This is a genomic window from Citrobacter sp. Cpo069 (assembly GCF_030332785.1).
In the GTDB taxonomy this organism is placed as follows: domain Bacteria; phylum Pseudomonadota; class Gammaproteobacteria; order Enterobacterales; family Enterobacteriaceae; genus Citrobacter; species Citrobacter portucalensis.
Genome location: NZ_JAOWHD010000060.1, coordinates 1 through 230686 on the forward strand (window position 1 = coordinate 1; position 230686 = coordinate 230686).

The 230686-nt window shown below is 51.3% G+C and carries 222 protein-coding genes, 1 tRNA gene, 1 other RNA gene and 4 pseudogenes (1 of these 228 cut by a window edge); 95 read left to right on the plus strand and 133 right to left on the minus strand.

Annotated elements, in window-relative coordinates:
* Positions 1-109: 109 nt before the first annotated feature.
* From tnpA to ompW, 5 genes are all read right to left on the minus strand, one after another.
* Complete coding sequence (tnpA, locus tag OGY08_RS18770; RefSeq protein WP_057069660.1) at positions 110-568, minus strand: IS200/IS605 family transposase; 459 nt, start codon at positions 566-568, stop codon at positions 110-112.
* Between the two features lie 171 nt (positions 569-739).
* On the minus strand, positions 740-2212 hold the full coding sequence (locus tag OGY08_RS18775) for a GGDEF domain-containing protein (RefSeq protein WP_079935304.1): 1473 nt from the start codon (positions 2210-2212) through the stop codon (positions 740-742).
* Positions 2213-2398: 186 nt separating this feature from the next.
* Positions 2399-2674 carry a hypothetical protein gene (locus OGY08_RS18780; RefSeq protein ID WP_125363612.1) on the minus strand — a complete coding sequence of 92 codons (276 nt, stop codon included), beginning with the start codon at positions 2672-2674 and terminating at the stop codon, positions 2399-2401.
* A gap of 606 nt (positions 2675-3280) precedes the next feature.
* On the minus strand, positions 3281-3997 hold the full coding sequence (locus OGY08_RS18785) for a YebC/PmpR family DNA-binding transcriptional regulator (RefSeq protein WP_100272378.1): 717 nt from the start codon (positions 3995-3997) through the stop codon (positions 3281-3283).
* 421 nt (positions 3998-4418) lie between these two features.
* A complete protein-coding gene (gene ompW / locus OGY08_RS18790; RefSeq protein ID WP_003833354.1) occupies positions 4419-5057 on the minus strand; it encodes an outer membrane protein OmpW in 639 nt (212 codons plus the stop codon).
* 292 nt (positions 5058-5349) lie between these two features.
* Here ompW and OGY08_RS18795 point away from each other — a divergent pair.
* From OGY08_RS18795 to yciA, 4 genes and pseudogenes are all read left to right on the plus strand, one after another.
* Positions 5350-5427, plus strand: a pseudogene (locus OGY08_RS18795) (YkgJ family cysteine cluster protein); the annotation flags it as partial.
* Positions 5428-5455: 28 nt separating this feature from the next.
* Positions 5456-6199: a YciC family protein gene (locus tag OGY08_RS18800; protein WP_003020663.1), complete on the plus strand. Its 744-nt coding sequence runs from the start codon at positions 5456-5458 to the stop codon at positions 6197-6199.
* 54 nt (positions 6200-6253) lie between these two features.
* Positions 6254-6793 (plus strand): septation protein A, encoded by a 540-nt coding sequence (locus OGY08_RS18805; RefSeq protein ID WP_003020667.1) that lies wholly within the window; start codon positions 6254-6256, stop codon positions 6791-6793.
* A gap of 165 nt (positions 6794-6958) precedes the next feature.
* On the plus strand, positions 6959-7360 hold the full coding sequence (gene yciA / locus OGY08_RS18810) for an acyl-CoA thioester hydrolase YciA (RefSeq protein ID WP_008784945.1): 402 nt from the start codon (positions 6959-6961) through the stop codon (positions 7358-7360).
* Positions 7361-7424: 64 nt separating this feature from the next.
* Here the strand turns inward: yciA and tonB are convergent, their stop codons facing one another.
* A complete protein-coding gene (gene tonB / locus OGY08_RS18815; protein WP_168150127.1) occupies positions 7425-8153 on the minus strand; it encodes a TonB system transport protein TonB in 729 nt (242 codons plus the stop codon).
* A 215-nt stretch (positions 8154-8368) separates the two neighbouring features.
* On the opposite strand from tonB, the gene OGY08_RS18820 reads away from it, so the two are divergent.
* Positions 8369-8665 carry a YciI family protein gene (locus OGY08_RS18820; RefSeq protein ID WP_048211485.1) on the plus strand — a complete coding sequence of 99 codons (297 nt, stop codon included), beginning with the start codon at positions 8369-8371 and terminating at the stop codon, positions 8663-8665.
* A gap of 50 nt (positions 8666-8715) precedes the next feature.
* On the opposite strand, the gene OGY08_RS18825 is transcribed toward OGY08_RS18820, so the two are convergent.
* On the minus strand, positions 8716-8889 hold the full coding sequence (locus OGY08_RS18825) for a YciY family protein (protein ID WP_003020684.1): 174 nt from the start codon (positions 8887-8889) through the stop codon (positions 8716-8718).
* A gap of 142 nt (positions 8890-9031) precedes the next feature.
* Between OGY08_RS18825 and cls the strand changes: the two genes are divergently transcribed.
* Both cls and OGY08_RS18835 read left to right on the plus strand, forming a co-directional pair.
* A complete protein-coding gene (gene cls, locus OGY08_RS18830; RefSeq protein WP_003020687.1) occupies positions 9032-10492 on the plus strand; it encodes a cardiolipin synthase in 1461 nt (486 codons plus the stop codon).
* A 34-nt stretch (positions 10493-10526) separates the two neighbouring features.
* On the plus strand, positions 10527-10856 hold the full coding sequence (locus tag OGY08_RS18835; RefSeq protein WP_003020691.1) for an HI1450 family dsDNA-mimic protein: 330 nt from the start codon (positions 10527-10529) through the stop codon (positions 10854-10856).
* A 37-nt stretch (positions 10857-10893) separates the two neighbouring features.
* Here OGY08_RS18835 and OGY08_RS18840 read toward each other — a convergent pair whose 3' ends face one another.
* The 7 genes from OGY08_RS18840 to ychE all read right to left on the minus strand — a co-directional run bounded on the left by OGY08_RS18840 (position 10894) and on the right by ychE (position 18928).
* Positions 10894-11730 (minus strand): ion transporter, encoded by an 837-nt coding sequence (locus OGY08_RS18840; protein WP_008784948.1) that lies wholly within the window; start codon positions 11728-11730, stop codon positions 10894-10896.
* 45 nt (positions 11731-11775) lie between these two features.
* The gene (gene oppF / locus OGY08_RS18845; protein ID WP_286566312.1) at positions 11776-12780 is read right to left on the minus strand and encodes a murein tripeptide/oligopeptide ABC transporter ATP-binding protein OppF; all 1005 of its coding nucleotides are present in this window, start codon (positions 12778-12780) and stop codon (positions 11776-11778) included.
* On the minus strand, positions 12777-13790 hold the full coding sequence (gene oppD / locus OGY08_RS18850) for a murein tripeptide/oligopeptide ABC transporter ATP-binding protein OppD (RefSeq protein ID WP_003833364.1): 1014 nt from the start codon (positions 13788-13790) through the stop codon (positions 12777-12779). Before oppD ends, oppF begins: the two co-directional genes overlap by 4 nt.
* An 11-nt stretch (positions 13791-13801) precedes the next feature.
* Positions 13802-14710 carry an oligopeptide ABC transporter permease OppC gene (oppC, locus tag OGY08_RS18855; protein WP_003020701.1) on the minus strand — a complete coding sequence of 303 codons (909 nt, stop codon included), beginning with the start codon at positions 14708-14710 and terminating at the stop codon, positions 13802-13804.
* A gap of 14 nt (positions 14711-14724) precedes the next feature.
* The gene (gene oppB / locus OGY08_RS18860) at positions 14725-15645 is read right to left on the minus strand and encodes an oligopeptide ABC transporter permease OppB (RefSeq protein WP_003020708.1); all 921 of its coding nucleotides are present in this window, start codon (positions 15643-15645) and stop codon (positions 14725-14727) included.
* 232 nt (positions 15646-15877) lie between these two features.
* Positions 15878-17509, minus strand: coding sequence for an oligopeptide ABC transporter substrate-binding protein OppA (oppA, locus tag OGY08_RS18865; RefSeq protein ID WP_048216252.1), 1632 nt, complete (start codon positions 17507-17509; stop codon positions 15878-15880).
* Positions 17510-18280: 771 nt separating this feature from the next.
* Positions 18281-18928 carry an NAAT family transporter YchE gene (gene ychE, locus OGY08_RS18870; RefSeq protein ID WP_003020714.1) on the minus strand — a complete coding sequence of 216 codons (648 nt, stop codon included), beginning with the start codon at positions 18926-18928 and terminating at the stop codon, positions 18281-18283.
* A gap of 487 nt (positions 18929-19415) precedes the next feature.
* Between ychE and adhE the strand changes: the two genes are divergently transcribed.
* The gene (adhE, locus tag OGY08_RS18875) at positions 19416-22094 is read left to right on the plus strand and encodes a bifunctional acetaldehyde-CoA/alcohol dehydrogenase (RefSeq protein WP_008784953.1); all 2679 of its coding nucleotides are present in this window, start codon (positions 19416-19418) and stop codon (positions 22092-22094) included.
* A 236-nt stretch (positions 22095-22330) separates the two neighbouring features.
* Here the strand turns inward: adhE and tdk are convergent, their stop codons facing one another.
* Positions 22331-22948 carry a thymidine kinase gene (gene tdk, locus OGY08_RS18880; RefSeq protein WP_008784954.1) on the minus strand — a complete coding sequence of 206 codons (618 nt, stop codon included), beginning with the start codon at positions 22946-22948 and terminating at the stop codon, positions 22331-22333.
* A gap of 610 nt (positions 22949-23558) precedes the next feature.
* Here tdk and hns point away from each other — a divergent pair.
* Positions 23559-23972 carry a histone-like nucleoid-structuring protein H-NS gene (gene hns / locus OGY08_RS18885; RefSeq protein WP_003020723.1) on the plus strand — a complete coding sequence of 138 codons (414 nt, stop codon included), beginning with the start codon at positions 23559-23561 and terminating at the stop codon, positions 23970-23972.
* 137 nt (positions 23973-24109) lie between these two features.
* On the opposite strand, the gene galU is transcribed toward hns, so the two are convergent.
* The 3 genes from galU to rssA form a co-directional block, all read right to left on the minus strand.
* Positions 24110-25018 (minus strand): UTP--glucose-1-phosphate uridylyltransferase GalU, encoded by a 909-nt coding sequence (gene galU / locus OGY08_RS18890; protein ID WP_003020727.1) that lies wholly within the window; start codon positions 25016-25018, stop codon positions 24110-24112.
* A 204-nt stretch (positions 25019-25222) separates the two neighbouring features.
* On the minus strand, positions 25223-26236 hold the full coding sequence (gene rssB / locus OGY08_RS18895; RefSeq protein ID WP_032943688.1) for a two-component system response regulator RssB: 1014 nt from the start codon (positions 26234-26236) through the stop codon (positions 25223-25225).
* Between the two features lie 90 nt (positions 26237-26326).
* The gene (rssA, locus tag OGY08_RS18900; protein ID WP_008784956.1) at positions 26327-27238 is read right to left on the minus strand and encodes a patatin-like phospholipase RssA; all 912 of its coding nucleotides are present in this window, start codon (positions 27236-27238) and stop codon (positions 26327-26329) included.
* 111 nt (positions 27239-27349) lie between these two features.
* Here rssA and OGY08_RS18905 point away from each other — a divergent pair, with 111 nt between their 5' ends.
* The 4 genes from OGY08_RS18905 to OGY08_RS18920 all read left to right on the plus strand — a co-directional run bounded on the left by OGY08_RS18905 (position 27350) and on the right by OGY08_RS18920 (position 29119).
* Entirely contained in the window at positions 27350-27805 is a 456-nt protein-coding gene (locus OGY08_RS18905; RefSeq protein WP_032943690.1) for a YchJ family protein, read from the plus strand.
* Positions 27806-27860: 55 nt separating this feature from the next.
* Positions 27861-28703: a formyltetrahydrofolate deformylase gene (gene purU / locus OGY08_RS18910; RefSeq protein ID WP_258885911.1), complete on the plus strand. Its 843-nt coding sequence runs from the start codon at positions 27861-27863 to the stop codon at positions 28701-28703.
* A gap of 156 nt (positions 28704-28859) precedes the next feature.
* Positions 28860-28944 (plus strand) — tRNA-Tyr (locus OGY08_RS18915).
* A gap of 44 nt (positions 28945-28988) precedes the next feature.
* A non-coding RNA gene (locus tag OGY08_RS18920) (RtT sRNA) lies at positions 28989-29119 on the plus strand.
* A 452-nt stretch (positions 29120-29571) separates the two neighbouring features.
* On the opposite strand, the gene narI is transcribed toward OGY08_RS18920, so the two are convergent.
* From narI to OGY08_RS18945, 5 genes are all read right to left on the minus strand, one after another.
* The gene (narI, locus tag OGY08_RS18925; RefSeq protein WP_003833386.1) at positions 29572-30249 is read right to left on the minus strand and encodes a respiratory nitrate reductase subunit gamma; all 678 of its coding nucleotides are present in this window, start codon (positions 30247-30249) and stop codon (positions 29572-29574) included.
* Entirely contained in the window at positions 30249-30959 is a 711-nt protein-coding gene (gene narJ, locus OGY08_RS18930) for a nitrate reductase molybdenum cofactor assembly chaperone (protein WP_048216248.1), read from the minus strand. The genes narI and narJ overlap by 1 nt, the downstream gene beginning before the upstream one ends.
* A complete protein-coding gene (gene narH / locus OGY08_RS18935) occupies positions 30956-32494 on the minus strand; it encodes a nitrate reductase subunit beta (RefSeq protein WP_003833388.1) in 1539 nt (512 codons plus the stop codon). The genes narJ and narH overlap by 4 nt, the downstream gene beginning before the upstream one ends.
* Entirely contained in the window at positions 32491-36234 is a 3744-nt protein-coding gene (locus tag OGY08_RS18940; protein ID WP_032943696.1) for a nitrate reductase subunit alpha, read from the minus strand. The genes narH and OGY08_RS18940 overlap by 4 nt, the downstream gene beginning before the upstream one ends.
* Positions 36235-36629: 395 nt before the next feature.
* Positions 36630-38021, minus strand: coding sequence for a NarK family nitrate/nitrite MFS transporter (locus tag OGY08_RS18945; RefSeq protein WP_003833390.1), 1392 nt, complete (start codon positions 38019-38021; stop codon positions 36630-36632).
* 340 nt (positions 38022-38361) lie between these two features.
* On the opposite strand from OGY08_RS18945, the gene narX reads away from it, so the two are divergent.
* Together narX and narL are read left to right on the plus strand one after the other, a co-directional pair.
* Positions 38362-40158 carry a nitrate/nitrite two-component system sensor histidine kinase NarX gene (gene narX, locus OGY08_RS18950; protein ID WP_003833391.1) on the plus strand — a complete coding sequence of 599 codons (1797 nt, stop codon included), beginning with the start codon at positions 38362-38364 and terminating at the stop codon, positions 40156-40158.
* Complete coding sequence (gene narL, locus OGY08_RS18955) at positions 40151-40801, plus strand: two-component system response regulator NarL (RefSeq protein WP_003833392.1); 651 nt, start codon at positions 40151-40153, stop codon at positions 40799-40801. Before narX ends, narL begins: the two co-directional genes overlap by 8 nt.
* 21 nt (positions 40802-40822) lie before the next feature.
* On the opposite strand, the gene OGY08_RS18960 is transcribed toward narL, so the two are convergent.
* The 7 genes from OGY08_RS18960 to nasR all read right to left on the minus strand — a co-directional run bounded on the left by OGY08_RS18960 (position 40823) and on the right by nasR (position 53321).
* Positions 40823-42208, minus strand: a complete 1386-nt coding sequence (locus OGY08_RS18960; RefSeq protein WP_057066833.1) for a YchO/YchP family invasin — start codon at positions 42206-42208, stop codon at positions 40823-40825.
* Positions 42209-42310: 102 nt separating this feature from the next.
* Positions 42311-44911, minus strand: a complete 2601-nt coding sequence (locus tag OGY08_RS18965) for a nitrate reductase (RefSeq protein WP_057066734.1) — start codon at positions 44909-44911, stop codon at positions 42311-42313.
* Entirely contained in the window at positions 44908-48972 is a 4065-nt protein-coding gene (nirB, locus tag OGY08_RS18970; protein ID WP_125362579.1) for a nitrite reductase large subunit NirB, read from the minus strand. Before nirB ends, OGY08_RS18965 begins: the two co-directional genes overlap by 4 nt.
* A 10-nt stretch (positions 48973-48982) precedes the next feature.
* Entirely contained in the window at positions 48983-49771 is a 789-nt protein-coding gene (locus OGY08_RS18975) for an ABC transporter ATP-binding protein (RefSeq protein ID WP_125362580.1), read from the minus strand.
* Between the two features lie 9 nt (positions 49772-49780).
* The gene (gene ntrB, locus OGY08_RS18980; protein ID WP_008784966.1) at positions 49781-50656 is read right to left on the minus strand and encodes a nitrate ABC transporter permease; all 876 of its coding nucleotides are present in this window, start codon (positions 50654-50656) and stop codon (positions 49781-49783) included.
* A 1-nt stretch (position 50657) separates the two neighbouring features.
* A complete protein-coding gene (locus tag OGY08_RS18985) occupies positions 50658-51917 on the minus strand; it encodes a CmpA/NrtA family ABC transporter substrate-binding protein (protein ID WP_057066736.1) in 1260 nt (419 codons plus the stop codon).
* A gap of 222 nt (positions 51918-52139) precedes the next feature.
* Positions 52140-53321 (minus strand): nitrate regulatory protein NasR, encoded by a 1182-nt coding sequence (nasR, locus tag OGY08_RS18990; RefSeq protein WP_100272318.1) that lies wholly within the window; start codon positions 53319-53321, stop codon positions 52140-52142.
* A gap of 73 nt (positions 53322-53394) precedes the next feature.
* Between nasR and OGY08_RS18995 the strand changes: the two genes are divergently transcribed.
* Both OGY08_RS18995 and OGY08_RS19000 read left to right on the plus strand, forming a co-directional pair.
* On the plus strand, positions 53395-53748 hold the full coding sequence (locus tag OGY08_RS18995; protein WP_003833402.1) for a DsrE/DsrF/TusD sulfur relay family protein: 354 nt from the start codon (positions 53395-53397) through the stop codon (positions 53746-53748).
* Positions 53749-54010: 262 nt separating this feature from the next.
* Positions 54011-54256, plus strand: a complete 246-nt coding sequence (locus OGY08_RS19000) for a DUF1883 domain-containing protein (RefSeq protein WP_003020763.1) — start codon at positions 54011-54013, stop codon at positions 54254-54256.
* Between the two features lie 54 nt (positions 54257-54310).
* On the opposite strand, the gene OGY08_RS19005 is transcribed toward OGY08_RS19000, so the two are convergent.
* Both OGY08_RS19005 and chaB read right to left on the minus strand, forming a co-directional pair.
* Positions 54311-55006, minus strand: coding sequence for a gamma-glutamylcyclotransferase (locus OGY08_RS19005; protein ID WP_111465485.1), 696 nt, complete (start codon positions 55004-55006; stop codon positions 54311-54313).
* A gap of 196 nt (positions 55007-55202) precedes the next feature.
* Positions 55203-55433 carry a putative cation transport regulator ChaB gene (chaB, locus tag OGY08_RS19010; RefSeq protein WP_008784971.1) on the minus strand — a complete coding sequence of 77 codons (231 nt, stop codon included), beginning with the start codon at positions 55431-55433 and terminating at the stop codon, positions 55203-55205.
* Positions 55434-55833: 400 nt separating this feature from the next.
* Between chaB and chaA the strand changes: the two genes are divergently transcribed.
* Entirely contained in the window at positions 55834-56934 is a 1101-nt protein-coding gene (chaA, locus tag OGY08_RS19015) for a sodium-potassium/proton antiporter ChaA (protein ID WP_125362581.1), read from the plus strand.
* 92 nt (positions 56935-57026) lie between these two features.
* Here the strand turns inward: chaA and OGY08_RS19020 are convergent, their stop codons facing one another.
* Both OGY08_RS19020 and OGY08_RS19025 read right to left on the minus strand, forming a co-directional pair.
* A complete protein-coding gene (locus tag OGY08_RS19020; protein ID WP_125362637.1) occupies positions 57027-57314 on the minus strand; it encodes an amidohydrolase family protein in 288 nt (95 codons plus the stop codon).
* A 91-nt stretch (positions 57315-57405) separates the two neighbouring features.
* Positions 57406-57999, minus strand: coding sequence for a TetR/AcrR family transcriptional regulator (locus OGY08_RS19025; RefSeq protein ID WP_008784973.1), 594 nt, complete (start codon positions 57997-57999; stop codon positions 57406-57408).
* 72 nt (positions 58000-58071) lie between these two features.
* Here OGY08_RS19025 and bdcA point away from each other — a divergent pair, with 72 nt between their 5' ends.
* Positions 58072-58785 carry an SDR family oxidoreductase gene (bdcA, locus tag OGY08_RS19030; protein WP_048216243.1) on the plus strand — a complete coding sequence of 238 codons (714 nt, stop codon included), beginning with the start codon at positions 58072-58074 and terminating at the stop codon, positions 58783-58785.
* Positions 58786-58852: 67 nt separating this feature from the next.
* Here bdcA and kdsA read toward each other — a convergent pair whose 3' ends face one another.
* Genes kdsA through hemA form a run of 6 tightly spaced genes read right to left on the minus strand, consistent with a single transcriptional unit; the run spans position 58853 to position 64157 of the window.
* Positions 58853-59707, minus strand: coding sequence for a 3-deoxy-8-phosphooctulonate synthase (gene kdsA, locus OGY08_RS19035; RefSeq protein WP_003020772.1), 855 nt, complete (start codon positions 59705-59707; stop codon positions 58853-58855).
* A 35-nt stretch (positions 59708-59742) separates the two neighbouring features.
* Positions 59743-60552 carry an invasion regulator SirB1 gene (sirB1, locus tag OGY08_RS19040; RefSeq protein WP_003020775.1) on the minus strand — a complete coding sequence of 270 codons (810 nt, stop codon included), beginning with the start codon at positions 60550-60552 and terminating at the stop codon, positions 59743-59745.
* Positions 60553-60554: 2 nt separating this feature from the next.
* Positions 60555-60947, minus strand: a complete 393-nt coding sequence (sirB2, locus tag OGY08_RS19045) for an invasion regulator SirB2 (protein WP_125362582.1) — start codon at positions 60945-60947, stop codon at positions 60555-60557.
* Positions 60944-61777: a peptide chain release factor N(5)-glutamine methyltransferase gene (prmC, locus tag OGY08_RS19050; protein ID WP_048216241.1), complete on the minus strand. Its 834-nt coding sequence runs from the start codon at positions 61775-61777 to the stop codon at positions 60944-60946. Before prmC ends, sirB2 begins: the two co-directional genes overlap by 4 nt.
* Complete coding sequence (prfA, locus tag OGY08_RS19055) at positions 61777-62859, minus strand: peptide chain release factor 1 (protein ID WP_003020786.1); 1083 nt, start codon at positions 62857-62859, stop codon at positions 61777-61779. Before prfA ends, prmC begins: the two co-directional genes overlap by 1 nt.
* Positions 62860-62900: 41 nt before the next feature.
* Positions 62901-64157 carry a glutamyl-tRNA reductase gene (gene hemA / locus OGY08_RS19060; protein ID WP_125362583.1) on the minus strand — a complete coding sequence of 419 codons (1257 nt, stop codon included), beginning with the start codon at positions 64155-64157 and terminating at the stop codon, positions 62901-62903.
* 211 nt (positions 64158-64368) lie between these two features.
* On the opposite strand from hemA, the gene lolB reads away from it, so the two are divergent.
* The 4 genes from lolB (at position 64369) to dauA (ending at position 68864) form a co-directional block, all read left to right on the plus strand.
* Positions 64369-64992, plus strand: a complete 624-nt coding sequence (gene lolB, locus OGY08_RS19065) for a lipoprotein insertase outer membrane protein LolB (protein ID WP_003833422.1) — start codon at positions 64369-64371, stop codon at positions 64990-64992.
* Positions 64989-65840, plus strand: a complete 852-nt coding sequence (gene ispE, locus OGY08_RS19070; RefSeq protein ID WP_032943712.1) for a 4-(cytidine 5'-diphospho)-2-C-methyl-D-erythritol kinase — start codon at positions 64989-64991, stop codon at positions 65838-65840. Before lolB ends, ispE begins: the two co-directional genes overlap by 4 nt.
* A 269-nt stretch (positions 65841-66109) precedes the next feature.
* Positions 66110-67057 carry a ribose-phosphate diphosphokinase gene (prs, locus tag OGY08_RS19075; protein ID WP_001518537.1) on the plus strand — a complete coding sequence of 316 codons (948 nt, stop codon included), beginning with the start codon at positions 66110-66112 and terminating at the stop codon, positions 67055-67057.
* 124 nt (positions 67058-67181) lie between these two features.
* Positions 67182-68864: a C4-dicarboxylic acid transporter DauA gene (gene dauA, locus OGY08_RS19080; RefSeq protein WP_071692414.1), complete on the plus strand. Its 1683-nt coding sequence runs from the start codon at positions 67182-67184 to the stop codon at positions 68862-68864.
* A gap of 821 nt (positions 68865-69685) precedes the next feature.
* On the opposite strand, the gene OGY08_RS19085 is transcribed toward dauA, so the two are convergent.
* Both OGY08_RS19085 and OGY08_RS19090 read right to left on the minus strand, forming a co-directional pair.
* Positions 69686-71149, minus strand: a complete 1464-nt coding sequence (locus OGY08_RS19085) for a pyridoxal phosphate-dependent decarboxylase family protein (protein ID WP_125362584.1) — start codon at positions 71147-71149, stop codon at positions 69686-69688.
* A 15-nt stretch (positions 71150-71164) separates the two neighbouring features.
* Positions 71165-72550, minus strand: a complete 1386-nt coding sequence (locus OGY08_RS19090; protein ID WP_008784983.1) for a diaminobutyrate--2-oxoglutarate transaminase — start codon at positions 72548-72550, stop codon at positions 71165-71167.
* A 608-nt stretch (positions 72551-73158) separates the two neighbouring features.
* Here OGY08_RS19090 and lysC (OGY08_RS19095) point away from each other — a divergent pair.
* The gene (gene lysC / locus OGY08_RS19095; protein ID WP_125362585.1) at positions 73159-74520 is read left to right on the plus strand and encodes a lysine-sensitive aspartokinase 3; all 1362 of its coding nucleotides are present in this window, start codon (positions 73159-73161) and stop codon (positions 74518-74520) included.
* Positions 74521-74646: 126 nt separating this feature from the next.
* On the opposite strand, the gene ychH is transcribed toward lysC (OGY08_RS19095), so the two are convergent.
* Complete coding sequence (ychH, locus tag OGY08_RS19100; RefSeq protein ID WP_003833480.1) at positions 74647-74928, minus strand: stress-induced protein YchH; 282 nt, start codon at positions 74926-74928, stop codon at positions 74647-74649.
* Positions 74929-75202: 274 nt separating this feature from the next.
* On the opposite strand from ychH, the gene pth reads away from it, so the two are divergent.
* Positions 75203-75787, plus strand: coding sequence for an aminoacyl-tRNA hydrolase (gene pth, locus OGY08_RS19105; protein ID WP_003020814.1), 585 nt, complete (start codon positions 75203-75205; stop codon positions 75785-75787).
* A gap of 115 nt (positions 75788-75902) precedes the next feature.
* Positions 75903-76997 (plus strand): redox-regulated ATPase YchF, encoded by a 1095-nt coding sequence (ychF, locus tag OGY08_RS19110; protein ID WP_003020818.1) that lies wholly within the window; start codon positions 75903-75905, stop codon positions 76995-76997.
* 172 nt (positions 76998-77169) lie between these two features.
* Here ychF and OGY08_RS19115 read toward each other — a convergent pair whose 3' ends face one another.
* The 4 genes from OGY08_RS19115 to OGY08_RS19130 are packed head-to-tail and all read right to left on the minus strand — an operon-like array spanning position 77170 to position 81107.
* Positions 77170-77436, minus strand: a complete 267-nt coding sequence (locus OGY08_RS19115) for a YkgJ family cysteine cluster protein (protein WP_048235250.1) — start codon at positions 77434-77436, stop codon at positions 77170-77172.
* Positions 77433-79004 carry an ATP--cob(I)alamin adenosyltransferase gene (locus OGY08_RS19120; RefSeq protein ID WP_048235249.1) on the minus strand — a complete coding sequence of 524 codons (1572 nt, stop codon included), beginning with the start codon at positions 79002-79004 and terminating at the stop codon, positions 77433-77435. Before OGY08_RS19120 ends, OGY08_RS19115 begins: the two co-directional genes overlap by 4 nt.
* Positions 79005-79050: 46 nt before the next feature.
* Positions 79051-80148, minus strand: a complete 1098-nt coding sequence (locus OGY08_RS19125) for a hypothetical protein (RefSeq protein ID WP_048216231.1) — start codon at positions 80146-80148, stop codon at positions 79051-79053.
* Positions 80149-80186: 38 nt separating this feature from the next.
* Entirely contained in the window at positions 80187-81107 is a 921-nt protein-coding gene (locus OGY08_RS19130) for a helix-turn-helix transcriptional regulator (RefSeq protein WP_125362586.1), read from the minus strand.
* A gap of 529 nt (positions 81108-81636) precedes the next feature.
* Here OGY08_RS19130 and OGY08_RS19135 point away from each other — a divergent pair.
* On the plus strand, positions 81637-82248 hold the full coding sequence (locus tag OGY08_RS19135; protein WP_048216229.1) for a GntR family transcriptional regulator: 612 nt from the start codon (positions 81637-81639) through the stop codon (positions 82246-82248).
* Between the two features lie 53 nt (positions 82249-82301).
* On the opposite strand, the gene fucO is transcribed toward OGY08_RS19135, so the two are convergent.
* The 7 genes from fucO to OGY08_RS19170 all read right to left on the minus strand — a co-directional run bounded on the left by fucO (position 82302) and on the right by OGY08_RS19170 (position 90395).
* The gene (gene fucO / locus OGY08_RS19140; protein ID WP_048224064.1) at positions 82302-83453 is read right to left on the minus strand and encodes a lactaldehyde reductase; all 1152 of its coding nucleotides are present in this window, start codon (positions 83451-83453) and stop codon (positions 82302-82304) included.
* A 79-nt stretch (positions 83454-83532) separates the two neighbouring features.
* Positions 83533-84429, minus strand: a complete 897-nt coding sequence (locus tag OGY08_RS19145; RefSeq protein WP_057066760.1) for a dihydrodipicolinate synthase family protein — start codon at positions 84427-84429, stop codon at positions 83533-83535.
* A gap of 29 nt (positions 84430-84458) precedes the next feature.
* Positions 84459-85559: a mandelate racemase/muconate lactonizing enzyme family protein gene (locus OGY08_RS19150; protein ID WP_125362587.1), complete on the minus strand. Its 1101-nt coding sequence runs from the start codon at positions 85557-85559 to the stop codon at positions 84459-84461.
* Between the two features lie 47 nt (positions 85560-85606).
* Positions 85607-86602 carry an aldo/keto reductase gene (locus OGY08_RS19155; RefSeq protein ID WP_079934766.1) on the minus strand — a complete coding sequence of 332 codons (996 nt, stop codon included), beginning with the start codon at positions 86600-86602 and terminating at the stop codon, positions 85607-85609.
* A gap of 28 nt (positions 86603-86630) precedes the next feature.
* Positions 86631-88010 carry a PTS transporter subunit IIC gene (locus OGY08_RS19160; RefSeq protein WP_053071042.1) on the minus strand — a complete coding sequence of 460 codons (1380 nt, stop codon included), beginning with the start codon at positions 88008-88010 and terminating at the stop codon, positions 86631-86633.
* A 13-nt stretch (positions 88011-88023) separates the two neighbouring features.
* Complete coding sequence (locus OGY08_RS19165) at positions 88024-88878, minus strand: amidohydrolase family protein (RefSeq protein ID WP_103014332.1); 855 nt, start codon at positions 88876-88878, stop codon at positions 88024-88026.
* Between the two features lie 521 nt (positions 88879-89399).
* A complete protein-coding gene (locus OGY08_RS19170) occupies positions 89400-90395 on the minus strand; it encodes a LacI family DNA-binding transcriptional regulator (RefSeq protein WP_048216224.1) in 996 nt (331 codons plus the stop codon).
* A 174-nt stretch (positions 90396-90569) separates the two neighbouring features.
* Here OGY08_RS19170 and OGY08_RS19175 point away from each other — a divergent pair, with 174 nt between their 5' ends.
* From OGY08_RS19175 to OGY08_RS19185, 3 genes are all read left to right on the plus strand, one after another.
* Positions 90570-92006: a glycoside hydrolase family 32 protein gene (locus OGY08_RS19175; protein WP_125362588.1), complete on the plus strand. Its 1437-nt coding sequence runs from the start codon at positions 90570-90572 to the stop codon at positions 92004-92006.
* A 30-nt stretch (positions 92007-92036) separates the two neighbouring features.
* On the plus strand, positions 92037-92984 hold the full coding sequence (locus tag OGY08_RS19180; protein WP_286566332.1) for a PfkB family carbohydrate kinase: 948 nt from the start codon (positions 92037-92039) through the stop codon (positions 92982-92984).
* A 65-nt stretch (positions 92985-93049) separates the two neighbouring features.
* Positions 93050-94309, plus strand: coding sequence for an MFS transporter (locus tag OGY08_RS19185; RefSeq protein ID WP_125362590.1), 1260 nt, complete (start codon positions 93050-93052; stop codon positions 94307-94309).
* Between the two features lie 76 nt (positions 94310-94385).
* Here the strand turns inward: OGY08_RS19185 and OGY08_RS19190 are convergent, their stop codons facing one another.
* The 4 genes from OGY08_RS19190 to ycgZ all read right to left on the minus strand — a co-directional run bounded on the left by OGY08_RS19190 (position 94386) and on the right by ycgZ (position 95921).
* Positions 94386-94937, minus strand: coding sequence for a LuxR C-terminal-related transcriptional regulator (locus OGY08_RS19190; RefSeq protein WP_048224085.1), 552 nt, complete (start codon positions 94935-94937; stop codon positions 94386-94388).
* Between the two features lie 133 nt (positions 94938-95070).
* A complete protein-coding gene (locus OGY08_RS19195) occupies positions 95071-95337 on the minus strand; it encodes a biofilm development regulator YmgB/AriR family protein (protein WP_125362638.1) in 267 nt (88 codons plus the stop codon).
* A 34-nt stretch (positions 95338-95371) separates the two neighbouring features.
* Positions 95372-95644, minus strand: a complete 273-nt coding sequence (locus tag OGY08_RS19200; protein WP_125362591.1) for a hypothetical protein — start codon at positions 95642-95644, stop codon at positions 95372-95374.
* 40 nt (positions 95645-95684) lie between these two features.
* On the minus strand, positions 95685-95921 hold the full coding sequence (gene ycgZ, locus OGY08_RS19205) for a regulatory protein YcgZ (protein WP_003833500.1): 237 nt from the start codon (positions 95919-95921) through the stop codon (positions 95685-95687).
* 318 nt (positions 95922-96239) lie between these two features.
* On the opposite strand from ycgZ, the gene OGY08_RS19210 reads away from it, so the two are divergent.
* From OGY08_RS19210 to OGY08_RS19290, 17 genes are all read left to right on the plus strand, one after another.
* Positions 96240-97469, plus strand: a complete 1230-nt coding sequence (locus OGY08_RS19210) for a diguanylate phosphodiesterase (RefSeq protein ID WP_048235240.1) — start codon at positions 96240-96242, stop codon at positions 97467-97469.
* A gap of 203 nt (positions 97470-97672) precedes the next feature.
* A complete protein-coding gene (locus tag OGY08_RS19215) occupies positions 97673-98404 on the plus strand; it encodes a MerR family transcriptional regulator (RefSeq protein WP_008784993.1) in 732 nt (243 codons plus the stop codon).
* 309 nt (positions 98405-98713) lie between these two features.
* Positions 98714-99244, plus strand: a complete 531-nt coding sequence (locus tag OGY08_RS19220) for a Csu type fimbrial protein (RefSeq protein WP_048235239.1) — start codon at positions 98714-98716, stop codon at positions 99242-99244.
* Positions 99245-99258: 14 nt separating this feature from the next.
* A complete protein-coding gene (locus tag OGY08_RS19225) occupies positions 99259-99981 on the plus strand; it encodes a fimbrial biogenesis chaperone (protein ID WP_048235238.1) in 723 nt (240 codons plus the stop codon).
* Positions 99982-100036: 55 nt separating this feature from the next.
* A complete protein-coding gene (locus OGY08_RS19230; protein WP_125362592.1) occupies positions 100037-102322 on the plus strand; it encodes a fimbria/pilus outer membrane usher protein in 2286 nt (761 codons plus the stop codon).
* Between the two features lie 13 nt (positions 102323-102335).
* Entirely contained in the window at positions 102336-103304 is a 969-nt protein-coding gene (locus OGY08_RS19235; protein WP_032943727.1) for a Csu type fimbrial protein, read from the plus strand.
* 322 nt (positions 103305-103626) lie between these two features.
* Positions 103627-104901: a Glu/Leu/Phe/Val family dehydrogenase gene (locus tag OGY08_RS19240; protein ID WP_020996616.1), complete on the plus strand. Its 1275-nt coding sequence runs from the start codon at positions 103627-103629 to the stop codon at positions 104899-104901.
* A gap of 325 nt (positions 104902-105226) precedes the next feature.
* Positions 105227-106297 (plus strand): dihydroxyacetone kinase subunit DhaK, encoded by a 1071-nt coding sequence (gene dhaK / locus OGY08_RS19245; RefSeq protein ID WP_125362593.1) that lies wholly within the window; start codon positions 105227-105229, stop codon positions 106295-106297.
* Between the two features lie 11 nt (positions 106298-106308).
* Positions 106309-106941, plus strand: coding sequence for a dihydroxyacetone kinase subunit DhaL (dhaL, locus tag OGY08_RS19250; protein ID WP_020996617.1), 633 nt, complete (start codon positions 106309-106311; stop codon positions 106939-106941).
* A gap of 10 nt (positions 106942-106951) precedes the next feature.
* Positions 106952-108382, plus strand: coding sequence for a dihydroxyacetone kinase phosphoryl donor subunit DhaM (gene dhaM, locus OGY08_RS19255; RefSeq protein ID WP_125362594.1), 1431 nt, complete (start codon positions 106952-106954; stop codon positions 108380-108382).
* A 170-nt stretch (positions 108383-108552) separates the two neighbouring features.
* Positions 108553-110265 carry an alpha,alpha-trehalase gene (locus tag OGY08_RS19260; RefSeq protein WP_125362595.1) on the plus strand — a complete coding sequence of 571 codons (1713 nt, stop codon included), beginning with the start codon at positions 108553-108555 and terminating at the stop codon, positions 110263-110265.
* A 207-nt stretch (positions 110266-110472) separates the two neighbouring features.
* Positions 110473-111495, plus strand: a complete 1023-nt coding sequence (locus OGY08_RS19265) for an ABC transporter substrate-binding protein (RefSeq protein WP_241176501.1) — start codon at positions 110473-110475, stop codon at positions 111493-111495.
* A gap of 26 nt (positions 111496-111521) precedes the next feature.
* Positions 111522-112481: a FecCD family ABC transporter permease gene (locus OGY08_RS19270; protein WP_416242372.1), complete on the plus strand. Its 960-nt coding sequence runs from the start codon at positions 111522-111524 to the stop codon at positions 112479-112481.
* A complete protein-coding gene (locus OGY08_RS19275) occupies positions 112478-113239 on the plus strand; it encodes an ABC transporter ATP-binding protein (RefSeq protein WP_125362597.1) in 762 nt (253 codons plus the stop codon). Before OGY08_RS19270 ends, OGY08_RS19275 begins: the two co-directional genes overlap by 4 nt.
* 9 nt (positions 113240-113248) lie before the next feature.
* Complete coding sequence (locus tag OGY08_RS19280; RefSeq protein WP_125362598.1) at positions 113249-114061, plus strand: class I SAM-dependent methyltransferase; 813 nt, start codon at positions 113249-113251, stop codon at positions 114059-114061.
* A complete protein-coding gene (gene modD, locus OGY08_RS19285) occupies positions 114058-114915 on the plus strand; it encodes a ModD protein (RefSeq protein ID WP_125362599.1) in 858 nt (285 codons plus the stop codon). The genes OGY08_RS19280 and modD overlap by 4 nt, the downstream gene beginning before the upstream one ends.
* Before the next feature lie 23 nt (positions 114916-114938).
* Positions 114939-116909, plus strand: coding sequence for a TonB-dependent receptor plug domain-containing protein (locus OGY08_RS19290; protein ID WP_079934748.1), 1971 nt, complete (start codon positions 114939-114941; stop codon positions 116907-116909).
* Between the two features lie 772 nt (positions 116910-117681).
* Here the strand turns inward: OGY08_RS19290 and OGY08_RS19295 are convergent.
* Positions 117682-117936: a GlsB/YeaQ/YmgE family stress response membrane protein gene (locus tag OGY08_RS19295; protein ID WP_048212573.1), complete on the minus strand. Its 255-nt coding sequence runs from the start codon at positions 117934-117936 to the stop codon at positions 117682-117684.
* A gap of 201 nt (positions 117937-118137) precedes the next feature.
* Between OGY08_RS19295 and ycgR the strand changes: the two genes are divergently transcribed.
* Positions 118138-118872: a flagellar brake protein YcgR gene (gene ycgR, locus OGY08_RS19300; protein ID WP_125362600.1), complete on the plus strand. Its 735-nt coding sequence runs from the start codon at positions 118138-118140 to the stop codon at positions 118870-118872.
* Between the two features lie 11 nt (positions 118873-118883).
* Here the strand turns inward: ycgR and emtA are convergent, their stop codons facing one another.
* Complete coding sequence (gene emtA, locus OGY08_RS19305; protein ID WP_016153365.1) at positions 118884-119495, minus strand: membrane-bound lytic murein transglycosylase EmtA; 612 nt, start codon at positions 119493-119495, stop codon at positions 118884-118886.
* A gap of 98 nt (positions 119496-119593) precedes the next feature.
* On the opposite strand from emtA, the gene ldcA reads away from it, so the two are divergent.
* Both ldcA and OGY08_RS19315 read left to right on the plus strand, forming a co-directional pair.
* Positions 119594-120508 (plus strand): muramoyltetrapeptide carboxypeptidase, encoded by a 915-nt coding sequence (ldcA, locus tag OGY08_RS19310; RefSeq protein ID WP_125362601.1) that lies wholly within the window; start codon positions 119594-119596, stop codon positions 120506-120508.
* 97 nt (positions 120509-120605) lie between these two features.
* Positions 120606-122339 carry a potassium/proton antiporter gene (locus OGY08_RS19315; protein WP_125362602.1) on the plus strand — a complete coding sequence of 578 codons (1734 nt, stop codon included), beginning with the start codon at positions 120606-120608 and terminating at the stop codon, positions 122337-122339.
* A gap of 104 nt (positions 122340-122443) precedes the next feature.
* Here OGY08_RS19315 and dadX read toward each other — a convergent pair whose 3' ends face one another.
* Both dadX and OGY08_RS19325 read right to left on the minus strand, forming a co-directional pair.
* Positions 122444-123514 carry a catabolic alanine racemase DadX gene (gene dadX, locus OGY08_RS19320; RefSeq protein WP_003833552.1) on the minus strand — a complete coding sequence of 357 codons (1071 nt, stop codon included), beginning with the start codon at positions 123512-123514 and terminating at the stop codon, positions 122444-122446.
* 12 nt (positions 123515-123526) lie between these two features.
* Positions 123527-124825: a D-amino acid dehydrogenase gene (locus OGY08_RS19325; RefSeq protein ID WP_125362603.1), complete on the minus strand. Its 1299-nt coding sequence runs from the start codon at positions 124823-124825 to the stop codon at positions 123527-123529.
* 322 nt (positions 124826-125147) lie between these two features.
* On the opposite strand from OGY08_RS19325, the gene OGY08_RS19330 reads away from it, so the two are divergent.
* Complete coding sequence (locus OGY08_RS19330) at positions 125148-126680, plus strand: SpoVR family protein (protein ID WP_003833557.1); 1533 nt, start codon at positions 125148-125150, stop codon at positions 126678-126680.
* A 102-nt stretch (positions 126681-126782) separates the two neighbouring features.
* On the opposite strand, the gene fadR is transcribed toward OGY08_RS19330, so the two are convergent.
* A complete protein-coding gene (gene fadR / locus OGY08_RS19335) occupies positions 126783-127502 on the minus strand; it encodes a fatty acid metabolism transcriptional regulator FadR (RefSeq protein WP_003833559.1) in 720 nt (239 codons plus the stop codon).
* Positions 127503-127738: 236 nt separating this feature from the next.
* On the opposite strand from fadR, the gene nhaB reads away from it, so the two are divergent.
* The 4 genes from nhaB (at position 127739) to OGY08_RS19355 (ending at position 131940) form a co-directional block, all read left to right on the plus strand.
* On the plus strand, positions 127739-129283 hold the full coding sequence (gene nhaB, locus OGY08_RS19340) for a Na(+)/H(+) antiporter NhaB (RefSeq protein ID WP_008785014.1): 1545 nt from the start codon (positions 127739-127741) through the stop codon (positions 129281-129283).
* A gap of 141 nt (positions 129284-129424) precedes the next feature.
* Positions 129425-129955: a disulfide bond formation protein DsbB gene (gene dsbB / locus OGY08_RS19345; RefSeq protein WP_125362604.1), complete on the plus strand. Its 531-nt coding sequence runs from the start codon at positions 129425-129427 to the stop codon at positions 129953-129955.
* A gap of 110 nt (positions 129956-130065) precedes the next feature.
* Entirely contained in the window at positions 130066-130407 is a 342-nt protein-coding gene (locus tag OGY08_RS19350) for a TehB family protein (protein WP_003020940.1), read from the plus strand.
* Positions 130408-130824: 417 nt separating this feature from the next.
* Positions 130825-131940 (plus strand): acyltransferase family protein, encoded by a 1116-nt coding sequence (locus OGY08_RS19355; RefSeq protein WP_286566434.1) that lies wholly within the window; start codon positions 130825-130827, stop codon positions 131938-131940.
* A 507-nt stretch (positions 131941-132447) separates the two neighbouring features.
* On the opposite strand, the gene OGY08_RS19360 is transcribed toward OGY08_RS19355, so the two are convergent.
* The 3 genes from OGY08_RS19360 to OGY08_RS19370 all read right to left on the minus strand — a co-directional run bounded on the left by OGY08_RS19360 (position 132448) and on the right by OGY08_RS19370 (position 134118).
* On the minus strand, positions 132448-133221 hold the full coding sequence (locus OGY08_RS19360; RefSeq protein ID WP_286566347.1) for an ORF6N domain-containing protein: 774 nt from the start codon (positions 133219-133221) through the stop codon (positions 132448-132450).
* 62 nt (positions 133222-133283) lie between these two features.
* Positions 133284-133868: a BRO-N domain-containing protein gene (locus tag OGY08_RS19365; RefSeq protein ID WP_353622341.1), complete on the minus strand. Its 585-nt coding sequence runs from the start codon at positions 133866-133868 to the stop codon at positions 133284-133286.
* Positions 133869-133941: 73 nt separating this feature from the next.
* Positions 133942-134118 (minus strand): Arc family DNA-binding protein, encoded by a 177-nt coding sequence (locus OGY08_RS19370; RefSeq protein ID WP_286566351.1) that lies wholly within the window; start codon positions 134116-134118, stop codon positions 133942-133944.
* A gap of 96 nt (positions 134119-134214) precedes the next feature.
* On the opposite strand from OGY08_RS19370, the gene OGY08_RS19375 reads away from it, so the two are divergent.
* On the plus strand, positions 134215-134991 hold the full coding sequence (locus OGY08_RS19375; RefSeq protein WP_191222501.1) for a LexA family transcriptional regulator: 777 nt from the start codon (positions 134215-134217) through the stop codon (positions 134989-134991).
* An 89-nt stretch (positions 134992-135080) separates the two neighbouring features.
* Positions 135081-136202, plus strand: coding sequence for an acyltransferase family protein (locus OGY08_RS19380; RefSeq protein WP_286566353.1), 1122 nt, complete (start codon positions 135081-135083; stop codon positions 136200-136202).
* Positions 136203-136234: 32 nt separating this feature from the next.
* Here OGY08_RS19380 and OGY08_RS19385 read toward each other — a convergent pair whose 3' ends face one another.
* On the minus strand, positions 136235-136675 hold the full coding sequence (locus OGY08_RS19385; RefSeq protein WP_286566355.1) for a hypothetical protein: 441 nt from the start codon (positions 136673-136675) through the stop codon (positions 136235-136237).
* Entirely contained in the window at positions 136653-139460 is a 2808-nt protein-coding gene (locus OGY08_RS19390; protein WP_286566357.1) for a tail protein (tape measure), read from the minus strand. The genes OGY08_RS19385 and OGY08_RS19390 overlap by 23 nt, the downstream gene beginning before the upstream one ends.
* Before the next feature lie 114 nt (positions 139461-139574).
* Here OGY08_RS19390 and OGY08_RS19395 point away from each other — a divergent pair, with 114 nt between their 5' ends.
* Positions 139575-139787 carry a YlxR family protein gene (locus tag OGY08_RS19395; protein WP_072060406.1) on the plus strand — a complete coding sequence of 71 codons (213 nt, stop codon included), beginning with the start codon at positions 139575-139577 and terminating at the stop codon, positions 139785-139787.
* A gap of 13 nt (positions 139788-139800) precedes the next feature.
* On the opposite strand, the gene OGY08_RS19400 is transcribed toward OGY08_RS19395, so the two are convergent.
* The 10 genes and pseudogenes from OGY08_RS19400 to OGY08_RS19445 all read right to left on the minus strand — a co-directional run bounded on the left by OGY08_RS19400 (position 139801) and on the right by OGY08_RS19445 (position 146382).
* The gene (locus tag OGY08_RS19400; RefSeq protein WP_286566360.1) at positions 139801-140469 is read right to left on the minus strand and encodes a DUF6246 family protein; all 669 of its coding nucleotides are present in this window, start codon (positions 140467-140469) and stop codon (positions 139801-139803) included.
* A gap of 57 nt (positions 140470-140526) precedes the next feature.
* Entirely contained in the window at positions 140527-141270 is a 744-nt protein-coding gene (locus tag OGY08_RS19405) for an Ig-like domain-containing protein (protein ID WP_286566362.1), read from the minus strand.
* Between the two features lie 62 nt (positions 141271-141332).
* Entirely contained in the window at positions 141333-141716 is a 384-nt protein-coding gene (locus OGY08_RS19410; protein ID WP_286566364.1) for a phage tail termination protein, read from the minus strand.
* Complete coding sequence (locus OGY08_RS19415; protein WP_286566366.1) at positions 141713-142177, minus strand: HK97 gp10 family phage protein; 465 nt, start codon at positions 142175-142177, stop codon at positions 141713-141715. The genes OGY08_RS19410 and OGY08_RS19415 overlap by 4 nt, the downstream gene beginning before the upstream one ends.
* Positions 142178-142179: 2 nt before the next feature.
* Positions 142180-142530 carry a hypothetical protein gene (locus tag OGY08_RS19420; protein WP_286566368.1) on the minus strand — a complete coding sequence of 117 codons (351 nt, stop codon included), beginning with the start codon at positions 142528-142530 and terminating at the stop codon, positions 142180-142182.
* 172 nt (positions 142531-142702) lie between these two features.
* Positions 142703-143083, minus strand: coding sequence for a DUF7370 family protein (locus OGY08_RS19425; RefSeq protein WP_286566370.1), 381 nt, complete (start codon positions 143081-143083; stop codon positions 142703-142705).
* Between the two features lie 122 nt (positions 143084-143205).
* Positions 143206-143448: pseudogene (locus OGY08_RS19430) on the minus strand (hypothetical protein); the annotation flags it as partial.
* A 10-nt stretch (positions 143449-143458) separates the two neighbouring features.
* A complete protein-coding gene (locus tag OGY08_RS19435; RefSeq protein WP_049060704.1) occupies positions 143459-144553 on the minus strand; it encodes a major capsid protein in 1095 nt (364 codons plus the stop codon).
* Between the two features lie 11 nt (positions 144554-144564).
* On the minus strand, positions 144565-144993 hold the full coding sequence (locus OGY08_RS19440) for a hypothetical protein (protein ID WP_191228960.1): 429 nt from the start codon (positions 144991-144993) through the stop codon (positions 144565-144567).
* A gap of 3 nt (positions 144994-144996) precedes the next feature.
* Positions 144997-146382: a DUF2213 domain-containing protein gene (locus OGY08_RS19445; RefSeq protein ID WP_286566376.1), complete on the minus strand. Its 1386-nt coding sequence runs from the start codon at positions 146380-146382 to the stop codon at positions 144997-144999.
* Positions 146383-146425: 43 nt separating this feature from the next.
* Here OGY08_RS19445 and OGY08_RS19450 point away from each other — a divergent pair, with 43 nt between their 5' ends.
* On the plus strand, positions 146426-146782 hold the full coding sequence (locus OGY08_RS19450; protein ID WP_286566378.1) for a Rap1a/Tai family immunity protein: 357 nt from the start codon (positions 146426-146428) through the stop codon (positions 146780-146782).
* 193 nt (positions 146783-146975) lie between these two features.
* Here OGY08_RS19450 and OGY08_RS19455 read toward each other — a convergent pair whose 3' ends face one another.
* The 12 genes and pseudogenes from OGY08_RS19455 to OGY08_RS19505 all read right to left on the minus strand — a co-directional run bounded on the left by OGY08_RS19455 (position 146976) and on the right by OGY08_RS19505 (position 154689).
* Positions 146976-147269 carry a hypothetical protein gene (locus OGY08_RS19455; protein WP_182294140.1) on the minus strand — a complete coding sequence of 98 codons (294 nt, stop codon included), beginning with the start codon at positions 147267-147269 and terminating at the stop codon, positions 146976-146978.
* A 44-nt stretch (positions 147270-147313) separates the two neighbouring features.
* Complete coding sequence (locus tag OGY08_RS19460; RefSeq protein ID WP_286566381.1) at positions 147314-148315, minus strand: phage minor head protein; 1002 nt, start codon at positions 148313-148315, stop codon at positions 147314-147316.
* Positions 148242-149699: a DUF1073 domain-containing protein gene (locus tag OGY08_RS19465; RefSeq protein WP_195618974.1), complete on the minus strand. Its 1458-nt coding sequence runs from the start codon at positions 149697-149699 to the stop codon at positions 148242-148244. Before OGY08_RS19465 ends, OGY08_RS19460 begins: the two co-directional genes overlap by 74 nt.
* Before the next feature lie 28 nt (positions 149700-149727).
* Positions 149728-151203 (minus strand): terminase, encoded by a 1476-nt coding sequence (locus tag OGY08_RS19470; RefSeq protein WP_286566383.1) that lies wholly within the window; start codon positions 151201-151203, stop codon positions 149728-149730.
* On the minus strand, positions 151203-151805 hold the full coding sequence (locus tag OGY08_RS19475) for a hypothetical protein (protein ID WP_286566385.1): 603 nt from the start codon (positions 151803-151805) through the stop codon (positions 151203-151205). The genes OGY08_RS19470 and OGY08_RS19475 overlap by 1 nt, the downstream gene beginning before the upstream one ends.
* Positions 151806-151808: 3 nt before the next feature.
* Positions 151809-152027 carry a hypothetical protein gene (locus tag OGY08_RS19480; protein ID WP_286566387.1) on the minus strand — a complete coding sequence of 73 codons (219 nt, stop codon included), beginning with the start codon at positions 152025-152027 and terminating at the stop codon, positions 151809-151811.
* A 115-nt stretch (positions 152028-152142) separates the two neighbouring features.
* Complete coding sequence (locus OGY08_RS19485; RefSeq protein WP_286566389.1) at positions 152143-152550, minus strand: hypothetical protein; 408 nt, start codon at positions 152548-152550, stop codon at positions 152143-152145.
* Positions 152551-152677: 127 nt separating this feature from the next.
* Positions 152678-153196 (minus strand): hypothetical protein, encoded by a 519-nt coding sequence (locus OGY08_RS19490; protein ID WP_284105993.1) that lies wholly within the window; start codon positions 153194-153196, stop codon positions 152678-152680.
* A 265-nt stretch (positions 153197-153461) separates the two neighbouring features.
* The gene (gene lysC, locus OGY08_RS25345) at positions 153462-153755 is read right to left on the minus strand and encodes an Rz1-like lysis system protein LysC (RefSeq protein WP_502873292.1); all 294 of its coding nucleotides are present in this window, start codon (positions 153753-153755) and stop codon (positions 153462-153464) included.
* Positions 153739-154002, minus strand: a pseudogene (locus OGY08_RS19495) (DUF2570 domain-containing protein); the annotation flags it as partial. The pseudogene OGY08_RS19495 and the gene lysC (OGY08_RS25345), both read right to left, overlap by 17 nt.
* Positions 153999-154397 (minus strand): M15 family metallopeptidase, encoded by a 399-nt coding sequence (locus OGY08_RS19500; RefSeq protein ID WP_286566394.1) that lies wholly within the window; start codon positions 154395-154397, stop codon positions 153999-154001. The pseudogene OGY08_RS19495 and the gene OGY08_RS19500, both read right to left, overlap by 4 nt.
* A complete protein-coding gene (locus OGY08_RS19505) occupies positions 154384-154689 on the minus strand; it encodes a phage holin family protein (RefSeq protein ID WP_286566438.1) in 306 nt (101 codons plus the stop codon). The genes OGY08_RS19500 and OGY08_RS19505 overlap by 14 nt, the downstream gene beginning before the upstream one ends.
* A gap of 168 nt (positions 154690-154857) precedes the next feature.
* Between OGY08_RS19505 and OGY08_RS19510 the strand changes: the two are divergent.
* Positions 154858-155724, plus strand: a pseudogene (locus OGY08_RS19510) (tyrosine-type recombinase/integrase); the annotation flags it as partial.
* Positions 155725-155750: 26 nt separating this feature from the next.
* On the opposite strand, the gene ycgN reads toward OGY08_RS19510, so the two are convergent.
* The 3 genes from ycgN to OGY08_RS19525 form a co-directional block, all read right to left on the minus strand.
* Positions 155751-156197: a cysteine cluster protein YcgN gene (ycgN, locus tag OGY08_RS19515; protein WP_003020944.1), complete on the minus strand. Its 447-nt coding sequence runs from the start codon at positions 156195-156197 to the stop codon at positions 155751-155753.
* Positions 156198-156289: 92 nt separating this feature from the next.
* On the minus strand, positions 156290-156949 hold the full coding sequence (locus tag OGY08_RS19520; protein WP_003833734.1) for a fumarylacetoacetate hydrolase family protein: 660 nt from the start codon (positions 156947-156949) through the stop codon (positions 156290-156292).
* A gap of 69 nt (positions 156950-157018) precedes the next feature.
* Positions 157019-157312 (minus strand): YcgL domain-containing protein, encoded by a 294-nt coding sequence (locus OGY08_RS19525; RefSeq protein WP_003833735.1) that lies wholly within the window; start codon positions 157310-157312, stop codon positions 157019-157021.
* Positions 157313-157438: 126 nt separating this feature from the next.
* Between OGY08_RS19525 and minC the strand changes: the two genes are divergently transcribed.
* From minC to minE, 3 genes are read left to right on the plus strand one after another with little or no spacing between them, the layout of a single operon-like run.
* A complete protein-coding gene (gene minC / locus OGY08_RS19530; protein ID WP_003833736.1) occupies positions 157439-158146 on the plus strand; it encodes a septum site-determining protein MinC in 708 nt (235 codons plus the stop codon).
* Positions 158147-158169: 23 nt separating this feature from the next.
* A complete protein-coding gene (gene minD, locus OGY08_RS19535; protein ID WP_003020956.1) occupies positions 158170-158982 on the plus strand; it encodes a septum site-determining protein MinD in 813 nt (270 codons plus the stop codon).
* Between the two features lie 3 nt (positions 158983-158985).
* Positions 158986-159252, plus strand: a complete 267-nt coding sequence (minE, locus tag OGY08_RS19540) for a cell division topological specificity factor MinE (protein WP_003833739.1) — start codon at positions 158986-158988, stop codon at positions 159250-159252.
* Between the two features lie 86 nt (positions 159253-159338).
* On the opposite strand, the gene OGY08_RS19545 is transcribed toward minE, so the two are convergent.
* Positions 159339-160256, minus strand: a complete 918-nt coding sequence (locus OGY08_RS19545; RefSeq protein WP_003833741.1) for a LysR family transcriptional regulator — start codon at positions 160254-160256, stop codon at positions 159339-159341.
* Between the two features lie 103 nt (positions 160257-160359).
* On the opposite strand from OGY08_RS19545, the gene OGY08_RS19550 reads away from it, so the two are divergent.
* The 4 genes from OGY08_RS19550 (at position 160360) to OGY08_RS19565 (ending at position 165501) form a co-directional block, all read left to right on the plus strand.
* Positions 160360-161442 (plus strand): tartrate dehydrogenase, encoded by a 1083-nt coding sequence (locus OGY08_RS19550; RefSeq protein ID WP_032943750.1) that lies wholly within the window; start codon positions 160360-160362, stop codon positions 161440-161442.
* Between the two features lie 251 nt (positions 161443-161693).
* Positions 161694-163295, plus strand: a complete 1602-nt coding sequence (locus tag OGY08_RS19555; RefSeq protein WP_008785019.1) for a BCCT family transporter — start codon at positions 161694-161696, stop codon at positions 163293-163295.
* Positions 163296-163339: 44 nt separating this feature from the next.
* Positions 163340-164464, plus strand: coding sequence for a carnitine monooxygenase, oxygenase subunit YeaW (gene yeaW, locus OGY08_RS19560; RefSeq protein ID WP_003833746.1), 1125 nt, complete (start codon positions 163340-163342; stop codon positions 164462-164464).
* A 71-nt stretch (positions 164465-164535) separates the two neighbouring features.
* Positions 164536-165501: a PDR/VanB family oxidoreductase gene (locus tag OGY08_RS19565; protein WP_032943752.1), complete on the plus strand. Its 966-nt coding sequence runs from the start codon at positions 164536-164538 to the stop codon at positions 165499-165501.
* Positions 165502-165550: 49 nt separating this feature from the next.
* Here the strand turns inward: OGY08_RS19565 and rnd are convergent, their stop codons facing one another.
* The 5 genes from rnd to yoaA form a co-directional block, all read right to left on the minus strand.
* Positions 165551-166666 (minus strand): ribonuclease D, encoded by a 1116-nt coding sequence (gene rnd, locus OGY08_RS19570; protein ID WP_032943754.1) that lies wholly within the window; start codon positions 166664-166666, stop codon positions 165551-165553.
* 84 nt (positions 166667-166750) lie between these two features.
* A complete protein-coding gene (gene fadD / locus OGY08_RS19575; RefSeq protein WP_125362605.1) occupies positions 166751-168436 on the minus strand; it encodes a long-chain-fatty-acid--CoA ligase FadD in 1686 nt (561 codons plus the stop codon).
* A gap of 204 nt (positions 168437-168640) precedes the next feature.
* Positions 168641-169225: a Slp family lipoprotein gene (locus OGY08_RS19580; protein ID WP_003020975.1), complete on the minus strand. Its 585-nt coding sequence runs from the start codon at positions 169223-169225 to the stop codon at positions 168641-168643.
* A 94-nt stretch (positions 169226-169319) separates the two neighbouring features.
* Positions 169320-170015: a tRNA (adenosine(37)-N6)-threonylcarbamoyltransferase complex dimerization subunit type 1 TsaB gene (tsaB, locus tag OGY08_RS19585; RefSeq protein ID WP_057066805.1), complete on the minus strand. Its 696-nt coding sequence runs from the start codon at positions 170013-170015 to the stop codon at positions 169320-169322.
* Between the two features lie 58 nt (positions 170016-170073).
* The gene (yoaA, locus tag OGY08_RS19590) at positions 170074-171984 is read right to left on the minus strand and encodes a DNA repair helicase YoaA (protein WP_125362606.1); all 1911 of its coding nucleotides are present in this window, start codon (positions 171982-171984) and stop codon (positions 170074-170076) included.
* A 141-nt stretch (positions 171985-172125) separates the two neighbouring features.
* Between yoaA and OGY08_RS19595 the strand changes: the two genes are divergently transcribed.
* The gene (locus tag OGY08_RS19595; protein ID WP_003020984.1) at positions 172126-172470 is read left to right on the plus strand and encodes a RidA family protein; all 345 of its coding nucleotides are present in this window, start codon (positions 172126-172128) and stop codon (positions 172468-172470) included.
* 6 nt (positions 172471-172476) lie between these two features.
* Here OGY08_RS19595 and OGY08_RS19600 read toward each other — a convergent pair whose 3' ends face one another.
* Entirely contained in the window at positions 172477-172656 is a 180-nt protein-coding gene (locus tag OGY08_RS19600) for a YoaH family protein (protein WP_003020986.1), read from the minus strand.
* Between the two features lie 83 nt (positions 172657-172739).
* Here OGY08_RS19600 and pabB point away from each other — a divergent pair, with 83 nt between their 5' ends.
* From pabB to pdeD, 4 genes are all read left to right on the plus strand, one after another.
* Positions 172740-174101 carry an aminodeoxychorismate synthase component 1 gene (pabB, locus tag OGY08_RS19605; protein WP_071446194.1) on the plus strand — a complete coding sequence of 454 codons (1362 nt, stop codon included), beginning with the start codon at positions 172740-172742 and terminating at the stop codon, positions 174099-174101.
* Positions 174102-174104: 3 nt separating this feature from the next.
* Positions 174105-174683 (plus strand): CoA pyrophosphatase, encoded by a 579-nt coding sequence (locus tag OGY08_RS19610; RefSeq protein ID WP_071446192.1) that lies wholly within the window; start codon positions 174105-174107, stop codon positions 174681-174683.
* A 183-nt stretch (positions 174684-174866) separates the two neighbouring features.
* Positions 174867-176231 (plus strand): L-serine ammonia-lyase, encoded by a 1365-nt coding sequence (gene sdaA, locus OGY08_RS19615; RefSeq protein WP_100272287.1) that lies wholly within the window; start codon positions 174867-174869, stop codon positions 176229-176231.
* Positions 176232-176361: 130 nt separating this feature from the next.
* Positions 176362-177963, plus strand: coding sequence for a cyclic di-3',5'-guanosine monophosphate phosphodiesterase PdeD (gene pdeD, locus OGY08_RS19620; protein ID WP_008785025.1), 1602 nt, complete (start codon positions 176362-176364; stop codon positions 177961-177963).
* Positions 177964-177969: 6 nt separating this feature from the next.
* Here the strand turns inward: pdeD and yoaE are convergent, their stop codons facing one another.
* On the minus strand, positions 177970-179529 hold the full coding sequence (gene yoaE / locus OGY08_RS19625) for a CNNM family cation transport protein YoaE (RefSeq protein ID WP_008785026.1): 1560 nt from the start codon (positions 179527-179529) through the stop codon (positions 177970-177972).
* A complete protein-coding gene (locus OGY08_RS25350; RefSeq protein ID WP_008785027.1) occupies positions 179517-179726 on the minus strand; it encodes a protein YoaL in 210 nt (69 codons plus the stop codon). Before OGY08_RS25350 ends, yoaE begins: the two co-directional genes overlap by 13 nt.
* 262 nt (positions 179727-179988) lie before the next feature.
* Here OGY08_RS25350 and manX point away from each other — a divergent pair, with 262 nt between their 5' ends.
* The 5 genes from manX to mntP all read left to right on the plus strand — a co-directional run bounded on the left by manX (position 179989) and on the right by mntP (position 184193).
* A complete protein-coding gene (manX, locus tag OGY08_RS19630) occupies positions 179989-180951 on the plus strand; it encodes a PTS mannose transporter subunit IIAB (protein ID WP_003833768.1) in 963 nt (320 codons plus the stop codon).
* Positions 180952-181009: 58 nt separating this feature from the next.
* Positions 181010-181810 carry a PTS mannose/fructose/sorbose transporter subunit IIC gene (locus tag OGY08_RS19635; RefSeq protein ID WP_003021004.1) on the plus strand — a complete coding sequence of 267 codons (801 nt, stop codon included), beginning with the start codon at positions 181010-181012 and terminating at the stop codon, positions 181808-181810.
* Between the two features lie 12 nt (positions 181811-181822).
* Positions 181823-182674 (plus strand): PTS mannose transporter subunit IID, encoded by an 852-nt coding sequence (locus OGY08_RS19640; protein WP_003833769.1) that lies wholly within the window; start codon positions 181823-181825, stop codon positions 182672-182674.
* A gap of 60 nt (positions 182675-182734) precedes the next feature.
* On the plus strand, positions 182735-183193 hold the full coding sequence (locus OGY08_RS19645) for a DUF986 family protein (protein WP_125362607.1): 459 nt from the start codon (positions 182735-182737) through the stop codon (positions 183191-183193).
* Between the two features lie 433 nt (positions 183194-183626).
* Entirely contained in the window at positions 183627-184193 is a 567-nt protein-coding gene (gene mntP / locus OGY08_RS19650; RefSeq protein WP_020996621.1) for a manganese efflux pump MntP, read from the plus strand.
* Here mntP and rlmA read toward each other — a convergent pair.
* From rlmA to mgrB, 6 genes are all read right to left on the minus strand, one after another.
* Complete coding sequence (gene rlmA / locus OGY08_RS19655) at positions 184190-184999, minus strand: 23S rRNA (guanine(745)-N(1))-methyltransferase (RefSeq protein WP_008785031.1); 810 nt, start codon at positions 184997-184999, stop codon at positions 184190-184192. The two genes, mntP and rlmA, sit on opposite strands and share 4 nt — an antisense overlap.
* Before the next feature lie 63 nt (positions 185000-185062).
* A complete protein-coding gene (gene ftsI2 / locus OGY08_RS19660) occupies positions 185063-186808 on the minus strand; it encodes a peptidoglycan DD-transpeptidase FtsI2/PBP3(PARA) (protein WP_003833773.1) in 1746 nt (581 codons plus the stop codon).
* 219 nt (positions 186809-187027) lie between these two features.
* Positions 187028-187237, minus strand: coding sequence for a transcription antiterminator/RNA stability regulator CspE (gene cspE / locus OGY08_RS19665; protein WP_001062678.1), 210 nt, complete (start codon positions 187235-187237; stop codon positions 187028-187030).
* A 12-nt stretch (positions 187238-187249) separates the two neighbouring features.
* Positions 187250-187393 (minus strand): DUF2627 domain-containing protein, encoded by a 144-nt coding sequence (locus OGY08_RS19670; protein WP_003034983.1) that lies wholly within the window; start codon positions 187391-187393, stop codon positions 187250-187252.
* A 636-nt stretch (positions 187394-188029) separates the two neighbouring features.
* Positions 188030-188314 carry a YebO family protein gene (locus OGY08_RS19675; protein WP_003833774.1) on the minus strand — a complete coding sequence of 95 codons (285 nt, stop codon included), beginning with the start codon at positions 188312-188314 and terminating at the stop codon, positions 188030-188032.
* Between the two features lie 74 nt (positions 188315-188388).
* Entirely contained in the window at positions 188389-188532 is a 144-nt protein-coding gene (gene mgrB / locus OGY08_RS19680; protein WP_003034977.1) for a PhoP/PhoQ regulatory lipoprotein MgrB, read from the minus strand.
* A gap of 164 nt (positions 188533-188696) precedes the next feature.
* Here mgrB and OGY08_RS19685 point away from each other — a divergent pair, with 164 nt between their 5' ends.
* Positions 188697-188936 carry a YobH family protein gene (locus OGY08_RS19685; RefSeq protein ID WP_003034975.1) on the plus strand — a complete coding sequence of 80 codons (240 nt, stop codon included), beginning with the start codon at positions 188697-188699 and terminating at the stop codon, positions 188934-188936.
* A gap of 114 nt (positions 188937-189050) precedes the next feature.
* Here OGY08_RS19685 and kdgR read toward each other — a convergent pair whose 3' ends face one another.
* Complete coding sequence (gene kdgR / locus OGY08_RS19690) at positions 189051-189842, minus strand: DNA-binding transcriptional regulator KdgR (RefSeq protein WP_003833778.1); 792 nt, start codon at positions 189840-189842, stop codon at positions 189051-189053.
* A 174-nt stretch (positions 189843-190016) separates the two neighbouring features.
* On the opposite strand from kdgR, the gene OGY08_RS19695 reads away from it, so the two are divergent.
* Entirely contained in the window at positions 190017-191390 is a 1374-nt protein-coding gene (locus OGY08_RS19695) for an MFS transporter (RefSeq protein WP_219013475.1), read from the plus strand.
* A 47-nt stretch (positions 191391-191437) separates the two neighbouring features.
* Here the strand turns inward: OGY08_RS19695 and htpX are convergent, their stop codons facing one another.
* The 4 genes from htpX to msrC form a co-directional block, all read right to left on the minus strand.
* Positions 191438-192319: a protease HtpX gene (gene htpX, locus OGY08_RS19700; RefSeq protein ID WP_003034964.1), complete on the minus strand. Its 882-nt coding sequence runs from the start codon at positions 192317-192319 to the stop codon at positions 191438-191440.
* A 192-nt stretch (positions 192320-192511) separates the two neighbouring features.
* A complete protein-coding gene (prc, locus tag OGY08_RS19705) occupies positions 192512-194560 on the minus strand; it encodes a carboxy terminal-processing peptidase (RefSeq protein WP_048235216.1) in 2049 nt (682 codons plus the stop codon).
* Positions 194561-194579: 19 nt separating this feature from the next.
* The gene (proQ, locus tag OGY08_RS19710) at positions 194580-195266 is read right to left on the minus strand and encodes an RNA chaperone ProQ (RefSeq protein ID WP_003833781.1); all 687 of its coding nucleotides are present in this window, start codon (positions 195264-195266) and stop codon (positions 194580-194582) included.
* Positions 195267-195362: 96 nt separating this feature from the next.
* Positions 195363-195860: a free L-methionine (R)-S-oxide reductase MsrC gene (gene msrC / locus OGY08_RS19715; RefSeq protein WP_003833782.1), complete on the minus strand. Its 498-nt coding sequence runs from the start codon at positions 195858-195860 to the stop codon at positions 195363-195365.
* 128 nt (positions 195861-195988) lie between these two features.
* Between msrC and yebS the strand changes: the two genes are divergently transcribed.
* The 5 genes from yebS (at position 195989) to OGY08_RS19740 (ending at position 202006) form a co-directional block, all read left to right on the plus strand.
* Positions 195989-197272, plus strand: coding sequence for a membrane integrity lipid transport subunit YebS (gene yebS, locus OGY08_RS19720; protein ID WP_008785036.1), 1284 nt, complete (start codon positions 195989-195991; stop codon positions 197270-197272).
* Positions 197241-199874 (plus strand): PqiB family protein, encoded by a 2634-nt coding sequence (locus OGY08_RS19725; protein ID WP_020996622.1) that lies wholly within the window; start codon positions 197241-197243, stop codon positions 199872-199874. The genes yebS and OGY08_RS19725 overlap by 32 nt, the downstream gene beginning before the upstream one ends.
* A 79-nt stretch (positions 199875-199953) precedes the next feature.
* On the plus strand, positions 199954-201375 hold the full coding sequence (rsmF, locus tag OGY08_RS19730) for a 16S rRNA (cytosine(1407)-C(5))-methyltransferase RsmF (protein WP_125362609.1): 1422 nt from the start codon (positions 199954-199956) through the stop codon (positions 201373-201375).
* A 100-nt stretch (positions 201376-201475) separates the two neighbouring features.
* Positions 201476-201712, plus strand: coding sequence for a YebV family protein (locus OGY08_RS19735; protein ID WP_165612495.1), 237 nt, complete (start codon positions 201476-201478; stop codon positions 201710-201712).
* A gap of 102 nt (positions 201713-201814) precedes the next feature.
* Positions 201815-202006, plus strand: coding sequence for a YdfD/YebW family protein (locus OGY08_RS19740; RefSeq protein ID WP_003034941.1), 192 nt, complete (start codon positions 201815-201817; stop codon positions 202004-202006).
* On the opposite strand, the gene pphA is transcribed toward OGY08_RS19740, so the two are convergent.
* From pphA to yobA, 4 genes are all read right to left on the minus strand, one after another.
* Positions 202007-202648, minus strand: coding sequence for a protein-serine/threonine phosphatase (gene pphA / locus OGY08_RS19745; RefSeq protein ID WP_048216182.1), 642 nt, complete (start codon positions 202646-202648; stop codon positions 202007-202009).
* Positions 202649-203060: 412 nt separating this feature from the next.
* The gene (locus OGY08_RS19750; RefSeq protein ID WP_032943770.1) at positions 203061-203399 is read right to left on the minus strand and encodes a YebY family protein; all 339 of its coding nucleotides are present in this window, start codon (positions 203397-203399) and stop codon (positions 203061-203063) included.
* Positions 203400-203419: 20 nt separating this feature from the next.
* Entirely contained in the window at positions 203420-204292 is an 873-nt protein-coding gene (gene copD / locus OGY08_RS19755; RefSeq protein WP_125362610.1) for a copper homeostasis membrane protein CopD, read from the minus strand.
* A gap of 3 nt (positions 204293-204295) precedes the next feature.
* Complete coding sequence (yobA, locus tag OGY08_RS19760) at positions 204296-204670, minus strand: CopC domain-containing protein YobA (RefSeq protein WP_003833799.1); 375 nt, start codon at positions 204668-204670, stop codon at positions 204296-204298.
* Between the two features lie 143 nt (positions 204671-204813).
* On the opposite strand from yobA, the gene OGY08_RS19765 reads away from it, so the two are divergent.
* The 3 genes from OGY08_RS19765 to exoX all read left to right on the plus strand — a co-directional run bounded on the left by OGY08_RS19765 (position 204814) and on the right by exoX (position 206493).
* Entirely contained in the window at positions 204814-205044 is a 231-nt protein-coding gene (locus tag OGY08_RS19765; protein WP_003034925.1) for a DNA polymerase III subunit theta, read from the plus strand.
* Between the two features lie 106 nt (positions 205045-205150).
* Positions 205151-205807, plus strand: a complete 657-nt coding sequence (locus OGY08_RS19770) for a carbon-nitrogen hydrolase family protein (RefSeq protein ID WP_008785043.1) — start codon at positions 205151-205153, stop codon at positions 205805-205807.
* 23 nt (positions 205808-205830) lie between these two features.
* Positions 205831-206493 (plus strand): exodeoxyribonuclease X, encoded by a 663-nt coding sequence (exoX, locus tag OGY08_RS19775; protein WP_003833802.1) that lies wholly within the window; start codon positions 205831-205833, stop codon positions 206491-206493.
* On the opposite strand, the gene ptrB is transcribed toward exoX, so the two are convergent.
* The 4 genes from ptrB to yebG form a co-directional block, all read right to left on the minus strand.
* Complete coding sequence (ptrB, locus tag OGY08_RS19780; RefSeq protein ID WP_008785045.1) at positions 206484-208538, minus strand: oligopeptidase B; 2055 nt, start codon at positions 208536-208538, stop codon at positions 206484-206486. The two genes, exoX and ptrB, sit on opposite strands and share 10 nt — an antisense overlap.
* A gap of 86 nt (positions 208539-208624) precedes the next feature.
* Positions 208625-209284 carry a tellurite resistance TerB family protein gene (locus OGY08_RS19785; protein ID WP_048235202.1) on the minus strand — a complete coding sequence of 220 codons (660 nt, stop codon included), beginning with the start codon at positions 209282-209284 and terminating at the stop codon, positions 208625-208627.
* 94 nt (positions 209285-209378) lie between these two features.
* The gene (gene yebF / locus OGY08_RS19790) at positions 209379-209732 is read right to left on the minus strand and encodes a protein YebF (protein ID WP_020996626.1); all 354 of its coding nucleotides are present in this window, start codon (positions 209730-209732) and stop codon (positions 209379-209381) included.
* A 121-nt stretch (positions 209733-209853) separates the two neighbouring features.
* Positions 209854-210144, minus strand: a complete 291-nt coding sequence (yebG, locus tag OGY08_RS19795; RefSeq protein WP_008785048.1) for a DNA damage-inducible protein YebG — start codon at positions 210142-210144, stop codon at positions 209854-209856.
* 132 nt (positions 210145-210276) lie between these two features.
* On the opposite strand from yebG, the gene purT reads away from it, so the two are divergent.
* Complete coding sequence (purT, locus tag OGY08_RS19800) at positions 210277-211455, plus strand: formate-dependent phosphoribosylglycinamide formyltransferase (protein WP_008785049.1); 1179 nt, start codon at positions 210277-210279, stop codon at positions 211453-211455.
* Positions 211456-211522: 67 nt separating this feature from the next.
* Here purT and kdgA read toward each other — a convergent pair whose 3' ends face one another.
* The 3 genes from kdgA to zwf all read right to left on the minus strand — a co-directional run bounded on the left by kdgA (position 211523) and on the right by zwf (position 215719).
* Positions 211523-212164: a bifunctional 4-hydroxy-2-oxoglutarate aldolase/2-dehydro-3-deoxy-phosphogluconate aldolase gene (gene kdgA / locus OGY08_RS19805; RefSeq protein ID WP_003034901.1), complete on the minus strand. Its 642-nt coding sequence runs from the start codon at positions 212162-212164 to the stop codon at positions 211523-211525.
* Positions 212165-212198: 34 nt separating this feature from the next.
* Positions 212199-214010, minus strand: coding sequence for a phosphogluconate dehydratase (edd, locus tag OGY08_RS19810; protein WP_008785050.1), 1812 nt, complete (start codon positions 214008-214010; stop codon positions 212199-212201).
* Positions 214011-214243: 233 nt separating this feature from the next.
* A complete protein-coding gene (zwf, locus tag OGY08_RS19815) occupies positions 214244-215719 on the minus strand; it encodes a glucose-6-phosphate dehydrogenase (protein WP_048216177.1) in 1476 nt (491 codons plus the stop codon).
* Between the two features lie 364 nt (positions 215720-216083).
* Here zwf and OGY08_RS19820 point away from each other — a divergent pair, with 364 nt between their 5' ends.
* Positions 216084-216953 carry a MurR/RpiR family transcriptional regulator gene (locus OGY08_RS19820; protein ID WP_125362639.1) on the plus strand — a complete coding sequence of 290 codons (870 nt, stop codon included), beginning with the start codon at positions 216084-216086 and terminating at the stop codon, positions 216951-216953.
* Between the two features lie 119 nt (positions 216954-217072).
* On the plus strand, positions 217073-218515 hold the full coding sequence (gene pyk / locus OGY08_RS19825; protein WP_003034890.1) for a pyruvate kinase: 1443 nt from the start codon (positions 217073-217075) through the stop codon (positions 218513-218515).
* A gap of 46 nt (positions 218516-218561) precedes the next feature.
* On the opposite strand, the gene lpxM is transcribed toward pyk, so the two are convergent.
* The 3 genes from lpxM to znuA form a co-directional block, all read right to left on the minus strand.
* Positions 218562-219533 (minus strand): lauroyl-Kdo(2)-lipid IV(A) myristoyltransferase, encoded by a 972-nt coding sequence (gene lpxM, locus OGY08_RS19830; RefSeq protein ID WP_020996628.1) that lies wholly within the window; start codon positions 219531-219533, stop codon positions 218562-218564.
* A gap of 119 nt (positions 219534-219652) precedes the next feature.
* Positions 219653-220972 (minus strand): murein DD-endopeptidase MepM, encoded by a 1320-nt coding sequence (gene mepM, locus OGY08_RS19835; protein ID WP_125362612.1) that lies wholly within the window; start codon positions 220970-220972, stop codon positions 219653-219655.
* Between the two features lie 15 nt (positions 220973-220987).
* Entirely contained in the window at positions 220988-221932 is a 945-nt protein-coding gene (gene znuA, locus OGY08_RS19840; protein ID WP_003844151.1) for a zinc ABC transporter substrate-binding protein ZnuA, read from the minus strand.
* A gap of 78 nt (positions 221933-222010) precedes the next feature.
* Here znuA and znuC point away from each other — a divergent pair, with 78 nt between their 5' ends.
* Together znuC and znuB are read left to right on the plus strand one after the other, a co-directional pair.
* On the plus strand, positions 222011-222766 hold the full coding sequence (gene znuC / locus OGY08_RS19845) for a zinc ABC transporter ATP-binding protein ZnuC (protein ID WP_003833829.1): 756 nt from the start codon (positions 222011-222013) through the stop codon (positions 222764-222766).
* Positions 222763-223548, plus strand: coding sequence for a zinc ABC transporter permease subunit ZnuB (gene znuB / locus OGY08_RS19850; RefSeq protein ID WP_003034874.1), 786 nt, complete (start codon positions 222763-222765; stop codon positions 223546-223548). The genes znuC and znuB overlap by 4 nt, the downstream gene beginning before the upstream one ends.
* A gap of 78 nt (positions 223549-223626) precedes the next feature.
* On the opposite strand, the gene ruvB is transcribed toward znuB, so the two are convergent.
* From ruvB to aspS, 6 genes are all read right to left on the minus strand, one after another.
* A complete protein-coding gene (gene ruvB / locus OGY08_RS19855; protein WP_003034872.1) occupies positions 223627-224637 on the minus strand; it encodes a Holliday junction branch migration DNA helicase RuvB in 1011 nt (336 codons plus the stop codon).
* An 8-nt stretch (positions 224638-224645) separates the two neighbouring features.
* A complete protein-coding gene (gene ruvA, locus OGY08_RS19860) occupies positions 224646-225257 on the minus strand; it encodes a Holliday junction branch migration protein RuvA (RefSeq protein WP_003034869.1) in 612 nt (203 codons plus the stop codon).
* Between the two features lie 80 nt (positions 225258-225337).
* Positions 225338-225859 carry a crossover junction endodeoxyribonuclease RuvC gene (ruvC, locus tag OGY08_RS19865; protein ID WP_003034867.1) on the minus strand — a complete coding sequence of 174 codons (522 nt, stop codon included), beginning with the start codon at positions 225857-225859 and terminating at the stop codon, positions 225338-225340.
* A gap of 34 nt (positions 225860-225893) precedes the next feature.
* The gene (locus OGY08_RS19870; RefSeq protein WP_003833836.1) at positions 225894-226637 is read right to left on the minus strand and encodes a YebC/PmpR family DNA-binding transcriptional regulator; all 744 of its coding nucleotides are present in this window, start codon (positions 226635-226637) and stop codon (positions 225894-225896) included.
* 28 nt (positions 226638-226665) lie between these two features.
* A complete protein-coding gene (nudB, locus tag OGY08_RS19875) occupies positions 226666-227109 on the minus strand; it encodes a dihydroneopterin triphosphate diphosphatase (protein WP_125362613.1) in 444 nt (147 codons plus the stop codon).
* 1 nt (position 227110) lies between these two features.
* On the minus strand, positions 227111-228883 hold the full coding sequence (gene aspS / locus OGY08_RS19880; protein ID WP_003833841.1) for an aspartate--tRNA ligase: 1773 nt from the start codon (positions 228881-228883) through the stop codon (positions 227111-227113).
* A gap of 287 nt (positions 228884-229170) precedes the next feature.
* Here aspS and OGY08_RS19885 point away from each other — a divergent pair, with 287 nt between their 5' ends.
* The 3 genes in view from OGY08_RS19885 to OGY08_RS19895 are tightly spaced (at most 52 nt apart) and all read left to right on the plus strand, a layout consistent with a single transcriptional unit that may run on beyond the window.
* Positions 229171-229737 (plus strand): hydrolase, encoded by a 567-nt coding sequence (locus OGY08_RS19885; RefSeq protein WP_125362614.1) that lies wholly within the window; start codon positions 229171-229173, stop codon positions 229735-229737.
* Positions 229734-230552: a DUF72 domain-containing protein gene (locus OGY08_RS19890; RefSeq protein ID WP_286566408.1), complete on the plus strand. Its 819-nt coding sequence runs from the start codon at positions 229734-229736 to the stop codon at positions 230550-230552. The genes OGY08_RS19885 and OGY08_RS19890 overlap by 4 nt, the downstream gene beginning before the upstream one ends.
* 52 nt (positions 230553-230604) lie before the next feature.
* Positions 230605-230686: the 5' portion of an MAPEG family protein gene (locus tag OGY08_RS19895; protein ID WP_003833847.1), read on the plus strand. It continues 314 nt past the right edge of the window; 82 of the gene's 396 nt are visible here — the first part of the coding sequence; the start codon lies at positions 230605-230607; the stop codon falls past the right edge of the window.

Here is a 230686-nt window from a genome sequence, read left to right on the forward strand (position 1 = left end):
AATAAATATCCTCCGGCATAGCCGGAGGTTTTTCTGATGCGCCTATAAGGCTCTGTTACCAGCCGCGCCCTAACAGGCGCATACGATCTGACATTTGCATCAGACTTCGTTACTTACGGCCCGTAAACGGGCTACCCGGATAAGGGATCGATAACTGCTCGCCCATTTTATCCTCTGCAAGCTGGTGCTTTATGTATTCCTGTATCCTTGCTGTGTTCTTACCCACCGTATCTACGTAATACCCACGACACCAGAACTCCCTGTTCCTGTATTTAAACTTCATATCACCAAACTGCTCATACAACATCAGACTGCTTTTACCTTTCAGATAACCCATAAAACCGGATACGCTCATTTTGGGCGGGATTTCCACAAGCATATGGATATGATCTGCACAGCATTCCGCTTCCAGGATCCGCACGTTTTTCCACTCACACAGCTTTCTTAAGATGCTGCCTATCGCCCTACGTTTCTCCCCGTAGAATGCTTGTCTTCGGTATTTGGGCGCAAAAACTATGTGATATTTACAGTTCCATCGGGTGTGCGCTAAGCTCTTTTCGTCCCCCATTGGGACCCCCTTTTGATTTCTTGTTTAACCCTTGCAGTTGCCAGACCGCAAGGTGTTTTAACAAATCAAAAGGGGTTTTAATAACTGGCCCAAAGCTGAAAGCTTTCCGGAACCTCCAGCCTAGCTGGGGGTTTTCTGTGCACAATCAACCGCCAGAAATTTCTGGCGGTTTTATCCTTCTTTCGTGTGCTTCATTCTATACATAGCGCTATCCGCATTCTGAATGGCCACATCAAGTTCACCATTCACCTCTGCAATCCCCCACGATACTGACAATGGCACGGTATGGCCATCCACCACAAACACATGGCTGGTCACCTGCCCACTAATACGTTGCGCGATTGCTATAGCGTCAGTTGCCTGCGATCGAAACAGCAGGATCATAAATTCATCCCCGCCGGTACGAATCACAATATCGTGACTGGTGCGGGTGTTTGACAGCATTCTGTTGGCGATAATTTGCAGCGCACGATCGCCTGCCGCGTGGCCCCAGGTGTCATTGACGGCCTTGAACTTATTACAGTCAAGTAGCACCACCGAGCAGTGTGATAAATCCCGACGCTTGATGATGTCGAGAATTCGACGGTTAAAACAGCCGGTCAGAGTATCGATATAAACTTTGAGGTCACTTTCGTTCAGCCATGACTTTAACGAGAAGCTAATGATGATGAAAAAGAACGGCGCCAGCAGGATAACAATCCCGGCATGTGCGTCACGCGCCATAAAACGGCCTAATGAAAGCGAATAGTGCAGCGCATATTTCTCCGAAAAATTGCGCACCATAAAGCGGGATTGACCGGTACATTTACCGGATAAACAGAGACTCTCATGGTTTGTTAAATTCACCAACTCCACATTCAGCTCCGGTGGAATTTGGTTGTCAAATGCCTGGGCTAACGCTTCCTGCAATTCGGGCTTTGAATGGTCATAGACCAGATAGGCTACGATTTGGTCTGATATCTCTTTGCCAGACAGATCGTAGATATAACTCACCACGCTATAAGCTTTTTCACCGGTAATTTTATCGGTATAAAAATTCGTCGAACTAAGGGCTTTGTTTTTGACGTTTTTTTGCAGTAATCGAGTATAGAAATCGACCGGAGGATAGAAAAAGTTGGTGATATCCCGTGCCATTTCAGAATTAGAGAAACTGAAATTGCGGGAATCGGAAGCCATAAACCAGTAAAAATAATCTGAGTTTTTGGCGATAATATAACGATGTGCATCAAAACTGCCCGGGTTTAGCTCATTGACCATACCACGAATAAATTCAGCCGCTGTATACATACACAGCGCATTGTGGCTGGTTTGCTGGGCAACCATTGTCCCGGTCGCCGAATGCAGCCGCTTTGGGTCGGCGTTAATTCCCCATTCCTGATCATTCCGAGGAACAAATCGAGACATATCGCCACATTGCTCGCCATTTTTGATGTGGTGATAGCGCTCACCAATCGCATCAGCGATCAGCTCATTATCGTTAAAAATGTCCATCATGCGCGCTTGCAGGCGGTTGACACCTTCGCTGGCAGCGGCCATTCGCTGTTCATAAATAATAAACAGAAACAACGACGTAAATACCAACGTAATGAGCCCTGATACCAGCAGTGCCTGCCTGTTTCTGAGCTTATCCTGCACAATCTTCACGAGTCCACCCTGATAGTTAACAGTATTGCCAAATCGGTTACCCGTTTATGTTGTTGCATAACAGCGTTGTACGTTGATAGAGAATGTTCGCCACCCCGAAGCAGGTAAGTTGATGCAGCCCGCAGTCGCGCGCTTAGGTTACAGTTTTATACAACAAAAGCACATATTTGTTAACATAAGCGCAAACTAATCATCACCTTCAATAGGATACCCTGCCCGTCGAATGGCCTCGCGGCAGTCGTTTACGCCTGCGGCATAGCCCGCCTCAATCTCACAAACCGGACTGGCGCTGCAATAAGGTAGTGTAACCGGAGTCGCAATAAGTTTCTCCAGCGCCTCTATTTTATCCATGCAAAGCAATAACTCACGTGCAGCACTCACGGCAAACGCTGCCGTTTGTTCTTCGGAGAACGGTTCCAGAAGTGTGATTTTTTGCTGTAGCAGATGGCGGGTCAACATCATCAGCAATACCCTCAAAGTTGTTTTGCTTAAAGAGTAGCACTACATCAAAGGGAGAAAGGTAGGATGGGATTGTTTAAACGATGGGTCGAGGTAAGGATATTGTCTGAAAACGGTAACAGACAGCTCCGTGCGAATCTCTGGCGAAGATCAGAAAATTTAGTTGATGACGATGGAAAATATCCGAGTTTGTAATAATGGTGCACTCATTTTTTCCATACTGTCTGAGACTGTCAATCATTGGACTATTCTGAGCAAGAAGCGGACCACATAATCTGATGTAAAGCTTCACTGATAATGTCGGGACAGTGATGAGTGAGAAACTCACGTTGTGCTTACACCAGATTATCTGGAATGATGGAGTTAACATCTCAATTGTTCATAGCGGTGCTGAGTGGATGCAGGATATCGCGGGGCATATTGGACGTATAACGTTTATCGCGTACCTAAGAAGTTATGGCCAGAGATTTTAATTATTACATTTTCTTTTTTAAGATAGTGGTTTTTATCAGTTTTTTAGAATAGATATATCTGGCCAGACATTCTTCTTCATAACAATTTTATGAGTTAAAAAAATCTGCCATAATGACAGATTCTTTTAATCTATCATTAGAGATTAGCAACGTTATGATATACTTTTTGAACATCATCGTCATCTTCAAGGGCATCAACAAGCCCTGCAAAGACTTCTAAATCTTCTGGTGAAAGTTCAATTTCTGATTGAGCAATCATCTCTAATTCTGTGGTAGAGAATTCAGTAATCCCTGCGGCTTTTAAAGCTGCAATGCCTTTGTGAAGATCTGTAGATTCTGTATAAATAACGATGTTTCCTTCTTCTTCGGTTACATCACGAACATCTACTTCAGCATTAAGCAAAATTTCAAAAATGTGGTCAGGATCTGTCCCTTCAAATACAATCACTCCGGTATTGTCAAACATATAGCTGACAGAACCAGCCGCTCCGATATTCCCGCCTTTTTTATTAAAAATTGAGCGGACATTAGCAATCGTACGGTTAACATTTGAAGTCAATGTTTCAGCGATAATCAGTGAACCACTGGGACCAAAGCCTTCATAACGCCCTTGCACGAACGTTTCATCGCTGCCGCCTTTGGCTTTATCAATAGCTTTATCAATAACGTGTTTTGGAACCTGCGCTTGTTTAGCACGTTCAATAACGAATTTTAAAGTTGTATTTAATTCTGGGTCTGGTTCGCCTTGTTTAGCAGCAGCATAAATTTCGACACCAAATTTTGCATATACATTAGACGTTGCACCGTCTTTAGCTGTTTTTTTAGCAACAATATTTGCCCACTTACGTCCCACTGGAATGATCTCCTCAAAAATTCATTTACATAGCCGACAGGTAAATAACCTAGCATTACATTATATCATGACGTATAAATCCTCGTCTATTAAAAATAAAAATATTAGAATTTTACGATATGTTACTTTAATTTTATCAATAGTTAACATTATTGATAAATTATCCTCTGGTTCTTTTTTGTTCTTAATAAATGGTCCGCAGCAATAATGCATAAGTGAAGAGAAACAAAAGTGATATTCCAGACAAACACTTCTACTATTAAAGTTGCTGCTGCACTGCTTATAGCGAGGTTTCGACACACAAATTTTGTCAGGCCAGAGGAGCAAAATAATGGCCGTTCAAGACAACGACACGCGTGGAAAAGAATGAAAAAAAACTGGTCACTTGATGACCAGTTTTGCAGGGGTTTTGCAGAAGAACTTAAAAACGATAACCCGCAGAGAACATAAACACCCACGGATCGAGGCGTACACTGTCTCGCTGCTGGACGCCACCCATTTTATAGCTTGCGGTGGTATCGATATCCATGTACCAGACCGACATGTTAATCAACCAGTCGCGGTTAATCAGATAGTCCATACCGACTTGCCCTGCTGCCCCCCAGGAATCTTTCAGACTCAGGTCCGATAACCCTGTTTCTTTACCGTTATCGTTAAAGCCTTCATCGAAGAAGGTCGTGTAGTTCACCCCAACACCTACGTACGGACGCAGTTTACTGCTGGAGTCACCGAAGTACCACTGCGCCATTAACGTCGGCGGTAAATGATGTACGGTGGCAATATCCCCCGTTGCAGCAGTGCCGATTTTATGGCGGAACGGCGTAGCTGCCAGTAATTCAACACCGATATTGTCGGTTGCCATGTAGGTAAATGTCAGACCCAGCTGCGTGTTATTGCTGACATCAAAGCCACCTAAGCTGCCCAGCGTACCACCTGCACCTTCCGTCGGCCTGACGGTGGCTGAACCTGCACGAATAAAGAACTCTCCAGCTTCATGCGCAAATGCGTTACCAGAGAGAAGAGTTGTTAAAGCCAATGCTGCAACTGTTAATTTTTTCATGTCCGCTCCATCGTTATGGTTATAAAAGCGGAACGAATATACCCACATTGGAGTAATAAGTGATCTAACATGGATCACATTGACTTTGATAATTTAACATTTATTGATCCAGATTAAGTTAGAACTTGCATTCAAAATCCTGGTTAAATTAATTCAGATCAATTTTGATATATTTTCAATGTGCAAGTACCCCCAGCTCATTGCTGATGGGTGATGGATATCTGCGCGTGATGCGCAGATAACAAACAGCGTTTATGCACGACGCTGAAGTCATAGCCAAAAATTACTGCAGCTTTACAAAGATATGCTTTTCCATACATCGCGCGATGCTGCCACTGTAGAGTTATCCAGGGTACAATTGCCCGCAAATGAACACCTGCAAAACTCAAGGAGAGTGCATGTCTATCACGGCGAAATCCGTTTACCGTGACACGGGAAACTTTTTCCGTAATCAATTCATTACCATCTTGCTGGTATCGTTGTTGTGCGCGTTTATCACAGTGGTGTTAGGGCATGCCTTTTCCCCCACTGACGCACAAATTGCGCAACTCAGTGAAGGCGATCAGTTAACCAGCAGCGTGGGGCTGTTCGATCTGGTGCAAAACATGACCCCGGAGCAACAGCAAATTTTGCTACGCGCTTCCGCGGCGTCGACGTTTTCCGGTCTGATTGGTAATGCCATCCTCGCCGGGGGGGTCATCCTGATGATTCAGCTGATTTCAGCAGGTCATCGGGTCAGTGCGTTACGTGCTATCGGCGCCAGTGCGCCAGTGTTACCGAAGCTGTTTATTCTGATTTTTTTGACTACTCTGCTAGTGCAAATCGGTATTATGCTGGTTGTTGTTCCCGGTATTCTGCTGGCGATCCTGCTGGCACTCGCACCGGTGATGTTGGTACAGGACAAAATGGGTGTCTTTGCCGCGATGCGCAACAGTATGCGTCTGGCGTGGTCGAATATGCGACTAGTTGCGCCGGCAGTGATCGGTTGGTTGCTGGCAAAAACGCTGCTGTTGCTTTTTGCGCCAAGTTTTGCAGTACTTACGCCGAATGTAGGCGCGGTATTGGCGAATACGCTGAGCAATATGATCTCCGCCGTGTTGCTGATCTATTTGTTCCGCCTGTACATGCTGATTCGCCAATAAACCCTGAACGCATTCCGGGCTTGTACCCGGTGCTTTTGATTACGGAATCGAAGAATGAAGCAGTTTCTTGATTTTTTACCGCTGGTTGTCTTTTTTGCTTTTTATAAGCTTTACGACATCTATGCGGCGACCTCGGCGCTGATTGTCGCGACGGCTGTGGTGTTGATTTACAGCTGGGTTCGCTATCGCAAGGTCGAGAAGATGGCGTTAATCACCTTTGTCCTGGTGGCCGTATTTGGTGGTTTGACTATTTTTTTCCACAACGATGAATTCATTAAGTGGAAAGTAACGGTGATTTACGGGCTGTTTGCTGGTGCTCTGCTGGTTAGCCAGTGGGTGATGAAAAAGCCGCTGATTCAACGCATGTTAGGTAAAGAGCTGACCCTGCCGCAGCCGGTGTGGTCGAAACTTAATCTAGCCTGGGCCGTATTTTTCATCCTGTGTGGCCTGGCGAATATCTATATTGCATTTTGGCTACCGCAGAACATTTGGGTCAACTTCAAAGTGTTCGGCCTGACCGCCCTGACTTTATTCTTTACGCTGCTGAGTGGGGTCTATATTTACCGTCATCTGCCGCAAGAAGATAAATCGTAATACATGCTCGCCAGATCTGCGGATCTGGCGAATTTTTATCCCTTCGCGTTCCATAGAGCTGACAACCTGACTTACATCTGCTCCGCACGCCGCATCCCCTCTGTTCTCAACGCATAAATTCTAGTAGCATCGCGCCTGTAATCTTTCTCTATAGTCGGTTCTACAATGACAACAACGAATAACACTCCCCAGGGTGAACTGGTTTTACGTACTCTGGCCATGCCTGCCGATACCAACGCGAACGGTGATATTTTTGGCGGCTGGCTGATGTCACAAATGGATATAGGTGGCGCGATTCAGGCCAAAGAGATCGCACATGGTCGTGTGGTAACGGTGCGAGTGGAAGGGATGAGCTTTTTGCGCCCGGTCGCCGTAGGTGATGTGGTGTGTTGCTATGCACGCTGTGTGAAACGCGGGACAACCTCGATCAGCATCAATATTGAAGTTTGGGTGAAGAAAGTTGCTTCTGAACCAATTGGACAGCGCTATAAGGCTACCGAAGCTCTGTTTATCTACGTTGCTGTTGATAAAGACGGGAAACCACGTCCAATTCCCACGTTGGTCTGATAGCACACGTCAGTACTGCTATCCGGCAATCATCACTCTTGATCATTGCCGGACGGCCTGATGCTTACTCGATCTGCGTTGTGCCGTTTAATTTGAAAACAATATTCACCACAAGTCCGGAACCGGGTTTACCTGCTTCATAACGCCATCTACGCATCGCGTTTTTCACTTCACGTTCAAACATATTGGCAGGCTGTGCCGACAGGATCTCCACATTTTCAACCCGGCCATCCGGCGTTACGTTAAATTTGACCTTTACCCGGCCTTCAATGCGCAGCGCCTGAGCTCGAGCCGGATACTGAGGCTGATTACGGCTTAAAGCGCGTGGACCCGATGGCGCACTGACCACCGGTTTGCTGGTAGTTGCCGGCGCGGTATTGGTCATTGTGCGAGTAGGTGCCGTATTTTCCAGTGGGGAGGCCGGGCGCGGTTCTGCTGGTTTAACATCGCGTTTCGGTTGCTCTTCCACCTTTTTCACCGGTTTTGGCTTCGGTTTAGGCTTGGGCTTCGGTTTTTCAATCACCACCGGCGCCTCTTTTGGTGGCTCTGGAATCGGTTCAGGTTCCGGTTCAGGCTCGACAACGGGTTCCGGCGGCGGCTGAACGGCCTGAGGCGGTTCGAGATCGGCAGGCGCGACCATCGTGACAGAGATCGGCTGCGCTGGCGCAGGTAGTTCAATAACCTGATGTACCGAGGTATACAGCAAACCAGCCACTACGGCACCATGAATGCCGACAGACAGTAACGTTGGCCAGGGAAAGCGACGAGGTAAATCAAGGGTCATTGAAGTCATAATCGTTTCAGTAAAAAAACCAGGCCCTGATTTTAAATGCAAATAGCAATCATATTCAATAAGCCCGTGGTGCTAACTGACATTTAAAACGCGATTTTATGATAAAAAACCACTTTCAGAGTATGGCCTTAACATATCAGTTATCTTTCCGTTGCAGTTGTTAGGCCTTTCCAATAACGTTATTAACGACTTTTACCGTTCAAGGAGCTCTACCCGTGCTGTATGTTATTTACGCTCAAGATATCGCAGACTCTCTCGAAAAACGTCTTTCCGTGCGCCCTGCTCATCTGGCTCGCCTGCAACTCCTTCATGACGAAGGTCGTTTGCTCACGGCGGGCCCCATGCCAGCGGTCGACAGTAACGATCCCGGTGCGGCGGGTTTTACCGGCTCGACGGTGATTGCCGAATTTGAATCTTTGGAGGCGGCACAGGCGTGGGCAGATGCCGATCCGTATGTTGCGGCGGGCGTTTATGCGCAGGTTTCAGTAAAACCTTACAAGAAAGTATTTTAAAAAACAGAACAAACGCAGACATTGGGCACCGCCAGCGGTGCCCTTTTAGATCAGATACTGTGGATTGCAAACAGCAACGAGTTGCGTTGATGGTTGAGAATGCACTTTCTGATAGTGTGGATACGCATATTACGACGCGATTGTCCTTCAAGCCAACGTGCTTTACGGCGGCTAGCCTGACGCAGCATCCGCCAGCGTCCCACTTCCGTTCTACTACGCTTCATGTTAACTACTCTTCCAGTCACTGAGCGGCCATTATAACGCCAGACCGAATGCAGGCCAGTGGTTTTCCCGTGTTTTTATTTGCCAGATTAATCCTTATGCGTAAACTCTTAACAATACGCTTTCAAAAGGATTTTTAAATTTATGACAACCTTCTACACCGTGGTGAGTTGGCTGGTCATTCTGGGTTACTGGGTACTCATTGCTGGCGTAACGTTACGCATTCTGATGAAGCGACGCGCAGTGCCCTCCGCAATGGCCTGGCTGTTGATCATCTACATTCTGCCATTGGTAGGAATCATTGCTTATCTGTCTTTTGGTGAACTTCACCTGGGCAAGCGACGTGCCGAACGCGCCCGGGCGATGTGGCCTTCAACCGCCAAATGGCTGAACGACCTCAAGGCCTGCAAGCATATTTTTGCCCAGGAAAATAGCAGCGTCGCCTCTTCGTTATTTAAACTGTGCGAGCGTCGTCAGGGAATAGCCGGCGTAAAGGGAAACCAGCTGCAGTTGCTCACCAGTTCAGATGACGTGATGCAGGCGCTGATCCGTGATATTCAGCTGGCGCGCCACAACATCGAAATGGTGTTCTACATATGGCAGCCAGGCGGTATGGCCGATCAGGTAGCCGAGTCGTTAATGGCTGCTGCGAGACGTGGCATTCACTGTCGCCTGATGCTGGACTCCGCCGGCAGCGTAGCGTTCTTCCGCAGTCCTTGGGCGGCGATGATGCGTAACGCAGGTATCGAGGTTGTAGAAGCGCTGAAGGTGAACCTGATGCGTGTATTTTTACGCCGTATGGACCTGCGTCAGCACCGCAAAATGATCATGATCGATAACTACATTGCTTATACCGGCAGCATGAACATGGTCGACCCGCGTTTCTTCAAACAAGATGCGGGTGTCGGGCAATGGGTTGATTTAATGGCCAGAATGGAAGGTCCTGTCGCCACTGCTATGGGCATTGTCTATTCCTGCGACTGGGAAATTGAGACCGGGAAGCGCATTTTGCCCCCGCCACCAGACGTCAATATCATGCCGTTTGAGCAAGCCAGCGGCCACACCATTCACACTATCGCCTCGGGTCCTGGTTTCCCTGAAGATTTGATTCATCAGGCGCTACTAACCGCTGCTTATTCAGCACGTGAATATTTAATAATGACCACACCCTACTTCGTCCCCAGCGACGATCTGTTGCACGCGATCTGCACAGCAGCGCAGCGTGGGGTTGACGTCAGTATCATTCTTCCACGTAAAAATGACTCCCTGCTGGTTGGCTGGGCAAGCCGGGCCTTTTTCACCGAGCTGCTGGCGGCTGGCGTTAAAATTTATCAGTTCGAAGGTGGCTTGCTGCACACCAAGAGCGTACTGGTCGATGGCGAGCTGAGCCTGGTCGGTACGGTTAACCTGGATATGCGCAGTCTGTGGCTCAATTTTGAAATCACGCTGGTCATTGATGATGCCGGATTCGGTGGCGATCTCGCGGCAGTACAGGATGATTATATTTCGCGTTCCCGCCTGCTTGATGCCCGTTTGTGGGTAAAACGACCACTCTGGCAGCGGATAGCAGAGCGACTGTTTTACTTCTTTAGTCCGTTGCTGTAAAACGTGCCCATTAGACAGTAAACAGGTAGTCATTATGGATATGGATTTGAACAATCGCCTGACCGAAGACGAAACGCTTGAGCAGGCTTATGACATTTTTCTCGAACTGGCTGCGGACAATCTGGATCCAGCCGACATCATTCTGTTCAATTTGCAGTTTGAAGAGCGTGGCGGTGCCGAGTTGTTCGATCCGGCAGAAGACTGGCAGGAGCATGTTGATTTTGACCTGAACCCTGACTTCTTTGCCGAGGTGGTGATTGGTCTGGCAGATACAGAAGACGGCGAGATTAACGATATTTTCGCGCGCGTTTTATTATGTCGCGAAAAAGATCATAAGCTCTGCCATATTCTCTGGCGCGAATAATCAAACAAAAAAGCTGCTCTCGCAGCTTTTTTCATTTTTAACCCGGCAGTTTACTTCCACAGCGGTTACAAAATTGCGCACTATTTTCGTGCTGCGCCTGCTGGCACTGGGGACATTTTCGTTGGTGCCCGCGCTGCTGGAACGCACTGCTCATGTGCGTGGTAATCAATCCCGTCGGTATCGCAATCACCGAGTAACCAATCAGGATAAGCACGGACGCCACCATGCGCCCCAATGGTGTGTGTGGCGTGATATCGCCATAGCCGACGGTGGTTACAGTAACAATCGCCCAATACACCGACGCATTCAGCGTAGTAAACCCATATTTTGGCCCTTCAATCAGATACATCATCGCGCCAAAAACCACCATCAGAATGGCAATAAAGGAATAGAACAGCATCAGCTGATGTCGGGCGCTTTTTAACGCATTCCAGAACACCCGCAGAGAAGGCATAAAGCGCAGCAGCTTGAGAATACGCAGGACGCGCAGGACACGCATCGCTCGCCAGGCGAAAACATAGCTCAGACTGATTTCCGGCCATAGCCACATCACATACAGCGGCAGAATGGTGGCAAGGTCAATTATCCCCCAGAAGCTGAACACATATTTAGCGGGGTTGGCCCAGCAACATAAGCGCAGAAGATATTCGAGGGTGAAGACCAGAGTAATAAAGATCTCCAGCCAGACAAAAACGCGCCATTCCTCAAAGGTTAAATGGTATTGCGTCCCTACTCCGGACTCAATGAAGATAACGATAACGCTGAGCAAGGCAAATAGCGCACACATACCTTCAAAGCGACGCCCTGAACGGGTATTTAAATCAAATAATTTGCGATAGAGCGCACGGCGGACAGAAGAGACTAAACCAGGCACAGATACCTCACCAAAAAAAGGGCTGACCTTTGTCAGCCCTCAGGATTATAGCGGGTCTACTTTCAGGCAGGAAACTGCATGTCGGAAACTTCCTTCCAGAACCGGGCGCGTTTTTGCGCATTCCGGTCCAGCAATCGGACAGCGCGTACGGAACACGCAACCGGAAGGAGGATTAATCGGGGACGGTAACTCGCCTTCCAGCAACTGGATAACCTTGTTCCTTTCCTGATCCGGATCGGGGATCGGCACCGCAGACATCAGCGCTTTGGTATAAGGATGCAGCGGGTTATGGTACACCTCGTCATAAGTCCCTAATTCCACCGCATGTCCGAGATACATAACCAGCACACGGTCGGAGATGTGTTTAACCACCGCGAGGTCGTGAGCAATGAAGATTAACGATAATCCCATTTCGCGCTGAAGCTGTTGCAGCAGGTTAACCACCTGGGCCTGGATTGACACGTCCAGCGCCGAAACTGGTTCATCACAGATAATTAACTTCGGTTCGAGGATCAGCGCGCGGGCAATACCGATACGCTGACACTGGCCACCGGAAAACTCATGTGGGTAGCGGTTAATCAGGTTGGGCAGTAATCCTACCTTCATCATCATCGCCTTCACACGGTCGGGGACCTCCTGACCAGGAAGATTCGGATGATAAGTTCGCAGCGGTTCGGCAATGATTTCACCAATGGTCATGCGCGGGTTTAACGATGCCAGCGGATCCTGGAAAATCATCTGGATATCGCTGCGCACTTCCCGCCACTCATCGGGTTTCATGCCCAGTAAATCTTTACCCAGCCAGGCAACCTTTCCATCGGTGGCCTTCACCAGGCCGATAATCGCACGGGCAAAGGTCGATTTCCCGCAGCCTGATTCACCGACCACGCCCAGGGTTTCGCCCTCATACAGTCGCAGGGTTACGCCATCAACCGCCTTCAGGGTTTTAGACGGTTGCCAGAACCACTGTTTGCCATCTTTAATATCGAAATGGACTTTAAGGTCGGCAATCTCAAGGAGCACTTTACGTTGTTCGGTCACCGTATTCATACCAGTTCCTCCACCGGCTTAAAGCAGGCACGCAGACGGCCTGGGCTAAATTCCTCCAGTGGCGGAGCACTGCTACAGATTTCCATCGCATGCGGGCAACGCGGCTGGAATGGACAACCTTTTGGTAGACGCAGTAAGTTCGGTGGGTTGCCAGGGATAGTGAGCATCTCTTCCCCTTCGGCATCCAGACGAGGTACGGCATTTAGCAAACCAATCGAATACGGATGAACGGGTTTATAAAAAACATCCCGCGCACTGCCGTATTCCATAGTACGTCCGGCGTACATCACCAGGACTTTATCGCAAATACCGGCAACAACCCCCAGATCGTGGGTGATCATGATAATCGCGGTGTTGAATTCACTTTTCAGTTCATTCAGCAGCGTCATAATTTGCGCCTGTACCGTCACATCGAGCGCAGTGGTTGGTTCATCGGCAATCAGTAATTTGGGCCTGCACAGCAGCGCCATGGCGATCATTACGCGCTGACGCATACCACCGGAGAATTCATGCGGATACATTTTCATACGCTTACGCGCTTCCGGCATCTTCACCGCATCCAGCATTCTGACCGACTCTTCAAAAGCTTCCGCTTTGCTCATGCCTTTATGCAGCATCAGAACTTCCATCAACTGCTCCCCGACCCGCATGTATGGATTGAGGGACGTCATCGGGTCCTGGAAAATCATCGAGATTTGCTCGGCGCGCAGTTTGTTCAGTTCACGTTCCGGTAAATTCAGAATTTCACGCCCGTTGAACGTTGCGGAGCCCCCGATACGACCATTCGCCGCCAGCAGCCCCATCAGGGCAAAGGCCGTTTGCGATTTACCCGAACCGGATTCACCGACAATACCCAACGTTTCTCCGGCTCGCAGAGAAAAGTTTAAATCGTTGACCGCAGTTACATCGCCGTCGGGGGTCGCAAACGTCACACGCAAATCTTTTACGTTTAGCAGTGCGTTAGCCTGTTGTTGCGCGAGCGGCGCGGTTGAGGTTTCAATTACGCTCATGGCTGCACTCCTTAACGGTCTTTCGGGTCGAGGGCATCACGCAGGCCATCGCCAATAAAGTTAAAACAGAACAAAGTGACCACCAGGAAACCTGCCGGGAACAGCAGCAGCCATGGTGAGACTTCCATCGAGTTGGCACCATCACTGAGCAGCGCGCCCCAGCTACTTAACGGTTCCTGCGTACCTAATCCCAAAAAGCTCAGGAAGGATTCAAACAGAATCATGCTCGGCACCAGCAATGAAGCGTATACCACCACTACGCCCAGCACGTTCGGCACGATATGACGGATAACGATACGTACGGTAGATACCCCACCCACTTGTGCTGCTTCAATGAACTCTTTGCGCTTGAGACTCAGCGTTTGTCCACGCACGATACGCGCCATATCGAGCCAGGAGACCATTCCGATAGCGACAAAAATCAGCAGGATATTTTGCCCAAAGAAGGTGACCAGCAGGATCACGAAGAACATGAACGGGAAGGAGTTGAGGATTTCCAGCAGACGCATCATTACCGAGTCAATTTTTCCGCCAAGGTAGCCCGACAGAGAACCGTACAACGTACCAACAACTACCGCGACCAGCGCCGCCGCAATACCGACCATCAGCGAAATGCGCCCGCCAATTGCCACGCGCACCAACAGGTCGCGTCCCGACGAGTCAGTACCGAAATAGTGGCCTGATTCCGTATCCGGCGCGCTGGACATCATGCCCCAGTCAGTATCGAAGTAGGTAAACTGCGACAACATCGGTGCCAGCGTCACGAACAGCGCAATAATTACCAGCACCACCAGGCTTGCTACCGCCGCGCGGTTATGCATAAAGCGTCGACGCGCGTCCTGCCACAGGCTGCGGCCTTCGACCTCCAGCTTTTCACTGAAATTCTCCAGCGCCTCGCTGTTTTTCTTACTTAACATCATAGCGAGCTCCAGTATCAGTAACGAATTTTCGGGTCGATAACGGCATACAGCACATCGACAATCGCGTTAAACACGATGGTCAGCGTACCCACCAGTATGGTCAGGCTAAGAACCAGCGAATAGTCGCGGTTTAACGCCCCATTGACGAACAACTGGCCAATACCCGGCAAGCCATAAATGGTTTCAATAACCATCGAACCGGTGATAATGCCGACAAATGCCGGTCCCATATAGGACAACACTGGCAACAGCGCAGGTTTCAACGCATGGCGGAAAATAATCCGCCGCATCGGCAGCCCTTTAGCGCGTGCGGTACGAATAAAGTTAGAGTGCAGTACTTCAATCATCGAACCACGAGTAATACGGGCGATACTGGCGATGTAGGCCAGTGACAAGGCCACCATCGGCAGGATCATAAATTTCAGCGCCCCGCCGTTCCAGCCCCCGCCGGGTAGCCATTTCAAGGTGATGGCAAATATCATGACCAATAAGGGAGCGACCACGAAACTGGGGATAACCACCCCGGTCATTGCCACCCCCATCACCGTATAGTCCCAACGTGTATTTTGCTTCAGCGCGGCTATCACTCCGGCGCTAACACCGACGAGCACCGCCAGAATAAAGGCTGCCGCACCCAGCTTCGCAGAAACCGGGAAGCTCGAGGCAACGAGGTCGTTAACCGTGTAGTCTTTATATTTAAAGGATGGTCCAAAATCGCCGTGCGCCAGCTGTTTCAGATAGCTGAAATACTGTGTGGAGATGGGATCGTTGAGATGATATTTCGCTTCAATATTAGCCAGCACTTCTGGCGGCAATGCGCGTTCCCCGGTGAATGGGCTTCCGGGCGCAAGGCGCATCATAAAGAATGAAATCGTAATAAGAATAAACAGCGTCGGAATCGCTTCCAGACAGCGACGTAATATAAATTTTAACATTGCCCGTACCTTCTGGCGTGTGCCTTTATACCCGTCATACTTCAAGCTGCAAGTGCGTTGGCTTTGCTCGCTCACGCCAGTCACTTACTTAAGTAAGCTCCTGGCGATTCGCTGCGTTGCCGCCTTCCTGCAACGTGAATTATTTAGGGTATACCTCTCTTTGTCTAAAGAGGTATTTATAGTTCGAAGAAAAAGACACTGTGGGGCAACATGATTGCCCCACGTCTTGCCATTAATGCTTGATAATATACAAGTCTTTAACGTGGATATTATCCATCGGGTCTTTACCGGAGTATCCGCCAACCCATGGTTTCACCAGGCGGGCGTTAACGTAGTAATAAACCGGTACAATCGCAGAATCTTTATCCAGCTGCTGTTCCGCTTTCGAATACAGTTCGCTGCGCTGCGCTTCATCCGTCACTTTCAGCGTATCCGCAATCAGCTTATCAAATGCCGGGCTCTTATAGTGGACGGTATTATTGGAGCTGTCGGACAGCACCATATTCAGGAAGGAGGTAGGTTCGTTATAGTCCGCACACCAGCCCGCACGTGAAACATCATAGTTGCCCTGATGGCGCGTATCGAGGAACGTTTTCCATTCCTGGTTTTCCAGCTTCACATTAGCACCCAGATTTTTCTTCCAGATAGATGCCGCGGCAATAGCCAGCTTCTTATGCAGGTCTGAGGTGTTATACAGCAGATCAAAGGTCAGCGGTTTCTCAGCGGTATATCCGGCCTCAGCCAGCAGTTTCTTCGCTTCTTCATTACGTTTTTCCTGAGACCACTTGAACCACTCTGGCTCAACCAGTTTCGCACCATCGGTGTATGGAGGAGTAAAGCTATATGCTGGCAGGTCACCCTGGTTTTTCACTTTATTGACGATAATGTCACGATCCAACGCCAGCTTCAGGGCGGTACGAACACGAACATCGTTGAACGGTGCTTTCTGGTTGTTGATTTCGTAATAATAGGTGCACAGATACGGGTCAACGTGGACTTCGTTCGGGATCTCTTTTTTCAGTTTCTGGAATAACTCAATCGGCATGTTGTTATAGGTCATGTCGATTTCACCGCTGCGATAGCGGTTAACGTCAGTCACTTCAGAAGAAATAGGCAGGTAGGTTACCTGGTTAATAACCGTTTTGGCGTTGTCCCAATAGTTGGTATTACGCTCAAGCACAATGCGCTCGTTCACAACCCAGTCTTTCAGTTTATACGCACCGTTAGTAACGATGTTAGCGGGCTGGGTCCACTTCTCGCCGAATTTTTCAACAGCCGCTCTGGGAACCGGTGAAACGGAAGAGTGCACAAGCAGTTTGTAGAAATAAGGAACTGGTTCGCTGAGGGTAACTTCAAAAGTATGATCGTCGAGAGCTTTTACGCCCAGATCGGTGACCGGTTTTTTACCGGCGATAATATCATCAATGTTGACAATATGACCGTACTGCAAATAACTGGCATACGGTGAAGCAGTATTTGGATTAGCCAAACGTTGCCAGCTATACACGAAATCTTGCGCGGTAACAGGCGTGCCGTCAGACCACTTAGCATCTTTACGCAGATGGAATGTCCAGACTTTAAAATCTTTATTTTCCCATTTTTCAGCCACGCCAGGCGATGGTTTGCCATCGACATCACTGATTAATAAACCTTCAAACAGGTCACGGTTAATGTTGGATTCAGGTACACCTTCGATTTTGTGGGGATCGAGTGATTGCACTTCCGAACCGTTATTACGCACCAGAGTCTGCTTTTCAGCAAGCTGCACACCCGCTGGCACTACTGCCGCCGTGGCAACATTTCCAGCGACTAGCGCAGTTAAGATCCCCGCAGCTACTAAACTTTTTTTAGTGATGTTAGTCATTGTGTTGTACTCCCTCATTATTATGGCTGGTTTTTTAACCAGACTGTTAATCCTGTCAGGATCCCTGTACGGCACCGGAGATTTTCTGCCGTCAGGTGGTTTATTGTTTTACTGCTTGCTATCACCGACTTTATTTATTCTGGCGATTCGTATGACCGCCTTGCGTCGATTCTCTACGTGCCTCCCCTGCCGGAAACACGCTATTACCCTGTTGAGAGAAACTAACTGCAAATGATTCTCATCAACGTGAATTCTTCTGCATAATACCAGGCCGGAAAGTATCAAATGCGTTTCTTAACCGCCAATACATTTTACAAATTTGTTAACCAATTCTCTTTTATTGGAAATAAATCTCACTTAAAAAGTCTTACGAATGAAGATTCATTATGGGAAATTCAAAAAAATCAATACATTATGTCGACCATGGTGTTATCCATCCTGTCCGAAGTCAACGCCATGTCAAAATGCACATAAATTTAACAATTGGTTATTAATTAGCACATTCATCTGAAATAAAGGCTGAAATAACTAATATCATTTCGATAATCCTTCAGCAAGCCCCAGAGTATGATGTTAATAAAATAACAGCAGTATTGGTCTTCGCCGGGCCTACTGGGACGTGTTATATCTTTTGAATCAATGGCTAACAGGAGAGTTAATCATCAGCATTTTTTATTATTGCTCTGCTGATTTTCAACTTTAGTGAGAAATTTTACTGATAATGAAAGGAAACGGAGCCGGACACGACTCCGTTTGCACAGAAGAGAGGTTTCAGGCCAGCAAACCAGGGAAAATGGATTTGATGCCTGTAACGATAAATTCGATACCCAAAGCCATTAACAGCAGCCCCATAATACGCGTAATGACGTTGATACCGGTTTGGCCCAACAGGCGCACTAACCATGGTGCCATGCGGAACAGCCCCCAGCAGCACAGGGCAAACAACGCAATCGCTACAAAAAAGCCAAACAGGTTAATCGCGCTATGATATCGCGTACCCCAAACAATAGTTGAGCTTATCGCCCCCGGCCCCGCCATCAACGGCAATGCCAACGGCACAACGCCGATACTTTCACGGATTGCGGTTTCTGATTTTTCCTGTTTGTTTTGTTTATCTTCCCCTAGTTTTCCACTAATCATTGACATCGCGATAGTCACAACCAGAATGCCGCCAGCGATCCTGAACGAGTCAATTGAGATGCCGAAGAGTTGCAGAATACCATCACCAAGAAACAGCGAAGTCCACAGGATGATTGCGACCGATAGGTTTGCCGTGAGGTTGGTTTTGTTTCGTGCTGCGGCAGTTTGATAGCTGGTCATACTGATAAAGACGGGGATGATCCCTACCGGGTTGACCAACGCAAATAACCCAATGAAAAATTTAAAATAGACAGGAAAATCAAATAGCGTTTGGATCACGGTTAGCTCCGAAGCGTTAGCCGGATAAAATGAGTCATAAAAATTGATAAAATCCGCGCTGAAGATACGCCTTTTGTCAGCATACTTCACCTTCTATCTGCGTATATCAATGTAAATACGCTACCAATACTCAGTGTTATTAATATGTATTAAATATGCTAATGTTATTAGCATTCATTACGCCAATTTATTAACACTTAACGAGAAACGCTAAAAGGGCCTGCTGAAAGGTGTCAGCTTTGCGAATTTTTGATCCAGATCACGCAATTACTACTCAGAAGTGAGTAATCTTGCTTACGCCACCTGGAGGTAACGCGTTAGAGTTAACAGGCGCTAGCGTATAAGCTCTTTTAGTAAATCAAAGTAAAGTGGACGTTAATTAACCGTTTGATTTTCAAACCATTACACAAATTTTCGACGGTCTGTCTATACTCTCGTATCGAGCAGATGATTTACTAAAAAAGTTTAACATTATCAGGAGAGCATCATGGCTGTTACTAATGTCGCTGAACTTAACGCACTTGTAGAGCGCGTAAAAAAAGCCCAGCGTGAATATGCCAGTTTCACTCAAGAACAGGTTGACAAAATCTTCCGTGCCGCCGCTCTGGCTGCCGCAGACGCTCGAATTCCTCTCGCGAAAATGGCCGTTGCCGAATCCGGCATGGGTATTGTCGAAGATAAAGTGATTAAAAACCACTTCGCTTCTGAATACATTTACAACGCTTACAAAGATGAAAAAACCTGTGGTGTGCTGTCTGAAGACGACACTTTTGGTACCATTACCATTGCTGAACCGATTGGTATCATCTGCGGTATCGTTCCAACCACTAACCCGACTTCGACTGCAATCTTCAAATCACTGATCAGCCTGAAGACCCGTAACGCCATCATCTTCTCTCCGCATCCGCGCGCAAAAGATGCAACTAACAAAGCAGCTGACATCGTTCTGCAAGCAGCAATCGCTGCTGGCGCACCGAAAGATCTGATCGGCTGGATCGATCAACCTTCCGTTGAACTGTCTAACGCGCTGATGCACCACCCGGACATCAACCTGATCCTTGCGACCGGTGGTCCAGGCATGGTTAAAGCGGCATACAGCTCCGGTAAACCGGCGATCGGCGTAGGCGCAGGTAACACCCCTGTTGTTATCGACGAAACCGCTGATATCAAACGTGCTGTTGCATCTGTTCTGATGTCTAAAACATTCGATAACGGCGTAATCTGTGCTTCTGAGCAGTCTGTCGTCGTGGTTGACTCTGTATATGATGCTGTACGTGAGCGTTTTGCAACTCACGGCGGTTACATGCTGCAGGGTAAAGAGTTGAAAGCTGTTCAGGACGTTATCCTGAAAAATGGCGCGCTGAACGCAGCTATCGTTGGTCAGCCGGCATACAAGATTGCTGAACTGGCAGGCTTCTCCGTACCAGAAACAACTAAGATTCTGATCGGTGAAGTGAAGGTTGTCGACGAAAGCGAACCGTTTGCTCACGAAAAACTGTCTCCGACGCTGGCAATGTACCGTGCGAAGGACTTCGAAGACGCAGTCATTAAAGCTGAAAAACTGGTTGCGATGGGCGGTATCGGTCATACCTCTTGCCTGTACACTGACCAGGACAACCAGCCAGAACGTGTTGCTTACTTCGGCCAGATGATGAAAACCGCACGTATCCTGATCAACACCCCGGCTTCTCAGGGTGGTATCGGTGACCTGTACAACTTCAAACTCGCACCTTCCCTGACACTGGGTTGTGGTTCCTGGGGTGGTAACTCCATCTCTGAAAACGTTGGTCCTAAGCACCTGATCAACAAGAAAACCGTTGCTAAGCGAGCTGAAAACATGTTGTGGCACAAACTTCCGAAATCTATCTACTTCCGTCGTGGCTCTCTGCCAATCGCACTGGATGAAGTGATTACCGATGGTCACAAACGTGCGCTGATCGTGACCGACCGCTTCCTGTTCAACAACGGTTATGCAGACCAGATCACCTCCGTTCTGAAAGCTGCTGGCGTTGAAACCGAAGTGTTCTTTGAAGTTGAAGCTGACCCGACTCTGACCGTTGTTCGCAAAGGTGCTGAGCTGGCTAACTCCTTCAAACCAGACGTAATCATCGCACTGGGTGGTGGTTCCCCGATGGACGCCGCGAAAATCATGTGGGTTATGTACGAGCACCCGGAAACTCACTTCGAAGAACTGGCACTGCGCTTTATGGACATCCGTAAACGTATCTACAAGTTCCCGAAAATGGGCGTAAAAGCGAAGATGGTTGCAGTTACCACCACTTCCGGTACCGGTTCTGAAGTGACTCCGTTTGCGGTCGTTACCGACGATGCAACTGGGCAGAAATACCCGCTGGCAGACTATGCGCTGACTCCGGATATGGCGATTGTTGACGCCAACCTGGTTATGGATATGCCGAAGTCACTGTGTGCGTTCGGTGGTCTGGATGCCGTCACCCACGCTCTGGAAGCTTACGTTTCAGTACTGGCTTCTGAGTTCTCTGACGGTCAGGCTCTGCAAGCGTTGAAATTGCTGAAAGAAAACCTGCCAGCGTCTTACCATGAAGGTTCTAAGAACCCGGTAGCGCGTGAGCGTGTACACAGTGCAGCAACTATCGCCGGTATCGCGTTTGCTAACGCCTTCCTGGGTGTATGTCACTCAATGGCGCACAAACTGGGTTCTCAGTTCCACATTCCTCACGGTCTGGCGAACGCCCTGCTGATCAGCAACGTTATTCGTTATAACGCGAACGACAACCCGACTAAACAGACTGCATTCAGCCAGTACGACCGTCCGCAGGCACGCCGTCGCTACGCTGAAATCGCAGACCATCTGGGTCTGAGCGCACCGGGTGACCGTACTGCCGCGAAAATCCAGAAACTGCTGGGCTGGCTGGAAGAAATCAAGGCTGAACTGGGTATTCCTAAGTCTATCCGTGAAGCTGGCGTTCAGGAAGCTGACTTCCTGGCACACGTGGACAAACTGTCTGAAGATGCGTTTGACGACCAGTGTACTGGTGCTAACCCACGTTACCCGCTGATTTCTGAACTGAAACAGATCCTGCTGGATACCTACTACGGTCGTGAGTATAGCGAAGGTCAGACCGCCGCTAAGACTGAAGCAGTAGCTGCACCGAAAGCAGAAAAGAAAGCGAAGAAATCCGCTTAATTTGCTCAGATAAGTTTTAGCTTCATCATAAACGGTCCCAATTGGGGCCGTTTTTTTCGTCTTGTGTTATGAAAATCGGGGAATACACAATTTAACCATGTGAATAGAATGGCAGTGTAAGAGATGTATTCAGGAAGATGTGAGACCAGCCGTCAGAAAAGAGTCTGACAGGGTAGAGAACATTGACGAAGGTTCCGGCCTACCCTGTGTTTATAAGCGCTCAGAAGCGTACAGGGTTAATCGTGGCTGTGTCGTTCTTGTATCGCCGTCAGAGAGCCCTCAGACTGCGCTTGTTTGTAGTGTTTACGACATACCGACACATAGCGTTCATTCCCGCCGATAACCACCTGCTCGCCCTCGTTATAAGGTCTTCCAGCCTGATCAAGGCGTAATACCATGCTGGCCTTACGGCCACAGAAACAAATGGTCTTTAATTCAACCAGTTTATCTGACCAGGCAAGCAGGTATTCGCTGCCACCAAATAACTCACCACGAAAATCAGTGCGTAAGCCGTAACACAAAACAGGAATATCCAGTTGATCGACAACTTCAGATAATTCATAAACCTGTTGTCGGGTCAGAAACTGAGACTCATCGACCAGTACACAGTGAATTCTTTGCTGCGCATTCTCGGCGCGAATCTCTTCGAACAATGATGAATTTTGGTTAAACAATTTTGCAGGTGACGACAGACCTATACGTGAACTTACTTTTCCAGCACCAAAACGGTCATCAATTTCCGCTGTATATACAACGGCACGCATCCCACGTTCCTGATAATTGTACGAAGATTGCAACAATGCAGTCGACTTACCTGCGTTCATTGCAGAATAGTAAAAATATAGTTGTGCCATTGACCGAAGGCCCTCACCAGGGGAAATAAATATGGGCTGGATTGTATCATATTTCACGAACATGTCGGTGTAGCGTTGGCCACAAAGGCGTATAAATGAGCGGGCAAGCTCGCACAGTGCCGCCTGAATTTAAGTAACGGATAGTGAGAGAGCATACAACCATCGACCAAACAGCCTGAACTCGGACGCGTATATACACACTCTTTCACAAATAGTGCTCATGAAATTTATCAATGTCACTTATCATCATACGGCAATAAAGAAACCCTTCCCATATTGTTATTGAATCTACCCACTGTCGCCGTGTATTAGCGAATTCACGTAAGCAAAACTAATACAAAAGGTTGAAATCACTGCAAAGAGATACTATTTGTACACCATAAAATGTGACCTGAATCTTGAATTTTTACTCTCAGCCGCTGAGAAGCCCCCTCGTCAATAAGCCTTTTTTATGCCCAACATCATGGGAAATTTAAGACAGGAGAATTAATTCTGATACTAAATAAAGCGCAATTTTGAATTCCTTACATTCCTGGCTATTGCACAACTGAATTTATCGCTCTATTATTAGCTCAACAAACCACCCCAATATAAGTTTGAGATTACTACAATGAGCGAAGCACTTAAAATTCTGAACAACATCCGTACTCTTCGTGCGCAGGCAAGAGAATGCACTCTGGAAACGCTTGAAGAAATGCTGGAAAAATTAGAAGTTGTAGTTAGCGAGCGTCGCGAAGAAGAAAGCGCTGCTGCTGCTGAAGTTGAAGAACGTACTCGTAAACTGCAACAATATCGTGAAATGCTGATCGCTGACGGCATTGATCCGAACGAATTGCTGAATAGCATGGCTGCTGTTAAATCTGGCACCAAAGCTAAACGCGCTGCACGTCCGGCTAAATATAGCTATGTTGACGAAAACGGTGAAACTAAAACCTGGACTGGCCAGGGCCGTACACCGGCAGTGATCAAAAAAGCGATGGAAGAACAAGGTAAACAACTGGACGATTTCCTGATCAAGGAATAATTCAGAAATAGTTTGCTTAAAATCCCGCCACTGGCGGGATTTTTTTTACCGGTACTTCGCTCAACCCTACCCGGATTAGGTATAAAAAAAACGGCGCTGTTAATACAGCGCCGTTCTGACCAGATAATACCAGAAGGTTACTTCTTAATACCCATCTCGTCTTCCAGCCAGGCTTTAAATTCGGCGCCGAGAGTATTATGGCGAATACCATATTCAACGAACGCCTGCATATAGCCCAGTTTATTACCACAGTCATGGCTTTTGCCCTTCATGTGATAAGCTTCAACCGTCTCTTTTTCAATCAGCATATCGATAGCATCTGTCAGCTGAATTTCATCACCCGCTCCCGGAGGGGTTTTAGCCAGCAGAGGCCAGATATCGGCACTAAGAACGTAACGACCCACAACGGCCAGATTAGAAGGCGCAACATCAGCTTTTGGTTTTTCAACCACGCCAACCATCGGGACGCTTTCGCCCGGGGATAATTCAACGCCTTTACAATCCACAACGCCATAAGCCGTAACATCTTCTACCGGTTCAACCATAATCTGGCTGCTACCTGTTTCATCAAAACGATGAATCATTTCGGCAAGGTTGTCGCGGGATAAATCAGATTCGTATTCATCAAGAATTACGTCCGGCAGGATTACAGCTACCGGTTCATCGCCAACCACAGGGTGCGCGCACAATACCGCGTGGCCCAGACCTTTAGCCAGCCCCTGACGCACCTGCATAATAGTCACATGTGGCGGGCAAATAGATTGCACTTCTTCCAGAAGCTGACGTTTTACACGTTTTTCCAGCATCGCTTCAAGTTCAAAGCTGGTATCAAAGTGGTTTTCAATGGAATTTTTAGACGAGTGAGTTACAAGTACAATTTCAGTGATGCCCGCAGCAATACATTCGTTTACGACGTACTGAATTAATGGCTTATCAACCAACGGTAGCATCTCTTTCGGGATTGCTTTCGTAGCCGGTAACATCCTGGTTCCTAATCCCGCAACCGGGATAACGGCTTTTTTGACTTTTGAATTAAGGGCAGCCATTTAAAACTCTCCTGGACTGTTCATGTATTGAACGTGTTCATCATTCTGTATCGCATCCGAGTATATCAGTACAGCGACAAGCTTCTGGTCTGAAAAGGACGCGCGTCGGTATAATTAAGATAAATACGAATAAATCTGGCGTTGATAGTAGCACTCGCAACATGGGGAGGGTGAACCAATTTCATTTGCACGCCACTCAATTGTTCATTCCGCAGACAACATCAAGCGCAGGCGACCTCCCGCCCCCCAAATTTGGCATTGCCATGACTCACAATGTTGGCTCAGCTGATTAAGATACGTATTACCTAAGGTACCCAGCGGAACGCCATTGCTGATTTGCACTTGGTGGGAACCTGTATTTAATGTCGCATTCAGCCCTGCCGATACCAGAATCAGATTTTTTAATCCGCTGTGGTAATACCCCACCAGCAAGGGAAACTGCCCTGGTAAATTGGCTTGCCGCAACAAATGATTTACCTGTTTCAATAACGTACCCAACTCCGGCAACCGTTGATTTTGTTGTGTCAGTTGCTCCTGCAGTAAACCATTAAATAGCGCCCGCAGTAATAATGCAGCCAGCACGCCATTATCCCCTGCACGCGTCACATCAAGGCAATAGAATGCAAGGTCATGATCCGACAGCGGCGCAATATCCAGCACCAGACCCGGTTGGTCGGCTGCCACCAATTGTCGATAGTTAATGCGACAGTGCGAAATCACTTGCGACACTGGAGGCTGTAATTCTTTTAGCAGCTTCGCGGCGGCGGCAGGATCGTCCACCATCGCATCCCAGTCGCGAAATAGCCGCTCTTCTTCTTCCACGCGTGAATTAAACATGTTGGGATAAAGACATGCAAAGACGGTTTCTCGCAAGCGATTAAGGTCTTTCACCGGCTTCAACAGGACGTCATCCACACCGAGTCGTAACGCTTTGGCTATGTCGGACATGTTTTCCGTCGCAGAAATCACCAGTATCGGGGTCTGATCGCCACGATTACGTAAATACTCAACCAGTTTGAGACCGTTCATTCTTGGCATAGCCAGGTCGCAGATCATCAGGTCGGGTTTAAAATGCCCAAGCAAGTCCAGTGCTTCAAGTCCGTCACCAGCTACCGCCGTTGTCGCTCCCAAAGAGGAAAACCATGAGTCCATGAGTGAGCGAAATACCGGCTCATCCTCAACGATAAGAATCTGTTTTCCGACCAATGGCTGCGTCATATTCTCCCCCCTGACTGGCTTTAATAAATAGTGGCATGCTATTGCCACTCACGCCTGTCAGAATTAGCTTAAGTGTTGATAAAAAATGCGTTAGACGTTGGTTTTCACCAGGGGTAGAAGCTCATCCATTTTCTTCTCGACCGCTAACTGCCCGGCAGCAATTGCCGCACTGGCGCGGTGAAAATCCAGCGTGGATATTTGTGGACAAAACGGCTGAATCAGAATGTCTGGAGGGTCACCGGCCATGCGGTTACGTTTCAGTCGGTTTTCCAGAACCTGAATAGACGTCGTCATGATCTCCATCGCCGTGGGCGCAGTTACTGCACGCCTGGCCGTAATGTTGCTCAAGCGTTCTTTCAGACGGGCATGCCATGAGAGTTCGTCAGCATCATCACCCGATTCGGCATCGCTATTGACGTTGAAGGAGAGTAAATCTTGTTGCATGAGATGCGCATCGTGTTGCAGGTCGACCGCTATAACAATATCGGCCCCCAACGCGCGAGTCAGGGAGACAGGGACAGGATTCACCACCGCACCATCGACCAGCCAGTAACCATTGTGCGCCACAGGTGACATCAAGCCAGGAATACTGCAGGAGGCCCGGACAGCCAGATGTAAATCACCTTCGGTGAACCAAAGTTCCCGACCCGTACTCAGATTGGTAGCCACTGTTGCGAAACGGCGAGTACATTGCTCAATTGCTTCTACCGGCATCACATTACGGTACTGATTGAATACCCGTTCACCGCGCAGTAAACCTCCCCTGCGCCACGAGAGATCCATCAACCGTAAAACATCCCAATAGCTGAAAGAACAGACCCACTTTTCGAGAGCAGGCAGCTTATTGCAGGCGTAGGCAGCGCCAACCAACGAACCGATGGAGCACCCTGCCACGATATCAACATCAATGCCCATATGCTTAAGGGCTTTAATAACGCCAATATGCGACCAACCTCGCGCCGCGCCGGAACCTAGCGCCAGCCCAATTTTTATTTTTCTCATTATACGTACAAACTTCCCCTGGCTTGCAGACGTAGCAACATCGCTACCGCTCAGTTAACATAGTGCCACTCTGGCGTTTTTACGCCGTTTTTATATTCCAGGGAGTACTTTGTGTCTCAGCTTTGTCCCTGTGGTAGCGCTGTCGAGTATAGCCTATGTTGCTACCGTTATGTGTCCGGCGCGCAAGTAGCACCTACGCCGTCACATCTCATGCGTTCTCGTTACTGTGCTTTTGTGATGAAAGACGCAGATTACCTTATCAGAACCTGGCATCCGGACTGTCATGCCGCCGCGTTTCGCGACGACATTATCGCAGGATTTGCGCACACCGAATGGCTCGGGCTGACCGTTTTTGAACAAGAGACGGCAGACACAGAAAATATCGGCTATGTCAGTTTTGTCGCACGGTTTTCTGAACAAGGTAAAACAGGTGCAATTATCGAGCGCTCTCGTTTTTTAAAAGAAAACGGTCAGTGGTACTATATAGACGGTACACGCCCTCAAATTGGACGAAACGATACCTGCCCTTGTGGCTCAGGTAAAAAATTTAAAAAGTGCTGCGGCTAATCAACGCCCGACAGTATCAATTTTGCAAACATTCTCAACAGGATCACCGCTGCAAATGCATTCATTACAACGAAAAGTGCTGCGTACTATTTGCCCGGACCAAAAAGGTCTGATCGCGCGCATTACAAATATCTGTTACAAGCATGAACTGAACATCGTGCAGAACAATGAGTTTGTGGACCACCGTACCGGACGCTTTTTTATGCGTACCGAACTGGAGGGCATATTTAACGACATCACGCTGCTTGCCGATCTGGACAGCGCCTTACCTGAAGGCTCGATTCGTGAATTAACCCCAGCAGGCCGCCGCCGCATCGTCATTTTGGTCACCAAGGAAGCGCATTGCCTGGGCGATTTATTAATGAAGGCCAATTATGGCGGGCTGGATGTTGAAATCGCCGCGGTGATCGGCAATCACGAGACCTTGCGTCCTCTGGTTGAACGGTTTGATATTCCGTTTGAGCTGGTGAGCCATGAAGGTTTAACACGTGAAGAACATGATCAGAAAATGGCTGATGCTATCGACGCCCACCAGCCGGATTATGTCGTGCTGGCTAAATACATGCGCGTTCTGACCCCGACATTTGTTTCACGCTTCCCGAATAAGATTATCAATATTCACCATTCATTCCTGCCAGCATTCATTGGTGCTCGTCCGTACCATCAGGCTTATGAACGCGGCGTGAAGATCATCGGTGCGACGGCCCACTACGTGAATGATAACCTCGATGAAGGCCCAATCATTATGCAGGACGTGATCCATGTTGATCACACCTACACTGCCGAAGATATGATGCGCGCGGGTCGCGACGTTGAAAAAAATGTATTAAGCCGTGCGCTGTATCAGGTTCTGGCTCAACGCGTCTTTGTTTACGGTAACCGAACGATTATTCTGTAATCGATTGATAAGTTAATTGGTTACCTTTACATCTTTACGTGTAAAAATCAGGCAACCAGTTCTTTTTTATCAACGGAATGCTTTACAGGGGCGCATCATTTGATATGATGCGCCCCGCTTCCAACGGAAGCAGGCCAGTAATTAGCATTACCCCGTGGTGGGGTTCCCGAGCGGCCAAAGGGAGCAGACTGTAAATCTGCCGTCATCGACTTCGAAGGTTCGAATCCTTCCCCCACCACCATCACTTCATAAAGCACCAACAGCAAATCAATCTCTAATGCCCCATATTCTGCCCATGCGGGAAGGATGAGAAGCTTTGACTAAGGTTCGATTCGAGCGTAGCGAGAAAGCGTTGCCACAGGCAACGACCCGAAGGGCGAAGCGCGTAGCGCTGAGTAATCCTTCCCCCACCACCATCACTTCATAAAGCAACACACTCAATTCCTCTGCAATGCCCTTTATTTGCCTGATGCGCTGCGCTTATCTGGCCTACGAACTCGTCACGTGCCCGCAATTTGCCTGATGCGCTGCGCTTATCAGGTCTACAAACTCAACACGTGCCCGCAATTTGCCTGATGCGCTGCGCTTATCAGGCCTACGAACTCGATACGTGCCCGCTATTCGTCTGATGCGCTGCACTTATCTGGCCTACGAACTCGATACGTGCCCGCTATTCGTCTGATGCGCTGCACTTATCTGGCCTACGAACTCGATACGTGCCCGCTATTTGTCTGATGCGCTGCACTTATCAGGCCTACAGCGCTCGCTGATACCTTCGTAGGCCGGATAAGGCGCTTGCGCCGCCATCCGGCAAACAGGCATAAAAAAACCCCGCCGAAGCAGGGTTTTGTCATTCTCAAATATACGATTAGTGACGCGCGCGAACAATCTGGTATTTGCGTGTCAGATATTCGACCGGGACGCTCCAGATGTGTACCAGACGAGAGAATGGGAACAACAGGAACAGCGTCATACCCAGCACCAGGTGCATACGGAAAATGAACGCAACACCATCGAGATACTGAGACGCTCCGCCCTGGAAGGTCACCACTGTCTGCGCCCAGTTCACCAGCTTCATCATCTCGCTACCGTCCATATGCTGAGCGGAAAACGGAATGGTCAGCAGGCCCAGCGCACACTGGATCACCAGCAGTGAGAGGATCAGAATATCCGCTCCGGTGGTGGTGGCCCGCACGCGTGGGCTGAACAGACGACGTTTCAGCAGCAGTACACCACCAATCAGACACATCAGGCCACTGGCACCGCCCGCAAACATTGCCATCTTTTGTTTCACTTCAAGCGGTAGCCAGGCTTCATACATCCAGTGCGGCGTCAACATGCCAAGGAAGTGCCCAGCAAAGATTCCCAGGATCCCGATGTGAAACAGGTTTGACGCCAGGTTCATCCCTTTGCGATCCAGCATCTGACTGGAAGCCGCACGCCATGTATATTGCCCATAGTCATAACGCAGCCAGCTGCCGATCAGAAAGACAGAACCCGCGATGTACGGATAGATGTCAAAGAAGAACGTATTCAGGAAGTGCATTAGTGCTGTCCTCCGGTGGTGATATTCAGATACTGCGGCGCAACGGCCCCGGCAAAACGACGCTGGTGAGCGGAGATTTCCGACTCGCCACACCCCTGATCGGCGAAGAATTTTACCTGCTCTTCTTCCCAGACCGCATCCAGCGCTTGTGGAGTATCGTCACGGGCTTCATCCGCAATTTTTTCAGCCACTTTATCGCTGTCGATAACGGTATTCGCCAGTTTTAACAGCAGATCGAACAGCACCGCATAACGGCTTTCACGCTGTTGCAAACGAGCGCTAAGCAGTGCCAGAATCGGCGCAATATCCTGTAAGCCACCTAGCGCTTCGCTTTTCGGCAGTTGCGCAAGGTATTCCAGATACAGCGGCAGATGATCGGGAAGTTCGCGGCTGTCGAGCTGCAAACCGTGCTGCTCATACTGTGCCATCAGGTCAACCATAGCCTGACCGCGATCGCGGGATTCACCGTGAACATGTTCAAACAGCAGCAGCGATGTAGCGCGGCCACGGTCAAACAGTTCGCTGTAGGCTGCCTGCACATCCAGCATGTCCTGCGCGGTTAGATCGCGCAGGAAAACGCCCAGAGTCTGGGCATCCTCTTTATCCAGGTTCTCAGATGACGCGAGTGCATCGAAAAGTTCCTGCTGATGCTGCCACAAGGCAGCATCCGGGTACTCGAGCAGACGCGAAACAATGACGAGTTCAATCATTGGTGCGGCTCCGTTTTGCTGGTCACATCGACAGCGTCGATGCGGCGGCTGTTGAACAGATTGAATTTAGTATCAGAACCGTGGCAACCGTCGCCGAAGGTAAAGCCACAACCGCTTTTCTCCGGGAACGCGTCACGTGCCAGTTCACGATGGCTGCTCGGTACCACGAAACGATCTTCGTAGTTTGCGATCGCCAGGTAACGATACATTTCCTGTGCCTGCGCTTCGCTTAAGCCCACCTCTTCCAGCGCACGGGTATCAACTTTGCCGTCAACAGTTTCCGCACGTTTGTAGTGACGCATCGCCAGCATACGTTTCAGCGCCAACAGTACCGGCTGGGTGTCACCTGCAGTCAGCAGGTTCGCCAGGTACTGAACCGGAATACGCAGGCTGTCAACATCCGGCAGAATACCGTTGCTGCCCAGCTCGCCCGCATCAGCAGCTGACTGAATCGGTGACAATGGCGGCACGTACCAGACCATCGGCAGTGTGCGGTATTCCGGATGCAGCGGCAGCGCCAGCTTCCAGTCCATCGCCATTTTGTAAACCGGAGACTGCTGTGCGGCATCAATGACGCTCAGCGGAATACCATCTTTCAGCGCCTGTTCAATAACAGCCGGATCGTTAGGATCGAGGAACACGTCCAGCTGACGTTGGTACAGATCTTTCTCGTGCTCGGTGCTTGCTGCACTTTCGATCGCATCTGCGTCATACAGCAGTACGCCGAGGTAACGGATACGACCTACACAGGTTTCGGAGCAAACGGTCGGCTGACCAGCTTCGATACGCGGGTAGCAGAAAATGCACTTCTCAGATTTCCCGCTCTTCCAGTTGAAGTAGATCTTCTTGTACGGGCAGCCGGTGATACACATACGCCAGCCGCGGCACTTGTCCTGGTCGATCAGCACGATGCCATCTTCTTCACGCTTGTAGATAGCGCCGCTCGGACAGGTCGCCACACACGCCGGATTAAGGCAGTGCTCACACAGACGCGGCAGGTACATCATGAATGTGTTTTCGAACTGACCGTACATCGCCTTCTGCATGTTTTCGAAGTTCTGGTCTTTGGCGCGTTTTTCAAACTCGCCGCCGAGAATTTCTTCCCAGTTCGGACCGCTGGTGATTTTGTCCATTCGCTGACCGGTGATGAGCGAGCGTGGACGAGCAATCGGCTGCGCTTTGCTGTCTGCCGGGGCGTTATGCAACGTCTGGTAGTCAAAATCAAACGGCTCGTAGTAATCATCCATGCCCGGCAGATGCGGGTTAGCAAAGATTTTACCCAACAGCAGCGCTTTGTTACCCATGCGCGGCTGCAGTTTGCCGTTGATTTTACGGATCCAACCGCCCTTCCATTTTTCCTGGTTTTCCCAGTCGTTCGGGAAGCCAACGCCAGGCTTACTTTCGACGTTGTTGAACCAGGCGTACTCCATACCTTCACGGCTGGTCCAGACGTTTTTACAGGTCACTGAACAGGTGTGGCAGCCGATGCACTTATCGAGATTCAGCACCATGCCGACTTGTGAACGAATTTTCATTTTACGCTCTCCTGTACCTGGTCATTGCCTTCGCCATCCAACCAGTTAATGTTCTTCATCTTACGTACAACTACGAACTCATCACGGTTTGAACCGACGGTGCCGTAGTAGTTAAAGCCGTAGGCCAACTGCGCATAGCCGCCGATCATATGGGTCGGTTTCGGTGTAATACGGGTCACCGAGTTGTGGATCCCACCGCGCTGCTGGGTGATTTCTGAACCCGGCAGGTTAACGATACGTTCCTGCGCGTGGTACATCATGGTCATCCCGGCCGGTACACGCTGGCTGACAACTGCACGTGCCGTCAGCGCACCGTTACTGTTGAAGACTTCGATCCAGTCGTTATCTTCGATTCCCAGATCCTTCGCATCGACTTCGCTCATCCACACAATCGGGCCACCGCGTGACAGCGTCAGCATCAGCAAGTTGTCGCTGTAAGTGGAGTGGATACCCCATTTCTGGTGCGGCGTCAGGAAGTTGAGCGCTTTTTCCGGGTTACCGTTAGATTTCTCGCCGATCACCGCTTTCACCGAACGGGTGTCGATTGGCGGACGGTAAACCAGCAGGCTTTCACCAAAGTCACGCATCCACTGATGATCCTGATACAACTGCTGGCGACCAGACAGCGTACGCCATGGGATCAGCTCGTGAACGTTGGTATAGCCGGCGTTATAAGACACGTGTTCATCTTCCAGTCCTGACCAGGTCGGGCTGGAGATAATTTTGCGCGGCTGCGCCTGAATATCGCGGAAGCGAATTTTTTCGTCTTCTTTATTCAGCGCCAGATGCGTATGGTCACGGCCGGTAAATTCACTCAGCGCAGCCCAGGCTTTAACGGCTACCTGACCGTTAGTTTCCGGTGCCAGCGTCAGGATCATCTCGGCTGCATCAATTGCGGTATTAAGCCAAGGCTGGCCTTTTGCCGGACCTTCAGCCTTGGTGTAATTGAGCTTACGCAGCAGATCCATTTCGCTCTGGGTATTCCAGGCAATCCCTTTACCACCGTTACCGATTTTTTCCATCAGCGGGCCGATGGAGGTGAAACGCTCGTAGGTTGCCGGATAATCACGCTCAACGGTCATGATGTGCGGTGCGGTAACACCAGGAATCAGGTCACATTCACCTTTTTTCCAGTCCTTCACGTCCAGCGGTTGTGCCAGTTCTGCGGCAGAGTCGTGCTGAATTGGCAGCGTAACGACGTCGGTTTCTTTACCGAGATGACCCACGCAAACTTCAGAGAATTTCTTGGCGATGGCTTTGTAGATTTCCCAGTCACTCTTCGATTCCCAGGCCGGGTCAACCGCCGCAGACAGAGGATGAATAAACGGATGCATGTCCGAGGTATTCATATCGTCTTTTTCATACCATGTTGCGGTCGGCAGCACGATGTCGGAATACAGACAGGTGCTCGACAGACGGAAGTCCAGCGTGACAACCAGATCCAGTTTGCCGTCCAGGCCGTTATCCTGCCATTCCACTTCTTCAGGCTTCACGCCGCTCTGCTGGCCGAGATCTTTGCCCTGAATACCATGTTCAGTACCCAGCAGATACTTCAGCATGTACTCGTGGCCTTTACCGGAAGAACCGAGCAGGTTAGAACGCCAGATAAACAGGTTGCGCGGATGGTTTTTACCGTTTTCCGGCTGCTCTGCCGCAAAACGAATAGAACCTTCTTTCAGGGATTTAACGGTGTAATCCACCGGCGTCATACCTGCTTTCTGCGCTTCTTCGGCGATACGCAGTGGGTTAGTCCCTAACTGCGGCGCAGATGGCAACCAGCCCATACGTTCAGCGCGAACGTTAAAATCAATCAAATGACCGCTGTAGCGGGATTTGTCTGCCATCGGGGAAAGCAGTTCCTGCGCAGTAACCGTCTCATAGCGCCATTGGCTGGAGTGGTTATAGAAGTAGGAAGTGCTGTTCATATGACGAGGCGGACGCTGCCAGTCAAGAGCAAACGCCAGCGGCTGCCAGCCGGTTTGCGGACGCAGTTTTTCCTGGCCGACGTAGTGGGCCCAACCGCCGCCGCTCTGACCGATACAACCGCAGAACACCAGCATATTGATCAGGCCACGATAGTTCATATCGAGGTGGTACCAGTGGTTCAGGCCCGCACCGACGATGATCATCGAACGACCGTGTGTTTTATCGGCGTTATCCGCAAATTCACGGGCAATGCGCACGATCTGAGAACGTGATACGCCAGTGATTTTTTCTGCCCATGCCGGCGTGTACGCTTTCACGTCATCGTAGCTGGTCGCGCAGTTTTCGTCGTTCAGACCACGTTCCAGGCCATAGTTAGCCATGGTCAGGTCGTAAACGGTGGTCACCAGCGCGGTAGAGCCATCGGCCAACTGCAGGCGTTTAACCGGCAGTTTGTGCAGCAGAATATTTTCCAGCTCTACTTTACTGAAGTGCTCGGTACCTTCGCCGCCAAAGTACGGGAAGCCCACTTCAGCGATATCGTCCTGGCTACCCAGCAGGCTGAGTTGCAGTTCGGTTTCATCACCGGACGTACCGTCGCGTTGCTCAAGGTTCCATTTGCCCTTTTCGCCCCAACGGAAACCAATTGAACCGTTTGGCGCAACCATTTCGCCGTTGTTGTTGATAGCGACGGTTTTCCATTCCGGGTTATTTTCCTGGCCCAGAGAGTCGACCAGGTCCGCCGCACGCAGCATACGACCAGCAGCATAGTAGCCGTCACGCTCTTCGAGCATCACCAGCATTGGCATGTCGGTATAACGACGAACGTAGTCGGTGAAGTACTGGCTCGGGTTATCGAGGTGGAACTCGCGCAACATGACATGGCCCATCGCCATTGCCATCGCCGCATCGGTTCCCTGCTTCGGTGCCAGCCACAGGTCGCAAAGTTTGGCAATTTCTGCGTAGTCCGGAGTAATCGCTACCGTTTTGGTGCCTTTATAACGAACCTCAGTAAAGAAGTGTGCATCCGGAGTACGGGTCTGCGGTACGTTAGAGCCCCATGCAAGAATGTAGCTGGAGTTATACCAGTCGGCAGATTCCGGTACGTCGGTTTGCTCGCCCCAGGTTTGCGGGGAAGCCGGCGGTAGGTCACAGTACCAGTCGTAGAAGCTCAGGCAGGTACCGCCAATCAGCGACATATAGCGTGCACCGGAAGCATAAGAAACCATCGACATCGCCGGGATCGGAGAGAAGCCTGCAACGCGGTCAGGGCCATAGGTTTTGATGGTGTAAACGTTAGATGCAGCAATCAGTTCATTCACTTCCTGCCAGGAAGAACGAACAAACCCACCACGACCACGCGCTTGTTTGAAGCTTTTTGCTTTGTCGGCGTCTTCGATGATGGATGCCCATGCGTCTACCGGATCGCTGTGCAGTCTTTTTGCTTCACGCCACATCTTCATCAGACGTTTGCGCATCAGCGGGTATTTCAGACGGTTAGCGCTGTAGAGATACCAGGAATAGCTTGCACCACGTGGGCAGCCGCGAGGCTCGTGGTTAGGCATATCTGGACGCGTGCGTGGGTAGTCAGTTTGCTGGGTCTCCCAGGTCACCAGACCATTTTTCACATAGATTTTCCAGCTGCATGAGCCCGTGCAGTTTACCCCGTGGGTTGAACGCACGATTTTGTCATGCTGCCAACGCTGGCGGTATCCGTCCTCCCAGTCCCTGTTGGTATTGAGAAGCTGGCCATGCCCATCGGCAAAGGTTTCGCCCTTCTGCTTGAAGTAGCGAAACCGGTCCAGGAATTTACTCATCGGTTTTCTCCTGTAGGAGCCTGACGGCTCTCTGATAAATCGACATTGCTTGATTGAGAGCGAAGGTAACGCTCTGAAAGGGCGTGAGAATTGATAACGATCAAGGCATGCAGGGATGAAAAATGAAGGTTGGTTTTTACATACCCCCAAAGTGGGATATTGTTTTTTAACGTAATATTCTGAATTTAAAGGATTTTAAATAATTCACTTATCATACAAATGTTAAATTCTTTATAAGTGGGTATTAAGGGGTATCCCCCCTGGCAGGCATATTACCAGCACCGTTTTTGCAGACTTTCGTCATGAGCTCACATACAAGTATGTTGTAACTAATTTAGAGCAAAAAAAAGCGCGGTCTAACACCGCGCAATGGATAATCAACTGCTACTACTTTTTTACTTTTTAGAATGCCGTCCGTATACCGCCCAGGTGATGACCACACAAGCGACATAGAAGATCAGAAAGACTTTCATCGCATCGACCGGCGAACCGGTTAACGCCAGGGAGGTACCAAATGCTTTCGGGATAAAGAAGCCGCCAATCGCACCAATGGCTGAGATAAAGCCCAACGCTGCCGCGGTGTCGGTTGCTGCTTCGCGCATTGCTTTCTCTTCTGAACCACCTTCAGCTTTCACTCTGTCCATCGTCAGCTTGCGGAAGATAACGGAGATCATCTGGAAGGTTGAACCACTCCCCAGACCAGCCGTCAGGAACAATGCCAGGAACACCGCGAAGAAGGCGATAAAGTTGCCGCCAACGCCGTTTGATGGCAGCGTCAGGAACAGTAAGGCACTGAAAATAGCCATCAGCACAAAGTTCACCAGCGTTACACGGGTTCCACCCAGACGGTCAGAGATTGCGCCACCCGCTGAACGAGCCAGCGCGCCAATCAACGGTCCAAAGAAGGCGTAATGCAGGATCTGTACCTCAGGAAACTGCGTTTTTGACAACATGGCAAAACCGGCAGAGAAACCGATGAATGAACCGAAGGTTGCCAGATACAGCAGGCTCATAATCCACAGATGCCCACGTTTCAGCACCGGCAATTGCTCTTTCAGCGACGCTTTTGAGGTTGCCAGTTCATTCATACCAAACCATGCAGCCAGCGTTAACACCGCAAGGAACGGTACCCAAATCCATGCGGCGTTTGCCAGATACAGCTGCGTACCATCCGGTTGTTCAACCCCGTGGCTACCAAATGCGGCAAAGATTGACAGTGAAACCACCAGCGGCGCAACCAACTGCATCACGCTGACGCCCATGTTGCCCAGGCCACCGTTCAGACCCAGCGCACCACCCTGTTTCTGTTTTGGAAAGAAGAAACTGATGTTTGCCATGCTGGACGCAAAGTTCGCACCGGCGAAACCGCACAACAGAGAGATAATAATAAAGGTACTAAACGGCGTGGAGGTATCCTGCACCGCAAAACCTAACCATACGCAAGGAATGATCAGGATACCGGTGCTAAACGCTGTCCAGCGACGTCCACCAAACAGGGGAACCATAAAGGAGTACGGTACACGCAGCAGCGCGCCGGACACCGAAGGTAATGCCGTCAGCATGAACAGCTGTTCAGTGGTGAAATCAAATCCGACTTTCGGTAAGTTCACCGCCACGGCGCTAAATAACATCCACACGCAAAACGCCAGCAGCAAGCAAGGGACGGAAATCCACAGGTTACGGCTGGCGATTCGTTGACCACGCTGCTGCCAGAAGGCGGGATCTTCCGGCCGCCATTCGGTAATTACAGCTCCAGATGCCCTTTCCGGGGCAGATGAGTGACTCATAGACACCTCTGATACTTGTTTCGATGCCTGCAACATTAGGGTTTACAGCTGGAGGTAAGTTGATATAAATCAAAGGAAAAGGTGTCATTATTCATGCCTAAAATTTATCATTACCCTAAATGAGTACATAACTTCGGTAAAAAAGATGTGGTTTTTCACGCTTCTGTCGCCCCCTACTCCCCCTCGCCCAGGATCTCTCCCTCCACTGGCAATTAAGAGGTAGCCCGTTTGAGGTATGGGTATACTCCAGTGTATCGCCGAGAATAACGCCACTGCCTGCAGCAGAATCGTCATTCAATAAGGTTTTCTGTTCGACGAAAACCCGAAGGAACAAGTCACCATGTTTAAACGTTGTCTCTCCCCGCTTACGCTGGTCAACCAGGTGGCGCTGATTGTTTTATTGTCCACAGCCATCGGCGTGGCGGGTATGGCTGTCTCCGGCTGGCTGGTTCAGGGCGTTCAGGGTAGCGCCCATGCAATCAACAAAGCGGGATCGCTGCGCATGCAGAGTTATCGCCTGCTGGCAGCCGTACCGCTGGACGCTAGCGATCAACCGCTTCTGGATGAAATGGAGAAAACGGCATTTAGCCCGGAGTTGACGCGTGCCGCAAAGCGAGACGGACAACAGGCGCAGTTAAAAGCACTACAGGATTACTGGCACACTGAACTGGCGCCGGGGCTTGCGCATGCGCAAACGCCTGATGCGGTAGCGCAGGATGTGACGCGCTTTGTAGGCGGTCTGGATAAGCTGGTTACCGCCTTTGACCATACCACCGAATTACGCATTGAACGCGTCGTCCTGCTGCATCGCCTGATGGCCATATTTATGGCATTGCTGCTGGTTTTCACCATTATCTGGCTGCGCGTGCGCCTGTTAGAGCCGTGGAAGCAGCTGCTGGCGATGGCGCGAGCCGTCAGCCAACGTGATTTTACCCAACGCGCGCGTATCAGCGGGCGTAATGAGATGGCCGCTCTGGGCTCGGCACTGAATAATATGTCGGAAGAACTGGCCGAAAGTTATGCCGTGCTGGAACAGCGGGTGCAGGAAAAAACGGCGGGACTGGAGCACAAAAATCAGATCCTTTCTTTTCTGTGGCAAGCCAACCGCCGCCTGCACTCTCAGGTGCCGTTGTGCGAACGCCTCTCTCCGGTGCTGAACGGTCTGCAAAATTTGACCTTGCTACATGATATTGAACTCCGGGTTTACGACCTGGAAGATGAAGACAATCATCAGGAATTTACCTGTCAGTCCAATGCCAGCTGTGATGAAAAAGGTTGCCATCTGTGTCCTCGCGGAACGCTGCCCGCGATTGACGGCGGGATCACATTGAAATGGCGGCTGACCGATGCGCATACCCAGTATGGTATTCTGCTCGCTACCTTGCCGAACGGACGCCATCTCAGCCACGATCAGCAACAGCTGGTTGATACCCTGGTTGAGCAACTGACCGCAACGCTCGCGCTCGACAGACATCAGGAGCGTCAGCAGCAGTTGATCGTGATGGAAGAGCGTGCCACCATTGCACGCGAACTTCATGATTCTATTGCACAATCGCTCTCTTGTATGAAGATGCAGGTTAGCTGTTTGCAGATGCAGGGCGATGCGCTTTCAGATAACTGTCGCGAGTTGCTCAGCCAGATTCGTAACGAGCTGAATGCTTCATGGGCACAACTGCGTGAGCTGTTAACCACCTTCCGTTTACAGCTCACGGAACCTGGATTACGGCCGGCGCTGGAAGCCAGCTGTCAGGAGTACAGCGCCCGTTTTGGATTTACGGTTAAGCTGGATTATCAGCTACCGCCACGCCTGGTCCCTTCGCATCAGGCGATTCACCTGCTACAAATTGCGCGCGAAGCCCTGAGTAATGCACTTAAACACTCTCAGGCCAATGAAGTGGTCGTGACGGTGGTGCAAAATGGCAAGCAGGTCAAACTAACAGTGCAAGATAACGGCTGCGGCGTACCGGAAAACGCCGAACGCAGTAACCACTACGGCATGATTATAATGCGCGATCGTGCGCAGAGCTTGCGCGGCGATTGCCGCGTACGCCGTCGCGAGACGGGCGGTACTGAAGTTGCTGTCACTTTTATTCCCGAAACAAACTTCACAGAAGTCCAAGGAGATACCCATGAGTAATCTGGAACCGGCAACCATCCTGTTGATCGACGATCATCCGATGCTGCGAACCGGTGTAAAACAGCTTGTCAGCATGGCGCCCGATATTACCGTTGTCGGCGAAGCCAGCAATGGTGAGCAGGGTATCGAGCTGGCTGAATCCCTTGATCCCGATCTGATCCTGCTTGATCTCAACATGCCCGGCATGAACGGTCTGGAAACTCTCGATAAGCTGCGTGAAAAGTCACTGTCGGGCCGTATCGTTGTGTTTAGCGTATCCAATCATGAAGAAGACGTAGTTACCGCACTGAAACGCGGCGCTGACGGTTATCTGCTGAAAGATATGGAGCCTGAAGATTTACTCAAAGCCTTACAACAGTCAGCGGCCGGTGAAATGGTGCTGAGTGAAGCCTTAACGCCGGTTCTGGCCGCCAGCCTGCGTGCTAATCGTGCAACGTCGGACCGTGATGTCACCCAACTGACACCGCGTGAGCGCGACATTCTCAAGCTCATTGCCCAGGGACTGCCGAACAAGATGATCGCCCGTCGTCTGGACATCACTGAAAGTACGGTAAAAGTCCATGTGAAGCATATGTTGAAGAAAATGAAGCTCAAATCACGCGTCGAAGCCGCGGTATGGGTACATCAGGAACGCATTTTCTGATAACGCGTTGATGCTTCATTGCTAACGAGGATCATTTTCCGAAACGGTAATAAACGGTTCGGTCAGTGATAGCGTGATCTCATTGGAAGAGACACGCTGACCCTGCTCATCTTCTACCACCACAGACAACCGCCAGCGGTTTGTCGCGCCTTCGCTGCTGTCCCACTTCGGCATAATAATCGTCCAGCCTTGCGCGCTTCGGTTATCGCTACCCGCCGTTAAACTCAACGCCTGGGTATCACCCTGCCAGGTCAAATGGCGGATCCCATGCAAACTACGCACCTGCAGCTTCAGCGCCACCGTCTCACCAGACTTGAGATCCCAGGGCGGCGTGGCCAAAAATACCGACAATGTTTTACGCTGGCGATATTCCAGCGTCGGCAGATTGTTACGCTGCGGATCGTCATAACGACTGCCGCGCAGCGATCGGCTGTTTGCCACCTCGCTGACCATCAGTTGTTTTTTTAGCGGCACGCCAAAGCGGTAATTCAGCGTTAAGCCAAGGTTATTCTGGCTGACTCCGCTTTCGCCCTGCTTATGTTGTGCCGTCACGGTAATCAATGGCACCGGCGTATAGCTCAATCCCAGATTCACCGCCACAGGATTGTGGTACCCGGTTCCGGAATGAAACAAATCCACCCGGTCGCCAAAATACTGTTCCACGCTGACGCTGGTATTGAGGTGTTGATAGAACGGCATGCGCATTTGCGCAGTCAGGTCGTAGCCGCGGGCCATCCGTTGTTCCTGGGTTGCGGAACGCTCCTGCCAGGAGGACAACGGTTGGTAATAGTTAGCGGATAAGCGCAAGTATTCGCCCCACGCCTCGGCGCCAAGGCCTCCCCGGGGCAGATTTTCATCCAACAGGTTGTCATAAAAGGTGTTGTAACCCAGAAACCAGCCGTCGCGTACCCAGCGCTGCCCAATCCCCGCATTGCTGACTAAACCTTCGTCCTGTTGCGTCAGCCCCAACTGGCTCCAGGTTAAATATCGTTGATTGTCCTGCCATGGGATAAACCAACTTCCCCGACTTCCGGTAAAGCTGCCTTCGTTATCCACCTGCAATCCAACGCTGGCGTTTCCCCAGGGAGAGAGCCAGGATTCCAGTTGCTGATTAACCTGTTCGCTGACCGTGTCACGCACCTGACCAAACGCGAACTGCTTCGCCTGTTCACCCGTATCAAGCCCGTTATCGGTCATGCTGGCTTCACCAAACGCTTTGACCATTTCGGCAAAGTGCTTTTCGCCTGCCCGCGACTCCGGCGCCATACCGAGATCGGGCAAGCCATCACTATTGTTATCGAAAGGATTTTCAGCCTGGTGCACAAAAGATGGCTGCGCGCTGGCAATACCGCCTGCCAGCGGCAAGAGTAGGAGAAGAGAAAATCTGCAGCAAACAAAACGGCTCAAATCGTTACTGGCTTTTATATCATTGAATTTGGGGACCACAGCGTAAATCCTACCTGTCCGACGTCCCCTTTGCAGCTTTTTCTCAAATTTTCAGGAATATCCTTAATCATTGAGTGTGATTTTTTGTGCCAGTAATGTCTTCAGTTCCGGAATACACGATCCGCAATTACTCCCGCAACGTAACGCTTTTCCCAATGCCTGAACCGTATCACAACCGTTAGCGATAGCCTGGGTAATGGCCTTTTCTCCTACGCTATAACAACTACAAATAGTCGCGCCCTTATCAGCCGTAATACCACCGGGTTTCCCGCCCAACAGTGCGTGACGAGTCTGAGCATTTTCCGGCGTTTGCACGAATGCGCTGAGGATCGCCGCATCATCAATCTGCGGCAGCGTTGCCGCTGACCAGAGCCCAAGCATCAGCTTTCCTTCATGCCAGGCCAACAGATTCAGTCCCTGCTCCCATTTCGCCTGCTGAAGTTGCCAGCTTTGCGTCACACAATATTGTTGCAGCCACGTAGAAATATCGCTGTCGCCCGCCAGCGTATAACGCAAGGCATTGTCAGCACTTTTGCGCCACCAGTGAACGAACCCCGGAAACGTCAGCGCGGAGCGACAAAACAGCTCTCCCAGCCACCGGGGCTGCCATACCATAATGCGCACCGCTGTCTGTTTGCTTTCCGGCTGTCCAGAGTCAGGATCACAAATCGGCGCCACCAATGCATTTACCCGCCCTTGACGGGCAAAATGATTATTCCAATGCATTGAAGTGAAGACGCTCCCTGGCCGCTGTCCACGGTGAATGGTCACCCTACCAACCATTACGCCGAGCGGGGAGTTAACCCGGCATAGCGCACCTTCATTCAGCTTGAAGCGATAGGCATCCTCTGGTGCAATTTCTACCAGCGGTTCATTGATGTGCTGCATCAGGCGTGAAATCGTCCCCGTCCGCGTCATAGTGTGCCACTGATCGCGAATGCGACCACTGTTTAGCACCAATGGATAGAGGGCATCACAGGCCGTTTTCATCCCCTGTGGTGTAACAGATACCAGGCGTAAACGTTGGTTACCACGCCACCCCTGCCAAAAATTTAGCGTTGATGAGCCGGTACTCACTGGCCAGCGAACCGGCGTCATCTCATCCCACTGTTGATGCGTCAGCTCCGCTAACGCGCCGATATCAAATGCACGTTCCCCCCTGTTTTCATAACCGGAAAGCGCCGCATGTTCACAAAATACCTCCCATGCGCTTTGCCAGCCAAACGCATGGGCAAAACCCAACTGTTTCGCCATTTGCGCAACGATCCACCAGTCCGCCCTCGTCTCACCCGGCGCAGGTAAAAATGCACGCTGGCGCGAGATCCGTCGTTCTGAGTTCGTCACCGTACCGTTTTTTTCGCCCCAGGCCTGCGCCGGAAACCGAATATGCGCGTAGCGGCTGGTATCCGTGTCTGCCACGACTTCAGAGACGATCACCAGTGGACAGGCTGCCAACGCCTGGCACACGGCATGGCTGTCCGGTAATGACACCGCCGGGTTTGTCCCCATGATCCATACCGCTTTAACGTCGCCTTTACCGATCGCCTCAAACAAATCCACGGCCATCAAACCAGGCGTCTGCGCCAACCTTTCAGTCCCCCAGAAGCGGGAAAGGCGGGCAAGATCCTGGGGTTCAAAATTCATATGCGCCGCCAGCTGCGTCGCCAACCCGCCAACTTCCCGGCCGCCCATCGCATTGGGTTGCCCGGTCAGCGAAAATGGACCGCACCCCTGTCGACCAAACTTACCGCTGGCCAAATGCACGTTAATAATCGCATTACACTTATCGCTACCGCTGGCAGACTGGTTAATGCCCATGGTGTATAACGTGATGGCTGTTGGCGCGCGCATAAACCAGTCATAGAAGGTGACAACATCGGCAACATCCAGCCCGCAAAACTGCGCCACACGCGCGAGGCTCCAGTCGTGCGCGATAGCAAACGTTTCTACAGCGTCATCAAATTCACTTTGCGCATTCCCCTCAGCCACAATCGTGTTCAGTAAGCCGACAAACAGCCCAGCATCGCTACCGGGCAGCAGGGAAAGATGCAGATCGGCGATATCACAGGTTGCGGTGCGACGAGGATCGATAACCACGACTTTCATCGACGGATTAGCATTACGCGCCTGCACCAGACGCTGATACAGCACCGGATGCGTCCATGCTGCATTCGATCCCACCAATACCACCAAATCACTGCGTTCGATGTCCTCATAACTGCAGGGCACGACATCCGCTCCCAGCGCCCGCTTGTATCCGGTCACCGCAGACGACATACAAAGCCGCGAATTGGTATCAATATTGGCCGCGCCAATGAAGCCTTTCATCAGCTTATTCGCCGCATAGTAATCCTCCGTCAGCAGTTGCCCAGAGGCATAAAAGGCCACGGCATGCGGTCCATGCTGAGCGATGATAGCGCGCAGACGTTCACCGGCGGTGTCCAGCGCCTGCGACCAACTCGCCGTTTCGCCATCCACCATCGGTTGCAACAACCTGCCGCTAAGTCCTGTGGTTTCAGCCAGCGCCGCGCCTTTGACGCACAAGCGGCCAAAGTTTGCCGGATGTTCGGGGTCGCCTCTGACGGTGACGCCATTATCGTCTACCTGCGCAATCACGCCGCAGCCAACGCCACAGTACGGGCACGTTGTACGAGTCTCACTCATGATGCCTCCGCCCGCAGGATCAACGCCTGAGTTCCCACCCACACTTTGCCCGCCTCCACTTTCACCGGCCAGGCGCGTACCGCCTGTTCTCCGCTGTCATACTGACGGCCATCGCGCAGACGGATACGTTGTTTATACAGCGGCGAGATAACAATCGGCTCACCCTGCACATCCCCCAGAATACCGCGCGATAACACCTGCGCAGCGCTACCGGGTTCAAGGTTATCAAGGGCATAAATCGTCTGCCCAAAGCGGAATAATGCAATTTGCACATCTCCCAGACGTGCGCCAATACCCGCCTGCTCAGGGATAGCATCAAGGGCGCATATCTCCTGCCAGGGTTTTGTCGGTAATGACTCACGGCCCCTGGATGCAGGTTTAGCCAACTGCGGTTGCCCGCGTAAAGGCGCACGGGCAACCGTCTCATCCGCCTCATCACTATTGATATATGAACGAAACAGCGCCAGACGCTGCGGGCTACTGAGCGTGGTTTGCCATTCGCACTGGTAGCTTTCCACAACCCGCGCCATCTCTTGTTCCAGTTCACTGGCAATCCCTAAACTGTCGTCGAGGATCACTTCACGCAAATACGCAATGCCCCCTTCCAGGTTATCCATCCAGGTGCTGGTACGTTGCAGACGATCCGCGGTGCGAATGTAGAACATCAGGAAACGGTCGATAGTGCGCATCAGCGCGGTATCATCTAAATCACTGGCAAACAAATCGGCATGGCGTGGTTTCATTCCTCCATTGCCGCACAGATAGAGATTCCAGCCTTTATCCGTCGCAATGACGCCCACATCCTTACTCTGTGCCTCGGCACATTCCCGGGTACAACCGGACACCGCCATTTTAATTTTGTGTGGTGCACGCAACCCTTTGTAGCGATTTTCAAGCATCACCGCCATTGCCGTTGAATCCTGTACGCCGTAGCGACACCAGGTCGATCCAACGCAGGACTTCACCGTTCGCAACGACTTCCCGTACGCATGTCCTGTTTCAAATCCCGCAGCCACCAGTTCGCGCCAGATATCGGGTAACTGTTCCAGACGCGCGCCGAAAAGATCCACCCGTTGCCCGCCGGTGATTTTGCTGTACAGCTGATAACGTTTCGCAATCTGTCCTATGGCGATCAGGCCGTCCGGTGTGACCTCTCCCGCAGGCATACGCGGGACCACAGAATAGGAACCGTCTTTTTGAATATTGGCAAAATAGCGATCGTTCGTGTCCTGCAGCGGTAAGTGCGCTGGTTTAAGCAGATACTCATTCCAGCAGGACGCCAGCACTGACCCCACCAGAGGTTTACAGATTTCGCAGCCGTGACCATGGCCGTAACGGCTAATCAACTGTTCGAAAGTATGGATATGGTTCACCCGTACAAGGTGATAAATCTCCTGGCGCGACCAGGGAAAATGTTCACAGATATCCTTTTTGACCTCAACGCCCTGGGCCGCAAGTTGGTGCTCCATCACCTGTTTCACCAGCGCGCTGCATCCGCCACAACCGGTCGCCGCTTTAGTGCACTGTTTGATGGCGCCAATGTCCGTCGCACCAGCACTTACCGCCCGGCATATATCGGCCTTACTGACGTTATGACAAGAGCAGATTTGCGCTGTATCGGGCAATGCCGCAACCCCAAGCGCTTTTGGCGCACCGCCCGCCAGCGCGGGCAGGATCAGCGATTCCGGCTGACCAGGAAGCGGCATCCCATTCAACATCATTTGCAATAGCGTGGCGTAATCGCCAGCATCGCCAACCAGCACTCCGCCCAACAGCGTTTTGCCCTCTGCGCTGACGACGATCTTTTTGTAGATCTGCTCGGGACCATGCGTCCATTGATAGCTTTTCGCGCCCGGCGTACGGGCATGCGCATCGCCAAAAGAAGCGACATCAACGCCCAGCAGCTTGAGCTTGGTGCTCATATCCGCACCGCTAAAACTGACATCTTCTCCGGCCAGCTGTGCGGCGACTACCCGCGCCATTTGATATCCCGGCGCGACAAGGCCAAAGACTCGCCCTTCCCACAGCGCACATTCGCCGATCGCAAAAATGGCGTCATCTGACGTGCGACAGTGGCTATCGATACAAATCCCACCGCATTCGCCAATATCTAAACCACTGCGACGCGCCAGCGCATCCTGCGGACGAATACCCGCAGAAAAAACCACCATTTCGGTTTCCAGCTTTTCGCCGTCGGCAAAGTGCAGTACCAGTCCGTCAGTGGTGCTTTCAATTTCCGTGGTCGATTTTGCGGTGTGGACGCCAACGCCGAGCGCCTCTATCTTTTCTCGTAACATCGCGGCACCGGCGTTATCCAGCTGCACCGCCATCAGATTAGCGGCAAACTCAACAACATGCGTTTCCAGCCCAAGCTGACGCAGCGCGTTCGCAGCCTCCAGACCAAGCAGGCCACCGCCGATCACCACCCCGCGGCGCGCACTTTTCGCTTTCGCTGCAATGGCATCCAAATCGTCCAACGTACGATAAACAAAGCAGGCGGGTGAGTCCCCACCTTTCACAGGGGGGACAAACGGATACGATCCGGTGGCAAGCACCAGCGAATCCCAGTGGGTTTCATGTCCGTCGGCGTTGCGGATGACGCGCATCTCACGATCGATCTCGGTCACGCATTGCCCCAAACGTAGCTCTATGCCACTACGGGCAAAGAAATCATCAGCGACAAGCGAAAGTGATTGCGCGCTGCGCCCGGCGAAATACTCTGACAGATGCACCCGGTCATAGGCGGCATAACGTTCTTCGCCAAACACCACAATGTGATAATGCAAATGCAGATTACGGCTTACGCATTGCTCAAGAAAATGGTGGCCAACCATACCGTGTCCCACAACAGCCAGCGTCGGTTTTGTCATCGTCATCTGTCCTGCAGCCGATGGCTGCGTATCAAAGCGGTCGAAGAGCCAGTCGGAGTGGGCTGTCGCCCCCTGGGCCAGCAAATCGGTTAATGGCGCTGCGCTATGGCAATCGCCCATCAGCAGCACACCATGGAGTTTTCCATCACGCGTCAGCAAGCGGCGATAGTGCCCGCTGAGCGGATCGTATGTGCTCAGGGTGGCATCCGTCGCCGTCGTGTCCGTTACGCCTGCACTAAACAGATCAATTCCCGTCACCTTGAGGCGCGTTCCGCTCGCCTGCCAGCCAAATCCAGCATCGGTAAAACCCGCCAGTCGCGCAGCCAACACCTCAGCCTGTTTCAGGCACGGCGCAACCAGTCCCCACGTCTGGCCGTTAATCTCGCAGCATTCCCCAACGGCGCTAATGCCGGGCATTGAGGTGCGAAGCTGTTCATCCACCACGATCCCCTGCTGACAAACAACACCGCACGCCTGCGCCAGGGTGATATTGGGTTTGACCCCCGTGGCAATCACCACGCCATTCGCCGCAATACGCTGGCCATCGAGCAACGTTACGCAGTCGGCTTCGATACTGACGAGCCCGGAACTAAGCTCGCAGCGAATACCGCGTCCTGTTAGTTGTGCCTGCAACAGATCGCTGGCCTGTTGATCAAGCTGTTGTTCCATCAGCCTTCCCGCGCGATGAATCAACGTGACATCGTCACCGTGAAGACGTAAGGCTGCCGCGGCCTCCACGCCGAGAACGCCACCACCCAACACCACCTTTGGCCCAGACCGTTGGAGAATCGCCTCGACATCCTGCATCGTGCGAAAAGCATGAACATGCGGTTGTTGGACGCCGGGAATGGGCGGAATAAACGGATACGATCCGGTGGCAAATACCAGCTCATCCCAGAACAAAAGCCGTTTTGTGGTGGTCAGGCTGCGGCTGGTGGCATCAACGGCCAACACAGCTTCATCGCTCAGAACCGTCACGCCGTGATCGAGATACCACTGCGCCGGATGAAGCAAAGTTTGCGCAAAGGGCTTTTCTCCCCCCAGCACCGGGGAAAGTTGGATCCGGTTGTAGGCAAGCTGCGGCTCTTCACCAATAACGGTGACGGAAATGCCGCCGTTTTTGTACATAACAAGCGCCTCAATCAGACGAGTTGCCGCCATGCCATGACCCACAATGACCAGTCGCGTCATCTTCCCCTCCTTACGCCGCCTTCGGCTGTTTCTCATACAGAAAATGGAGAATGCGTTGTCGCAGGTGGTGGTATCGGCTGTCATCGGCAAGCTGGACCCGATTGCGTGGGCGCGGTAAATCAACCGTCAAGATCTCGCCCACCGTCGCCGCTGGCCCGTTGGTCATCATCAGAACCCGGTCGGAAAGCAGCACCGCTTCATCAACGTCGTGAGTGATCAGCACAATGGTGGTATTCAGCGACTGCTGGATGTGCATCACCGTATCCTGCAAATGCGCCCTGGTGAGCGCATCCAGTGCGCCAAACGGTTCATCCATAAGCAGGACTTTGGGTTTCATCGCCAGCGCCCGGGCAATGCCCACGCGTTGCTTCATCCCACCAGAGACTTCACCGGGGTGTTTGTGCATCGCGTGGCCCATCTGGACGCGGTGCAGGTTGTGTTCGATCCACTCACGTCGCTCGGCTTTACTCATGGTGTGGCGAAAGACCTGATCGACGGCCAGGGCTACGTTGTCGAAACAGGTCAGCCACGGCAGCAGCGAATGGTTTTGGAAAACGACCGCCCGCTCAGGCCCCGGCCCGGCGATTTCGCGGTTATCGCAAATCAGGCCACCTTCAGTAGGCAGCGTAATGCCGGCAATCAGATTCAAAAGCGTCGACTTTCCGCAACCGGAGTGACCAATCAAACTCACGGTCTCCCCTTCATGGATATCAAAAGAAACATTGTATAGCGCGAGGAACTCACCGCTGGCGGTCGAAAAACGTTGGCTGACCGCCTGGACCTGAATAATGGGTTTCATGTTGTCTCCTTATTTTTCCTGCCAGCTATAACGACGCGCCACCAGCATTAGCCCCTGCTCAAGCAGCAGACCGACAACGCCGATGATGACGATAGCGATGAGAATGTTTTCGACATTAAGGTTGTTCCACTCATTCCAGATCCAAAAACCAATCCCCAACCCGCCGGTGAGCATTTCTGCTGCCACAATCACCAACCAGGCGATGCCGATCGACAGGCGTACGCCAGTGAGGATCGCCGGCAGCACGGCGGGGAAAAGTATCCGCCGCATCACCGTCCACTCAGAGAGTTGCAGTACGCGAGCAACGTTGAGGTAATCGTCAGGGATTCTCCGCACCCCTTCGGCGGTGTTGATCACCATCGGCCATATAGAGCAGATAAAGATGGTCCAGCTCGATGCGGGTTCCGCTTTTTGAAACAACAGCAGTCCAATCGGCAGCCAGGCCAGCGGACTGACCGGGCGCAACAGCGCAATCAGCGGCGAAAACATGTGCGAAAAGAAGGTGAAACGCCCAATCAGAAAGCCCAGCGGGATCCCCACCAGCGCCGCTAATCCGAAACCGATCGCGACCCGTTGCAACGACGCCAGCACGTTCCAGCCGATACCCATATCATTCGGCCCGCCGTTATAGAACGGATCGGCAAACAACGTCAGGGCTGAATCCAGGGTGCTCAGCGGCGTCGGAAAGCCTTTGCTGTTGATGGCGGCCAGTTGCCAGCACACCACCAGCAAGGCAATCCCCAACAGAGCGGGTACGGCGCGTCTTAGCCATGTACTAAGCCACATTGACCATGGCATTTTGCGCTTTCTGACCTTCATCGTTGATAGCGTGATGACCTCACCGACTACCGGCTCAGGGGATTTAAGCTGCGTATTTTGTTTCATCTCAGGCTCCTGTACGGTGGAGGGTAAAACTGTTGGCATAGGCTTCTGGATTGCGGCCATCCCATACGGAACCGTCCATCAGCGTACTGGTTCGTAGCAATTTCGCAGGAGGTGTTATCCCTCCAACCGCCGCTGCCGCATCGCGCCAGATGTCGGTCCGGTTGATGCGCGCGGCAATGGCTGCATAATCCGGTTGCTGCTTCAACAATCCCCAACGGCGGAACTGGGTCAGAAACCACATGCCATCGGAATGCCAGGGGAAACTCACCTCGCCGTCGCGAAAAAAGCGAATGGCATGCGGATCCTGCCAGCGACGACCGGCACCGTTGTCGTACTCGCCCAGCATTCTCGCCGTCAGATAGCCTTCTTTGGTATTGAGCCAGGCCCGGCGCGCCAGAATTTGTGCTGTTTCGCGTTTATTGGCTTCACTGGCGTCTATCCAGCGCGATGCCTCAAGCAGCGCGCTAACCAGTGCCCGGGCAGTATGTGGATATTTTTCTACCCACTCCCGGCGCGTACCGAGTACTTTTTCCGGATGGTCGGGCCAGATATCCTGGGACGTCGCCGCGGTAAAACCGATGCGGTCATTGATCGCCCGCGCATTCCACGGTTCGCCGACGCAGAAGCCACTCATATTGCCAATGCGCATGTTCATCACCATTTGCGGAGGCGGTACCACAACGGTGCGAACATCGGTGAAAGGATTGATGTCAGCGCTGGCCAGCCAGTAATAGAGCCACATGGCATGTGTGCCAGTGGGAAAGGTGTGCGCGAAGGTATAGGTTCCAGGCGCCTGCGAGACGATCAGTTTCTTCAGCGCAGACGCATCGGTAATCCCCTGCTCCAGCAGCGTTGCGGAGAGCGTGATCGCTTGCCCGTTCTGATTGAGCGTCATCAGATTGGCCATGGGCTGCGCTTTACTGGCAATACCCAGTTCCAGGCCATACAACAGGCCGTACAGAACATGAGCCGCATCCAGCTCTCCAGAGACCAGTTTGTCACGCACTGCAGCCCAACTGGCCTCTTTGGTCGGCACCAGCGTAATGCCGTATTTTTTATCAAAACCTTTCAACGTGGCGATAACCAGCGGCGCGCAGTCGGTTAGCGGAATAAAACCGACCCGAACGGTAGTCATCTCCGGCGCATCAGACCCTGCCGCCCAGACCGAAGACATCAGTCCTGGAATCAGCGAGCTGGCCCCCATCACGGCACTTGCCTGTAAAAACCGCCGCCGCGTTAACGAAACTGTTCTGTCACCCATACATGCTCCCCATAAAAAAAGGCGTCCAACAATGCCGAAGCATTGCGGGACGCCTTTATCCTCAAAACAGTCAGACCGCCGTTGGCCTGCTGCTAAATTGTATGTATGAGTGAATGCAATTCAGATGCCAGAATTACACTGGCGGTTTTAGCGGGTTCGACGCGTACCAGACGCCGCGGTGCACCCAAATATGGCAGACACTGCCCGCCTGTTGTGCAGTCGCTATCCCTGCATCAGGGATTTAACGGTAAGCAATGCCCGGGCGATATCGACCATCCGTTGGTTTTTATCCATCGCCATTTTTCGCAATAGCTGCCACGCCTGTTCTTCGCTGACCTGCTGGTAATTCATCAGGATGCTTTTTGCTTTATCAATCACCTTGCGCTCCTCTAAGGCATCCTGCAATGAGGCAAGTTGGGCGCTCATTTGCTCCAGCTGGCGAGCCTGCTGGCGAACAACCCACAATAATTGTTTATCCCGGCGCAGCGAGAGGGGTTCGTCAGCACGGTCGTCAAGCCAGTTGTCGAGCGGCAAGGCGTAGGTTTCTTCCGCCAGCCGACGCGCCACGGCGTTCAGCAATTCGGTAATCAACATCTCTTCGAGATGGCGTAATTGTTCAAGGCGCTGCGTCTGTAGGGTAAACCAGCGTAGCGCGTGTTCACCGTTATCGAGTTGAGGTTGTCGCGTACAGGCCTGGCGCCGCAGTTGTTCGATGGCGCCCGATGCCTCGCATTGCTGACGAAAATGCTGCACCAGTACAGGCGAAGCCAGGGAGATAAAGGTATCAAAGCACGGCTGCTGCCCGTCTATTCTGTCCACCAGCTCCTGGCGCATTTGAGGGTTAAACTCGCCCTGGGTAAAGCCAATGGCCCCTAACGCCCGCTCTTGTCCTACCAGCTCTTTACCCTGCATAAAACTGTATAGCGCCACCAGCCCACCTGCGACATGGGGATAATCGATGCTGTCGTTAAGCTGCGGCACAATACCCAGCAGATGGCGTAACGTCCGGCTGTACTGCTCCATCGCCTGCTGAGCATCGATAGTCTGCCCGCTGACAGACTCACGCAGCGTCGTTAGCTGATCGAGGCACCAGACGGTGCCAGCAATGCGGTGGCACAACGCACTGCCCGCCACCGGCATAATGTGCTGGAAAAGGATATGCAGTTGCCGACACTCTTCATCCACCAGCGCCCGACTGGCACGGACCTCCCGCTCATAAAGCGTACCTTGAGAACACAACCAGATATTGGATGCACCGCGTTCGCACTGTAGCATATGCACCAGATGGCTAATACGCATTACCAACTTACCGGACTGTGCCAGTTGGCGAAGCTGGGTGTTCTCAAGCTGGCGGGCATGGCGAAACCATTGCGTCGCGCCGGAATTTTGTGCATTTGTCATCATCTCTGCCCTCACCGATAACGGGTTATCCCTGAGGACAAGCAATATCCATGCCCCCCTGACAACAGGAGTAAAAATGCAAAAGATAGTGATCGTCGCGAACGGTGCGGCCTATGGAAGCGAATCGTTATTTAACAGCCTGCGTCTGGCAATCGCCCTGCGCGAACAGGAAGCGGATCTCGACCTGCGTCTGTTTTTAATGTCGGACGCGGTAACCGCGGGATTACGAGGTCAGAAACCTGCAGAAGGATACAATATTCAGCAAATGCTGGAGATCCTGACGGCGCAAAATGTGCCGGTCAAACTGTGCAAAACCTGCACCGATGGCCGTGGGATCACGACGCTGCCGTTAATTGACGGAGTGGCCGTCGGCACGCTGGTTGAACTGGCTCAATGGACGCTGGCTGCAGATAAAGTGCTGACCTTCTGATACACCGTTTTCAGGCAAGCACACTGAAAGTGTCGATAATTTCCGGATTTAATCGTAGATGGGCGCGGTTTCGTTGAACGTTAGCACGCCCTTTCAACCCTTTTAAGGAATTTTGTCACTTTTGTTTAATCGTTATGCCATTTTTTGATCAAAATCAGCATCCCGTTGCTCCCCCTTTGGTGTTATGCAATGAGTGAAATGTGAACAACATCACGCAGCACTTTCGACAGAAAGTACGTTGTTTTCAAGAACGGGGTGAAAAATGGCATTAGTGAAGGCGAGTTTAAAGTTATTTGGTGGCGATACGGTGGTTGTGCGCTGTTCCGAGCGTTGTCACATCCATCTGATGAGCGAGAAAAATCACGTCAAAGACACGCAGTCCGACATCTTAAGCGTGCAGGATCGTGATAACGCATGGTTGACCGTGCCCTATACCGGCATCTGGAATGTGCTGATTGACAGCCACAGCCAGTCGCTAGAGCATTCAATAAGTTATATTGCAGCCTAAGCGTTAATTGCCCGAAAAGCGCCTGGCTTTCGGGCATTCAGTTCCAGGCTGGGTTCACGCAAACCCAGGCCGCATAACGCCTTCCGGCAGGTTCTCTCCCAACAATCGTTTAACCGTGATCACCAGATCGTTAAGACAATCATCCTGCATCCCCAACTTGACCAGCTCTTGTTCCAGTGAGAACAGATACTGGGCGTTGGTACCTAAAGGTCCGCTCGCCGCGGCGATAAGCGGCGCAATCACCTGCGCGCGCGTGTCTGACTCAAACAGCGGATGACGCGGATCCATAATAAAGACCAGTGCGTTCACCTTCCTGCCGTCATCAAGCGCCAACTGACACCAGGTCGGCAGATAACAGCCGGTGATCATTTCTCGCTTCCACAGCAGCGAAAGCTCTTGTTCCAGGGATGCCTCCGGCAAGCGGTAGGCCACACCGGTGGTGCGTCCCCCTTCTTTCAGGGCCAGCATACGTCCTGGCTGACACGCCGTTCCTCGCCCCGCCGTCAGGCGCAGACAGAAAGCACGGTGCCAGCCGACTAACGTCCCGGTACAGGACTCTTCAAACTCTAAGGCCGGGTTCCACATCAACGATCCATAACCGAAGATCCACACCGGTCCATCATCTGGTCGGCAAGCGAGCGTGGCGGCCAGTGAGGCTGCACGTTGTTCCGCTGACCAGAGTAGTGATTCTTCAATAGCACCAAATGCCGTCTTACAGTCGGCATTCAATAAAAAATCACGCGTTAACACCTTACACCTCCGCCACTGCAGCTTCCCTGCGACAACTTTTTTGACGCCTTCCGGGCTTTTTTACTGCTCATTTTGAAACCAATAGCTGGACAATAGGCAATTCACCGCTCGCTTGCAAGCCAGCAACGGCGCGGCGTAGCACGATTCGCTAACGCCTGATGCTGGCTAGTTCATAAAGGCATTATAATTGATACTGTTACGCCTTTTTATGCCATTTATCATCATCACCTTTTTGATAATCATTTTTGACCGCGGCCCACGCCACCTTGTGTGCTGTCTCTTCACGGGTAGCATCATCACGACGGTCAGATTTATCTTTATACTGTTCCCAGGCGCTGTTGAAAGCTTCTTTGTAGATGTCCTGAGCATGGGCTGGCAGAACATGCTGCACGCTTTCAGGCAGATCGCTTTTGGATTTATATGGCATTGTGAACTCCTCTTTTTAGGTTAAACCTTAAGTGTGGTTAACAATGCGGCGATGCGCCAATAATGGACATTTATAGAAAATTTCTTCATCTAACCTTCTGTTAATTAAACAGTCTATAAACAATAATTTTGTTTTTGACCGCTTTGAGAGGAAAAATAAGCGATGTAGTAAAATTTCGTAAAATGTCACCTACAAAACCAGGTTTTCTGTTATTTTTTACATTCTTTAATACTTTTTATAATTATATACCCTAAATAATTCGAGTTGCTTAAAGGCGGCAAGGGAGTGAATCCCCAGGAGCATAGATAACTATGTGACTGGAGTGAGCGAACGTAGCCAACGCATAAGCAACTTGAAGTATGACGGGTATAAATACCTGCAGAGACGGAGAATTAATTCAATGACACACGTACATGAGGCGGTAAAAACCCGCCACAAGGAGACCTCTCTCGTCTTCCCGATTTTGGCGCTGGTAGTACTGTTCTTCTGGGGGAGCAGTCAGTCACTACCAGTGGTCATCGGTATTAATGCGCTGGCCCTTATTGGTATATTAAGCAGCGCATTCAGCGTTGTCCGTCATGCTGATGTATTAGCACATCGACTTGGCGAACCCTACGGGTCGCTGATCCTCAGCCTGTCCGTTGTTATTCTTGAAGTCAGCTTAATCTCCGCATTAATGGCGACCGGCGATGCAGCGCCTACGCTCATGCGCGATACGCTATATTCAATCATTATGATCGTAACCGGCGGCCTGGTCGGTTTTTCATTACTGTTAGGTGGCCGTAAATTTGCCACTCAGTATATGAATCTGTTTGGTATTAAGCAGTATTTAATCGCCCTGTTTCCGCTGGCCATTATTGTACTGGTGTTCCCGATGGCTTTACCGGGTGCAAATTTCACTACCGCCCAGGCGCTATTAGTGGCATTAATTTCTGCGGCGACGTACGGCGTATTTTTGCTGATACAAACTAAAACGCATCAGAGCCTGTTCATTTATGAGCATGAAGACGAGGGTGACGACGACGATCCGCATCACGGTAAACCGTCAGCCCACAGCAATATGTGGCATGCCGCTTGGCTTATCATTCATCTGATCGCTGTTATTGCCGTGACCAAAATGAACGCCAGCCCGCTGGAAACATTGCTGACTGAACTGAATGCGCCGGTCGCCTTTACCGGTTTCCTGGTCGCATTGCTGATCCTCTCCCCTGAAGGGCTAGGTGCGCTGAAAGCGGTTCTGAGTAATCAGGTACAGCGGGCGATGAATTTGTTCTTCGGTTCAGTATTAGCCACCATTTCACTGACCGTTCCGGTAGTGACCCTGATCGCATGGGCAACCGGGAATGATTTGGTCTTTGCGCTGGGCGCACCAGAGATGATTGTGATGGTTTCATCACTGGTACTGTGTCACATCTCTTTCTCCACCGGACGCACCAACGTGCTTAACGGTGCGGCGCATCTGGCGCTGTTTATCGCCTATCTGATGACGATATTTGCCTGATTAGTCTTTCTGATAGAACCCACGGCCCTTCTCAGGGCCGTTTTCTTTTACCGCTCACAGCTCCGGATAAACCTGTTGACCATCGACAAACGTTAATAACGACTCCGTTTGGTGCAATTTGTCTGCCGGAATAGCCATAATATCCTGATTAAGCACCGCAAAACGGCGAGCTTACCTGCCTGCAAACTTCCCCTCTGCTGTTCTGCAAAAGCTATCCAGGCGGCATTGAGGGTATACATTTTTAAAGCATCTTCTCGGCTTAACTGGCGCGCATCATGGCGTACCGTGCCGTCGAGCGCTTTACCTGTTACATGATATTCAATGGCATGCCATACTCCTGCAACGCCAATCCGCGTCGCATCCGTACCACCTACAACGATAACCCCCTGCTCTGATGCGGGTTGATATGAGGCACCGCCTGATTAAGTTCCCATTTTCCCCATCATATTTATCTACCTTATCTTGTGATGATCATCTGGAAAGCTGATGCCGCACCGCTACGCTGGCGATTCGCGCGCTGGCTAGCAGACGTTCGAACGAATGCCCGCAACGCGCTTTTCCCGACAGGCCAAGCATTGTGGTACTGACGTAATCAGTCAGGCTGTCAGCCTCTTTAGGATGCCGCTGTGCGATAAAGTCGTGAATTTTATGTTCGGCAGCCGAGTAGAAATTCCGCGCGACCTTCCGCGCCTGCGGATCGTTACTGTGCGTGCCCTCCAGGACCAAACATCCCGGCGTATGCGGATCTGCGGCATAACGTCGCGCCGCCTCCTCAAGCAGATCGGTAAGACATGCAGAAACGGGTTTGTCGGGGCGAAGAATGTCATCAAAAGGGATCGCCTCGGTTTGTACGTAGCGGTCAAGAACTCGTTTATAAAGACCGATTTTGTTCCCAAAAGCAGCATAGAAACTGGGGGGCTTGATCGACAACACCGCGGTGACATCCGCCACGCTAACCGCGTCATAGCCATGTGCGTGAAACAAGGGTTGTACTTTGGCAACGGCCATTTCTGGATCAAAATTACGTGGGCGTCCAGGTGCACGAGTGCATTTTGTAGTGCTCATTACAAATCCATTGACAGAAAACTGTGCACCAATTATATATCGATCACTACATAATTGTTCAAGGAGTACCTCATGTCTTCTTTTAACGGCAAGTCAGTTCTGGTTCTTGGCGGCAGTCGTGGGATTGGCGCGGCTATCGTGCGCCGTTTTGCCGCGGATGGCGCATCGGTTACCTTTACCTATTCAGGCTCCCCTGACGCTGCCAAAGCGCTTGCTGATGAGACGGGTACCCAGACAGCGCAAACCGATAGCGCCGATCGTAACGCCGTCATCAACCGGGTACGCGAAAGCGGCCCGCTGGACGTGCTGGTAGTTAATGCAGGCATTATTCTGTTTGGTGATGCGCTGGAGCAGGATCCGGATGACGTGGAGCGTCTGTTCCGGATCAACATTCACTCCCCATACTATGCGGCCGTGGAAGCGGCACGACAGATGCCTGACGGCGGACGCATTATCATTATTGGTTCTGTGAATGGCGACCGTATGCCTCTTGCTGGCCTGGCCTCTTATGCGGTGAGCAAATCAGCGCTGCAAGGGCTGGCCCGGGGGCTGGCACGTGATTTTGGACCGCGGGGCATTACGGTAAACGTGGTTCAACCGGGTCCTATTGATACCGATGCCAACCCGGAAGATGGCCCACTGAAAGAGGTGATGCACAGTTTTATGGCGCTAAAACGACATGGCCGTCCAGAGGAAGTTGCGGGAATGGTTGCCTGGCTTGCAGGCCCTGAGGCTGGGTTTGTGACGGGGGCAATGCATACAATTGACGGTGCATTTGGCGCCTGACGGCCACCCTTAACACTTTTCTCAAACAGCAGTCCGAAGAGATATCTCTCCGGACTGCAATACTTTCTTAGTTCTCAGTATCCAGCTCGTCGAAGCTTTTAACCAGGTCATCAATCGCTTTAATCTGAGTCAGGAACTGTTCCAGTTTCGCCAGCGGCAGCGCGGATGGGCCATCGCATTTCGCATTGGCTGGATCCGGATGCGCTTCAATAAACAGACCGGCCAGACCTACCGCCATACCTGCGCGCGCCAGTTCGGTAACCTGCGCACGACGACCGCCGCTTGCTGCGCCAAACGGGTCACGGCATTGCAGCGCATGGGTAACGTCAAAAATCACCGGCGAGTTGCCAGAAACTTTCTTCATCACGCTGAAGCCCAGCATATCCACAACCAGGTTGTCATAACCAAAGTTCGCGCCACGGTCGCACAGAATTACTTTGTCGTTGCCGCCTTCATGGAATTTGTCCACGATATTGCCCATCTGGCCCGGGCTTACGAACTGCGGTTTTTTCACGTTGATAACGGCACCGGTTTTCGCCATCGCTTCCACCAGATCGGTCTGACGAGCGAGGAAGGCCGGCAGCTGAATCACATCCACCACGTCAGCAACAGGCTGAGCCTGGCTGGCTTCGTGAACGTCGGTGATCACTTTTACGCCAAAAGTCTGCTTCAGTTCCTGGAAGATTTTCATCCCTTCTTCAAGGCCCGGCCCACGGTAAGAGTGGATGGAAGAACGGTTGGCTTTATCAAAGGAGGCTTTGAACACGTAAGGGATACCCAGCTTTTGAGTAACGGTTACGTAGTGCTCACAAATGCGCATCGCCAGATCGCGGGATTCCAGCACGTTCATTCCGCCAAACAGCACGAACGGCAGGTCATTTGCCACGTTGATGTCGCCAATGCTAACCACTTTTTGTTTCATAGGATCGCCTTAAACGGTAGGTAAAGTGTCATTAATCAATGCAATACAATTTGCTTGTGCGAAATAGTATTAATCTGCGCACGAATCATTTCGCTGATCGGGTCTTCCGGACACTGTTCAACGAAATAACTTAAATCGGTCAGCGCAACATGTTCACATTCCAGTTGCGCGTAAATTAATCCACGATCGCGTATTTCATACGGATCTTCAGGATTAAACTGTAATAGTGCTTCGCTGGCACGCAGCGCCAGCTCCATTTGCCGCTCTTCCATCAGCGATGATTTCAGCGTGTCGAGCAGCTTACGAATTACTTCTGCATTATCCGCCTCATCCAGGTCTTCGTTAAACAGCTCCGCGACCGGGCTGATATTTCCCTTCAGCCACACTTCCAGCGTGTGCTCATTTAACGTTTCTCCATTGAACGGATTGATTAGCCACATTTCGCCATCGAGCGATTCAATACGCAGGATGAGTTGTGTCGGGAAAATCACCGGCACCAGCGGCAGCTCCAGTCGGTTGGCAATCCACAATAAGATCGCACCCAGGGATACGGCGCTGCCCTGACGATTTTTCAGTACCTGATCAAGCCATAGTGCATCAGAAAGACGATAGACGCCGTGGGTATCCGTAAACCCCCATTCGCCGTAAAAAAGTGCCAGCAGTTTTTCCAGTTGCTCATCCTGAGACAGGAGCTGGCTAATTTCTTCTTGCGCCAGACTGACCAGACGTTCCAGTTCGTCATAGACAGTTTGTGTTGGAAAATCCAGACGGATAGACTCCGACGCCAGGATCATCCCATCACACAATGGCGCTTTATTAAATTCGAAATCAGCTAACGACCTCATGCTTACCCCAGTAACGGTATTTTTGTGGTGGCGAGTTTAATGATGATGTACAGCACCACCAACGCCAGCGGAAAAGCGATTAATCGCGCCTGCTGACTGCGCGCCCGACGATAATCGAGCGCAATAAAACCCAAAACGATGTAAATGATAACCCCAAACAGCTTTTCAGTCAGCCATGTCCCGTGCTCAGTGAATGGCAGGATGTGCGCTTTAACCATTAACGCTACGCCGCTGAGTAATAAAACGGTATCGACAACCGGCGGCACGATGCGCGTCCAGCGCGCGCAGACAAGGCGCGAGTCGGTGTAACGCCACCAAAATCGCAGCGTCAGCAAACCAACCGAAAGCGCAATGCTGATGAGATGGACGTTGAGTAACACACCGAAGATACTCATGATGGGATGCGTCCAAGCGTAATTCGCTCGTTGCCGCCATAGTCACGACAGGTTTCAACCGCCAGGTAACCCGCACGAGTAAAGGCATCACGGACGGCCTCGCCCTGCTGCCAACCATGTTCCAGCAACAGATAGCCGCCGGGCGTTAACATGCGCTGAGACTGGTCGATGATATGCACGATATCCGCCAGCCCCTGATCGCCCGCCACCAGCGCCGACAGCGGTTCAAAGCGAACGTCGCCTTGCGCCAGGTGCGGATCCTGTTCGTCGATATACGGCGGATTGCTGACAATCATGTCAAACTGCTGTCCCTGCAATGCGCTGAACCAGTTACTTTGCAGCACGCAAACATTGTCGATGCCCAGTTGCTGCTTGTTGCGAATGGCCAGTGCCACGGCATCGGGCATGCGGTCTACGGCAGTCACTGCACAATCCGGACGCTCGGTTGCCAGCGCCAACGCAATGGCACCCGTGCCGGTTCCCAAATCAAGAATACGACACGCTGAGGCCGGCAGGCGAGCCAGCGCCTGCTCCACCAGACACTCGGTATCCGGACGCGGAATAAGCGTGGCTGGAGACACAAACAGCGGCAACGACCAGAACTCGCGCACACCGGTTAAGTGCGCCACCGGCTCTCCCCGCTGACGCCGCTCCAGTAGCGTATCAAGCTGTTGACGCTGCGCCTCGGTTAACTCCGTTTCGCCGAAAGCCAGAATAAAGGTGCGCCCTTTGCCAGTAACGAACTCGAGTAAAATCTCGGCGTCACGGCGCGGGCTTTCGCTTGCCTGTAATTGGCTAATCGCTTCACGCAGCCAGTGCTGATAATCCATTAATCCTGCTCGGACAACGCCGCCAGTTGGTCGGCCTGGTATTCCTGGACAATCGGCTCAATGAGCATATCCAGTTTGCCTTCCATCGCTTCATCCAGACGGTAGAGCGTCAGGTTAATGCGGTGATCGGTCACACGCCCCTGCGGGAAGTTATAGGTACGGTTACGATCGCTGCGATCGCCACTGCCCAACAGGTTGCGACGCTCAGAGGCTTCCGCCTGTTGACGTCTTGCCACTTCGGCCGCACGAATTCGCGCCCCCAGCACCGACATCGCTTTGGCTTTGTTTTTATGCTGTGAACGTTCGTCCTGGCATTCCACTACGATACCGGTCGGTAAGTGGGTAATACGGATTGCGGAGTCGGTGGTGTTAACGTGCTGACCGCCCGCGCCTGATGAACGGAAGGTGTCAATACGCAGATCGGCCGGGTTGATGTCCGGCAGTTCGGCATCCGGCAGTTCCGGCATAACCGCGACCGTACAGGCAGAGGTATGAATACGCCCCTGCGATTCCGTCGCAGGTACGCGCTGCACGCGATGGCCGCCAGACTCAAACTTCAGTCGCCCGTAAACGCCTTCGCCGCTAATCTTGGCAATGACTTCTTTAAACCCGCCATGCTCGCCTTCGCTGGCGCTCATGATCTCAACCCGCCAGCGACGCGATTCTGCGTAACGGCTGTACATGCGGAACAGATCGCCGGCAAACAGCGCCGCTTCATCACCACCGGTTCCCGCGCGCACTTCGAGGAAGGCGTTACGTTCGTCATCGGGATCTTTAGGTAATAGCAGGACCTGCAGATGCTGTTCCAGCTGCTCACATTTCTCTTTTGCTTCGCGCAGTTCATCCTGCGCCATTTCACGCATTTCAGGATCGTCGAGCATCATCTGAGCCGTCTCGATATCTTCCTGAACCTGTTGCCAGTCCGTAAAACAGCGAGATACATCGCTTAATTGCGCATATTCGCGCGACAGCGCACGAAAGCGATCCTGGTCTGCGATAGTACCCGCATCACCGAGCAGCGCCTGAACTTCTTCATGGCGTTCATGCAGGGCTTCCAGTTTGGCAACGATAGAAGGCTTCATAGGCGTAAATGCACCCTGTAAAAAATAAGATTGGTGTGCTGCTACTCCAGCCCGAGGCTGTCGCGCAGAATATTCAGGCGTTCACTATCCCCGTCACGGGCGGCCTGTTGAAGTGATTTGGTTGGTGCATGAATCAGGCGATTGGTCAGTTTCCAGGCCAGATCCTGCATAATGGCTTGCGCATCACCGCCCTGTTGAAGAGCGGCCAACGCTTTGGCGGTCAGTTCATCACGGATCTGTTCTGACTGACTGCGATACTCGCGGATAGTGTCGCTTGCGCCCTGGGCGCGTAGCCAGGCCATAAACTCGCTGGCTTCCTGCTCCACTATCGTTTCGGCTTCCACCGCCGCCGCTTTGCGCTGGGCCAGGTTATGCGAAATGATGCTTTGCAGGTCATCAACGCTGTACAGATAGGCGTTAGACAATTTACCCACTTCCGGCTCGACATCGCGCGGTACGGCGATATCCACCAGCAACATAGGCTGATTGCGGCGGTTTTTAAGCGCACGTTCCACCATTCCTTTGCCGATAATCGGCAGCGGACTGGCGGTAGAACTGATAATGATATCGGCATCCTGTAAACGCGCGTCTATATCACTCAGTGAAATCACCTCGGCGCCGACTTCATCCGCCAGCACCTGCGCACGCTCGCGAGTACGGTTGGCGATGATCATCTTCTTCACTTTGTGCTCGCGCAGATGTCGCGCTACCAGCTCAATGGTTTCGCCCGCACCGACTAACAGCACGGTTACCGTGGAGAGCGATTCAAATATCTGCCGCGCCAGGGTACAGGCGGCAAACGCCACCGACACGGCGCTGGCGCCGATGTCAGTTTCTGTACGTACACGTTTTGCGACAGAGAATGATTTCTGGAACATGCGTTCCAGCGCACTGGCGTTCAGGTGACCTTTTTGCGAATCCGCAAACGCTTTTTTCACCTGCCCAAGAATTTGCGGTTCACCGAGCACCAGTGAATCCAGACCGCTGGCAACACGCATCAAATGACTGACCGCCTCGTTGTCCTGGTGCCAGTACAAGCTGTTGCGCAGATCTTCTTCATTGAGGTTATGGTATTCACACAGCCAACGAACCAGCGCTTCTTGCAGGTTATCCTGCTCTTCAACGCTGAGATACAGCTCCGTGCGGTTACACGTCGACAGCACTACCCCGCCCTGCACCATTGGCTGCGCGAGCAGGCTGTCCAGCGCCTGATCGAGCGTATCCGGCGAAAACGTTACGCGTTCTCGCAGCGATACAGGTGCCGTTTTATGGTTAATACCAAGCGCTAAAAGGGTCATGTGTGCGGGAATAGTACCAGCGTTGATAAGGTTAGACTGGGTGCATCATACAGGATGCGTGCGGTCAATAAAAGAGACTGACCCCTTTTGGAGTAATAGCTTAGTGCACAAATTTAAGCGATTTAAGATAACTTGAACGTAGACGATGTCTGATGGCGGCGCTAGCATTAAGAGTTATAACTGCAACGTATCTCAAGGATTTGTCATCATTATGACCCTGCCTGATTTTCGCCTGATTCGCCTGCTGCCGCTGGCGGCCCTGGTTCTTACTGCCTGTACGCTCAACGCGCCTAAAGGTCCCGGTAAAAGCCCCGATTCTCCGCAGTGGCGCCAGCACCAACAGGAAGTTCGCGCCCTGAACCAGTATCAGACGCGTGGTGCGTTTGCCTATATTTCCGATCAACAGAAAGTGTATGCCCGCTTTTTCTGGCAGCAAACCGGTCAGGATCGCTATCGTCTCCTGCTGACCAACCCACTGGGCAGCACGGAACTGGAACTTAATGCGCAGCCTGGCAACGTCGAACTGGTCGATAACAAAGGCAAGCATTACACCGCCGACGATGCTGAAGAGATGATCGGCAAACTGACCGGCATGCCTATCCCATTAAACAGCCTGCGCCAGTGGATCCTTGGACTGCCAGGTGACGCCACCGATTATAAGCTCGACGACCAATATCGTCTGAGTGAAGTGAACTACAGTAAAGACGGTAAAAACTGGAAAGTGGTCTATAGCGCCTACGACAGCAAAACCCAGCCAGCGATGCCAGCAAACATGGAGCTGTCCGACGGCTCCCAGCGTATTAAGCTGAAAATGGATAACTGGATTGTGAAATGATGACCCATTGGCCCTCTCCGGCAAAACTGAATTTGTTTTTATACATCACCGGACAGCGTGCGGACGGTTACCACACGCTGCAGACCTTATTTCAGTTTCTTGATTATGGCGACACGATAGATATTGCACCGCGTAGCGACGGCGAAATTCACCTGTTAACCCCAGTGGAAGGCGTTGCGCATGAAGACAATCTGATCGTCCGTGCGGCACGTTTGCTGATGAAAGCGGCATCTGAAAGCAATCGCCTTCCCAAAGGGAGTGGTGCGGACATCAGTATCGACAAACGCCTGCCGATGGGCGGCGGTCTTGGCGGAGGTTCGTCTAATGCGGCAACCGTTCTGGTGGCGCTGAATCATCTCTGGCAGTGCGGACTTTCGGTTGATGAACTGGCGGCACTCGGCTTAACGCTGGGGGCGGATGTTCCCGTATTCGTGCGCGGCCATGCGGCCTTTGCCGAAGGCGTAGGCGAAATTCTGACGCCGGTCGAGCCTGAGGAAAAGTGGTATCTGGTTGCTCATCCGGGAGTCAGTATTCCGACACCGGTGATTTTTAACGATCCCGACCTCCCGCGCAACACGCCAAAAAGGTCAATAAAAACGTTACTAAAATGTGAATTCGGCAATGATTGCGAGGTTATCGCAAGAAAACGTTTTCGCGAGGTTGATGCGGCGCTTTCCTGGCTGTTAGAATACGCGCCGTCGCGCCTGACTGGTACAGGGGCTTGTGTCTTTGCTGAATTTGACACTGAGTCTCGTGCTCGCCAGGTGCTTGAGCAAGCCCCGGAATGGCTCAAAGGCTTTGTGGCGAAAGGCGTCAACCTCTCCCCATTGCACAGAGCGTTACTCTAAATCCTTCGGATTTCAGGAAGATGGCGAAATGACGAATCGCCAGGTGCATACAACTTCAGTATGTAACTGGTGTGAGGAATTGATGCCAGCGCAAATGAAACGCGAAAGATAAAGAGTAAGCCGGGCAAGCTGAGTTGCGGTGACAACGTCACCCTGTTCCAGACGTTGCATCGCGCTCTTTAATACACCGCATGGAGAGGATACTGCCTGGCCCGCACAGTTTTCGGCAGATTCTTTCCACCAATGGACGCATGCCTGAGGTTCTTCTCGTGCCTGATATGAAGCTTTTTGCTGGTAACGCCACCCCGGAACTAGCACAACGTATTGCCAACCGCCTGTACACTTCACTCGGCGACGCCGCTGTAGGTCGCTTTAGCGACGGCGAAGTCAGCGTACAAATTAATGAAAATGTACGCGGTGGTGATATTTTCATCATCCAGTCCACTTGTGCCCCTACTAACGACAACCTGATGGAATTGGTCGTTATGGTTGATGCGCTGCGCCGTGCTTCCGCAGGCCGTATCACCGCCGTTATTCCTTACTTCGGCTATGCACGTCAGGATCGTCGCGTACGTTCCGCTCGTGTACCGATTACCGCTAAAGTCGTCGCTGATTTCCTGTCCAGCGTTGGCGTTGACCGCGTCCTCACCGTTGACCTGCATGCTGAACAGATCCAGGGCTTCTTTGACGTACCGGTTGATAACGTATTCGGTAGCCCGATCCTGTTAGAAGACATGCTGCAGCTGAACCTGGACAACCCGATTGTGGTTTCTCCGGATATCGGTGGCGTCGTGCGTGCCCGCGCTATCGCTAAACTGCTGAACGATACCGACATGGCTATCATCGACAAACGTCGCCCGCGTGCGAACGTTTCTCAGGTGATGCACATTATTGGTGACGTTGCAGGTCGTGACTGTGTTCTGGTTGATGACATGATCGATACCGGCGGTACGCTGTGCAAAGCAGCAGAAGCACTGAAAGAACGTGGTGCTAAACGCGTATTTGCTTACGCCACTCACCCGATCTTCTCAGGTAATGCGGCAAACAACCTGCGCAACTCAGTGATTGATGAAGTCGTTGTCTGTGACACTATTCCACTGACTGACGAAATCAAAGCGCTGCCAAACGTGCGTACATTGACCCTGTCGGGTATGCTGGCCGAAGCGATTCGTCGTATCAGCAACGAAGAATCCATCTCTGCTATGTTCGAGCATTAATCGAGCCCGGCTCAAAAACCCGCTGCGGCGGGTTTTTTTATCTGCAATACTTATTTGTATGACTTATGCCTCCTTCACCTGCCATTTAGTTGACAGATGATGCGCTCATGGATGAAACATTATTGTGAACAGATTATTTTCCTCACATGTGATGCCTTTCCGCGCCCTCATCGACGCTTGTTGGAAAGAAAAATATACTGCCTCTCGCTTTACCCGTGACCTGATCGCCGGGATAACCGTTGGGATCATCGCCATTCCGCTGGCAATGGCCCTGGCAATAGGCAGTGGCGTTGCGCCGCAGTACGGCCTGTATACCTCAGCCGTCGCTGGGATTGTTATCGCCCTTACCGGGGGATCGCGCTTTAGCGTATCTGGCCCAACCGCCGCCTTCGTGGTGATTCTGTATCCGGTGTCGCAACAGTTTGGGCTGGCAGGCCTGCTGGTTGCCACGCTCATGTCCGGGATATTCCTGATCCTTTTCGGCCTCGCTCGTTTTGGCCGCCTGATCGAATATATCCCCGTGTCGGTAACGTTAGGTTTTACATCGGGTATTGGTATCACCATCGGTACCATGCAGATTAAAGATTTTCTTGGCCTGCAGATGGCCCATGTCCCGGAGCACTATCTGCAGAAGGTTGGCGCGCTGTTTATGGCCTTGCCGACCATCAATTTCGGCGATGCCGCCATTGGCGTAGTGACGCTGGGGATCCTGATTTTCTGGCCGCGCCTGGGGATCCGACTGCCGGGTCACCTTCCTGCACTGCTGGCAGGCTGTGCGGTAATGGGTATCGTGAACCTGACCGGCGGCCATGTCGCCACCATTGGTTCTCAGTTCCACTACATTCTGGCTGACGGCTCACAGGGTAATGGTATCCCGCAGTTGCTGCCGCAGCTGGTCCTGCCGTGGAATATGCCGGAATCAAACTTTACCCTAAGCTGGAGCTCGTTACAGGCGCTGTTACCGGCAGCCTTCTCGATGGCGATGCTGGGGGCAATTGAATCTCTGCTGTGCGCCGTCGTACTCGATGGGATGACCGGCACCAAGCATAAAGCTAACAGCGAGTTGATTGGCCAGGGGCTGGGTAACATCGTGGCACCATTCTTTGGCGGTATCACCGCCACAGCGGCAATTGCCCGCTCTGCGGCAAACGTCCGCGCCGGGGCGACCTCGCCAATCTCTGCGGTTATCCACGCGATTCTGGTGATCCTCGCCCTGCTGGTACTTGCACCGCTGCTTTCCTGGTTACCGCTTTCCGCCATGGCCGCCCTGCTGCTGATGGTGGCATGGAACATGAGTGAAGCGCATAAAGTGGTGGATTTGCTGCGCCATGCACCGAAAGACGACATCATTGTCATGCTGATGTGTATGTCGCTGACGGTACTGTTCGACATGGTTATTGCCATCAGCGTCGGTATCGTTCTCGCCTCTCTGCTGTTTATGCGTCGTATTGCGCGCATGACTCGCCTGGCGCCGGTCAACGTAGACGTACCGGACGATGTACTGGTGCTGCGCGTTATTGGTCCGCTGTTCTTTGCCGCGGCGGAAGGATTATTTACCGATCTCGAGTCGCGTATTGAAGGTAAACGCATCGTAGTCTTGAAGTGGGATGCGGTCCCGGTACTGGATGCCGGTGGTCTGGACGCTTTCCAGCGCTTTGTAAAACGTCTGCCGGAAGGTTGTGAATTACGCATCAGTAATCTGGAATTCCAGCCGCTACGTACCATGGCGCGCGCGGGCATTCAGCCGATTGCCGGGCGCCTGACGTTCTTCCCGAATAAAGATGCTGCGCTAGCAGATATCCGCTAACGTGTAGCCCGGCCAGGCGAAACGCCGCCGGATTGCAAATGACAGACAAAAAAATGGCTCCCGTACGTGGGTAATGCTCGTCAGTTAAGCATGTATGGTGAACATGTGATTCTTGCTCAGGGTTCCGTTCACCTCAGTGATGTCATTTCTCTGAAGCGCAGATACCTGTGAACGTGCAAGGGAGGCTCACCGCCGCCTCCCTTGCAACCCAGGCTCCCGGCGGGAAAATCGTCGCTGCGCGAGTTATTCGTCTTATGCCGTCTGCCTGTCGGGTCGGGGCCGAGCCTGCATCCATGCAGGCCATCCCCTCTGCCCGCATCCCTGCGGGCAGTCCCGGGCAGACGTCAACGCCTCATCGATTTTCAGCCGGACCGGAGTCATCGCTTCAATGCCCTGACTTCCAGTAAAAGCTGTTTTGCTGTTTAAACAAAAAAACGCAGATGGTCAGGCGTGGGCTGGTCTGGCTGAAAATTGCCGACGTGTTTCCGTAAGGCCGGGAGAGCCAGCATGGATGCTGGCTCAGGGCGCGCTTTGCAGGGACGTTTCCTCGCGCCCGGCCCGGAAGCCTGGAGGAATAAGCGGAGGGTATTGCGTAGCAACAATTTTCCCGCCGGGAGCCGGGATTGTAAAGGGCGTGGCGGAAAACGCCCTTTACACGTTCACGGGAATCCGTGTTTCAGAGAAACAATGAGCATGAGGTGAACGGAACTCTATCTCCGGGATAGCATGTTCTTTACCTCCGCCAGTTTACTGAAACTGAGGCGCTAACTGACTGGCATTACTCCCGTACGTGGGAGCCATTTTTATAACAAGCTTATTGCTTACGCGTTCAGCAGTTGCTCAGCCGTTGCCTTCACGCTTGCCAGCAGGACTTTAACATCCTCCAGACATACCGTCGGATTGAGCAGCGTTAGCTTCAGGCAGGTGACACCATCTGCTTCGGTCACGCCGACGTTGGCGCTACCAGAAGCCAGCAGAACGTCGCCAATACGCTGGTTCAGCAGCGCGACAAATGCCACGTCGTCACGTTGCGGGCGGAAGCGGAACAGCACGCTTGCCAGCTGCGGCTCCATCACCAGTTCAAGATGTGGCTGGGTTTTGACAAACTCAGCAACATCACGCGCCAGCGTCACACCGTTATCAATGATCTCGGCATACTGCTTTTTGCCCAGCGCTTCGAGGCCCATCCACAGCTTCAGCGCGTCGAAACGGCGCGTGGTCTGCAGCGACTTCGATACCAGGTTTGGTACGCCAGCCTCTTCATCGAAATCAGAGTTCAGGTACGCCGCCTGGTAACGCATCAGCTCGTAGTGGCGCGCATCTTTTAACAGGAACGCACCACAACTGATGGTCTGGAAGAACTGCTTGTGGAAATCCAGCGTCACGGAATCTGCCAGTTCAAGGCCGTTCAGGAAGTCACGGTACTTATCAGAAAGCAGTAACGCCCCGCCCCATGCCGCATCCACGTGCATCCAGATCTGATGTTCTGCAGCCAGCGCTGCAATATCCGCTAACGGATCGATTGCGCCCGCATCGGTAGTACCGGCAGTGGCGACGATTGCCATCACCTGCTCACCGTTGGCTTTCGCCTGGGCCAGCTTGTCTTTCAGATCAGCCAGATCCATGCGTGAAAACGCATCGGTCTTCACCTGGGTGACGGAACGGTAGCCCAGCCCCATCAGCGCCATGTTCTTCTGCACGGAGAAGTGCGCGCTTTCAGAGCAGAACACTTTGATTTTACTCAGATCACCGGTCAGACCATCCTGCTGAATGGAGTGCCCCTGGCGAGCGAAAAAAGCATCACGCGCCAGCATCAGGCCCATCAGGTTACTCTGCGTACCGCCGCTGGTGAATACGCCCGCATCGCCTGCCGGGTATCCAACCTGCTCACGCAACCACTCGATCAGCTTGATCTCAATGATGGTGGCCGACGGGCTCTGGTCCCAGGAGTCCATACTCTGGTTGGTGGCGTTGATCAGCACTTCCGCCGCCTGGCTAATCACCAGGCTCGGGCAGTGCAGATGCGCCACGCACTGCGCATGGTGAACCAACAAGCTGTCTTTGAGAAAGTATTCAACCGCACGCTCAATAGCGGCCTGGTTGCCCAGGCCCTGAGACGTAAAATTCAGGTTGATACGTTCACGCAGTTGCTCAACGGTTTTACCCTGATACATCTCAGGCTGCTTCAACCATTCAACGACCGCTTGCGTACTCTGCTCGATAGCGTCCTGATAAGCTGCAATGCTTTGCGCCGAGCCGGACAGAATCGGGTTTACGTCTGACATTCGATCCAACTCCGTTTAAACCGGCTTCACGCCAGCGCCCAGCAGGGCGTTTTCGAATTTATCGAGGAAGATTTCCAGCTCAGCGTTGGTGATCAGCAGTGACGGCAGCAGGCGCAGCACGCACCCGTTGCGGCCACCACGCTCCAGAATCAGCCCATTTTCGAAGCATTTTTTCTGCAGCAACGCGGACAGCTCGCCATCGGCCGGGTAGCAGCCCATGTGATCCTGCGCTTCGTTCGGCTTCACGATTTCCAGGCCGATCATCAGACCCAGACCGCGCACCTGGCCGATAACCGGGTAGCGTTTCTGCAGGTCAGCCAGTTTGCCTTTCAGCCACTCGCCCTGGGCAGCAACTTTATCGGCAATCTTGTCATCTTTGAGGATCTTCAGCGTTGTCAGACCGGTCGCCATCGCCAACTGGTTGCCGCGGAAAGTACCAGTGTGGTGGCCCGGAGCCCACGCATCGAACTGCTTTTTAATGCCCAGCACCGCCAGTGGCAGACCGCCGCCAACCGCTTTGGACATCACGATGATATCTGGCTCAATACCGGCATGTTCGAAGGCGAACAGTTTACCGGTACGTGCAAAGCCCGCCTGAACTTCATCGATGATCAGCAGAATGCCATGTTCCTGCGTCACTTTACGAATGCGTTGCAGCCACTCGACCGGAGCCGGATTCACGCCACCTTCACCCTGCACCGCTTCGAGGATCACGGCAGCTGGTTTACGCACGCCGCTTTCAACGTCGTTGATCAGGTTTTCGAAGTAGTAGGTTAATGCTTTAACGCCAGCGTCGCCGCCGATACCCAGCGGACAACGGTATTGATGCGGATACGGCATAAACTGCACTTCCGCCATCATGTTGCTGACCGCTTCTTTCGGCGACAGGTTGCCGGTCACGGACAGCGCGCCGTGGGTCATCCCGTGGTATCCACCGGAGAAACTGATGATGCTGGAACGGCCGGTGACTTTCTTCGCCAGCTTCAGTGCCGCTTCAACAGCATCTGCGCCGGACGGACCGGTAAACTGCAGGCAATATTCTTTGCCCTGACCCGGTAATAAAGAAAGTAAATATGATGAGAATTCATCTTTTAACGGCGTGGTAAGGTCAAGCGTATGTAACGGTAAGCCGCTTGTGATGACACTTTGAATGCTCTGCAGCACTTCAGGATGGTTATGACCAAGCGCCAGGGTTCCGGCACCTGCCAGGCAATCAAGATATTGATTATTTTCTACATCAGTAATCCAGACGCCCTGCGCTTTAGCGATCGCTAATGGCAGTTTACGTGGATAGCTGCGGACATTAGATTCAAACTCAGCCTGTCTTGCTAAAAAGGTATCATTGCTCTGCGGTAATGAATTAGCACTTAAAGTATCAATACGGACTTTATCCGTCATCATATCACTCCTACAACCAGGTGTAGATTAACGCCTGATTGAATAAATGGTTATAAGGATTACCTGTAAAAAAGCGCGGCTAATATATGTTGTTTTAGCTTAGGACTCAATCATTTATTTTTCGGCATTAAAAATAACAACTTTCTCTTTTAAATTCAAAGCGTAACAACCATTTACCATTACTAAATCCTAAAGAAATATATCTATTTAATTAACAATGTTGTAGCTAATTGCAACGCAGACAATCTAATAAAAACCATGGGGTTTTCGTGTTTTTATTATTTTTTTACACGTTTTTACCATTAATGATGCTCGCGACATCTTGTGATGACATGATTTTTCACTTATTTGTCGATAAATCGAATAAAAAAGTCGATCCCTAAATATAAATCACTTAGTATGGCGCGCTTATTTGCAGGCTATGTAGATAAAATTAATGCGCAGCACCCGATAACGCGTACAGGCGACACGCGTTATCGACAACAGGTATTCCCTGGGTTGTCAGCAGAAATGTTCGCGGGCGGACATTTCGTAAGGCGAACTTCGTTCCCTTATGCCGAGAATGAAAATTTTCTAGCCATACTTTTATGGCGCCCTGATATGAGATTGTTATGACTCGCATTTATCCACCATCCGTCGTTGCCAAATTTGGCGGCACCAGCGTCGCTGATTTTGATGCGATGAACCGCAGCGCCAGCATTGTCCTTGCTGATCAAGATGTCCGTTTAGTCGTTTTGTCTGCTTCAGCAGGCGTGACAAACTTACTGGTTGAGCTTTCTGAAGGTCTGGAAACACATCAACAATTAGATAAGATTGAGACTTTACGCGCCATCCAATACAACATTATTTCCCGCCTGAAGCAGCCGTCCGTTATCAGCACGGAAATTGATAATCTTCTAAACAATATACGTCGACTTGCACAAACGGCGATGGTTTCGCCGTCTGATGCGTTAAGCGATGAATTAGTCAGCCATGGCGAGCTGATGTCCTCGCTACTTTTTACTGAAGTCTTACGTGAACGGCATGCCGAGGCCGGGTGGTTTGACGCCCGCAGCGTGATACGTACTAACTCGAACTTCGGCTGTGCCGAACCTGAGCTTGGCACACTGCACCACCAGGTGGAGACTCACCTGCGCCCTCGTCTTGAGCAAGCGATTATGGTGACTCAGGGATTTATCGGGCGTGATGCCGCAGGGCACACCACTACGCTTGGGCGCGGCGGTAGTGATTACACGGCTACGCTTCTCGGTGAGGCGCTTCACGCCACACGCGTTGACATCTGGACCGACGTCGCAGGGATCTACACCACCGACCCACGCATTGCGCCGCGGGCCAAACGAATCGACCATATCTCATTTTCCGAGGCCAGCGATATGGCCGCCTACGGTGCGAAGGTCCTCCACCCGGCGACACTGCTCCCGGCAATGCGTAAAAGCATTCCGGTCTTTGTTGGCTCAAGTAAGGATACTGCCGCCGGAGGTACGCTGGTGCACAACACCACCGATAATCCACCTCGCTATCGCGCGCTCGCCGTGCGTCGTAAACAGACGCTGTTGCGGTTACACAGCCTGGAGGCGCAACCTTCCTGTTCTTTCCTGGCGCAGTCCTTCGCCATTTTAGCTCGCCATGCGGTCACGGTGGATTTGGTTACAACCTCAGAGAATAGTATTGCGCTGGCGCTGGACGCCACTCATGCAACCTCAGGTGAAGACCATGTGTTGACCACCGCATTGTTTACCGCCTTGTCCTCCCACTGTCGTGTGGAAGTGGAAACCGGGCTGGCGTTGGTCACTTTGGTGGGGAATCAACTCACACAGGCTGCGGGGGTTTGCAAAGACGTTTTTGCCTGGCTCGAAGAGCATACGGTGCGAATGATTTGCCACGGTGCGTCAAACGATAACCTGAGCATTCTGTTGCCGGCTGACAATGCAGACAGCGCGATCAAAGCGTTACATTATCGGTTATTCGAATAACGCTTCTTTGTAGTATGCCACCAAGGGTAGAAGTCGTTTAACCCAGTACTGACGAACAAGCAGAGCCCTGGTTTTTAAACCAGGACTTTGTGTTCAAACAACTGCACTCCAAGCTGGGAGAGCTATTTAGTTATGCCGATGATTGGTATCACCGCGACGGCAGCGTTTGTCATAATGGCGCACCCACCAGTAACGATCGCTGATTTGTTCGTGCCCCCCCACTCTGGCACCCGCCAACCAGAGGACACCACCAACAAAAATACTGAGCACGGCACCATGTGCGAAAAACTGTGGCAGATTAAATTGCGGCAGTTGGTTTAAAATAGAGTAACCAACACCACCCACCATCACCACCAACCCTAAAGCCATGAGCACGTTACCGAGTAACGAAGCGTTTTTGCGTTTCATGTGTCACCTCCGGAACTTTGGGTTGTTACAGGGAATACCCCTAATCCTTATGTGTAAAGTATAGACAACACTGCCGTTCGCAAGTGCGGGAGCGATCACAATTACAAACACTCATGCAACAAAACTTTACAAATAAGCTACTGAACATACTCATTTTCTAATAGTCCATTTGTGCAATTATTCAGCTTTTGGCGATAAGCACGCAGTTTTTTGTCAACAGCAGCGTCAGACAGTAAACTACACGTCGTTTATCGAAACACTCAGGACAAAACACGTGGCGATTAAATTGATTGTCGGCCTGGCAAACCCCGGCGCAGAGTATGCGGCAACGCGACACAATGCAGGCGCATGGTATGTCGATCTGCTGGCAGAAAGATTACGCGCTCCCCTGCGCGATGAGCCGAAATTCTTCGGCTACACCTCCAGAGTTACGCTTGAAGGTGAAGACGTCCGTCTGCTGGTGCCAACCACATTTATGAATCTGAGCGGCAAGGCTGTCGGTGCGATGGCCAGTTTTTATCGTATTAACCCCGATGAAATTTTGGTCGCACACGATGAGTTAGACCTGCCCCCTGGAGTGGCCAAATTTAAGCTTGGCGGCGGTCATGGCGGACATAATGGCCTGAAAGACATCATTAGTAAGTTAGGTAATAACCCCAACTTTCATCGTTTACGCGTTGGAATTGGCCATCCGGGCGATAAAAACAAAGTTGTCGGATTTGTTTTAGGCAAACCGCCTGTTTCAGAACAGAAGTTAATTGATGAAGCAATTGACGAAGCGGCACGTTGTACCGAGATTTTGTTCAAAGACGGCCTGACCAAAGCGACGAGCCGGTTACACACCTTTAAAGCGCAATAAGCAGCGATGTGCGGCATTTTTCTCGCGTGCTGTGTATAATAGGCAAAGTTATTTACATTTCTACAATCTGTTTTCCATAACAGGTTGAATATTAAAAGATTAAGGTGATTTAAACATGGGATTCAAATGCGGTATCGTCGGTTTGCCAAACGTAGGCAAATCCACCCTGTTCAACGCGCTCACAAAAGCGGGTATTGAAGCGGCAAACTTCCCGTTCTGTACTATCGAGCCGAACACCGGTGTTGTCCCGATGCCCGATCCGCGTCTGGATCAGCTGGCCGAAATCGTCAAACCGCAGCGTATCCTGCCAACAACGATGGAATTCGTCGACATCGCCGGTCTGGTAAAAGGCGCGTCCAAAGGTGAAGGTCTGGGTAACCAATTCCTGACCAACATCCGTGAAACCGAAGCTATCGGCCACGTGGTGCGTTGCTTTGAAAACGACAACATCATCCACGTTAATAACAAAGTGGATCCGGCTGATGACATTGAAGTTATCAATACCGAGCTGGCGTTGTCCGACCTCGACACCTGTGAGCGCGCTATCCATCGCGTGCAGAAGAAGGCCAAAGGCGGCGACAAAGACGCTAAAGCAGAACTGGCTGCGCTGGAAAAATGCCTGCCACAGCTGGAAAACGCTGGCATGCTGCGCGCGCTGAAAACGCTGACTGACGAAGACAAAGCGGCCATCAAATACCTGAGCTTCCTGACGCTGAAGCCAACAATGTACATCGCCAACGTCAACGAAGACGGTTTTGAAAATAACCCGTACCTCGATAAAGTGCGCGAAATCGCGGCTGCCGAAGGTTCTGTTGTGGTTGCCGTTTGCGCAGCCGTTGAAGCTGACATCGCAGAACTCGATGATGCTGACCGTGAAGAATTCATGGCTGAAATGGGTCTGGAAGAGCCGGGCCTGAACCGCGTTATCCGTGCTGGCTACGAATTGCTGAACCTGCAGACCTACTTCACCGCTGGCGTGAAAGAAGTCCGTGCATGGACCATTCCTGTCGGTGCCACGGCTCCGCAGGCAGCCGGTAAAATCCATACCGACTTCGAGAAAGGCTTTATCCGCGCACAAACCATCGCGTTTGAAGATTTCATCACCTATAAAGGTGAGCAAGGTGCGAAAGAAGCTGGGAAAATGCGTGCCGAAGGTAAGGACTATATCGTCAAAGATGGCGATATCATGAACTTCCTGTTCAACGTCTAAATAAAATTTGTTGTCTTATGAGGTTTCATTGAATCTCATAACAATGAATAAACCCTATAAAATCCACGCAATTGCGTGGATTTTTCATTTCGCAATGTCTCAATTCATCTCATAACAACACTGTCAAAAATGAGTACATATTGACGCTGATCCCTTCGTGAAGCATGCCGCCCTACATTTTCTCCAGAATTAAACACGCTTCACGATTAAGCGTAATGAACTCCTGCCAGCTATATTGCTGTTGGTAGTTAAGCTGATACTGCTTTTCTACCTGGCAAATAAGCGGACGTGTTTCATAAATCGCGCACAGCTTTGTCTCCATCTGATAGTGACGACAAATGCCGTCACCGCGATCAAGAAACTGCGTTTCACTGGCGCGATCGACGTGGCGACAACAAGCGCCACACTGGTTACAGGGAAACGCGGGCGTGAGCGTCATAGCTTACTTAACCAGCTACGTACAGAGCGGGTATTCCCTGCTTCAAACGGTAGCGCAATATTTCGGCGCTCAACCTCTGCACGCAGCAACAAACCACGCTCAATTTCACTGTTCACCGCGTTAAGATGCAGCGAGAAACGCGATAACGCTGACGTATCAATAGCAAACTCTAACGCCGAAAGCTCCAGTAGATAACGATCGAGTTCAGCATTCACCTGTTGATAATACTCTAGTGCTTTCTGATACTTATCTTTAAACGTATCCAGAAACGCCCAGACCTTTTTCATCAATGCGCTGTGTTCCAGGAAGTAGTTCATTACCAGCGTCAGAATACCTGTCGCCAGCGCACCGCAGAAAGCGGCCAGTTCCGGACCAAAAGGAAAGACGAGCATCTTGGCTAAAGCTTCGTTAACCACCACACCAGCAGCCACGGCCACACCCGCAGCCACCAGCTTGCTTACCGCTTTAGCGAGCTGCCCCGGCGCTAAGCCTTCGGGGTTAAAGACCATAACTTTAAAGGCCTGTACCAAATTGTTCCACATCTCACGAATCAGGCGCACCATCATCTTCTTAGTTGTAAAGAAGATATTGAACAGCGTCGTCGTAATGCTGGAGAGCACGCCACCGATGGCACCGTCTTTAAAGGACGTCAGGAAAGTGCTGAATTTACCCTGCACTCGCTGCCAGACTGCGCGTAATGCCTCCGCCGCATCTTGCAGGAAGTCTCCGGCATCGAATGAATGACGATGCTTCTCAAACATCACGGGAATACGCGCGCGGAACTCAAACCAGGTCTCTGCCAGAATCAGTCCCAACATCTGCCGCGTTCCCATGCGAAACGCATTGTTCATTGTGGCGGTGGCGACATTCTTCGCAAACTTACTGCTGGTATAATATTCCTGATTGATCGTACTGTTGTATTTTGCCCGCGCCTTTTTGTCGGCCTCTTTCATCCGTTCAAAATCGGCGGCGGCTTTATTTTCCAGCTTATTCAGCTGTTTTTGCTCTTGCTCGGAAAGCATTGGCTGGCTGCGTAAACGGGCAATTTCCTGCGTGGTCACAGCATGCTGTTCTTGTAGCGTTTGCACGAAGGCATCCATCGTTTTCGCCTTCTTCGCCTTATTCAGCGACTCATTCGTGAAGGTCAGATTTGATGAATCATTAGCCAGATCGGCACCATCGCATTCGGCAAGGATACGCCCTGGATCGTTGTGAATTTCATGGGCGGCAATAATATGGTCGAGGTTCTTTTTATCATTAGCCGCAAATTTCTCACCGGTGTAGGTATCGGTCAACGTACCGGCCTCGTGCGCCTTTTTTCCCGCCCGGTTGGTGGCAATGTAGTTTTCGTGGCTATGGTAATGATGAGAATCATACCCTTCACGTTGCTCGTACCGTTGACGCTCGGCGTCGGTGGCATACACTCCCTCGCGAGCGTTATGAATGGTATTCACATCGCCGCCGTGTTTATCCTCCAGCAAGAGAAAATCCAACCCAAAAGAGGTGGTCAGACTCTTAACCACCGTCTGATGTAACTCTTCACCCCAGTCAAACCTGGCTGTGTTCATTGTGCTCGCCCATAGCAATGCCGGGCAGATTCGCCCGGCGCGTCGATTAAATACGAGAAGAAAATGCGTCAAACTCAGAAGCAGAAACCGCCAGTTTTTCGTCCAGAATCTCTTTGTTCAGCAGGTTCATACCGTTGCTGTCGGTCTGCAGTTGGATCACGCCATCTTCGATAACAGCTTCACCGTTTTCCTGCGTCACCGGCTTGAACAGCGGCGTGGTGATCACGTCGGTCATGATGGCGGCTAATTCATAACCATGGTCGATAATAGCCATGATCTCTTCCGACTCACTAATCTCAGTGGTTATATTCTTCTCATGACGCTCAACAATGATGGCATGCATCGCTTTCAGCGGTTCAAAGTAGTGTTGAACAAAGACGCTATGCATACGGGTTATTGATTCATAAATGCTATTTACATACTGCTGCACCTTCGTCAGCTGCGCTTCAGCCGCATTCATTTTTTCCACCGCAGCTGTCACTTCACGGGAGCTTTGATAAGCATTGTTAAGCGCCTTTTCGGCATGGCTATCGTAAGCCCAGCCTGCGATAGCAATCAACGGAGCCACTACCGCGCCGCCAAGTACCATCGCACCGCCCGCCATTCCCCAGCCGCCTGCGGCCAGAGAACCGCCGCCAATAGCCGCCATTGTGGCGTTATACGCCGCCGCACCAGACAGGGCGGCAATCGGCGTACCGGTAGACGCTGCGGCAAACGCCATCACGCCGCTGTACACGGCAAAACCAGCGGCAGCACCGGACACCCCGGCACCGACGACCGTCGTCAGGTATTCCGTGGCGGAAATCGCCAGACTCTGAATTTTATTGATGTTGTGCTGCGGTACCTTCAGACGAAGATCTTTATGTCCATCTTTAGCCATACGCGCCAACAGATCGTCGGCAATCGTTTTAAATTCATTGAAATCTTTACCGATCTTCAGTTCTTTTTCACCCAGCTCGGCCAGTTTTTTCGACGTTGTTTCATTCGCCAGATCAAAGCTCTCTTTATGCTTATCAAAGCGACGCTGCGCGCGATCTAAAACATCGTCGGCTTCTGATTTTTTCTGGTAGCCATCATAAGCTTTTTTGCCACCAAACGCCGTTGCCGCTGCCGCGACGCCCAGAATAATGAAAGGTAATGCCATAAATAAAAATCTCCTGTGCAATAAGTCGTTGTTACCCGCTACGCATCACATTCCAGAACAGGAACAGAGTCGCGATCGCCAATGATGTAGTTATGCAGTATGTTGATGACCGTTTTTTTCAACCATTCAGGTTCCAGAATTTCTATATTCGGTAACCAGAATAGAATTAATGGAATAATTTGATTCTGATGTGCTGCCTTGCAAAGCAAAGTCACGCCATCATTCTCTTCACGCACTAATTCTTGCTGAGGCAGTAAATCTCGTCTTGCGAAGTAGCCAGCAATGCTGTGTTTAATACGCACCCGCACCTCAAACGTCTCTTCACTTACCCAAGGATCGCGATGCTCATCAATTAATGACAGTGTGGGTGTATCGACAGTAAAATGCTCTTTCCGGATATCCAACCACCGAATTTTACTTAACGAAAAAGACTTTAGCTTTCCGTCCTCGGTCGCCTGCAGATACCAAATATTTTTCTGGTTAACTAATTTATAAGGGTGAACGGTGCGCGTTTTGTCTTTATATAAAATATGACAGACACTGTTTTTCTGAATCGCTTTTTCTAATAAGTTAAAATACTTTCGCAAATCATTTCTGACTGAATGTTCAGGGCGACCAAACTGAACTCTAACATGCTGTTCTACCGCTCGTTTTTCTAAGCTAAGCCAAAAATCCTCATCTCTATCAGGAAAAACCGCGTCGGCGTCCAGCAGCTTTGCCAGTGGGTCATGAAGGGCATAGGCGCTATTATTCTGCGCGCGAATCGGTATCAATCGATACTCTCCACCACCACACCCCTCAATAAAGGAGGAAAGCATATTAAGATCACGATAGACCGTTCGTTCAGTGATATTAAATTTCTTCATCAACTGATAGCGATTCACAACGCCACAAGTTTGCAGCTCTATTAGGATATCGACTAAACGTTCTGCTGAGCAACTCCTTGCTGAATCAGCCATAAGCACCTACTTTTCTGTTTTCCTGACATGAATTATATATAAAATGCTGACATATCCTGTCAGTGTATCGGCACGCTGATCATTTTTTTTAGAGAAATCGACAATTTATTTGACCATTAGTCGCGTTGGACAATTTTTAGGGACAAAAAGCGCTCCTCATCAGGAGTAAATGCCAGAGACATGGCGGCCAAAAGACCACCTACAAACATCCTCATCAAACTGGCTAACGGCTATCTCTTCCACTAAGCCAAATTCAACGTTGAGTTTGCAAAGGTGGATTGTCAGGAGAGTTTCTTAATGATGACCAGTATCGTGGTATGAACGCCGGTATTTGGTTTCTTCACGCTGAGTAAAAAAACATCATCTGCAGAAGGATGTGGACGCGCTGGCAACTGTTAGTGCTGCTGACTGAGTCGTTGAAACACGAGCTAATTCGTTGTACAACCGGGCTTACCCATTGATTTCATAGTGACAAGGGGCTAATTTGTATCTCATTAAACATGATTATGACCCTCATTAAAGCCAGACTATGAACATCAGCGAAAAAACATATCATCAATTGAAGGCCAAAATCATCGCCAATGAGTTGGTGGGGGCTATCTCAGAAAATGAGCTATGTCAGGAACTTAATGTCAGCCGTACGCCGCTGCGCGAAGCTTTGTTTCGCCTGATGACTGAAGGCTGGATTGAGCCTTCCAAAAATAAAACGAAAACCATTAAACCCATTACGCTCAGTGAAATACGTGATATTTTCCAGATCCGAAAAGACATTGAAATTATGGTATTGAATTTGTCATGGGAGAACCAGGACCCGCAACGCTACCAGACAATTAAAGATAAAATTGAAGTCGGTTTTCATGATTCGAATGTGTCTTTATTACTCGAAGCTGATAACGAGCTACATGAACAAATGCTATCCGATTGCCACAACGCTATTGTGACTAAAACGCTGACCTTCATGTATGACCGGTTACGCATGCTGCGTTCAGACAAAATGAAAAATGATTCAATTATTGATTCATCCAAAGAACATTTGAAAATTTGCGCCGGTATTATTGCCCGCGATATAGAACAAACCCGTGAGGCCATTGCCCATCACGTCAACAACTCCTACAACCGCCTGTTCTCCAGCTTTAAATAGGCTATGCATATAACATGACCGGTATTTCTACCGGTCATGTGGAAAGTTAAAAATTAGTAGAGTTGTCGGTACAACGCCTTAATCTCTTCAATACAAGTATCTCGAGGGTTTCCACCTGTACAGACGTCCGCCATTGCCGCGGCTGCCAGAGCATCGATATCTTCATATTTCATGCCGATATCGCGCAGTCGGGCGGGAATATTTACGTCGCGGTTAAGCTGTGCCACGGCTTCAACGGCCGCCTGACGCGCCTCTTCGATCGGCATCACCATGGCCTGAGTATTGCCCAAAGCCTGTGCAATTTGGCGATATTTGTCTCCAGTAAACTCGGCGTTGTATGCCATGATATGCGGCAATAGCACTGCATTGGCGACGCCGTGTGGCGTACCATAGAATGCTCCCAGAGGATGGGCCATTCCATGCACCAGGCCCAATCCGACATTAGAGAAGCCCATCCCGGCAATATACTGCCCCACCGCCATGCCTTCAGCGTCCTGGGCGATTCCCTGTATCGAACCGCGTAGCGAACGCCCTATCATCTCAATCGCCTTTAAATGAAGCGTATCGGTTAATTCCCATGCCCCTTTCGTAATATATCCTTCGATTGCATGAGTCAGCGCGTCAACACCGGTTGCCGCTTTTAAACTGGGCGGCATGCTGGCCATCATGTCAGCATCAATAATGGCAACGACCGGAATAGCATGAGGATCATAGCAAACGAACTTACGTCGGTTCTCTACATCGGTAATCACATAGTTAATAGTCACCTCAGCTGCCGTACCCGCGGTCGTTGGAATGGCAATCATCGGTACAGCGGCATTTTTAGTGTCAGCCCCACCTTCGAGGCTGCGGACATCGGCAAACTCAGGGTTGTTAATGATTATCCCTACCGCTTTGCACGTATCCTGCGGTGAACCGCCACCAATAGCGACCAGGTAATCCGCGCCCGCCTGACGAAATGCCTCAACACCTTGCTGCACGACATCAATCGTCGGGTTAGGTATGACCTTATCAAAAATTTGATAAGGCAACCCTGCGCTATCAAGAATATCAAGTACCTTGGTCGCTACATTAAACTGGATAAGATCGTGGTCAGTAACTACCAGCGCTTTTTTAAAACCTCGCTTTTTAACTTCATCAACGATAGCGTTAATTGAACCCACGCCAAAATATGAGGTTTCATTTAATATCATTCTATAAGACATATTCTATACCTTATAACAGAGAGGTATAACAGCAATACAGCATTGCCGTAGCATAATGTATGCTGTTATTGATTTTTGATTATTTGATACTGAACATTATGTCAATCTGTTGCGATTCCTGACGAGTTAGTTCCCCCGCAAAGCTTCTTGATTTCTCCCCAGAATACTGAAACTTATGAGCCACCGCGGTTTTAATTGTAGTAACAAAATCATTACCAATATTATAAATAGCAGAAAGTCGGCTTATCTCACGCTGTATGCCAGTAAGCTGGGTAAGATCATTTTCATCCCAGGCTTTAATTGCCTGCACAAAAAGTTCGGGACAAATATTATTTAATCCTGAAATAACTCCCGCGCCACCCGCCAGAAGATTTGGGATAAGATATTCATCATAACCGGACAGAACAACAAAATCGTCTCTAACGGACGCGACTGACTGAATAATTGCGCGAGTATGAGAGAGACAATCAACAGTATCTTTAACACCCACAAAATTGGGAAATTCTGCCGCTAATTGCGCTACCAGTACCGCGTCCAGATCGCATCCAGTTCGGGCAGGAAAGTTGTATGCGAACCATTTTCCATTCAGGCGCTGCCCCAGATCGCGGTAGTATGCCAATAGTTGGGCCGGCGTTTGTTGAAAATAGTAGTGAGGTAGAATCATCACTGCTTGATACCCGCAATGCCAGGCCTCTTCTGCCAGACGTATCATATCCGCCATACAGGTAGCTGAGATATTTGCCACCAGCGGCAGCGATGACATTTTCCGTGCCTCACGGATAAGCATCAGTCGTTCATCCAGCGTTAATGCGGTGAACTCCCCAATACTTCCCATTAGCAATACGACATGAGTCCCAGCCTCTTCCAACCGTCGCAAATGCTGCTGCAGTGCCGATAAATCAATATTTCCTTGTTGATCAAAAGGCGTAATTGATGGGCACCATGCACCGTGAAATTGAGCATGATTATCAGACATAATATATTCCTGAGAAAATAAAAATTGTTTTATTCAATGACATGGTAAACAACAGTATCAGCCTGTATTTTCTGCCAGTCCCACTGAATACCCAAACCAGGTTCTTCTGGTGGGAAAGCATATCCTTCGTGAATATTCACCTTATTAAGAGTAACACTATCGAGCTGTGGAATATACTCCAGCCAACGGCTATTAGTAATGGCGCAACATAATGATATATGCAATTCCATCAAGAAATGCGGGCAGACAATTTTATTAAAGCATTCCGCCATATGTGCAACTTTAAGCCATGGTGTAATACCACCAATACGAGCCACATCAACCTGAATAATATCTGCGGCATTATTCTGTAAATACTCTTTGAAGTGCTGGATAGAATAAATGGACTCACCCACCGCGACAGGAATGGTAGTTGACTCACACAATTTTTGATGAGAATCAACATCATGCGCCAGAAACGGCTCTTCAATCCATGAAAGATTAATATGCTCCAACAACGCTGCTCGCTGTTTGGCTTCCGAGAATTTAAACGCCTGGTTGCAATCAGTCATGATCACGTACTCATCACCCACCGCTTCACGTACAGCAGTCAAACGCTCGATATCACGCACCGGACTTTCAGAACCAATTTTGATTTTAGAACCGCAGAATCCCTGCGCCTTAACAGCCAGCGCATCATCAACTAATTCCTGAGTGCTTAAATGCAGCCAGCCCCCTTCGGTGGTGTATAACTTCATGCGCGACTTCGCACCACCTGCGACTTTATACAGTGGCAAATTCATGCGCTTACACTTCAAATCCCATAATGCGGTATCAATGGCTGCCAGTGCCAGAGACGTAATGGCGCCAACCGAGGTCGCATGAGTTGAGAACAGCAATGATTCCCAGATGCCCTCAATCATCGTCGCATCCTGACCAATCAATTTCGGTAACAGGTGATCTCGTAACAGCGCAACCACAGATGAGCCGCCGGTGCCAATTGTGTAGGTATAGCCTTCACCAATTTCTCCACTCGATGTTGTTAAACGAATAATCGGCGTCTCTTGTGAGACAAAAGACTGAATCGCATCGACACGTTTTACTTTAGGTTTCAAATCAACCATAAAGATTTCGGCTTTAACTATTTTCATTACATCCTCAATATCTGTTAATTTTTTCGCAAAGTTACAAATGATGCTTACTGAATACCAATGCTGGCCAGTTCATCCCACAATTCCTGCGGAATATCCCAGTTAGCCCAGGCAAAATTAGTCAACGCTTGTTCTACGGATTGAACGCCGCAGGTTACGGTGACCACATTTTGGTTTCTTAATGGGAATTGCAGCGCCGCAGCACCAATTGGCACGGCATGTTTTGCACATAGCGCTTCTATCGCATTGACTTTTTCAATAACCTGCGCTGGCGCGGAACCGTATTCATACAACGCCTTCGATTTATCTTTCGCGACTAAAACTCCGGTAGCGAAAGGTGCAGCAACAGCCACCGAAACATTGTTGCTTTCACATTTGGCAAAGAACGCCTGGCGGTCTGTTTCCAGCAGGTTGTAGCGGTTGGCGAGCATTAAGATATCCGGGGCAGCGTTATCCATCACCTCCATCAGGATTGCCTCTTCATTCGCGCCTGCGCCCCAGGCTTTGATATCGCCATTGCGCTTAAGCTCTTCTAGTGCTTTCTGCCCTGACTCACAGAAGGTTTTAAAATGTTGGCGTTCCAGTTCCGTATTGCCGTAGGTATAAGTGCCGAGATCGTGTACATAGAGAATGTCGATATAACGGGTTCCCAGCCGCTGGATAGAGTTTTCGTATGAGCGCATGATGCCCTCATAGGAGTAATCAGCCTGTCGGTTAAAAGGGTTCTCATCATAAAAAAATTCTCCTGCTTCAAGGCCTGGCTCTTGTTTCCGGGATTGCAGCAGACGACCAACCTTGGTGGACAAAACATATTCGCTACGCTCCAGTCCACGTAATCCCAGACCTAAACGCAACTCAGAAAGTCCGCTGCCATAATGTGGTGCAGTATCAAAGTAGCGCCAGCCAACCTGAATGGCCTTATCAACAATGTCCATGGCTTCGTTATTGCTCAGCGTTCTGAATAAATTAGCCAGGCTGGCTGCGCCGAAGGTTAAAGAAGGTACACTAAGCCCTACACTTTTAATTGTATTCTGAGTGATCATAATATTCCCCTGATGTTTATCAGTATTCTTAGTCAACTTTGTTTGCAGTTAATGAGGTCGCTGCTGTTGATTTATTATTAATATTAAAAATCAACTTCAGCACATAAATAATAATCCCGGTCACTACGATAGAAAAAAGACACAAGAGCGCAGGATTCATTCCTTTTAACAGCTCGAACATTTTGTAGAAGATATAAGATATAGCGTGTGAGCCACCATCGATTGATGAGGCCATCATCTCTTTTGGCACATTCAGTTGTGCCTTTTCGGCCAAAGCCTGCGACACTACAGCGAGATCCGAACCAAACCACAGGATCCCACACACGATGACAATGCCATTAATTAATCCACGGAACATGTTTCCGTTGCATGCAACCGTGCCAAAGACAACAAATATCGGCAGATAAGGAATATCGGCGAATGGCATCATGGTATTAAAAGGCAAAATAGTACTAATCAGGATCGTGAGTGGCACCATCAAAATACCTACAGACAATACCGCAGGGTTTTTAAAAGCAATTTCACCGCTGATACCAAAATAAAGTGACTTTGTTGGAAAACGTTTCTTTACCCATTCAGAAGCAATTTCAGTAATCGGTACCAGACCACTGACCAGCACTCCCGCCATCGTCGGTAATAACACCATGACCGCAGCAAAATTCATTCCACTCTTAATAATATCGCTGAACGGTAGCGCGCCAAGCATACCGATGATCACCCCCAGAATGGCCCCCATCGCTAACGGACTACCAAAAAAACCTAGTTTGGCTTCAATTTTGCTGAGATTAAGGTCAATTTTGTTAATCAACGGAATGCGATCAATTACACGGTCCATTAAAAATGCCAGCGGGGCCCATGCGACGATCTCCGCCTGAGTAATGGTCACGTTTGGCGTGTCACAGAATTTCTGCACATGTGGGGCAATGTAATCGGCGATTTTTAGCGTAATAATAAATGTGATCCAACTTGCAAAAATCCCCATCCAAAATGAACCCGTCACCTGTTCAACGATGATTCCGGCAAATACAAAGTGCCAGTAATTCCAAAAATCAACGTTAAGGGTTTTGGTGGTATTGGTTGAAATCATCAACAAATTAGTGGCAAAACATAACGCATAAACAATCGGCAGAGAAAGCGCAGCCAGACTGAAGGCGCTAATTAACGGCCAGCCCAGATCCAATACTTCATAATGAAGATTGAGGTTTTTTACCATCGCTTCTGTCGAGCTGCTAAGTGATGTCACCATAAAACCGATCAGCAACGAAAGACCGAGAAACCCAATACCTACCGTCATTGCATTTTTCGCCGCATCGGCAAGTTTCGCGCCAAATAGCACGGCAAATAAAAACATAATCATTGGAATGACCACTGCCGGGCCAAATCCGAGGATATATTGAACGACTTCCATAAGTGCCCCCCTGTTACTTTAATGAGTAAACCTTCTCTGCCACGCGATAAAAAAAGTTATCGCTGGAAAGAGCCTGGTGAGATTGCAGGTAGTTCTGGTAAAGCCCTAAAGTGTCGGCATACGGTAATGCCAGTAGAGAAACAGGCCAGTCGGATCCATACATCACTCGCTCATCACCAAATGCGGCAAAAACCGAGCTAAAATAAGGTTCAAGCTCCTGGCTCGCCTGCCCAGGTCCCGTCCAGCGGGCATAATCTGCTTCCGTGACCAGGCCTGATAGTTTGCAAAAAACATTGCTGTAAGCCTCACCAATCAACATTAACTGTTCACGCCAGCGGGTAATTTCTCCGTCGCGAACTGCGGGTTTTGCCGCATGTTCGATAACAAAGGTCACTTCCGGACAAGCAGAGATAAGCTGGCTTGCCGCCTCCAGCTGTTGGTGCGTAACCAGCAGTTCATACACCAGCCCCTGCTCTCCAACGCAACGTACCCCCTGGATAAATTGCGGGGTCACTAAATGGCTCTCAGGCAAGCCCTGAGACATATAGCGGATCCCTTTCAGATAGCGGGATTTTCTCTGCAGTCTCTGCAAATCCTCTGCGATCCCAGCCCCGCGGTTTATATCCACCCATCCCACAACACCTTTTACTTCATCGTGATGCTCAGCTATTTCCAGCAGCCATTCGGTCTCCTCAATTGAAGGGATGGCTTGTACTAAAATGGCGCCTTCGATGTGGTTTTCAGCCAATACGGCCTGCAAATCGTCAATAAGAAAATCACGGCGAATTGCCGCCAGATCGTCTGTGATCCAGGCAAAATGCTCTCCCTGGCAATGCCAAACATGGTTATGGGTATCAATCACTTTCATACTCACTCTCCTGTATTTTAATTGTATACAATGAGAATACAATAAAAGTCTGTGGTTAAAAGGCAACCACGGAATGCACTATCTGGGTACGGGATCACAATTTTCACGGTTTATCTGCAGGCTAAAAAAGGGACGTAAAAGCCTATAACCGCCGTAGAATCCGATGTCACTGGCTGAACTATTGCATGTGGTTAATGTGGTGGACGCTTGTACGTCCCGCTGAAGTTACAGAAGCAGAATGAGCAGAGAAGAGCTATGGATGGGTAAGTACGAACTAAAATCTAAACGTTTCGTAAGTTACGATGTATTGATACGTTAACATTAATAAATAACGGTTATTTTATTGAAACCCTAAATTACGACGAGAGTTTAATACACGCCTCAACTTTGAGCCTTGCGCGCTAAACAGTGACTTAACAGTCCCCCCACGTTTCAGTTTTGTAACATCCACCAGAAAATTAGCGATACCCCCACATAATTCACACATCCCTCCGGTTGATGAAACGTAGCAGTTAGGTTAATCATATTGAGGCGCGCGGAAGCCAGGGGCTGTCTACCCGCACGGTATCCCGGTGATCGAGCCCCTGGATAAGATGCAGCGCGCTAAGACGACCGATTTCATAGTGCGGCAGCTGTACCGTTGAGAGCGGCGGCAAAAATAGCTCGCCGGTGCCCACCATATTGTCATAGCCCAGCACAGCGACGTCCTGCGGAATGCGCAGCCCTCGCCCCAGCAAGAGCTGGTAGATAACAAAAGCCACGCGGTCGTTACCGCACACCACCGCATCGAACATCGGGCGCGCGCCGCTCAGGTAATGCCCGGCAATCTCCGCCGCATCAATATGGTGGCGCTCGCCCGGCGGAAGATAGTGGTGGAACATTGCATCAGGGTCGACACCCGCTTCACGACAAGCCCTCTCCATTCCCGCCCGACGGCGATCGGTCGCCACAATTCCTTTCGGTAGGTGGATACACAGCAGTCGGCGATAGCCTGCGGCCAACAGCGCTTTCACGCCAAGATATTGCCCTTGTTCATCATCAGGAATATAGGTGGGGAAAGGGCCGCTTGTGCTTTCACAGTTCGCCAGCACGCAGCGATACTTATGCAGCTTTTCCGGTACCGGTACCTGGCGCAGTCCCATCGCGGTGTAGATAATACCGTCCGGGCGATGCGCCAACAGCAGATCAACCATTTTCTCTGGCTTGTCATTGCTGAACATATTCACTACAAAGCTATTCCAACCGTGCGCCCGCGCGGTCTCTTCGATAGAGAGCGTTATCTCCACGGAAAATGGCGTAGTCATGGTGTCCAACGCCAGCACCCCAATCGTGTTAGCTGTGGTTTTCGCACCACGAATTTTTTTAGCGGAGAGATCGGAGACATACCCCAGCGCATCTACCGCTTCCATCACCTTTTTATAGGTTTCAGGCCGTAGTCGTTCGGGCTCGTTAATCGCCCGCGATACGGTCATTAACGAGACGTTAGCCCGCTGCGCCACATCCTTTAAAGATGCCATACCCTCTCCTTCGCCGATGTTCACTTTGCCGGGGTCTGAAAATGCGATCTCGATAACGCCCGCAAAATGTTAACGTTAACTTTTGTGATTAACATCGATATTACCATCAAATCTGCGAGAAAACCGAGAATGTTAACGTTATCTTTTGATCAATTCACTTACAGGGACAAGCAAATGACGTCACTACTTTCCAAAGCCAACGAAGCCTTAAGCCAGCAGAAAGACCTTGTAAACCCGCGCTGGTATCCACGCTATCACCTGGCGCCACCAGCGGGTTGGATGAACGATCCCAACGGTCTGTCCTGGTTCGATGGTTACTACCATGCGTTCTATCAGCACTATCCGTGGCAGCCGGTCTGGGGACCAATGCACTGGGGCCATGCGCGCAGCCGCGATATGGTGAACTGGGAGCACTTACCCATCGCACTGGCACCAGAAGGGCCGGAAGATAAAGACGGCTGTTTTTCCGGTTCAGCGGTGGTTGAAGGCAATAAGCTGGCTCTGATCTACACCGGACATAAGTTTGACGGCGAGGCGAAAGAGGAAAACCTGTATCAGGTACAGTGCCTGGCCACCAGCACCGACGGGATTCACTTTGAACGCCAGGGCATGATTCTGGATACCCCGCGAGGTGTACACCATTTTCGCGATCCGAAAGTCTGGCAAGAGGGAGACAACTGGTACATGGTGGTGGGCGCCCGGGTCGATGACGTGGGCGAAGTGCAGCTCTATCGCTCGCAAGATCTACAGCACTGGCAGTTTGCCAGCACGCTTGGCAGGGCCGATGACGGCATGGGCTACATGTGGGAGTGCCCAGACCTCTTCCCACTCAACAATAATCTCGTCTTCATGTTCTCGCCGCAGGGCATCGCCGCAGACGGATACGATTACCGTAACCTGTTCCAGAGCGGCTATATGGTCGGCGAATGGCAGGATAATCTCCATTTTCACGTCACCCACGCCTTCCAGGAGATGGATCACGGGCATGATTTTTACGCCCCCCAGTCATTTACCACCCCGGATGGGCGCCGCATCGTGATTGGCTGGCTGTCGATGTGGGAATCGCCAATGCCAGAACAAGCCGACGGCTGGGCGGGCATGCTTACCCTCCCCCGCGAGGTGACGCTCGATACCGATCAGCGGCTGCGTATGAACCCGGTGAAAGAGCTGGAATTATTACGCGGTGAGCTTCATGTCTGGCCGGTCAGCGAACTACACAATCGCACCCTGATGGTAGAGGAGCAGGCGCACGCTATTGAAGTCGAACTGAGCCTCGATATCGCCCGCAGCAGTGCTGAAGAATATGGTATCGCGCTGGGTGATGGACTACGGGTCTACGTCGATGCTCAGGCACAGCGTCTGGTGCTGGATCGTCGCTACCCGCAGCATGGTCTCTCTGGTTATCGCAGCGTGCCGCTTCCAGTTGGTGACCGGCTGGATCTGCGCTTATTTATCGACAGCTCCTCGGTAGAGGTATTTGTCAATCACGGTGAATATACCCTTAGCAGTCGTATTTATCCTGAACCGGACGATCGCCAACTGACCTTATTCAGCCTGAACGGACACGCCATTTTTAATCAAGGGCATGCCTGGCCGCTCAGCGCCAAATAAACATCCGTCTTACTGCTTTGGGGAAAAATAATGACTATCTGGACGCTCGGAGACGCTGTGGTGGATTTATTGCCGCGCGACAATATGCAGTTTGAAGCCTGCGCGGGAGGCGCTCCCTTCAATGTGGCAATCGGCGTGGCTCGCCTTGGCCGCGCCAGCGGTTTTATTGGCCGTGTGGGCAATGACACTTTTGGTCGATTTCTGCATCAGACGCTGGAAACAGCGCAGGTGGATACAGGAAGTCTGGAGTTTGATGCACATCAGCACACCAGTACCGTACTGGTTTCACTGGCTCCCAACGGCGAGCGGCAGTTTGAGTTTTTGGTCAATCCGTCTGCCGATCAATTTCTCAGCCCGGCGAGACTACCCCACTTTGGCGCCGATATTCTGCACTTCTGTTCGCTGGCGCTGGTTGCCCCTGACTGCCGCGCCACCCTCGCCCAGACTATGGCCGCATTGCGACAGACCGGCGGTACTCTGAGCTTTGACATCAATCTGCGTCCGCAGATGTGGAGCAACGAGATGCAGATGTTTGACCTTGTCAACGAGTTTGCCCGGCGGAGCGACATTCTGAAGATGTCGGAAGAAGAGCTGCTGTGGCTAACACAGACCAACTGTCTCAGTAGCGCCTGCGAACGTCTGGTTGATTTTCCTGCACGCCTGAAAATCGTCACCCGCGGTGCCGACGGCGCTATCGCTTTCTGGCAAAACAGCAGGCTAACTTTAAGCGGCTATAACGTCGAAAGTATCGATACTACCGGCGCCGGTGACGCCTTTATGGCCGGGCTGCTGGCGGCACTCGCCGAGGAAGGCTGGCCCACATCGACGTCAACGCTACTTCCACTTATCGAGCAGGCCAGCGCTTGTGGTGCTCTGGCGACCACCCGGCGTGGCGCGCTAAGCGCGTTTCCCGACAGCCAACACCTGAGCAGCTTTATTCAATCACAACCGTCGCTACGGAGAACGATTACCCCGTAATAAAGCGCACTCGTTACGTCGTATCAGAAAGACCTTACAATGACCTGATCTGGATTGGAAAAATCATGAAGATAAATATGCCGTTCAGTAATGACAAATATCGATACTCATCCGGGTATCTGCTCTTTTTCTTTGCCGCCTGGTCGTTGTGGTGGTCTTTTTATGCAATATGGCTAAAAAATAAACTTGGCCTGTCCGGAACGGAGCTGGGAATGCTGTATGCCGTAAACCAGTTCTTTAGCATGCTGTTTATGCTGGTCTACGGTTTTCTGCAGGATAAGCTCGGCACCCGTAAACACCTTATCTGGCTGATGGGGATAGTCATCACGCTCAGCGGCCCGTTCCTGATTTATGTTTACGAACCGCTGCTGACCTCCAACTTCAAGCTTGGTATGACGCTGGGAGCCATTTTCTTTGGCCTTGGCTACCTCGCGGGTTGTGGTCTGGTAGAAAGCTTCGTCGAAAAAGTGAGCCGCAAATTCAACTTTGAATTCGGCACCGCCCGTTTGTGGGGATCGCTTGGCTACGCCGCAGGGACTTTTGTTGGCGGTATCTTCTTCAGCATCAACCCACACATTAACTTCTGGTGCGTATCGGTAATGGGGGTGTTATTCCTGTTGATTAACGTGTTGTTCAAAACCAACTCACCCGTCCCATCTTCTGTAAAAACGCGTTCTTCTGAACCTGACGCGCTGACCCGAAAGGATTTTCTCACTATCTTCAAAGATACGCAGTTCTGGTTTTTCGTTATCTTTGTCGTCGGCACCTGGTCGTTCTATAGCATCTACGATCAGCAGATGTTCCCGGTGTTTTACGCCAGCTTATTTGACGATCCCGAACTGGCACCACGCGTATACGGCTATCTCAATTCGGTACAGGTCTTTATGGAAGCCGTCGGTATGGCGCTGGTTCCATTCCTGATTAACCGCATCGGGCCTAAATCCGCATTGCTGCTGGGTGGCACAATCATGACCTGTCGAATCCTGGGTTCAGCACTGTTCACCGATATCTATATTATCTCCTTGATTAAAATGCTTCATGCGCTGGAAGTTCCACTGTTTGTTATTTCAGTGTTTAAATTCAGCGTAGCGAATTTTGACAAACGCCTGTCATCAACGATATATCTCATTGGCTTCAATATCGCCAGTTCCATTGGCATTATCGTGCTGTCACTGCCTGTCGGTAAGTTGTTTGATAAAGTGGGCTATCAGGAAATCTTCCTGATTATGGCCAGCATTGTGGTAATAACGCTAATATTTGGCTATTTCTCGTTGAGCAAAAAGCATCATCAGCAGAAGATGGGAAATGAACTGGTGACAGAGTAGCGAAGTTTAAAATATATCGGACAGGGCCATTGGCCCTGTCGTATCCCCCAACAGTAAGTACGAACTGTCGATTTACTCAGGCATGTTCCAGCCAGTTTCGGAATATTTTCGCTCGCAGTATTCCCTGAAAATCAATCAGCCCAGAACAACCAAGCTTCTTGATCAGATTCTGCCTGGCCTGGTAAATCGTTTTTAAATGTAGATTTAACAAAGCGGATATCTCAAAAATAGTTCGCCCCTCCCCTAACTGCGTTAAAATATATTTATCTCGCGCAGTCAGAGAAATATTTAGTTCCGACTGATTGTCGTGTATACCGCCAGAACGAGTAATATCAATAATAAATTGTTTGAATGTGGCAACGCTAACATCTATTGGCAGTCTGTAAAGTGATAAATCATTGAGATATCTGTACAGATGACCATCAATCAGCAGTACCAGACGATGCGTTTTCAGATCGTAATTTTGCCTTTTTACCGCCTCAAAGTGATTGGCAGTGAAAAAAACCAGATGCGTCTTATCATCTTCGAAAACAATATCTGCAAGAATATTCTTTAGCCCTTGCCTGATAAAAATATCATCAATCCATAAATCTGCGTTTCCAGTGTGTTCCTGAACGATGTTCATCATTATGGCCTCAATGAAAAATCACAATTGTTCTAGAGAGGGTGCTATGTATAGTCTTAATCAAAAAAATGCTCAGCATGAGTGCTTTCAGCATATAACAAAGGTACTGTACATATTATATTAATATGAAGACTTTTTAGACGTCGTCAGCTGTGTAGCGCAGCACTATTTCCAGGGTTTTTCTGATAACATCTGCCTGGACAACGTCAACTGTTGATTCCAGAGAACTAATCAGGCTTAAAATGATGTTTTTATTATTAACATTATCACCTGCCAGAATTACATTGGTTACCGCCTGACCCAATGCCACAGACTCATCTGCTAATAGCTCACCTGCATTATGGAAGTAACTTGATAAAGCTTTATCCGTCATTACACTGTGGACATTAATTTCATGAAGCATGGTAACCTCGCTTGTATAGTCTGGAAGATTATCTTTAATGTAATTTAGGGTTTTTGCTGGCACTGAAAGCACTCTCATCTCTGGTTTTATCCGGTTTTCTACTTATCTTCCCCGGATTAATGTTTGTAAAATCATTGATAACGTTGTCAATTAATTGCTTGCGTGTGCCATCTATTTCACTGGCCTGCATAAGTCGCAATTGCTTAATCACTGCAGCTAACGAAACGTCTGTATGCATTCGCAAAATTTCTAGCACAGCCAAACCTGTAATTTCATGTTTCAGGCGTTCACTATCAGTTTTCTTCATAACTCCTTCACTACTTACCCCTATAAGTAAGGGGTTTATTTTATTCAAAAAGCAGGCCAATTAACGCATTGTAATGTTTCTGTTCTTTCTCCCCGGATGCTTTTTCAAGACGACACAGAAGCTTGGTGCAAAGTGATTTGCGGTTCAGATTTCGTCCATCCTTCAGTATCTCAGTGACGATTTCTCCCAATGTTTCCTGTTGAGTTGGCAGATGCGCCTTCGCAAAGTAACGAGAAATCGCGCTTGCAGTATCAGTGCGAACGGTATGCTGCTGCATGTCATGCTCCTGTAACAAAATGCTGGTGAATATTAAGTTTTATAACAGTAGCAAAGTTGTACCAAAAATGTGTACAACGCGAACCATCAATTTTTATCAAAAAGTGCTAAATCAATACAATCAGCAAGTTAGATAAGTATCAATTTACATAAAATCAAATTCAGTTGTACAATTCACTTCGTTTAACGAATGAATTCGATCTGTTTGATGGTCTTTGTTTGTAAAAATAAAGTTAGAATAATGTATTAAAATCAGGACATAAGCTGGTTTGTTTGATACTGTCCATATCTCTTCCCTTCCCTTGATCCCGGACTGTCCATGCTCACGACCATTATTTACCGTAGCCATCTACGTGATGACGCCCCCCTCAGAGCGCTTGAGGATATGGTGACAGCCGCAAATCTAAAAAACCGGCGATCCGATGTTACGGGGATTTTACTCTTTAATGGCCGCCACTTTTTCCAACTGCTTGAAGGACCTGAGGAGCAGGTAAAAGAGATTTATCGTTGTATATGTAACGATCCACGGCACCACAATATCGTTGAGCTGATGTGTGATTACGCGCCTGCGAGAAGATTCGGAAAGGTGGGAATGGAGTTATTTGATTTACAAAAACATGAACGCAATGACGTCCTGCAAGCGGTACTTAACAAGGGAACATCAAAATTTCAGCTCACCTATGATGACCGGGCATTACAGTTTTTCCGCACATTTGTCCTTGCGACGGAAAAATCGAGTTATTTTGAAATACCTGCGCCTGATTACTGGAGTTTTATTGCCGACAACTCTTGTACTCTCCTGGATGAAAGCACACTCCAGTCCAATATCGATTTCAGCTTTGCTTTTCAACCCATTATCGATCCTATGTCGCAGCGCGTCATTGCTCTGGAAGCACTTATTCGTGGTAGAGACGGTGAAACGCCCGCAACTTATTTTGGCAACTTAAATCCTGAAGAACTGTATACCGCGGATCTGCAGAGCAAAAAGACTGCTTTTGCAATGGCAAGCGCGCTGGGACTTAACGACAAAATGCTGTCAGTCAACCTGCTCCCCATGACCCTGGTAAACAAACCCGATGCAGTCAGCTTTCTGATAAACGAAATCGCGGCGCACGGACTGGTGCCTGAACAAATCATTGTAGAGTTTACCGAAAGCGAAGTTATATCGCGCTTTGATACGTTCGCGCAGGCCGTAAAGTCACTCAAGGCTGCGGGGATCTGTGTGGCGATAGATCATTTTGGGGCAGGTTTTGCCGGGCTTCAGCTTCTGTCTCGTTTTCAACCCGACCGAATTAAGATAAGCCGCGAGCTGATCACGGATGTGCATAAAAGTGGACCAAGACAGGCCATCATTCAGGCAATTATCAAATGTTGCACTTCACTGGAAATCATGATTTCCGCAGTCGGCGTTGAAAAACCTGAAGAGTGGATGTGGCTTGAGTCCGCAGGTATTGAAATCTTCCAGGGTAACCTTTTTGCACAAGCCTGCCTGAATGGTATTCCGTCTGTTGCATGGCCAGAGAAAAATGATTTCTCAGCGTCAAAATAACTAACGCATTGTTATAAATAAACAATCACAACAACCGCCCTCATGCTGAACATAAAAATTCAGCATTTACTCCCTGCGTGATAGTAAAGTAAATCTTAATTTTGCTAGAATCCTCTGTATGTTTTGTACAATTTGATGCATGTTGTACAAAGTAACAGGAACCGCATATCGGTGACGGAGAATCAGGAGTGTCCGGGGGAACTATGGCTTATTACAGCATTGGGGATGTCGCAGAACGTTGCGGGATAAATCCTGTCACCCTTCGGGCATGGCAACGACGTTACGGTTTACTCAAACCTCAACGCAGTGAAGGTGGCCACCGACTCTTTGATGAAGAAGATATTCAGCGTATTGAAGAAATAAAACGTTGGATTAGCAATGGCATACCTGTTGGGAAAGTTAAGGCATTGCTGGAAACCAGTACCCGTCAAGCTGACGACGACTGGAATCAATTACAAGAAGAGATGATGAGCATTCTTCGCATGGCGCATCCGCCGAAGCTGCGAGCCAAAATTACCGCACTCGGTCGCGTTCACCCCGTAGATGCGCTGATCGATCACGTTTATCTTCCCGTACGTCAACGGCTGATACTTGACCATAATACATCCCGCATAATGAACAGCATGCTTGATGGCGCATTGATTGAATATGTTGCCACACTGCTGTCTGAAACGCGGCGCAAGTCAGGAAAGGATGCCCTCCTGATGGCCTGGGATGTTGAAGACAGAACCCGTCTGTGGCTCGAAGCCTGGCGCTTATCGCAATCTGGTTGGCATATTGCCGTTCTGGCTGAACCCATTGAATCGCCAAGACCTGAACTTTTCCCTGGGCAAACCCTTTTTGTCTGGACCGGTATTACGCCAACCCGCAGACAAAATGAACTGCTCCAACACTGGAATGAACAAGGTTATAAGGTCATCTTCCACAGCCCGTAACCTACACGTAATACGTGTAAGATAAATCATACAACTCTCATTTTTTGGCTGGTTATTTTGAGTACCACCCAAGGAATATGTTGCCCTCTATCCTCCTGACTTAACCCCGGCCATAGCATAAAAATAAAACAATATACTAACCCATTGGTATTATTTTTTTGCAGACGACATCACCTTTTTCCTAAGTAAAATTCATTAGATCAACTGGCGTACGTCTAATACTTATTCTAGGGTTAAATTATGTCTTCTTGTGCCACATTATTGTTTTTCTAAAGTAATAAATGTGGTTATTTGAAAAAGGTAAAGGATATGGCTCTAGTCTTAGACAAACGCTTAATTCTTTGTTGCTGCGCCTTTTCCATTATTTCTGTGGCAAATGCAGCAACCGTTAACGGAACATTTCAGGTACTGATGACGATTCAAAAGGCCTGTACCGTGACTGCCGGTTCGGCTTCAAATATTACGCTTGGGCCCGTCAATACTACGGCAACTAACACGAGTGGAAACAACACGATTTCTGTCAACTGTTCAAAGACGACGCCCTATTTTATTGGCCTCGCGCCTTCAACGGCTAACGGCGGTAATGCCCTCGGCGCCGGGGCGATGTCCTCAGTGGCTAATTCGGCGACGAATACCGACAAAGTGCCCTATCAACTCAATCAAACATCAGCAACAGGCCCGGTTTGGGGGAATACTGCCACCACTACCGAACCAGGAAACGGCGTTGCGGCAACCGGAACTGGGCTGGCGCAGACTTTTACCGTTTATGCCACCGCACCGAACGCCAACTTCACGCCTGACAACTATGCCGACACGGTAACGGTTAACGTTAACTACTAACTTCAGGAAGCCATATGAGAGTAAAACTGCCTGTAAAGCAGTGTGCCTGCGCATGCCTGCTAGGGATGGTTGCGAGCATCAATCTTGCCACCGCCAGCGGACTGCAAATAGCCCCGGTCACGTTAACGTTGCAAGCGACGCAAAATGCCGATGGTATCTGGCTGAGTAACGCGGGTGAAAATGTGCTCAATGCCCAGGTTCGGGTTTTTCGCTGGAGTCAAAGCGCTTATGACGACAAACTTTCTCCCTCTCAGGGGCTGGTGATTAGCCCGCCGATGTTGGCATTGGCCCCTGGAGAACGACAGCTGATACGCGTTATTCGTACAAGCCCTCCCTCGGCACATGCCGAAGACGCTTATCGTTTGTCGATAGATGAGTTACCGCCTGCAAAAGTAGAAAAAAACAAGCTTCAGTTTGTGCTGCATTATTCTGTTCCCGTTTTCATTCAACCAACATCAGCGGCACAAACGCAGGCAAAACTGCAATGGAAATTACAGCAGCTGGATGGCAAAAAATTTATTGAAGTCAGTAATCAGGGAAATGGGCATGCACAGTTATCTGCTGCAACATTTATAAGCCCTGACGGTACTAAAAAAGTCATTACACCCGGACTATTAGGCTACGTTTTACCCGGATCAACAATGCGCTGGATAGTTTCCCCGTCAGCCAGGAATAATCATTACGGCGGGAAAGTTGAAGTCACAATCAATGGCCAAAAAACAGTACAAGATCTGTAACAGATCCTGGCTTCTGGTGAAATATTGCTTTCTCAATGGAGTATTAATATCGGGAATGGTTTGCGCACAAACGCTGAATAATAACCAGAACGAAAATGGTGTTATTAATAGCGCCTCGCAGATTACGGGAGTCGATTTGTATCTCGACGTCACCTTAAATGGGAATCCCGTTGGGCTGGTTCATTTTGGCTACGATAATGGAAAGCTTTATGCAGGAGCAGATACTCTGCGTAAAATGGGCTTTCGCTTTGCTCCAGACGCCACTAACGCCGTCTGCCTGAACGATATCCCCCAGCTAACCATTGACTACAACGTTCAGTTGCAAACGCTCTCGCTTACTGCGCCGCTCAGTTCACTCGATCTTGCGACCACGCAGCTTAACTCGCCCACCGAAACCGCGCCAACGGCAACAACATCACGCGGGGCGCTGCTCAATTATGATATCTATACGCAACAGGGGGATGAAAGCGCAATCAATACCTTCAGCGAAATTCGCGCCTTCAATGCGACCGGCGTGCTCAGCACCACTCAGTTGACGCAGTACTCTACCGAGGAATATGCCGATAACAGCGTTGAGCGCCTCGACACCAGCTGGCGTACGTCATTTCCTGATTCGATGTTGGCGTTAACCGTTGGCGATACCCTGACAAGTTCACTCATCTGGTCTCGACCGACGCGAATCGGCGGCATTCAGATAGGCACCGATTTTGGGTTACAGCCCTATATGCCAACCACCCCGCTTCCAGCATATCTGGGATCCGCGACGTTACCGTCAAACGTTGAGCTGTACGTCGACGGCGTCAGGTACTACAACGGAGAAGTCCCCGCAGGTAGCTTTCAGATCAACACAATGCCTAACATCAGCGGCGCGGGAACGGGTCAGGTGATGATGACAGATGCATTGGGCAGAACGAGCGTACAAAATTTCTCGTTCTACAACGATCAGCAACTCCTGCGGGAAGGATTAACCGCCTGGTCGGCAGAATTAGGCACGGTACGCGAAAATTATGGTTACTCCTCTTTTGATTATGCCAGCGCACCGGTATTGAGCGCTACGTGGCGTCGCGGGTTTAGCAATACGTTCACCGCCGGGACTCACGCGGAAACCAGCGATGGACTGATTAACGCGGGCTTCAGTAACGACTGGATCCCAGGAACCCGCAGCGGCACGTTTTCGACCTCACTTGCCGCAAGTACCGACTCAGGAAAGAACGGGTTTTTGTACAGTTTTGGTTACCGTTGGTCCGGCGAACGGTTTAATTTCAGTACCAGTACCACGGCAACTTCCGGCGATTATCGCGATGTCGCCACCCATTACGGTGAGCCGCCCCCCACGCTTAACAGCAACACGGTTATTGGTTATTCGCTGGAAGCAGCTGGAAATGTCAGCCTGAGCTATTTGCAGTTTCGATATCCACACGAAAATGCGGTGCGCTACGCCAATGCCAGCTGGTTTAAATCACTCACCGACAACATCTCACTGAATGCCGGATTCAACCAGAACATTGACGACAACCGCGATCGTAGCCTCTATCTGATGGTAACCATCACGACCGACAACAATCTGAGCGCCAGCAGCACCCTACAACGTACCAACGACGAAACCGGTTACCAGCTCAACGCCAGCCTGACGCCCCCTGCTGACGGCGGCTGGGGCTGGAATCTGGCTGCCAGTCAGCAGGCTTCCCGGCAAAGTGGCCAGGGAGAAGTGGGATATCTGGGACGTTATGGTAAAGCGTACGCGGGATTCAGCCGTTTACCGGATAATCATTACGGTTATGCAGGCGCAACCGGATCGCTGGTGACTATGGGAGGCGGCCTGTTTGCAGCAAGAGAAATCAATAATGGTTTTGCCGTCGTCTCAACTGACGGCGTGCCTGATGTTCCGGTCAAATTGCAAAATAACCTGATTGGTCGCAGCGATGACCAGGGACTACTGCTGGTCACACCGCTTAACAGTTATCAAAAAAACCTGATCAGTATTGACCCGATGGATCTCCCTGCCAATATGCGGATCGCACGCGTTGAGACGAATGCCACGCCAGCCGATCGTTCCGGTACTTTGGTTAGCTTTGGCATCACCCCCGTCCGCGCTGCGCAGATTATCCTCGTCGATAATCAGGGTAAGCCAATTCCTGAAGGCAGCATGGCTTACGCCATCAACGGAAAAGGACAATCGTCTGTCGTTGGCTTTGATGGAATGACATGGTTCGACACCCTGGAGCAGCACAACACGCTGCGCGTTGAGACGGACACCGGTAGTTGTCGCGTGCAATTTGACTATCCCGCGTCAGCAAAGGGGATTGTGCAAATAGGCCCACTGGTTTGTCGCCCACACTAACAGGAGTGCGCTCATGAGGTTAAGACATCTGCTACTCATCGCTGCCGTACTTTTTTGTCCGGCAATTAGCCATGCGGTAACCTGTTCGGTGAGCAATGTGCAAGCCATAAATTTAGGTTCGGTCAATCCACTGTCTGCGACAGGCGCAACGTCATCAATGACGTTCAGTTACACTTGCACCAAAGAGCTTGGTGACGTGCTGGCAGGGATCAATCTCTGTTTTAATATTGGCGCCTCGGCCGTCAGTGGCCAGGTGACACCGCGAAATATGTCGTTAAGCGGAAACCCCGCCAGAACGCTGGCATACCAGCTTTACCAGGATAGCGGGCGCACCAAAGTCTGGGGCAGCCAGTATCAGTCGGGAACCACTTTTCCGATGGTACAGCTTAACCTGCTGAATCTGACGCCAGTGACCGGTTCACTCACGGTATCGGCGCAGATCGTCACGCCACAAACGGCAGCCGTCCCCGGAAATTATCAGGATAGCTATACGACGGCAACAGCCCTTGTCACCCTTAATCCTGGATTGCTTTTCCCGCCGACCACCTGTGGTGATACCGTTGCCGCCAGGTTTCCTTTCACCGTCACAGCTGCTGTCAGCAAACAGTGTAATATCACCTCCGCGACTAACATCAGCTTTGCCCCCACCAGCGGAACGGGTCGTAATCTCACGGCGTCAAACACCGTTGGCGTAGCATGCTCTAATAACACCCCTTACACCATCGGACTTCAACCCTCCAACGGCAATACGGCAGGCAGCGGCGTGATGGCAGGCACGGGGTCAAATACGGATAAAGTCCCCTACCAGCTTAGTTCGACGCCAGGTCCTTCCGGTACGATCTGGGGCAATACTGCGCTTAATACCGTTGCAGGCAACGGCACGGGGACAACGACTACCTACCCGGTTTACGCCACCGTTCCCAGCGCGAACTACACGCCAGACAACTATGCCGATACTGTCACCATCGCCGTGACCTACTGACGCCCAGCTTAACAGCAATAAAGCAAACACATTTTATTATCATATTATTTACTTTTAGAGGTGCGTCATAAATCTGACAAATTGCGATTTTTACAAGTTATGCATATTAAACTACATAAACCGCAAAACAACCGCGATTACAGCCAAAATAAAGAATAACTATTCACTACCAAGCCAAAACCCACACTACTCATACCGATAATCCGTGTTAGCCAGGCAGGCTGTTCTATGAAAAAAATGTTAAATTTAGGTTTATATGGTGAGATTCACTGTATACCACGGCCAAATTAAGAACATATTACTTTTATAACTAAGGTTTATCATGGATAAGTTATCTTACGCTTCAGATAGCAGCACATCTGCCTGGAATACCTACCTGCAACAAATCGAGCGTGTGGCCCCTTACCTGGGCGAACTTTCCCATTGGGTGGATACCCTGCGCCACCCAAAACGCGCGCTGATTGTCGATATCCCGGTGCAGATGGATGACGGCACTATCCGTCATTTTGAAGGGTATCGCGTGCAACATAACCTCTCCCGCGGTCCGGGCAAAGGCGGTGTGCGTTATCATCCTGATGTTGATCTTAATGAAGTGATGGCCCTGTCTGCATGGATGACCATCAAATGCGCAGCGTTGAACCTGCCGTACGGCGGAGCCAAAGGCGGTGTGCGCGTCGATCCGTTCTCACTTTCTGAAGGTGAACTGGAGCGTTTAACCCGCCGTTATACCAGCGAAATCGGCATTATCATTGGGCCGCAGAAAGACATTCCTGCGCCGGATGTAGGTACGAACGGAAAAGTCATGGCCTGGATGATGGATACCTACTCCATGAACCACGGCACCACCGTGACCAGTGTGGTCACCGGTAAACCTATTCACCTCGGCGGCTCGTTAGGCCGTGATAAAGCCACCGGTCGCGGCGTTTTCGTCAGCGGTCTGGAAGTCGCGCGTCGTGCGAACATTGAAGTTGAAGGCGCTCGCGTGGCGGTACAAGGTTTCGGTAACGTCGGCAGCGAAGCCGCCCGCCTGTTCGCCGCAGCGGGTGCGCGTGTCGTCGCTATTCAGGATCACACCGCAACGCTGTTTAACTCCACGGGTATCGACATGACCGCGCTGTCTGCCTGGCAGTTAGAGCACAAACAGATTGCCGGTTTCCCAGGCGCTGAAACCATCGCCAGCGAAGCCTTCTGGAGCGTGGAGATGGATATCCTTATCCCTGCCGCGCTGGAAGGACAGATTACCCGTCAGCGTGCAGAAATGCTGACCTGCAAACTGGTACTTGAGGGCGCTAACGGCCCGACTTACCCGGATGCCGATGATATGCTGGCAAGCCGCGGTATCATCGTGGTACCTGACGTCGTATGTAATGCAGGCGGCGTAACCGTCAGCTACTTCGAATGGGTCCAGGACATGGCAAGCTTCTTCTGGAGTGAAGAAGAGATCAACAATCGCATGGACAAAATCATGACTGATGCGATGGTGCACGTATGGGAAAAAGCAGCTGAGAAATCCTGCTCCCTGCGTACAGCAGCCTACATTGTTGCCTGCGAACGCATTCTGCTGGCACGTAAAGATCGCGGAATTTATCCGGGCTAATACCGATAATTTTCCCTCGCATAAACCACCTGCCTGGCAGGTGGTTTTTTTTAGCAAAATCCTGCACGTAGTCTTTCCCCATTAAATACTGCCCGATCTCTCATTTTCGCTGTTTTATGCACCACTACGTTTCAATATGGAACGTTATAAAATGATGGCGTTCCGTATTGAAACGCCCTTCACAGCAATTTTCTTTTGCGTACCCGTGTGCAAAATTACCTTATCGGCAGCGAGCGGTCGCCGTGACGTTGAACCAACCGATACCCTACATCAGATGCCTGCCCGAATTTGGCAGCCATCCAGGACTGTCTGCGGAGCATAAATAATGAAAAAATTGATCAACCGTGTTGAAGACGTACTGAATGAACAACTCGCCGGACTGGCGAAAGCGTATCCTTCCCTGGCACTGCATCAGGATCCGGTATATGTCACCCGCGCAGATGCGCCGGTGATGGGCAAAGTGGCACTGCTTTCCGGTGGCGGCAGCGGACACGAACCTATGCACTGCGGCTACATTGGTCAGGGCATGCTCTCTGGCGCCTGTCCAGGTGAGATTTTTACCTCACCCACGCCGGATAAAATGTTCGAATGCGCCATGCAAATTGACGGTGGCGAAGGCGTGCTGCTGATAATCAAAAATTACACCGGCGACATTCTTAATTTCGAAACCGCCACCGAGCTGCTGCATGAAAGCGGTGTCAAAGTCACCACCATGGTGGTGGATGACGACGTGGCGGTGAAAGACAGTTTGTATACCGCCGGTCGACGTGGCGTGGCGAATACCGTATTGATCGAAAAACTGGTCGGTGCGGCCGCCGAACGCGGTGATTCGCTGGAAGCCTGTGCGGCGTTGGGCCGTAAGCTGAATAACCAGGGCCACTCCATTGGCATAGCCATTGGCGCCTGTACCGTTCCAGCCGCCGGACAACCGTCGTTCACGCTGCAGGATAACGAAATGGAGTTTGGCGTAGGTATCCACGGGGAACCCGGCATTGACCGTCGCCCCTTCACCTCTCTCGATCAGACCGTTGATGAAATGTTCGATACCCTGCTGGAAAACGGTAACTACAGCCGTACACTCCGCCACTGGGACAACGTCCAGGGCGCGTGGCAGGAAGGTAAAGAAAGCAAGCGTGCGTTACAAAGTGGCGATCGCGTTATTGCGCTGGTCAATAATCTCGGCGCGACGCCGTTGTCTGAACTCTTCGGCGTGTATAACCGCCTGGAAAGGCGTTGTCAGGATGCAGGCATCGTCATTGAGCGCAACCTGATCGGTTCTTACTGTACCTCTCTGGATATGACCGGTTTCTCGATCACCCTGTTACATGTAGATGACGAAACGCTGAGCTTATGGGATGCACCGGTTCACACCCCTGCCCTCAACTGGGGTAAATAAGGAGATTCATGATGTCCCTCAACAGAACGCAAATTGTTAACTGGCTCTATCGTTGCGGCGAGATCTTCACCACAGAAAGTGATTTTCTCACCGGACTTGACCGGGAGATCGGCGATGCCGACCACGGTCTGAACATGCATCGTGGTTTCAGCAAAGTCGTTGAAAAGCTGCCGTCCATCGCAGACAAAGACATCGGCTTTATTTTGAAAAACACCGGTATGGTGCTGCTCTCAAGCGTCGGCGGGGCCAGTGGACCGCTGTTTGGCACCTTTTTTATTCGCGCCGCCCAGGTGACTCAGGCTCATCAAAGCCTGACGCTTGAAGAGCTGTATCAAATGATGCGTGATGGCGCAGAAGGTGTGATTAGCCGCGGTAAGGCTGAACCTGGCGACAAAACCATGTGCGACGTCTGGCTACCGGTTGTCGAATCCTTACGTCAGTCCTGCGAGCAAAAGTTAAGCGTACAGGCAGCGCTGGAAGCGGCAAGCCAGCAAGCGGAAGCCGCAGCGCAAAGCACCATCACCATGCAGGCTCGCAAAGGCCGTGCCAGCTATCTTGGTGAGCGCAGTATTGGGCATCAGGATCCCGGCGCAACGTCGGTCATGTTTATGATGCAAATGCTAGCTCAGGCGTCCAGAGAGTAAGGATAAAGCGATGGTAAACCTGGTTATTGTTTCTCACAGCGCCCAACTGGGCGAAGGCGTCGGTGCGCTGGCCCGGCAGATGTTAATGGGCGGTGATTGCAAAATCGCCATTGCCGCAGGCATTGATGATCCTGAGAATCCGATTGGCACCGATCCGATCAAGGTGATGGAAGCCATCGAGTCCGTGGCCGATACGGACCACGTGCTGGTGATGATGGACATCGGTAGTGCATTACTGAGTGCGGAAACCGCGCTGGAACTGCTCGACCCTGGCATTGCCACCAAAGTGCGTTTGTGCGCAGCACCACTGGTTGAAGGCACACTGGCCGCGACGGTTAGCGCCGCCGCGGGTGCTGATATCGATCGGGTCATCCGTGATGCCATGAACGCCCTCGACGCCAAATGTGAGCAACTGGGTTTACCTTCGCCATCCGCAGCGAAACCCGCATCTGCTGCACTGTCTCCCGATGCAGATGCCCGTTCTGTTGCCATTGTGGTGAAAAACCCTAACGGCATCCACGTTCGCCCGGCTTCGCGGCTGGTTTCCGCGTTGTCTGGTTTTAACGCCGACATGTGGCTGGAGAAAAACGGCAAGTGTGTGGTTCCTGATAGCCTGAATCAGATAGCTCTGCTGCAGGTACGCTGTAATGACACGCTGCGCCTGATTGCCAAAGGCGAACAGGCAGAGGATGCGCTGGCCGCATTTAAACAGCTGGCAGCGGAGAATTTTGGTGAATCGCTCGAGTCCGCTAATGCTGATAACAAGGCAACTCAGGCTCCCTCAAAAGTCACGGGGACGGCATTCTGTCACACGCCGTTCTCGCCCGAGGTAAACCCGCAGCCAGCCGCATCACTCCAGGCTGAGCAACAGCGATTACAGACCGCCATCCAAAGTACGCTGAACGATCTGAGCGAACTCACTGCACTTGCTGAAGAACGATATTCCGCAGATATCGCCGCCATCTTCTCCGGTCACCATACGCTGTTGGACGATCCTGAACTGTTTGAAATGGCCTGCGATGTAATGCGCGAAAAGCAGTGCAGCGCCGCCTGGGCCTGGCATCAGGTGCTGAGCGATCTCAGCCAGCAGTATTTACAGCTCGATGATCCTTATCTGCAGGCGCGATACATTGATATTGAAGATTTGCTGTCCCGTTCACTGCAGCATTTGACGGGAGAGAGCGCACAAATTCCCGTGTTCTTGCGCCCCACTATCCTGGTCGCTGATGTCATTTATCCGTCTACGGTACTGCAACTCGATCCGAAGACCATCAAAGGTATCTGCCTGCGGGACGGCAGCGAAGCCTCGCATCCGGCGATTATCGCTCGTGAAATGGGTCTGTGCTGGATGTGTCAGCAAGGCGCGGCTCTCAATAGCATCAAGATGGGCGATACTCTGACCATTGACTGTGTCACACAGCGGATAACCCGCGCAAACTGATTCCGAAGCACACCCTTTCCAACAAAGGGTGTGCTTCTTCTCTATTCACGCCGGGAAATGTCTGTTTATTCGCAAAATGGGGAGCCGATCACGCGCAACGGTCATTCCTGAACTAAGGTTTTCTCATGGTAAATGCCGCTACTTCGGCACGCCGCTAAGGAGATTAACCGATGATAACGCCAGCAACTCGCCATCCTGGCCTGCTCTCTGTTGCAATAAAACTGACGCTCGCAAGCACCTTTTTTGCCCTTTCCTCTTTTACCGTCAACGCCGAGGACGCACCAGCCGCTACGCCTGCGCCGCCTGATATTCTGCTTGGCCCCCTGTTTAACGATGTACAAACAGCCAAACTGTTTCCTGACCAGAAAACCTTTGCGGACGCGGTGCCAAACAGCGATCCATTAATGATCCTTGCCGATTACCGGATGCAGAAAAACCAGTCCGGATTCGACTTACGCCATTTTGTGCAAGTGAATTTTACGTTGCCGAAAGACGGCGAGAAATACGTGCCCCCGGCCGGGCAATCATTACGCGAACATATCGATGGCCTGTGGCCGGTACTCACCCGTTCGACAACCGACGCTGAAAAATGGGATTCGCTGCTGCCGCTCCCGGAACCGTATGTGGTACCTGGCGGGCGTTTTCGCGAAATATATTATTGGGACAGCTATTTCACCATGCTGGGGCTTGCCGAGAGCAATCACTGGGATAAGGTCTCGGACATGGTGGCAAACTTCGCTTACGAGATTGATTCCTGGGGACACATTCCTAACGGCAACCGCACCTACTACCTGAGTCGTTCGCAACCGCCGTTCTTTGCCTTTATGGTTGAACTGCTGGCGCAGCACGACGGAAATGACGCGCTGAAAAAATACCTCCCGCAGATGCTCAAAGAATACAGCTACTGGATGGAGGGCGTCGAAACACTCCAGCCCGGTCAGCAAAATAAGCGCGTAGTTAAACTGGATGACGGCACCATTTTGAACCGCTACTGGGATGAGCGCGATTCGCCTCGGCCAGAGTCGTGGGTAGAGGATATCGCCACCGCTAAAAGCAACCCGAACCGCCCGGCCACAGAAATCTACCGCGACCTGCGTTCAGCTGCCGCGTCCGGCTGGGATTTTAGTTCCCGCTGGATGGACAATCCTAATCAGCTGGGCACTCTGCGCACCACCAGCATCGTTCCGGTCGATCTCAATGCGCTGATGTACAAAATGGAAAAAATGATCGCCCTCGCCAGCAAGGCTGCTGGTGATGATGCCAAAGCGGCGCAGTACGATGGCTTCGCTAATGCCCGACAAAAAGGGATCGAGAAGTACCTGTGGAACGACAAAGAAGGCTGGTATGCCGACTACGATCTGAAAAGCCACAAAGTACGCAACCAGCTCACGGCTGCCGCCCTGTTCCCGCTATATGTCAATGCAGCGGCAAAAGATCGCGCCAGTAAAGTCGCCACGGCCACCCAGGCACATCTGCTGCAACCGGGCGGCCTTGCTACCACGTCGGTGAATAGCGGCCAGCAGTGGGATGCCCCCAATGGCTGGGCCCCGCTCCAGTGGGTCGCAGCATCCGGGTTACAGAATTACGGTCAGGATACTGTCGCCATGGACGTGACCTGGCGATTCCTCACCAATGTTCAACACACCTACGATCGCGAGAAAAAGCTGGTTGAGAAGTATGACGTGAGCACCACTGGAACCGGCGGTGGCGGCGGTGAGTATCCGTTGCAGGATGGTTTCGGCTGGACCAACGGCGTAACGCTGAAAATGCTCGACCTGATTTGCGCCAAAGAAAAGCCCTGTGACAACGTACCCGCATCACGACCTACCCCGGCAAGTACAGCGCCAATCGAGTCTAAAAAACAGACTCAACCGACGCCATAACATCATAGCCTGAGCCGTTTTACTTCCTGAATCCGCGCTTCGTCGCGGATTTTTCTTTCTTATATTTCCCCCTTCCAGCTGTCTCTATGGCCTCTAGCCCTTATGGGGTATCCGGGGTTTTCATCCGTGAGAAATTGATTCTGAACATGTTTTTATTCGCTGTATATGTAAATATATAGCGATTTTGTAACCTTCAGGATAACAATAATGCCACTGACAAGACGGATGTTTGCCCAACTCGTGGCATCTGCACTGCTGCTACGCCATCTTCCCGCGTTTGCTCAAACCTCGCTGACTGTGGCCATTGGAGACTCTCCGAAGCCAGAAACGACCCAACGCGTGGTCAGCGCGGGCGCGCCTGCTGACATGCTGCTGCTGGCCGTCGCACCGGAAAAACTGGTGGGGCTTTCCTCCTTTGATTTCTCTCGCCAGACCGCCATCCCGTTTAACGATAACATTCGGACTTTGCCGAAACTCGGCAGGCTGGCGGGGCGCGCCAGCACGCTCTCGCTTGAAGCACTCCTGGCGCTTAAACCTGACCTGGTTATTGACTGCGGTAATGCCGATGAAACCTGGCTTTCTCAGGCCAGACAAGTGAGCACACAAACGCAGATTCCCTGGCTGCTGATTAACGGCGAATTGCGCCATACCCCAGAACAGCTGCGCGCAGTCGGTGAAGTATTGGGCGTCGTCTCGCGAACCGCAATGCAGGCCGCGCTGGCCCGTCGATTTATCGATGATGCAATAGCTTTCTCGCATTCACCCGCGGCGAATCTGCGTTTTTATGCCGCGCGCGGTGCCAGAGGACTGGAGACTGGTTTACAAGGTTCTCTGCATACCGAAGCAGCAGAACTACTGGGGTTGCACAATGTGGCGCACATCCCCGGACGACAGGGGCTCACACAGGTCTCAATGGAAAATCTGCTCAGCTGGCAGCCGGATATTATCCTGGTGCAGGATGCAGTGACAGCGCAGTTCCTACGAGAAGATCCGGTCTGGCAAGGGGTCAAAGCGGTTGCTGACCGGCGCATTCTGTTTCTCAGCGGTCTGCCGTTTGGCTGGCTGGATGCACCTCCTGGCATCAACCGTTTACTGGGGTTACGCCGCCTGCACGCCTGGCTTGATCCACAGGTTGAAGCGAGCTTTAAAGCCGATATGCAGCGCTACAGTGAATTGTTCTGGCACACCACGCTAAGCGACGCACAGTATCAAAGGTTGGTGGCAGTCTGATGAAAACATCAACCCTCGGTTTTCTGATGATTGCTGCGGTGGTGCTTTGCGCGAGCGTCGCCGCGGTATCAGGCGCGTATCGCCTGGATGCACAACAGGTTTTGAATCTCGTGGCCGGTGCAGATGGCGTTCCAATGCAGGACAAAATCGTCTTCTGGCAAATCCGCCTGCCACGCATACTGGCTGCATTGCTGCTCGGCGCGGCGCTGGCGGGCGCAGGAACCACCTATCAGGGCATGTTCCGCAACCCGCTGGTCTCGCCGGATATTCTCGGCGTGGCGGCGGGTGCGGGTTTAGGTGCCTGTTTAGCAATCCTGTTAGGTTTACCGATCCTGTTTATTCAGCTGTATGCGTTCATAGGCGGTTTATTCGTGGTCGCCGGTGTCTGGTTAATTACCCGGCGAGTCAAGCGACACGACCCGGTGTTAACACTGGTGCTGGTCGGGATTGCGCTGGGCACGGTATGCGGCGCGGGAATTTCACTCATCAAAACGCTGGCCGACCCGTATACCCAACTCCCCTCTATCACCTTCTGGCTGCTTGGCGGTTTATCGACGATCACGCCGCACGATCTGTGGTTCTCGGCACCGCTGATCTTCGCAGGACTGGTCCCGCTATTGCTGCTGCGCTGGCGCATGAACCTGCTCACCCTGTCGGATGATGAAGCACGATCGCTTGGGATCAACGTCTCGCGATTGCGGCTGGGACTGATCGTCTGCGCAACGTTAATCACCGCCTGTACCGTTGCCATCGCGGGCATTATCGGCTGGATTGGGCTGGTTGTACCGCACATCGGCAGACTCCTCAGTGGCAATAACCACCAACAGTTGCTGCCAGTTTCCATGGGGATCGGCGCCATTTTGCTGCTGCTCACCGATACTCTTGCCCGCACGCTGAGCAGCACAGAAATCCCGCTGGGGATCCTGACGGCATTTATTGGCGCACCGTTCTTTTTGCTGCTTTTGCTACGGGGAAATCGCCCATGACGCTTCTGACCGTTCGCCATGCGTCGTTGGGATACCACAGTCACCAGCCCGTGTTACGCGATATCTCATTTCAGGTTTCGCCCGGCTCCGTCTGTTGTCTGATTGGGGCCAACGGCAGTGGAAAAACCACCCTGATGCGCACCATTCTCGGCGTTCTTTCGCCGCTTCACGGTGACATTCTGCTTGATGGCGTCGCTATAAATCATCTCAGCGATCGGCAACGCGCCGCCGCTATCGCCTGGGTTCCTCAGGCACATGACGGCGCGTTTGCCTTCACTGCGCTGGACATGGTGATGATGGGGCTGGCCCCGCAATTGGCGGCATTTGCGGTTCCCGGCGCTAAAGAGCGTGAAAATGCGCACCAGCAGATGACGATGCTGGGAATCTCTCACCTGGCGCCCCGACGCTGGAACACGCTGAGCGGCGGAGAGCGGCAACTGGTGTTAATTGCCCGCGCGCTGGCGCAGCGTCCGCGTCTTTTGTTGCTGGATGAACCCGCTTCCAGCCTGGATTTTGGGCATCAAATCCGTCTGCTCGACACGCTAGTGACGCTGAAAAACTCGGGTATGGCCCTGCTGATGTCGACCCATCATCCGTTGCACGCCCGGGCAATCGCCGACAGCGTGGTACGCGTTGAACCGAACGGTGAAGTGTCACAAGGACTTCCTGAACAGCAGCTCGCCACCGATCGTCTGGCAGCGCTGTATCGCGTTACACCGTCACAAATCACTCACCATCTCTTTGGCTCACATAACTAAGGAATAAGAATGCTCATTGACGACATTGATTTTGCCGATCTTTACCGTAAACAGTTACAGCTGGCGAACAGAACCGAGAAAAAGCCGGAGCACTGGGATAAACGTGCGGAAAAAATGGCGGAAAATTGCGCCTCATTAACCGACGGCTATCTGCTGCAACTGCTGGGGAAAATCGACCTGAAAGGGGCGGAGTCGCTGTTTGACATGGGTTGCGGTCCCGGTACCGTCTCGCTGGCGCTGGCTAAAAAGATGCCAATAATTTACGGCGTAGATTACAGCCAGGGCATGCTTAGCGTAGCTGCCCGCCGCGCTACGCAAATGAACGCCCGTCACGTGCAGTGGGTGCAGCGGGCCTGGGAGGAACACTGGGATGATTTACCCCAGTGCGATATCGCCGTCGCCTCGCGCTCTACGCTGGTTACCGATATGCGCCAGGCGATGACCAAACTGAATAATCAGGCCCGACTGCGGGTTTACACCACTCATCTCGTCAGTTCATCTTTCGTTTCCCCCACCATTCAGCGTGCACTGGGCCGCGAAGTGATTGAGCTTCCCAACTATATCTATGCGCTTAATGTCCTGTATCAGATGGGGATCCACGCGCATGTTGATTTTATCCGCGGACCCAACTGCCAGCAGGACAACAGCACCTGGACGCGTTTTCTGGAAAACGTGCGCTGGAGTATGGGTGAACTGAGCGCCGACGAGGTCGAACGTCTGGAAACCTGGTATCAACAGCAGGATCCACGCACGATTGCCCCCGCCAGCCGTGACTGGGCGCTTATCTGGTGGGACAGCGTGCCGCGGGAGGCGCTGCGATGATCTACTTTTCGCAGGCGCAAACCGACGCGCTGCTGCTGGAAGATATTCAGGGCGGCGATCTGACTACCCGCGCGTTGGGGATCGGCGCACAGCCGGGCGTTATGGCGTTTTACCATCGCCAGGGCGGATGCGTTAGCGGCACCGCCGTTGCCAGACAAATGCTCACCTCATTAGGGCTGACCGTCAGCGACATGGTGGCCGATGGTGAACAGGTAAGTGCAGGACAGCGATTGATTTGCGCACATGGGAATGCGGCGGCGCTGCACCAGGGCTGGAAAGCGGTACAAAATGTCCTGGAATGGAGCTGCGGGGTTTCGGGCTATCTTGAGAGCATGTTGAGCCAACTGCGCCAACGCTATCCTGATGGGCAGATTGCCTGCACCCGCAAAGCCATTCCCGGCACGCGTTTGTTGGCGACTCAGGCAATACTCGCCGCGGGAGGCATTATCCATCGCGGAGGATGCGCCGAAACGGTACTGCTGTTTGCTAATCACCGCCATTTTCTTACCAATCCAAACGACTGGTCAGGTGCGATTGCGCGCTTACGCAGCCATGCGCCAGAAAAAAAGATCGTGGTTGAAGCAGATACGCCAGATGAGGCATTAGCCGCTCTACGCGCCGCGCCCGATGTCCTGCAACTCGACAAATTTACCCCTGAGCAAGCAACAGAAATTGTCCGCCAGGCCCCTTCTCTGGCCCCCCATTGTACGCTGGCGCTGACTGGCGGCATTACCCTCGCCTCGCTGGCGAGTTATCTCGACTGTGGCATCAGACTTTTCATCACTTCCGCGCCTTACTACGCTCCGCCCGCGGATATCAAAGTTAGCCTGAGCCCGGACGCACGTGGCATATAACATTAATAAATGGACTAAAAATAATGAATTTCAACAAAAGTTGTCTTTACACAGCCCTGTCGTTTGCTTTCGCGCACAGTGCTTTTGCTGGGCAGGAAAGCGAAACCATGACCGTCTGGTCAAGTCCGGCCTCCGCCGCAACCACTACGGTTCTCGGCCAGGAAACGATGCAGCAACTGGATAAGCAAAACGTGGCGCAGGCACTGAGCGTTGTCCCCGGCGTCGTGCTGCAAAAGTCAGGCAACCGCAATGAACAGCAGGTGAAAGTTCGCGGTTTTGACAGCCGTCAGGTTCCCGTCTATTTTGACGGCGTGCCGGTATACATCCCCTATGATGGCAACCTCGATTTAGGCCGTTTTCTGACCTCCGATATCGCTTCGGTTGAAGTCTCCAAAGGTTACTCGTCGCTGTTACAAGGGCCGAACCAGATGGGCGGCGCCATCAATATCACCACCCAAAAGCCCACCAAACCGATTGAAGGCAGCATTGGCTATCGCCAGGGCTGGAGTCGTAGCAAAGACAATGCCCACGATATGCACGCTTCATTTGGCGCCAGCAACGATCTCGGCTACATCCAGCTCAGCGGCAGTCAGTTGAAGCAGGATTTCCTTGGCTTACCGCACGGCGTGGACAATCCTATTGCGGGCAGCAACGGCAAGATGATTAACTCCTCCGCCGATGACAAACGCGGCATCGTGAAGCTGGGCTTTACTCCACGTGGTAATGACGAATATGTGCTGACCTATATTAATCAGGACGGTGAAAAAGATAACCCGCCGTACGCTGGAACCAGCAGTCAGAAATCACGCTACTGGCAATGGCCACAGTACGATAAAGAAAGCTATTACTATCAGGGCACCACCCATCTGGGCGATCGTTTCACACTAAAAAGCCGTCTGTATCGCGATACCTTTGAAAATACGCTGATGATGTACAACTCGCTTGCCGATCTGAAAAACAAAAAAGGCAGCTACAGTCATTATTCAGACTATAGCGATGGGGCTGGTCTGCAGCTCGCTGCGGATATGCGTGAAAACGACCAGCTCTCTTTCGCGGTGAACTGGAAGGATGATGTTCACCGCGAGAAAGGCGCACCTAATGCGTCTTACGACCGTTACGAAGACCGCACCTGGTCCGTTGCCAGCGAATACCAGTGGGCAGCAGCGGATAACGTCGATGTCGTGGCGGGAATAAGCTATGACTGGCGCGACAGTCTGGAAGGCATGAAGCACGAAAAAAATGGTAGCGTCACCCACTATGATGACAACAATCAGTCGGCCTTCAACTGGCAGATGATGACCAAATATCACTTTGAAAATTCAGACACATTAGCGCTGTCCTACTCTGACAGAACACGTTTCCCAACACTGAAAGAGCGCTACACCACCTCGAAACCGGCCTATAACCAGGTGGCGCTGGTCAATCCGCAGCTTAAACCGGAACGCGCCCGCAGCGTGGATCTGACCTGGAATGGTTCACTTGGTAAAGACTGGGGATTCGAAGCCAGCGTCTATTACAACCGCATCAGCGATGCCATTCTTTCACACAATATTGATGCCGATACCATCCAGAATCAGAACAGCGGCCGGGTGGATTACACCGGTCTGGATGCAGGCGTTAAAGGTAAAGTCTTTGATATGCTGGATGTTGGGCTGAGCTATGGCCTGATTCATGCGGATGTCAAACGCAGCGACATCGGCAAAATAACCGATTTGCCGACGCAAACCCTCACCGCATGGATGACGCTGAAACCGTGGGATCCGCTGAGCATTACGCTGTCTGAAGAGGCCCGCTCATCGAGCTATAGCAATAGCGACGGCTCGCAGAAAGCCGCAGGTTTCGCCATTACCCATTTACGCGCCGACTACGCCATCGGTCACGGGTTCAGCGTCAACGCTTCGGTCAATAACCTGTTCGATACACAATACGTGTACAGCGAAGGATTTATCGAAGAAGGCCGTAATTACTGGGCGGGAATTGAGTATCAATTCTGATTTAACGATGCAAAGAAACGGCCCCACTCGGAGTAATGCTCTTCAGTTAACGCCTTAGTTTCAGAAAGTATCGCCGGTGTGGGTAGAAGTTTTGAATATGCACTCTCAGAAAAAGGGTTCCGTTCACCTCATGTTCATAGTTTCTCTGAAACGCCGATTCCTGTGAACGTGTAAAGGGCGTTCTCCGTCACGCCCTTTACAATCCCGACTCCCGGCGGGAAAATTGTTGCTGCGCAATACCCTCCGCTTATTCCTAAAGGCTACCGGGCCGGGCGCGAGGAAGCGTCCTTGCAAAGCGCGCCCTGAGCCAGCATCCATGCTGGCTCTCCCGGCCTTACGGAAACACGTCGGCAATTTTCAGCCGGACCAGTCCACACCTGACCATCTGTGTTTTTTGTTTAAACAGCAAAAAAGATTTAACTGGAAGTCAGTTCACTGAAGCGATACCCCCGGTCCGGCTGAAAATCGATGAGGCGTTGACGGCTGACCGGGGCTGTCCGCAGGGATGCGGACAGAGGGGACGGCCTGCATGGACGCAGGCTCGGCCCCGACCCGACAGGCAGGCGGCATAAGACGAATGAATCGCGTAGCGACGATTTTCCCGCCGGGAGCCTGGGTTGCAAGGGAGGCGGCGGCAAGCCTCCCTTGCACGTTCACGGGTATCTGCGCTTCAGAGAAATGACACCGTTGAGGTGAACGGAACCCTGAACAAGAATCACATGTTCACCTTACATGCTTAACTGAACGGCATTACCGCACAGGGGCCGTTCGATTAATCTCGTCGTACAAGCCGGAAGACACCCAGCACAACAATCGCGCCGACCACGGCCACCAGGAAGCTATGGAGATTAAATCCGCTGACATCGCCGCCAATACCAAACATCGTTGCCAACCATCCACCGACCACAGCACCGACAATACCGAGAATACAGGTCAGGATAAACCCACCGCCATCACGCCCCGGCATAATCAGTTTGGCGATAACCCCCGCAATCAGACCAAAAATAATCCAGGCAATAATTCCCATTTTCAGGCCCTCTTTCCAGTGAACGCACGCGCAAGACATTCCTGCGCCAGCACTTAAAGTATAGGCAAGCCATCGCGACATGCTTTTATCACTCAGACTTAATTCATTGGGTTTGGTAAAAAATTTCATCCATTTGTATTAAGTTCCGTCGATTAATGCCGATAACCCAACGACAAACCAGGCATCCAGGAGTCATTAGGTGTGAGTAACTACAATGAGCAGTTCCTGAAGCAAAATCCGTTAGCGGTGTTAGGTGTACTTCGGGACTTAAAGTCGCAGCAGGTTCCACTGCGTATCTCCTGGTCGGGCGGCCAGTTCATCAGCAAAGTTCTGGCCGTCAGCCCGGACGAGCTGGTCATGGATTTTGGCAGCCAGGAATATGAAAACCAGGCCGTACAGCGGGCCAGCAAGATCTCGATTATCGCCGAAACGCAGGGAGCCAAAGTAGAATTCACCCTGCCACAGTTGAAAAAAGGCGAGTATCAGCAACTGCCGGCGTTTATTTCATCCTTGCCGCCTTCTCTGTGGTTTGTGCAGCGTCGTGAATATTTCCGCATCGGCGCTCCGCTGCACCCTCCCTATCGCTGCACGGCAAAAATGCCGGACAACAGCACGCTGTGCTTTCGCTTATTCGATTTATCGCTTGGCGGTATGGGCGGGCTGTTAGAAACGGCAAAACCAGAAGGACTGGTAGAAGGTATACGCTTCGCGCAGGTTGAACTGAATATGGAGCAATGGGGGGTGTATCACGTTGACGCCCAGCTCATTTCCATTAGCGAGCGCAAAGTTATCGACAGCAAAAACGAAACCATTACCACTCCCCGCCTGAGCTTTCGTTTTCTCAACGTCGGCCCGGCGGTGGAGCGGAACTTACAGCGGATTATTTTTTCCCTTGAACGCGAGGCCCGGGAAAAGTCGAATAAGGTGCGCGAATAAACTCACACGAACTACATCACATCCAGCGCTTGTTGAAGCTTCCAGATATAGCGCGGGGCCTGCGGCGCCGGATGATTGTCCGCAACATGTTCAATAAATTCATCCGGGCTGAGGTCGTTGATTTTATTGATCGCTTTTTTCCTGTCGGAGGAGAACGTGCGTAGCAGTGCGCCCGCACCGTTGGCGTACGATACTACCAGCGCATACTGCATCACCTGCGGATCTTCAATCCCGGCCAGCGGCCCGGTTTCGAGAATACTCAGGTATGCGGCCCCCATGGAGATATTGCGCTCGGGGTTTTTCAACTCACTGGTCGACGGCTCTCCGCTCCAGCCCATGCGGCGATAAACATCGCGTCCTGAAGTTGAGGCTTTCAACTGCATCAGACCAATCGCATTGGACTTACTGACCGCATTCGGATTTCCGCCTGATTCAATGGCGATAATAGCGGTAATCAATTGTGGACTGACACCCCAGGCCGCACCGGCTTTTTCACTGATCGGCATCCATTGCATTGCGCGTTTAACCGGAACTTCAGCATTCCACGGCGGGTTTTTGTAATCCTGTTTTGAACTACAGCCCGCAAGTAATACAACCAAAAAAGCAAACCATCTCAATTTCACGTCATCTATCCTTATAGCCGGAACCTGTCGCTGAGGTGACAACGACATACCTACGCGGCATGATATACATTTGGTTTTAGTTGTAGCAAGGAAATGCCATGTCCCGGTTTCACTTAATTGCCCCGTCGGGCTACTGTATCAATCAGCAGGCTGCCTTACGTGGGCTTGCGCGTCTTACTGAGGCCGGTCATCAGGTCGACAATTCAGCAGTCATTGCGCGCCGCTGCCAGCGTTTTGCAGGTACAGAGGCAGAAAGGCTTGCTGATGTTAACTCGCTCGTTAATCTGAAAACCCCCGATACTATTGTGATGGCGGTACGCGGCGGCTATGGCGCGAGCCGTTTACTGGCAGAAATTGACTGGCAGGGGCTGGCAGCCCGCCAGCAACAAGATCCGCTACTGCTGTGCGGACACAGCGATTTTACGGCGATCCAGTGTGGTCTGCTGGCACAGGGGAATGTGATTAGCTTCAGCGGCCCGATGCTGGCGGCGAACTTCGGCGCCGAAGAAATGAACGCATTCACCGAGTACCATTTCTGGCAGGCTTTGCGTAATGCCCAATTTACCCTCGAATGGCAGGGTGAGGGTCCGCAGTGCGCAACTGAAGGTACACTGTGGGGCGGAAATCTGGCGATGATCATTTCGCTGATGGGTACACCGTGGATGCCGGCTATCAAAAACGGCATTTTGGTGCTGGAAGACATTAACGAGCATCCATTCCGTGTCGAGCGTATGCTGCTGCAGCTGTACCACGCCGGAATACTGGCCCAGCAAAACGCCATTATCCTCGGCAGTTTTAGCGGTAGCGCATCCAATGATTACGATGCCGGTTACAATCTTGATTCAGTTTGTGATTTTCTGCGCGCCAGATTATCAGTACCGTTGATCTGCGGCCTCGATTTTGGCCATGAACAACGCACTGTCACCTTGCCTTTGGGAGCCAATGCGGTGCTGAAAAATGATAAAAACGGCACTCAGCTCACCTTAAGTGGGCATTCGGTACTAAAATCGTAAAAAAAGCGGTTAATAGGGCTAAGTAAAACGCTGTTTCTGTCGTTATTATGGTAGGGTTTATTAATACGAAACAGCGTAATTCAGGAGTAACCGAACGTTGGATGCCGCAGCAATTATTAGCCTTTTTATTTTGGGTTCCGTTCTCGTCACCTGCAGTATCTTACTCAGTTCATTCTCATCACGTCTCGGTATCCCAATTCTGGTGATATTTCTCGCTATCGGTATGTTAGCGGGCGTGGATGGTATAGGCGGCATACCTTTCGATAACTATCCATTCGCCTACATGGTGAGTAACCTGGCACTGGCGGTTATCCTGCTCGACGGCGGGATGCGCACCCAGGCCAGCTCTTTTCGCGTTGCGTTAGGCCCGGCGCTATCGTTGGCGACGGTCGGTGTGCTGATTACTTCCGGACTCACCGGCATGATGGCCGCGTGGCTGTTTCATCTGGATCTTATCGAAGGACTCCTGATTGGCGCGATTGTTGGTTCAACCGACGCCGCGGCGGTCTTTTCCCTGCTTGGCGGTAAGGGGCTTAACGAACGCGTTGGCTCTACGCTGGAAATTGAATCCGGCAGTAATGACCCGATGGCCGTGTTTTTGACCATCACGCTCATCGCCATGATCCAAAACCACGAGACCGGTTTAAGCTGGATGTTCGCGGTGCACATTATCCAGCAGTTTGGCTTAGGCATCATTATCGGTCTTGGCGGTGGATATATGCTCCAGCAGATGATTAACCGCATTTCGCTGCCTGCCGGACTGTATCCGCTATTGGCGTTAAGCGGTGGGATCCTGATTTTTGCCCTGACCACTGCGCTGGAAGGCAGCGGTATTCTGGCGGTTTATCTGTGTGGTTTCCTGCTGGGTAATCGCCCTATTCGCAACCGGTTTGGCATTCTGCAAAACTTCGACGGTCTGGCCTGGCTGGCGCAAATCGCCATGTTCCTGGTGCTCGGACTGCTGGTTACGCCATCCGACCTGCTGCCTATCGCAATCCCGGCACTGATTTTGTCTGCGTGGATGATATTCATTGCCCGCCCGCTTTCGGTTTTCGCCGGACTGCTGCCGTTTCGCGGCTTCAATCTGCGCGAGCGCATTTTCATCAGTTGGGTGGGTCTGCGCGGTGCGGTACCCATCATCCTCGCCGTCTTCCCAATGATGGCGGGTCTGGAGAACGCGCGCCTGTTCTTTAACGTCGCGTTCTTCGTGGTACTTATCTCGTTGCTGTTTCAGGGAACGTCGCTTTCATGGGCTGCTAAAAAAGCCAAAGTGGTGGTCCCTCCCGTCGGCTGGCCCGTGTCGCGCATTGGTCTGGATATTCATCCGGATAACCCGTGGGAGCAGTTTGTTTATCAGCTCAGCGCGGATAAGTGGTGTGTGGGCGCCACATTGCGCGACCTGCATATGCCGGAAGAAACGCGAATAGCCGCCCTGTTTCGTGACAACGTGCTGTTTCACCCCTCCGGCAGTACGCGTCTTCGCGAAGGCGATGTATTGTGTGTTATTGGCCGCGAGCGCGATCTCCCGGCTCTTGGCAAGCTGTTCAGCCAGTCGCCACCTGTGTCGTTAGACCAGCGCTTCTTCGGTGATTTTATTCTTGAAGCCAGCGCAAAATATGCCGATGTGGCACTGATTTATGGCCTGGATGATGGCACCGAGTATCGTGATAAGCAGCAAACGCTGGGTGAAATTGTCCAGCATCTGCTTGGTGCCGCGCCGGTCGTCGGTGACCAGGTGGAATTCGCGGGTATGATCTGGACTGTGGCCGAGAAGGAAGATAATGCAGTGCTGAAGGTCGGTGTTCGCGTTGCTGAAGATGAGGATGAGTAAAGCGGATGTTTTGCCGGGTGGCGGCTGCGCCTTACCCGGCCTACAAAATGCACTGACTCTGAAGACCTGATAAACGCAGCAGCATCAGGCAATGCTATATAAAGTTACACCGTCACAACTGGCACGCGCAGCGCCAGAGAACACATTAACTCGTAGCCTACCGTACCTGCGGCGGTGGCCACATCGTCAATTTTAATCTCTTTGCCCCACAGCTCTACCGGCGTCCCGATCCCTGCCTGCGGGCACGGTGTCAGATCTACCGCCAACATATCCATTGAGACTGTCCCCACCGTCCCGGTACGTACACCATCCACCAGCACAGGCGTTCCGCTTGGCGCATGGCGTGGATAACCGTCTGCATAGCCGGTCGCTACAATGCCAATGCGCTGCTCACCGCTGGCAGTGTAACGTCCACCGTAGCCCACCCGATCGCCAGCTTTCAGCGTTTGTATGCCGATTATCTCGCTGCTCAGCGTCATCACTGGCTTCAGGCCGGTATTGGCGATGTCCCGCCATTGTCCCGAAGGCGACGCACCATACAAAATAATGCCCGGACGAACCCAGTCATAATGCGCTTCAGGGTGCCACAGCGTGGCGGCCGAATTCGATAGTGACCGTCTGCACTCCAGCCCTTCAGTCGCCTGCGCAATACGCGCCATAGCCTCCTGGATACCTTCCGGGTGCTCTGCATCGGCAAAATGCGACATCAGCGTCATTTCGCCGACGTTGGGCATAGCCCGCAGCTGTTGCCAGACCGTGGGAACTCTTTCCGGTAAAAAACCAAGGCGGTTCATACCACTATTCACCTTCAGGTAAACATCGAGCGGCGCCTTCAGGCGCGCATTCTGCAATGCTTTTAGCTGCCAGTTACTGTGTACACAGGTGGTGAGTCGATAATTGTCATATACCGTCAGGTCTTCGGCGTGGAAAAAACCCTCCAGCATGAGTATCGGGCCTTTCCATCCGCGCTCGCGTAGGGTTATCGCCTCTTCAAGATTGAGCATGGCAAAACCATCGGTTGTGCCCAGCGCATTCCAGACGCGTTCAATACCGTGTCCATACGCATTGGCTTTCACCACCGACCAGACGCGGGCGTCCGGCGCGGCCTGGCGGGTAATGGTCAGATTTTGTTTCAACGCCTGCAGGTCAATGCTGGCCAGTATCGGGCGGGTCATCTCACGTCCTTATCAGTTATGTGCGCCATGTAAATGCCGTGGACGGGAGGGGGTAAACCCCGGACTGTAACGCGCCACGCTCAGATCGTCATAAGGTATGGCTGGCGTGCGGCCAGAAAGGATATCGCTCAGCAGCTGACCGGAGCCGCAGGCCATGGTCCAACCCAGCGTGCCGTGGCCGGTATTGAGCAGCAGATTCTTAAAGCGGGTGCGCCCCACCACCGGCGTTCCGTCCGGCGTCATCGGACGCAGTCCGGTCCAGAAGGTTGCCTGCTCCACATGACCGCCGCGCGGGAAGAGATCGCGTACGACCATTTCCAGCGTTTCACGACGAGGTTGTAGCAGTTCTGTATTAAAGCCGACAATCTCCGCCATGCCGCCAACGCGAATACGATTGTCAAAGCGGGTAATAGCGATTTTGTAGGTTTCATCAAGGATAGTAGAAATCGGCGCACCGTCGTCTTGCGCCACCGGAATAGTCAACGAATAGCCTTTGAGCGGATAGACCGGGATATCAACGATCCCTTTCAGCATTGCCGTGGAGTACGAACCAAACGCCATCACATAAGCATCGGCTTTAACTATCTCTTCGCCGCACTGGACGCCATAAATCTGCTCACCATCGCTCAGCAGCTTATCGACCGGGGTGTTAAAGCGAAACTTAACGCCCGCCTGCTCCGCCATCTGCGCCAGACGCTGGGTAAACAGCTGGCAGTCGCCGGTTTCATCATTCGGTAAACGCAGACCGCCGGTCAGCTTGTGCGCCACTTCTGCCAGTGCGGGTTCGACTTCCGCCAGACGGTTTGCTTCCAGCAGTTGATATGGCACGCCAGCGTCTTCGAGCACGGCGATGTCGCGGGTAGCGTTCTCATACTGTTGAGCGGTACGGAAAAGTTGCAGGGTTCCGCCCTGGCGCCCTTCGTACTCGATACCGGTAGAAGCGCGCAGCGCTTTCAGGCAATCACGGCTGTATTCCGCCAGTCGCACCATGCGTCCTTTGTTTTCCATGTAGTGGCTGGTGTCGCAGTTGCGCAGCATCTGCCACATCCATTTCAACTGGAACTGGGTTCCGTCAAGACGGACGGCCAGCGGAGCGTGGCGCTGAAACATCCACTTAATTGCTTTTAGCGGTACGCCTGGTGCCGCCCATGGTGCTGCATAACCTGGAGAGATTTGCCCCGCGTTCGCCGCACTGGTTTCCAGTGCCGGACCGGGCTCACGATCAATGACGGTGACATCGTGTCCAGCCTGACTTAAGTACCAGGCGCTGGTCACGCCAACGACACCACTTCCCAGTATGACAACTCGCATAGCCACTCCGTTAACAGTAAAAGAACAATCATCTAATTACATCTTGATAACTCAGTTGAAAATATTATTCAACATATGGCTTTTTTATGGTGACTTACCTCACATATAGCGGTGATAGCTGGGGACTCTCCGCTTTGGCATCTCCTGCTGTGCGTTATTTTTATCCAGCATAAAATTTTGCGGCCATGCCATTTTTCGACGCCTCGCTAACGTGAAATCGCAAAGAAAAAATTTCTGCCGCAGCACGTTTTTTAACACCATGATCTATGCTTGACATGAGGTACTCCAGACAGAGAGTGCCGCCAACAATGAGGGTGCGCGAATGGCTACGATTGATTCCATGAACAAGGACAGCACACGGTTAAGCGATGGACCCGACTGGACGTTTGATCTGCTGGATGTCTATCTGGCAGAGATAGACCGCGTGGCGAAACTCTACAGACTGGATACCTACCCGCACCAAATCGAGGTGATCACCTCCGAACAGATGATGGACGCTTATTCCAGCGTCGGGATGCCGATCAACTATCCTCACTGGTCGTTTGGTAAAAAGTTTATTGAAACCGAGCGCTTGTATAAGCATGGTCAGCAGGGGCTGGCCTATGAGATCGTTATCAACTCCAATCCGTGCATCGCGTATCTGATGGAGGAGAACACCATCACCATGCAGGCGCTGGTGATGGCGCATGCCTGCTACGGACACAACTCCTTTTTCAAAAACAACTACCTGTTCCGAAGCTGGACGGATGCCAGTTCCATTGTCGATTACCTGATCTTCGCGCGAAACTATATTACCCAGTGTGAAGAGCGTTACGGCGTGGATGAAGTCGAAAAGCTGCTCGACTCCTGCCATGCGCTGATGAACTACGGCGTTGACCGTTACAAACGCCCGCAAAAAATTTCCTTACAGGAAGAGAAAGCCCGTCAGAAAAGCCGTGAAGAGTATCTGCAAAGCCAGGTGAATATGTTGTGGCGCACGCTGCCGAAGAAAGAGGAAGAGAAAACCGTGGCGGAAGCCCGGCGTTATCCCTCTGAGCCACAGGAGAACCTGCTGTACTTCATGGAGAAGAACGCCCCGCTGCTGGAGTCCTGGCAACGCGAAGTCCTGCGCATTGTACGCAAGGTCAGCCAGTATTTTTATCCGCAGAAACAGACGCAGGTGATGAACGAGGGCTGGGCCACTTTCTGGCATTACACCATCCTGAACCACCTTTATGATGAAGGTAAAGTCACCGAACGGTTTATGCTGGAGTTTCTGCATAGCCATACCAATGTGGTATTTCAGCCGCCCTACAACAGCCCGTGGTATAGCGGGATAAACCCTTATGCCCTGGGGTTTGCCATGTTCCAGGATATCAAACGTATTTGTCAGTCGCCGACCGAGGAGGACAAATACTGGTTCCCGGACATAGCGGGTTCCGACTGGCTGGAAACCTTGCATTTCGCGATGCGCGATTTCAAAGATGAGAGCTTTATCAGCCAGTTCCTGTCACCAAAGGTGATGCGTGATTTCCGTCTGTTCACCGTGCTGGATGACGATCGTCACAACTACCTGGAGATTTCTGCGATTCATAACGAGGAAGGATATCGTGAGATCCGCAACAGGTTGTCGTCGCAATACAACCTCAGCAACCTGGAGCCGAATATTCAAATCTGGAATGTCGATCTGCGTGGCGACCGTTCGCTCACCTTACGCTATATTCCGCATAATCGCGCACCGCTGGATAAAGGACGCAAAGAAGTGCTCAAGCACGTACACCGGCTTTGGGGTTTTGACGTGATGCTGGAGCAACAGAATGAAGATGGCAGCGTGGAGCTGTTGGAGCGTTGCCCGCCAAGGATGAACGGTCTGTAAATCTTATTACCGGAGGCGGTGTAAACACCTAAACCGGCCTACGAAGTGCACACATTGTAGGCCGGATAAGACGCTTTGGCGTCGCCATCCGGCTTTGAGCAATTAACGGCCCTGAATCGCCAAATCGCCCGGAAGGCTCTTTTGCATGCGATGCCAAATTTCGCCACTGTCGTGACCATAGCGACGCACCGTTTCATACACCTGCTCATGAGCGCCCTGCTCGCAGAGTTCTGACAGTTTACGGTAGAAGCTCAGCGCCAGCGCGCGCGCTTCCGGATTGGCAAAATAATGACGACCAATGCGGGTATATAATCCTTTCATACCGTTGAGGATCAAACCGTAAATCGGATTGCCGGAGGCAAATGCCAGGCCGCGGAAAATGTTATAGTCCAGATCGGCAAATGCGTCAGCGTGGTCGGCCACCTGATTTGCCGTCGCCAGAACCTCCTGTGCTTTATCAGGATGCTGGCGAAACGCAGTGCGAACAAAGATCGTCGAAATATTGGTACGCACGGACAGCAGATTATCAATCAACTGCGGGACACTCTCGTGATCGAGACGCGCCAGCGTTTCAAGAATATTCAGCCCGGAGGTTTCCCAGAAGTTATTCACCTTCGTCGGTTTGCCGTGTTGAATGGTCAACCAGCCATCTCGCGCCAACCGCTGCAATACTTCGCGTAGCGTGGTACGTGTCACCCCAATAAGTTCGGAGAGTTCACGTTCAGCGGGCAAAATAGTGCCAGGTGGGAAGCGGTTATTCCAGATACTTTCAATGATGTACTCTTCCGCGAACCCAGCCGGGCTTTGCGCCTTAATGACCATAGTAAAAATTCCATTACACAGCAAAACATAGTTACACACATCATACCAGATGGGTATCTTAGCTGATAGCTGACGCAATGAAGAAAAAGTGGATCAAGGCTTCATTTTCCAAATAACGCTACAGTACAGCCAACCTTGCCAGTCTCGTGAATAGCTTGCCTGTACTCCCTCCTCCCGCTAAGCTTTGCGGTCAAACATAAAAACATGATTTCATTTTTAAAGGTAGGGAAATCACCATGGAGCTATCATGGGGCCGCGCTATGTGGCGCAATTTTTTAGGTCAATCACCAGACTGGTACAAACTTGCACTGCTTGTCTTCTTAGTCGTTAACCCGATTATTTTTTTCATCAACCCTTTTATCGCCGGCTGGTTGCTGGTGGCCGAGTTCATTTTCACGCTGGCGATGGCGTTAAAATGCTACCCACTGCTGCCAGGCGGGCTGTTGGCTATCGAAGCTGTCATTATTGGTATGACCAGCGCCACGCATGTGCGTGAAGAGGTTGCCGCAAACCTTGAGGTGTTATTGCTGCTGATGTTTATGGTGGCAGGCATCTACTTTATGAAGCAGTTATTACTGTTCATTTTCACGCGTCTGCTGCTCACTATTCGCTCCAAGACGCTGCTGTCACTGTCTTTTTGTGTTGCAGCCGCTTTCCTCTCTGCGTTCCTCGATGCGCTGACCGTCGTTGCCGTGGTAATCAGCGTTGCGGTCGGTTTTTATGGTATCTACCATCGCGTTGCTTCTTCTCGCGCGGAAGACAACAACATGCTCGATGACAGCCATATCGATCAGCACAATAAGGTCGTTCTTGAGCAGTTCCGCGGTTTTCTGCGTAGCCTGATGATGCACGCGGGTGTCGGTACGGCGTTAGGCGGCGTGATGACCATGGTGGGCGAGCCACAAAACCTGATTATTGCCAAAGCGGCTGGCTGGCATTTTGGCGACTTCTTCCTGCGCATGTCGCCAGTTACCGTCCCGGTACTGATTTGCGGCCTGTTAACCTGTGTACTGGTCGAGAAATTGCGCTGGTTTGGCTATGGCGAAACGCTGCCGGAGACCGTCCGTGATGTCCTGCAACAGTTTGACGATCAGAGCCGCCAACAACGTACCCGCCAGGACAAAATCAAACTGATTGTCCAGGCGATTATTGGCGTCTGGCTGGTCGTTGCTTTGGCCCTGCATCTGGCAGAAGTCGGATTAATCGGTTTGTCGGTCATCATTCTGGCAACCTCGTTGACCGGTGTCACCGACGAACATGCGATAGGTAAAGCCTTTACCGAGTCGCTACCCTTCACCGCGCTGCTGACCGTGTTCTTCTCTATTGTCGCGGTGATTATCGATCAACAGCTCTTTTCACCGATTATTCAGTTTGTTTTGCAGTCGTCTGAACATGCACAACTGACGCTGTTTTATCTCTTCAACGGCCTGCTGTCTTCGATCTCTGATAACGTTTTTGTTGGTACGATTTATATCAATGAAGCCAAAGCCGCGATGGAACATGGGACCATCAGCCTTAACCAATTTGAGCTGTTGGCGGTGGCGATCAATACCGGGACCAACCTGCCTTCGGTGGCCACGCCAAACGGCCAGGCTGCATTCCTGTTCCTGCTGACCTCTGCACTGGCGCCGTTGATTCGCCTCTCTTATGGTCGCATGGTGTGGATGGCCCTGCCTTATACTCTCGTCCTGACGCTCGTCGGCCTGCTTTGCGTCGAGTTCACGCTAGTTCCGGTGACCGAGTGGATGACCCAAACGGGCTGGTTAGCTACACTTTCATAACAATTAACCGGGCAAATCACTGCCCGGTTTGACTTTTTGCATGATAAATATCCGATTACGCAAATTTTCAATTCCCGCTAGTGGCGCATAAAGTGAATTGGTTTAAACTGCGGTCTCTACGCATGTTGCAGGGAAATGATTATGTTGCGATTTTTAAACCAGTGCTCCCGAGGTCGTGGAGCATGGTTATTGTTGGCGTTAACCGCCTTTGCGCTGGAGCTCGTCGCGCTGTGGTTCCAGCACGTCATGCTGCTAAAACCTTGCGTGTTGTGTATTTACGAACGTAGCGCATTATTTGGCGTGATGGGTGCAGGGCTGGTGGGTGCTATCGCACCAAAAACACCACTGCGCTATGTGGCGATGATAATCTGGATTTACAGTGCCTGGCGCGGACTTCAGTTAGCGTATGAGCACACCATGATTCAGCTGCACCCATCCCCGTTTATGACCTGTGATTTTGCCGCACGCTTCCCAAGCTGGCTGCCACTGGACAAATGGCTGCCGCAGGTGTTTTTAGCGTCCGGTGACTGTGCTGAGCGCCAGTGGTCTTTTTTAACCCTGGAAATGCCGCAGTGGCTGTTGGGGATCTTCGCCGCCTACCTGGTGGTCGCCGCGCTGGTAGTGATAGCACAGCCGTTCAAACCGAAAAAACGTGATCTCTTCGGTCGCTAACAGAGACGCTCCTTCGGGAGCGTTTTTTTTGCCTTAAATTCATTGCCTGCTGGCATCTATAAGATGTATATTAAATACATCTTATAGATGCCACACCAAGGAGATGTCTTATGTCCCATTTACGCATCCCGGCAAACTGGAAAGTTAAACGCTCTACTCCCTTCTTCACGAAAGACAACGTCCCGGCAGCACTTCTTTCTCACCATAACACTGCAGCAGGCGTTTTTGGCCAGCTTTGTGTGATGGAAGGTACGGTAACGTATTACGGCTTTGCCAATGAAGACGCAAAAGAGCCTGAAGTAAAAGTGGTGATTAATGCCGGTCAGTTTGCGACCAGTCCGCCGCAGTACTGGCATCGCGTTGAATTAAGCGACGACGCCCAATTCAACATCAATTTCTGGGTTGAAGATGACAACCATGGCGATGAGATGTATCAGGCGAAAAAGTCTTAAGCCTTAACGCCTGCTAATCGATGGGCGGCTTAGTCCGCCCATGAAGGTTTGTTCAGAATAGGCGGCACTATTAATTTATAGTGCGTCGAAGTGAGCAGAAAGCAGTCGTAAAGCAGAGTGTTAGCGCAAGACGAATCACCACCTTCCGAGGTTTTGAGTTGTTTTGCGCTAATTTTTTGCCCCATCCATGCCCCATCGCCCCCTCTTTCATCTCACCTTTGAAAAACATGCGCCCCCACAAGGTGATACTGCTTTTACATGTTCAATTTTTCCTCAAGAGCATATGTTAATGAGCCTAATTGGTCGATCATCCAATCTCTTAGTGGTAAACTCAATGACTATAATCTTAAAGTATTATTTATAGCGAGAATGTAATTGGAACATCTAAATACATCACAAAATAAAAAACTAGAAGGGGTGCAATGTCTACGGGCATTTGCCGTAATGATTGTTGTATTTTCTCACTATTCTATAATTATAAATAACCTTGCAGGCATAAGCGGCGCTATAAACATACTTACACAAAACTCACCATTTGCTGTTGATTTATTTTTCTTTATAAGTGGGTTCATTATGGTTTATACAACAAAAGGAAATATTTCAAGCAGAATTGTTAGATTTTCTGATTTTGCAATTAAAAGGATATTAAGAATATTCCCGGTATATTATATTTGTTTTATTGCGTTCGTAGTCTTTGTTGTAATATACGATAATCACAATTCAATTGGTTATATAAAATTCAATGATATAATAAAAAGTTTTCTTTTAATTCCATTGAATCCTTATGACAAGCCTCCTTTCTATGGATACAGCTTAATAGTTCCTGCGTGGACTATTACATACGAAGTGTATTTTTACATTATTTTTAGCGTAACCCTATTAATAACATCAAGATACAGAACTATAGCATGCTCTTCAATTTTATTAATTACTTCACTTTTATTGCAACTTTGGTTTAATGGTGGATTAACGCTTGATGCACAAAGCGCAACAGTAACAAATAGAGGTCATTTTTCAGCTTTTGCTTTTGCGTCAAACCCTATAATTTTTGATTTTATAATCGGCATGCTTATTGCTGAATTTTTTAATTCACAATATTACGGTAAAATATGTTCAGCTATGAATCTTCTAGCCCCAATATTTTTATGCTTCGGATTTACTGCATTCATATCAATGTTTAGATATGGGTATGGACTAACACATGGTGCAATAGGTGCACTATTCCTTTTCATTGCAATTCTTCACTATGATTTTATTGGGAAGATTTCATACCCAAGATCATTGGTATATCTTGGTAATATATCATACTCTATTTACATTTCGCATATAGTAACTATTAACATAGCTGACAGGTATTCCAATGCTTTATTTGTTTATACACAAAGCTCAGGATGGAGAAGGTATTTTGTTATTATAGCAATCTCTATAACTGTTGCTGTAATTATGCATAAGCTAATAGAGAAGCCATCCAGTGCAATAGCAAGAAAATTGATAAACAAGATAAAAGAATCATCATTGAATAAAACTACTTAAGCATGAAAAGCCCTCAACAATATTGTGAGGGCATCTTTATTAAAGTGGTTGTTCCGTCAATCCGCCTCCAAGAAGAAGTTGTGATGTTCCACCAAATTGGAAGGCCTATTGGAGTGTCATAGTATTGTTGACCACTAACTGGTGCTGTGGGGCGCTCCGAAGTAGACCCGCGGGGAACAATAACTGAATCAGGTATGCCATTCTATGACCATGTATTTTTCATAATCGACAAAGATCGTCCAAGAGCGCACCAAATAACAGATGTTCAGAGTCGTCGAAAGCATCAGTCGTCTAAGTTCACCTTATAACGAGTGCCGTTTTATACCCCATCCATGCCCCATCATATCTCCCACCAGAAGAACACAAGCCTTTCAAGCCGACACAAAGCTTTGTGTGTCCCACTTTTGTCTCATGAGGTAGCTTCATTATCATGGAAATAACCCCCCCCGCCGGAGCGAGGTTTGTGATGTCCTGAATTCTCAGGAGATTGGCCGAACATTCGGCTGATTAAAATATCTTGCGTAAATCAACGCCATACACAGCAAGCCAAGCGGCTCGAGGCCAAGACTTAACCGATCCAAATCTAGGGTCATCTACATCATGCAGCGTGGCATCGTTTTCACGGCACCACTTACGAAGCGGCTGCCATTTGAACTTCTTACCCAACTTCTTTTCTACCGGGATAATGGCGGCAAAGTTCTTACCCTCCCCTACGCGTTCGGCCAACTTGTTTTTGGCGCGAACAGCTGCTGATGCTGTAGCCATGGCCGTTGCCTCACGTTTTTCAGCAATCCAAACCTTCTCTTTCACGGCTCGGTCACGCTGCTCTGTGATGATGCGGTTTTCCTTAACTTTTACCAGCAGGTCTTCAAGGGCTGCTTCGTAAGTAAGCGGGATACCAATCACTGGAGTTGGCCTGAAATATGAGTCTTCCAGCCGCTCGAAGAAAGACCACGCTTCGTCTGTGTCGACAATCTTAGACATGCGGGCAGCGCCCTTCTCGGTCCAAAAAACAACGGAGCGGGCTTTGCTCGAAATTTGTGCGTGACTATTAGTCGCTCGCAAATCTTTCAGTTCTTGGCCTTTGATGGTGAAGATGTGAATTCCCTCAATGAAGCGGCTGGCGTTGCGCGAAAGGTTTTTCCTAATGTTAGCTTCATCAGAACCATAACCTGCGGCCAGCGTTTCAGTCGTAACAACGCGCAACCCCTTCCATTCAATAACTGGTAACGGCTGGGGATCGACATTTGGTTCATGAACTGCTAAATTTAATGAAGTCATTGGTTGGACCCTTATGACAAGTTTCAATGGAAGCCGGTAGCTCGTAACTATCGGCTTTTCTTTTATGACAGCCTTGCTACTTCCCCTTTCTCTAATTGCTTTTCAGCCCCCTTTTGCACATACATCATGAAAATTGCTCCATCCTTGAATCGATCACAAAGACGAGTTGCAAGTGGTGATTCTATTGCTCGTAATGCTGGGTAAATTTGATTCTTCCATGCCTGGTACATGACTTCATAGTGCTTAGCCAATGCGTTGACGTTGTAGGCGTGAGTTTCTCGAATTGACGGTTCGTTAATCACCGGCATGTTGATTTCCACTTCATGATCCAGAATGTCCAGAACCCAGCGACGGAATTCTTTGGCCACCTCGGTACGGGCGAACATCGCAATCAGGTGTGCGCCGCGCAGGGAAAATACACGTACCTTTTTGCGGTAATTCCCTGAGGTCACTGATTCAATGACCTGAGTCATTCCGTCAGAAAACTCATCTGCATTCTGGTTAAACAAGTTGGTAATTGACTTTGTATTTTTATAACCAAGAGCTTTTGCAACATCTGTTGATGTCAGCCAGATACCTGGAACTTTATCAACAGGAGAAAGACTCACACCGTGGAAGTTGTAATCTGATTTTGCTACCATATTCATGTTGGTTTCCTTGCATACGGTTTCCGACATAGAGGCCCGGTTAGTGTTAGCGCACTGCTGGGCTTCGCTATTTTTACTGGATAGTAACAACGCCCTTCTCCTCGAGTTCCTGAAGCAATTTCAGGCGATACACAATTTCACTGTGCATGGTGCGCATAGTTTTTTCTGCACTGCTTGCGATCCAGTTTTTGTTCTCTGTTGGCAACCTAAGCTGAATTGGGTTGACCTGCTTAACGTCTTTATTCATCATATAACCACCTTTTATGTATCAACAATTACATCATATCTCTTAAAATGAAGTTGTAAAGAAGTTTTTAGAGCTATTAATGCAAGCAGGGTCTCTCTGATGAAGTTTGATGATGATTTCAAAAAAAGAATGCTCATTTGCCGTTCACGGGTAGGGCTAACCCAAAATGAATTAGCTGGCTTAATAGGCGTTGCTCAGAGAATGATTGCGGCCTATGAACTTGGCGAATCCAGACCAAGGTTAAAGGTTTTAATGAAGCTTGCTGAGGCTTTTGGGGTTAGTCCTGACTGGCTTGCAGGCGGTCTTGATTCTGGAAACTATCGTGAACATGTCACTAATGTTGACTCCAGGCGAGTTCCTATCCTGAAGCCTGGATTGGTTTATCAATATATTGATAATTCACTTGATGATGCCTTTATCAAAGAACACATCACAATCGGATTTGAAGTGGGTATCTCTGCGTTCGCCATAAGAATTGAAGATGACTCAATGACCAGCTCTGAAGCTAACGAATACAGTTTCCCAAGAGGGACAATTGTCATATTAGATCCAAGCATTCCAGCGCGCGGTGGTGATTATGTTTTAGTGCATTTACACAATGCCCCGCCTCCACGAACAGTCTTCAGGAAGTATTCCCCGAGCCTTGAATCAATAACGCTGACGCCATTAAACAAAAATTATCCTGTTGACTCATTTAGCAACATCTCTCTAAGAGAGATAAGTGTCAGTGTTATCCCAGCCGTAGGTATCATTTCAACACTTCCGGCATTAGCGCGACTCAAGCCGATGAGAGATATTCTTTCTGAAAACGAGGAACCTCATCAAACCTCTAAAATCGCAAAACCCAAAGAAGAAAGCGACAAAAAGCCCACCTGAGTGGGCTTTAACGACTAACTGGTCGATCATCCAAGCTCTTGGTGGTAGACTCCAGCAACAATTTTATCAACTACTAACTATATTACTTGATGAAAACAGATAAATTATACGGAATAGAAGCTCTTCGTGGAATTGCAGCTCTTGCTGTAGCTATTGGTCATAATAGAGGTCTTTTCGGGCAAGTAGATCCTGGTTCTTTCATGGACAGGATAACCGCGAATGCTATATTTGGAGTTGAATTGTTTTTTATAATAAGCGGATTTATAATATCATACTCAACTAAAAACTTTACGAAAACATCTTTAAGAAATACCGCTTCATTTCTTGTAAAGAGATTTTTTAGAATTTATCCTGTTTACGCAATAGTATTAAGCGTTTATGTTTTTCTTTTTTACCACAATATTTACACAGGCGTATCATGGGGTGGTGTTTTTTCTATAAATAATATTATAAAATCATTTCTTCTCATCCCTTTAGATGGCTCAACTCTACCGCCATATTATGGGTGGGGAACGCTAATTGTTTCATGGTCACTTGGGTACGAGATATATTTTTATTTTATTTTCGCAATATCCATGTCATTAAGCATAAAATATAGAGCGTTAATCACATCATGTTTTTTAATTGTTATAAGTACAATTCTTTCTTTTTACTTTAATCACTCAGTGGTAATTGACGCTCAATCATTCAATATTGCAAAAACAGGGTTATTTTCTCACATAGGATTCATAGGTAATCCTATAGTATACGATTTCATTTTAGGGATGATTATATCAGAGGCAATGCCTTTACTTCGACACAAAAGAATGAATAATGTTATTATTAACAGCTTATGCGTTTTCACTCTTGGAATGATGTTTGTTTTTTGGCTTAATGGAGTATCTGAAGGCCATGGATTGACACGATCCGCATACATTGCATTTCTGATTGTTTTAAGTGTTATCATTCTAGAAAGTAATAAAATAATTTCATTCAACAAATCACTTGTTGCTCTTGGTGGGATATCATATTCACTTTATCTTATCCATGTTCCTGTTATACAGTTTATTGAGTTTTACGGTTCCATCATTGGTGTTAGCACTGAACATAGATCGCTTGCCATTTATATATCATCGATCACAATTGCTATAAGCCTATCTTACTTGATATATAACGCAATAGAAAAACCGTTTATAAACATAGGTCATTCTATAGCTAAAAGATTATCTTAATTTAAAGGCGCTAAAAAGCGCCTTTTTTAAGTTTATGTATTCGTACCGTCAGCTCTTTTCCATGTAGATGTTGTTGTGTTCCACCAAACAGGAAGGCCTAGCGTTGTATCGTAGTATTCAACTGGCACAATTGGAGAGACAGGCCTCTGAGCAGTTGTCCCATATAACAAAGATGGAGTGTCAGTAACACCAAAGTTAGCAAAAGCGCGATACGTACCAGATGAACCACCAATGTTAGAGACAGTGTTTCCACTAAATGTGCTGCTCAATACAACAATTGATGTGCTTGTATCTTCGATGTTAATGCCACGCTGTTGAGTTGGGCCATCGTTTTCTATACCACCCTCTCCGAACAAGCATCCCATAAATGCGATGTTACGGCTATTACCACCTATGCGGCATCCACCTTCACCATTATTAGTAAATCGCGTGTTAGTAAACGAGCTTTTATTAACTCCAGTAAGAATAATCATTAAATTGTATTGAAACCTGTATCTGACCACCTCCACCGCCCAGGTCTTTGTTGCTGATGACCTTGCCGTTGTCTCCGGGGATCATGTACTGCTTGCCGGTGCTGGCTTGGTAAATCTCAGGCATGCCACTTTCGCCGACTTGGTACATCGAGCCAGCTGATACCGGGCCTCCGTTCTTGCGTTTACCAGCAATTCCTCCAGCCATCGCCATTGCAGCTATGACAGCACCGATACCAATGGCCGCCGCACCACCAAAAGAACCAATAGATGCGACGATAGCCGCTGGAGTCCATGCCGCGGTGGTTGCCGCAGCAGATGAAACGCTCGCTGCCGTGGTTGTCGCCGTTCCTGCGACAGCCGCTGATGTTGTTGCCGCTGTGGCGGCGATCTGCGCACTGCTGCCAGTGATCGCGGATTTAACCCACTCAACACCCATTTGCACAAAGCCATTGATGAGGCTATTCAGCGCGTTGCTTGCTAGAGATTGCATTGCCTCTTGAGCAGACATGCTTCCGGTCAGGATCCCTGTGAAAGCATTGGAAGCATTGCCTGCAAGGGATTCAAAGCTAGCGGCGAGCATTTCATTGCCCAGGCTCTGATTTCTCCATATCTCCCACTGCGCAGAAATGCGAGCCTGCTCGTACTCCCTGTCAGCAGTAGCGCGCAACATAAGTGCATTCTGATGAGTGATAAGCCCCTGCTGTTCGAATGCCTGAATGAGCGCTAGCTTGCGGGCGTTCTCGTTCGCCAGTTGCTGAACAGGGTCAACGCCACCGACCGCATCTTGCTGTGGAGTTACCGCTTGCTGGGCGCGGATTTTTGCCAGGTTTGCCTGGTGAGTAGCCTCCAATCTCTCGGATGTCTGATTAAACTGGTCCTGGCTGATTTTCTTCGCAGCCAGAGCGGTATTAAGATCCTCTACATCCTGCCTGTAACTGGCGTTCTCGCGTGCCTCAGGGAGAAGTTTCTCCGCAGCCGCCTGCGCCTTTATGGCGTTGGCAGTGTCCCATTTTGCAGCAGCATACTGGCGAGCCTCTGCGATCTGCGCTTGAGTAGCTCCTTTTCCAAGAGACTGCTCAGCATTGAGCATCGCCTGTTCACGACTCAGCTTATTGGTTGAGTCGGCGGCAAGTTCTGACTGCTGTTTCAGATTCGCTAGTTTCTGAGCAATAGAATCCGCCTGGGAAGCGCCTTTTTTCTGCCCGGACTGAAGTGTCTTCTGCGCCTGCGTATTCTTGTACGTAGCGGCAGCATCATCTTCCATCTGCTTAGCGTGCGGATCATCCTTCGCAAACCCGGCATCTTCGGCAGCGTATTGCGCCTGCAGCCGCGCGCGGGCCTCGCCCTGTAGTTTGGACAGAGCAAGGTTTCGCTCAGACTGCTTGATGATGTTCTTCTGCCCGGCCGTGAGGTTGTCAGTGGACTTGTTGAGGCTGTCGACGTTGATCTTCGCGTTGGCCGCCTCTCTCGCCAGATCGACAAGCTTACCGGCCAACTCAGCAATGGCTGACTGACCATCTTTTGAGGATGACTTCATTTCCTGGAGTTTTTTCGCCAGTTCCTGAAGTGCTTCCGGGGACGGGTTATTGCTAAGGTCTGATAGTTCTCTTGCCAGATCAAACGCTGACTGCTTGCTGATGCCCAGGCGAGAAGAAAGGGTGCTCACCGTTGAGGAAAGCGAATTCACAATACCAGAGGCATATTGACCCTGGCTGTTGGCCTGCTGAATGGCCTGGCTCCAGTCTGTGGTGGTAACACCAAGCGCAGAAAGCTCATCGTTAAATTTCTTGATGCTTGGAGACGCCCCACCTACCGCCGCCAGTGCGCGATCGCCTAACGTAATGAAAGCATCAGACGCGTCACTAATGGCCTTCGGAATCTTTGAGATGGCCTGGTTATACTCCAGCAGCGCCTGATTACGGAGCAGTGTTGCAACGTCAGCATTTACACGCGCCAGCGCGGCATATTTGTCTGAAAGTGCGGCCACGCCTTGCGAGGAAATGGTGATTACCTTATCCATCGCTTCGGCTGCGTCTTTCAGCGCATCCATGGCGTTCTTACCGCCATTCAGAGAAGTAATTAGCACGCCAGCCAGCACAGAGCTAAGCGCTATTATGGCGCCAACGACTGCACCACCAGGACCGAATGCACCAGCGAGTTGCGAGCCCTGCTGAGCGAACGCCACCAGCGCAGACTGCCCACCCTGCACCTGCACGATGAAGTCCTGAACCTGGTACCCGGCCTGCTGCATGCTGGTTTTCCAGCTACCAGTACCTTTTGCACCATTTTCAACGCCTGTCTTCATGTCATACAGACGACCAGTCAGCTCACCGATTTTCTGCTTCTCTTCGTCGGTGGCTTTCGACCCTGCACGCAACTGCGCAGCCAGAACTGCGGCACTACGCGCGCCATTCTCCTGCGCTTCGTCAAGCACTGCGAGTTGGTTACCAAGCGCCTCAACAATAGACTCAGCACGACTGAATTCGCTACTTGCACCACCAGTACCACTACGCGCCTCTTCCATTGCCCGGGCAATGCCGCTCACATTAGTGTTCAGCTTTCGCAGTTGGTTATCCATGGAGTTAGCGTAACCAGCCAATTCGGTGAATGCAGCACCAGTTTGCGAAGTACTTTGGTCGAGGCTATCCATTCCTTTGCCGGACTGCTGGGCAGCAGTGTCCAGTTTATCCAGAGCATCAATGGCCTGTTTCCCGCCCTGCAGCAGCGGCTCAACGTCGGCGCTGATTTCATAAACGATGCTACCGGCGTTCTTTTCACCTGCCATGTCATTCTCCAAATAGTACTGACGATGGTATTTCGCTGAATCTTAAGGTTCATCACAATAGAGAAGTAATGAACGTGCTGAAATGATTGCTGTTTTTAAAACAATGGAGGATTTATGCCGTTACCAATGAATATTAGTGATATAGCCAGAACTGGAGTTCATTTAGAAATTACTGCCGATTGTCCAATTCCAATGAATATTTCTGACTTAATAAGAACCGTAGCTAATGCCGGTGGTCACATTAAAATCGACGTTAGGGGCCGAGTACCAATGAACGTCAGCGATTTAGCTCGGATTGGTAGAGAGCATTTAACGTTGGTTTTCTAAAATAGAGCCCAATTTATTGGGCTTTCTTTCTACGTGCAGCCTGTTTTGCCAGGTATTCGTCGGCGATGCTTTCGTACTCTTCACGCGTAAATCCTTTCTGGTCTGGATACTTCGCCGACAGCAGCATCTGAAATTCGGTCATCGTTAACTGGGAGGCTTCGACACGGTTCATGCCGAAGTGGCTACGCGCCGCGCTGATGTAGTCGAATGCTTTAAACTCTGTTGTGCGCTCGCCAGTCTCGTGGCGCTGCAACTGGCGTACCTTTGCCTTTCCGACGACACCGTGCTGCATGAGATGCTGCGCCAGTACGATGATGTCGTTCTTCGGCATTTGTCCCGGGCGGTAGACGACGCAGTGCCGCCACCCTTTCCACTCGCCGATCATAGGCGTCAGGTCATCATCACAGCACGCCTGCAGCACAAGCATGCACGTCGATAACAGCTTCTCAGCTGCGCGATTGAAAGAAGGAGACAGCCATTCAGGAAAGCTCCCCAGTGTGCCTGCGCACACCTCAATCAACTGAGCAACATCATTGCCGTGGATGGTGGCGTACGTCTGCACAATCTCTTCCGGAGTGCCGATCCTGGTCATAGCCTCAAATGAAGGCCGGAGCAGGTAGTCTTTCCCGCCGGTGCGGCTGTCGCTTATAGAGAGTTCGCCAATATCGGTTAAAGCGGTCATAAGCCTTCCAGTGAACGGTCATTATCAAGGGCAGCACGCCGCCCTTTGGAATGTCCGTTAGGTAACGGTAACCGTGTGCGCAGCCACAAAGTTGCCGTCTTCGGTGTTGATGATGATCTGCGCGCTGCCGGTCGCCACACGGTTTACCGTAACGGTTGAACCAGTTGCTGTGGCCGTTGCTTTGGTGGCGTCGGTAGTCGCTACAGTGAAGTCTTTGTTGGTTGCGCCGGTTGGTGCGATATTCACCGTGAAGGTGCTGGTACCACCTGCCGTGCCGGTGCTGGTTGTCGGGATTACCGTAACGCCAGTCACCGCTACCGCAGTGATTTCGTTCACTTCGATAGTGCTCGCGTCACCGACCTTGAACTCAGTAGAGAACGTGACGATATCGTTAGTGCCACCATCAGAACTCAACGCGTTAATGTTCATGTAGCCGATGAATTCAATCGGACCGTAGTCCATGCGCACCCAGATACCTGGCTGGCGCTTAGCCTTCAGCTCATCAGCGAAATACTTGATGAACTTGCCGACACCGTACTGATCCAGCTTGTCCTTCTTACGCACCTCGCCTTCAAAGCTCAGCGTGAAGTCACTGTTGGTGATGATGGTCTCGACATAGCCGCCGCCGTCATCCGCATCAGAGGTAACCGAGTTAGGGTTGAAGTCGAAGCCTTTCGACGTACCAGCCGCCAGCGCCTTCCACTCAGATTCAAGTGGTTTGACATCCGGGCAGCCATCGGCGACTTCCAGCACGACCGCACCGCCGAAAAGGCGCTCGTTCGAGTTCTGGCAATTAGCCATGTGAAACTCCTCTTTGACGTATAAAAGAAAACCCGCCGGAGCGGGTTATTTGGTTGGGATGGCTATTCGCCGTAAGTGCAGGCGAACTGGAGTCGGAAGACTATTCGCCCTTCTTCTGTGAGCACCGGCGCGGGTATTGCGCCCATGTTCTGGATGTAGCCGACACACTCGTCAGCCATGGGGTTGGCCTGGACGTAATCGACGATGCGCTGCACAGCACTGAGCGCGTCTTTGCGCTTATCTTTTGCGCCGACCACGTCGACCAGGACGTGATACTCAGAGCCGAGGTCAGTTCGAATATTCGAACCGCCGTTTGGCCTGAATACCATGACCGCCTTCGACAGGTCGTCCGGGTCGTGGTACATCAGCTGCTGCACCGTGAAACCGGTAGTTAGCCCTGCGTCGCCGAACATGTTGCGCACCCGCTCGTGCATCATGGGTGTCATAGCGAAAGCTCCTTGCGCATCACCGCGTCAACGTTATCGCGCTCGTCATTAGCGCCTTTGGTCAGAAATTGCGGTTCACCATGCGGATCCCAGTAGTTGCCCTTTCCTGTCCCGCCACCGAATTCTTTCGGTTTCTGCGGGCCGACTGACGAACGATTGCTGGTTACACCGAAGTGCGCGCGCGGCTGGCCTTTCAGCTTGCCTGATGCCTCATGAACGTACGCGGCATAGTTAGCCGAGTAACCAATACGACCGGTGATGAGTACGCCGCCAGCGTCGATTTCCCGAAACTGGCTGTTAATCAGCGTGGACGTGTCGATCGGAGTGTAATAGGCCGCTCGGGCACCGATAAGAATCATCGCAGACTGCAAAGCGCGGATAACTTTGCGCCCATTTACGTCGTTAATGACATCGTTCAGGTGCTTCTTCGCCTGGCTGATGCCTTTCACCTTGATTCCCATGGCTACACTCCCGTCAGGATGGCGTAATCATCCGCTAGGCGCTCGAACGTGTCAGCGTACCGGATAACCTGCCGCACCTCGTCGGCACCGGCTACAACCGGGTCGGCCTCGGTAGATACACCAATCAGCAGATAATCACCCACGGACGCCAGCGCGAACTCCGTCCAGACGGTGTTCTTCACGACGATTTCAGCGCCCAGGCTGGCTAACTTCTCTCTGAGACCGCCCTCGTAATCACAGAGGATTTGCTCAGGCTCGGAATAGCCCAGCGGATCGCCGTATTCGTCATTGCCTTCCAGTTTTCGCCAGATGGTCGCCGTCGCGGTATAGCTCCAGTTCGCTACCGATGACATCAGCCCTCCTTCCAGCGCAGCACCTTCGCGCCAGTCGCCCGGATGCGCGGGCAGTTGATATGCCACTCACCGTCCGATTTCACGTAGCCGGTAGTCTCCCGCCCGGTGTCCGTTTGCACCCATACGCGAGACAACGCTTTTGGCTTGCTCACCGTTACCGGTTGCCATTCCATCAGCAGCCCCCGACGACAGCAAAGAACCCGACAGAATTACCCGCGCTGATTGGCAGCTCACTGGTGCAACCACTGGTGTCGAGTTTCTCCAGTGAATCACGCAGCCAGGTAATGCTGTCGGCACCATAATCGAATGAACGTGACGCACCAGACGGCGCGCCTTGCGATTTGATGCGTCGAGCGCCTGACGATGTCGCCATTAGCGCCGCCGCATACATCAGGATCAACTTCGCGGTGCACTCGTCATAGCCTGCGCCATCGAGGCACGGGATTACCTTGTTCACCACGCAGAGAATCGGCTCCAGCAGCGCGCCCGGAATGGAGTAACCCAATTCACCGAGGAACGCCTGCACGTCTGCCGCTGTGATTGGGTCAGCCATGGTTATTTCGCCTTTTTCGATTTAGCGGTGGTGTCTGCCTGCTCTGCCTGCTCTGCCTGCTCTGCCTGCTCTGCCTGCTCTGCCTGCTCTGCCTGCTCTACCTGCTCTGCCTGCTCTGCCTGCTCTGCCTGCTCTGCCTGCTCTGCCTGCTCTGCCTGCTCTGCCTGCTCTGCCTGCTCTGCAGGATTATCGCCCGGAGTGGCGACTTCAAGATTGCGATCACCACCGGATACGATTTCCACCAGGCCAGCGGCTTTCCACTTTTTCGCGGTGTCTTCGCTTACTTCCACCTTTGCACCAACCTCCAGTTTCTGGAGATTGGCACCGGAGAAAAGGTTATCGCTAATCACTTTAACCAGTGCCATATCTCACCCCTTAGCTGTGTGCGTAGATGACTGATTTTTTGCTGTTGATGTCGGTCTTAACCATCAGGCCAGCCGCGCCCCAGGTGCGCCAGATGTAATCGCTATTGTAGAAAGGACGCGGATCGGCAACGGTGCCAAACGCCTGGCCTACAATCGGTGCAATCACACCAGCAGTCAGCGGAACGATCAGGATCTGGTTGCCGGTCAGTTGAGCATCTTCTTTAATCGCGGAAATACCGGACAACTTCAGAAGCTCCTGCAAGATGGTGTCAGACTGGTAGTTGTCGCTGAAGTAGCGCTCAAGGTTAGAAATGATGGCGCTCGACACATACCAGGTCTGCTCGGCGTACTGGTTGTTGGTCAGTTTGAGCGTGTCGCGCAGCTTGATTGCCGCATTGCGGATCTGCTCAGCGGTCGCCGACGCGCTGGTGAAGTCGATATTCAGGCCAGATGCGCCAAGGTCAACCATCGCCACACGCTCGTCGTTCTTCAGGCCCTTCCAGGTCTTCTCGTCGAACTTGATGTAATTGCCTTCCGCGTCGCGGTAACCGTTGTAGATGTAATCCACGTACTGGCGGCGAACTTCGTTGGTGGACTCGAACTGAGCATCAGAGATGATGTCGAACGCGTCCGGGTTGTTCAGGCGCGGCTCACGCCAGTGGAACTTGAAGCCGGTATCGTGCACCGGAACCATCGTTCCGTCGTACTGGTACTGCACAGCATCCAGCGCCGCGCCAATCTGACCAGACATGGAGGTGTGGGCCCACATGCGGCCGCCAGACTTAGCGTATTCGTACACGGTCTGATTGATGCGTACCGAACGAGACAGCGGCATCAGGTCGTTGAACAGGGTGAACTCAGTGTTCGGCTGGAATTGACGCAGCACGGTCTGGTCAAAGGCCTTGTACAGGTCAGCAGGGGAGCGAACGGCGTTGATTCCATTCAACTGATTGACTGCATTGAGACGATCGGCCATCTCCTGCATGACGTTAATGCCCTGATGGTTCAGTGCGGCATTACGCTCCTGCGTCAGCATACCAAACTGGTACTGGTTCACGGCCAGGTTGCCGGTCTTTTCGCCCAGCGATTTAGAATAAACAAGCATTCAGTGACTCCTTACTTAATCACTACGCGAATGAGATCGCCAGCAGCGGCGGTGATTGAGCGCTCTTCGTCGCAATAGCAGCGATCTGATTCGCCAGTGGCCCATTTCTTTACCTGGCCGTTGGCGATTGAGAGAGCGTCGCCTTTTTTATAGGTCCCGGCAGCAGCACGTACGTTCAGGAACATGCCAGGCAAGGGATGGATGCCAACCAACAGATCATCTACTGCAAAGGTGTCTTCCACCGTTTTGCAGCGCAGGTAGTCGAAGTCAGCAACGTAGATAATCGCTGTTTCGCTGCCATCGACCGAGGCCTTGAACACCCCTGCATCGAAGAAGCCAAGTGTGCCAGGCTTAATCGCAGTGGCGCGGCCTTCACGGTTGAGCAGCGGATTTGGGAATACGCCACCGGCGTGAATTACGTGTTTTCCGTCTTTAGCCATTTTTTACTCCGGCATTTCGCTGACTGATTGGGTGTTGGTAGCCTGGCGGAATGCACCGTTCAGGCCGAAAGAGGTCTGGCACTTGGCGTACATAGCGTCGAGCGCCTTGCCGTCCAGATCTGCGACTTCTTCATCGCTCATGTTCATCGCCAGTTTCACAGCCGCGCGCTTTTCGCCTTTCTCTTTATCGGCGTTCGCGTTCAGGCTGTTGAAAACGACGTCCACGCGATCGGCAAGTTTCTGCGCCCACGCTGGCATCTCTTCGTTATTGGTGGCCTGCTCTTTTTTCTTGGGCTTGCCGGTTTCCGGGTCGATTTCTTCATCGCCTTTTTTCTTGGCGGTGGCTTCTTCGGCCTTCATCTGGTTGTATGCGTCCATCAGCTCGGCGTCGGACTTGCCTTCAGTCGGCTTACCAGCGGCTTGCAGCGCATTGATAATCAGTTCTTTCATCGGATCGTTCTCTCCGTTGGTTTTAATCTCGTACTCAGTGGGTTTGCGCACGACTTCTACAGGTTCGCCGACGAACACGGCCTTGCCGTCATCATCGATGAGGTACTTCTGTTTCAGATATTTGGTGTCATTGCGGTAGATGAAGCTGTCCGGCCACACCGTTTCAGGCCAAAGCCACTTATCTTCGGTGTCCCCCTCGCGCAGTTTGTCGCTGATGGCGCGGGAGATGTCGTCGAATGAGAAGTTAGAGGCATTGGTGAAGAAGAATTTTGTTTTGTTGAGCAGGCCATCGCGGGTGCAGTCGATACCATCAGCCAGGCGGGCAACTTCAATCTGTTGCTCATCACCTTCAGAGTTAACGAAGATGCCCACTCCCTCCTCCTGAGTCCCGGCGCCCGGCTCATCAAGCAGCACCGCCACATGGTCAAACATCATGTTTGTGGCAATCTCGTTGTACTTTTTACCCTTCGATTCGCCATTGGCGGCGATGCCGGAATACAGTAGGCCGGTGGAGATGTGGATCGGGTCGGAGTTGGTACCGGACAGCATCTCGTCCAGGCGGTTAATCAGGCGCTTGCCCTTCTCGCTTGACTCGGCGTACTGGCGGTTAACGTACATATCGCCCGTCACCCTCCCGTCTTTGTGGCTTACGTTCTGCAGCCATGCGCCGACGTGATATTCATTCACCGCCCGGACATCGCGAGCAGATACATGCTTGCCGTCAACCTTCGGGTGACCCAGCGGCATCGGATTACGCTCAAGCGTGTTGTAGGCCTTTTCGATTTCTGCTGCCGGGTACAACTTCCGGTTCATCACGATATCGTCAACGACAGGCGTGATGCCGAGAACCACGATATGTGGCTTGTCGTCGATGGTTTCTGTTGTGATGTTTGAAGCGGAGTTGACGACGGTCAGCACATTAACGCGGTTGCGTTTCATGCTAGATCCTCGTTAAGTTATGTTTATTCAATAAAGGAGTGAGATGATGATTAAAAAGGCCTTGATAATTGGCACAATCGGTTTATTCGGTGTGCAGGACGCGCAGGCTAATTTTTACACTGGAAATCAGCTTTTTGCCTGGGGCGAATCCTTGATGCGAGTCAGAGAAAATAGAACAATGGGTTCTGATATCAGCGATGCGAACATGTACTACGGCTACGTGTCAGGAGTTTATGATCTGGGTAGCGGTGTAATATTTTGTGCCAGTAATCAACTTAACCTGAATCAAATATCTGACGTCGTATATCAGTACTTGAAGCAGTATCCTAAACGCCGCGCTGAAAACGCGTCTGATTTGGCGGTTGATGCTCTGAGTGAAGCGTTCCCTTGCAAGAAATAGTACAAATTGCGCCTTCGTTTAGATTTTTCGTAACATAGGCGCCATACAGCACCATGGGAAATACACCAACGCAGTTACGCATTGATAGCTCACAGTTCGCCCGCAACCACAGCACCAATAGACTGTCACGCAGCGCCCTCATTCGTGAATTTCAAATAAAATAAAAACCCGCCGGAGCGGGTAAGTCCCAATGCTACTTTTTCATAGCCGCGATGCCAGTTAACGTACTATGATCAGGAATGTTTTCACCTGCAATCTTATAAAGCATCTGATTAGCGTGATTAAAAGCAGATAGCTCAGCCAACTGCGCGCCATCAAAACTATATAGATTAGTTGTTATCTGCGGAGCTTTATTGATTACTGCTTGCGCGCTTCCAGTTACTTCTATTCCTTTCGAGGTCACTATCTTACAAATTACTCGATAATGGATGGCAATGTCAGTTTTGAACAACTCCTTCCATTCGAAATTAACACTCTTCGCTTCCATTGTTTACAAACTCTCAATATTTAACGGATTATAACATCATCATATCAATGATGTTTTGTCCATAACATCCTTTCATTTGTGAGCTTTTGCTTTAAGCCTTCATTGAAAATACTGCCGTCGTCGTTGAGCAGCACCGGAATCTGGCTGCAATAGCAGTGATATTTGTTGCCATCGACAGCATACCAGTCACGCACTGCCTGAACGGTCCTCACCTTTCCATGCCAGAATGCGTGCGTTGTCCTGGTGGTAGGCTTCAGCGCAGAAAGATGGAGAAGGCCGGTATTTAGCCCCAACCTGTCGGCAGCCCAATCCGTTTCGTTCCATTGCGCCTGTCGCAGCGCGCCGACCTGCTCAGTCTGCGCGATGTTCTTAGCCTTCGACATCGACACATCGAGGCGCTTACTGATGACGCTGGCAGTCTCACGAGGATTCACGCCGCGCGCAACCGCGTCAGTGATGATGTTGGTTAAATCGCCGCGGGCGGTGTCGCTGATGACCTTCCAGTCACTGAACGTTGTCAGCCTGGCAGCCGCCACCTGATTAAGGTGACCGGGACTGCTTAAGAGCTGTTGTAGCGTTGTCTGGCTGGCGTACACCTGAGACTGCTGCGAGAGGTTGTTGAAGGCCTCCAGCGTGCCGCGCTGCGCTTCTGCGACGACGTAATCCATCGCCCAAAGGTTTTGCTCGCCTCCATCCAGCAGGTAATCATCCAGAATGCCCTGCACCGCTTCCAGCAGATCTGCCAGTTCCTGCACCGACATGTCATAGATGAAGTTGCCGGCGTTGACCTGGTATAGCCGCATATCCGTGCCGTGGTCGTGGCAAAGGAAGTGCCAGTTGTGGCTGTTGATCTCACGCTCTCGCCCGGTCAGACGCTGGTCGAACAGTGCCTTTAGTGCTCGCTTGATGCCGAGATACCGATCCTCGATATCCCGGAACATCGCGGTTACCTGCTTTGCTGATCGGGTCGGGTCAACCTTGCTGCGCGGAACTACCGGTGTCCCGACTTTCGTCTTTTGCTCCGGTGTCATCGGAAAGAGGATCATCGGTCGTTACCTTTTTATTTGGGTCAGGCGGCTTAACATCCTCACGAGGCTCAAGTTCTCCCGCCTCCCTGACCTCGTTCTCATCAATAGCAGGTGTGCCATAGGCTTGCTGGGTATCCTTCGCCACCGCAGCCATTTCCTTCATGTTGGCAATCTTCTCTTTCTCGCTTGGAGCGAGTAGATCAGACCAGGTTAACGTGATTTCGCCAGATTTAGGTGGTTCGATAACCTCCACAGTCCACAGTCGCTCAATAACAGCGGTTACACGGCCAGTCTGGAATCCACCACGACGTCCATTACAACGCTTCGCAAAGTCGTTTTTATCTTGATCCGACGCCAGGCGGCCCGTCTGCTGACCAAAAATAATGGTGAAAGGTATCTGTACGGATGAAGAGAACTGATTTGCACTGACCGTCCAGGTTGGGCTCGGGTCAGCAGCGGCCACAGAAAGCACCTTAGCCTCACCGTCCTGCGTCACCAGCGCGGAATCTGTGCCTGAGTTGAGCTTCTGGATGGCGGCGTTCAGAGCTTCGGCAAGACCTGAATATCCTGCTTTCTTGGCTTCATCGACAATAGTCTTGAGGTTTGTATCCTTCGACATGTTAATGCCGAGTTGCCTGCTGGCGTTTTTCAGGAAGCCCTCGGCGCTACCACCGGAGGTCTTTGCCATGTCGAGCAGGTCGTTATAACCAGCACGCAAGAAAGGAATTCCAGCCAGTGAAGTCTCGTCTTCTGAGCCCTCGCAGAACATGATGATGCGTTCAGGGTGGATCTTAATCGACCGCATCGGCCCCGCTATGTTTCCGTTATCGCCGACCTGCTGCTCCTGGAAATAGTAGAACTTCGGCATGCCATAGTCTGGCGACTTTTGGTCCTGCTCAAGCTCACCGGGTTTAACCTGCGCTTCCCATGCGGGGATCATCTTGACCAGGCCACGCTCACGTGTGTTTCGCATTACACTGCGGTCGACGGGCTCCCACCATTCTTTGCTGTCTGCGAACTGAAGGATAAGTGCTGAATAATGCCCAACCAGATTTCGCCGATCCGCATCCTTCACTTTCGCCCAATGTTTCTTCATGAGCTTGGTGACTTTCTTTTCCCACGGCGTCGACTTTTTGGACTTCTTCGTCTCATCGCCGTCGACGATTACCGGGGTATCTGTCCAGCATGCATCGAGCAATTTATGCACCGCGCCGAACGCCGCACCGTTACGCTCATACATGTTGTAGAAGTGATCGAAGTCGAGTCGCTCCGGGTAACCAAATTCGCACCAAAGGTGGTGACGCTTTGTGTTGCCGGATTTTCCAAGCCCTGATGCATACAACTGGCGTGCGCGGCCAACCTCGTTAAGGCTGTTCACAATGAGTCCAGCGAGGACTTGCATTTCTGTAGTGTTACTCACTGAGTTATCCTTATGTGAAGAAGATTGCGCCGACCTGCTTGTGGTTGTTCTTCGCTACCGCAAAGTAGCGGAAGCTGTCAGCGCCGTGCGAGGTGAAATCGTGAAGCGGTTTATCTTTCCAGCAGCCGCGCTTGTCGTCCCACTCTTTGCGGTAGCCCTCGAGGTGAGATATGCCAACAGCACATTTCTCTTCATCGAATACGCAGGACGGGAGGATTTCACGGGCCGATTCAATGCCGGTGTCGATCCCGGCTTTCGGCACAACGCGGAAGTTCATCGAATACATCTGTCCGTCAATCTCGTAACCTTCGCGCGCCAACTCTTTGCGTGACTTCGCATCAGCAGCAAACTCGCGGTTCTCGATGTCGTGCGGCCCCCAGTGCTCGCCGTACTCATAACCTCGGTCTTTCAGCACTTTCATGTAGTGCCGTAAGCCCTCTCCAGAGTTTTCGTAGTAGTCGATGATGTGGAACTCGTTCCCAACCTCACGAACGAACCAGATAGCCGTGGAGTCGCCCACGCCGATATCCCAGAACGTATGGACCTGGAGGTGTGAGTTATCCGGGATTTGGCCGATCCGCTTGTTGGTGTAGAGCCAGCGGAACTGTTTGGCGTAATACGCGCCCTCAACAGACTGCTGGAACGCCTCGGCCGGAATGGTCGGGTATTCGCGCTTCATGTCATCGTCGAGCGTTTTCTCTTTGGCGTAATACCAGGCCTTCTGGCGTTCATTGACTACCACGCCGTGCTTCGCTTCCATTTCAGCGAAGTACTCAAGCAGGCGCACCGGCAACGATTCGACCGGGTCGATTGCGTACTGCGGGTTCTTCCACCAGGAGAAGAAGAAAAACTTCCAGTCCAGCGCTGAAAGTGGCTTACCCTGGAGCAACGCCTTCTCTGCCGTCTGGCAGTAATCGAAGAAGTAACCCGCCCGGCCCTCTGCCGTGCTCTCGATTGTAGCGAAGCATCCAGTCGATACCGCCTCAAACGCACCAGTGACGATCTCACGGGCTTTGTCTGGATACTTGGCGCATATCTTCCCGAACTCGGAAACGTGCAGGTAGCGCAGCGTGCCACCACGAAATGACGTGCTGACGTAGAGTGATCCGCCCTTCTTAAAGACGAGCTCGCCGGAAGAGTCGTTTCTGGCCGGGTTGGCCGCCTTTATCTCTACCGGCAGCTTGTCGTATGCGTACTTCACCTTTTCGCGAAACAGTCGCTTTGCGTCATTTAGCGTGTGAGCTATCAGGGCGCACTTCGCTGACTCGAACAGAGCCGCGTCGAGCTGGATGATGCACACCTCAGTGGTAAAACCGAGCTGACGAGCTTTAAGGATAATGTTGCGGGTGTGGATCCCCTCGAAGTACTCCCGTTGCTCAGGCATCATCCTGAACCACGTTGGCTTACCCTCTTTATCGGTGATCCAGTAAAGATTGTTCAGCCGCCAGTCTTTGTCGGACAGCAGCTTGATGTGCTCAGGTTTCATTACGCCCCCTGAGACAGAGAATCCATCAGGTCAGACAGTTGCTTAACAGAGTTGTCGCCTTCCGGCCCGTCGATATCGTAGGCCTGGCGCTCAAGTCCGATCAGATTCTTCAGCGCGTCGCTCAGTGCCTTAACCGACTTAATGCGCTCTGGCATGCTGATGACCTTGTGGTAAATCTCATTGAGCTTGTCCTGACCTTTGTCGTCAGGGTCGAACATCAACTCTCCAAGTTTCTCCAGTGCGGCCACGTCTGCGCACTCTGCCCCCAACTCATCAAACAGGGCATTGGTTATCTGCCTGGCTCGCTTAATATCGCCGCGATGCTCCATGCGGACATTGGCAATTACCTCAGCCGTCGCCTCAATGAGTACGCGATCGTTAAAAGTTACTTCACTGCGTACCTGTTTGCGTACCTCTGCTTTGCGTACCAGATCGTCAGCGCGTTCTTTCACTTTCGCATTCAGGTCACGAGACCAGTCGTCACGCTTGGCTCGCTTACGGATAGCGCCTTCGCTGATACCGTGTTGTGATGCTATTTCTCGGAGGGACATCACTCCGGCCCGGTACGCCGTCTCGATGGCCTCCCAGTCCGGTTTGCTCATTCGTTACTCCGTTGCTTGTTCTTCCGTCTGTTCGGTCTGCTTTGCTGGTACTGGCATGAACTCCACGCGCTTTACATCGGCCGGAGCGAAATACAACCACTGTCCTGTTTCGGTCGCCAGCGGCACAAAGCCATTAACCAGCCCAGGCTGACGTCGTGACATCTTGCCCGTGAAGGTTTCGCCTGTTTGGGTGGTAAGCGTGATTTGGTAGATGTCGAACATTGAGAGCCTCTTTATCCGCTTGTGGGGATATTGCGAACATTATCCTTTGTAGAGGATACTGCCATTACGATGAGTCTACCCATGGTGATGGCAATAAAAAACCGCCCGGAGGCGGTCAATCTGAAAGACCAAATTTCTTTTTGGTGTAGGATTTTAGAAGCTCTACACCTACATCCTTCAAGACCGATAATGGTTGATCGCTTATAGTCTTGAGTTTCTCAAAAACATCCTTTTGTTGAAGAGTTTCGGCGAACTCTTGGCCGGATGATGTAAGTCTTATGTTTGCTGGCCAGTCTTTAATTCCATTAATACCAATTACAAGTCCTAGTTTCTTAGGATCCCCAATTTCAAGAAAGTGGTTACTTATGTAACCCCTCTCAATCAATTGGTAGTAATGAAACAACCCCTTTGGGCTGCTTATTTCGTATCCAGCCTCTTTAAGATCAGTAGCAGCTATCAATGGGTCATCAGCCTTAATAAAGACCCCCAACATTCCCTTCAAATAGTCCAGATCAGTCTGCATATACTACCTCCTTCCTCATTAATGGAGATAATATTACCCTTCACTTCACTAATTTGAACACTGTCCTTTTATGTAGTGCTACAGATAGCCTACTTGCTTAGTCACTGTGAAGATTCAGATTTAGTAACTATGTCGAGGGCTCAAAGTACATATCAATAACTAACAAAGAGTCCAACGCTGAAATAAAAAATTTCTGATTCTGACGTCCCTGAGTGTACTCATTATACGCTTTGTAAATTCCTTCCCACAAATGCTCAACATTTGTTCCTTTGAATAGGCCTTCGCTAGCAAACCACAACCGAGCACATTTTTGCATCGCGTCCTCAAACTTTTCAAACTCCCGTGCATATCCTTCAAATGCTTTAATCTGCTTATCAACTAATTGTTCCCTAGCTTCACCTTGTGTTCCATACAACAAATCTCGCCCAAGCATTAGATGCCCGACGTTGATGGTTTCAGGTAACCAAAGGACAACAAACTTCATTTCAAGTAATGCTAGCTTAAAATCCTTCTTGGATTTGAGAATTTCCTGGGCCTTCCAAGTACTAAGCGCAGATTTTGCGATAAGAAGCGTAGCAACTGACGCAGCGGCTGATACAGACGAAACAATCACACCGGATAGCGTAATCACATCTGAAGTAGTCATATTCAGCTCCATGAAATATATAGAGGAATAATAACACTATTTTCAGCTCTAAAGAATATCGAAGCCCATCATTGAAGATCTTCTGTAATGCCGTTGCATAAAATTATTAGTCGGGCGCTGCTGGGAAAGGGCTTCAAGTGAATTAGTGGCTACTCAAGAAAGCAAGAATCATCTTGCAAAATTCTTATTGGAGTCCACATGAAAAAAAGTATATTGCTATTTATGTGTTGCCACTTTTCAGGCAGCATCAACGACATCGTTCATCTTATTTGCTTACTAATTGCAAAGCACTGCGGCGTTCTTCAATACTTCTAATCCCCGCCTTATCCAGATTGCACTGACCCAGAGTCGACAGCAGGCTGACATTCAGATCCAAACTGGCCCCGTAGGTCAGCGGGTCGGGAATGACTGGCTGTGGCGTTTCAGTAGTCAGGTTTGCTGGCAACGGTACCTCTGGAACCGGTACGTAAACTGTCCGCGTATTGCCGCAGCCGGTCAGCAGCTGCAGCAGGCACAGACCGATGAGCGCAATCATCATCCGCAACAGCCACTTTGATATCTGCCTGGGCTCTCAGTGACTCCAGTGCGATCTGCTGTTTGGCATACTGGTTGGTTTCCAGAACGATGTTGGTGATTTTGATGGTGCGCAGGACGTTATCGGTAATAGTCACAGCGCTGGCTACAGACTGCTCGGCATCATCAGCACGCTTCTTCTCGCCTTTGTAGCTAGCATATGAGAGCCATGACGCCAGAACCAGCAGGAGAATTACACCCGGCACAATCAGCGACTTCATGCTGATGTTCATGCTGGGATCTCAACGTGAGGCGCGTCGATGAATTTTGTTTCAATCGGCAGCGATGGGTCATTCTTCCAGTTGATGCCAAAGCGTAGTTTCAGGCCTTGTTCATCAGCAGCCTGTTTAACCTCTTTGAGCAGAGGTTTGAACTCCTCAATCTTCCAGGTGGTGTTTACCGGGATAATATCGACAGCATGACAGCTCAGGTGGCGGCTGTTCATCGTCTGTGACTTTCCAGTGGCAACTAGTTCTTTCTGTCTGGCTTGCGTTCTCAGCCCTTCGATAACGATGAAGTCGACCGGGGTCAATTCAAGAGCTCGGCGGATCACTCTTACCAGATCAGGATTGACGCCTTTCAGGCTTGTCTCGCTGCGCTGGGAGAATTTAAAGTTATTGGTTTGCATTCTTCATACCCGTCAGGCGTTCCCAGAAATAAGTAAGAGCCACCGATCCCATCGCTCCGCTAATGCCGGACGTGACCAGAATCATGTGAAAACTCAGGCCGCTCTCCACGCTTATCAATCCACCAATCAGGCCGGTAAAGCCGGAGACAGCGATCTGCGCGAGAGCGTTAATCCAGCTCCACGTTGCTTTATTCTGCTTAACGTCAATCAGGTAGCGAACCAAACCGCCCCAGCATGCAATGCCGAGCAGAACTAGCCAGGACAGGCCTACAATTTTGTGTTCGTCATTCATACGTTTTGCCATATCACCTCCGAAGGAACGGGGTGCTGTGTTTGTAGTGTGGGAGGCCGTCAGACACTGATAGCTACGTGGCGTCTTTGATTGATTGTCTGCGGCCTGAATAAAAAAGCCCACGGCGTGTGGGCAATATGAGGGTCTAGAAATGTCAGCTCTTCGGCTGGATACCAGATATGTGGCGCGCACCAGAAGAACAGGTCAGCGAAGAAAGGAAGGACGGTAAGGACGGTTAACGTCTACGTTACCTGCATGAAGGGAATGTTTGATTTTGCGGTACTGAATGGGTACATAAGCAAATCACCATTCGCTTCCGTTACCCCGCTAAAAAAATCGAAGTCAGATCCGTCACCATTTACTCGTGATGAGTATCATCGCTTTCTTGAAAAGTGCCCATGCGAACAGATACGGAACCTGTGGAAGCTTGCGTTTAATACAGGCATGCGACACGGCGAGATATGCGCACTGGCATGGGAGGATATCGACACCAAGAACTGGACTATTCGGATCAGCAGAAACCTTGCTATTTCAGACCACTTCACACCGCCAAAAACAGAAAGCGGGAACCGGACAATCAACCTCACCACTCCTGCTATCGAGGCGCTAAAAAGCCAGATGGCTTATACCAGGATGGGGAGGCAACATCAGATAGACGTTCACCTCAGAGAGTTTGGCAGAACTCGCCGGGATGAATGCACATTCGTTTTTGTTCCCAGGCTAACAGCAAGGAATGGTAAAGGAGGTGAATGGTACTCACCCGGGTCATTCTCAGGAACGTGGAACAACATATTAAGAAGGAGCGGCATTCCGCACCGTAAGTCATATGAGTCTCGACACACATATGCTTGCTGGGCATTAAGCGCAGGAGCTAACCCAAACTTCATTGCAGCTCAGATGGGGCATACGTCAGCGCAGATGGTTTACAGCGTTTACGGTAAATGGATGACAGACAACAACGACAACCAACTGGCAATATTGAACGCTAATTTTGGAGGGAATGCCCCGCAGATGCCCCATGCTCAAAACGAGTAGAAACAAACCCCTTTAACCTCATGGCGTTAGTCCGCCCATGAAGGTTTGTTCAAAATATGATCCTGCCAGTCACGCACTTCCGATTCTTTCACTGCAATATGACGTACTGAAATACGTTCACCGTGCATCGCCGCTTTTGATCCCGTCAGCAGTGGATGCCACTCCGGCAGCCCTTTACCTTCCGCTAGCAGACGATACGCACAGGTCATCGGCAGCCATTCAAAGGTGGGCAGATTATCGCGCGTCAGTTTGATACAGTCAGGCTCGTACTCGAATCGGCGTTCGTAATTACGGCACTGACAGGTTTTGATATTGAGCTGCTTACACGCGACGTTAGTAAAATAGATTTCGTCGGTGTCTTCATCCATCAGCTTATGCAGGCAGCATTGACCACACCCGTCACATAATGACTCCCACTCGGCATCGGTCATTTCATCCAGGGTTTTACTTTGCCAGAAAGGTATGTCGCTCATCAGGGTATCCGCTATTGCAATAAAGCTGCACCTTATAACCAGTCTGGCACGCTGATGCAAGTTTTGCCGCCCGAAAAGGCGGCAAGAAGAGATTACAGCACGCGTGTCGTCAGCGTTTGACCATGAAAACTGATAGCCAGTTCATCACCGCTGTTTAACGGCCCAACTCCTGCTGGCGTCCCCGTCAACACAACATCGCCCGCTTTGAGGGTAAAGAAACGACTCATATAGGCAATCAAAGGCACGATTTGATGGATCATATCCGCCGTGGTGCCGTGCTGGCGCTGCTCACCGTTAACCGTTAACCCGAGCATCGTATCCTGAGGATCACCATTAAATTCCGCCACCGGAATAAACCCTGACAGCGGGCAAGAGTTATCAAAGCCCTTCGCTTTTTCCCACGGTTGCCCCGCCTTCTTCATTTTGCCCTGAATATCACGCAGGGTCAGATCCAACGCGACGCCATAGCCCGCAATGGCTTTGCGCACATGTTCTTCCGTCGCCTGACGTAGGGTCGCGCCAATCAAAACAGCCAGCTCAACTTCATGGTGAACCGAACCCATATCAGATGGGATCACCAGCGGCTGGCGTAAATCGCACAGCGCGGTTTCCGGTTTAATAAACAGCACCGGTTCTTCCGGAGGCGTTCCACCCATCTCTTTAATATGGTTGGCATAGTTACTCCCTACGCAAACCACCTTACTCACCGGATAATCCAGCAGAGCACCATGCCAGTTATGATGTTGATACATTACTTTCCCCTAACGTAGTTATCAATTTCAGGTACTGCATCGATGGGGCGTGCTGCTGCCGGATGCAGTTTAACGTTTATCGTCTGGTGTATTTTGTTTCGTCGCGGCCAGATGCTGTTTAAGTAAATCTTCTGGCGGCGGTGGTATTTGTAAATAATAGCCCTGCTCGGTGAGTGCCTGTTTTACTTTTTCCAGATCGGCATTAACCAGCTTTTTACGGCCATCAAGCGGCAACATCATTGCCAGCGTCGGCTGACCAAATCCTTTCATCAGTTCTTCAGGAACTCGCGAGAAATCGTCTTTTTTTTCGACATATAAATAGGTCTGGTCACGTTTACTGCTTCGGTAGATCACACAAAACATATCTTTTACTCTGAATTCACGGAATGGTGGCTTGCCTCAATATAATACTGACTATAACATGCCTTATAGTCTTCGGAATATCACCCCGCGCTGGGGATGATAAATAGCAAATTGAGTAAGGCCAGGATGTCAAACACGCCAATCGAGCTTAAAGGCAGTAGCTTCACCTTATCAGTGGTTCATTTACATGAAGCAGAACCCGAGGTTATTCGTCAGGCGTTGGAAGACAAAATCGCGCAGGCACCTGCTTTTTTAAAACATGCTCCCGTAGTGGTTAACGTGAGTGGTCTTGAAAGCCCGGTAAACTGGTCAGCGCTGCAGAAGGTTGTCGCGTCTACCGGATTGCGCATTATCGGCGTTAGCGGATGCAAAGATGCCAGACTCAAGGCAGAAATCGACGAAATGGGTCTTCCTTTACTGACTGAAGGTAAAGAAAAAGCTATTCGTCCTGCGCCCGTTGAGGCCCCGGCTCCCGTCGCTCCGCCACAAAACGTTACTCCCATCACAAAAACACGATTAATAAATGTGCCGGTTCGTTCCGGTCAGCGCATTTATGCACCACAATGTGATCTGATTGTTACAAGCCACGTCAGTGCAGGCGCAGAGCTTATCGCTGATGGCAATATTCATGTTTATGGAATGATGAGAGGCCGTGCGTTGGCAGGCGCAAGCGGTGACCGGGAAGCGCAAATTTTTTGTACCCATCTGACGGCAGAACTGGTGTCTATCGCAGGTGTTTATTGGCTGAGTGATAAAATCCCAGCAGAATTTTATGGCAAAGCGGCACGTCTGCAATTAGCAGAGAACGCTTTGACAGTTCAACCGTTGAATTGATCCCTTTTTAACAAGGAATTTCTATGGCACGCATTATTGTTGTTACTTCGGGTAAAGGGGGCGTTGGCAAAACCACCTCCAGCGCGGCCATCGCTACAGGTTTGGCCCAGAAGGGAAAGAAAACTGTCGTTATTGATTTTGATATCGGCCTGCGTAATCTCGATCTGATTATGGGTTGTGAACGCCGCGTCGTTTACGACTTCGTCAACGTTATTCAGGGCGATGCGTCGTTAAATCAGGCGCTAATCAAAGATAAGCGTACCGAAAATCTCTTTATTCTTCCGGCCTCACAAACTCGCGATAAAGACGCGCTGACGCGTGAAGGCGTCGCGAAAGTTCTGGACGATCTGAAAACGATGGAATTCGACTTCATCGTCTGCGACTCTCCGGCGGGTATTGAAACCGGTGCGCTGATGGCCCTGTATTTTGCCGATGAAGCGATTATTACCACCAACCCGGAAGTCTCCTCTGTACGTGACTCTGACCGTATACTGGGTATTCTGGCGTCGAAATCTCGTCGCGCGGAAAACGGTGAAGATCCAATTAAAGAGCATTTGTTGCTGACGCGCTACAACCCTGGCCGCGTTAATAAAGGTGACATGCTGAGCATGGAAGACGTACTGGAAATTCTGCGAATCAAGCTGGTTGGCGTGATTCCTGAAGATCAGTCAGTCCTACGCGCGTCTAACCAGGGTGAGCCGGTTATTCTCGACATCAATGCTGATGCCGGTAAAGCCTATGCTGATACCGTAGACCGTCTGTTGGGAGAAGAACGTCCTTTCCGCTTCATTGAAGAAGAGAAGAAAGGTTTCCTCAAACGCCTGTTCGGAGGATAAGTTATGGCATTACTGGATTTTTTTCTCTCGCGGAAAAAGAGCACAGCGAACATCGCTAAAGAGCGACTGCAGATTATTGTTGCGGAACGTCGTCGTAGTGACGCCGAGCCACATTATTTACCGCAGCTGCGTAAGGATATTCTCGACGTTATCTGTAAGTATGTACAAATTGATCCCGAAATGGTCACGGTACAACTTGAACAAAAAGACGGCGATATTTCGATCCTCGAACTTAACGTGACATTACCTGAAGCAGAAGAGTCTAAATAAGCTCTTTTGTCGCTAAATCATGGTTACGAAAAAGGCAGATTATTCTGCCTTTTTTATTTTCTGTCTCTGACTAACCTATCGAGCATTTATTCCAAAGTAAACTTTGGGTAGTTTTCGGCAAAATAGCGGCGCAAATACTCAACCGTAATACGGATTTTTGCCGACGTCGCCAGCCGGGAGACATAAACAGCCCATATATTGGCGGGTTGATAATACTCAGGCAATATATGCACCAGATGTCCGCTGGCAATGTTGTCGCAAACGTCCCACCACGAACGCAAAGCAATTCCCTGCCCATCCAGACACCATTGATGTACCACTTCGCCATGGTTAGACGACAGCGGCCCCGTAACCTTTATTGAGTGTGCGCCCTCTTTATTACGCATTTGCCAGATACCAAACGGATGGTCGCGTTCTTTAATAACCAGGCAGGGAAAAGTAGAAAGATCGTTCAGTTGTTTCGGCACTCCATGCTGCGCCACAAACTCCGGCGAGGCGCACAGAATACGATAGTTAGTCGCCAGCTTGCGGGCAATCAGGTTCGGCGCGATATCATCCCCGATACGAATATCGAGATCGACGCCCTCATTGACCATATCTACCAGACGGTCTTCAACATCGAACCTCAGTTCTAACTGCGGGTACTCTTTTGCCAGCGCAGACAGCGCCGGAGCGACCACCCGGCGGCCAAAACCAAAGCTACTGATAATTCGTAGCATCCCCTGCGGGATCTGCCTGGCATCGGACAGCTCGTCCATCATCTGATCGACATCCTGCAGGATCCGCTGTGCCCATTCGTAGATCCGCTCCCCCTCTTCCGTGATGGTTACGCGCCGCGTTGTTCGGTGCAACAGCACCACGTTCAGCGTTTGCTCCAACAGGGCAACGCGCTTACTGATAAAAGCCGGAGATACGCCCAGCTCTTCGGCAACGGCGGCAAATCCCGCACGACGGGCAACCAGCATAAAGACGCGTAAATCATTTAGCAGCGGCAGATTATTCATGATCTGTGTTTTATGTTTCACCAGTTAGGGGGATTAACTATTAATCAGTCAATTATAGGATACGGGGAAAGTCAATTTTGATGGCGTACAAGTGAGAGCTGCTATGAAGAAAACCTGTCGTATTGCCGCTATCCCCGGAGATGGCATTGGTAAAGAAGTCCTGCCTGAAGGCATTCAGGTGTTGCAGGCAGCCGCCGAGCGTTGGGGGTTGTCACTCAGCTTTGAGCAAATGGAATGGGCCAGCTGCGAGTACTACGCCCATCACGGAAAGATGATGCCGGATGACTGGCATAAGCAGTTACAATCCTTCGATGCTATCTATTTTGGTGCCGTTGGCTGGCCGGAAACCGTACCGGACCACATCTCATTATGGGGTTCACTGCTTAAGTTTCGCCGCGAATTCGACCAGTATGTCAACCTGCGCCCGGTACGCCTGTTTCCAGGCGTACCTTGCCCGCTGGCAGGCAAGCAGCCAGGTGACATTGATTTCTATGTGGTGCGCGAGAACACCGAGGGAGAATACTCTTCACTCGGCGGACGCGTAAGCGAAGGTACAGAACACGAAGTGGTTATCCAGGAGTCGGTCTTCACCCGTCGCGGTGTGGATCGAATTTTGCGTTACGCTTTCGAGCTGGCGCAAAACCGCCCGCGCAAAACCCTGACCTCGGCGACCAAATCCAATGGACTTGCCATCAGCATGCCGTACTGGGACGAGCGCGTGGAAGCAATGGCGGCTCACTATCCCGAGATCCGTTGGGATAAACAGCATATTGATATACTCTGCGCCCGCTTTGTGATGCAGCCGGAGCGTTTTGACGTGGTGGTTGCCTCCAACCTGTTTGGCGACATCCTTTCCGATCTCGGTCCAGCCTGTACCGGAACGATTGGCATTGCGCCTTCAGCCAACTTAAACCCGGAACGCACCTTCCCGTCTCTGTTCGAGCCAGTACACGGTTCGGCCCCCGATATCTACGGCAAGAACATCGCCAACCCTATAGCGACTATCTGGGCTGGCGCCATGATGCTCGATTTCCTTGGCAACGGTGATGCTAACTATAAAGCCGCCCACGACGGTATTCTGGCGGCAATTGAGCAGGTTATTGCCAGCGGCCCGAAAACACCGGATATGAAAGGCACTGCCACCACGCAACAGGTTGGTGAGGCCATCTCTCGGGCATTGCGTTAGAGGTCAAACCACGGAATATGAGCCGCGTCACTGACGCGGCTTTTTTATGCTTTTTATGGCACCAATAACCTGCGCCAATTCACCTTTTATTATTTCCGTTCTGTGTTTTATTGCTTCACGCATCGAGCAATTGTTTAATTCATGTAAAGAACAAATAATAAAATTGTTAAATACAAGATCACTGATTCCCTACAGCATGATAACAACGACAGGCTAATGCCATACGCGGGCAACTGTGCCCAGGAGATCCCATGTTGAGCAACGTTAAGAAAAAAGACATGCCGCTGATAGCCATCAGTCTGGTGGCTATTCTTTTCATCGCCGCCACACTTAGTCTCTTCCCTCAGCAGTCTGCACAAGTCGCAAATACCCTTTTTAACGGCGTTACCCGGATGCTGGGTTCCGCCGTGCAGATCCTCGTTCTGATGGCGATGGGTCTGGTCGTCTGGCTGGCCACCAGCAAATACGGCAACATTCGTCTGGGAGAAGGAAAAGCGGAATACAGCACGCTGTCCTGGCTGTTTATGTTTATTTGTGCCGGACTAGGTTCCTCCACGCTCTATTGGGGCGTTGCTGAGTGGGCCTATTATTACCAGACCCCAGGTCTGAATATCGCTCCGCACTCGCAAAAAGCGCTGGAATACAGCTTACCCTACTCTTTTTTCCATTGGGGAATCAGCGCCTGGGCGACCTATACGCTGGCTTCATTAACCATGGCCTACCACTTTCATGTGCGGAAAAACAAAGGGCTGAGCCTGTCCGGAATAATCGCCGCTATCACCGGCGTGCATCCGCAGGGCGTCTGGGGCCGGCTGGTTGATTTGATGTTCCTGATCGCCACAGTTGGCGCGTTAACCATCTCTCTGGTTGTCACCGCCGCCACCTTTACCCGTGGTTTATCTGCTCTCACGGGTTTACCGGATAACTTCACAGTACAGGCGTTTGTTATCCTGTTCTCTGGCGGCATTTTCTGTCTGAGCTCCTGGATTGGCATCAACAACGGCTTGCAACGTCTGAGCAAAATGGTCGGCTGGGGGGCGTTTTTACTGCCGCTGCTGGTGCTGATTGTCGGCCCGACCGAGTTCATCACCAACAACATCATTAACGCCATCGGTCTGACGACACAAAACTTTTTGCAGATGAGTCTGTTCACCGACCCGCTCGGCAACGGTGAGTTCACCCGCAACTGGACGGTGTTCTATTGGCTGTGGTGGATCTCCTACACCCCTGGCGTGGCAATGTTTGTCACTCGCGTATCCCGTGGTCGCAAAATCAAAGAGGTTATCTGGGCGTTAATCCTGGGTAGTACCGTTGGCTGCTGGTTCTTCTTTGGCGTGATGGAAAGCTACTCCATTCACCAATTTGTGAACGGTGTGATCGACGTACCGCAGGTTATGGCCACGTTAGGCGGCGAAACAGCCGTACAGCAAGTGTTGATGTCGTTGCCTGCCGGGAAACTGTTCCTGGTGGCGTATCTGGCGATCATGATTATTTTTCTCGCCTCGCATATGGATGCCGTCGCCTACACCATGGCGGCCACCAGCACGCGTAACCTGCAGGAAGGGGAAGATCCGCAGCGTAGCTTACGTCTGTTCTGGTGCGTGGTCATCACCCTGATCCCATTATCGATTTTGTTCACCGGCGCGTCCCTGGAAACCATGAAGACCACGGTGGTTCTGACCGCACTTCCCTTCCTCGCCATTCTGTTGGTGAAGGTTGGCGGTTTTCTTCGCTGGGTACGGCAGGACTATGCCCACGTTCCTGCACATCAAATTGAAGGTCATCTCCCCGAAACGCCAGTGGACGTCCCCGTCGCACCACCGGCCGGGACATTACTCAAAGGCGACAATTAAGCGCCAGTAAAAAATCCTCTTACTCACAAATTAAAGGTATTCCAATGAGCAATCTGAGCCCTGAGTTTATTCTGCCGCAAAATTTCTGTGCCAACCCGCAGGACGCCTGGACTATTCCTGCCCGGTTCTATACCGACCATCAGGCCTTCGAGCACGAGCAGGAGAAAGTGTTCGCTAAGAGCTGGATTTGTGTAGCCCACAGTAGCGAACTGGCGAAACCCAATGATTATGTAACCCGGGAAGTGATTGGCGAGAACATCGTGCTGGTACGTGGTCGCGATAACGTGTTGCGCGCGTTCTACAACGTTTGCCCGCATCGTGGTCATCAACTGTTGAGCGGCGAAGGGAAAGCGAAAAATGTGATTACCTGCCCTTACCACGCCTGGGCATTCAAGCTTGACGGTAACCTGGCGCATGCACGTAACTGCGAAAACGTTGCCAACTTCGACAGTGAGAAAGCACATCTCACCCCGGTACGGCTGGAAGAATATGCCGGATTCGTGTTTATCAACATGGATCCGAACGCGGGCAGCGTAGAAGAACAACTCCCAGGTCTTGCAGACAAAGTTATCGAAGCCTGCCCTGATGTGCATGACCTGAAGCTGGCGGCGCGCTTTACGACCCGAACTCCAGCCAACTGGAAGAATATTGTCGATAACTATCTGGAGTGCTACCACTGCGGCCCGGCTCACCCTGGTTTTTCCGACTCGGTTCAGGTTGATCGTTACTGGCATACTATGCACGGCAACTGGACGCTACAATACGGTTTCGCCAAACCGTCAGAGCAGTCATTTAAGTTCGAAGAGGGTGTTGATGCCGCCTTCCACGGTTTCTGGCTGTGGCCGTGCACCATGCTCAACGTTACGCCAATCAAAGGCATGATGACCGTTATCTACGAATTTCCAGTGGATGCAGAAACTACGCTGCAAAACTATGACATCTACTTCACCAACGAAGAACTGACCGAAGAGCAGAAACAACTGATCGAATGGTATCGCAACGTCTTCCGCCCTGAAGATTTACGTCTGGTTGAAAGCGTCCAAAAAGGGTTGAAATCGCGCGGGTATCGCGGTCAGGGCCGCATTATGGCCGACACCAGCGGCAGCGGTATCTCCGAACATGGCATTGCCCATTTCCATAATCTGGTCGCGCAGGTGTTTCAGGAATAACCAGAGGCTGTAACGACAGGTTCCGGCGCATCGTTAAGCCGCGCCGGACAGATTTTTTAGGGAGTGCCGCAATGTCTGATTATCAAATGCAAGAAGTCCGGGTCAGCCGGATTGAGACGATTACCGCGCAGGTAAAACGCTTTACTTTAACGGCGACATCAGGCGAGCCGTTGCCCGCGTTTCAGGGTGGCAGCCATATTATCGTGCAGATGCGCGATGGCGAGAATCTGTACAGCAATGCTTACTCGCTGATGAGTTCCCCCTTTGATACGAGCGCCTGGCAAATCGCCGTACGACTGGAGGAAGCATCCAAAGGCGGCTCACGATATCTGCATCAAAACGTGAAACCCGGCGACACGCTCACGATCTCCACACCAAACAATCTGTTCGCCCTCGCCCCTCAGGCACAACAACATCTGTTGATTGCCGGAGGTATCGGCATCACACCGTTTTTATCGCATATCCCGGAACTGGAACACTCTAAGGCGCAATGGCAACTGCATTATTGCTCTCCCAGTCAGGACAACTGCGCGTTTTATGACGAACTTCTGCAACACCCCAGCGTCGATCGTATTCATCTGCATCTGTCAAGCGCAGGGACCCGCCTTGATTTATCTCGCCTGCTGGCCGATGTCGAACCCGGAACACATATTTACACCTGCGGTCCAGCAGTGCTCAACGATGCCGTCAGAGAAGCGGCTTCCCTCCATAGACTGGACAGCAATACGCTACATTTCGAACAATTTGCGCTGGAAGATAAAAGCGGTGATGCCTTTACCCTGATTCTGGCGCGTTCCGGACGCGAGTTTGTGGTCCCGGAAGAGATGACCATTTTGCAGGTTATCGAAAATAACAAAGCCGCGCGCGTTGAGTGCCTGTGCCGGGAAGGTGTTTGCGGCACCTGTGAAACGACGATTCTTGAAGGGGAAGCGGATCACCGCGATCAGTATTTCAGCGACGACGAAAAAGCCAGCCAGCAAAGCATGCTTATTTGCTGCTCACGCGCCAAAGGTAAGCGCCTGGTGCTTGATTTGTAGCGTTGCGCAGGCCGGGTTAGCAATGGCGCAACCCGGCGAGCCTGGTGACTTACTGCGGATATTCCTGCAGCAGCGCGTTGAGACGATCGGACATCAGTTCGCCACGCCAACCGGAAACCAACTCCGGCAGGGTCTGCTGCGGCTTTAATTTCCAGTGCCAGTTGAGTAGCTGGTTGATTTGACGGCGTGAAGCCAGCAGTTCGACGCTAAGATTATGCTCAGTACTTACCTCGGCAACCAGCGCCTTAATAGCTTTAAACGCTTTGCGGTATCCAGGCATATCCATCAAATTCAGCAGCGGCTGTGGCAGTGATTCTTCCGGTAAAGCCTGCGCTTTTTCTACCAGAGAAATCAGCGTTTTGCCGTGGAAGCGAATTTCACTACCGGAAAGGCCGAGGCTGTCCAGTTCACCCAGACTCCCTGGCATATAACGAGCGACCGCCCACAGGTGTTCTTCACGCACCACAAAGTTCACCGCCAGATCGCGCTCACGCGCTTTACGCAGTCGCCAGTCGGCAAGCAGTTGCAGGCAGGCCAACTGACGAGTACGCAACTGCCAGGCGTTAGTGATATCGCGCCATGCGTCTTCAGGCGCCAGAACCTCCTGGCGACGCTGCTGCATTAAGCGACATTCGTCCAGTGCGGCTGGCAGCCAGCCGCTGGCTTCAGTTTCAACCATCAGTTTTGTGGTGATCGGTAATAGATACCAGACATCAGCCGCCGCGTACTCACACTGACGCTCGGTCAGCGGTCTGGCCAGCCAGTCGGTGCGGGATTCGCTTTTGTCCAGCGCCACCCCCGTAAACTCTTCCACCATCGCGGCAAACCCCCACGACATCGGACGACCGCAAAAAGCAGCCAGAATTTGTGTATCAATCAACGGCTGCGGCAGTTCGCCAAAAGCGTTGAGAAACACTTCCAGATCTTCGCTACCTGCATGCAGGAATTTGGTGATGGCAGTATCACGCAGAATATCGCGCAGCGGCGACCAGTCGGTGATCCCCTGCGGATCAATCAGAGCAACGTGTTTGCCATCAAACAGCTGGATCAGCCCCAACTGCGGATAATAGGTACGCGTGCGAACAAATTCTGTATCCAGGGCTATCGCCGGAAATTCACGGACGGCTTCGCACAGCGTGGCCAACGCGTCGTCCGTGGTGATCATTTGATAATTCAAATCGTGCTCTCTTAGGTTTGCGCCAAAAAAAACGCCGGATTTCCCGGCGTTTTCTACTGGCTGACTTAACGCTCAGCCTTTATTGTCCACTTTGGCACGCGCTTCGTCACGTAATTCTCGTCGCAAAATTTTACCAACGTTAGATTTCGGCAACTCATCGCGAAACTCCACCAGCTTTGGTACTTTATAGCCCGTCAGGTGACGACGACAGAAAGTGACCAGCGCGTCATCGGTTAACGAGGCATCTTTCTTCACCACGAAAATTTTCACCGCTTCACCGCTGCTGCCGGACGGAACCCCAACAGCAGCCACTTCCTGCACGCCAGGGTGTTGCATAACCACGTCTTCAATTTCATTAGGGTAGACGTTAAAGCCGGACACCAGGATCATATCTTTCTTACGATCGACAATACGCAGGAAGCCTTCATCATCCATCACCGCAATATCGCCGGTGTGCAGCCAGCCGTCTTTGATGATTTCGTCAGTGGCGTCTGGTCGCTGCCAGTAGCCCAGCATCACCTGTGGACCTTTCACACACAGCTCACCCGGTTCTCCCGGCGGCACTTCGTTGTCGTCGTCGTCCACCAGCTTGACCTCAGTGGAGGGAACCGGTAAACCGATACTTCCGCTGTGGTAGTCAATATCGTGAGGGTTGACACTCACCAGCGGGGCGCACTCCGTCAGACCATAGCCTTCCAGCAGATACTGCCCCGTAAGCTTCACCCAACGTTCAGCTACCGCCTGTTGAACCGGCATTCCGCCACCTGCTGAAAGGTGCAGTGACGAGAAGTCCAGTTGCTGAAACTCTTTGTTATTCAGCAGCGCGTTAAACAGCGTATTGACGCCGGTCATCGCGGTAAACGGATACTTCGCCAGCTCTTTTACCAGCCCCGGAATATCACGCGGGTTAGTAATCAGCAGGTTTTGACCACCCAACTCAATAAACAGCAGGCAGTTCATCGTCAGCGCAAAAATGTGATACAGCGGTAGAGCCGTTACCACCAGTTCTTTGCCCGGATGCAGCAATGGGCCGTAGGTGGCGTTAACCTGCTCCAGGTTAGCCAGCATGTTGCGGTGCGTGAGCATCGCGCCTTTCGCCACGCCGGTTGTCCCGCCGGTATATTGCAGAAACGCCAAATCTTCCGACACCACTTCGGGCTTCACATACTGCATGCGATAGCCGTTTTGCAGCGCACTGCGAAATGAGATGGCATCCGGCAGGTGATACTTCGGCACCAGGCGCTTGATGTACTTCACGACAAAGTTAACCAGCGTTCCTTTGGCGGTAGACAGCTGATCGCCCATACGCGTCAGGATCACGTGTTGCACCGACGTTTTGTCGACCACCTTTTCCAGCGTATGAGCAAAGTTAGATACGATGACAATCGCCGACGCGCCGCTGTCGTTGAGCTGATGTTCCAGCTCGCGAGGCGTATACAACGGGTTCACGTTCACGACGATCATGCCGGCACGTAAAATCCCAAACAGTGCGACCGGATATTGCAGCAGATTCGGCATCATCAGCGCGACGCGATCGCCCTTTTTCAGCCCGAGCCCCTGTTGCAAATATGCGGCAAACGCACGGCTACGCTCTTCAAGCTTGCGGAAGGTCATCACCTCCCCCATGTTTACAAACGCAGGCTGATCGGCATACCGTCTTACTGAGTGTTCAAAGAGTTCCACCAGGGATTGATAACGGTCAGGATTGATCTCCGCAGGAACACCAGCGGGATAACGGTTAAGCCAAACCTTTTTCAATACATCACCTCTAAAATGCGTATTCGTCGTCATCACAACCCCAGGCAATAAACAAACTGTTAACATAATATTAACTCAGCGTACCAGTTTGTTTATTACACAACGACAAGGTTGCGAAGCACGTCACTATTTATTTTTCTTATATCCACGTTAATGCAGAAACAGCGGACGAGCCGCTGTTTCTTTTACCATTAAAACAAAGAGTTACTCTGTTACTATGGTCTGAACCTGTGCCGGGCCGGGATTGTACCAGCCCCATCCGCCGTAGCCACCGTAAGGCCAGCCACGCGCACCGTAGAACCAGGGGTCGATAGGCTGAGGCGGCATGACAATCTGCTGAGTAATATGCCAGCGTTTATAACCAGTTACCTGCATCAGCATGAATTTATACGGCGTATTACCGATTTTTCCGTCCACTGTACCGCTTATCGGGCCGACGACGGTGACCAGTTGCCCGCGAAAGTCCACCGGGTCAAGGAAGCCATTTACATCAGCATATATCCGCCCACGAGAGGCTTCACCCAGCACGGGGCGTGCACCGCTATCGAGCGGAACGGTGGCAATTTCCAGACGGGATTTTCCCTGCTGGTTCTGAATATCCACCACTTTGCCGCCGAAACGCGCTTCCTGTCCGACATACAGCTGCGGCGCATTCATCACCCGCACCAGATCCTGCTGCGGCATCGGGCTCGAACCTTTAATCGCATCCGGGATGGTGACGCAGCCGCTAAGCATTAACGCTAAGGCCCCCGCCAACACACCTTTCAATAACTGCTTTTGCACCGCCATATTGTGACTCCCTTTTCTTAGCTTCTGCCCCGGCCTGTTCACAATGCTGTGCACTGACGACTGTACGTCTTAGCCGGGGTTCTACTACTAAGATTCATTCTTTACCGGGAAGTTTCTTCCACGCCACGGTGTTACGTAAATAAACCGGTTCAGCGTGTTCGACCGCTACGGTCTCACCCGCAGCCAGCATTTGCGTGGCGACGGGCAGCATGTCTTCAGCCGCTGGAAGCAGCACGTCACCATCGCTGAGCGTCAGCCCGCTGTCTTTACCAAGCTCAGGCCATGCCGGCCAGCCCGTCCCGACCGTCACCCAGTCGCCAGACAGCTGCAATAAACGCTCATGTACCTGCTCGGGGGTTAACACCGCTTCGGTTTCTTCACCGTGCCAGTTACCGTTGTCATCACGCTGGTATTCGGCCCAGTAGACTTCGCCCATTCGCGCGTCAATCGCCGCCAGCACGCGAGTCGCGCCCGACTTACGCCAGGCGCCCTGCGCCATGGTAGCCAGGGTGGAGACGCCGATCATCGGTAAGTTTGCGCCTAACGCCAGCCCCTGAGCAATGCCAATACCGATACGCACGCCGGTGAAACTGCCGGGACCGCGACCAAACGCCAGGGCGTCGATATCGGTTAACGTGAGATCGCCAGCGGCCAGGATTTCCTGAACCATCGGTAAAATTCGTTGGGTGTGTTCTCGTGGGCAAAGCTCAAAGAGAGCCTTGATAGTACCGTCATTCCACAGGGCAACAGAGCACGCCTCTGTGGCGGTATCGATAGCCAGAATTCGCATGGGTGTTTGTGATCAGATCAATAAATTTGGCGCGCATCTTACCACACTCCGTAACAAATTACTCAGTCGTTGGTATGGCAAGAAAGCGAACCGCGCGAGCGATGTCACGCGTCCGCGGCGCAGGAGGAAGACTCGCCAGGAAGGTGGCGCCGTATGGCCGCATAACCAGACGATTGTCGCAAATCACCAGCACGCCGCGATCGTCAGCATCACGTATCAGACGCCCTACACCCTGCTTCAGGGTGATTACCGCATCCGGCAACTGGACGTCTTCAAACGGATCGCCGCCGCGCAGTCGACAATCCTCCATTCGGGCTTTTAACAGCGGGTCGTCCGGCGAGGTAAATGGCAGTTTATCGATTATCACCAGCGACAGCGTATCGCCGCGCACGTCCACGCCCTCCCAGAAGCTGCTGGTGGCAACCAGTAGCGCATTACCTGCGCTGACAAACTGCTGTAGCAGTTGTCCTTTGCTGGTTTCGCCCTGCAGCAGTACGGGAAGCGTCATGGTAGCGCGGAATTGCTCCGCCAGATCGCGCATCATCGCGTGCGAAGTGCACAGCATAAAACAGCGACCGTTGTTCGCTTCGATAACAGGTCGCAGCATGGATGCTAACTGGCGTGCAGCCCCCGGCTGGTTGGTTTGCGGGAGATTACGCGGTACGCACAGCAGCGCCTGGCGCGTGTAATCAAATGGGCTTGGCAGCAGCATCGACTCGGCATCTTCAATACCCAGTCGTGCAGTGAAATGATGAAGGTCATCGTTTACCGACAGCGTCGCGGAAGTAAAAATCCAGCAGCCCGGCTTTTGTTCCATCACTTCTTTGAATTTATCCGCCACCGTAAGCGGTGTCAGCGCGAGGGTAAAATGGCGGGAGGTGCATTCATACCAGTAGCTGAAGCCTGGCTGGTTGATCTCTTTCAGGCGCTTCAGACGCGCACGATAAAGCGTGGCGCGCTCAAACGCGGCATCCAGCAACGCCGAACGCCCGAGGGACAGCTTCGCCACGTCATAACACAGCTCCAGCGTGTCATCGAGCAGCAAAAACGCGCGCTGTACGCGCTGGTCGACCAGCAGTTCCCGCAGGTTTCCGCGATAGCCCGGCTCACCAAGCTGCAAGCGGAAGTCCTGAGCGCTTTGTGCAAGGCGATCGGCGCACTTTTGCAGCTGCTGAGTGTCTTTCAGCTCGGTGCGATAGGCAATGGTGATGTCTTTCGCCAGGTCTAACAGCTGGCGACTGGAGAGCGATTGACCAAAGTACTGGCTGGCGATATCCGGTAACTGATGCGCTTCATCGAAGATCATCACATCAGCTTCCGGGATCAGTTCGCCAAACCCGCTCTCTTTTACCACCATATCGGCGAGAAACAGATGATGGTTAACCACGACGACATCCGCATTCATCGCTTTTTTACGCGCTTTAACGACAAAACACTCTTTATACAGCGGGCAGTCGCTGCCCAGACAGTTGTCATTAGTGCTGGTCACCAGCGGCCAGGCCTGAGAGTCTTCCGCCACGCTGACGCAGGTGCTGATGTCCCCATCAAGGGTTTGATTTGACCAGGAGCGCAGCAGAATGACGTCGCTTAACGTTTGTACCGGCAAGTCGCCACCCGCCAGCGCCTGCTGTTCAAGACGCTCAAGGCACAGATAGTTTGAACGCCCTTTCAGCAGCGCCAGTTTACCGGTGAACTTCAGTGCTTTAGCGACGGTCGGGAGGTCGCGGCTGTATAGCTGATCCTGTAACGCCTTCGAGCCCGTGGAGACAATGACCTTCTTTCCGGCACGCAGCGCTGGGGCAAGATAAGCGTAGGTTTTACCCGTTCCGGTTCCGGCTTCTACCACCAGCGGTTGTGATTTTTCGATGGCATGACTGACGGCGATGGCCATCTGCCGCTGTGGTTCTCGCGGTTTAAAACCCGGTATCGCTTTAGCCAACTGACCGTCTGCTGCAAAATCGTCCGTCACACTGCCCCCTGTTCATTTGAACAGGGATTATGTCAGGCCAGCGGGTCTTTCGCCAGTTGAAGAGGTGACGTGGGCACAACATTATGGCAGTCTTGGCGCAACCCAAAGCTATTATGAAAAAACGTAAATGAGGAATGATTTATGACGATTGTGCGCATTGATGCCGAAGCGCGTTGGTCCGACGTGGTAATCCACAACAACACGCTGTATTACACCGGCGTGCCGGAAAATCTGGATGCAGACGCCTTTGAGCAGACGGCAAATACGCTGGCGCAAATTGATGCGGTGCTGGAAAAACAAGGCAGCAACAAGTCACGTATTCTTGATGCCACCCTATTTTTGGCAGACAAAAACGATTTTGCCGCCATGAATAAAGCCTGGGACGCGTGGGTCGTTGCTGGCCACGCGCCGGTACGTTGTACCGTTCAGGCCGGATTGATGAACCCGAAATACAAAGTTGAGATTAAGATAATCGCTGCAGTTTAAGCGGCGTTATTCGTCTTCATCTTCAAAACGCGCCACGATCCGCTCGCCGGTATGACTGGCGCGTAACTCTTCAGCAACCAGAGCAATGGCTTGTCCGCTGCTCATCCCCTGCGACATCAGCTCCTGAATTCGCTCTACCGCTTTTTGCTGCTGCTCATGACTGAGTGAAGGTAAACCTGCAAACATTGTTAACTCCTGCTAAATTGTCTGCGCTAATTATTTCATGCTACCGGGCAGTTAGCCAGTAGAGTAGCAACGAGTCAGGACTGATGAAGACGTTATCTCCCGCAGTAATCACATTACCCTGGCGTCAGGACGCCGCTGAACGCTATTTTTCGACATTAAGCCATCTGCCCTGGGCGATGCTGCTGCATTCAGGTCAAGCCGACCATCCGCATAACCGCTTTGATATTCTGGTGGCGGATCCCGTCACCACGTTGGTTACACGTGCTGAAGAGACCGTAGTGCAGGACGGGCACGCAATCACGCGCTCGCTTGATGATCCAATGACGGTATTACATTCCGCGCTAGCTGCACACAAGATTCACCCCGAGTATCACCCGGATCTGCCGTTTCAGGGCGGCGCGTTAGGTCTATTTGGCTACGACCTTGGCCGACGCTTTGAATCTCTGCCCACTATTGCTGAGCGAGATATTACGCTACCGGATATGGCCGTTGGCATTTACGACTGGGCGCTGATTGTTGACCACCAGTTGCAGACCGTATCGCTGCTCAGCCATACCGATGTCGAGGCTCGCCTGAAATGGCTCGACGCGCAACAACCGCCAACGCGTGAGCCGTTTACATTGACCTCGGCGTGGCAGTCCAATATGAGCCGCGCCCGGTATGGCGAAAAATTCCGCCAGGTACAGGGCTATCTGCACAGCGGCGATTGTTACCAGGTCAACCTCGCGCAGCGTTTTCAAGCGCATTACGAGGGGGATGAGTGGCAGGCATTTGTCAAACTCAATCACGCTAACCGCGCCCCGTTCAGCGCGTTTATTCGTCTTGAGGAAGGCGTTATCCTCAGCCTTTCGCCAGAACGTTTTATTCTGCTGGAGAACCAGCATATCCAGACCCGTCCTATTAAAGGTACGTTGCCCAGGCTTGAAGATGCCGATGCCGATCGTGAGCAGGCCCGGCGGCTGGCGAATTCGCCGAAGGATCGTGCGGAGAACCTGATGATCGTCGATTTGATGCGTAATGATATTGGCCGCGTTGCCGTACCGGGTTCGGTACAGGTTCCGGAGCTGTTTGTCGTCGAACCGTTCCCTGCCGTTCATCATTTGGTCAGCACCATTACCGCACGTCTGCCAGAGTCATTACACGCCACCGATCTGCTACGCGCCGCCTTCCCCGGCGGCTCTATTACCGGTGCGCCGAAAGTGCGGGCGATGGAAATTATTGACGAACTGGAGCCACAAAGACGTAATGCCTGGTGCGGCAGCATCGGTTATCTGAGTTTCTGCGGCAATATGGATACCAGCATCACCATTCGCACACTGACAGCCACAAACGGACAAATTTATTGTTCCGCTGGCGGCGGCATAGTGGCGGACAGTCAGGAAGACGCTGAATATCAGGAAACATTTGATAAAGTGAATCGTATTTTGCACCAACTGGAGAACTGAGACGTGGAATACAGCAGCCTGACGCTTGATGATTTTTTATCGCGCTTCCAACTCCTGCGCCCGCAGGTCAACCATGCCGCGTTAAACCAGCGCCAGGCCGCCGTACTGATCCCAGTCGTGCGTCGTCCACAGCCGGGGTTGTTGTTAACCCAGCGTTCCGTTCACCTGCGCAAGCACGCCGGACAGGTCGCCTTCCCCGGTGGGGCGGTGGATAGCAGTGATGCCTCGTTAATTGCCGCCGCCCTTCGCGAGGCACAGGAGGAGGTGGCGATCCCACCTTCATGCGTAGAAGTGATCGGTGTTCTGCCGCCGGTCGACAGCGTGACCGGTTTCCAGGTCACCCCAGTGGTAGGCATTATCCCGCCTAATCTGCCTTATCGCGCCAGTGAAGATGAAGTTTCAGCAGTGTTCGAAATGCCGCTGGCCCAGGCCCTGCATTTAGGTCGTTACCACCCGTTGGATATTTACCGTCGTGGCGATTCACATCGCGTATGGCTTTCCTGGTATGAGCAATATTTCGTCTGGGGAATGACTGCCGGAATAATTCGTGAGCTGGCGCTGCAAATTGGCGTCAAGGCCTGACTATACTTATCTTTACGCGCGCCATAGACAACTTGAAACTCAGGTCACAACATTAGTAAAACCGCGGTTATCTATTAGTTTAATTCATGTGAATAGTTAAGCCGATCGCCGCGTTCCCTCTTACACTATGCGCAGTTATAACATCGTTACTGGAAAGCCCAGTCGCCCTGTAGGAGTATTATCGTGATTAGTCTATTCGACATGTTTAAGGTGGGGATTGGTCCCTCATCTTCCCATACCGTAGGGCCTATGAAGGCGGGTAAACAGTTCGTCGATGACCTGGTCGAAAAAGGATTACTGGACAGCGTTACTCGTGTCGCCGTCGACGTGTATGGTTCACTGTCGCTCACGGGTAAAGGTCACCACACCGATATCGCCATTATTATGGGTCTGGCGGGCAATGAGCCTGCTACCGTGGATATTGATAGCATCCCCGGATTTATCCGCGACGTAGAAATGCGTGGACGCCTGCTGCTTGCACAGGGTCAGCACGAAGTGGATTTCCCGCAGAATGACGGGATGCGTTTTCACAACGGCAACCTGCCGCTGCATGAAAACGGAATGCAGATCCATGCGTACAATGGCGAAACCGTCATTTATAGCAAAACCTACTACTCAATCGGCGGTGGATTCATCGTTGATGAAGAACATTTTGGTCAGGATGCCGCGGGCGAGGTCAGCGTGCCTTATCCGTTCAAATCCGCGACTGAAATGCTGGAGTACTGTAATAGCACCGGCCTGTCTCTCTCTGGCATGGCGATGCAGAACGAACTTGCTCTGCACAGCAAAAAAGAGATTGAAGAGTACTTTGGCCACGTCTGGCAAACCATGCAGGCCTGTATCGATCGTGGCATGAACACCGAAGGTGTGTTGCCGGGTCCGCTGCGCGTTCCTCGTCGTGCTTCAGCTCTGCGTCGTATGCTGGTTTCCAGCGATAAGCTGTCCAACGATCCGATGAACGTGATCGACTGGGTGAACATGTTCGCCCTGGCCGTTAACGAAGAAAACGCCGCGGGCGGTCGCGTAGTGACAGCGCCAACCAACGGTGCCTGCGGTATCGTGCCTGCGGTACTGGCCTATTACGATCATTTCATCGAGTCCGTCAGCCCGGATATCTATACCCGCTATTTCCTGGCGGCCGGTGCAATTGGCGCGTTGTACAAAATGAACGCCTCAATCTCTGGTGCAGAAGTAGGTTGTCAGGGTGAAGTGGGCGTAGCCTGCTCCATGGCTGCCGCTGGTCTGGCTGAACTGTTGGGCGCGAGCCCTGAGCAGGTGTGTGTTGCTGCCGAAATCGGCATGGAACATAACCTCGGCTTAACCTGCGATCCGGTTGCCGGTCAGGTACAGGTTCCGTGCATTGAGCGTAACGCCATTGCTTCAGTGAAGGCGATCAACGCTGCGCGTATGGCAATGCGCCGTACCAGCGCGCCGCGCGTCTCGCTGGATAAAGTCATTGAGACCATGTACGAAACAGGTAAAGACATGAACGCCAAATACCGCGAAACGTCACGCGGTGGCCTGGCAATCAAAGTTCAATGTGACTAATACTTAATTTTCGCCCATCTGCGACGGATGGGCGAATTTGCCCCCTCTCCCTCGTCTACTGTAATTTTCCCCACTACACTTGCTCTGTTGCTGTTGGCTTCTGTGACCAACGGCTTATCGGGCGGCCCGCATGCAAACAGCACAACGGATCATTAAAAATTATCGCCGGAATCGCTTAATCGTCTGCACAGTATGTGCACTACTGACGCTCATCCTCACATTAACTGTTCGATTTATTTCGGAGCGTAATTTAAATCACCGAAATATCGTCACCTTTGCCAACCATGCTGTAGAAGAACTGGATGACGTACTTTTACCCTTGCAGACCGGACGTGATGTATTGCTGCCGTTAATTGGCCTCCCCTGCTCAGTGGCACGTTTACCGTTAAGCAAACATGCCGCAAGACTGCAAACGGTGCGTTCTATTAATCTGATTCAAAGCGGGATCCTCTATTGCTCCAGCATTTTTGGGTATCGCAATGTCCCCATTCGTCAACTACAGCCCGAATTACCCAGCCGGGAACCGCAACTGCTGCTGTCTACTGACCATTCACTGATAAAAGGTAGCCCGATTCTGACGCAATGGTATCCATCCTCTGCCGATGGTGAAGATGGCGTGCTGGAAATCGTCAATATTGATTTATTGTCGTCTATGTTGCTTGAACCCCAGCCGCCGCAGATCACCGATGCCAGCTTAACCGTTGGTAATCGGCATCTACTGTATGATCAAGGTGTGGTCGATACTCTGCCTAAGCTAAATGATGAAAAACGCTACCAGCTGTCATCTCAACATTTCCCGTTTACCATTAGCGTCACCGGCCCCGGTCCCAGTGAACTGGCGATTAAACATCTGCCAACACAGCTGCCGCTGGCGGTGATCCTAAGTTTATTAGTGGGTTACCTGGCATGGCTGGCGACCGCCAGCAGAATGAGTTTTTCCTGGGAGATTAATCTGGCCCTTGCTGCTCGGGAATTCGAGCTATTTTGCCAGCCGCTGCTTAATGCGCAAACCCAGCAATGCATGGGCGTGGAGATTCTTCTACGCTGGAATAACCCACGCCAGGGTTGGATCTCTCCGGAAGTGTTTATTCCCATCGCTGAGGAGCACAACCTGATTGTGCCGCTAACCCGTCATGTCATCGCAGAAACCATTCAGCAAAGACACGTTTTCCCGATGAGCAGTCAGTTTCATATTGGGATTAATGTCGCCGCCAGCCATTTTCGTAACGGCACGCTGCTAAAAGATCTTAATCAGTACTGGTTTAGCCAGCACCCAATCCAGCAGTTGGTTATCGAACTGACCGAACGAGATGCGTTACTGGATGTGGATTATCGGGTCGTACGCGAATTAAATCGTCTTGGCGTAAAACTGGCAATTGATGATTTCGGTACCGGTAACAGCTCACTCTCCTGGCTGGAAAAACTCCGCCCGGATGTGCTGAAGATCGATAAATCATTTACTTCGGCAATAGGAACAGACGCCGTGAACTCAACCGTCACAGACATCATTATCGCTTTGGGGAAAAAATTGAATATAGAACTGGTGGCGGAAGGCGTTGAAACCCAGGCGCAGGCTCAGCATTTGCGCCGACACGGCGTACATTTGTTGCAAGGTTTTTTGTACGCAAAGCCAATGCCGCTGCGTGATTTCCCAAAATGGCTGGCGGGCAGCACGCCGCCGCCCACCCGACATAACGGGCGACACAGTATGCCCGTCATGCCGTTTCGCTAAACCCAGTTACTCATCTTCGTCGTGAGCGGGTTGTTCTTTAACAATGCGAACTAAATCCACACGATAGTCATTCGCTTCGACAATCGTAATACTCAGCGGTGCAACCTCGATAACATCACCGACACGTGGAATATGGCCGTTAGCCGCAATGACTAAACCTGCCACCGTGGCGATGTCTTCGTCTTCATTCACTAACGTATCCACGTCCAGCGCCTGTTGCAACGCATGCAGATCGGTACCGCCTTTGACCAACCAACCACCTGCATCAGCAATAATTTCAGGTGTTTCATCGGCATCCGGGAATTCACCGGCAATGGCTTCTAATACGTCCAGCGGCGTGACCAGACCCTGTACTACGCCAAACTCGTTAGTGACGATAACGAAGCTACCGCGGGCACGACGCAGTACGCCTAACAGATTGATCGGGTCCAGCGTCTCCGGAACAACAATAGCCGGAGAAGCAGAGGCAATCGCCGCCACATCCACACCGTCTTCCAGCGCCACCAGCAGCTCTTTAGCACGCACGATACCGATGATTTCATCCAGTTCGCCACGACACACCGGGAACAGGCTGTGAGGTGATGAGAGCAACTGCTCGCGAATTTCTGCCACGCTCAGGTCGGCATCAACCCAGCTGATTTCACCACGAGGCGTCATAATGCCGCGTAACGAACGCGACGCCAGGGAGAGGACGCCGTTGATCATATAGCGTTCTTCTTCCACAAACGCGCCTTCCGGGACAGGAACCGGCACCGGGTTATCGGATTCCATCTGCACGCTGGCCTGGCGTTTACCGCCCATCAGACGCAGGATTGCATCGGCAGTACGTGCACGCAGCGGCAGCGTCGACTGGTGGCGAATAAAGTTACGACGGGCAATCTGGTTAAACAACTCGATGATGATCGAGAAACCAATCGCCGCATACAGATAACCTTTCGGAATATGGAAGCCAAACCCTTCGGCAACCAGGCTCAGACCAATCATCAACAGGAAGCTCAGACACAGCACCACCACCGTCGGGTGTTGGTTCACAAATCGTGTCAGCGGCTTAGAGGCCAGCAGCATCACGGCCATGGCAATCACTACTGCCGCCATCATCACTGGCAGATGGTTGACCATGCCGACCGCCGTAATCACGGCATCCAGCGAGAACACCGCATCGAGGATGACAATCTGCGTTACGACAACCCAAAAGCTCGCATACCCTTTCGTCTGGCCGGTATCATGTTCACGGTTTTCCAGCCGCTCATGCAGCTCAGTCGTAGCCTTGAACAAGAGGAAAATACCTCCCAGCAGCATAATCAGATCGCGCCCCGAGAACGCATAGTCCATTACCGTGAACAGCGGCTTTGTCAGCGTCACCATCCACGAAATCACGGACAACAAGCCCAGACGCATAATCAGTGCCAGTGACAAACCGATTAAACGCGCTTTATCACGCTGTTTCGGCGGCAGCTTATCAGCCAGGATCGCAATGAAGACCAGGTTATCAATACCCAGAACAATTTCGAGAACGACAAGCGTGAGCAAACCCACCCAAATCTGCGGGTCCATTAATAATTCCATGACAAGCTCCTGCTTAAGGAATGACCAAACTGCGCGCTGAGGATCTCAGGCGTTAAAGCGATATGCAGAGAAAATTTGTGGCAAAAAGTGCCAATCTGACAGGCTTGATACGGCCTGAAGGTGAAATGACGTCGGTGACGATCCATATGGTGGGCTACTGCCCTATACTCCTGAGTAATTAAACAGATGCTAAACATAACAGAGAGAAGCTGTTTTTAGCAAAGATTTACCTTCCTTTGCAATAAGTTGTTTCGGAGATATTTTACCCTTCGAAATTTCTTTTTATCGGAAGTTAAATTACGGATCTTCATCACATAAAATATTTTTTTCGATATCTAAAATAATTCACGAAAATCATAGGTTTTTCTTTGTAACCCTTATCTGAATCGATTCGATTGCGGACGACGATTCAAATACATCTTCACGTTGATGTGTTAACGATAATAAAGGAGGTAGCAAGTGACCATTGCTATTGTAATAGGCACACATGGTTGGGCTGCAGAGCAGTTACTTAAGACGGCAGAGATGCTGTTAGGCGAGCAGGAAAACGTCGGCTGGATCGATTTCGTTCCAGGCGAAAATGCTGAAACGCTGATCGAAAAGTACAACGCTCAGTTGGCAAAACTCGATACCAGTAAAGGCGTGCTGTTTCTCGTTGACACATGGGGAGGCAGCCCGTTTAACGCTGCGAGCCGCATTGTCGTCGATAAAGAGCATTACGAAGTAATCGCCGGTGTGAACATTCCCATGCTGGTTGAGACCTTCATGGCGCGTGATGACAACCCAAGCTTTGATGAGTTAGTGGCACTGGCCGTTGAAACCGGTAGCGAAGGCGTGAAAGCGCTGAAAGCAAAACCGGTGGAAAAAGCCGCTCCTGCCCCTGTCGCGGCACCGAAAGCAGCAACCCCCGCGAAACCGATGGGTCCGAACGATTATATGCAGATCGGCCTGGCGCGTATTGATGACCGCTTAATCCATGGTCAGGTGGCAACTCGCTGGACCAAAGAAACCAACGTAACGCGCATTATCGTCGTCAGTGATGAAGTTGCCGCCGATACCGTGCGTAAAACGCTGCTGACTCAGGTAGCACCTCCGGGTGTGACGGCGCATGTGGTTGATGTCGCGAAAATGATCCGCGTCTACAACAACCCGAAATATGCAGGTGAGCGTGTGATGCTGTTGTTCACCAACCCAACCGACGTAGAACGTATCGTTGAAGGTGGTGTGAAAATTACCTCCGTGAACATTGGCGGTATGGCTTTCCGTCAGGGTAAAACGCAGGTAAACAACGCAATTTCTGTCGATGACAAAGACATCGAAGCCTTCAAGAAACTCAACGAACGCGGTATTGAGCTTGAGGCCCGTAAGGTTTCTACCGATCAGAAACTGAAAATGATGGATTTGATTGCCAAGGTGAAATAATTCCCTGGCATTTACTTAGTTTTCACACTTAAGTCTGTATAGCAATAGGAGAAGTACAATGGAGATTACCACTCTTCAGATTGTGCTGGTGTTCATCGTCGCATGTATCGCGGGTATGGAGTCGGTACTCGATGAATTTCAGTTCCACCGTCCGTTGGTGGCCTGTACGCTGATTGGTGCCGTTCTTGGGGATATGAAAACCGGTATTATCATCGGTGGTACCTTGGAAATGATCGCCCTGGGCTGGATGAACATCGGTGCTGCGGTTGCACCAGATGCCGCACTGGCCTCAATTATCTCTACCGTTCTGGTTATCGCGGGTCATCAAAGCATTGGTGCCGGTATCGCGCTGGCTATCCCACTGGCAGCAGCAGGCCAGGTACTGACCATTATCGTTCGTACAATCACCGTAGCATTCCAGCACGCAGCGGATAAGGCAGCCGAAAACGGTAACCTGACTGCGCTCTCCTGGCTGCACGTATCCTCGCTGTTTCTGCAGGCTATGCGTATCGCTATCCCGGCGGTAATCGTAGCGATTTCTGTTGGTACCAGTGAAGTTCAGAGCATGCTTAACGCCATTCCGGAAGTCGTAACCGGTGGTCTGAACATCGCAGGCGGTATGATCGTAGTGGTTGGTTATGCGATGGTCATCAACATGATGCGCGCAGGCTATCTGATGCCATTCTTCTACCTCGGCTTCGTCACCGCGGCATTTACTAACTTCAACCTGGTTGCTCTGGGTGTGATTGGCGCAGTCATGGCCATCCTCTACATTCAGCTGAGCCCGAAATATAACCGCGTAGCCGGTGCACCTGCTGCGGCGGCTGGCAATAACGATCTCGATAACGAACTGGACTAGCAGGTGAGCGAAATGGTTGATATGACTAAAACTACCACCGAGAAAAAACTCACTCCGAGTGACATTCGTGGCGTGTTCATTCGTTCTAACCTGTTTCAGGGTTCATGGAACTTCGAACGTATGCAGGCGCTGGGTTTCTGTTTCTCCATGGTACCGGCTATCCGCCGCTTGTACCCGGAAAACAACGATGCACGTAAGCAAGCGATTAAGCGTCACCTGGAATTCTTTAACACCCATCCGTACGTAGCGGCTCCAGTACTGGGCGTTACGCTGGCAATGGAAGAACAGCGTGCAAACGGCGCAGAGATTGACGATGGTGCCATCAACGGTATCAAAGTTGGTCTGATGGGTCCGCTGGCAGGCGTCGGTGACCCGATCTTCTGGGGTACCGTACGTCCGGTCTTCGCCGCACTCGGCGCAGGTATCGCGATGAGCGGCAGCCTGCTTGGGCCACTGCTGTTCTTCATCCTGTTTAACCTGGTTCGTCTGGCAACCCGTTATTACGGTGTGGCATATGGCTACCGTAAAGGTGTCGATATCGTTAAAGATATGGGCGGCGGCTTCCTGCAGAAACTGACCGAGGGGGCGTCAATCCTCGGCCTGTTTGTCATGGGGGCATTGGTTAACAAGTGGACGCACGTAAACATCCCGCTGGTGGTTTCCACTATCACCGGTCAGGATGGTCAGACTCGTGTTACCACCGTGCAGACTATCCTTGACCAGCTGATGCCGGGTCTGGTTCCTCTGCTGCTGACATTCGCCTGTATGTGGCTGCTGCGTAAGAAAGTGAACCCGCTGTGGATCATCGTTGGCTTCTTCGTCATCGGTATCGCGGGCTACGCTGTCGGACTGCTCGGCCTGTAAGACTGTTGTACATCACCGGGGGCTTGCCCCCGGTTTTTCTATTTAGAGGGTTGAGGATTCATGACTATCACGGACCTGGTGCTGGTTCTATTTATCTTTTCGCTGCTGGCGTATGCCATTTACGATCAGTTCATCATGCCCCGCCGTAATGGCCCTACTCTGCTTACTGTCGCCCTGCTTCCCCGCAGCAGAGTCGACAGCGTTATCTTCCTTGGCTTGGTAGCTATTCTTATCTACAACAACATCACCAGCCACGGCGCGCAATTTACCACATGGTTATTATGTGCACTGGTATTGATGGGGTTGTATCTGTTCTGGATCCGTACGCCAAAAATCATCTTCAAGCAGAAAGGTTTTTTCTTCGCCAACGTCTGGATTGAATATAACCGCATTAAAGAGATGAATTTATCTGAAGACGGTGTATTAGTGATGCAATTAGAACATCGAAGATTGTTGATCCGCGTACGAAATATAGACGATCTTGAGAAGATATATAAAATTTTAATTTCAAATCAATAGGTTACAAACATAGCCTGAACTATGTTTTTTATATATCAGTATAAAAACAAACATAGCCAAGGCTATATTTAACTGTCCACAATGTTATTTATTTTAACGTTTTATTTATAAATAAATCTAAATGAAAATCGTTTTCAATTAGAAGTCAAATATTATTTCTGCGTTTCTTGTTTTATATTCTCAGAATATGTTAAGGTTGCGCCCGTCGTTGGGGAGTAGCCGATTTCCAGACTCCGGAAATGTACGTGTCAACATACTCGTTGAAAAACGTGGCGCGTACGGACTGAATTTACAGGTTCAGTCAGGCGAGACCATAGGCACATCAACTGCAATGCATATCTGAATGGCGCTGTATTTACAGTGATTCCGGCCTGTATGCATGGTTACTGGGGGCAGTGATGTGTTTTATGGATACCCCGGTCAGGACGCTGTTATGAATCTCACCGCTACCGTTCTTCTCGCTTTCGGCATGTCGATGGATGCTTTCGCTGCATCAATTGGCAAAGGCGCCACACTGCATAAACCCAAATTTTCTGAAGCATTGCGCACAGGTCTGATATTCGGCGCAGTTGAAACACTTACGCCGCTGATTGGCTGGGGCATGGGTATGTTGGCCAGCAAATTCGTGCTGGAGTGGAATCATTGGATCGCCTTCATTCTGCTGATCTTTTTAGGCGGGCGAATGATAATCGAAGGTTTTCGCGATAACGGTGATGAGGATGAAGAACCGCAGCGCCGTCATGGTTTCTGGCTGCTGGTTACCACCGCCATTGCCACCAGTCTCGACGCAATGGCCGTCGGGGTGGGTCTGGCTTTCCTGCAGGTCAATATTATTGCCACTGCGCTGGCCATCGGCTGCGCCACATTGATTATGTCCACGCTCGGCATGATGATTGGTCGTTTCATTGGCCCGATGCTGGGCAAACGAGCAGAAATTTTGGGTGGGGTGGTGCTGATTGGTATCGGTGCCCAGATCCTCTGGGCACACTTCCACGGTTAATTCAGACGCTGCCAGACATGAATACTAAAGTCGGTCTGGCAGTCAAACGTCTTTTTCTCCGCTAACGTTTCCCACACCTCCGGCTTTGCCCGCCAGGCGAACGGCGTCATTTGCAGTAACGCAACGGCCTCGCTGCCCTGAAGCTGCATCTGATACCCCAGCGCAATACTCTGTTGCAGAACAAAACCGTCCAGTTGCTCTGTGTGCGGCGCATGCAAACGCACCTCATCATAAATAAGCCCTTTCAGTTCCATTAAATGACGCGGTCCCGGCGTGGCGGTGATAACCCATCCCCCCGGTTTAACCACGCGTGCCAGCTCTTGCGCTTTACAGGGCGCGTAGATCCTGATGATGGCATCCATTGACTCATCTGCGAACGGCAGACGATGGCTGGAGGCAACGCAAAAGGTCACCTGCGGATAGCGTCTGGCTGCAGCTTTAATTGCCACTTTGGAGACGTCAAGACCAAAGGTTGTACAACCCGTCAGCGCGTCGGCAAACGCATGGGTGTAATACCCTTCCCCACAGCCAATATCCAGGATCGCTGCATCTTCTGAAGTCGACTTCTCTTTCAGCACATTCACAATCGCATCACGCAACGGTTGATAGTGCCCGGCATCAAGAAATGCCCGTCGCGCCTGCATCATCTCAGCGCTGTCACCCGGATCGCGCGATCGTTTATGCTGAACCGGCAGTAAGTTGACATACCCTTCTTTCGCCACGTCAAACTGGTGCCGCCCGGGGCAGACAAAACTGTTATTCGCTTGAGTAAGAGGCTGGTGGCAAAGAGGACAGGAAAACGACATGACAACTCCGGCAGGTGACTTAAGGGCGCAAGTGTAACGCGAATTGCGCCCTGGGAAAATAACTTACAACGACGGCGAGGATACGTTGCTGCCGTGCATCACCAGCAGATGATCGGAGTCAGCAGGCATACCATCCGGTTTAACGTTCTCCAGACGCAGGACATCACCCATTATCTGGCTGAAGACAGGCGCAGAGACAGCCCCACCATAATAAGCACCGTTTTGCGGATTATTGATGACGACCACCAGTGCAAATTTCGGGTCGCTCGCTGGCGCAACGCCTGCCGTGTAGGCCACGTATTTATCGACATACTTACCGTCATCACCAATTTTCTTTGCCGTTCCTGTTTTAACCGCCACGCGATAATCCCTGACCGCGGCTTTAGTTCCCCCACCACCGGGTAACGCAACGCTTTCCATCATATGTTCAACCTGGTGAACCAGCGCCTCCGGCATCACTCTGGTACCGATTACCGGCGGGTCAATACGGGTAATCGAAAGGGGCCGATAGATACCAAAACTACCAATGGTTGCATATACGTGCGCCAACTGCAGCGGCGTTACCATTAACCCATAACCAAATGCAAAGGTCGCGCGATCCAAATCGCTCCAGTAGCGGCGCTGAGGCATCAAACCGCTGCTTTCACCGGTTAATCCCAGTCCGGTTGGATCGCCAAAACCAAAGCTTTTATAGGTATCCAGCAATTTTTGGACAGGCATAGCCAATGAAAGGTGCGACACGCCGGTATCGCTCGATTTCTGCAAAATTCCGGTCAGCGACAGTTCCGGGTAAAATCCGACGTCGCGAATACGATGCCCATCAAGGTAAAAAGGATGGGTATCAATCACGCTGTCGGGTTGTACTATCCCCTGCTGGAGTGCAGTCATAATCACCAGCGGTTTAACGGTTGAACCGGGTTCAAACGTATCGCTAATTGCACGGTTACGAAAATCATCCAGTACCGCGCCATCACGATTATTGGGGTTGAAGTCAGGAAAGCTCGCCATGGACAGTATTTCACCGGTAGCAATGTTGACCAGCACTGCGGCTCCTGATTCTGCTTTATTCCACGTAACGGCATTGTCCAACGCATCTTCGGTGACCGTCTGCAGACGCTCGTCGATGCTGAGCTGTAATTCGTGTGCAGGTACAGGCGTAACTTCGGTGATATTTTCGATGACATGGCCAAATTTGTCTTTACGTACCAGACGGGAGCCAGGTTTACCCATCAGCTGGTTATTAAAGCTCTTTTCCAGCCCTTCAATGCCTTGTCCATCAATGTTGGTAAAACCAATGAGATTCGCCGCTACGTGGCCTGCGGGATAGAACCGGCGGGATTCCTCGCGCAGGTTGATGCCCGGGAGATTAAGATCATCGACCCACTCAGCCTGCTGAGGGGAAATTTGTCGTGCCAGATAAATAAAACGTCCGCCAGGATTACTGTTAACGCGTTCCGCCAGCGTACTCAGTGACAAATGCAGAGTCCTTGCCAGAGCCTGCCAGCGTTCGTTGTAACCCACGCCTCCCTTGCTGATGATGGTCTTAGGATCGGCCCATACGGCGTTAACCGGAACACTTACCGCCAGCGGTCGCCCTTCTCTGTCGGTAATCATCCCGCGCGGCGAGGCAATAGTTACCTCACGTAACGAACGCATGTCTTCCTGTTTCACCAGACTCGTCGGCGTGACAATTTGCAGCCACGCAACCCGACCCAGCAGCAATCCCAGACTCAATAATATTGCCACACAAAGCAGGGCAAAACGTACGGGAGTAAAATTGCGCGCGTCGCCGTCGTTTTTCTTTTTCACCTGGTCTCCAGCAAGATAGTTTTTCAGGTGTCTGATTTAACGAGAAATGTCGTAAGAAAGCGGGGAAAACTATGCTACGAACATCACGCCTTTGCAACAAAGCGCTAATGGAAGGGCATTTAGAAATATTTAGACGTATTTTGAATTAAAAAGCCCCGCATAGGCGAGGCTTTATATCTGAGATGGTTGCGCATTTGCGCTTCAAATCAGTGGTGTCGATCAGATAGCTGTTACGTTAACAGCAGCCGGACCTTTCTGGCCGTCCTGAATTTCGAACTCAACGTTCTGGCCTTCAGCCAGAGTTTTGAAGCCGTTACCCTGGATAGCGGAGAAGTGTACGAACACGTCTTTGCTGCCATCAGCCGGAGTAATGAAACCAAAACCTTTAGACTCGTTGAACCACTTAACTTGACCTTTAATCTTTGCCATTTGCAAAATTCCTTAGAGTATTTTCTTCGCCCGCAGGCATAACATAGATAAAACTGAGACATTACTGCTTGAGGCACTAATATAAGGTTCGGCAGAGAAGCGGTATTCAACGTCAACGTGTTTACTCAGGACTTCTTTACTGAAAATGCCACACATAAACAGAACTGTACCTCGTTTAACCCAAAACGTGTTATCACATACAACGTTAATAATGGCAAGCCATTTTTAAACGTGTCTCGATCGGTCGCACAAATCCCGTCGTTCATCAAACAGCAACTGCACAGTTATGCGCCACACCGAGTAGTGTTATATTCCCGCCGCTCGCCCCATCCCCCGCCTGGCTTGCACCATAGCCGGGACATTTCTACCATAGCTCAATAGCTTCGGTTGTTCCAGATTAGCTGTTACAGGGTGTGCCGGATATCATTTTTTATGCTTAGTAATGCATAAAATGTCACAAGCGTAAAAATGAGATCCGCCTTCTGCTTTTGCACCAAAATAATGAAAGAATGATGACAATGCACAAAAAAAGTAAGAGAAACGTTTCGCTGTTAATAAAACGATCGCTATCACAAAAATGACATAATCATATTTTTATCGTATGGGAAATTATATTTATATCAGACCGGGGATAAGATATTAATTGGTTGGAGCATCTGAAAATACTGAGTTTACACGCGTATCAGAGTGCTAATTACACGACATATACAGAAGAAAATAATCTGGCACGTTGGTGACAGGATGAAACATCTGAGAACAAAAGCAACAGATCCTCACCCTGTCATACCGTTTTTACCGCTCAGCTACCAGGCGGATGATGTCATCATCTTCATCCTTCGCTGTGACCGCAGCAGGCTCTGCTGCTTTTTCAGGTTCGTTAGCTTCGCAAAGGCGACGGAGCAATGCGTTCTGTCTTTTTTGCTGATCTAACAATGCTTCAAGCAGCTCAATCTGCTCATTAGTACGCGAACTTGCCCGATTGACGAAAAACCACAGTACAAGCCCGACAACCAGAATCACCACCGATACAGCCAAAGACGCCAAACTCAACGCGCCAGAATTCAAAACTTCGTTCATTTCACCACCTCAATGTAGACAGCGTAGTTTACCACTGCCGCACAAGAAGGTAATCAACTGTGGCAAAAATGCGCTTACCAGGGAATAAATTTATTGATGGCACAAATACCGCTGAAAAATTGTACATCCTGATCGCACATGATGTTGAACACTTGCGCCCACATCAGTATGCATACCAGCACGACAACTATCAGCACTACCCAGCGAATTTTTTTCACTCCAGCTCCACTCTTCGAATCTACATCTTATGTCTATAAATTATCATGCGTTACCTAAACCCAGCGTTAACTGTATCGGCATTCAATCTTTTTAGGAATGATTCACTTGTTTCATCCCATGTACAGGCTAATCTAATAATAACGAGAAAAGATAAGAGGTTGTAATGCGTCTGATAATCCGCGCTATTGTGTTGTTAGCTCTGGTTTGGATCGGTTTATTACTGAGCGGCTACGGAATTTTGATTGGAAGTAAGGAGAATGCAGCGGGTCTGGGCTTACAATGCCAATATCTGACCGCCCGCGGAACCAGCACCGCACAATACGTCCACACAAACAGCGGTATCATTGGCCTGTCGGATTGCCCTTTGCTAAGAAAAAGTACGGTCATTATTGATAACGGTTAATATAGCAACAATACATACGCTACGTTATTTGCACCAACTAACGTTATGACTGTTCATAAAAAACCCCAGATACAAAAATACCTGGGGTTTTTAAGTTGACGCTATTACGCCAGATTAGAACGGATAGTCGTTATAACCCATTTGTTCTGAAATTTTACGCGCAGCCGTATGCAGCATCGCCACATACTCGTGCAAACGTTCCTCTGAGAAACGCAGCGTCGGGAATGAAATACTCAAGCCTGCAATCACCACACCGAAACGGTCAAACACCGGCACACCGATGCAGCGCAGACCTTCTTCCTGTTCTTCGTTGTCTTCACCGTAGCCCTGCTCACGGACTTTATCCAGCAGTACCAGCAATTCATCAGTATTGGTAATAGTACGGTCGGTACTGCGTTTGTACTCAATACCATCCAGAATTTGCTTCACTTCATCGCGGTCACGCCATGCCAGCAGAACTTTACCGATAGCCGTGCTGTACAGTGGATTACGGCGACCTACGCGAGAATACATGCGCAGATTGTACATGGAGTCGATTTTATGAATGTAGACGATGCTGTCTTCATCCAGTGCGCCAAGGTGTACTGTCTCTTTGGTCAGGCGCGAAAGTTCGCGCATCTGAATATCAGCGCTACGGATAAGATCGACGTTTTGTAACGCGCGAGCACCCAGCTCGAATAGTTTCAGGGTCAGTGAGTATTTCTCAGACTCCCCTTCTTGTGCCACATAGCCCAGCGTTTTCATGGTCTGCAAAAAGCGATAAACGGTGCTTTTCGACATCATGACGCGTTGCGACAACTCGGTAATACCAATTTCGCGCTCTTCACCCAGCGCCTGCAGGATGCCAAAAACCTTCAGCACGGAAGATACAGAATCAGGTTGTTTATCCAGATCTGCGATTGCCATTTATCACCCCTTTCGAGTGTTTTATAAAAATCAGAACCGGTTTTTATTATAATTTCACGTATCAGCCCTCGCAATCGCTCTTTGCTTACTTAGTTACAAATCTGCGACCTAACGCCTGAATATCAATGCTAAAATTATTATTCTCATCATAAATTCCGACAATATTGACTTCCTATGGAAAAAACTCAGACCGATGGTCTGCCATTGCCTCAGCGATACGGCGCAATTTTAACCATTGTTATTGGCATCTCTATGGCAGTACTCGACGGCGCAATAGCGAACGTTGCCCTCCCCACTATCGCCACCGATCTTCAGGCCTCACCCGCCAGCTCAATCTGGATTGTGAACGCCTACCAAATTGCGATCGTTGTTTCGCTGTTATCGCTCTCTTTTTTAGGTGATATGTTTGGCTACCGACGCATTTATAAGTGTGGTCTGGTCGTGTTTCTGTTCGCGTCGCTATTTTGTGCCTTGTCAGACTCGCTGCATATGCTGACGTTAGCGCGCGTGGCTCAGGGGCTTGGCGGCGCGGCGCTGATGAGCGTTAATACGGCATTGATCCGACTCATTTATCCTCAGCGCCAGCTTGGCCGCGGAATGGGTATTAACTCCTTTATCGTGGCTGTATCCTCGGCAGCGGGTCCGACTATTGCGGCGGCTATTCTTTCTATTGCCTCGTGGAAATGGCTATTCCTGATTAACGTTCCACTGGGGATCATCGCCCTGCTACTGGCTATGCGTTTTTTGCCACCCAATTCATCACGTGGCAATAAACCGCGCTTCGATCTGCCCAGCGCAGTGATGAACGCCTTAACATTCGGTTTGTTAATCACGGCACTCAGCGGATTTGCACAGGGACAGTCGCTAAAACTGATTGGTGCTGAACTTGTGGGTCTTCTTGTGGTAGGGTTTTTCTTTATCCGCCGCCAACTCGCATTGCCAGTGCCGTTATTACCGGTTGATCTGCTACGCATTCCGCTGTTTTCACTCTCTATTTGTACCTCAATCTGTTCATTCAGCGCGCAAATGCTGGCAATGGTTTCCCTGCCCTTTTTCATGCAAACGGTTCTCGGGCGCAGCGAGGTTGAAACGGGCCTGCTGCTGACGCCGTGGCCGCTGGCAACCATGGTGATGGCCCCACTGGCGGGATATTTGATTGAACGTGTTCATGCGGGTCTGCTGGGCGCGCTGGGCATGGCAGTAATGGCGTGTGGGCTGTTTTCTCTGGTGTTGCTGCCCGCATCACCTTCTGATTTTAATATCATCTGGCCAATGATTTTGTGCGGTGCGGGTTTTGGCTTGTTCCAGTCACCGAATAATCACACCATCATCACCTCCGCACCGCGTGATCGTAGCGGAGGCGCGAGCGGTATGCTTGGAACGGCGCGTTTACTGGGCCAGAGTACCGGGGCCGCACTGGTTGCGCTGATGCTAAATCAGTTTGGCGACAGCGGAACACACGTTTCGCTGATAACAGCGGGTATTCTGGCTTCGCTAGCCGCAATCGTGAGTGGCTTACGTATCACACAACCGCGAGTTCAGGCATAAAAAAAGCGCGTCTGTCGACGCGCTTTTTATTTTAAGTCTGCTGCCAATTATTTCAGGTATTCACCGCTGCGCAGCGCTTCAATACGTTTGTCCAACGGCGGGTGAGTCATAAACAGCTCACTCAACGATTTGGATTTACCGTTGATGCAGAACGCCATCATGCTGGTCGCTTCCTGCGGCTCATAGCTGGTTTTTAGGCGCTGTAGCGCGGCGATCATTTTTTCACGACCCACCAGTTTCGCTGAGCCTGCATCCGCATGGAATTCACGATGACGTGAGAACCACATCGTAATAATGCTCGCCAGAATACCAAATACCAGCTCCAGTACCGTCGCTACCGCAAAGTAGATTAACGGGTTACCGTTGCTACCCTCTCCCTCATCGCGGTTGCCTCCCATAAACCCAGCGGCAATCTGCGCCAGAATACGTGAGATAAAGATAACGAAAGTGTTCACCACACCCTGAATTAACGTCATGGTAACCATATCGCCATTAGCAATGTGGCTGATCTCATGTGCGATAACCGCTTCGGCTTCATCCGGGCTCATGTTTTGCAACAGGCCAGTACTTACAGCCACCAGCGAGGCATCCCGGCGAGCACCGGTAGCAAACGCGTTAATATCTGGCGCATGGTAGATTGCAACCTGCGGCATAGCGATCCCGGCCTGGCGGGCCTGATTCGCGACTGTATTCATCAGCCAGCGTTCTCTTTCATTGCGAGGCTGTTCGATCACTTCCCCGCCAACGGACTTTAACGCCATCCATTTGGACATCAGCAGCGAAATGAAGGAACCACCAAAACCAAACAGCAGTGCCATGATCAACAAGCCTTGAACGCTGCTTGACTGAATCCCTGTCAGGCTCAATACCAGCCCGAAAACGACCATCACAGCCAGGTTCGTCAGCAGGAAGAGCGCGATTCGCATCATAATTTTCTTTTAACCTCAATTTAACAAAACGCACTATGCGATTACCCATATCGTATGGGTCTTATGACTATTTTCAAGCATCCATAGGTGCTAAGTCACCAGAAAGACACAACTTTACATTTTATCGTATCAGACTGACGTCTTCATGCACTTGTTAAAAAAACAGGCACAATTTCTTGTGCCTGTTCGAGGTTATTGACTGGTTGCGGGCTGTTCCGCTGGCTTTTCTTTTTCAAGATGCGCCAGGTCGAGCGCGATTTTTACCGTTTCATCCAGGTATGGATCCGGTTCCTGGTAATCCTTCGGTAGATCGTCCAGTTTCTTCAGCAGCGGTTTGCCTTCACGCTTGAACCGATCGTTAATACGCGCCAGACGCATTGCGTCATCTTCGTTATTCTCTTTTTCACGCTGAGCGTAATTCAGAGAAGCGATGTTGCGCTTATCCTTCATCGCATTGAAACGCGCAATGTCCTTCATGATGTACTGGAACTCAGGATCGTTCGCAATACGTGCATTGTGCTCTTTCAGCAATTCAGGTCCGAACGGCGTCAGATTATCTGACTTGGTGTAGGTCGCCGCATCAATGCTGTCCCACGGCAGCGCGTTATCTTCAAACTTCTCGCCGGTTTCAGTTTCTTCATTACCTGTCGGCATGATGATATCTGGCGTAACACCCTTACGCTGCGTGCTGCCACCGTTTACGCGGTAGAATTTCTGGATCGTGTACTGAACAGAACCCAGCGCTGGCCATTCCGGACGCAGCATCTGATCGTAAATACGGTTTAGGGAGCGATACTGCTGAACTGTGCCTTTACCGAAGGTTGGTTCACCAACGATCAGCGCTCGGCCATAATCCTGCATTGCCGCAGCGAAAATCTCTGATGCTGAGGCGCTGAAGCGATCGACCAATACCACCAGCGGGCCTTTGTAGTACACAACGCCGTCGGTATCGCTGTCTTCACGCACTTTACCGTTATTGTCACGAACCTGAACCACCGGGCCGGATGGAATGAACAGACCGGAAAGCGAAACCGCTTCAGTCAGTGCTCCACCGCCGTTGGTACGCAGATCGATGATGATGCTGCTGACGTTCTGTTTTTCCAGTTTCTGCAGTTGGACTTTGACATCATCAGTCAGGCCAACATAGAAACCAGGAATATCCAGTACGCCGACTTTTTCTTTGCCAACGGTTTTCACGGACATTTTAACGGCACGGTCTTCGAGACGGATACGTTCACGCGTTAGCGTCACGGTGCGCGTCTTGGTACCTTTACCGGCAGGCAGAATTTCAAGGCGCACCTTGCTGCCTTTAGGTCCTTTGATCAGTGCTACGACATCATCCAGACGCCAGCCAATCACATCGACCATGCCCTTGCCCGTCTGCCCGACGCCGACAATACGATCGCCAACACTGATCGCTTTGCTCTTGGCTGCCGGACCACCTGCCACCATGGAGTTAATGACGGTGTAGTCATCATCCATCTGCAGAACCGCGCCAATACCTTCCAAAGACAAGCTCATTTCAGTATTGAACTGCTCGGTATTGCGCGGAGAGAGATAGTTAGTATGCGGGTCGATTTCACGGGCGAACGCTGTCATCGCCAGTGAGAACACATCTTCGCTGTTGGTCTGCGCCAGACGGCGAATCGCAAATTTGTAGCGGCGCGTCAGCGTTTCGCGGATTTCCGCATCGGTTTTACCGGTCAGCTTCAGGCTGAGTTCGTCAAATTTAACCTTGCCGTCCCACAGCGCATTAAGCTCTGCTTCGCTCTTCGGCCACGGCGCTTTGCTTCGGTCGAGGTTAAAGGTGTCGTTACCGGTGAAATCCATTGGACGTGCCAGTACGCTTAATGCGTACTGATAACGTTCAAATCGGCGTTTTTGCGCCAGATTATAGAGATCGTAAAAGACATCCAGCTTGCCGGTGCGCAGTTCATCGCCGAGGACCGTTTTCTTTTTTGCATACTGTTCGATATCGCTCGCCAGCAGCACGTTGTGGCTGTAGTCGAGCAAATTCAAATAGCGGTCAAAAATTTTTGCCGAAAACGCCTGATCCAGATCGAACTGGCGATAGTGTGATCGCGTAAAACGCGACGTCACACGTTCGCTTACCGTCGCATGCTGGGTTTCTTCCTTTAAAACGGGGATTTGATCGGCACGCGTGATGTCTTCCACAGCAAGTGCCTGGCCTGCTAATGCAAGCAGACCAGCTAACGCAGTAAGCCTAAAAAAAGTGTTCATGCCAGGCCTGGCCTCCGTTTCAGAACACCAGGTGTTCTGCGCGTACAATCAAAGACATACCCGAATTCAGCTGTACACGGACGCCATCTTTGGTGATTTCTAATACGGTGGCATCCATCGCATTATTTCCTGCTTTCACCTTCAGAGACTGCCCTACCGTCAGTACTGAAATATCAGATACCGGGGTATGCTGTTCTTCGCGAGGAGCACGCGGTGCTTTTGCTGCTGGTTTTTCAGCGCGAGGTTTACGCTCAGCACCTTCTTTACGACGCGGTGCAGGACGCGGCTTACGCTCGCGACGCGGGGCGTCTTCTTTTTCACCGGCGGCAGCGGCCGCTTCGCGTTTTTTCGCCTGTTGCTCTGCGCGTTGCGCCTGAACACGGGCTTTAGCTTCTTCCAGCTGTTTGCGAGCATGTTCAACATGTTGTTCATCCAGCTCACCACAAGGGTTGCCGTCGAGATCAACACGCGTTGCGCCCAATTTAACGCCATACAGATAGCGCCAGCTTGAAGTATAGAGACGTAAGGCAGAACGGAGCTGCGTCTTGCTGAGGTTCATTTCACCCTCAACACGCTCTACCAGATCCTGAAAAATGCCAATTTTCAGTGGGCGCGCTTCGCCTTCCGCACTAAAACACTGCGGGAAGCGTTCGGCCAGAAACGCGATGACTTCTTTACTGCTATTCAACTTAGGTTGATTTTCCATGAAATTTCCTGATTACAACGGACGTAGCCAACAAGCGCAGGCATGAACAGGCGACATTATAATGACGTCATCAGTAATTGCTACGTTATCCGTTGATTATCCTGCGACGCGCGCAAAGAATTTTTTGTAATCCGTCGTTGCAAGCACGGTTTCAAGCTGTGCCACAAGCGTACGCAGACCTTGTTCATCTTCTTCAGTAAAGCGGCCAAATGCCGTGCTATCAATATCCAGCACGCCGATTATCTGATTGTCGACAGCGATCGGCAGGACGATTTCAGCGTTGCTGGCGGCATCACAGGCGATGTGCCCATCAAAAGCATGTACGTCCTCAATACGCTGAACCTGGTTTTGCGCCACTGCGGTACCGCACACACCGCGTCCTACCGGGATCCGCACGCAGGCAATTTTGCCCTGGAAGGGACCAAGCACCAGCGTATCGTCCTCAAGCAGGTAAAAACCGGCCCAATTCACTTCTGCAAGACGCTCGTACAACAATGCGCTGGTATTCGCCAGCGTTGCCAGAAAACTGGTTTCACCTGCCATCAATGCCTGAAAATCACGGTTCAGATCCGTGTATAGCTCTATTTTGTTCATTATATAATCACTTAGTTGTCTTACTTAAAACTGCAGCCTACTAAAATAAACATTAAATGCGTTAATGCTCAAGATCATTCCCGTCATGAGTTAAGATAACATTACTTCAACAATTTGATTCGCGATACATGGCCTTAACGACACCACGCATCACGCCAACTAAAAAAATAGCCATCAGGTCCATCGGTGAGGCACTACCTCGTGCACATTATCATCGCTGCCCTGAATGTGACCTGATATTTAGCTTGCCTAAAATGCGTTCGCACCAAAGTGCCTTTTGCCCACGCTGCCAGGCAAAAATTCGTGACGGACGCGACTGGTCGTTAACGCGACTGGCGGCAATGGCTTTCACCATGTTGCTGCTGATGCCCTTTGCCTGGGGAGAGCCACTCCTGCACATCTATTTATTAGGTGTGCGCATTGATGCCAATGTGATGCAAGGCATCTGGCAAATGACCCGACAAGGTGATCCCCTCACCGCCTCCTTCGTGCTTTTTTGCGTCGCTGGTGCGCCACTAATTCTCGTGACCTCAATCGCTTATCTGTGGTTTGGTAATATTCTCGGGATGAACCTGCGCCCGGTGCTGCTGATGCTGGAAAGGCTCAAAGAGTGGGTGATGCTCGATATTTACCTGGTGGGTATCGGCGTCGCATCAATCAAGGTTCAGGACTATGCTTTTTTGCAGCCTGGCGTGGGGCTGTTTGCTTTTATTGCGCTGGTGATCCTGAGTATTTTGACGCTGTCGCACCTTAACGTTGAGCAGCTTTGGGACCGTTTCTACCCGCAAAGACCGGCTCGTCGGCCCGATGATAAGCTCCGCGTCTGCCTCGGCTGCCATTTTACAGGTTATCCGGACGCCCGCGGTCGCTGCCCTCGCTGCCATATCCCGTTGCGCTGGCGCAGAAATCAAAGTATCCAAAAGTGTTGGGCGGCACTGCTGGCCTCGATTGTCCTGCTTTTGCCCGCTAACCTGCTGCCCATCTCGATAATTTATGTCAACGGCGGCCGACAGGAAGACACAATCCTGTCAGGCATAATGTCTTTGGCAAACAGTAATGTCGGCGTAGCGGCGATCGTGTTTATCGCCAGTATATTAGTGCCATTCACCAAAGTGATTGTGATGTTTACGTTGCTATTCAGCATCCACTTTAATTGTGAACAAGGGTTGCGCACCCGTATAAAACTACTGCGTATGGTGACCTGGATTGGCCGCTGGTCGATGCTGGATCTCTTTGTTATCGCGTTAACCATGTCGCTGATAAATCGCGATCAGATACTTGCTTTTACTATGGGACCGGCTGCGTTTTATTTCGGCGCAGCGGTAATATTGACTATTCTTGCTGTGGAATGGCTGGACAGCCGCTTACTTTGGGATGCACATGAGTCAGGAAACGCCCGCTTCGCAGACTGAAGCGCAGATTAAAACAAAACGCCGTATCTCCCCGTTCTGGCTGCTGCCGTTCATCGCGCTGATGATCGCAGGATGGCTTATCTGGGGAAGCTATGAAGATCGCGGCAATACCGTGACCATCGACTTTATGTCTGCGGACGGCATTGTGCCAGGCCGTACTCCCGTTCGTTATCAGGGCGTTGAAGTGGGCACGGTACAGGATATCAACCTCAGCAAAGATTTGCGCAAAATTGAAGTCCGCGTCAGCATCAAATCGAGCATGAAAGATGCTCTGCGCAAAGATACCCAGTTCTGGCTGGTCACACCGAAGGCGTCGCTGGCTGGGGTTTCTGGTCTGGATGCGTTGGTTGGTGGCAACTATATCGGCATGATGCCCGGTACTGGCGAGGCCGAGGATCATTTCGTCGCCCTCGACACCCAGCCCAAGTATCGTCTGGATAATGGCGATTTAATGCTGCATCTGCGCGCCCCTGATCTCGGATCGCTTAATAGCGGTTCACTGGTTTATTTCCGTAAGATTCCGGTGGGCAGGGTCTATGACTACACCATCAACCCGAACAATCAGGGCGTAACCATCGATGTATTGATTGAACGTCGCTTCACCAATCTGGTGAAAAAAGGCAGCCGCTTCTGGAACGTCTCCGGTGTAAATGCGGATGTCAGCCTTAGCGGTGCGAAGGTAAAACTGGAGAGTCTGGCGGCGCTGGTCAACGGTGCCATTGCTTTTGATTCACCCGAAGACTCAAAACCTGCTGCGGCAGACGACACGTTTGGTCTATATCAGGATCTCGCGCACAGCCAGCGTGGAGTAATCGTCAAGCTTGATTTACCCAGCGGAGATGGACTCAAAGCAGGCTCAACATCGCTGATGTATCAAGGATTAGAAGTCGGTCAGCTCACAAAACTGGATTTAAACCCAGGCGGTAAAGTCACCGGCGAAATGACGGTCGATCCCAGCGTCGTAACGCTGCTGCGTGACAACACACGCATTGAGTTACACAGCCCTAAATTATCGTTAAGCGATGTGAATCTCAGTTCGCTGCTGACAGGTAAAACTTTCGAGCTGGTACCTGGCAAAGGCGAGCCGCGTAACCAGTTCGTCGTTATTCCCGCTGAGAAGTCGTTGTTACACGACCCAGGCGTCATGACGTTTACGCTGACCGCGCCGGAGAGTTACGGTATTGATGCTGGCCAGCCGCTAATTCTTCACGGCGTACAGGTCGGTCAGGTGATTGAGCGTACGCTTTCCAGCAAAGGCGTCTCATTTACCGTTGCTGTTGAACCACAGCATCGTGACCTGGTGCAGGGTGACAGTAAGTTCGTGGTGAACAGCCGCGTGGATGTCAAAGTCGGACTTGATGGCGTGGAGTTCCTTGGCGCAAGCGCCAGTGAGTGGCTCAGCGGCGGCATTCGTATTTTGCCCGGTACTAAGGGTGAAATGAAAAAAAGCTACCCGCTTTACGCTAACCTGGAGAAAGCGATTGAAAACAGTCTGAGCGATCTGCCAACCACCACGGTCAGCCTGAGCGCCGAAACGCTGCCTGATGTGCAGGCCGGCTCGGTGGTGCTTTACCGCAAATTCGAGGTCGGTGAAGTGATTAGCGTTCGTCCTCGCGCCGATGCGTTTGATATCGATCTGCATATCAAACCGGAATATCGCAACCTGTTGACCAGCAACAGCGTGTTCTGGGCCGAAGGCGGAGCAAAAGTTCAGCTTAACGGCAGCGGATTAACCGTACAGGCATCTCCCCTTTCACGCGCGCTTAAAGGGGCGATTAGCTTCGATAATTTAAGCGGTGCCAGCGCCAGCCAACGTAAAGGGGACAAGCGTATTCTGTATGCTTCGGAAACCGCCGCGCGTGCGGTCGGCGGCCAGATAACGCTGCATGCGTTCGATGCCGGTAAACTCGCTGCAGGCATGCCGATTCGCTACCTGGGAATCGATATCGGACAGATCCAGACGCTTGAGCTGATCACCGCCCGTAACGAAGTTCAGGCAAAAGCGGTTCTGTACCCGGAATACGTACAAACCTTTGCGCGAAGCGGTACCCGTTTCTCCGTGATCACCCCGCAAATCTCAGCCGCGGGCGTGGAGCATCTGGATACAATCCTGCAGCCGTATATCAACGTTGAACCAGGACGCGGTAATCCGCGCCGTGATTTTGAGCTGCAGGAAGCCACCATTACCGACTCTCGTTACCTCGATGGTCTGAGTATTGTGGTTGAAGCACCAGAAGCAGGTTCGCTGAATATCGGAACCCCGGTTTTGTTCAGAGGTATTGAAGTGGGGACCGTCACCGGGCTGACGCTGGGCTCGCTTTCCGATCGTGTGATGGTTGCCATGCGCATTAGCCAACGCTATCAGCATCTGGTACGCAACAACTCCGTGTTCTGGCTGGCATCCGGCTACAATCTCGACTTCGGCCTGACCGGCGGTGTCGTGAAGACCGGTACCTTCAATCAGTTCATCCGCGGCGGCATCGCCTTCGCGACTCCACCGGGTACACCGTTGGCTCCGAAAGCGCAGGCAGGTAAACACTTCCTGTTGCTGGAAAGTGAACCTAAAGAGTGGCGTGAATGGGGAACCGCCCTGCCACGTTAACCTCTCCACTTGCTCCGGCGTACTCGCGCCGGAGCACTTATGCTACACTGCGCACCTGTTTTTTTGCCGGTGGTACCAAGTGGCTTATTTTCCCGACGCCTTTCTGACTCAAATGCGTGAAGCAATGCCTTCCACGCTCTCATTCGATGAATTTCTCGCTGCCTGTCAGCGCCCGTTGCGCCGCAGCATTCGCGTCAATACGCTGAAAATCTCCGTTGCCGATTTCCTCGCGCTGACAGCACCTTACAACTGGTCTCTCACCCCGGTTCCCTGGTGTGCTGAAGGCTTTTGGATCGAGCGCGATGATGAAGAGTCAGTGCCGCTCGGCAGCACCGCAGAACATTTAAGCGGCCTGTTTTATATTCAGGAAGCCAGTTCAATGCTGCCAGTCGCAGCACTGTTCGCCGAAGGCAATACCCCGGAACGCGTAATGGATGTTGCGGCAGCCCCCGGCTCCAAAACCACGCAAATTGCCGCAAAAATGAATAATCGAGGCGCCATTCTGGCGAATGAGTTTTCTGCCAGTCGCGTCAAAGTCCTGCATGCCAATATCAGCCGTTGCGGGATAGCCAACGTCGCCCTGACCCATTTTGACGGACGCGTATTTGGCGCTGCGTTGCCGGAGTCATTTGATGCCATATTGCTCGACGCACCGTGTTCCGGTGAAGGTGTGGTGCGTAAAGACCCCGATGCGCTAAAAAACTGGTCTGTAGAAAGTAATCTGGAAATTGCCGCGACCCAGCGCGAATTACTCGACAGCGCCTTCCACGCCCTGCGTCCCGGTGGCACATTGGTTTACTCGACCTGTACGCTTAATCGTGACGAAAATGAAAATATCATGCAGTGGTTGATTGAGACCTACCCTGATGCCGTCGAGTTTTTACCTCTGGGCGATTTATTTCCGCAGGCCGAACGCGCCCTGACGCCGGAAGGATTCCTGCATGTATTCCCGCAGATTTACGATTGCGAAGGTTTCTTCGTTGCGCGTTTGCGCAAAACAGCTGCAATCCCTGCACTACCTGCGCCGAAGTACAAAGTCGGTAACTTCCCGTTTAGCCCGCTTAAAGGGCGCGAGTCTGCGCTTGTCACGCAAGCCGCGAGCGCTTGTGGACTGCAGTGGGAAGATAATTTGCGCCTGTGGCAGCGCGATAAAGAGATCTGGCTGTTCCCGACTGAAATTGAACCTCTGATTGGCAAGGTTCGCTTTTCTCGACTTGGGATCAAACTGGCCGAAACCCACAATAAAGGGTATCGCTGGCAGCATGAGGCCGTTATCGCCCTCGCCGACCCGAACCACAGCCATGCATTCGAACTGACCCTTGCCGAAGCGGAAGAGTGGTATCGCGGTAGAGATGTTTACCCGCAAACCGCACCGACGACTGATGACGTACTGGTTACGTTCCAGCATCAGCCGATCGGTCTGGCAAAACGCATTGGATCGCGACTGAAGAATAGCTACCCGCGCGATCTTGTCCGGGATGGCAAACTCTTTACGGGATGACGCACGTTTTTACTGGCGCTTTTGCTAACGTTGACTACGCTGAAAAATGGACGTCCTAACTGGTCGTACCACAACCAGCAAATTAACGGAGAGCACGATGATGAAAACCAGTGTGCGCATTGGCGCTTTTGAAATCGACGACGCCGAGTTACATGGCGAATCGCCGGGGGACCGAACGTTAACCATTCCGTGTAAATCCGATCCGGATTTATGTATGCAACTGGATGCCTGGGATGCCGAAACCAGCGTCCCGGCCCTGTTGAACGGAGAACATTCAGTACTATTTCGCGAACACTACGATCGTAAGTCAGATGCCTGGATCATGCGCCTTGCCTGATTCAAAAAGAACCCGTCGCCAGACGGGTTATTTCTTGGTTAATTTCCCTCATCTATCAACATCTTCTACACTACAGGTATGGCTTTACCATTTGAGGATGGAATGTTCACGCTGGTTCTTTTTGTGTGCTATCTGGATGGCGGTTGTGAAGATATCGTGGTTGATGTCTACAAAACTGAGCAGCAGTGCCTGATATCGATGGACGATCAACGTATTCGTAACGGCGGATGTTTACCTGCGGACGACTACATCGACAGTTTCTGGCATCCGGCCCAGGAATACAGCGATTTTTGATTATTGCAGTTGTACCAGCGTTAACTCGCCGCCAAATACAGCACCGGTATCAATATAGTGTAAATTCTCGCGATCCAGCCGATGGCGCAGCGGCGTGTGGCCAAACCAGAAGTGATCCGCGCCCTGAATCGCACAACCACTGTTCATCAGCCTCGAACGGTCCCACAGCACGCGCTGTAAATCGATCTCTTTTAGCCACTGATAATCATCATCCGGGTAATCGGCATGAGCAATAACGTGTATACCGTTCTGACAATGCAGCTCCAGTATCCAGGGTAACTGCCAACACGCTTCAAGAGCAAATTTCGCTGCCGGTTGCTCCGCCTGCTCGAACCACGAGCCACCATTCATAAACCACATGAATTGATCCCCCGTCGCCAGCGCGTCCAGCGCCATCTGTTCATGATTTCCCCTGACCGCGACAATCCAGCGTTTACGCAGTAGTTTCAGACAACGCAAACTGTCTGGTCCACGGTCGATAACATCCCCCACTGAAACCAGCAAATCCTGCCAGGGATCAAAACGGTACTGGCGCAGCTTAGCCATCAGCATCGAGAAGCATCCGTGGATATCCCCAACCACCCAGACGTGACGCCACTGCGTACCGTCGATTCGTTGATAGATATTGCCAGGTCGTCCCATGTCGCCTCCAGAGTACAAGGGTACCTGATTATAATTTTAGCAATGTTGGTAAAAAAGCCTGGACGATCGTGGGCAGGAGTATGGTATGGTTTATGGAGAATGCAGCATGCAATACGCCGTGTTTTGCCCTGGATGGCATCGCATTCGCCACATAAAAAGAGACCGAATACGATTCCTGTATTCGGTCCAGGGAAATGGCTCTTGGGAGAGAGCCGTGCGCTAAAAGTTGGCATTAATGCAGGCTAAGTTACCCTGCCATTTAAGAATAGATGACAGCGCCAGGTTTTCCAGTCCGCGACTAAAGTGGCCGGAAAAAAAGGACGTTTGTTACGCATCCAAACGCAAAAACCGCAAGTTCTCCTGCGAGATGCTTGCGGTTTTTTATTGGAAATCAGAGCGCTACATCTGACAATTAGCAGAGCTTTTCTGCACGCTCTACAAACGGTGCCAGGCTCATTTTTTCGCCCGGTTTCGCCGGATCATCGATCTGGATAATCTCGATCGGCTTTGCCGTGACTTTTCCGCTCTCCACCTGCTGTCTGGCGACATCATTCAACGGATATTGCACCAGCGTACTGGGATTGATGACATACAGCGCGTTACCTGGACGGCAGGTCAGCATCACCTCTTCCCGATTAAACGCCCACTTATCTTTGCCAACCTCAAAACGGCTGACGGTAATGACTTGCGGCGCAGCCAGCGCGGCTCCGGAGCTTGCCAGGAGTAATAAAGAGATAATGATTTTTTTCATGCGTTTCGCCAGTCCATTAATCAGAAAGGTTCAAGGGTTGCAAACAAGCTGACAATCGCCAGCACAACGGCTCCTATACCCCATTCCAGCTTGGTCATCCAAATAAAATAGAGAGTCATGCCGCGGTTATCCTGCCGCATACGTGGTACCAGAACATACCGATTCACCAGCGCAATCGCCACCATTAACATGACCAGGGCACCTTTTAACAAAAGCAGTCGCCCGTAAGCCATGTGCCAGGGAACAGAAAAACCGACAATAAACAGCGCATTCATAATACCGGTTAGTAAAACACCGATAACGAAAAGATGCCCATAGCGTGAGAAGCGCATCATGGTACTGATGGCCTGTTCCCGCCAGCGACCTTGCGCCATTCGCATACAGTAAAGTACGGGCAGCAAACCGCCGAACCAGGCGGCAGCGCATACCAAATGTAAGGCGTGGCTAACCTGCTGGATTGCGCCAGGGATACCGCTGTGCAGCGTCGCATGTCCGACGCCAGCCAGCAAAATAAACTGCGCAATTGTCAGCATTAACAGCAGTCGCGGCATACTGCGTGGCACCATGATGGTCACCACCAGCGTGACCAACGCGAGGATAATCTGCCATAACCAGACGCCGCCAAATTGCGTTTGCAACACGGCGAGCCAAACATCAGTAGAGACAACATCCCGCCAGCCTGAGCCCATTAACCCACCCTGAATCGCCAGCATCAGCGTCGCGCTGATAAAGCTCCACGTTGCAGCATGCCGTTGCAGACGTAAAAAACGACGCATCATTAAACGACGAACCGAAACGGGGGCCAGCCATGCGCCGTAAAGCGCACAGCCAAACACCAGCATCAAAGCGGTAAAATGGATAAACCGTAGCGCAACCCAGGTAAATGCCAGCATTGGTTATTTCACGCTAAAGGTATATTGCCCCTTCGTCTTGTGACCATCCACGGAGACAACGTGCCAGTCGACCGTATATTTTCCTGCTTCAAGCGTTTGATCAAGCGGAACAATCAGCTGCGTTTTGTCCTGCTCACTGCGCGATGCCTTGCCCGTTTTGATCTGTTCTTTGTTAGGACCGGTCAGCGTTGCACCGCTGAATCCCGGCTCTACGCCTTCAGAAAAATTCAGCGTCAACGCCTGAGGAGATGCCGCAACTTCAGCGTTAGCCGCCGGACTTTGTTTTGTGAGGTGGGCATGCGCCAATGCCGCAGGTGTTGCCAGAACGCTGGCGAGTACGATGAGCGCGTTGCGAAGCATAGATGCAGATGAAGCCATTTCAACTATTCCTTTTTGTTATGTCTAACCTGTAGAGAATAACCTTCTACAATGGTCGAGTCGAGAATCATCATTTCTGTCTTGCCATTAACGCACACTCTTAGTAACTTTGCGCGCCGAAAGACAGAGAAAAGGAGAAGCCCATGAACATCAATCTGGCCAAACTTGAGCAAGCGGAAATGGATAAGGTCAATGTCGATCTGGCTGCGGCTGGAGTGGCATTTAAGGAGCGATACAATATGCCCGTTGTTGCAGAAGTTGTTGAACGCGAACAGCCAGAGCATTTACGCGACTGGTTCCGCGAAAGACTCATCGCGCACCGCCTGGCATCCGTTTCGCTTTCACGTTTACCTTACGAGCCTAAAGTTAAATAAAACTTATATTACGTTACGATTCCTTACATGACGCCTGCTACAGTATAAGCATATTCTTAATCCACACATTAAGGATGGTTGTAGACACTATGAAAAGGAAATCATTATGTCATACTGGAAAATCGCAGCAGCACAATACGAACCTCTTCACACCTCAGTTACCGAACATGTCGCGCATCACCTGCAATTCATTCATGCGGCAGCTCAATGCCAATGTGAATTGCTGGTCTTCCCTTCCCTCTCATTGCTGGGTTGTGTTGATGAGAATGACGCGCTTCCTGCCCCACCCGATGAAGCGCTGTTAGAACCTCTCGCACATGCCGCCGCGACTTATCGCATGACGATAATTGCGGGACTACCGGTAGAACATAACAACCGGTTCGTGAAAGGCATTGCACTTTTCTCTCCCTGGATGACTTCGCCACTAACCTTCCATCAGAGCCACGGGGCCTGTATTGCCAGACAGCGAAATGCCATCAGCGTTGTAGATAGCCAACCGGAAGGCATTGATATCGACCCGGCCTATTCGCTGTTCACCAGCTGCCAGTCAGTCAGTGAACCGGAACTGCTCTCCTCTACATCTCGCCTACAAAGTTTCTCACATAAATTCGCCATCGCGGTATTAATGGCCAATGCGCGGGGTAGCAGTGCGTTATGGGATGAACGAGGTCGATTGATTGTTCGCGCAGACAGCGGTTCGTTACTGTTAACCGGCCAACGCACGCCACGGGGTTGGCAAGGTGATATCATTCCATTACGCTAGTCGTTTTGGGTCAGGAGCATGGCATGTTGCGCATAATAGATACAGAAACCTGTGGTCTACAGGGAGGCATTGTTGAAATTGCTTCTGTCGACGTGGTTGATGGAAAAATAGTCAACCCCATGAGCCACCTGGTACGCCCTGACCGCCCCATCAGCCCACAGGCGATGGCTATCCATCGCATTACTGAAGCAATGGTGGCCGATAAGCCATGGATTGAAGACGTCATCCCGCAGTATTACGGCAGCGAATGGTACGTTGCGCACAATGCCAGCTTTGACCGCCGCGTATTGCCCGACATGCCCGGGGAATGGATTTGCACCATGAAGCTCTCCCGTCGGCTGTGGCCGGGGATTAAATACAGCAACATGGCGCTGTATAAATCGCGCAAGCTGAGCGTCCAGACGCCAGCGGGTCTCCACCATCACCGCGCCCTGTACGATTGCTACATCACTGCGGCACTGCTGATCGACATCATGCAGACGTCAGGCTGGACAGCCGATCAAATGGTCGATATTACCGGCCGTCCCGCGTTACTCACTACTTTCACTTTTGGTAAGTACCGCGGAAAACCGGTATCAGAAGTGGCTGAGCGCGATCCGGGCTATCTGCGCTGGTTATTTAATAACCTTGACAATATGAGCCCGGAACTGCGATTAACGCTAAAACACTATTTGGATCACGCCTGAGCAGGCAGTGTTCCCTGCGCCAGTCCAATCAAAAAAGCGTACTCAAGGGCCACGCCTTCGTAAGATTTAAAACGCCCGGATTTACCGCCGTGTCCGGAATCCATATCCGTGCAAAGTAGCAGCAAACGATCGTCCGTTTTCAGCTCACGCAGTTTTGCCACCCATTTTGCTGGCTCCCAGTATTGCACCTGGGAATCGTGTAATCCCGTCGTGACCAGCAGATGTGGGTATGCCTGCGCGGTTACATTGTCATACGGGCTGTAGCTTTTCATATAGGTGTAATACTCTTCGTCCTGCGGATTACCCCACTCTTCAAACTCACCGGTCGTCAGGGGAATTGATTCATCGAGCATTGTGGTTACCACATCGACAAACGGCACCTGAGCAATAACACCATGGAAGCGTTCCGGGCGCTCATTAATGGCGACGCCCATTAACATGCCTCCGGCGCTTCCGCCCATGCCATAACATAACTCAGGCGCGCCATAGCCCATTTTTAGCAACGCATCACAGACGTCGAGGTAATCATTAAAAGTATTTTTCTTGTGCAGAAACTTACCGTCCTCATACCACTGTTGTCCTAATTCACCACCACCACGCACATGCGCAATAGCATAAACAAAGCCGCGATCCAGTAAGCTCAAACGGCTGCTGCTGAAATCGGCGTCCATGCTGGCGCCATATGAGCCATAGCCATAAACCAGTAACGGATTTTTTCCTTTCAGGAAATACTTTTGATGATAAACCAGCGAAACCGGAATCTCGGTGCCATCACGCGCGGTTATCCATAGGTGTTCGCTACGGTAATTCGCCGCATCAAATCCGGGGACCTCCGTCTGCTTAAGCACACGACGTTCCCCGGTGTCCATATCCAGTTCAAACAACGTGTCCGGGGTGGTCATGGAGGAATAGCCATAGCGCAGGCGCGATGTCTCCGGCTCTGGATTATAGGCAAGCCAGGTCACATAAGCCGGATCGTCAAAGGCGATCCCGACCACTTCGCGCGTTTTACGATTAATCTGTCGTAGGCTGGTTAAGCCGCGCTGACGCTCTTCTACCACCAGCCAGTCAGTGAATAGCGTAAAGCCCTCGAGCATCACGTTGTCGCGCGCAGGGATCAGCGTCTCCCAGGCTTGCTCATCACGAACGCGGGTACGATACAGGCCGAAATTTTTCCCCTGACGGTTGGAGCGCAGATAAAAATTGTGTTGATAGTGATCGAGACTGTATTCATGGTCTTTGCGTCGCGCTAAAAAGACCAACGGTTCGGCATCCGCCAGTTCTGCGTCAAGCAGTAAAACCTCACTGGTGGTCGCGCTGGCGATATGAATAACCACATAGTGTAGCGAGGTGGTTTTATGCAGGCTGACATAAAACATATCATCGGCTTCTTCATACACCAGCTCATCCAGTGACGATGGCGAGCCGACCGTATGTCGCCACACCTGATACGGCAATAACGTTGTTTCGTGCTTGCGCACGTAATAGAAAGTCTGAGAATCATTCGCCCAGACCAGATCCGCTTCGACGTTTTCCAGCACTTCCGGATACCAGTTGCCGCTTTGCAGGTTGCGAAAACGCACGCCATATTGCCGGCGAGAGAGATAATCTTCCGCCAGCGCCATGATGGTGTTATCCGGAGATATCGCCAGTCCTCCCAGCGTATAAAACTCGCTGTGTGCCGCGCGCTGGTTCCCATCCAATAGAGTATCCCAATCATCCCACTCTTCATTGAAAGCAGACTGACGCTGATAAATAGCATATTCGCACCCCGGTTCATAAATATGCCGGTAGCGATAACCATTCTTCACATAGGGGGCGGAAGCATCCTGAGGCGGGATACGGTCGATAATTTCTTTCAGGACGCGATCCTGCAAAGCCTGCTGCGAGGCCATAACCTGGCGGCCATACGCATTTTCTTGTTGCAGATAATCCAGCACTTCTGGCTGCGAGCGGGTGTCATCTCGCAGCCAGTAATAATTATCAACACGAGTATCACCATGCTGCGTCATGGCGCGGGGAATACGAGAAGCTTTTGGTAGCATGTCATTGTTCTTTTGCTTAAACATCCTATAAGGGTGGCAAAAGACAGCAATGATGCAAGCGAAACATGCGCCTTAGCGGTAAGTAATTAACCCGGTAAAGCCTGTTTTTGTTCTTTGAGATCCTGTTCAATGCCTTCACGAACATCCTGCGGGATCTTCAACGCATCGCCCAGCGCATTGAGATAGCTACGCTCCATAAAGTGGTCGATATCAATCGCCGCACAGCTCAGGAAGTAAATTTCTAGCGCTTCTTCTTCGTTGCGGATCCCTTGCGCCAGGCGCTGGGGATCTAACGGTTGTTCAATGGCTCGTTCAATCAGAACGCGGCCCTGCTCTTCCACGCCCGCTTCACGAAGCTGCTGCTCAATGGCCGCTCGTTCTTTAGCATCAATATGACCGTCGCTTTTCGCCGCAAAAACCAGCGCCAGGATCAGACGCTCGGTTCGCTCATCCAGCGGTGAGCTTTGTACACCGAACTGCGGCTCATCCTGATGCGCAGCGCGAACTTTATCTTTGTATTTGTTCCATAACACGGTACCAGCAACCGCACCGCCGCCCACCAGAAGCGCGCTGGTGCCGTATTTACTCAGTAATTTACGTGAAGATTTGTTGGCAACCAGTAATCCTGCCAGACCGCCTAACGCGCCTGGAACCAGAAGTTTACTCAGCCCTTGCTCGCCAGAAGATGACGTGGAGGATCCTTTTTGCCCAAGAAGAGATTGTAGTTGATTCAGCCAATTAGCCATTTTGCCCCTCAAGTACAGACGAATAATCATCAAAGCGTACCCGAGGGGATGTCAGGAAGTGTTCAGGTCATCAAAAGATGTGCAAATACCTGCGTTACTGCGGCTGATATTCCGCCGTTCCGGCTTTGCAGTCGACTTTTACCTGATAGTGAATATCCGCGCTTTTACCGCGAACCGTCAGGGGAACTGACCATTTCCCGTCTTTGCCCGTAATATCGGGCGTGTTGACCCAGGCGACAGGGTCGGCTTGCCCGACGAGTTTTTGATCGTCAGCCCAGCGCGCGATGCGATTTTGCTGATAGTCACGTTTCACGCTTGCCGCAATACCGTCAGCATCCAGCCCTTCGCACTTGGGGAACTGAACATTCTTGCTTTCCATATTTGCCGCAAATACCGATACGCTGGCAGACAATAACAGCAGGCTCAATAACGCTCTTTTTTTATACATTCTTTTCTCCTTAATCTCCCCTTCATCCTTCAGGTTGCCTGCGGCAACGTGAAATTACGTCAGGGATTGCACAATGATTCAGGGAAAAGCATGGTACAAAACGTCAGGAGCGCAAGTCGTTTCAGGCAGCCTGAGTATCATCCTCAGTATGTGCATCGTTTTCGACAGCCTGTGGCGAAGGCAGCTTGCCGTTTTTCAGAATGGCGCTCAGCACATCTTTTTGCTCAGCCAGCCACAGGGAAAGCGCTTCACGCTGCTCGTCTTCGAGCGCTATCGGCGATTGCTCCAGCCATGTGTCGAGCAGATCTGCTGTATCCAGCATTTTGTCATACGCATCGGCTTCCTTTTTGCTGGTAAACGACATTTTTTCCTCACCTTCCCGAATGACTACGTATTTAACTTCAACCGCCATTTTTGCAGCCTCTTAAATTACCTGTATTTATGTACAGTATATTCTTTTTAAGCCCTGAAATCAACCTGGTAATAAAGACAGACGCAAACGTTTTCGTATATACTGCGCCCAGATAAAACAGGGGATTAATTTATGACGTTATTAGGCACAGCGCTGCGTCCCGCAGCAACGCGAGTGATGTTATTAGGTTCAGGTGAACTGGGTAAAGAAGTGGCGATTGAATGCCAACGCCTGGGTGTGGAAGTCATTGCCGTGGATCGTTACCCCGACGCGCCAGCCATGCACGTTGCCCATCGCTCCTACGTAATTAACATGCTGGATGGCGAGGCATTACGCCAGCTTGTCGAATGTGAAAAACCACATTACATCGTGCCGGAAATAGAGGCGATTGCCACGGATATGCTGATCAAACTGGAACAGGAAGGTCAACACGTTGTGCCTTGCGCACGAGCGACCCAACTGACCATGAACCGGGAAGGAATCCGTCGCCTCGCAGCCGAAGAATTGTCTTTACCCACATCATCTTTCCGTTTTGCAGACACCGAAACACGATTTCGTGAGGCCGTTGCCGAAATCGGCTATCCCTGCATTGTGAAGCCGGTAATGAGTTCTTCCGGCAAGGGGCAGAGCTTTATCCGTTCAGCCGATCAGCTCACCGAGGCGTGGAACTATGCTCAACAGGGAGGCCGGGCAGGCGCCGGACGCGTTATCGTCGAAGGCGTAGTGAATTTTGATTTTGAAATCACCCTGCTAACCGTCAGCGCCGTTGATGGTGTGCATTTCTGCGCGCCGGTAGGTCATCGCCAGGAAGATGGCGATTATCGCGAGTCCTGGCAGCCGCAGCAGATGAGTGACCTGGCGCTGGCGCGCGCGCAGGAGATTGCCCGCAAGGTGGTACTGGCGCTGGGCGGTCACGGACTGTTTGGCGTGGAGCTGTTTGTCTGCGGTGATGAGGTGATTTTCAGCGAAGTCTCCCCTCGCCCTCACGACACGGGTATGGTGACCTTAATTTCGCAGGATCTGTCTGAGTTTGCCCTGCACGTACGTGCATTTCTCGGTCTGCCCGTTGGCGAAATCCGCCAGTATGGACCTTCTGCTTCCGCCGTTATTCTGCCGCAACTTACCAGCCAGAATATCACGTTTGATAACGTGCAAGCCGCTGTAGGTGCGGGTATGCAAGTGCGTTTCTTTGGCAAGCCGGAAATCGACGGGAGCCGTCGTCTGGGCGTTGTGCTGGCCACAGCACAGAGCATTGAAGATGCGGTGATACGCGCGAAAGACGCAGCCGCACAGGTGAAAGTCGCAGGATAAAAACCAGACCCGTAGGCCGGATAAAGCATTGATGCCGTATCCGACCTACGGTTTACGCATTAACGGCTTACTGCTTCGCGCCTTCTACTGCTTCACGAGCCAGCTTGGTAATACGATCGTAATCACCCGCTTCCAGCGCATCCGCCGGAACCAGCCAGGAACCACCGATGCACAGCACGCTTTTCAATGCCAGGTAGTCACGGTAGTTCGCCGGAGAGATACCGCCGGTTGGGCAGAAACGCACCTGAGAGAACGGACCCGCAATTGCCTGCAGCGCTTTGGTACCGCCATTTGCTTCAGCAGGGAAGAATTTGAACTCTTTCAAACCGTAGTCCATACCCAGCATCAGTTCAGACACGGTGCTGATACCAGGGATCAGCGGAATAGTGCCTTCCGTTGCGGCTTTCAGCAGCGGCTCGGTCAGGCCCGGGCTGATAGCAAACTGCGCACCGGCTTCGGTCACTTCAGCCAGCTGTTGCGGATTCAGTACAGTACCTGCACCAACGATAGCGTCCGGAACTTCTTTTGCGATCGCGCGAATGGCATCCATCGCACATGCGGTACGTAAGGTCACTTCCAGAACGCGCACGCCGCCTGCAACCAGCGCTTTTGCCATCGGCACTGCGTGTTCCAGTTTATTAACCACGATAACCGGTACAACCGGGCCAGTGGTCAGGATTGCTTCTGCACTTGTCTTCCAGTTTTTCATCAGAGTTTTCTCTCGCCTGATTACAAAATAAGTCTTAAAAAGTGATACAGGTTGCGCCCTGTTCCGCACCGGACAGCTTTTCACGCAACGCGCTGAACATTTCACGGCCTGTGCCCACGCGCGATGCGCTGAGGTCAGGAATGTGAGGCTGACGAGAAGCAAGTTCCTCTTCATCAACCAGCAGCGTCAATTCACCTGTCTGTCCATTCACACGAATGATGTCGCCATCGCGTACTTTTGCCAGTAGCCCGCCATCATAGGCTTCTGGGGTTACATGGATTGCTGAAGGCACTTTACCTGAAGCACCTGAAAGTCGTCCATCGGTAACTAACGCAATTTTGAAACAACGGTCCAATAATACACCAAGTGGCGGCATGAGTTTATGTAATTCTGGCATTCCGTTTGCTTTTGGTCCCTGATGGCGCACAACGACTACGCAATCACGGTCGAGCAGTCCCGCATCGAAGGCCGGCAATACATCATGCTGACTTTCAAAAACAACCGCGGGCGCTTCAATTACCTGATTTTCTACCGGAACCGCCGACGTTTTCATCACAGCACGTCCGAGGTTACCGCTCAGCACTTTGGTACCGCCGTGGTGGGAGAATGGCTGATCGATGGTAGCAATCACATTGCTGTCCAGCGACTTCGCCGCCCCTTCACGCCAGTCCAGCTCACCATCGTTGAGCCAGGGTTCCATGGTGTAACGCGATAAACCAAACCCGGCAACGGTGTTCACATCTTCATGCAGCAGACCCGCGTTCAGCAGTTCGCGCATTAACACCGGCACGCCACCCGCTGCCTGGAAGTGGTTAATATCTGCCGGACCATTCGGATACAGACGCGCCATCAACGGCACGATATCGGACAGATCGGAGAAGTCGTCCCAGTTAATCAGAATCCCGGCTGCACGCGCCATCGCAACCAGGTGCATTGTATGGTTGGTTGACCCCCCGGTCGCCAGCAGCGCGACAATACCGTTCACCACTACTTTTTCATCGATCATTTTACCGATCGGCATCCATTCATTGCCGTTGCCGGTCAGACGCGTTACCTGACGAGCAGCCGCGGCGGTCAACGCTTCGCGCAGCGGGGCATCCGGGTGTACGAATGAGGACCCTGGCAGTTGCATCCCCATAAACTCCACCACCATCTGGTTGGTGTTTGCCGTGCCATAGAACGTACAGGTCCCCGGTGCGTGATAAGACGCCGCTTCGGATTCAAGCAGCGCCATGCGATCGACTTTGCCTTCAGCATACAGCTGACGGATACGCACTTTTTCTTTGTTCGCCAGACCGCTCGCCATCGGGCCGGAGGGAATAAAGATCGAAGGCAGATGACCAAATGACAGTGCCGCCATCACCAGACCCGGGACAATTTTGTCGCACACGCCAAGGAATAACGCGCCGTCGAACATATTGTGTGAGAGGCCGACAGCAGCCGACATCGCAATCACTTCGCGACTCAGCAACGAAAGCTCCATCCCATCCTGTCCCTGGGTCACACCGTCGCACATCGCAGGAACACCGCCAGCGACCTGGCCTACCGCATTGGCTTCATGCAGCGCTTTACGAATGATGTCCGGATAATGTTCGTACGGCTGATGCGCGGAAAGCATGTCGTTATAGGAGGTAATGATCGCGATATTGTTACGCAGCATGCTTTTCAGCGAGGCCTTGTCATCCGGCTGGCAGGCAGCAAAACCATGCGCCAGGTTACCGCACGCCAGCTGTGAACGATGAACGGTAGTCGATTTCGCTTGTTCAATACGGGCAAGGTAAGCGGAACGCGTGTCGCGAGAACGTTCGACAATACGTTTTGTTACGCGTAACAAATTCGGATTCATAGAGGCTCCTAAAATTTATCTGTCAGAGCGTTGGATCAACAATGTGTTTCAGTTGGGTTAAAAGCAGCTGAATCGTTTGTTAGCCGTAGCTCAGGGGCAAAATCGTTTCAGGCAGTGTAATAAAAAAAGCCCCGCGGGTGAATCCACGCGGAGCTTAAAAGTGCAAAAATTATTCTACAATCTGTGTTAGATCATGTTACCGGTAAAATAACACCTATGGGCTAGATGATATTTTACTCGAATTCGTTCCAGGAACGACCATCACGGGTGATCATGGCCACAGAAGCAACCGGTCCCCAGGTGCCTGCCTGATACGGCTTCGGCGCGTCGTTGTCCATCGCCCAGGCTTCGGTAATGGAGTCGACCCACTTCCATGCTTCTTCAACTTCATCACGGCGCACAAACAGCGCCTGAATGCCGCGCATCGTTTCAAGCAGCAGGCGCTCGTAGGCGTCGGCAAGGTGCGTCTGGTTGAAGGTTTCTGAATAGCTCAGATCAAGCTTGGTAATTTGCAGATTATGCTTGTGATCCAGACCCGGCACTTTGTTCAGTACCTGGATATCGACACCTTCATCAGGCTGCAAACGGATGGTCAGCTTGTTCTGCGGTAGATCCTGCCAGGACTCTCTGAACAGATTCAGCTCAGGCGTTTTGAAGTAAACCACCACTTCAGAGCACTTGGTCGGTAAACGCTTACCGGTACGCAGGTAGAACGGTACGCCCGCCCAGCGCCAGTTATCGATATCCACACGGATCGCCACAAACGTTTCCGTGTTGCTGCTCTTGTTCGCGCCTTCTTCTTCCAGGTATCCCGGAACTTTTTTGCCCTGGGCAAAACCGGCGGTGTACTGACCACGAACTGTCTTTTCACGTACGTTCGAACGATCGATACGACGCAGTGATTTCAGTACTTTCACTTTTTCATCACGGATGCTGTCTGCGCTCAGATCGGACGGCGGAGACATCGCGATCATGCACAGGATCTGCAGCAGGTGGTTCTGGATCATGTCGCGCATTTGACCGGCCTGGTCAAAGTAGCCCCAGCGCCCTTCAATGCCCACTTCTTCCGCCACGGTAATTTCTACGTGGTCGATAGTGCGGTTATCCCAGTTATTCACAAACAGGGAGTTGGCAAAACGCAGTGCCAACAGGTTCAGTACCGTCTCTTTGCCGAGATAGTGGTCGATGCGGTAAACCTGGCACTCTTCGAAATACTCGCCAACCTGATCGTTGATTTCACGGGATGTTGCCAGTGACGTGCCCAGCGGTTTTTCCATCACCACGCGGGCAGGCTTAGCATTCAGCTTTGCTTCACCCAGACCTTTGCAGATCGCGCCAAAGGTGCTTGGCGGCATTGCGAAATAGTTGATGGTGGTACGCGATTTTTGATCCAGCATTTTGCCCAGACGCTTAAACGCGGCGGTGTCGTTGACGTCCAGGTTACAAAACTCAAGACGACCGCTGAGGGTTTCCCACAACCTTTCATCAATTTTTTCTTTCATGAAGGTTTCGAGCGCTTCGCGCACAACCTTGGTATAGGCTGCTTTGTCCCAGTCGGCACGCCCAACCCCAATGATGCGGGTATCCGGGTTAATCTGGCCGGCCTTTTCCAGTTGATACAGGGAAGGCAGCAATTTCCGTCGCGCCAGGTCGCCCTTCGCGCCGAAAATGACCAGATCACATGCCTGGGCTGTTTGCGTTACCGCCATGTCATTCTCCTCAATTAAGTGCCTGGTGCTTTTGCCAGACACTGGTTGTAATTTTATTACAGTGCACTGTACTGCTTTTACGTGAATCCGGAAACCGTAAACGCTTATCCAGCCGTGCTGTTACCGCGAACAGCCGCTTTATTGGCGTATAACCCATCAAAATGGATAAAAAAGTCGTCTTTTTCGTACCCATGAAGAAGTATGAAAATCCGACTCCGATCATGTAATGAAAAAAAACAACAACTATTTTGTCCATTTTGCCCCGTTGCTGCACTAGCAGGGGTACTATCTACCAGAGTTACCGCTCGATTTCTCCTTATCGTTGAAATCGTTTTTGCCCATGACCCATGAGTCTACCTACATCATGAATATGCTGGAAAAAATCCAGTTAAAACTGGAACATTTGAGCAAGTCAGAGCGTAAAGTCGCCGACATTATTCTTGCCTCTCCCGAGCGGGCAATTCACTCAAGCATCGCTACGCTTGCTGTAGAAGCCAACGTCAGCGAACCGACGGTGAACCGTTTCTGTCGCAGCATGGATACGCGCGGCTTCCCTGATTTTAAACTGCATCTGGCACAAAGTCTGGCAAATGGTACCCCTTATGTTAATCGCAATGTGGATGAGGATGACAGCGTAGAATCTTATACGGGGAAAATCTTCGAATCGGCGATGGCAAGCCTTGACCACGTTCGTCAGTCGCTGGATAACGCGGCGGTAAACCGGGCGGTAGATTTGTTAACCCAGGCGAAGAAAATCGCCTTCTTTGGTTTAGGTTCTTCCGCCGCGGTCGCACACGACGCGATGAACAAATTTTTCCGCTTTAACGTACCGGTAATCTATTCCGACGACATTGTCCTGCAACGGATGAGTTGTATGAATTGTAGCGACGACGACGTCATTGTGCTTATTTCTCATACCGGAAGAACCAAAAGTCTGGTTGAACTGGCGCAGTTAGCAAGGGAAAACGACGCTATGGTTATCGCCCTCACCTCTCCCGGCACGCCACTGGCGCGTGAAGCCACGCTGGCTATTACCCTCGATGTACCGGAAGATACTGACATTTATATGCCCATGGTCTCTCGACTTGCTCAACTGACCGTGATAGATGTGCTGGCTACAGGATTTACTTTGCGCCGAGGGGCAAAATTTAGAGATAACTTGAAGCGTGTCAAGGAAGCGCTCAAGGAATCGCGTTTTGATAAAGAATTACTCATCAAGAGTGATGACAGCTAAAAGCAATAACAATGTTCTACCCTTTTATCATCCGGGTCGTTCATTTTACCGTTAATGTTTGAGAACGGCCGGATTAATGTTCACGCAACACCTAGTTGTTTCAGTCAACGGAGTATTACATGTCCAGAAGGCTTCGCAGAACCAAAATCGTTACCACGTTAGGCCCGGCAACTGACCGCGATAACAACCTTGAGAAGATTATCGCCGCGGGTGCGAACGTCGTACGTATGAACTTTTCCCACGGCTCTCCAGAAGATCACAAACTGCGGGCGGATAAGGTCCGTGAAATTGCCGCAAAACTGGGACGTCATGTAGCTATTTTGGGTGACCTGCAGGGACCTAAAATCCGCGTATCTACCTTTAAAGAAGGTAAAGTTTTTCTTAATGTTGGCGACAAGTTCCTGTTAGACGCCAACCTCGGTAAAGGCGAAGGCGACAAAGAAAAAGTCGGCATTGATTATAAGGGACTGCCTGCAGACGTCGTGCCTGGCGACATCCTGCTGCTCGACGACGGTCGCGTACAGCTTAAAGTGCTGGAAGTTCAGGGCATGAAAGTCTTCACCGAAGTCACTGTCGGTGGCCCGCTGTCCAATAACAAGGGCATCAACAAACTGGGCGGCGGTCTCTCTGCTGAAGCCCTGACCGAAAAAGACAAAGCCGACATCATTACCGCTGCGCAAATCAGCGTTGACTATTTGGCTGTCTCCTTCCCGCGCTGCGGCGAAGATCTAAACTATGCCCGCCGTCTGGCGCGCGACGCCGGTTGCGATGCAAAAATTGTCGCCAAGGTAGAACGTGCAGAAGCCGTCTGCGACCAGAATGCGATGGATGACATCATCCTGGCTTCTGACGTAGTGATGGTAGCCCGTGGCGACCTGGGTGTTGAAATCGGTGACCCTGAGCTGGTAGGTATTCAGAAAGCGTTGATTCGCCGTGCGCGTCAGCTGAACCGTGCGGTCATCACCGCCACACAGATGATGGAGTCGATGATCACCAACCCAATGCCGACTCGTGCGGAAGTGATGGACGTGGCTAACGCCGTCCTCGACGGCACCGATGCCGTAATGCTCTCTGCCGAAACAGCAGCAGGTCAGTACCCTGCGGAAACCGTCGCGGCAATGGCGCGCGTTTGCCTGGGTGCAGAGAAGATCCCAAGCATCAACGTCTCTAAACACCGCCTTGACGTGCAGTTTGATAACGTTGAAGAAGCGATTGCGATGTCAGCGATGTACGCTGCTAACCACCTGAAAGGGGTCACCGCTATCATCGCTATGACGGAGTCTGGTCGTACTGCGCTGATGACTTCTCGTATCAGTTCCGGTCTGCCAATTTTCGCGATGTCTCGTCATGAACGTACGTTGAATCTGACCTCTCTGTATCGCGGTGTCACCCCGGTTCACTTTGACAGCGAAACAGATGGCGTCGTTGCCGCCAATGAAGCAGTGAACCTGCTGCGCGATAAAGGCTATCTGGTTTCCGGCGATCTGGTGATCGTGACACAGGGCGATGTGATGAGCACCATTGGCTCAACTAACACCACGCGTATCCTGACCGTCGAGTAACACCAGAGTTTGATGTAAAAAAGCCTCTCGTTTGAGAGGCTTTTTTTTATTTCTTCGGATAGAGATCTTTGCGCTTATAGGGCTCAATCTCGCCGGGTTTACGCGTCTTAAGCAGTTTCAGTATCCAGGTGTATTGTTCGACATGAGGCGTGACAAAAATCTCCACCTCTTCGTTCATTCGTCTGGCAATGGTGTGGTCATCCGCTGTCAGGATGTCATCCATCGGAGGACGGACCTTAATCGTCAGGCGGTGAGTTTTACCGTCATACACCGGAAACAGCGGCACTACACGCGCGTGGCAAACCTTCATCAAGCGACCAATTGCCGGTAACGTTGCTTTATAGGTAGCAAAAAAATCGACAAACTCGCTGTGCTCAGGCCCATGGTCCTGATCCGGCAGGTAGTATCCCCAATATCCCTGACGTACAGACTGAATAAACGGTTTGATGCCATCATTACGCGCATGTAATCGACCTCCGAAACGACGGCGTACCGTGTTCCAGACGTAATCAAATACCGGGTTTCCCTGATTGTGGAACATTGCTGCCATTTTCTGTCCCTGGGAAGCCATCAGCATCGCCGGGATATCTACGCCCCAGCCATGAGGAACGAGAAAAATCACTTTTTCATCGTTGCGGCGCATCTCTTCGATGATTTCAAGGCCCTGCCAGTCAACCCGATTCTGAATTTTCTCCGGCCCTCGCAGGGCGAGTTCCGCCATCATGACCATCGCCTGAGGGGCGGTCGCGAACATCTCATCAACAATGGCTTCGCGCTCAGCTTCGCTGCGTTCAGGAAAACAAAGGGATAAATTGATCAGCGCTCTTCGACGTGAGCTTTTTCCCAAGCGTCCAACCATCCGTCCGAGCTTTGCCAGAATAGGATCGCGAAATGACGCCGGCGTTAACGCAATCCCAGCTATCGCCGCTACACCCAGCCAGGCGCCCCAGTAGCGCGGATAGCGAAATGATTTATCAAACTCAGGGATATACTCAATATTCTTTTTTTTCGTTTCCATGCTCTTCCAGGGTCTGGTGCGGCGAAAAGTAAATCTGCTGATAGTGTAGCGGCGCACCGTGCGCCGTACAAAATAAAAAAGCCGGCACGCATCGCGTACCGGCTTTATCAGTGTGCTAATTAATCAAAACGTAGCTGAGGCATAACTTCTTTCACCTGCGCCAGATAATCGGTGCGATCCGAACCGGTCAGACCTTCTGTACGCGGCAGTTTCGCCGTCAGAGGGTTCACGGCCTGCTGGTTGATCCACACTTCGTAGTGCAGATGCGGACCTGTTGAACGCCCGGTGTTACCTGACAGCGCGATACGATCGCCACGTTTCACTTTTTGACCTGGTTTCACCAACAGCTTACGCAGGTGCATATAACGGGTGGTGTAGGTACGACCATGACGAACCGCAACATAGTATCCGGCAGCGCCGCTACGCTTCGCTACGACCACTTCACCATCGCCTACCGACAGTACCGGCGTCCCCTGCGGCATCGCAAAGTCGACACCTTTGTGCGGCGCTACGCGTCCAGTCACCGGATTCAGGCGACGCGGGTTAAAGTTCGAGGAGATGCGGAACTGTTTCGCCGTCGGGAAACGCATGAAGCCTTTCGCCAGCCCGGTACCGTTACGGTCATAGAACTTACCGTCTTCAGCACGGATGGCGTAATAGTCTTTGCCTTCAGAACGTAAACGCACGCCCAGCAACTGGCTTTGCTCGCGCTTACCGTCCAGCATTTCGCGAGACATCAGCACTGAGAACTCATCGCCTTTTTTCAGTTTGCGGAAATCCATCTGCCACTGCATGGCCTTAATCACCGCGCTGATTTCAGAGCTGGTCAGTCCGGCCTCTTTGGCGCTGGCGACGAAGCTTCCGCCCATCGTGCCTTTGATACGGCTGTTAACCCAATCGCCCTGCTGCATTTCACTGCTCATTTTGAAACCTGTCGCAGTGCGATCGTAAGTGCGGGTTTCACGGCGGGACACTTCCCAGGTCAGACGCTGCAGGTCACCTTCCGCGCTTAAGGTCCAGGATAACTGCTGACCAATTTTCAGATTGCGCAGTTCTTTATCGGAAGCAGCGAGCTGACTGATGTCGCCCATATCGATGCCGTACTGATTCAGAATACTGCTCAGCGTATCGCCTGTGGAGACGACATACTCATGCACGCCGGCTTCACCAGACGTTTTGTCATCCAGTTCATCCTGCGGAATGGCTTCGTCTTCCTGCGCGGCCTGATCGATAGGTTCACTGGCCTCAGGCAACAGTGAACGAATCTCGCTTTTTTCCAGCTCGATAGTTTTAACGATGGGTGCAGAATCGGGATGGTAAACATAAGGCCGCCAGACGGCGACGGCCAATGTCAGTACGGTAAGCGACCCCAGCATAACGCGATGGGGTCGCGGCAGATTATTAAATGCCAGAGCGACAGAGCGGGCTATCTGTTGCACGTATTCACTTCCTCATTAATCTCCTTTCAGGCAGCTCGCATACTGGTTGGCTAATTGGTTCAAAAACGCTGAATAGCTTGTTTTACCCAGTTTGATATTCGTTCCGAGCGGATCCAACGTTCCCATTCGAACGGATGTCCCTCTCGCGACGGCTTCAACGACCGCTGGCCTGAACTGTGGCTCAGCAAAAACGCAGGTTGCTTTTTGCTCAACCAACTGTGTTCTTATTTCATGTAAACGCTGCGCACCAGGTTGAATCTCAGGGTTCACGGTAAAGTGACCAAGCGGTGTTAGTCCGTAGTGTTTTTCGTAGTAGCCATAGGCGTCATGAAAAACGAAATAACCTTTTCCCTTGAGCGGTGCGAGCTCGTTACCTACCTGCTTATCGGTTGCGGCTAATTGTGCCTCAAAATCCTTCAGGTTGGCGTCAAGTTTGGCTCGACTTTGCGGCATAAGTTCCACTAATTTTTCATGGATTGCAACCGCTGAGGCCCGCGCTATCTCTGGGGAAAGCCAAAGATGCATGTTGTAATCGCCGTGATGGTGATGCTCGTCACTTTTTTCACTGCCAGCATCATTGTGTCCATGATCGTCGTCGTCGTCATCCGCACCTTTCATGAGTAACGGTTTCACGTCATTGAGCTGCGCAATCGTTACCTGTTTCGCGTTAGGAATATTCTTGACTGACTTTTCCATAAACGCTTCCATCTCAGGTCCAATCCAAACAACTAAGTCCGCGCCCTGTAAGCGTTTTACGTCTGATGGACGCAGTGAATAGTCATGTTCGGAAGCCCCGTCAGGCAGGAGAACCTCAGTGTCTGTTACCCCGTCTGCAATGGCTGAAGCAATAAACCCCAGCGGCTTGAGCGAGGCCACCACAGCGGCATTTGCTGCCTGTGTTGCACTACCCCAAAGAGCAGCGGATAATGCTGCGAAAAGAAGCGTATTTTTATGTAACATAATGCGACCAATCATCGTAATGAATGTAAGAAATGTGATATTATAACATTCTATAACTTCTGCAAGACTAAAATTGATATGACGACTTTGGTTTCACTGGAAAATGTCTCGGTCTCTTATGGTCAACGCCGCGTCCTGTCTGACGTATCGCTTGAACTTCGACCCGGTAAAATTTTAACGCTTCTCGGCCCAAATGGTGCCGGGAAGTCTACGCTGGTGCGCGTTGTATTAGGGCTGGTAGCGGCTGATGAGGGAGTAATCAAGCGTAATGGTCAATTGCGGATTGGCTATGTACCGCAAAAACTGTACCTCGATACTACGCTGCCACTGACGGTAAGTCGGTTTATGCGCTTACGTCCCGGCACCAAAAAAGAGGATATCCTTCCGGCACTGAAGCGCGTTCAGGCCGGGCATCTAATGGATGCGCCGATGCAAAAGCTCTCTGGCGGGGAAACGCAACGCGTCCTGTTGGCCCGTGCTTTATTGAATAAACCTCAGCTACTAGTACTCGATGAACCAACTCAGGGCGTGGATGTCAATGGACAGGTCGCACTGTACGACCTTATCGACCAGTTGCGACGTGAACTGGATTGCGCCGTACTGATGGTTTCCCATGACCTGCATCTGGTGATGGCCAAAACCGATGAGGTACTGTGCCTGAACCATCATATTTGCTGTTCCGGTGCGCCGGAAGTGGTTTCTATGCACCCGGAATTCATCTCAATGTTCGGGCAACGCGGCGCCGAACAACTCGGAATTTACCGTCATAATCACAATCACCGCCACGATTTACAGGGTCGTATCGTCTTACGCCGGGGAAATGGTCACTCATGATTGAATTGTTATTACCCGGCTGGTTAGCTGGGATCATGCTGGCCTGTGCCGCTGGCCCACTCGGCTCGTTTGTAGTCTGGCGTCGAATGTCTTATTTCGGTGATACGCTGGCCCACGCTTCGCTGCTGGGTGTCGCCTTTGGCCTGCTGCTGGATGTAAACCCTTTCTATGCGGTTATCGCCGTCACCCTGTTGCTGGCTGGCGGTCTGGTATGGCTGGAGAAGCGCCCTCACCTTGCGATCGATACCTTGCTGGGTATTATGGCGCACAGCGCATTGTCATTGGGGCTGGTTGTTGTCAGCCTGATGTCCAACATCCGTGTGGATCTGATGGCTTACCTGTTTGGTGATTTGCTCGCCGTGACGCCAGAAGATCTTATCTCCATCGCCATCGGCGTGGTTATTGTTCTGGCGATTCTGTTCTGGCAGTGGCGTAACCTGCTGTCGATGACCATCAGTCCGGATCTGGCATTTGTCGATGGCGTGAAGCTGCAACGCGTGAAGCTGCTGCTGATGCTGGTTACGGCGTTAACGATTGGCGTGGCGATGAAGTTTGTCGGGGCGCTGATTATCACCTCACTGCTTATCATCCCTGCGGCGACCGCCCGTCGCTTTGCCCGTACGCCGGAGCAGATGGCAGGGGTTGCCGTTGGAGTGGGAATGATAGCGGTTACAGGCGGGCTGACCTTCTCGGCCTTCTATGACACCCCGGCAGGTCCTTCCGTGGTGCTGTGCGCCGCGCTGCTGTTTATTTTCAGCATGATGAAAAAGCAAGCGAGCTAAGCATGCGTTGCCCGGTGGCGCTGCGCTTACCGGGCCTACAAAATCGCCCAGGCCTGATGAGCGTCGCGACATCAGGCATTAAGGCATCTGTGGCGGTGTAATGCCAAAATGGTTCCAGGCGCGCACGGTTGCCATACGTCCACGCGGCGTACGTTGTAGAAAACCTTGCTGAATCAGATACGGCTCCAGCACGTCCTCAATGGTTTCACGCTCTTCCCCAATCGCCGCTGCCAGGTTATCCAGTCCTACCGGTCCGCCAAAGAATTTATCGATAACCGCCAGCAGCAGCTTACGGTCCATATAATCGAATCCTTCCGCATCCACATTGAGCATATCCAGCGCCTGGGCGGCAATATCAGCCGAAATCGTGCCGTCATGCTTCACTTCAGCGAAATCGCGTACCCGGCGTAATAAACGGTTGGCTATACGCGGCGTACCGCGGGCGCGGCGTGCCACTTCCAGCGCGCCTTCATCGCTCATTTCCAGGCCCATAAAGCGTGCGCTACGCCCAACAATGTGCTGCAGGTCTGCCACCTGATAGAACTCCAGGCGCTGCACAATACCAAAACGGTCACGCAGCGGAGACGTTAACGACCCGGCGCGCGTCGTTGCCCCGATTAGCGTGAACGGCGGCAGATCGATCTTAATCGAACGGGCAGCCGGTCCTTCACCAATCATGATATCCAGCTGATAATCTTCCATTGCCGGATACAACACCTCTTCCACCACCGGTGACAGACGATGTATTTCATCGATAAACAGCACATCGTGGGGTTCAAGGTTGGTAAGCATTGCCGCCAGGTCACCCGCTTTTTCCAGAACCGGACCGGACGTGGTGCGCAGATTAACGCCCATTTCATTGGCGACAATATTGGCAAGCGTAGTTTTACCAAGACCAGGAGGACCGAAAATCAGCAGGTGATCGAGAGCGTCACCGCGCAGCTTCGCCGCCTGGATAAAAATCTCCATTTGCGAACGGACCTGAGGCTGGCCAATGTACTCTTCCAGCAATTTTGGGCGAATCGCACGATCCACCAGATCTTCAGGGGTAGTGCTGACAGCCGAAATCAGGCGATCTGCTTCAATCATCCGTTACCTCACAATGCCGCGCGAAGCGCTTCACGAATCAGGGTTTCACTGCTGGCATCAGGGCGGGCAATTTTGCTCACCATGCGGCTGGCTTCCTGTGGTTTATAGCCCAACGCCACCAGCGCAGCAACCGCTTCCTGCTCGGCGTCGTCCGTTGTCGGGCTAGCCGGAGAAGTCAGGACCAGATCCGCCGCTGGTGTAAAGAGATCACCATGCAAACCTTTAAAGCGGTCTTTCATTTCTACAATCAGGCGTTCTGCGGTTTTCTTACCAATACCCGGTAATTTCACCAGCGCGCCCAGCTCTTCGCGCTCCACGGCATTAACGAACTGCTGAGCAGACATACCGGAGAGGATCGCCAGCGCCAGCTTCGGCCCCACGCCATTGGTTTTGATTAACTCTTTAAACAGCGTGCGCTCTTGCTTGTTGTTAAAGCCATACAATAGCTGAGCATCTTCTCGCACCACAAAATGGGTGAAAATAATCGCTTCTTGCCCGGCTTCCGGCAACTCGTAGAAACAGGTCATCGGCATATGCACTTCATAGCCTACCCCGCCCGTTTCCAGAAGGACCAACGGGGGTTGTTTTTCAATAATGATGCCTCTGAGTCTGCCTATCACGTGACGCTCCTGCGTTAAGGGCTAAAAGGTAATGCGCTATCATAAAAAAAGGCTGGATAGATATCCAGCCTCATTTGTCACTAACGTAACCGACCTCGCGCCAAATTCAGCCTCGACTCGCTCATTTGCATGGCGTTCTGACTGACATGGCAGTGGGTAATGGCAATCGCCAGTGCATCCGCGGCATCTGCTTGCGGATTCGCCGGGAGTTTTAGCAGCGTGCGTACCATATGCTGGACCTGGCTTTTTTCCGCGCTACCGATCCCCACCACGGTCTGTTTTACCTGGCGGGCCGCGTATTCAAAGACCGGTAGATCCTGATTGGTCGCCGCAACGATTGCCACGCCGCGAGCCTGTCCCAGCTTTAGCGCCGAGTCGGCGTTCTTCGCCATAAAAACCTGCTCAATGGCAAAATAGTCCGGCTGAAACTGGGTGATGATTTCCGTCACGCCCGCGTAAATCAACTTCAGACGTGACGGGAGATCGTCGACTTTGGTGCGAATGCAGCCGCTGCCGAGGTAGGTCAGCTGCCTGCCGACCTGACGAATAACGCCATAACCGGTGATGCGAGACCCCGGGTCAATGCCGAGAATAATAGACATCACGCATCTCCTGTTATTTTATGGCTAAACCACATCATTCTAAGGTGGCAGCAACCTCATCGGAGATTTCACCGTTGTGGTAAACTTCCTGCACGTCGTCGCAGTCTTCCAGCATATCGATCAGACGCATCAGCTTCGGCGCCGTTTCTGCATCCATATCCGCTTTGGTGGATGGGATCATAGACACTTCAGCTGCGTCCGCTTTCAGACCAGCCGCTTCCAGCGCGTCACGCACTTTGCCCATCTCTTCCCACGCGGTGTAAACGTCAATTGCGCCGTCGTCGAAGGTCACAACGTCTTCAGCACCTGCTTCCAACGCTGCTTCCATGATGGCGTCTTCGTCGCCCTGTTCAAAGGAGATCACGCCTTTTTTGCTGAACAGGTAAGCCACGGAACCGTCGGTACCGAGGTTACCACCCGTTTTCGTGAACGCGTGACGCACTTCCGCAACGGTACGGTTACGGTTGTCAGACAGACATTCAATCATAACGGCTGTACCGCCAGGACCGTAACCTTCATAGATGATGGTTTCCATGTTGGAATCTTCATCACCACCCACACCGCGCGCGATTGCACGGTTCAGGGTGTCACGGGTCATGTTGTTAGCCAGCGCTTTATCAACCGCTGCACGCAGACGCGGGTTAGCATCCGGATCGCCGCCGCCCAGTTTAGCCGCCGTCACCAGCTCACGAATTATTTTGGTGAAAATTTTACCGCGTTTAGCATCCTGCGCTGCTTTACGGTGTCTGGTGTTGGCCCATTTACTATGACCTGCCATAAATAATATCTCCAAAAAGCGCGCCTTTTCAGGCGACGTTAATTACAAACTCTTCAATCGCCTGCCGGTTACTCCACGACTTGGTTAATTGGGCGGCTTCAACCGCATTAACCCAACGATAGGTCAGATGTTCGGAGAACACGATCTCTCGTTCTGAGGGAAGTGCCAGGCAAAACCAGGATTCAGTATTACGTACAGTTCCCGGTGCATAGCGATGACGTAAATGGCTAAAAATCTCAAACTCCACCGTGCGCTGACAGTCAATTAAGGTCAGTTGCTCAGATGCAACATCAATGGCGACCTCTTCCTTTACTTCGCGCATAGCGGCTTGCGACGCGGTTTCACCTTCTTCAAGGCTGCCGGTGACCGACTGCCAGAAATCAGGATCGTCGCGTCGCTGTAACATCAGCACTCTCCCGGTGTCCTTTGCATAAATCACGACTAACACCGAGACAGGCTGTTTATATGTCATATCAGTTATTCTCGGCCTTCTTAACAACCTGAATGCTCAGTTCCGCCAGCGCAGCTGCGTTGGCAAAGCTTGGCGCTTCAGTCATCAGACACGCTGCAGCCGTGGTTTTCGGGAAAGCAATAACGTCACGAATGTTGTCAGTACCGGTCAACAGCATAGTCAGGCGGTCCAGACCAAACGCCAGGCCAGCATGCGGCGGTGTACCATATTTTAGCGCATCCAGCAGGAAGCCGAATTTCTCACGCTGTTCTTGCTCATTAATGCCCAGAATACCGAATACGGTTTGCTGCATGTCGCCGTTGTGAATACGCACGGAACCGCCGCCTACTTCGTAGCCGTTGATGACCATATCGTACGCGTTGGCAACCGCGTCTTCCGGCGCTGCTTTCAGCTCAGCAGCCGTCATATCTTTCGGCGCGGTGAACGGGTGGTGCATTGCGGTCAGGCCGCCTTCACCATCGTCTTCAAACATTGGGAAGTCGATAACCCACAGCGGCGCCCATTTGGCTTCGTCGGTGATGTTCAGGTCTTTACCCAGTTTCAGACGCAGCGCGCCCATCGCGTCGGCAACCACTTTCTTGTTGTCGGCACCGAAGAAAATCATGTCGCCGTCTTGCGCACCGGTACGTGCCAGAATCGCTTCCACAATTTCTGCGTTCAGGAACTTAGCAACTGGGCTGGTAATACCTTCCAGACCTTTCGCACGTTCGGTGACTTTGATGTAAGCCAGGCCTTTCGCGCCGTAAATCTTGATAAAGTTACCGTAATCATCGATCTGCTTACGGCTCAGTGCAGCACCGCCCGGTACACGCAGAGCAGCTACGCGGCCTTTCGCATCGTTTGCCGGACCAGAGAACACTGCGAACTCAACGTCTTTCACCAGATCGGCAACGTCAACCAGCTCCATCGGGTTACGCAGGTCTGGTTTATCGGAACCGTAACGACGCTCAGCTTCGGCAAAGGTCATGATCGGGAAATCACCCAGATCGACACCTTTCACTTCCAGCCACAGGTTACGCACCAGCGCTTCCATCACTTCACGCACCTGCGGTGCGGTCATGAAGGAAGTCTCAACGTCGATCTGGGTAAATTCAGGCTGACGGTCAGCACGTAAGTCTTCATCACGGAAGCATTTAACGATCTGATAGTAGCGGTCAAAGCCAGACATCATCAGCAGCTGTTTAAACAACTGAGGTGATTGCGGCAGCGCGTAGAATTTACCTTTATGTACGCGAGAAGGTACCAGGTAATCGCGCGCGCCTTCCGGCGTCGCTTTGGTCAGCATCGGTGTTTCGATGTCGAGGAAGCCGTGGTCGTCCATAAAACGACGCACCAGACTGGTGATTTTGGCACGCGTTTTCAGGCGCTGCGCCATTTCAGGGCGACGCAGATCTAAATAGCGATACTTCAGTCGCGCTTCTTCGGTGTTGACGTGGTTAGAGTCCAACGGCAGCGAGTCTGAACGGTTGATGATGGTCAGATCGGAGGCCAGTACTTCAATTTCGCCCGTCGCCATATCGGCGTTGACGTTTTTCGCGTCACGCGCACGCACGGTGCCCGTAACCTGGATGCAGAACTCATTACGCAGTTCGGAGGCCAGCTTTAACGCGTCCGCACGGTCCGGATCGAAAAATACCTGCACGATACCTTCGCGGTCGCGCATATCGATAAAGATCAGGCTACCAAGATCACGACGACGGTTGACCCAACCACACAGAGTCACCTGCTGCCCCTCGTGGGACAGACGTAGCTGTCCGCAATATTCTGTACGCATGAGATATCCCTTAACTTTGCCGCAGGCGGATTGTCACCTGTCTCGCAGATGACGAAGTCGCAGCTTTAGCTGAATGTCACAACTGAATGAAAAAAGGCGGCTATTATACTGGAAATTCTGCCGCACGATAAGAGCCTACTGGGATAGACTCTCAGTCCGGTACTGACTGTACGCCTGTTTCCTGGACGGGCATTGCGTAATCTCACAAAAAATAACAAAAATTGTCGCCCCTTTCACACTGATTCGCGATTAAGGTGTAACGGAATTCTTTTATTACTGGAGTGACCATGCTGGAATTGAACGCTAAAACAACCGCCCTTGTCGTGATTGATTTACAGGAAGGGATCCTGCCTTTCGCTGGCGGCCCTCATACGGCACATGATGTGGTTACCCGCGCCGCGCAGTTGGCGGAAAAATTCCGTGCCCACGGTTCCCCGGTGGTAATGGTGCGCGTCGGCTGGTCTGACGATTACGCCGAAGCGCTGAAACAACCCGTAGATGCTCAGACTCCGGCAAAAGCGTTGCCCGAAAACTGGTGGCATTACCCGGCGGCTCTGGGGAAATGCGCCAGCGATATCGAAGTGACTAAACGCCAGTGGGGAGCCTTCTATGGCACCGATCTGGAATTGCACCTGCGTCGCCGGGGTATTGATACCATCGTCCTGTGCGGGATCTCGACGAACATTGGCGTTGAGTCGACGGCGCGAAATGCGTGGGAGCTGGGTTTCAGTCTTATCATTGCAGAGGATGCCTGTAGCGCCGCCAGTGCTGAGCAACACCAGGGCAGCATGACCCACATTTTCCCGCGCATTGCGCGCGTTCGCAGCGTGGAGGAGATTCTGCAAGCGCTATGATTTATATCGGTTTACCCCAGTGGTCGCATCCAAAATGGGTGCGTCTGGGGATCACCAGCCTTGAAGAGTATGCCCGCCACTTTAACTGCGTGGAGGGCAATACCACGCTGTATGCGCTGCCTAAATCCGATATTGTTGCCCGCTGGAAGGCACAGACCACCGATGCGTTTCGATTTTGTTTTAAATTTCCGGCGACCATTTCGCATCAGGCTGCGCTGCGTAATTGTGATGACCTGGTACAGGAATTTTTTACGCGCATGTCGCCGCTGGAATCGCGCATTGGACAATACTGGCTGCAATTACCTGCGACTTTTAGCCCACGCGATCTGCCTGCCCTGTGGCAGTTTCTCGATACGCTCCCGAAATCCTTTACCTACGGTGTGGAAGTTCGCCATCCAGACTTTTTTGCCAAAGGCGAAGCCGAGCAGCTATTTAATCGCGGTTTACACGAGCGTGGAGTAAACCGGGTGATTCTGGACAGCCGCCCGGTGCATGCCGCAATCCCGCATACTGAAGCAATACGTGACGCCCAGCGCAAGAAACCGAAGGTTCCGGTGCATGCGGTAGTGACGGCAAACCATCCGATGGTACGCTTTATCGGTAGCGATAATATGGCACAAAACAGCGATCTTTTTGCCGTCTGGCTGACCAAGCTGTCGCTATGGCAACGCACCACGACGCCGTATCTGTTTTTGCATACGCCGGACATCGCGCAGGCCCCGGAGCTTGTTGATACGCTATGGGCAGATTTACGCAGCGCCCTGCCAGAGATCGGATCAGCACCCTCTATTCCACAGCAATCTTCTCTTTTCTGAAAATGCCACCTATCATAGTCAGTGCCAGCAGCCATTTTAAAAGGGAGTTTGTATGGTAAGCGCGCTTTATGCCGTATTGGGTGCGTTATTGTTAATAAAGTTCTCCTTTGACGTCGTTCGCCTGCGCATGCAAT

What these genes read in the sequence shown, in the direction of transcription:
- tnpA (WP_057069660.1), bottom strand. Translation starts at nt 568, where the DNA reads ATGGGGGACGAAAAGAGCTTAGCGCACACCCGATGGAACTGTAAATAT.
- OGY08_RS18780 (WP_125363612.1), bottom strand. Translation starts at nt 2,674, where the DNA reads ATGATGTTGACCCGCCATCTGCTACAGCAAAAAATCACACTTCTGGAA.
- ompW (WP_003833354.1), bottom strand. Translation starts at nt 5,057, where the DNA reads ATGAAAAAATTAACAGTTGCAGCATTGGCTTTAACAACTCTTCTCTCT.
- OGY08_RS18800 (WP_003020663.1), top strand. Translation starts at nt 5,456, where the DNA reads ATGTCTATCACGGCGAAATCCGTTTACCGTGACACGGGAAACTTTTTC.
- OGY08_RS18805 (WP_003020667.1), top strand. Translation starts at nt 6,254, where the DNA reads ATGAAGCAGTTTCTTGATTTTTTACCGCTGGTTGTCTTTTTTGCTTTT.
- yciA (WP_008784945.1), top strand. Translation starts at nt 6,959, where the DNA reads ATGACAACAACGAATAACACTCCCCAGGGTGAACTGGTTTTACGTACT.
- tonB (WP_168150127.1), bottom strand. Translation starts at nt 8,153, where the DNA reads ATGACTTCAATGACCCTTGATTTACCTCGTCGCTTTCCCTGGCCAACG.
- OGY08_RS18825 (WP_003020684.1), bottom strand. Translation starts at nt 8,889, where the DNA reads ATGAAGCGTAGTAGAACGGAAGTGGGACGCTGGCGGATGCTGCGTCAG.
- cls (WP_003020687.1), top strand. Translation starts at nt 9,032, where the DNA reads ATGACAACCTTCTACACCGTGGTGAGTTGGCTGGTCATTCTGGGTTAC.
- OGY08_RS18835 (WP_003020691.1), top strand. Translation starts at nt 10,527, where the DNA reads ATGGATATGGATTTGAACAATCGCCTGACCGAAGACGAAACGCTTGAG.
- oppF (WP_286566312.1), bottom strand. Translation starts at nt 12,780, where the DNA reads ATGAATACGGTGACCGAACAACGTAAAGTGCTCCTTGAGATTGCCGAC.
- oppD (WP_003833364.1), bottom strand. Translation starts at nt 13,790, where the DNA reads ATGAGCGTAATTGAAACCTCAACCGCGCCGCTCGCGCAACAACAGGCT.
- oppC (WP_003020701.1), bottom strand. Translation starts at nt 14,710, where the DNA reads ATGATGTTAAGTAAGAAAAACAGCGAGGCGCTGGAGAATTTCAGTGAA.
- oppB (WP_003020708.1), bottom strand. Translation starts at nt 15,645, where the DNA reads ATGTTAAAATTTATATTACGTCGCTGTCTGGAAGCGATTCCGACGCTG.
- oppA (WP_048216252.1), bottom strand. Translation starts at nt 17,509, where the DNA reads ATGACTAACATCACTAAAAAAAGTTTAGTAGCTGCGGGGATCTTAACT.
- adhE (WP_008784953.1), top strand. Translation starts at nt 19,416, where the DNA reads ATGGCTGTTACTAATGTCGCTGAACTTAACGCACTTGTAGAGCGCGTA.
- tdk (WP_008784954.1), bottom strand. Translation starts at nt 22,948, where the DNA reads ATGGCACAACTATATTTTTACTATTCTGCAATGAACGCAGGTAAGTCG.
- hns (WP_003020723.1), top strand. Translation starts at nt 23,559, where the DNA reads ATGAGCGAAGCACTTAAAATTCTGAACAACATCCGTACTCTTCGTGCG.
- galU (WP_003020727.1), bottom strand. Translation starts at nt 25,018, where the DNA reads ATGGCTGCCCTTAATTCAAAAGTCAAAAAAGCCGTTATCCCGGTTGCG.
- rssB (WP_032943688.1), bottom strand. Translation starts at nt 26,236, where the DNA reads ATGACGCAGCCATTGGTCGGAAAACAGATTCTTATCGTTGAGGATGAG.
- rssA (WP_008784956.1), bottom strand. Translation starts at nt 27,238, where the DNA reads ATGAGAAAAATAAAAATTGGGCTGGCGCTAGGTTCCGGCGCGGCGCGA.
- purU (WP_258885911.1), top strand. Translation starts at nt 27,861, where the DNA reads ATGCATTCATTACAACGAAAAGTGCTGCGTACTATTTGCCCGGACCAA.
- narI (WP_003833386.1), bottom strand. Translation starts at nt 30,249, where the DNA reads ATGCACTTCCTGAATACGTTCTTCTTTGACATCTATCCGTACATCGCG.
- narJ (WP_048216248.1), bottom strand. Translation starts at nt 30,959, where the DNA reads ATGATTGAACTCGTCATTGTTTCGCGTCTGCTCGAGTACCCGGATGCT.
- narH (WP_003833388.1), bottom strand. Translation starts at nt 32,494, where the DNA reads ATGAAAATTCGTTCACAAGTCGGCATGGTGCTGAATCTCGATAAGTGC.
- OGY08_RS18940 (WP_032943696.1), bottom strand. Translation starts at nt 36,234, where the DNA reads ATGAGTAAATTCCTGGACCGGTTTCGCTACTTCAAGCAGAAGGGCGAA.
- OGY08_RS18945 (WP_003833390.1), bottom strand. Translation starts at nt 38,021, where the DNA reads ATGAGTCACTCATCTGCCCCGGAAAGGGCATCTGGAGCTGTAATTACC.
- narX (WP_003833391.1), top strand. Translation starts at nt 38,362, where the DNA reads ATGTTTAAACGTTGTCTCTCCCCGCTTACGCTGGTCAACCAGGTGGCG.
- narL (WP_003833392.1), top strand. Translation starts at nt 40,151, where the DNA reads ATGAGTAATCTGGAACCGGCAACCATCCTGTTGATCGACGATCATCCG.
- OGY08_RS18965 (WP_057066734.1), bottom strand. Translation starts at nt 44,911, where the DNA reads ATGAGTGAGACTCGTACAACGTGCCCGTACTGTGGCGTTGGCTGCGGC.
- nirB (WP_125362579.1), bottom strand. Translation starts at nt 48,972, where the DNA reads ATGACGCGACTGGTCATTGTGGGTCATGGCATGGCGGCAACTCGTCTG.
- OGY08_RS18975 (WP_125362580.1), bottom strand. Translation starts at nt 49,771, where the DNA reads ATGAAACCCATTATTCAGGTCCAGGCGGTCAGCCAACGTTTTTCGACC.
- ntrB (WP_008784966.1), bottom strand. Translation starts at nt 50,656, where the DNA reads ATGAAACAAAATACGCAGCTTAAATCCCCTGAGCCGGTAGTCGGTGAG.
- OGY08_RS18985 (WP_057066736.1), bottom strand. Translation starts at nt 51,917, where the DNA reads ATGGGTGACAGAACAGTTTCGTTAACGCGGCGGCGGTTTTTACAGGCA.
- nasR (WP_100272318.1), bottom strand. Translation starts at nt 53,321, where the DNA reads ATGATGACAAATGCACAAAATTCCGGCGCGACGCAATGGTTTCGCCAT.
- OGY08_RS18995 (WP_003833402.1), top strand. Translation starts at nt 53,395, where the DNA reads ATGCAAAAGATAGTGATCGTCGCGAACGGTGCGGCCTATGGAAGCGAA.
- OGY08_RS19000 (WP_003020763.1), top strand. Translation starts at nt 54,011, where the DNA reads ATGGCATTAGTGAAGGCGAGTTTAAAGTTATTTGGTGGCGATACGGTG.
- chaB (WP_008784971.1), bottom strand. Translation starts at nt 55,433, where the DNA reads ATGCCATATAAATCCAAAAGCGATCTGCCTGAAAGCGTGCAGCATGTT.
- chaA (WP_125362581.1), top strand. Translation starts at nt 55,834, where the DNA reads ATGACACACGTACATGAGGCGGTAAAAACCCGCCACAAGGAGACCTCT.
- OGY08_RS19025 (WP_008784973.1), bottom strand. Translation starts at nt 57,999, where the DNA reads ATGAGCACTACAAAATGCACTCGTGCACCTGGACGCCCACGTAATTTT.
- bdcA (WP_048216243.1), top strand. Translation starts at nt 58,072, where the DNA reads ATGTCTTCTTTTAACGGCAAGTCAGTTCTGGTTCTTGGCGGCAGTCGT.
- kdsA (WP_003020772.1), bottom strand. Translation starts at nt 59,707, where the DNA reads ATGAAACAAAAAGTGGTTAGCATTGGCGACATCAACGTGGCAAATGAC.
- sirB1 (WP_003020775.1), bottom strand. Translation starts at nt 60,552, where the DNA reads ATGAGGTCGTTAGCTGATTTCGAATTTAATAAAGCGCCATTGTGTGAT.
- sirB2 (WP_125362582.1), bottom strand. Translation starts at nt 60,947, where the DNA reads ATGAGTATCTTCGGTGTGTTACTCAACGTCCATCTCATCAGCATTGCG.
- prmC (WP_048216241.1), bottom strand. Translation starts at nt 61,777, where the DNA reads ATGGATTATCAGCACTGGCTGCGTGAAGCGATTAGCCAATTACAGGCA.
- prfA (WP_003020786.1), bottom strand. Translation starts at nt 62,859, where the DNA reads ATGAAGCCTTCTATCGTTGCCAAACTGGAAGCCCTGCATGAACGCCAT.
- hemA (WP_125362583.1), bottom strand. Translation starts at nt 64,157, where the DNA reads ATGACCCTTTTAGCGCTTGGTATTAACCATAAAACGGCACCTGTATCG.
- lolB (WP_003833422.1), top strand. Translation starts at nt 64,369, where the DNA reads ATGACCCTGCCTGATTTTCGCCTGATTCGCCTGCTGCCGCTGGCGGCC.
- ispE (WP_032943712.1), top strand. Translation starts at nt 64,989, where the DNA reads ATGATGACCCATTGGCCCTCTCCGGCAAAACTGAATTTGTTTTTATAC.
- OGY08_RS19085 (WP_125362584.1), bottom strand. Translation starts at nt 71,149, where the DNA reads ATGTCAGACGTAAACCCGATTCTGTCCGGCTCGGCGCAAAGCATTGCA.
- OGY08_RS19090 (WP_008784983.1), bottom strand. Translation starts at nt 72,550, where the DNA reads ATGATGACGGATAAAGTCCGTATTGATACTTTAAGTGCTAATTCATTA.
- lysC (WP_125362585.1), top strand. Translation starts at nt 73,159, where the DNA reads ATGACTCGCATTTATCCACCATCCGTCGTTGCCAAATTTGGCGGCACC.
- ychH (WP_003833480.1), bottom strand. Translation starts at nt 74,928, where the DNA reads ATGAAACGCAAAAACGCTTCGTTACTCGGTAACGTGCTCATGGCTTTA.
- ychF (WP_003020818.1), top strand. Translation starts at nt 75,903, where the DNA reads ATGGGATTCAAATGCGGTATCGTCGGTTTGCCAAACGTAGGCAAATCC.
- OGY08_RS19115 (WP_048235250.1), bottom strand. Translation starts at nt 77,436, where the DNA reads ATGACGCTCACGCCCGCGTTTCCCTGTAACCAGTGTGGCGCTTGTTGT.
- OGY08_RS19120 (WP_048235249.1), bottom strand. Translation starts at nt 79,004, where the DNA reads ATGAACACAGCCAGGTTTGACTGGGGTGAAGAGTTACATCAGACGGTG.
- OGY08_RS19125 (WP_048216231.1), bottom strand. Translation starts at nt 80,148, where the DNA reads ATGGCATTACCTTTCATTATTCTGGGCGTCGCGGCAGCGGCAACGGCG.
- OGY08_RS19130 (WP_125362586.1), bottom strand. Translation starts at nt 81,107, where the DNA reads ATGGCTGATTCAGCAAGGAGTTGCTCAGCAGAACGTTTAGTCGATATC.
- OGY08_RS19135 (WP_048216229.1), top strand. Translation starts at nt 81,637, where the DNA reads ATGAACATCAGCGAAAAAACATATCATCAATTGAAGGCCAAAATCATC.
- fucO (WP_048224064.1), bottom strand. Translation starts at nt 83,453, where the DNA reads ATGTCTTATAGAATGATATTAAATGAAACCTCATATTTTGGCGTGGGT.
- OGY08_RS19145 (WP_057066760.1), bottom strand. Translation starts at nt 84,429, where the DNA reads ATGTCTGATAATCATGCTCAATTTCACGGTGCATGGTGCCCATCAATT.
- OGY08_RS19150 (WP_125362587.1), bottom strand. Translation starts at nt 85,559, where the DNA reads ATGAAAATAGTTAAAGCCGAAATCTTTATGGTTGATTTGAAACCTAAA.
- OGY08_RS19155 (WP_079934766.1), bottom strand. Translation starts at nt 86,602, where the DNA reads ATGATCACTCAGAATACAATTAAAAGTGTAGGGCTTAGTGTACCTTCT.
- OGY08_RS19160 (WP_053071042.1), bottom strand. Translation starts at nt 88,010, where the DNA reads ATGGAAGTCGTTCAATATATCCTCGGATTTGGCCCGGCAGTGGTCATT.
- OGY08_RS19165 (WP_103014332.1), bottom strand. Translation starts at nt 88,878, where the DNA reads ATGAAAGTGATTGATACCCATAACCATGTTTGGCATTGCCAGGGAGAG.
- OGY08_RS19170 (WP_048216224.1), bottom strand. Translation starts at nt 90,395, where the DNA reads ATGGCATCTTTAAAGGATGTGGCGCAGCGGGCTAACGTCTCGTTAATG.
- OGY08_RS19175 (WP_125362588.1), top strand. Translation starts at nt 90,570, where the DNA reads ATGACGTCACTACTTTCCAAAGCCAACGAAGCCTTAAGCCAGCAGAAA.
- OGY08_RS19180 (WP_286566332.1), top strand. Translation starts at nt 92,037, where the DNA reads ATGACTATCTGGACGCTCGGAGACGCTGTGGTGGATTTATTGCCGCGC.
- OGY08_RS19185 (WP_125362590.1), top strand. Translation starts at nt 93,050, where the DNA reads ATGAAGATAAATATGCCGTTCAGTAATGACAAATATCGATACTCATCC.
- OGY08_RS19190 (WP_048224085.1), bottom strand. Translation starts at nt 94,937, where the DNA reads ATGATGAACATCGTTCAGGAACACACTGGAAACGCAGATTTATGGATT.
- OGY08_RS19195 (WP_125362638.1), bottom strand. Translation starts at nt 95,337, where the DNA reads ATGCTTCATGAAATTAATGTCCACAGTGTAATGACGGATAAAGCTTTA.
- OGY08_RS19200 (WP_125362591.1), bottom strand. Translation starts at nt 95,644, where the DNA reads ATGAAGAAAACTGATAGTGAACGCCTGAAACATGAAATTACAGGTTTG.
- ycgZ (WP_003833500.1), bottom strand. Translation starts at nt 95,921, where the DNA reads ATGCAGCAGCATACCGTTCGCACTGATACTGCAAGCGCGATTTCTCGT.
- OGY08_RS19210 (WP_048235240.1), top strand. Translation starts at nt 96,240, where the DNA reads ATGCTCACGACCATTATTTACCGTAGCCATCTACGTGATGACGCCCCC.
- OGY08_RS19215 (WP_008784993.1), top strand. Translation starts at nt 97,673, where the DNA reads ATGGCTTATTACAGCATTGGGGATGTCGCAGAACGTTGCGGGATAAAT.
- OGY08_RS19220 (WP_048235239.1), top strand. Translation starts at nt 98,714, where the DNA reads ATGGCTCTAGTCTTAGACAAACGCTTAATTCTTTGTTGCTGCGCCTTT.
- OGY08_RS19225 (WP_048235238.1), top strand. Translation starts at nt 99,259, where the DNA reads ATGAGAGTAAAACTGCCTGTAAAGCAGTGTGCCTGCGCATGCCTGCTA.
- OGY08_RS19230 (WP_125362592.1), top strand. Translation starts at nt 100,037, where the DNA reads ATGGTTTGCGCACAAACGCTGAATAATAACCAGAACGAAAATGGTGTT.
- OGY08_RS19235 (WP_032943727.1), top strand. Translation starts at nt 102,336, where the DNA reads ATGAGGTTAAGACATCTGCTACTCATCGCTGCCGTACTTTTTTGTCCG.
- OGY08_RS19240 (WP_020996616.1), top strand. Translation starts at nt 103,627, where the DNA reads ATGGATAAGTTATCTTACGCTTCAGATAGCAGCACATCTGCCTGGAAT.
- dhaK (WP_125362593.1), top strand. Translation starts at nt 105,227, where the DNA reads ATGAAAAAATTGATCAACCGTGTTGAAGACGTACTGAATGAACAACTC.
- dhaL (WP_020996617.1), top strand. Translation starts at nt 106,309, where the DNA reads ATGTCCCTCAACAGAACGCAAATTGTTAACTGGCTCTATCGTTGCGGC.
- dhaM (WP_125362594.1), top strand. Translation starts at nt 106,952, where the DNA reads ATGGTAAACCTGGTTATTGTTTCTCACAGCGCCCAACTGGGCGAAGGC.
- OGY08_RS19260 (WP_125362595.1), top strand. Translation starts at nt 108,553, where the DNA reads ATGATAACGCCAGCAACTCGCCATCCTGGCCTGCTCTCTGTTGCAATA.
- OGY08_RS19265 (WP_241176501.1), top strand. Translation starts at nt 110,473, where the DNA reads ATGCCACTGACAAGACGGATGTTTGCCCAACTCGTGGCATCTGCACTG.
- OGY08_RS19270 (WP_416242372.1), top strand. Translation starts at nt 111,522, where the DNA reads ATGATTGCTGCGGTGGTGCTTTGCGCGAGCGTCGCCGCGGTATCAGGC.
- OGY08_RS19275 (WP_125362597.1), top strand. Translation starts at nt 112,478, where the DNA reads ATGACGCTTCTGACCGTTCGCCATGCGTCGTTGGGATACCACAGTCAC.
- OGY08_RS19280 (WP_125362598.1), top strand. Translation starts at nt 113,249, where the DNA reads ATGCTCATTGACGACATTGATTTTGCCGATCTTTACCGTAAACAGTTA.
- modD (WP_125362599.1), top strand. Translation starts at nt 114,058, where the DNA reads ATGATCTACTTTTCGCAGGCGCAAACCGACGCGCTGCTGCTGGAAGAT.
- OGY08_RS19290 (WP_079934748.1), top strand. Translation starts at nt 114,939, where the DNA reads ATGAATTTCAACAAAAGTTGTCTTTACACAGCCCTGTCGTTTGCTTTC.
- OGY08_RS19295 (WP_048212573.1), bottom strand. Translation starts at nt 117,936, where the DNA reads ATGGGAATTATTGCCTGGATTATTTTTGGTCTGATTGCGGGGGTTATC.
- ldcA (WP_125362601.1), top strand. Translation starts at nt 119,594, where the DNA reads ATGTCCCGGTTTCACTTAATTGCCCCGTCGGGCTACTGTATCAATCAG.
- dadX (WP_003833552.1), bottom strand. Translation starts at nt 123,514, where the DNA reads ATGACCCGCCCGATACTGGCCAGCATTGACCTGCAGGCGTTGAAACAA.
- OGY08_RS19325 (WP_125362603.1), bottom strand. Translation starts at nt 124,825, where the DNA reads ATGCGAGTTGTCATACTGGGAAGTGGTGTCGTTGGCGTGACCAGCGCC.
- OGY08_RS19330 (WP_003833557.1), top strand. Translation starts at nt 125,148, where the DNA reads ATGGCTACGATTGATTCCATGAACAAGGACAGCACACGGTTAAGCGAT.
- fadR (WP_003833559.1), bottom strand. Translation starts at nt 127,502, where the DNA reads ATGGTCATTAAGGCGCAAAGCCCGGCTGGGTTCGCGGAAGAGTACATC.
- nhaB (WP_008785014.1), top strand. Translation starts at nt 127,739, where the DNA reads ATGGAGCTATCATGGGGCCGCGCTATGTGGCGCAATTTTTTAGGTCAA.
- dsbB (WP_125362604.1), top strand. Translation starts at nt 129,425, where the DNA reads ATGTTGCGATTTTTAAACCAGTGCTCCCGAGGTCGTGGAGCATGGTTA.
- OGY08_RS19350 (WP_003020940.1), top strand. Translation starts at nt 130,066, where the DNA reads ATGTCCCATTTACGCATCCCGGCAAACTGGAAAGTTAAACGCTCTACT.
- OGY08_RS19360 (WP_286566347.1), bottom strand. Translation starts at nt 133,221, where the DNA reads ATGACTTCATTAAATTTAGCAGTTCATGAACCAAATGTCGATCCCCAG.
- OGY08_RS19365 (WP_353622341.1), bottom strand. Translation starts at nt 133,868, where the DNA reads ATGAATATGGTAGCAAAATCAGATTACAACTTCCACGGTGTGAGTCTT.
- OGY08_RS19370 (WP_286566351.1), bottom strand. Translation starts at nt 134,118, where the DNA reads ATGATGAATAAAGACGTTAAGCAGGTCAACCCAATTCAGCTTAGGTTG.
- OGY08_RS19375 (WP_191222501.1), top strand. Translation starts at nt 134,215, where the DNA reads ATGAAGTTTGATGATGATTTCAAAAAAAGAATGCTCATTTGCCGTTCA.
- OGY08_RS19380 (WP_286566353.1), top strand. Translation starts at nt 135,081, where the DNA reads ATGAAAACAGATAAATTATACGGAATAGAAGCTCTTCGTGGAATTGCA.
- OGY08_RS19385 (WP_286566355.1), bottom strand. Translation starts at nt 136,675, where the DNA reads ATGATTATTCTTACTGGAGTTAATAAAAGCTCGTTTACTAACACGCGA.
- OGY08_RS19390 (WP_286566357.1), bottom strand. Translation starts at nt 139,460, where the DNA reads ATGGCAGGTGAAAAGAACGCCGGTAGCATCGTTTATGAAATCAGCGCC.
- OGY08_RS19395 (WP_072060406.1), top strand. Translation starts at nt 139,575, where the DNA reads ATGCCGTTACCAATGAATATTAGTGATATAGCCAGAACTGGAGTTCAT.
- OGY08_RS19400 (WP_286566360.1), bottom strand. Translation starts at nt 140,469, where the DNA reads ATGACCGCTTTAACCGATATTGGCGAACTCTCTATAAGCGACAGCCGC.
- OGY08_RS19405 (WP_286566362.1), bottom strand. Translation starts at nt 141,270, where the DNA reads ATGGCTAATTGCCAGAACTCGAACGAGCGCCTTTTCGGCGGTGCGGTC.
- OGY08_RS19410 (WP_286566364.1), bottom strand. Translation starts at nt 141,716, where the DNA reads ATGACACCCATGATGCACGAGCGGGTGCGCAACATGTTCGGCGACGCA.
- OGY08_RS19415 (WP_286566366.1), bottom strand. Translation starts at nt 142,177, where the DNA reads ATGGGAATCAAGGTGAAAGGCATCAGCCAGGCGAAGAAGCACCTGAAC.
- OGY08_RS19420 (WP_286566368.1), bottom strand. Translation starts at nt 142,530, where the DNA reads ATGTCATCGGTAGCGAACTGGAGCTATACCGCGACGGCGACCATCTGG.
- OGY08_RS19425 (WP_286566370.1), bottom strand. Translation starts at nt 143,083, where the DNA reads ATGGCTGACCCAATCACAGCGGCAGACGTGCAGGCGTTCCTCGGTGAA.
- OGY08_RS19435 (WP_049060704.1), bottom strand. Translation starts at nt 144,553, where the DNA reads ATGCTTGTTTATTCTAAATCGCTGGGCGAAAAGACCGGCAACCTGGCC.
- OGY08_RS19440 (WP_191228960.1), bottom strand. Translation starts at nt 144,993, where the DNA reads ATGGCTAAAGACGGAAAACACGTAATTCACGCCGGTGGCGTATTCCCA.
- OGY08_RS19445 (WP_286566376.1), bottom strand. Translation starts at nt 146,382, where the DNA reads ATGAAACGCAACCGCGTTAATGTGCTGACCGTCGTCAACTCCGCTTCA.
- OGY08_RS19450 (WP_286566378.1), top strand. Translation starts at nt 146,426, where the DNA reads ATGATGATTAAAAAGGCCTTGATAATTGGCACAATCGGTTTATTCGGT.
- OGY08_RS19455 (WP_182294140.1), bottom strand. Translation starts at nt 147,269, where the DNA reads ATGGAAGCGAAGAGTGTTAATTTCGAATGGAAGGAGTTGTTCAAAACT.
- OGY08_RS19460 (WP_286566381.1), bottom strand. Translation starts at nt 148,315, where the DNA reads ATGATCCTCTTTCCGATGACACCGGAGCAAAAGACGAAAGTCGGGACA.
- OGY08_RS19465 (WP_195618974.1), bottom strand. Translation starts at nt 149,699, where the DNA reads ATGCAAGTCCTCGCTGGACTCATTGTGAACAGCCTTAACGAGGTTGGC.
- OGY08_RS19470 (WP_286566383.1), bottom strand. Translation starts at nt 151,203, where the DNA reads ATGAAACCTGAGCACATCAAGCTGCTGTCCGACAAAGACTGGCGGCTG.
- OGY08_RS19475 (WP_286566385.1), bottom strand. Translation starts at nt 151,805, where the DNA reads ATGAGCAAACCGGACTGGGAGGCCATCGAGACGGCGTACCGGGCCGGA.
- OGY08_RS19480 (WP_286566387.1), bottom strand. Translation starts at nt 152,027, where the DNA reads ATGTTCGACATCTACCAAATCACGCTTACCACCCAAACAGGCGAAACC.
- OGY08_RS19485 (WP_286566389.1), bottom strand. Translation starts at nt 152,550, where the DNA reads ATGCAGACTGATCTGGACTATTTGAAGGGAATGTTGGGGGTCTTTATT.
- OGY08_RS19490 (WP_284105993.1), bottom strand. Translation starts at nt 153,196, where the DNA reads ATGACTACTTCAGATGTGATTACGCTATCCGGTGTGATTGTTTCGTCT.
- OGY08_RS19500 (WP_286566394.1), bottom strand. Translation starts at nt 154,397, where the DNA reads ATGCAAACCAATAACTTTAAATTCTCCCAGCGCAGCGAGACAAGCCTG.
- OGY08_RS19505 (WP_286566438.1), bottom strand. Translation starts at nt 154,689, where the DNA reads ATGAATGACGAACACAAAATTGTAGGCCTGTCCTGGCTAGTTCTGCTC.
- ycgN (WP_003020944.1), bottom strand. Translation starts at nt 156,197, where the DNA reads ATGAGCGACATACCTTTCTGGCAAAGTAAAACCCTGGATGAAATGACC.
- OGY08_RS19520 (WP_003833734.1), bottom strand. Translation starts at nt 156,949, where the DNA reads ATGTATCAACATCATAACTGGCATGGTGCTCTGCTGGATTATCCGGTG.
- OGY08_RS19525 (WP_003833735.1), bottom strand. Translation starts at nt 157,312, where the DNA reads ATGTTTTGTGTGATCTACCGAAGCAGTAAACGTGACCAGACCTATTTA.
- minC (WP_003833736.1), top strand. Translation starts at nt 157,439, where the DNA reads ATGTCAAACACGCCAATCGAGCTTAAAGGCAGTAGCTTCACCTTATCA.
- minD (WP_003020956.1), top strand. Translation starts at nt 158,170, where the DNA reads ATGGCACGCATTATTGTTGTTACTTCGGGTAAAGGGGGCGTTGGCAAA.
- minE (WP_003833739.1), top strand. Translation starts at nt 158,986, where the DNA reads ATGGCATTACTGGATTTTTTTCTCTCGCGGAAAAAGAGCACAGCGAAC.
- OGY08_RS19545 (WP_003833741.1), bottom strand. Translation starts at nt 160,256, where the DNA reads ATGAATAATCTGCCGCTGCTAAATGATTTACGCGTCTTTATGCTGGTT.
- OGY08_RS19550 (WP_032943750.1), top strand. Translation starts at nt 160,360, where the DNA reads ATGAAGAAAACCTGTCGTATTGCCGCTATCCCCGGAGATGGCATTGGT.
- OGY08_RS19555 (WP_008785019.1), top strand. Translation starts at nt 161,694, where the DNA reads ATGTTGAGCAACGTTAAGAAAAAAGACATGCCGCTGATAGCCATCAGT.
- yeaW (WP_003833746.1), top strand. Translation starts at nt 163,340, where the DNA reads ATGAGCAATCTGAGCCCTGAGTTTATTCTGCCGCAAAATTTCTGTGCC.
- OGY08_RS19565 (WP_032943752.1), top strand. Translation starts at nt 164,536, where the DNA reads ATGTCTGATTATCAAATGCAAGAAGTCCGGGTCAGCCGGATTGAGACG.
- rnd (WP_032943754.1), bottom strand. Translation starts at nt 166,666, where the DNA reads ATGATCACCACGGACGACGCGTTGGCCACGCTGTGCGAAGCCGTCCGT.
- OGY08_RS19580 (WP_003020975.1), bottom strand. Translation starts at nt 169,225, where the DNA reads ATGGCGGTGCAAAAGCAGTTATTGAAAGGTGTGTTGGCGGGGGCCTTA.
- tsaB (WP_057066805.1), bottom strand. Translation starts at nt 170,015, where the DNA reads ATGCGAATTCTGGCTATCGATACCGCCACAGAGGCGTGCTCTGTTGCC.
- OGY08_RS19595 (WP_003020984.1), top strand. Translation starts at nt 172,126, where the DNA reads ATGACGATTGTGCGCATTGATGCCGAAGCGCGTTGGTCCGACGTGGTA.
- OGY08_RS19600 (WP_003020986.1), bottom strand. Translation starts at nt 172,656, where the DNA reads ATGTTTGCAGGTTTACCTTCACTCAGTCATGAGCAGCAGCAAAAAGCG.
- pabB (WP_071446194.1), top strand. Translation starts at nt 172,740, where the DNA reads ATGAAGACGTTATCTCCCGCAGTAATCACATTACCCTGGCGTCAGGAC.
- pdeD (WP_008785025.1), top strand. Translation starts at nt 176,362, where the DNA reads ATGCAAACAGCACAACGGATCATTAAAAATTATCGCCGGAATCGCTTA.
- yoaE (WP_008785026.1), bottom strand. Translation starts at nt 179,529, where the DNA reads ATGGAATTATTAATGGACCCGCAGATTTGGGTGGGTTTGCTCACGCTT.
- OGY08_RS25350 (WP_008785027.1), bottom strand. Translation starts at nt 179,726, where the DNA reads ATGTTTAGCATCTGTTTAATTACTCAGGAGTATAGGGCAGTAGCCCAC.
- OGY08_RS19635 (WP_003021004.1), top strand. Translation starts at nt 181,010, where the DNA reads ATGGAGATTACCACTCTTCAGATTGTGCTGGTGTTCATCGTCGCATGT.
- OGY08_RS19640 (WP_003833769.1), top strand. Translation starts at nt 181,823, where the DNA reads ATGGTTGATATGACTAAAACTACCACCGAGAAAAAACTCACTCCGAGT.
- OGY08_RS19645 (WP_125362607.1), top strand. Translation starts at nt 182,735, where the DNA reads ATGACTATCACGGACCTGGTGCTGGTTCTATTTATCTTTTCGCTGCTG.
- mntP (WP_020996621.1), top strand. Translation starts at nt 183,627, where the DNA reads ATGAATCTCACCGCTACCGTTCTTCTCGCTTTCGGCATGTCGATGGAT.
- rlmA (WP_008785031.1), bottom strand. Translation starts at nt 184,999, where the DNA reads ATGTCGTTTTCCTGTCCTCTTTGCCACCAGCCTCTTACTCAAGCGAAT.
- cspE (WP_001062678.1), bottom strand. Translation starts at nt 187,237, where the DNA reads ATGGCAAAGATTAAAGGTCAAGTTAAGTGGTTCAACGAGTCTAAAGGT.
- OGY08_RS19670 (WP_003034983.1), bottom strand. Translation starts at nt 187,393, where the DNA reads ATGTGTGGCATTTTCAGTAAAGAAGTCCTGAGTAAACACGTTGACGTT.
- OGY08_RS19675 (WP_003833774.1), bottom strand. Translation starts at nt 188,314, where the DNA reads ATGAACGAAGTTTTGAATTCTGGCGCGTTGAGTTTGGCGTCTTTGGCT.
- OGY08_RS19685 (WP_003034975.1), top strand. Translation starts at nt 188,697, where the DNA reads ATGCGTCTGATAATCCGCGCTATTGTGTTGTTAGCTCTGGTTTGGATC.
- kdgR (WP_003833778.1), bottom strand. Translation starts at nt 189,842, where the DNA reads ATGGCAATCGCAGATCTGGATAAACAACCTGATTCTGTATCTTCCGTG.
- OGY08_RS19695 (WP_219013475.1), top strand. Translation starts at nt 190,017, where the DNA reads ATGGAAAAAACTCAGACCGATGGTCTGCCATTGCCTCAGCGATACGGC.
- htpX (WP_003034964.1), bottom strand. Translation starts at nt 192,319, where the DNA reads ATGATGCGAATCGCGCTCTTCCTGCTGACGAACCTGGCTGTGATGGTC.
- prc (WP_048235216.1), bottom strand. Translation starts at nt 194,560, where the DNA reads ATGAACACTTTTTTTAGGCTTACTGCGTTAGCTGGTCTGCTTGCATTA.
- proQ (WP_003833781.1), bottom strand. Translation starts at nt 195,266, where the DNA reads ATGGAAAATCAACCTAAGTTGAATAGCAGTAAAGAAGTCATCGCGTTT.
- msrC (WP_003833782.1), bottom strand. Translation starts at nt 195,860, where the DNA reads ATGAACAAAATAGAGCTATACACGGATCTGAACCGTGATTTTCAGGCA.
- yebS (WP_008785036.1), top strand. Translation starts at nt 195,989, where the DNA reads ATGGCCTTAACGACACCACGCATCACGCCAACTAAAAAAATAGCCATC.
- OGY08_RS19725 (WP_020996622.1), top strand. Translation starts at nt 197,241, where the DNA reads ATGAGTCAGGAAACGCCCGCTTCGCAGACTGAAGCGCAGATTAAAACA.
- OGY08_RS19735 (WP_165612495.1), top strand. Translation starts at nt 201,476, where the DNA reads ATGAAAACCAGTGTGCGCATTGGCGCTTTTGAAATCGACGACGCCGAG.
- OGY08_RS19740 (WP_003034941.1), top strand. Translation starts at nt 201,815, where the DNA reads ATGTTCACGCTGGTTCTTTTTGTGTGCTATCTGGATGGCGGTTGTGAA.
- pphA (WP_048216182.1), bottom strand. Translation starts at nt 202,648, where the DNA reads ATGGGACGACCTGGCAATATCTATCAACGAATCGACGGTACGCAGTGG.
- OGY08_RS19750 (WP_032943770.1), bottom strand. Translation starts at nt 203,399, where the DNA reads ATGAAAAAAATCATTATCTCTTTATTACTCCTGGCAAGCTCCGGAGCC.
- copD (WP_125362610.1), bottom strand. Translation starts at nt 204,292, where the DNA reads ATGCTGGCATTTACCTGGGTTGCGCTACGGTTTATCCATTTTACCGCT.
- yobA (WP_003833799.1), bottom strand. Translation starts at nt 204,670, where the DNA reads ATGGCTTCATCTGCATCTATGCTTCGCAACGCGCTCATCGTACTCGCC.
- OGY08_RS19765 (WP_003034925.1), top strand. Translation starts at nt 204,814, where the DNA reads ATGAACATCAATCTGGCCAAACTTGAGCAAGCGGAAATGGATAAGGTC.
- OGY08_RS19770 (WP_008785043.1), top strand. Translation starts at nt 205,151, where the DNA reads ATGTCATACTGGAAAATCGCAGCAGCACAATACGAACCTCTTCACACC.
- exoX (WP_003833802.1), top strand. Translation starts at nt 205,831, where the DNA reads ATGTTGCGCATAATAGATACAGAAACCTGTGGTCTACAGGGAGGCATT.
- ptrB (WP_008785045.1), bottom strand. Translation starts at nt 208,538, where the DNA reads ATGCTACCAAAAGCTTCTCGTATTCCCCGCGCCATGACGCAGCATGGT.
- OGY08_RS19785 (WP_048235202.1), bottom strand. Translation starts at nt 209,284, where the DNA reads ATGGCTAATTGGCTGAATCAACTACAATCTCTTCTTGGGCAAAAAGGA.
- yebF (WP_020996626.1), bottom strand. Translation starts at nt 209,732, where the DNA reads ATGTATAAAAAAAGAGCGTTATTGAGCCTGCTGTTATTGTCTGCCAGC.
- yebG (WP_008785048.1), bottom strand. Translation starts at nt 210,144, where the DNA reads ATGGCGGTTGAAGTTAAATACGTAGTCATTCGGGAAGGTGAGGAAAAA.
- purT (WP_008785049.1), top strand. Translation starts at nt 210,277, where the DNA reads ATGACGTTATTAGGCACAGCGCTGCGTCCCGCAGCAACGCGAGTGATG.
- kdgA (WP_003034901.1), bottom strand. Translation starts at nt 212,164, where the DNA reads ATGAAAAACTGGAAGACAAGTGCAGAAGCAATCCTGACCACTGGCCCG.
- edd (WP_008785050.1), bottom strand. Translation starts at nt 214,010, where the DNA reads ATGAATCCGAATTTGTTACGCGTAACAAAACGTATTGTCGAACGTTCT.
- zwf (WP_048216177.1), bottom strand. Translation starts at nt 215,719, where the DNA reads ATGGCGGTAACGCAAACAGCCCAGGCATGTGATCTGGTCATTTTCGGC.
- OGY08_RS19820 (WP_125362639.1), top strand. Translation starts at nt 216,084, where the DNA reads ATGAATATGCTGGAAAAAATCCAGTTAAAACTGGAACATTTGAGCAAG.
- pyk (WP_003034890.1), top strand. Translation starts at nt 217,073, where the DNA reads ATGTCCAGAAGGCTTCGCAGAACCAAAATCGTTACCACGTTAGGCCCG.
- lpxM (WP_020996628.1), bottom strand. Translation starts at nt 219,533, where the DNA reads ATGGAAACGAAAAAAAAGAATATTGAGTATATCCCTGAGTTTGATAAA.
- znuA (WP_003844151.1), bottom strand. Translation starts at nt 221,932, where the DNA reads ATGTTACATAAAAATACGCTTCTTTTCGCAGCATTATCCGCTGCTCTT.
- znuC (WP_003833829.1), top strand. Translation starts at nt 222,011, where the DNA reads ATGACGACTTTGGTTTCACTGGAAAATGTCTCGGTCTCTTATGGTCAA.
- znuB (WP_003034874.1), top strand. Translation starts at nt 222,763, where the DNA reads ATGATTGAATTGTTATTACCCGGCTGGTTAGCTGGGATCATGCTGGCC.
- ruvB (WP_003034872.1), bottom strand. Translation starts at nt 224,637, where the DNA reads ATGATTGAAGCAGATCGCCTGATTTCGGCTGTCAGCACTACCCCTGAA.
- ruvC (WP_003034867.1), bottom strand. Translation starts at nt 225,859, where the DNA reads ATGTCTATTATTCTCGGCATTGACCCGGGGTCTCGCATCACCGGTTAT.
- OGY08_RS19870 (WP_003833836.1), bottom strand. Translation starts at nt 226,637, where the DNA reads ATGGCAGGTCATAGTAAATGGGCCAACACCAGACACCGTAAAGCAGCG.
- nudB (WP_125362613.1), bottom strand. Translation starts at nt 227,109, where the DNA reads ATGACATATAAACAGCCTGTCTCGGTGTTAGTCGTGATTTATGCAAAG.
- aspS (WP_003833841.1), bottom strand. Translation starts at nt 228,883, where the DNA reads ATGCGTACAGAATATTGCGGACAGCTACGTCTGTCCCACGAGGGGCAG.
- OGY08_RS19885 (WP_125362614.1), top strand. Translation starts at nt 229,171, where the DNA reads ATGCTGGAATTGAACGCTAAAACAACCGCCCTTGTCGTGATTGATTTA.
- OGY08_RS19890 (WP_286566408.1), top strand. Translation starts at nt 229,734, where the DNA reads ATGATTTATATCGGTTTACCCCAGTGGTCGCATCCAAAATGGGTGCGT.